We start from the raw sequence: 230,686 nt of genomic DNA on the forward strand, positions 1-230,686 counted from the left end.
CGCACGCTTTTCCTACGTTGAGCAGGCTCGGAAAATCGGTGCCGCCGGCGCCGGACCCCGCCGGTGTGCGCGAGCTTATCCAGCGGCTTCTGGCCGCCAGGAATCCGAAGCTGATTGTTGCCGGCTCCGGCCGAAATCCCGACACCGTGCCCGAGCTTGTCGAGCTGTGCCAGCTGCTGGGCTTGCCTGTCGTGCATGGTGCGACGCTCAGCTACCTGAGCTTTCCCATGGCGCATCCGTTAATGCAATTGGATCGCGATCTCTCTGACGCAGATGTTGTCGTTGCGCTCGAAACAGACGTGCCATGGATGCCTGGGCCTTCCGCGCCGCCTGACGACGCCTGGGTCGCCGTGCTGGGCCTTGATCCCATCAAGGGGAAGATCCCCACCTACGAGTTTCGGGCCGATCTGCGCCTGGCCTGCGACCCGCTGCGGGCGATACGCGCATTGCGCGAAGAGGCGGATCGCGCAATGCGGCCGTCAGATCACGGGAAAGCGGCCAAGCGGGCCGAAGCCGCCGGGCGGGCGTCGCAAGCTCAGCGCGCGGCGCTTCAGGCCCAGGTGCCCGCCATCGTATCCGGTGCAATGATCGACCCGTTGCAGGTTGGTCAGGCATTGGCCAAGGTGCTCGACGAACGGGCTATCGTTCTCGATGACACGCTCGCTCATAATCGCATCCCCCATTTTCTTCAAAACGAGGCGCCGGGCAGTTACTTCCATACCCCGGGCACCAGCGGCGGATGGGCCCCGGGCGCGGCGTTCGGCGCAAGTCTCGGCGCGCCGGACCGAGACATCGTTGCTGTTACCGGAGACGGTTTCTATATATTCGGCACTCCAGCGCCAGCCCTCTGGGCGGGCGTTCATTACAAGGCTCCGTTCTTGACCGTCGTCTATCAGAACCGAAGCTGGGCGACAGGCACCGTGCGTTTGGCGTCAATGTATCCAAATGGATATGCCCAGCGCGCCGACTTCGAGGGTGGGTACTTCGACCCTCCCATGGACTTCGCCCTGGAGGCCGAGTCGGCCGGGGCCTACGGCGAGAGCGTACGCGACCCGGTCGAACTTGAACCGGCGCTTCGGCGCGGCCTGCGGCAGGTTCGGGCGGGCCGTCCGGCTGTCGTCAGCATATGGTTGCCGCGCCATATGCACGATGACTAAGCAAGTATTGTGGGCAGCTTCGGTCCTTTCCTTGGTTCTTCCGTATAATGTATGCATGCATATATAATTGGCGAGCCTTGTGCAAGCCCATATGCGACTGGAAGAGCATGCATCGCCATGCAGCCGGGGTTCGATGCCGCAGTGGTACACTGCGCTGAACCTGCGTCGAGCCTAATCGCCCATGACCACGCCCCCAGATAACCAGCACGACTTATCGCACCGCCCCGGGTTTTTGCTACGCAAAGCGCACCAGGTCGCCGTGGCAATCTTCAGCGACGAAATAGGGGGGCTTGCTCTTACGCCGCCGCAGCACAACGTTTTGTCCGCGCTTACGGCCAACCCCGGTAGTCATCAAACAGAGATCGGTCGAATTGTCGGATACGACCGAGCCACGGTCGGCGCAGTGCTTGGCGGGCTCGAGGCGCGCGGGCTGATCGAAAGGTCAGATTCAAAAACCGACCGCAGACTGAAAACGCTGACCATCACCCGCAAGGGCAAGGCTTTGCTGGACGCCTCGAATAAGGCCATGGGCGAGATCAACCAGCGCATTCTAGAGCCGCTGGCGCCCCATGAGCGACCGATGTTCCTGGCGTTGCTCGCCCGCGTGGCGTTTCCCCACAGCCAGGCCGTCAAGGCAGCAGACCACCCTGATCGTGCGTTCGAGCCCGATAGCGCCGCCATCCGCGTCAAAAAAGCAAAAAACAAGCGAATCTAGGGCGCGAAATCCGTTGGGAAGGCATGGCGCAATGCCGGCTTTTCGCCGGGTGTGGCTGGCTGTGGGAATGGCTTCGCGTTTACCCGCATTGACACTAATTCGCTCATTATTCCAGAATCATTTGTATGAACACATACAAACATCGTTTTTTTGAAGAGTAATTTGTCTTCGGCTACGTTGCCGGAATCCGCAGTCTCGAGCCCATCATGACGAGAGAGCCCACAGTGAATTTATCCACAGTCGATGCTTTTCTTTCTACAGAGGGCGTCTGTAAAACGTACGTCTCTCGCGGCCAAGAAACTAAGGCCATCGGCAACGTCTCTCTTGCTATAGAAAGGGGCTCTTTTGTCTCTATCGTCGGCCCGTCCGGATGCGGAAAGTCCACTTTGCTTCAGATCATGGCGGGCCTGATCGAACCGAGCTCCGGCAAGGCGTACATTGAGTCGCAAGAAGTTCACGCGCCTCCGCGGCAGGTGGTGTATGTGTTTCAGCAATACACGCGTTCTCTGTTTCCGTGGAAAACGGTCAGGGGCAACGTCGAGTACGGTTTGAAAAGCCGCGAGTCGATGACGGCCCAACAGATTGCATCACGTGCCAATGAATATATAGAGCTCGTAAAGCTCCAGGGTTTCGAGGACCACTATCCGTGGCAGCTTTCGGGCGGTATGCAGCAGCGTGTGGCCATTGCACGCGCCCTGGCCTGCAAGCCGAATGTTTTGCTTATGGACGAACCGTTCAGTGCAGTCGATGCGCTGACCCGGGTCGGACTGCAGGATCTGGTGCTTCGGCTATGGCGGGAACTGGGTCTGACGATCGTTCTCGTGACCCACGACGTCGAAGAGGCGGTGTACTTGTCCACCCGTGTCGTTGCGTTGACCAAGCCGCCTTCGACTGTCGGAATCGATCTTGAAATAACCTTGCCGCATCCCAGGCAACAGATCGCCACGAAAGAATTGCCTCAGTATTTGGAATATCGTCATCGCCTGCTTGCCCAATTGTTTGCGGACGAAGGGCTTGCCACCGTGGCCGAGGCGAATAAATGAACAACACCATCCGTCGGCTCGCTTATGGCCCCTGGCTTGGCCTCGGGCTCATTCTATTGATACTGCTGCTATGGGAAGTCTCCGCAACGCTTAAATGGATTTCGCCGCTGTCGCTACCCAAGGTCAGCGATGTCGCCATCACGCTCTTCGAACTGGTCAAGTCGGGCGAGCTGCCTCGAGAATTGGCGGCCAGCCTCTGGCGTATGTTTGTCGGCTATTTCATCGGCGTGCTTTTGGGTATAGCGGTCGGCTTGCTGATGGGCGCATTCCGGCCTGCTTACAAGCTGCTGGAACCCGTCACCGAAATTCTGCGGCCTATTCCAAGCCCTGCATATGTGCCGGTGGCTATCCTTTTTCTGGGGATCGACAACGAAATGAAGATCTTCATGGTGGCGTTTTCTGCCTTCTTTCCGGTATTGCTGAACACGTACAGCGGGGTAAGAGGTGTCGACCCGGTGCAGTTGCAGACTGCGGGCACATTCGGGGTAAAGGGCGTTCGACGCTTATGGGAAGTGGTTTTACCCGCCGCGGCTCCGTCGATCTTTACCGGCATGCGTATCAGCCTGGCGGTGGCCCTGATCGTAATGGTGATCAGCGAGATGGTGGCCGCATCCGACGGAATCGGCTATTTCATTCTGGCGGCTCAGCGCGGCTTCAAAGTGCAAGCTATGTTTGCCGGTATTGTGACGCTGGCCGTAGTGGGGTACGCCTTGAACCGTGTTTTTCTCATGATCGAGAACCGTGTGTTGGCCTGGCATCACGGCGCAATGCAGCAAAGCAAGAACTAAGCCTTCATCCACTCACCCCAAGAGGCAATGCCATGAAGATCCATAAAATCGTGTGTTCAGCCCTGATGGCCGCAGCCTGCTGCTTAGGCAATGCGGCATCGGCGCAGGACACTATCCGCTTGGGCATTCTGCCCTTTTCAGAGTCGCTGGGGGCTGTCATGGCCGATCGGCTCGGCTATTTCAAAGACGAGGGAATCAAAGTAGAGATGACCAAGTACAGCAGCGGAGCGCAGGGCGTTCCACTGCTGCACGCCGAACGCCTGGATATCATTTTTTCAAATACCATCGCAACGCTTCAAGCAATGGAGCAGGGCCTGGACGCCACCATAGTGGCGCCTGGCGCGATAGTCCGGTCTCAGGCGCCGGACACGACGGCCGCGCTCATGGCCCTGAAGGGCACCATAAAAACACCTAAAGACCTCGAAGGAAAGCGCATTGCCGTCAATGTGATCAACAGTTCGCTATGGATGTACATCATGGCCTACTTTGACAAGCACGGGGTGGATCGATCAAAGGTTCGATTCGTCGAAATACCGTTTTCCCAGATGGCCGATCCACTGCTCGCCAAGCAGGTGGACGCAGTCGCCGCCAGCGAACCTTTTGCATCGGTGCTGATCGATTCGGGCAAGGTCGACCTGATCGCCTATCCCTATGTCGAGGCGCAACCGGGCGGCGACATCACTCAGTACCTGGCCTTGACTGACTGGGTCAAGAAGAACCCCGAACTTGCACAACGCTTTGCCCGAGCCGTGGTCAAGGGATCCAGGTACGTGAACGATAGCGCGAACGAAGCGGCGGTGCGCGAGGCGAATGTAGAGTTCACCGGTTTGTCCCCGGCGCTGAAAGACCGCGTTCTCTTGCCGCTGATGGGAGACGCGGTCAATCAGGAGGCCATCGAGAAGACCCAGTCGCTGATGATGCAGTACGGGTTGATGAAAACGCCTGTCGATCTATCCGGCAAGGTTTTGCGGTCCCAATGACATAGCCTATTCAAGACTTCAAGCGCATGGGTTTCACCCATGCGCTTTCTACGGTTTCGCTTTGCTGTTATTAAATGATATTAATGTCCAAAAAATTAATAATAATAAGCATGGAAATACGAGAATTATCCATAAAAACCCTTATTTAACTAATAAAATTGAGACTGAAGTTCATAAAGCGAGCAAAATTCAAGGGTGAGAATTTATCGTTGCTCGGATTTATCAAAGTATCGGGCTTTGCCGGTAAACCGTTCAGCAAAGATAGCTGGCTTCTCTTTATTCCCCCAACCGAACGAGAAAAACTGTTATGAAGATCAGAAAAATGACAACTGCTCTTGCCGCGCTGTTTGCGGTCGGCACGGCACCGGTGCTGGCGCAGATAAAGGTCGGCGTGGTGACGTCGGCTACCGGCGCTACCGCGCTGGTAGGAATATCGCAGCGTAATACGGTCCCGCTTCTTCCTACCAAAGTGGGGGATCTCACCGTCGAGTACATCTCGCTGGATGACGCTAGCGACACCTCCAAGACGGTTACCAACTTCAAGAAGCTCATCACCGAAGATCGGGTAGACGCCTTGATTGGGCCATCCGGAACGCCCAATGCCATGAGCGTTATCCAATTCGCGGCGGATGCGGGTACGCCTATGTTGGCGCCTGTGGGCTCGGCTTCGGTCGTGCTGCCGATGTCACCTGAGAAAAAATGGGTGTTTAAGACGACTCAGAACACTGAACTTATCGCCAACGCGTTGTTCAAGCACATGGTCGAAGCTGGAGTCAGTACCTTGGGCTTTATTGGGCTCAGCGATGCGTATGGTGAAGACTGGCTCAATGTGGTGAGCCATCTCGCGGCTAAACATGGCATCAAAATCATAGCGACTGAGCGCTATCAAAGACCCGACAGTTCAGTTACCGGCCAGGCGCTCAAGATGCTTGCGGCCAATCCTGAAGCAGTGTTAGTGGCCGGTGTAGGCGGAAGCGCGGTTCTACCCCAAGTCTCGCTGCATAAAATGGGCTACAAGGGTACGTTTTATCAGACGCACGCAGCGGCCTTGCCGGCCTTCCTGACGTTGGGCGGCGAAGACGTGAACGGCACTATCCTTGCTGCCAGCCTGATGCTGGTTCTTCCTGAGATTGCTGATAGCAATCCGTCGAAGGCAGTTGCCGAGGACTATATCGCGCGCTACGAAAATATGTACGGCGAAAGACCCGCGACTTTTGGAGCGAACCTGTACGACGCGGGTCTACTGCTTGAAGAGGCTGTCCCCAAGGCCGCAAAGGTGGCCAAGCCGGGCACAAAAGAGTTTCGCAGCGCTTTGCGTGATGCGTTGGAACAGACAAAGGAACTGGTGGCAACGCAAGGTGTGTACAACATGACGCCCGAGGACCACAGCGGCTTCGACGAACGGGGAGCCCAGTTGATTACCGTCAAGGACGGTCAGTGGCGGTTGCTGCAATAAACGGCTGTTCCAGGTCCAGTGGAGGGTACTGGGCCTGATCAACTGCTATTGGCGCGCAGGCTGCTACACGCCATGCAAGCTGTTGCCTACAATCCACCTATGGCCAGATACTTGAGCTCCAGGTAGTCGTCCAGGCCGTGGCGCGAACCTTCGCGGCCCAGCCCCGAGTTCTTGATGCCCCCGAACGGGGCGACTTCGGTGGAGATCAGGCCGGTGTTGATGCCCACCATGCCGTATTCCAGCGCTTCCGACACCCGCCAGATGCGCGCCATGTCGTTGCTGTACATATAGGCGGCCAGGCCGAATTCGGTATCGTTGGCCATGTCTATGGCCTGCTGCTCATCCTGGAACTTGAAGACCGGCGCCACGGGGCCGAAGATCTCTTGCCGGGCCACGTCCATGTCGGGGGTGACGCCGGTGAGCACGGTGGGTTCGAACCATAAGCCGCCCAGCGCGTGGCGCTTGCCTCCGATGGCGATGCGCCCGCCTTTCTTCTGGACGTCGGCGATCAGCCGCTCTACTTTCTGTACAGCGGCTTCATTGATAAGGGGGCCTTGCACCACGCCATCTTCCATGCCGTCTCCCACTTGCATCAGGGCGACGGCCTGGGCCAGCTTCTCTACGAATTCATCATGGATGCCGGCCTGCACCAGGAACCGGTTGCTGCAGACGCAGGTTTGCCCGGTATTGCGGTACTTGGATGCGATGGCGCCTTTGACGGCCGCATCGACGTCGGCATCGTCGAATACGATGAAGGGCGCGTTGCCGCCCAGCTCGAGCGACAGCTTCTTGATGGTGGGCGCGCATTGGGCCATCAACAGCCGGCCCACTTCTGTAGAGCCTGTAAACGAAAGCTTTTGAACGACGGGGCTGGAAGTGAGTTCGCCGCCGATGGCGACCGGGTCGCCGGTCACGACGTTGAATACGCCTGCGGGGATGCCCGCCCGTTCGGCCAGCACGGCCAGGGCCAGGGCGGAAAGCGGCGTGAGTTCGGCCGGCTTGACCACGATGGTGCAGCCCGCCGCCAGCGCGGGGGCGGCCTTGCGGGTGATCATGGCCGAGGGAAAGTTCCAGGGCGTGATGGCGGCGCATACGCCCACCGGCTGCTTGATGGCCAGCAGTCGCCGGTCTTGAAAGGGCGAGGGAATGACATCGCCGTAGGCGCGTTTTCCTTCTTCGGCGAACCATTCGATGAATGAGGCTGCATAGGCGATTTCGCCTCGGGACTCGGCCAGGGGCTTTCCTTGCTCCAAGGTCATGAGGCGAGCGAGGTCTTCTTGGTGCTGCAGCAATAGCTGGAACCAGTTTTGCAGCAGACGTGACCGCTCGGCCGCTGTTTTGCGCTTCCAGGCGGGTAAGGCGTGTTCGGCCGCCCGAATGGCGCGCTGGGTTTCGGCGGCGCCCAGCAATGGAACCTGGGCGATGAGCTTGCCGGTGGCAGGGTTGTGTACGTCGAGCGAGGCGCTGCCGTCGGCGGCTATCCATTGCCCATCCACGTAGCAGTGCTGTCGCAGCAGGCCCGCATCGCTCAGTTCAAGAGGGTTGTGGCTCATGGCGTTAATATCCCGCTCCGACGTTGGCGTTGCCTGACTGGGGCTGGACGCTGTCGAGCAGCTTTATGGCTGCGCTGCGCAGCAAGCCTGTGTCGGCGCCCAGTGCGACGAAGTGGGCGCCGCTGGCCTGATACGAAGCAGCCAGGCTTGCATCGGCGCAAAACACGCCGGCGGCCTTGCCGTGGCTGGCAATGCGCGTCAGGGCGTCTTCGATGGCGGCCTTGACGTCGGGATGCGAAACCCGCCCCAGGTAGCCTAACGAGGCCGCCAGGTCCGAGGGGCCGATGAATACGGCGTCGACGCCTTCGACGGCAGCAATTTCATCCAGGTTCTCGAGCGCAGTGCGAGATTCGATCTGCACGATCAGGCAGAGTTCCTCGGCTCCTTTGGCGAAGTAATCGGAAATTGCGTTCCAACGGGCGCCTCGTTCGAGCCCCGTGCCCACGCCTCGTATGCCCTTCGGAGGGTAGTGCATGGAAGATACGATCGCCCGAGCGTGCTCGGCGGTGTCCACCATGGGCACGAGCAAGGTCTGGACACCTGTTCCCAGTATTTGCTTGATCAGCGCCGGGTCATGGCTGGCGGGCCGGACCAGGCACTGCACAGGATAAGGGGCCATGGCTTGCAACTGGGTCTGGACGCAGCGCGTGTCGTTCAGGCCATGTTCGGCGTCGATCAGAAGGAAGTCATAGCCGCAGGTGGCCAGGATCTCCGCGCTGATCGGGTTGGCCAGGCCCATGAAAAGGCCGAACTGGGGGCGGCGCTGCGCGAGCGCCTGCTTGAACTTATTGGTGGGCATCTGCATGGAAATTCTCGCGGGTGGTAGGGCTGGCTAGACGAAACGAAAGGAGATCTGGCCCAGCTTGCCGTAATCGGCCTGGAAGACGTCGCCTCGCGAAGCCTTGGTAGGGCGCGTAAAAGAGCCGCCCAGCACGACGTCGCCAGCATTGAGGCGTTCGCCGTAGGGGGAGATTTTGTTGGCCAGCCAGGCGCATCCATTGGCCGGATGATTAAGCACCCCCGCCGCCAGGCCGGTTTCTTCGATGACGCCATTGCGATAAAGCATGGCGCCTATCCATCGCAGATCGATGCTGTCAGGTTTGATGGGGCGGCCGCCCACGACAATGCCCGCATTGGCGGCGAAATCGGAAATGGTGTCGAACACCTTGCGCGGCGCCTGCGTGTCGCGGTCGAACTGCTCGATGCGGGCATCGATGATCTCGAGCGCCGGCGTAACATATTCGGTGGCAGACAGGACGTCAAAAATGGTGATGCCGGGACCTTCCAGGGGTTTTCCCAGGACAAAGGCCAGTTCGACCTCGACGCGCGGCGCAATAAAGCGGTCGAAGGGAATGTCGCCGCCCTGCTCGAAGAACATGTCATCCAGCAGCGGCGCATAGTCGGGTTCGTCTATTTGCGACGACTGTTGCATGGCGCGCGACGTAAGGCCTATTTTGCGTCCCTTTACGACCCGCCCTTCAGCCAGTTTGAGTTTGACCCATTCGCGCTGGATGGCATAGCCGTCTTCGACCGTCATTTCAGGGTGCGCCTGCGAGAAGTGGCGCAGCTGGACACGCTCTTTTTCGGCTCGATGAAGTTGGGCGGCGAGATTCTTGATGGTGCTTTCTGGCAGCATAGTTGTCGTCTGGACTGGTTAGTGGGAAGAGCCGCTCGCGGCGTCGTTTTGAGCGCGGAAGCGGGCATGTAGATTATTGTGTTTCCAGGTTCCGGTCTCGCTGAACTCGACGATTTCCAAAGAGAGGGCGAGGCCGGTCTGTTCGTAGATTTGGGCGAAGTGCTCTTTCATGACAGCGAAAAGCGCTTCGCCGGTCGAGGTCTTGGTTTGCTCGCTGCGGCCCGCCCCTATTTTCAGGGTGCCGTGTACAAAGGCCGCCTCAAGGCCGCCGTCGCCTACGCAGTAGTCATCGGCACGCAGGACCCGGACGCGAATGCCCCCGATGGGATAAACAGCTTTGCCGTCCGCCTTTTGTGCGAGCAGGCAACGCGCCAGCTTATCGCATAGAGGCTTGAGCTCGCCCTGCGGATGCAGGTTGGCGGAATACTCCAAAGTGAGATGGGGCATGGCGTGGCCTCAGGCAGGGGTTTTCAGAGGGGTAACGGGGAAAATGGCATTGATCTGGCCTGTGCCCGAACTGCCGAAGTAAGGGGTAATAATCTCGACCCCTTTGTCGTAGTCGCGGCCGCCCAGCAGCCCCAGCAGCATGGCCGTGTCGTGCATGCCGCCTTCACCCCAGCATTTTTCGTTGTACATGGGCAGCATGTCCAGAAACGTGTTCCAGTCGCCTTGCTTCCACATGTCGACCACGCTATGGTCGACCGCTTCGAGAAAGGGGTCGAAGACTTTGTGCATGTATTCGGGCGCCGTACCGTTGTTGGCAAAGTGGTGTGACAGCGAACCGCTGGCAAATACGGCCACGGTGCCCTGGTAGCGCTCTTCGATGGCCTTGCGCACAGCCAGACCAAACCTCGCGCTTTCTTGAAGGTCGTGCCAGGCGCACCAACCCGACACGCCGATGACCTTGAAATGCTGGTCGCTGTTCATGTAGCGCATAGGCACCAGGGTCCCGTACTCCAGGCCCAGAGTGGTTTCACTGTGGGCTCGCGACGCGACGCCCATTTTGTTGGCGACGTCGGCAATAAGGTGCCCGAGCTCGGGGTTGCCGGGGTACTCGTAAGGCATGTTCTTGATGAAGTGCGGCAACTCGTTGCTGGTATAGACGCCCTTGAACGAGGGAGCACAGTTGATGTGGTATTCGGAATTGACGAGCCAGTGCACGTCGAAGACCACGATGGTGTCCACGCCCAGCTCGCGGCAGCGACGGCCAATTTCGTGATGGCCGTCGATGGCGGCTTGGCGGCAACCCTTGTGGGGGCCGTCCAGTTCCGACAGGTAGAGCGACGGGACGTGGGTGATTTTTGCTGCCAAAGCTAGTTTGCCCATGACGTGGGTGCCTCCGTTCTGAACTATGAGTTGTGACCCGCTTATACGCCCCAGCGCGGAATGGGGTGGCTGCCGTAGGAAACGCAGACGTTCTTGGCTTCGGCGAACACTTCAAAGCTGTAGTGGTTGCCCTCGCGCCCGGTGCCCGAAGCCTTTACCCCGCCGAAAGGCTGGCGCAGGTCGCGTACGTTCTGGCTGTTGATGAAGACCATGCCGGCTTCCACGCCCTTACCCATGCGCAGCGCGCGCCCCGTGCTTTCGGTCCATACATAGGAAGACAAGCCATATTGCGTGTCGTTGGCAATGCGCAGCGCATCTTCTTCGGTGGCAAAGGGTATAAGGCAGGGAACCGGCCCGAAGATTTCGTCCTGGGCGATCTTCATGCGGTTGTCCACGTCGGCGAACACCGTGGGCTGGACCCAGTTGCCGTTTTTGAGATGCGCGGGAAGGTCGGGCGTGCCGCCGCCAAAAGTGATGCGTGCGCCTTCTTTCCGGCCCAGTTCTATGTAGTGCATGACCTTCTTCTGGTGGTCGCGGCTGATCATGGGGCCGACGATGGTGTTCGGGTCGAGCGGGTCGCCCACGGACAGGCGCGAGGCGCGCGCGGTGAAGTCGGCGACGAACTTGTCGTAGATGCCTCGTTGAACCAGAATGCGCGAGCCGGCCGTGCAGCGCTCGCCGTTGTTCGAAAAAATCATGAACACGGCGGCGTCGAGCGCGCGTTCGTAGTCGGCGTCGTCAAAGACGATGAAAGGCGATTTTCCGCCCAGTTCCATCGAGAACTTCTTCAGGCCGGCCTGCTGCACGATGCGGTTGCCGGTTACGGTGCTGCCTGTGAAAGAAATAGAGCGCACGTCGGGGTGGCGCACCAGGGGCTCGCCGGTCTCGGCCCCATAGCCGTGAACAATATTGAAGACACCGGCCGGAATGCCGGCTTCGAGCGCCAGTTCGCCCAGGCGATCGGCCGTCATGGGAGACAGTTCCGACATCTTCAATACCGCGGTGTTGCCCAGCGCAAGGCAAGGCGCTGTTTTCCAGGTGGCGGTCATGAAGGGCACGTTCCAGGGGGAAATCAGTGCGCATACGCCCACGGGGTTCCACATGGTGTAGTTCAGGTGCCCGGTATCCGACTGATAGCTTTCGCCGTCCATGTGCTTTGCAAGTTCGGCGAAGAAATGAAAGTTGTCGGCGGCACGGGGAACCAGCGCCTTCTTGGTTTGCCCGATCACTTGACCGGTGTCGCGGGTTTCCATTTCGGCCAGTTCGGGTACGTTCTGCGTTATCAGCTCGCCCAGACGGTGCATGAGCTTTGCCCGCTCGGCGGCGGGTTTGCCGGCCCAGCCTGGAAAAGCCTCTTTGGCGGCCTGGACCGCCGCATTGATTTCAGCCTCGCCGCCGCGGGCGACTTCGGCCACGGTTTCGTTGTTGGCCGGGTTGAGGCTTTCGAAGGTCTCGCGGCTCTCGACCTTTTTTCCGTTGATGAGGTGTTTGATCATGATGGGCCTGCTGTTCAGACTGAAGAAAGTGAGGGACTGCGGTCGTCGGCCAGGAAATTGACCAGGCGGCCGACGCCTTCGATTTCGGTAACCACTTCGTCGCCGGCCACGACATTGGCCAGGCCTTCGGGCGTGCCGGTAAGAATGATGTCGCCGGGCGAGAGCGTCATGATGGCGGACAGATATTCAATTAGCCAGGGAATGCTGAAGACCATGTCCCGGGTTGTTCCGCGTTGGGTTTCCTTGCCGTTGACCGATGTGCTAAGGACTAGATCCATCGGGTCGGGGACGTCTGCCGCATCGACCAGCCATGGGCCGATGGGCGTGCAGCCGTCACGGTTCTTTACGCGCAGGTTGGGGCGGTAGTAGTTCTCGAGGTAGTCGCGGATGGCGTAGTCGTTGGCCACCGTATAGCCGGCGATGTAGTCGTAGGCGTCTTGTTGCGACACGTTGCGGGCTTGCTTACCGATGACCACGGCCAGTTCGCACTCGTAATGCATGTATTCGGCGTCATGGGGGCGCGCGGTGTGAGCCCGGTGGCCGATCAGCGCGTTGGGGCCTTTCAGAAAGACCAGGGGCTGTTCTGGGGCCTTGAAGGCGAGCTCGCGGGCATGGTCCGCGTAGTTCAGGCCCAGCGCGAAAATCGTGCCTGCCTGGACGGGAGGCAGCCAGTGCGCCTGCTCTTCGGCCAGCGCGGTGCCGTCGGGCAGTCGCACGCTTCCGTCTTGGGCAAGCGTGACCTGATGGATGGCTCCGTTGAAATAAACGCGGCCCTTTTTCATGCGGCCTCCTGGTGGCGCGTTTGATCGATGGAAAATTGAATCGTGCCAAGTACGTCGCTGATCACGGAAACATGATCGCCGGGCGCTGCCGTGGGGGCCTGCCATTTCACGCCCACAAGCAAGATGTCGCCGGCGGACAAGGTCATGAACTCGCTGACGTCGCGCAAGAGTTCGGGCACGCCGCGCACCAGGCTGGCCAAGTCGAATTGGTCAGCATCTATGCCGTTTATCGTCGTGCGGATGCTCAGGCCTGCGGGGTCGGAAACGCGACTGGCGGCTACGGGGGCGCCCAGGATGCAAGAACCGTCGAAGCATTTTTCGCGTATGGCGGGGCGATAGTAGCTGGTGTGGGGCAGGCTGAGGTCGGCCGCCACGATATAGCCCGCGATGAAGGCGGATGCGTCTTTGGAAGCGACGCGGGAGGCAGGCCTGCCCATGACCACGCCCACGGTGGCGCCGATTTCCACTTTTTCCGCGCCGCCTGGAAGAATTACCTGCGCTCCATCGGTGGCGAACGTGTTGGCGGGCTTGATGTACAGAATGGGCGCCTTGGGCTGGGCCTTGTAGGGCGCTTCAAGCAGCGCTGCACCCATGCGCTCGACCGAGCCGCGGTCGTTCAATACGACGCCGTAGACGGTTCCCGCTTGGGGCGCCGGGTTTGTGGGGGCATGCATGGGGCTTGTCTTCCTCGCAGTTGCTGTGTTAATTAACTAATATGTTCCCTAATTTAATTGCTAATATATTAGATTGTCAATGGTGCAGGTCACACTACGCATGAATACTCCTGAACTCAACCCCGCCTTGAAGCACCGCAACCTGGCCTTGCTGCTGCTTCAGGCGCGCGAGCGTTTAATGGGAAATTTCCGCCGCATCTTGAACCACCATGGTTTGACCGAGCAGCAATGGCGGGTGATCCGGGCTATCTACGACAACGGGGCGCCCATGGAGCAGTGGCAAATCTGCGCCACCTGCCACATCTTGAGTCCAAGCCTGGCGGGCGTGCTGGCGCGCATGGAAGCCATGCAACTGGTCGACCGCAATCGGGTCGATACCGATCAGCGGCGCATCCTGGTTGCGCTGACCGACAGCAGCCAGGCACTGATCGCCGCGATTGCCCCCTTGGTCGAGCAGCAGTACGCCAATCTCGAGAAGAGCGTGGGCGCCGATACCGTTCGCAATCTGTACGAAGCGCTGGACCTTTTTCTTGCCCATGACAATGGCCAGGTGGCGCAGATAGATCTGCCGGAATCCGCCGTGCGTCCGCCCGCCAAGGCGGCCGCCAAGCGTGGCGCCGCCGGCGCTCGCCGCGGCAAGAGCAGGGCCAGCCCGATGTCGTGATGGCCAACTCCATTCCCAATATCGATTTCGGCCGCGTCTTCGACCTTCGCGATGAAGACGCCGACGTGCATTGTGAGGGTCTGGGCCGGCTGGCCGACTTCTTCGGCCACAATATGGCGGCGCATCGGCATGCCGGGGTCTTCCAGGTTCATCTGATGCTCAGGGGCGAGGTGCGCTTGCGCCTGGACGATCTGCACTACCACGCCCGCGCGCCCGCGTTCTTCCATACCCCGCCCGCAATGACGCATGCCTTTGTGCTTAGCGACGATGCCGAGGGGCACGTGCTTTCGGTGCGGCAGCACGTGCTGCAATCCCTTTTCAGCGAAGACCCGGGCGGCATGGTCGAGCGGCGCCTGAACCAGGCGTTCTGCATGGAACTCGATGAATCCGATCCCCAGGTGCATCGACTGTTCGGCTACTTCGAGTTGGTCCGTGCCGAGTTCTCGGGGGCCGAGGCCGTGCGCGAACTGAATCTGCTGGCCCTGGCGCGGCTGGCCTTCGTGACCATGGCGCGCCTGTCGTGCGCGGCGGTACAGGCCATGCCCAGCCGCGACTTGCGGCAGGTGGACGTGCGGATCTTTCGCGAGTTCAATCAGCTGATCGAAGAAAGCTACCGGGAGCACTGGCAACTAAGCCGCTATGCCCAAGCATTGAGCGTGACGGAAACCCGCCTGAACGACATATGCCGACGGGTGGGCGACCTGCCCTCAAAACGCTTTGTCCATGATCGCCTGATGCAGGAGGCGAAGCGCCTGCTGCTGTTTTCCTCGGCCCCGGTGACCCAGATCGCCTACGACCTGGGCTTCAGGGATGTGTCCTATTTCAGCCGCTTCTTTCGCCAGCATGCACAACTGCCGCCGGGAAGCTGGCGCGCCCGCATGCGAGGCCGAAACCCATGAAAAGTACCAAAGGTTCCGGCTTGCGTGCATTGGGCCTGGGTCCGTTCGATAGCATCATGTAGCCATATTCCATTCATAAAAACAGGAGACATGCATGAAACCAGCCGATTTTCCCAAGGCGCTGCCCGAGGACGTCCGGGCCGACAAGACGCGCCCGTTCACGGGCGCTGAATACCTTCAATCATTGCGCGATGGCCGCGAAATATACATTTATGGGGATCGCGTAGACGACGTCACGACGCATCCCGCCTTCCGAAATTCGGCGGCCTCGATGGCGCGCATCTATGACGCCTTGCACGACCCCGCGCACAAAGACGCTTTATGCTGCCCGACCGATACCGGCAACAACGGCTACACCCACAAATTCTTCCGCTTTGCACGCTCGGTGCAAGAGCTGCGCGAGCAGCGCGACGCCATTGCCGACTGGTCGCGCTTGAGCTACGGCTGGATGGGGCGCACGCCCGACTACAAGGCGGCCTTTGGCATTGCCTTGGGCATCGTGCCCGAATACTACGGGCCCTTCGAGCAGAACGCCCGCACCTGGTACAAGCGCATACAAGAGTCATGCCTGTTCCTGAACCATGCCATCGTGAATCCCCCCATCGACCGGGACAAGCCGGTTGAAGAAGTCAAGGACGTCTTCGTCTCCGTCGACCGTGAAACCGATGCCGGCATCTACGTAAGCGGGGCCAAGGTGGTGGCCACCGGGTCGGCCCTGACACACTACAACTTCATCGGCCAGGGCTCGGCCGGCCTGCTGGGCGACAACACCGACATGGCCTTGATGTTCATCGCCGGCATGGACGTGCCGGGCGTGAAGCTTATTTGCCGGCCTTCGTACGAACTGGCGGCCGGCGCCATGGGCTCGCCCTTCGACTATCCGCTTTCAAGCCGTTTCGACGAGAACGACGCCATTCTTGTCTTCGACAATGCTTTCATCCCTTGGGAAAACGTGCTCATCTACCGCGACCTGGAGCGCTGCCGCAGCTGGTTTCCGCAAGGAGGGTTCGGCCGATTGTTTCCCATGCAGGCGTGCACCCGGTTCGCCGTCAAGCTCGATTTCATCTGCGGCTTGCTGGTGAAGGCGCTCAAGTGCACGGGCACGCTGGAATTCCGAGGAGTGCAGACTTCGGTGGGCGAGATCTTCGCCTGGCGTAATATGTTCTGGTCGCTGACCGAGGCCATGGTGGGCAATGCCGACTCGTGGCACAACGGCAGCTGGACGCCTTGCCAGGCCGCGCAGCACAGCTACCGCGTGTTGTCGTCGCAGGCTTATCCCGCCATCAAGAAAAGCATCGAAGAAATCGTGGCCAGCGGCCTGATCTACCTGCCTTCGGGGTCGCGCGACATTCGGAACCCAACCATCGATGCTTATTTGGCGAAGTATGTGCGCGGGTCCGGCGGCATAGACCACGTCGAGCGGATCAAGATCCTCAAGTTGTTGTGGGACGCCATCGGCAGCGAGTTTGGCGGGCGCCATGAGCTTTACGAGATCAATTACGCGGGCAGCCATGACGAGGTTCGCATGCAGTGCCTGAGGCACGCCCAGGGTTCGGGAACCCTGGGAAAAATGACCGAACTCGTGGACCAGTGTTTGTCCGATTACGATCAGGACGGCTGGTGCGTGCCGCACCTGCACAACAATGACGACCTGAACGTGCTGGACCGTTTGCGCGACCAATACGCAAGCGGCCAATCGCGGAGCGGCTGATGGACGCCCCCGACACACGGCCCGCGTTGTTTCGCAACGCCATGGCCCGCATGGGCGCCGCCGTCTCGGTGGTAAGCAGCGATGGCGTGGGCGGGCGTTGCGGCGTTACCGCAACGGCGGTGTGCTCGGTCACCGACGCGCCGCCCACGCTGCTGGTGTGCCTGAACCGGTCCAGCGCCATGAACGCCGTTTTCAAGGCCAACGGCCGCCTGTGCGTCAATGTGCTAAGCGCCGATCACGAGGGGCTTGCGCGCGATTTCGCGGGCCAGACAGGCGTACCCATGGACGATCGTTTCGTGTCCGAAGACTGGGTCAGCTCTCCCTTGGGACTGCCCATGCTGCAAAGCGCACTGGCTACTTTCCAAGGTGACATCGTGCGCGCCGACGAAGTGGGCAGCCACACCGTCATGCTGGTCGAGGCCCTGGATATCGGCGTGCATCCTGGCGGCAGGGATGGGCTGGTGTATTTCGACCGGCTTTTCCATCGAGTTTCTTCGGTATAGCCGCGAAGGAAGATGGCGCTGCGGGTGCAGCGTGGGTTCTCGTTCAAAAGCGGGACACCCGCAGGCTTGTCTTCGGCGGGTCGATGCTTGATCAGCCCTGCACGTAAATTTCATTCATGTGCTGCCCGCTGTAGTGGGCGATGTCGCCGGTGCGAACGGCGTCAGCCAGTTCTTGCTTGACCTGTTCCCGGCTCTTCGAGGCCACATTCTGCTCGGAGGAATAGGCGGCCGAGTAGACCTCGTTCATGCGTTGACCGCTGTGGTGCAGGATGTTGCCCGTGCGTACGGCTTCGGCCAGTTCAGCCTTGACCTGGGCGCGGGTTGTGGGGCCATTGTCGGCGGCCATAGCCTGGCCGGCAAGCAAAGTACCGAGAGCGATAGCAATGGCGGAGACTTGAGTGCGTGTCATGGTGTATTTCCTTTAAAATCGTTGATTATCAAAACAGTTAGGGGTGTGTTCCAGTGGCTTTCGGCGAGATTGCTGTCTGCCTGGTCCATGTGGGAAACTTTAACTGTTTCAAATAAAGGAATAAAAATACACCAAACTGGCATTTACTATTCCATTTTTATTATTAATTATGTCGAGACGCGGCTCCCCGACCTGCGTTCGCGATAGATCAGGTCCACGATTTCTCCGCTGGCCTGGTACCCGTCCACCAACTGGTAGAACAGCTCGCGCGAGCGCGGATAGTCATCATTGCGAATGGCGCCGTCCAGCTCTGCCAGGGCGGCCTTCAGCGCTTCCCAAGGCATGTCTTTTTCGTTGGCGCGCATGATCATGGGATGGTCGGTAGGCGACACATTGTCGCCGATCAACAGTTCTTCATAGAGCTTCTCGCCGGGGCGCAGGCCGGTGTAGCGGATCTCGATGTCGCCGTCCGCATTGCCGGGGTGGCGCACGCTCAGGCCAGAAAGCTGGATCATCTTTTCGGCCAGCTTGGCGATCTTCACCGGCTCGCCCATGTCCAGTACGAAGACGTCGCCGCCCTGGCCCATGGAGCCAGCCTGGATCACCAGCTGGGCGGCCTCGGGTATGGTCATGAAGTAGCGCGTGATCTCGGGGTCGGTAACGGTTACGGGGCCTCCCTGGCGGATCTGCTGCTTGAACAGGGGAATGACCGAACCCGACGAGCCCAGCACATTGCCGAAGCGCACCATGGTGAAGCGGGTGCGGTTGTCGATGGCGTCGTCGCGCTTGCCGTATGGAACGGGCCGCTCTTCCTTTGCAAGGGCCTGCAGCACAAGTTCTGCCATGCGTTTGGTGCCGCCCATGACATTGGTGGGGCGCACGGCCTTGTCGGTGGAGACCAGCACGAAGTTGCTTACGCCCGCGCGCAGGGCGGCCTGCGCGGCATAAAGGGTGCCGAAGGTGTTGTTGACGATGCCTTCGGCGATGTTGTTCTCGACCATGGGCACGTGCTTGTAGGCGGCGGCATGGTAAATGGTGTCGACTTGCCAGGCCTCCATGGCGTCGAGCAGACGGGTCGGGTTGCGTACCGAGCCCAGCACCGGAACGATGCGTATGGCCAGGTCGGCATGCCGCAGGTGTTCTTCGAGCTCGCGCTGAATGGCGTACAGGCCGAACTCGGAGTGCTCGAACAGGATCAGGGCGCGAGGCGAGCGCCGCACGATCTGCCGGCATAGCTCCGAGCCTATGGAGCCTCCCGCTCCTGTCACCATGACCACCTGCTGGTCGATGCAGCGCGCGAAGAGGGCCTGGTCGGGCGCGACGGGTTCGCGGCCCAGCAGGTCGTCGATCTGCACTTCGCGCAGCGTCTCGACCCGGACCCTCCCCGAGGCCAGGTCCATCAGCCCGGGCAGGGTGCGCACGGGTACGGAATGCTTCGCCAGCACGTCGACGATTTCGTTACGGCGCGCACGCGAGGCCGAGGGAATGGCCAGCAGGATTTCCTGTGCGTCGGTGTCGCGCAGCATGAAGTCCAGGTCATCGGGCGAATACACCTGCAGGCCGGCCATAAGGCGTCCGGCCAGCTCTTTGTTGTCATCCAGGAAGCCCACGGCCAGCAGTTCGCCGCCAAGGCGCAAGGCCTGCAGTAGCTGGTTGCCCGCGGCTCCGGCCCCGTAGATCACCACCCTGGGGCGTTCTTCCCTGCGCCGGCCGCCATTGGGTATGAGGGGCAGGGTATGTTCGCCGAACTGCACGTCGTTGAAGTAGTGGCGCACCAGCACGCGCAGTCCGCCGATGAAGAGCAGGCTCAGCAGCCAGTAGATGACGATGGTGGATCGCGGTACGACGGCGGGCGAGTCGCCATACAGGTATACGACGGCGGCAAGCAGGGCCGCAGCCGCGGTCACGACCCGGCCTATGGCGACCAGGGCCTGGGGGCCGAGATAGCGCATGACGGTGCGGTACAGGCCGCAGCGCAGGAAGAGGGGTATGGCCGTGAGCGGGGCGGCGGTGAACAGCCATGCATGAACGCCGAGGGGCTGCACGATGCTGGCGTCGCCCAGCCGTATGACAAACGCCAGCCACAGCGCCAGCCAGATGAGCAGCACGTCCACGGCGATCTGCAGCATGCGCTTGCTGCGCGGCGAAAGCCTCAGCAGCCGTTCCCTCAGCGCATGGCTATGGACGTGCAGGATTCGTTCACTGTCCATGATGGATTTCCGTACTTGTTGCCTGGCGCATGACTTCGGCCAGCGCCATGCAGGTTTGCGTTATTTCGTGTTCGTCCAGGGTGGGATGAACCAGGAACATCAGGGCGGTTTCGCCCAGTTCGCGGCTTACCGGCAGGGGCCGGGCGGGGCGCCAGCCCGTGCCGTCGAAGGCTTTCTCCAGGTAGACCTCGGAGCACGACCCCTGGTAGCAGGGCACGCCGCGCGCATTGATTTCCTGGATGATGCGGTCGCGGCTCCAGCCTTCGTCCAGGCGTTCTGGCTCGACGAAGACATAGCATTTGTAGGCGGCGTGCTGGCAATAGCCGGGCACCCTGGGTGCGCGCAGGCCGGGAATGCGGCGCGCCGCATTCCATATGCGGCGCGCATTGGTCAGCCTGCGTTCATGCCACTCGGGCATGCGCTGAAGCTGGATGCGGCCGATGGCGGCCTGGGTTTCCTGCATGCGCCAGTTGGTGCCGAAGCTTTCGTGCAGCCAGCGAAAGCCGGGCGGATGCTTGCGCTCGTGCACCGCCTCCCAGCTTTTGCCATGGTCCTTGTAGGCCCAGATCTTGCGCCACAGACCCTGGTCGTTGGTGGTGACCATGCCGCCTTCGCCGCCCGTGGTCATGATCTTGTCCTGGCAGAATGACCATGCGCCTATGTGGCCGATGGAGCCGACGGGCCGGTTCTTGTAGCGGGCGCCATGGGCCTGGGCGCAGTCTTCGATGACGGCCAGGTCATGCTGGCGGGCCAGCTCCATGATGGGATCCATGTCGCAGGGCCAGCCTGCCAGATGAACGCATATCACGGCTCGGGTGCGCGGCGTAAGCACGGCGGAAATGGTTTGCGCCGTGAGGTTCTGCGAGTCGCAGTCGACGTCGGCGAACACGGGTGTGGCGCCCGCCCGCACGACGCACGATGCCGAGGCCAGGAAGGTGCGCGGCGTGACGATGACTTCGTCGCCCGGCCCCACGTCCAGAGCCATCAGTGCAGCTTCGAGCGCCTGAGTACCGTTGCCCAGCGCCACGGCGTGGGCGCAGCCGGCCCAGCCGGCAAATTCCGTTTCGAACAAGCGGCCTTCCTGACCGGTCCAATAATTGACCTTGTTGGAACGCAGTACGTTGCCGACGGCCTGGATTTCCTCGTCGGTATAGCTGGGCCAGGGCGAAAAAGAAGTATTGAGCATGGTCTGTACGCTTGTGTTCAAGGGTGTCGGGAAGGATGTGCAGAGGCGGGGTCGAGCTCGCCGGCGGCGGGAGGGCAATGGCGCGGGCGGGAGCGCGCCGGGGTGCCGACTGCGACCATGGCGTCCGCCACGTCTCGTACGACGGTGGCGCCGCTGCCTATGGTGCTGTCGCTGCCTATGTGGATCAGGTGGTTGACGTTGGCGCCCAGGCCTATCCAGCTGAGCCGGCCGACATGCACGCCGCCGCCCAGGCCGGCGTTGGGGCCGACGTGGACGAAGTCCTCCAGCACGCAGTCGTGCTCCACCGTGCATCCGGAGTTCAGTATTACGCCCGCCCCTATCTGCGCGCCCGCATTGACGATGGCTCGTGCGAAGACGGCGCATCCCGCGCCCAGGTCGGCATAGCGGCTGACGACGGCGGTGGGATGCACGACGCAGGCCAGGGGGGCGCCGGCTTCGAGCAGGCGTCGCTGCAGGCGGGCGCGAACATGGTTGTCGCCGATGCCGATGATGACGCCGTCGTATTCGTCCAGTCGTTCCAGTAAAAGCGCCATGTCGCCGCGTATCGCCCAGGCTCCGTTGTGCGCGCCCGAAGCGGGCCATGCCTCGTCGTAGAACTCCACGCTCGACCAGCAGCCGCTTTGCGCGGCGTCTGCGATCACGCGGCCGTGGCCGCCCGCGCCTACGATGGCCAGGCTGTTCATCGCTTGTCTCCCATGAACTTGCGCATCGTTGCCTCGCCCTGGGCGCTGACCCCCCGGCGGCTGAAGACGAGGCCTATGGTCATGGCCAGTATCTTCATGTCGAGCCGGAAGCTGCGGTGGTCCACATACCACACGTCCAGCTCGAACCGTTCGCTCCAGTCCACCGCATTGCGGCCGTGTATCTGGGCCCAGCCGGTCAGGCCGGGCCGCACTTCATGCCGTCGGCGCTGGGTGGAGTTGTAGCGGGGCAGGTACTCCATCAGCAGCGGCCGCGGGCCGACCAGGCTGAGGTCGCCTTTCAGCACGTTCCAGAGTTCGGGCAGCTCGTCCAGGCTGGTGCTGCGCAGCCACTGGCCGAAGGGCGTCAGGCGCTGGGCGTCGGAAAGCGGCTGGCCTTTGGCGTCGTGTGCATCCAGCATGGTGCGGAACTTGAGCATGGTGAAGGGCTTTTCATCCAGGCCCGGGCGCTGCTGCCGAAAAAAGATCGGCCGCCCCATCTTCAGTGCCACCAGTAGTGCGACGCAGGCCAGGACCGGCGACAGCAGCAACAGGGCCAGGGCCGAGGCAACGATGTCGAACGCTCTTTTCATCGTGCCTGCTCCGTGTCGATGCCCATTCCGCGAAGCATGGCCTGATTGATCTTGTGCACGTCGTATTTCTCTTGTGCGATGGCGCGTGAACGCGCACCCATGGCCGCGACCCGCTCAGGCGCCTGCAGCAGGCTCTTCATCGCTTCCGCCAGGGCATCGGCCGAGCGCGGCGGCACCAGGCGGCCGTTGCCGCCCTCTTCGACAGTCTGCCGGCAGCCCGGTGCGTCGGTGGTGACGATCGCGCGCCCCATGGCCATGGCCTCGAGCACCGTGCGGGGCGTGCCCTCGCGATAAGAGGGCAGCACATAGATGCTGCACGCCGCGATGGCGGGCCGCACGTCCTGCAGCCGGCCCAGGAAGTGAATGTCGCCGGAAGCGATCCATTCATCGAGTTCCGCCTGGGCGATGGCGTCGGGGCTCTCGTCTATCCAGCCCGCCAGGCCGAATGTGCAGCCGGGATGCGACTTGCGCAGGCTTGCGGCGGCGGCCGCATATTCGCGCACGCCCTTGTCGCCCAGAAGCCGGGCGATCAGCAGGAAGCGGGGCTCCGGCGGCAAGGGAGTTGTCCGGTATCTGTCCAGGTCCACGCCCGAGCCGTTCACCACATGCGAAACCTGGGCGCCTGAAAGAATGTTCAGGGTCCGGAACAGGGCCTCGTCGTCGGGGTTCTGGAAGAAGGTCGCATGGACCTTGCCGAGGCCCGCCCGGTACAGGCCCTGGGCAATCGAGCGCAGGAAGTTGCGGCCGGAGCCTTCGCTGCCCTGGAATGCGTAGCCCAGGCCGGTGATGAGCGCGTAGCGTCGCGGCACGCCCGCCAGCCAGGCGGCCAGGCTGCCGTAGATGACGGGCTTGATGGTGTAGGCCAGGGTGTAGTCGGGGCGTATCCGGCGCATCAGGCGCCAGAGGCTGGCCATGCTGCGCAGGTCGGCCAGCGGGTTCATGCCGGTGCGCCGCAGCGGTATGTCGTGCGCCCTCATGCCGCGTTGGTCCAGCGCCTGCCGCATGGGCGAACCGGGCGCCAGGCCGGGGGCGGCCACGTGCACTTCCAGGCCGCTGGCCTGGAGGGCTTCGAGCAGGGCTCCCCTGAACTGCAGGATGGAATCGGGAAAGCCGGCGACCAGCAGGAACTTCATGGCTCGATCACTCCGGAGTAGGGTTGCGTGGCCGCCAGCGCGTTGCGGGATTGCATCTTCATGCGTGTCGAGGGCTGGCGAGCGCGTGAGCGGCCCATCAGCGAGATGAACAGGTAGATCAGTATTGGCGCGAACATCCATTTCTGGCGCACGGCAATGCCCAGGTTGGCGGTGGTAATGGCCAGGATCAGCCAGGTCAGCAAGCAGTAGAACCACATGAAGGCGCGATTGCCCGCAAGCTTGCGCCGCCTGAACATCTGGCCGCAGGCGGCGATGGCCAGGAAGATCAGCACGACGTTGTCCATCGAGGCCGCCAGGGCGAAGATGCTGCCCGCCTCGAAGGGCAGGGGCCGGAACAGGTAGCTGAACAGCTGCAGGGGGAGGCTCATCGAGGCGATGTCGACGCTGCTGCCGCCCTCGGTGTTGAGGGACTGCCTGTGCTCGACGTAATTCATGATGTCGTCGGCCCCGCTTGCGTCGCCCAGGCCCGCATAGGTCAAGGCGAAGGGAACCATGGCGGCGGTGGCCGCCAGCGCCGCCGTGCCCAGGAAGAGCCTCTGTCCCAGCGGCAGGCGGCGTTGCAGCACCAGGGAGCCGGCCAGGGCGATCACCATGATGCCGGCGATATGCGGCCTGACGAGCGCCATGACGAAGATCGCCAATGCCAGCAGCACCACGCGCCGCCCCATGTCCAGGGAGGCGAAAAGCGCCAGGGCGGCCGCCATGAAGGCCAGCGAGTCCTTGCCTAGCGCCGAGGACCAGAAGCTGATGGACGGAAGCAGCACGATGAGGGTGGCGAACCTGCGCAGCATCCTGGATTTGTCCGCCGTGGCGGCCTGCAGGCTGGCGTCGAAGGCGACCAGGCCGATGGCGCCGAATATATTGAACAGCAGGCATGCACCCAGGAAGGACAGGTTCAGGCCGGTGACGAACAGGGTGGCGATATTGACCACCGCGCCCGTGCCGAAAGGCGCCATGAATTCGCCCTGCTGCGCCTTCATGTAGTACACCAGCGCATCGGCGCCATTTTCCGTTGCGTAGATCGCGTAGGCCAGGCAGAACAGGGAATGCCAGGCATACAGCATCATGGCGCGGGCTGGCCGCACGGCCAGCATCCGGCCTGCCCGGAGAGTCAGCAGCAGGCCGATCAGGTTGACCAGGACGGCGCTGGCAAGCTGCAGGGGGGATCCGATCAGCTCCATGCCGTCAGCCTTCCTGCGGGAGCGGGCGCATCGCGTCCTGCGCGAGCCGGTTCTTGACGATGCGGAATTTTCCGCTGGGCTCGCGCGGAATCGATTCGACCTGGTCGAGCCGGATGCGCACTCCCTGGCCAAGCCGCTGTGTCATGGCGTGCAGGAAGCGTCCGCGCTGTTCAGGCGTGAAGCGTTCATTGGCGACAACGGATACATCCACCGCGTCGGGCTCCTCCTGCACGATCTGGAAGCAGATGATGCCCTCGGCGTCCTTGGTGCAGTTGCTGATGTTGCCCAGGTTGACCTTGCCGTTCTCGGGCGACCACACGAAGTCGGCGCTGCGTCCGTCTATGTGCCGCACCACGGGAAAGCACGAGCCGCAAGGGCAGCGGTAGTCGTCGGGCGCCAGGCTGATGCGGTCGCCGATGCGGTAGCGGATCAGCGGCGTGCCGCGCGTGGTGAAGGGGGTGACCAGAATCTCTCCCTCGCGGGCGGGGCGCATGTTCTCGTCGACGACTTCAAAGATGCCTGTCAGGGGATGAATGTGCAGCGAGCCTTCGGGGCATTGCAATATGAAGGGGGCGCCTTCCGAGGCCGCGTATTGGTCGACCACCCGGCAGCCCAGCATCGCGGGTATCTGCTCCCGATGCATGGGCAGCACCGTCTCGGCGGTGGGAAAGAAGGTATCCACCCGGCCCTGGTAGTTCAGTCCGCGCTCCTGCGCCAGTGCGCACAGGTCCAGCACGCTGGAGGGAAAGCCCACGATGTAGTCCGGCTGGAAGTCCTGCAGCGCCCGCCAGTAGGCGTCGAAATGCCGGGGGCCGATATGGAAGGTGGAGAAGAAGCGGATCTTGTTGATGTGGTCGTCGCGCCAGACGCGTCCCGACTCCAGGTCGGCCGGCCGCACCAGGCTCTTGCCGCTGAACCAGGCCACCTTGCGCCCCAGCCGGTATCCATAGCGTGCGCGGAAGTGATCCTTGAGGGCGAATCGCTCCTGCATGTCCTCCGGATGGTAGATGACCTTCATCGAGGCGCCCGTGGTGCCTCCGGTCAGGCTGACGATGCCCTGGCTTTCGTCCAGCGTGCGTATGCGGTCCATATTGGCCAGCAGCTGCTCTTTCTCCAGAATGGGAAACTCGTGCAGCGCCTTGTTGCGATGGGCCGCGTACCACGGCGATTTCTCCGTCGCCCAGCGCAGGAACAGCGCCTGCCGCCGCGCGGCCTCGCGCGAGATCTCTTCGGCGTCCGCCTGTTCGAACTTCTGGTAATAGCGTTGCCAGGCCTTGTATTGGCCTCGATGGCGTTGCCGGTAGAGATGGGTGTTGTACAGGCTGATGCCGGCATCCTGCACGGCAACCGGCGCGTATTTCAGTATCAGTTCTTTCAATGCCATCGTTCACCTTCTGGATCAAGAGGGCCGGGACACGGCGGTCCGGTAAAGCGATTCGAAGCGGTCGACCGAGTGGCCGAGCGTGAAATGGCCGGTTATGCGCTGCCGGGCCCGCCGGCCCATGGCCCGGCGTTCGGACTCGTCCAGCTCGGCCATGGCGACCATGCCTTGTGCAAGCGCGCGGCCGTCGCCCGCGGGAATGACGCGGCCCGCGTCGTTCAGCAGAAGGGCCGCATCGCCCACGTCGGTGGCAAGGCAGGGCAGTCCCACGCACATGGCTTCGCCCAGCACATTGGGAAAACCTTCGGTGCGCGAGTGCAGGCAGAACACGTCCATGGCGCTGAGGCAGCCTGCGACGTCGCTGCGTTCGCCCAGCAGGAAAAAGCGTTCAGGCTGCCCGGTTGCAGCAATCTGCCGGACAAGAGCCTCGTTGCCGGTGGTCAGTTCGCGTCCCACCATCAGGAAGCGCAGTTCGGGCCGCTGCCGCATTGCCGCCTGGGCGGCCTGGATGAATCCATGCTGGTCCTTGGCGGCGCTGTACCGGCCCAGCGACCCCACGACAAGGTGTTCCGGAGCGATGCCCAGCTCGCCGCGCAGCGCGTTGCGCGCGGCTTCCGAGTAGGTGAAGGCCCCGGGGTCGTAGCCGTTGTGGATGACCTCCATGCGTGCGCGGTCGTAGCCGGCGCGCGCATGGACCTCCAGGGCCGAGTCCGCCACGCATACGATGCGCCAGGGCAGATGGCGCGAGGCGAGGGCGCAGATGCGGCGCACCGCCCGCTTCAGCGGGGTGCCGCCGGCCTCGAAGTGCGAGTTGCGTATGCCCCAGAGAACGTGCCTGATGCCCAGCCGCCGTCCCGCCAGGCCGCCAAGCAGGTCGGCGTAATACATCCAGCACTGCAGCACGTCCGGGCGATGTGCGCGAAGCTGCCGTTCCAGCCGGGCATAGGTGCGCGGCGCATCGCGCAGCGAGCGCATGCCCAGGGCGCTTACCTCGATGCCGCCCGCCTCGAGGCGGGGGCCCAGCACACCCTTGCCCGTCAGCGAGATGACGCGGTGCTGGTACGCCGGATTGCCGCGATGGGCCTCGATCAGGCGATGCAGGAAGCGCTCGGCTCCACCCACGTCCAGGCCGACGATCACATGCGTGATGTGTATGGGCGTCGCCGTCATGTCCGCTGCTCCTGAAGCCACGACTGGAAGGCCAGTACGCACCATAGGCGCGAGGAATGGTCCTGCTCGCCATTCTGGTGCTTCCGCCAGGCGTGGCCGACGAGCTCTGCCCGCAGATAGCCTTCGCGGGCCATGCGCCCCGGTTCGATGAGGGCTTCGGCCCAATCGCGCAGGGGACCGCGCAGCCAGTCGGCCAGTGGTATGGAAAAGCCTTTCTTGGGGCGTTCCATCAGCGCCTTGGGCACGTGCCGGTAGAGCAGCTGGCGCAGGGGCCATTTGCCTTCGCCGTCGCGTATCTTCCATCCCAGCGGCATGCGCCAGGCCAGTTCCACCACGCGGTGGTCCAGCATCGGCACACGCACTTCCAGGCTGTGTGCCATGGCGGCGCGGTCGACCTTGACCAGAATGTCGTCGGGCATGTACATGCCGGCGCTGGCCGCCATCATGTAGTGCTCGAAGCTGTCCGTCTCCGCCAGGGCCGAAGCGTCTGTCAGCAGCGTGGGTGCTTCGCTCGAGCCGCGCACCAGCTGTTCGGGCCGCACCCAGTGGCTGCTGAGGCGGCGATAGAACTCGCGCTGGTCGGGTGAGGAAAGCAGGCTCGAGAGCTTGTGCAGCTTGTCGCCGTCCAGGCGCCGGCCGGGCCGGCTCAGGCCCGAACTGCGCAGGCGGCCCAGCATGGCGTCCCAGCCCGACGGCGCCACGCGGCTCAGCAAAGAAGTGGTGATCCCGCGCAGCGGCGCGGGTATCCGCTGGATGCGGCGCCACAGCCCGGGCGCGAAACGAAAGGTGTTGTAGCCTCCGAACAGCTCGTCGCCACCGTCGCCGCTGAGCGCCACCGTGACGTGCTGGCGCGTCAGCTTGCTGACCAGCAGCGTAGGTATCTGCGAGCTGTCCGCGAAGGGTTCGTCATAAATGCCCGCCAGCGTCGGGATCACGGCCAGCGCGTCTTCCGGACGCACGTAGAGTTCGGTGTGCTCGGTGCCTAGGTGCCGGGCAATGGCGGCGGCATGCGGCGCCTCGTCATAGCGCTGGTCGTCGAAGCCTATGGTGAATGTGCGCACCGGGCGGCTGCTGTGCGCCTGCATCAGCGCCACGATGGCGCTGCTGTCTATGCCTCCGCTCAGAAACGCGCCCAGCGGCACATCGGACAGCATCTGGCCGCGCACGCTTTGGGAAAGCTGCCGCTCCAGTGCATCGACCGCCTCTTCGGGACTGCCTTGCAGCGGCGCGTCCAGCCCGGCCGAAACGGCGCCGGCTATCGTCCAGAAAGGCAGGGGACGGGCCGCGCGCGCCTTGTCGGGCTGGCCCAGCGGCAGGGTCAGCCAGTGGCCCGGGGGCAGCTTGCTGACACCCTGATAAATGCTGTGCGGCGAGGCGATATAGCCATGCCGCATGAAGGACGCCAGGGCCGAGCGATCGACGTCGGCGCCGAAGGCCGGATGCTTGCTCAGCGCCTTGAGTTCCGAGCCGAAGATCAGGGTGCCGTTTTGCCAGGTCCAGTACAAGGGCTTTTCGCCCAGCCGGTCGCGCGCCAGCACGAGCTCCTGTTTCTGGCGGTCCCACAAGGCGAAGGCGAACATGCCGGCTGTCGCCCGCAGCATTTTCTCCACGCCCCAGGCGGTAGCGCAGGCCAGCAGGGTTTCCGTGTCGGAGTGGCCGCGCCAGTCCGGCGCCCGGCCTTCCGCCCGCAAGCGCTCGCGCAGTTCCAGATGGTTATAGATTTCGCCGTTGAAGGCAATGACGTAGCGCTGGTCATGCGAGGCCATGGGCTGGTGGCCGGCCCGCGACAGTTCCAGTACCGACAGCCTGCGATGGGCCAGGGCCAGGCCGCAGCGCTCGTCCACCCACACGCCGGCGTCGTCGGGGCCCCTGTGCACCAGGGTGTCCGCCATGCGGGTGGCGATGTCGCTTGGCGAGTCATTCGTTGCGAAGGAGTGAAAGCCGGTCAGGCCGCACATGGTGTTCCTTGAATAGGTTTCATTGCTGCGCTGTGGCGCAGGGAAGCAAGAGGGGCAGATAGGCGTCGACCACGCGGTCGACGCTGAAATCCTGGGCGCGCCGCCGCACGTCGGGGCGTTGCTCGTCCCGCAACGTCCGGTCCATGGCCTCGGCCAGCCCGTCGGCATCGCCGACGGCCGCCAATCGGCCCCAGCGGCCGCCCTCCAGGATTTCTTCGGGGCCGCTGGGGCAGGCGGTGCTGACCACCGGCGTGCCGCAGGCCATCGCTTCGACCAGCACGTTGCCAAAGCCTTCCCAGCGCGAGCTCAGCACGAATACGGCGGCGCGGCCCATCCAGGCGTAGGGGTTGGTCTGGAAGCCCGCCAGCAAGACGTCCCGCCCATGCTCCAGGGCGTCGATCTGCGCCTGCAGCTCGGCGCGCTGGCCGCCTTCGCCCAGAATGGCCAGCCGTGCGGGGCGTCGACGGCGCAGGAGCGAGAATGCGCGGATCAAGGTGCGAAAATCTTTTTCCGGGCTCAGGCGGCCGGCGGCGATTATCACGGGGGGTTCTTCCGGTGCGAACCAGGGATGGTCCAGAGGCTCCCTGGCCTTGGCCGCGAGGGCGGCGGTTTCGATAGGGTTGTGGCGCGTATGGATCAATGGTCGATCGATGCGCAGCGTATGCGCCAGATCGTCGGCGACGCCATCCGATACCGCGATGATGCTGTGCGCCCTGGCGTAGGCCGGGCGCATCAGCTTGGGCAGGCTCCAGGCCAGAAGGGGCTGCGATGCGGCCAGCAGCTGGCTCAGATTGGCATGCTCGGTGAACACCACGCGGGTGGGCGCGCCCGACAGCCGCCTGGCCCAATGGGCAATGACATTGACATAGTTCATGGCCGAAACCAGGGTGGCCGGCCGTTCGCTGCGCAGGTAGCGCGCAAGAGGCCACATTGCCCCCAGCGCGCGGCTCGCATCGAGCCCCACGATGCGCACCTGGCGCGAAACGTCGTTCAGATACACGCCGGCCTCGCGTGCCAGCACCAGGTCCACGTCCAGGTTGCGGGAAGCCAGGCCGTTTGCCAGCGACACCATGACGCGCTCGGCGCCGCCGCCGTTCAACGAAGGTATGAAAAGGGCGATGCGGCCGGCGGGCGCGGCGCTCGCCGTGCCATCCAGGGGCATGGCCATGGCGGCCGAATCAGACATGGGTTGCATGGCGAAAATCCCTGTCCAGCACCCGGCGTATCGGCTCCAGCCGCGCCGGGGTTTCGTCCAGCATCGAGGCGATGAGCTCGCGCGCGGGGCGCTTCGGAAACTCATCGAGCGCGACGCAGGCGTTGCGCTTGCCGCAGTAGGTGAACATCTGCAGAACCTTGGGGTCCCATTCGAAGCCGACCACCGGCACGTCCAGCGCCATGGCGGTCACGGCGGCGTGCATGCGATAAGCGGCCAGGGCCTTGTAGCCGCCCACGCGCTGGATCAGGTCGGCCGGCGAGCGAATGGAAGTGCAGACCAAAAGGCCCGGATACCTGGGCGACAGTTCAAGCCACAAGGCGCGGGCGAAGTCGTTGTCGGCCTCGGAGCCGTTGGAGAAGATCTCGATATGGTCGGCGCCGATCTTCTGTGCCAGTTCGCCCACCAGGGCGTCCCACCAGCGCATGGCATAAGCAGGGTCGGCCATGGGATGCTCGGGGGTGACCATCTTCAACACAGAAGGGGCGATGACGCCCAGGCCGACGATGTCGCTCCGCCCGGCCGGCGCATCGCCGCGCTCCAGGTACAGGCCGCTGTCGAAGCTGCAGATGATCTTGTGGTCGGAATCTTCCTCGCCGATCTCCTTGATCAGCGAGTAGGTGTTGCCGTCGCGGCATACGATGCATTCGACGGTGTCCGATTGAAGGATGCGCGCCATGATCAGCCGCCCCAGGCCGCTGTAGCGCCTGCCCGCGCCCACCGAGAAAAGCTTTACCGGCACGCGATGCCGTTCGCATTGCTGCACGATGCGCAGGATGAGCAGCGGAAAGTTCAGGAAGTTGTCCATCAATAGATTGCCGCCGCCTATCACCACCTGCTGGTAGCGCTGCACCTGGTATCCCGCCGCGATGGAGCGGTAGCGCGTGAAATAGAACAGCAGGGCGATGGCGTAGTTGACAAGCTCGATCCGCAGCAGGGCAGCCTGGACTTTGCGCAGCAGCGAACGCGGCTTGGGCCCGGCCTGCACGGCGTCGGCGCCCGCCGGCTGCGGGCGCCCGGGCCCGGTATCGGGCGTGCCGCCATAGAAATCGCGGAAGGCGGCAGGAAGGCCGTGCTGCGAGCACAGCTTCTCGATCGCCATCCTGATGATGCCGTCGCCCACGTTGCGTGATGAGTATTCACCGATGAACAGGGTCTGTTTCATTGAGTCGTCTCGTTCGGTCCGATAGGATGCGGGCGGTTCACGGCCGGCTCTCCGCCATTTTCTGGGCCGAGCCCTTGCGCCAGGCGCGCAGCTTGTCCCGCAGGAAGAGATAGCCGGCCACATGGGTGACATGGCTGAGCAGCAGGTAGAGCAGGGCGTAGCAGGCGGCGCCGGCCAGGGCGTGCCATGGGGCGGAGAGCGAGGCTGCTGCCATCAGCCAGGCCGTGGCGGCCGCGGCCAAGGCCGCCGCGGCGACGGGTTCCAGAATGTCGCGAAACTGGGCCCGCCAGGTGTAGCCGATGAGCTTGGCGCTGCAATGCATGTAGTAGATGCTGGACAACACGGACGCCACGATCTGGCCGGCCACGATGCCGGTAAGGCCGAACGGAATGGATGCCGCCAGCAGCAGCAGGTGGATGGCCTTCTTGGTCACCCCTGTATAAAGCGCCAGGTCCGTCCTGCCCTTGACCTTCAGCATATTGAAGTTGACGGTGTGGATGGGCAGCAGCAGGCCTGCCAGGCAAAGCAGCTGCAGATAGGGCACGGCCGGCGCCCAGCGCGCATCGAACGCGATCTGGAACAGGGGCGCGGCCAGCACCGTGATCAACAGCAGGGCGGGTGCGGTGATATAGAACAGCAACTGCAGAATAATGCGGTACATGCGGCGCAGGCCTTCCAGCTCGTCCTGCAGCTGGGCCATGGCCGGATAGGTGGCCTGCTGCACGGCGCTGTTCAGCTGGTCAACGATAAGGTCGCGTATGCGCTTGGCAAAGTAATACAGGCCCGTCGCCTCGGCGCTGAAGACGCGGCCTATGACAAGCACGTACGAGTTCTCGTACAGCACGTTCAGGGTGCTTTCCAGCGTCAGCTTCGAGCCGAATCCGAACATGCGCCGGAACGATTGCGTGCTGAAGCGCAGGCTGGCCCGCCAGCTTCCGGCCAGCCACAGCAACAAGGTCGAGACCAAGGCCGAGATCATGAACTGGGCCACCAGGCTCCAGACCCCCAGGCCCGCATAGGCCATCAGCACCGCCAGCGTTCCCGCGACCAGGGTGGCGGTGGAATTGATGCGCATCAGCGATCTGAAGTCCATGGCCCGGTTCAGCAATGCCAGTTGCACCACCTTGAAGGCATTGACGAAAAGCACCAGGCCCATGACCCGAATCAGCGGCACCAGCTCGGGCTGTTCATAGAAGCGGGCCACCCAGGGGGCGCAGGCATAGAGCGCCAGGTAGATCGCCAGGCTGAAGGCGAGGTTGGTCAGGAAGGCCGTCGAAAGATCGATGTCTTCCAGCTCTTTTTGCCGGATGATGGCCTGGCCAAATCCCGAGGTCATCAGCGCGTCCGCCAGGGCGTAGCAAATGGCTATCATGGCCATCAGCCCGAAGGCGTCGGGCGTAAGGAAGCGGGCCAGGAACAGCGTGAACACTACCGAGGCGCCCCGGCTTACCACCATATTGGCCAGGTTCCATGCGATGCCCTGGCCGACCCGGCTGCCCAGCGGGCTCATGCGGCGACCCTTTGCGTGTCGGCAGGCTCAGTCATTCGTCGAGCCATATTCATACTGCGTGTACTTGTAGCTGCCGTACTTGCCTCCGTAGCGGCGACTGGTAGCGGACAGATCGTTGAATATCACGCCGTTGATCCGAGCGCCCGACTGGCGCAGCCGCTTGGCGGACTCTTCCAGCTCGCCCAGGGTGCTGACTTCGGCGCGTGCCAGAAGGAAGACCGAACCGGCGTGTGAAGCAAGGGCCGTGGCGTCGGACACCGCCAGTATCGGCGTGGTGTCCAGCAACACGATGTCGTAGCGGCTCGCCAGGTCTTCGAGCGTCTTGGGCGTGGCGGGCGACAGCAGCAGTTCGGCGGGGTTCGGGGGCAGCACGCCGGTGGCGATCAGGTCCACATTGGGTAGGACCTCGCGGCGTATGGCCTGTTCGGCCGAGATGGTGCCGCTGATGAGTTCGCTCAGACCGCGGGCGCGTTCCTGCCCGAAGTACTGGTGAACATAGCCCTTGCGCAGGTCGGCGTCCACCAGCAGGACCCGCTTGCCGGCGGCGCCCAGCACGGCCGCGAAATTCACGCTGGTGAACGACTTGCCTATGCCGGGCGTGGGGCCGCTGAACAGCACGATATTGTTCGACGCGTCCAGCATGGCGAACTGCAGCGCGGTACGCAGGCTGCGCAGGCTTTCGACGGCCGGGTCCGAGGGAGCGGTGCTGGCCAGTACGTGATTGCCCGGTTTGCGGCCCATGATCTGCTGGTGCAGGTCGGTTTGGCGGCCGGTGTGCGGAACGGTGGCGAATACGTTCAGGCCCAGCGTGGATTCGATGTCGGCGGGGTCCTTGATGCCCGGGCGCATCATATTGCGTAGGAAGGCTGCGCCCACGCCCAGGATCAGGCCCAGCAGCAGGGCCACCGACAGCACCAGCGGTTTGTTGGGCTTGATGGGCCGGCCGGGCTCGACCGCCTTGTCCACCACCCGCACGTTGCCGATCTTGCCCTCCTTGATCAGCCGCAGCTGCTGGGCGCTGTTCAGCAGATTGACATACAACTCGCCGTTGACCTTCACGTCCTGCATCAGGGTCAGCAGGCGCTGCTCCAGGTCGGGCAGTGCGCTGATCTTGCGCGAGAGCTCCTCGATCTCCTTCTTGACCGCGGCGATCTGCCTGTCCACCACCTGCAGCGTGGGATGCTCGGCCGTATAGAGCGACGACAGTTCGCGCCGCTTCTGCTGCAGGGCGAAAAGCTGGGACTCGAGTTCCACCGAAGTGTGCAGCGAGAGCGACCCTTCGGTGCCCAGGTCGAAGGTGCCGTGTTCGTCGCGGAATGCGGTGTACCGGTCAGCGGCCTTGTCCATCTTGGCCTTGAGCTCGGGCAGAAAGTCGTCCAGGAAGGCCAGCGACTTCTCGGCCTCGGCGGCCTTGCGCTGTATGTTCTGTTCTACGTAGGCCTGGCCGATCGCATTCAGGATGCGGGTGATGCGCTGCGGGTCGGGCCCCGCCAGAACGGCGGAAAGCACGCCCGACTGCTTGCCTTTCTCGGAGATCTCCAGCGCGCCTTGCAGGCCCTTGATCATGGAGATGCGCGATTGGCGGCTTACGATGAATCGCGCGCCGGGCTTGGCGTGCAGTGCCGTGAGGCGGATGGCGGCGGGGGCTCCCCGCAGTTCGAAGGGAACGAGCTCGCCGATCTTGCCTTCGGCCAAAGTGTCTCCCTCGGGCCCCTGCACCATGTAGCCTTCCTGGGTGGCTATGACGTGAAGGCTCGTGCCTTCGAGTTCGGCCGGCATGTCCAGCCGGTCGAGTTCAATGGATTCCGCACCCCATACATACCCCTTCAAGCCGGGAAAGCCGGGGTTGGAAAGCGAATCTGACCGCGATGCCAGCCAACTGCCGATCAACGGCAGATAGTCGGGTCGGGCGCTAAGGTGCAGCCGCAGATCGTCGACGGCCTGGCCGATGACCAGCCGCGAGCGCAATATCTCGATCTCGGCCGAGGCGGGCGACTGCACATTGAACAGGGCCGCCATTTCGCTCAGCGCATTGGACGTGGTGGGGTCGCTTTGTTCCACCTGGATCAGACTGTCCGCCTGGTAGACGGGCTTGCTCAGGAAAGCGTACAGGACGCCGAAGAAAAGCACGGCCGCGGTAATGCCCGCGATCAGCCAGCGTGCCTCGATGAGGACGTCGAGCAGGCCCAGCAGGTCCATTTCTTCACCATCTTGCTGGTCTGCGAGGCTGGGCGGCATGTCTTTGGAGGTTGGATTCATCTTGGTCTTTGTGTGTTAACAGGCCCTAACCGATCTGGCGCAGGCGCCGGGCCCAGTTCTCGACGCCGCGCTGGATTGCGGCATGGGCTTGTTCGAATGCTTCGCGAGGCCGCTGGTAGGGGTCGGCTACCTCGAAGGGATCGTCGCCGGGGGTTTCACCCAGGCAGCGGATTTTTCCCCGTGCCAGGGGGTAGCGCGAGGCCAGTTCACGCTGCTGGCCGCTTTCCATGACCAGGATCAGGTCGGCCTCGGTACACATGGCGTCCGTGATCTGCCGCGCGCGATGGGCCGAAAGGTCGACTCCGTCACGCTGCGCGATTTCCTGTGCGGTGGCGTGCGCGGGCCGGCCGACCAGGGCGGCGATGCCGGCCGAGTGCACGGATTTTTCCGGAAAGTGGCGCCTCAGCAGGGCCTCGGCCACCGGGCTGCGGCAAATGTTGCCTATGCAGACGAGCAATATGGTGTTCATGGTCAGCGGGTGGTGTTGCGGGTATTGATGAACAGCGAGTTGTAGCTGGGCAGCAGGTTGCTGATGAAGCGGTTCCAGCGGACGACGGCGGCCGGATCCACGTAGACCACGTCCCGGGGCTGAAGCTGGAAGTCGTTGGCCAGCACGAATGCCGCGGGCGAACTGGCATCCAGGTGATAGATCTCGGGCAGTGCGTTCTCGCCACCCAGTTCATGCGGCATCTTGCGCACGACGTAGATCTGTCCCGGGTTCGAGGTCCAGGGATCGGGGCCGCCCGATTCCCCCAGGGCCTCGGTCAGCGACAGGCGGCCGTCATGCAGTGGCATGGAGCGGGGCGTCCAGACTTCTCCCATGACGAACACCTTGGTTTCATCCTGATTGAGCACGCGCAGCAGGTCGCCGTTGGCAAGCAGGATGCGGTTGGGGTTGACGCCCTGGCGAGTGAGCTTGGGCAGGTCTATGTGTATGGTGTGTTCCGCGCGGGTCAGTTCGATCGACGAGCGGTCGGCCTCGGGGCCGAAGCCCCCCGCCCGGTTGATGGCCTCGGGCAGCGTCATGGGCACGTCGTCCAGTGTCTGCAGCCCCGGCACCCGCACTTCGCCATCCACGTAGATGCGGCCGTTGCGGTAGGCCTGGACGCGCACGGTCACCTGCGGGTCGTGCACGAATTTCGCCAGCCGCCGCGTCAGCAGCTCGCGGGCTTCGTTCTCTGTCAGTCCCACGATCTTGATCGGGCCGATGAAGGGAAACTGTATCGTTCCGTCCGGATTCACGTTGTAGCCGTTGCCGACGTCGGCCTGGGTCGTCGAGCCCATGCTGCGGTTCGACGTGGCCGGAGTCAGGCCCAGCTCTGGATGGCCCCAGACCACGATGTTGACGATGTCGTTACGGCCGATGCGATAGGCCTTGCGGGTGCCGAACAGCTTCTTGACCTCTTTGCCGACGCCTTGCGATGAAGCCTGGCGCTGCTGCGCTATCAGGTCCGCGGTAATGGGAATCAGGGCGCCCTCGGGTGCGGCATCCGCCACGGCCGAGTCCTGCCCCGCGTCCATGCGCATGCCGGGCGCCATGGCGCAGGCCGAGAGCAGGGCGGAGGCGGCCAGCACGGCAAGGACAGTGCGCCAGCCGGTTGGCGGGACGTGTTCGGGAGTCGAAGTCGTCATCAATGATCTTTGTGTTGGAAAAGAAAGTGCGCAATCCGGCGGACAATAGCTACCGCAATGTTTGCGACGCATTGGCGTCGAACATCAGGGACATGCCGCTGCCCGGCGGCGGATCTGTTTGTGGGCGCCGCGTCGCGGCGCGGGGTTCAGGCGAGCTCCAACTGCTGCGGCTCGACCTTTACGGAGTGCTGCCTGCCCAGCAGGGCCAGCAGCACGACGATGCGTTTGGCCGAAACGGCCTGGACCAGGCCTTCGAGGCCCTCGAGGCCCGTATCTTTCAGGCGTACACGCCTGCCTGGCTGGATGTCGCCGATGGCGTGGGGTTCGGCCTGGCTGCGCCACGCCTCATAGCGTCGAATGGCGTCCAGGCTTTCGTCCGGCATGGTGGCCAGCTCGTCTCCAAACGCCACCAGTGAATGTATGCCGCGCGTCGAGCGCAGCGGGGCGATCGACTGGTCTGCTCGCGCGGGCCTGACGAAAAGATAACGGGGGAACATGGGTTCATGGTGTTCGGCCGGCTGCTCGGCCGAGCAGGCCGCGCGCTTCACGGTTCGGTACATGGGCAGATAGGTCTGAAAGCCTTGTCGCTCCGCGTTGTCCTGAGCCACGCCTTCCTGGCGGGGCTTGGTGTACGCCACAACCCAGGGTCGCGGATCGTCGCGCAACCGTTGCCTGGGCCCGAGGTCTGGACTTTCAATCGGCACTCCTGTTCTCCTTGCGTGTTGCCGCCCCGGCAGGAAGCCACGGGGCAGCAGCCAATTTATCATCGGGGATCAGTGCGCCTGTAACAAACAGCATGTGTTTACAACGGAAAGGCGGGACGGGCCCGCTGCAGAAGGCAAGGACTCTTATGCAGTTATTTCCCGCCCTTATGACAAAAAGACGAGGTGGGCGGACCGAGGTTGTTACCCGTGCCCGGCTGGCTGGGATGGCGTGCCGAACCACGCGCGGCTCCGCTCCGCGCCCGGCCCTGTGGCGATCTTGCGACGCCTTGTCCAGCCAGTCTCCATCGATGTGCGCGGGCATTCCATGTGACAGGGGGTGTATGGTATTCTGTTGAAAAGAAACGATATGTCACGCGCCGAAAAGAACGCGTCACAAGGTTGTCAAGAGCCGGGGGTTGCGGGCCGGCTTGTAGTGGTTGCGTATTGTTGCGCAAGCTATGCTTTGGTAGCCGGCAGCGCCGCCCTTTCTTTTTGCGGGTTCAACGCCATGCTTACATCTCAAAAGACCTACCCCGGTTCCGTCCATCCCGAGCTCAAATACGCCATGCGCGAGAACCTCATACGTTTGTCGCTACATTTCCTGGCCGGCATCATCCTGGGTGCATTTCTGCTGCCCGAAGGGGCAGGCATTGCGCTGGCCGCCGCTGCCGCCGCGGCAGGCGTCAAGGCCTTTTACGACTATCTCAAGCAGGGCGTCGACATCGCCGCCTGTATCAGCCTCGTGGCCGGTACGCTGGTCGTCATGCTGGCCGCCAGCTAAGGGCCAAGAGCCGGGGCGCCAAACAGGCTGTTCTTCAGCAGCAGGCCCTGGGGTCCCGTTTGAGTAGTTCGAATACTTATCTTCGGCGCCTGAACACGCCATACTGCGTTGCAAATCCTCGCGATAGCTACGGCTATCGCTGTGGTTTGCGCCTTGTCTGGCGCGCTCATGCATCCGAATATAAGTATTCGAACTAATCAAACGGGACACTAGGCAGTATCGGGCGCGGCCTCGGGGCCGGGGTCTGCCGCCGTCTGGCCGGCATCTTCCATGAACGTGGCAAGCAACTGCCTTGCCGTTTCCACCTGATCCGCCCGTACCAGCAATACCTGGGCGTTGAGGCTGTTCGAGACCGGCCCGGGATACATGGAGCTGAATGCGCCTCCTTGCATCACGAAGTCGATGCCGTACGCCTGCATCATTGATGTAATGACCACCGCTTCGGATTCAGAGCGCGGGGTGTAGACGGGTGTCATATCCATGTCTTCTCCTGGCACAGGCAAGCGATGCCCCATATTATCCCGGCCTGTCGCCGGATGCCCATGATCGGCATGCAGGAAAACCCTCGTGTGAAGGTTCGTGTATTGAATCAGAAAGGGTAAACGGCTTTAATCGATGAAGTCGTTTTCACGGCCCGCCTTTGCGGCGGCGCTTTCAGCTTTCAATACCCCCAGGAGGCAGGCATGGCATATTCATTTCCCGATCAGAATGGCTTGAGATTCATAGGCGACGAGCTTGGCATGGAGCTGACCCAGGCGGAAGCCGACAGCTATCACGAGTATCTCAGTGCCCTGACACCGGCTTTTCGCATGATAGAAAAGCTGCCCGACCTGGCCCCTGAAGTGAAGTACCCACGCACGCCGGGCTATCAGCCCGAAGGCGCGGATAATCCGCACAACGCCTGGTATTACAAGACCAGCATCAAGGGTGCTCCGCGGGGCAAGCTGCGCGGCAAGCGCATCGCCGTCAAGGACAACGTGCTGGTGGCGGGCGTGCCCCTGACCAATGGCGCCTCGGTGCTCGAGGGCTATGTGCCCGACACCGATGCCACCATCGTGACCCGCATGCTCGATGCCGGTGCCGAAATCGCGGGCAAGTCGGTGTGCGAATACCTGTGCTTTGCCACCAACAGCGCCACGGCCTCCACGGGGCCGGTGGACAACCCCCGCGCGCCCGGCCACACCACGGGCGGGTCCAGCAACGGCAGCGCGGCGCTCGTGGCCGCGCGCGAAGTCGACATGGCCATCGGCGCCGACCAGGCGGGCTCCATACGCATGCCCGCCTCGTTCTGCGGCATTGTCGGGCACAAGCCCACTTACGGGCTGGTGCCTTATACGGGCGTTCTGGGCATCGAATACTCCTTCGACCACGTCGGCCCCATGGCCGATACCGTGCAAGAGTGCGCGCTGCTGCTCGAGGTCATTGCGGGCGACGACGGCATCGACGGCCGCCAGAAGGGCGTGCGCACCCAGCCCTATACCAAGGCCCTGGGCAAGGGCGTAAAGGGAATGCGCATAGGCGTCGTACAGGAAGGGTTCGGGCGCCCCGAGTCCGAAGACGGCGTCGACAAATCGGTGCGTGCCGCGGTCAAGCGCCTGCAGAAGCAGGGCGCAACAGTCGACCTCATATCCATCCCGTGGCACAACATAGGCTCGGCGCTGTGGCTGCCCATCGGTATCGAAGGCTCGTACTACAACATGGTGCACGGGCACGGCATTACCTATGGCGCCAATTCCGCTTATTCGCTTTCATTCATGAGGGCCATGGCGGCCTGGACGCAGCACGCCAACGAGCTGGCGCCCACCATCAAGGGCTCTTTGCTTACCGGCGCGGTGCTGCATCAGCACGGCGGCCGCCTGTACGCCAAGGCGCGCAATCTCGTGCGGCGCCTGCGCGCCGAGTACGACGCCTGGCTTGAACAATACGATGTGCTGGTCATGCCCACCACTCCCATGACGGCAACCGAGCTGGTGTCCGAATACGCGTCGCCCAAAGAAGTGCTTGAAGCCAGTTGGGGGCCGCTCAACAATACCTGCCCGTTCGACCTGACCGGGCATCCCGCCATCTCGGTATGCTGCGGCCTGTCCGACGGCAAGCCGGTGGGGCTGATGGTGATAGGACGCCATTTCGAAGACGCCACGGTATTCCAGGTTGCCGATGCCGCGCATCAGCAGCAATAGGCTGTCTTGCGGCCGGCTGGTGTAGCCGGCCGCTTCGCGCTGTTCTTGCAGGGGTTGATTTTGCGTGCCATGCGGCATGGCGGGCCGGCGCTTGCCGGCGGCGTCAGCCGGTAAAGAGTTCGGCCGGCAGGTGCTTCATGGCTTCGTAGGTCATGCCTATGTGTTCCGAAAGCACCCGGCAGGCGGTTTCGGAATCATGCGCCAGGGCGGCGTCGAGTATGGCCTGGTGCTCGCTGTGCACGTCGCGCGGAATGGGCTTGCGCATGATGGCCAGGCGCCGATAGCGCTCGGCCTGCTGATACAGAATGCCCAGAAAGTGTCGGATCCAGGGCGATGTACAGGCGCTGATCAGCGCCTGATGGAATTCACGGTTGCGTTCTTCCCATTCGTCGAAGTGGTCGGCGGGCGTGCCGTCGAGCCGTTTTTCGGCGCGATCGAGCCGGTGGAAGGCGGCAACCAGCTGGCTTTCCCAGACGTCGTCGCCATGGCGCATCGATTGCCGCAAGGCCTCGCACTCGAGCAGGATGCGGGTTTGGGTGATGTCGCGGAAGTCGGCCATCGACATGGGCTTTACGTGGAAACCGCGCTGGTCTTGCGCCACCACCAGAGCGTCGGATACCAGCAAGGCCAGCGCCTCGCGCAGCGTGCCGGCGCCCACCCCGTATGAATCCTTGAGGTGCTCGACCCTGAGCCTTGCGCCCGGCGCGAGCCTGCCTTCGATGATGTCGCGGCGCAGGCTGCGATAGGCCGTGCCGACCAAAGTCTTGGATGTGCCGCCAGAAACCGGCTCGGGGTCGGCCACCAGGGGCAACGCGGATTCAACAGGACGATCCATAGCGATATAAGGGCAGAAGGCCGGATTGGCCGTATGTTCAGGCTATTCTACATGAATCGCGCTGTTTATTTATATTTTATTTAAATCTCGATAAAATGAGTTGACGCCGATATTTTGAAGAATTATCCTAAGCAACAGGAAACGATGGGCCGTCCACGGCGGCACAAGGAGACAACAGTGATTCATCTGCATGACATCCGTTATGTCAGGTTGGGTACGCCCGATCTGGACACCGCAGTGAAGTACGCGACCGATCTGCTGGGCTTGGGGGTGGCGCGCCGCGACGGCAAGGCGGTCTACCTGCGCTCCGACAGCCGTGACCACACCCTGTGTTATTTCGAGGGCGATCCGCAAGACCATACCGCGGCGTTCGAGGTGGACACCGCCGAAGAGCTCGACAATGCGGCGGCCGTGCTCGAGGCCAAGGGGTACAAGGTCGTCCGCGGCACGGCCGAGCAGGCCGAGCAGCGCTACGTGCGCGAATTCATCAATTTCAAGGACCCGTCCGGCAACAGCATCGATCTCGTCCATGCGCCGCATCACAGCGGGCGCCGCTACTTCCCTTCGCGCGATGCGGGCATTACAGGCTTCAGCCACATCGGGCTGCGCACCCTCGATGGCCGGCGCGACGAAGCCTTCTGGACGAGCCTGCTGGGCGCCAAGGTCAGCGACCGCATCGGCGAGGCCCCGTTGCTGCGCATCGATGAAGTGCACCACAAGATCGCGCTGTTCCCTTCCACCTATCCGGGCGTGCAGCACATCAATCACCAGGTCGAAAGCGTCGACGATGTCATGCGGGCCTACTACATCATGCTCGAGCGCAACATACCCATCAAGTTCGGTCCGGGGCGCCATCCTACTTCGGGGGCGATCTTCCTGTATTTCGAAGGCCCCGACGGCATGATCTACGAATACTCCACGGGTGTGCGCCTTATTACCGAAGAAGACGAAAAAACCTATCGTCCGCGGGCCTTCCCGGCGATACCCTCGTCTTTTTGCATGTGGGGCGCCAAGCCCGACATCCCGGAGTTCAAGACATGACGCAGTCCGCTTCCAAGCCGGTCGCCCGCGCCGCGCAGCAGCAGCTCGTCCGCCTGGCCGCCCGCGCGCTTGCCCGCGCCAATCTGGTTCATGCCTATGGCCATTGCAGCATGCGGCTCGACGAAGGGCATTTTCTGGTTTGCGCGGCCAAGCCCATGGGCCTGATCCGAGATGATGACGAAGGCACGGTGGTCGGCGTCGAAGGCGAACTGCCCGAGGGCGTGCTGGGCGAAGTGCGCATTCATCAACAAATATACCAGCGCCGTCCCGAGGTGGGGGCGGTCGTGCGCAGCATGCCCCGCGACGTCATGACCTTGTCGGCGGCGGGCATCACACCGGCCCCAAGGCACGGAATGGGCGCTTATTTTTCGCCTGGCGTGCCCTTGTGGGACGACGTCCAGCTGATCCGAAGCGAACAGCAGGCCTGCGGCGTGGCCGAGGCCATGGGTGCGGGGGCCGCGGTGGTCATGCGGGGCAACGGCGCGGTGGTTGCCGCTGAGTCGCTCGAAAAGACCGTGGCGCTTACCTGGTATCTGGAAGACGCGGCTCGCATCGAGCTGCAGCTGCGCAGCGCCGGGCTGGCCTCCAACGACGGCATCCTGTCGCACCAGGCCGCCCAGCAGCGCGCCACCAGCGCCGGGCGCATCTTCGAACGCATGTGGGAATACCTGATTGCCGGCGATATCCAGTCGACCGGCGCCTTTATGAACGAGAAAGCACAATGAACGATTTCAAGAATTTCATCAATGGCCAGTGGGTCGGCTCGGACAAGACCTTCGAGAACCGCAACCCGGTCGACAACAGCCTTATCGGCCTGGTGCATGAAGCCAGCGCCAGCCAGGTGGACGAGGCCGTGCGCGCCGCGCGCGCCGCGCTTACGGGGCCCTGGGCCCAGCTGAAAACGCAGCAGCGCGTCGACCTGCTGCATGCGCTGGTCGATGGCATCGAGCGGCGTTTCGACGATTTCCTCGATGCCGAGATCAAGGACACCGGCAAGCCGCACGTGCTGGCCAGCCATGTCGACATTCCGCGCGGCGCGGCCAACTTCAAGGTTTTCGCCGACCTCATCCGCAACATTCCCACCGAAACCTTTCCCATGGACACGCCCGACGGCGGAAGGGCGCTGAACTACGGCGTGCGCACGCCGCGCGGCGTCATCGGTGTCGTCTGCCCCTGGAACCTGCCCTTGCTGCTGATGACCTGGAAGGTGGGCCCCGCCCTGGCCTGCGGCAACACCGTGGTGGTGAAGCCATCCGAAGAAACCCCCGCCACGGCCACGCTGCTGGGCGAGGTCATGAACGAAGTGGGCATCCCCGCCGGCGTCTACAACGTCGTGCACGGCTTTGGTCCCGACTCGGCCGGCCAGTTCCTTACCGAGCATCCCGACGTCGACGGCATCACCTTCACGGGCGAGACCGGCACGGGCGAGGTCATCATGAAGGCCGCCGCCAAGGGCGTGCGCCCCGTGTCGTTCGAGCTGGGTGGCAAGAACCCGGGCATTGTGTTCGCCGACGCCGACTTCGACAAGGCGGTTGCGGGCATCACTCGCTCGGCTTTCGAAAACTCCGGCCAGGTGTGCCTGGGCACTGAACGGGTTTATGTGCAGCGGCCCATCTTCGAGCGCTTCGTCCAGGCCCTGAAAGAAAAGGCCGAGTCCTTCAAGCTGGCCGATCCGTACGAAAAAGGCATGAACTTCGGGCCTCTCGTTTCGCTGGTCCATCGCAAGAAGGTGCTGGGCTACTACGAGAAGGCGCGCGCCGAAGGCGCCACCATCGTCACCGGCGGCGGCGTGCCCGATATGCCCGCGCCCATGGATCAGGGCGCCTGGGTCCAACCCACCATCTGGACGGGCCTGCCCGAGACCTCGCCGGTAATACGCGAAGAAATCTTCGGCCCTTGCTGCCATATCACGCCCTTCGACACCGAAGAAGAAGTCATCGCCATGGCCAACGCCACCTCCTACGGCCTGGCCGCTACGGTGTGGACGCAAGACCTGGGTACGGCGCATCGGCTGGGCGCGGCCCTGAACGTGGGCCTGTGCTGGATCAATTCCTGGTTCCTGCGCGATCTGCGCACTTCGTTCGGCGGCGCCAAGCAGTCGGGTATCGGGCGCGAAGGGGGCGTGCACTCCATGGAGTTCTATACTGAACTGCGCAATGTGTGCATAAAACTGTAAACAGTCCGGGAAGGCCATGAACGAACAGAAAATACAGCAATACGGCGACGCGCTCTATCAGGCCCTGGTCGAGCGGAAAGCGATCGATCCGCTCACCACCTCAGAGCCCGACATTACCATACAAGATGCCTACCGCATCCAGCTGCGCATGATCGAGCGGCGGCTGCAAGACGGCACCGAGCAGGTAATCGGCAAGAAAATAGGCGTGACCAGCCGGGCGGTAATGGACATGCTCAAGGTCGACCAGCCCGACTTCGGCCACCTTACGTCCTCGATGGTGTACGGCGACGGCGCGGCCATTCCCGCCGACACGCTCATCGCGCCCAAGGCCGAGGGCGAGATCGCCTTCGTGCTCAAGCACGACCTGTGCGGACCCGGCATTACCAATGCCGACGTGCTGCGCGCCACCGAATACGTGCTGCCCTGCTTCGAGATCGTCGACTCCCGCATCCGCGACTGGAAGATACGCATCCAGGACACCGTGGCCGACAACGCATCGTCGGGGGTATTCGTACTGGGAGACGCGGCGGCCGACCCGCGCAAGATCGATCTGTCCCTGGTGGGCATGACGCTTGAAAAGAACGGCGACGTGGTCGCTACCGGCGCGGGCGCGGCGGCCCTGGGCCATCCGCTCAATGCGGTTGCGTGGCTGGCCAATACGCTGGGCGAGCTGGGCATGTCGCTGCGCGCGGGCGAAGTGATTCTGTCGGGCTCGCTGGCAGCCATGGTTCCGGCCCAGGCCGGAGACAATCTGCGGGTCAGCCTGGGCGGCATCGGCTCGGTGGGCGTACGATTCATCTAAGGACACACATCATGGCGCTAGACAAGGCAACCATACAGAAACTCGCCGTCCACTTGGACGAGGCCGAAATGCAGTGCAAGGAAGTCATCAAGATCACCGATGACCATCCCGACATGGACTGGGACGACGCCTACGCGGTGCAAGATGCGCTGCGGGCGATCAAGACCTCGCGCGGCGTGCGCATCACCGGGCTCAAGATGGGCCTGACCTCGCATGCCAAGATGAAGCAGATGGGCGTGGTGGACCCGGTGCGCGGCTTTCTTACCGACTACGGCGTGCTGGCCGATGGCGGCGAATGCGATACCTCCTCCCTCATTCACCCCAAGGTCGAAGCCGAGATCGCCTTCGTCACCAAGAAGCCGCTGAAGGGGCCGGGCTGCCACATCGGCGCGGTGCTCGCGGCGACCGATTTCGTGCTGCCGGGGCTCGAGATCATCGACTCGCGCTACAAGGATTTCAAGTTCGACCTAAAGAGCGTGGTTGCCGACAACACTTCGGCCGCACGCTATGTGGTGGGCGGAAGCGCGCGCAGCGCCTTGGGCATCGATCTCAAGAACCTGGGCGTGGTCATGGAGAAAAACGGCGAAGTCGTGGCCACGGCCGCCGGCTCTGCGGTACTGGGGCATCCGGCGCAAAGCGTGGCCATGCTGGCCAATATGCTGGGCGCGCGCGGCGAAGAGATTCCCGCCGGCACGCTGATCCTTACCGGTGGCGTCACCGAAGCGGTGGCGGTCGGCAAGGGCGACAACATTACGGTGCGCTATCAGCACCTGGGCTCGCTCTCACTGCGTTTCGTGTAGCGTTCCCGCATCTAGACTAAGGAAACTGACATGACACAAGCAGGCAAGATCAAAGTGGGCATCATCGGCTCGGGCAACATCGGCACCGATCTCATGATCAAGGTGCTGCGCCAGAGCCGCAACCTGGAAATGGCCGCCATGGTGGGCATCGACCCCAAGTCGGACGGCCTGGCGCGCGCCCAGCGCATGAATGTACCCATTACCTCGGACGGCATCGACGGCCTGGTCGCCATGCCCGGGTTTGCGGATATTCGCATCGTGTTCGACGCCACGTCGGCGGGCGCGCACAAGCGGCACAACGAGATATTGCAGCAGCATGGCGTGCAGGTCATCGACCTTACTCCGGCGGCCATCGGGCCCTACGTCATACCGTCCATCAACCTGGACGAAAAGCTCGACGCGACCAACATCAACATGGTCACCTGCGGCGGCCAGGCCACCATACCCATGGTCAAGGCCGTGTCCAACGTGGCCAAGGTGCACTATGCCGAGATCGTGGCCTCGATATCCAGCCGTTCGGCCGGACCGGGCACGCGGGCCAACATCGACGAGTTCACCGAAACCACCTCCAAGGCCATCCAGGTGCTGGGCGGCGCTTCGCGCGGCAAGGCCATCATCATCCTGAACCCGGCCGAGCCGCCGCTGATCATGCGCGACACCATCTTCACGCTGTCCGAGCCGGCCGATCAGGACGCCATCCGCGAAAGCGTGCAGGCCATGGTGAACGATGTACAGCAATATGTGCCCGGCTACCGCCTCAAGCAGGAAGTGCAGTTCGACCTGTACGACGAGAACCGGCCGCTCAACGTGCCGGGCCTGGGCAAGCTGGCAGGCCTCAAAACCTCCGTCTTCCTCGAGGTCGAGGGCGCGGCGCACTATCTTCCCGCCTACGCGGGCAATCTGGACATCATGACTTCGGCGGCGCTGGCTTGCGCCGAACGCCTGGCTGAAACCCGCATGAGCGGCATGGCCGTTTGACGCGGCAAGGAGCGACACCATGAGCGACAAAAAACTTTATATCTCCGACGTAACGCTGCGCGACGGCAGCCACGCCATCCGCCACCAGTACAGCGTTGCGAACGTGCGCCAGATTGCCAAGGCGCTTGACGAGGCGCGCGTCGACTCGATCGAGGTCGCGCACGGCGACGGCCTGTCGGGCTCGAGCTTCAACTATGGCTTTGGCGCCCACACCGACCTGGAGTGGATCGAGGCCGTGGCCGACAGCGTCAGCCACGCCAAGGTGGCGACCTTGCTGCTGCCGGGCGTGGGCACGGTGCACGACCTGCGCGCGGCGTACGACGCGGGCGCCCGCATCGTGCGCGTGGCCACGCATTGCACCGAGGCCGACATCTCGAAGCAGCACATCGAGTATGCCCGCGAACTGGGCATGGATACCGTGGGCTTCCTGATGATGAGCCACATGAACGAGCCCGCCAAGCTGGCCCAGCAGGCCAAGCTGATGGAAAGCTACGGCGCGACCTGCGTCTATGTGGTCGATTCGGGCGGCGCGCTCAACATGAACGACGTGCGCGACCGGTTCCGCGCCTTCAAGGACGCGCTCAAGCCCGAAACTGAAACAGGCATGCACGCCCACCACAACCTGTCGCTGGGCGTGGCCAACTCCATCATTGCGGTGGAAGAGGGCTGCGACCGCATCGATGCCAGCCTGGCCGGCATGGGCGCGGGCGCGGGCAATGCGCCGCTCGAGGTCTTCATCGCGGCGGCCGAGCGCATGGGCTGGAACCACGGCTGCGACCTGTACAAGCTGATGGATGCGGCCGACGACATCGTGCGTCCCCTGCAAGACCGTCCCGTTCGGGTCGACCGCGAAACCCTTGCACTGGGCTATGCGGGCGTCTATTCCAGCTTTCTGCGGCACGCCGAGGCGGCGGCCGAGAAATACGGTCTCAAGACCGTGGACATTCTCGTCGAACTGGGCCGGCGCCGCATGGTGGGCGGGCAGGAAGACATGATCGTGGACGTGGCGCTCGACCTGCTGCAGAAAGAAACCCAGAAAGAAACCGCCTGACCGGGCGTGCGGCACTATGCCGCAAACAGGGCCTGGGACAGGCCCTGACAAATACTATAAACAGGAGACAAGCAATGAAAAAAACCACCGTAGCAGCCTTGGTGGCCGGCCTGTTCATGGCCGTTCCCGCAGCACACGCCGATATCACCATCGGGTTCTCCGGCGTGCTGTCGGGGCCGCAGGGGGTGCTGGGCCAGGACCAGCGCGACGGCTTCATGCTGGCCATGGAGCAATTGGGCAACAAGTTCGGTGACCAGAAGGTCAATGTCGTGATCGAAGATGACCAGCTCAAGCCCGATGTCGGCGGCCAGATCGTGCAGAAGTTCCTCGAGCGCGACAAGGTCGACGCCATCGTCGGCCTGGGCTTTTCCAACGTGCTCATGGCCGAGCTGCGGCGCATCAAGGATTCGGGCGTCGTGGCCATTGCCACCAACGCCGGTCCGGCTCCGGTGGCGGGCAAGCTGTGCACGCCCAACCTGTTCGGGCTTGCTTGGCAGAACGACACCATGTCCGAGGCCATGGGCCAGTACGTGCAGGATGTGGGCCACAAGAACGCCTACCTCATGACCACCAGCTATCAGGCGGGCAAAGACAAGCTCAACGGCTTCAAGCGCTACTTCAAGGGCGACGTCGTCAAAGAGGTCTACACGCCGTTGGGCCAGCTGGATTTCTCGGCCGAGATTTCGGCCCTGCAGGCGGCCAGCCCCGAAGCGCTGTTCGTGTTCTACACCGGCGGCACCGGCGTCAATTTCGTGCGCCAGCTGCGGCAGGCGGGCGTCATGGGCAAGATACCCGTGTACTCCGAGGGCATGATCGACTCCAACACGCTGGTTTCGCTCAAGACCCAGGCCGATGGCAATATATACGGCGCCACCTGGGCGCCCGTGCTCGACAACCCGCAAAGCAAGAAGTTCGTCAAGAGCTTTGAAGAAAAATACGGCCATACGCCTTCTGAATACGCGGCCAATGCCTACGATGCCGCCTATCTGCTGGACACGGCGGTGCGCAAGCTGAACGGCGACGTCTCCGATCGCAAGGCCTTTGTCGCGGCGGTAAAGGCGGCAGGGTCCGAGTTTCCCTCGGTGCGGGGCAAGTTCGCCTTCAACACCAACAACATGCCCATCCAGAACCTGTATGCCTTCAAGGCGGTGGCCGAAGGCGATGAAGTCATCGTCAAGCAGATCGCCACGGTGTTCACCGACCACCAGGACGCCTACGTGTCCGAGTGCAACATGAAGTAGCGCCTGCCGGCGCGCCCTTTGCGGCGCGCCGTCGGGTCGCCGCCAGCGGCGGACGAGTCCGCCGCTGATCCCCCTACGGAAAATCCGTCATGAATAGTTCGCTGTTCCTGTCGCAGCTGCTCAATGGGCTGCAGCTGGGTGTCCTGCTGTTCCTGCTGTCGTCGGGCCTGACCCTGATCTTCGGCATCATGAACTTCATCAATCTCGCCCATGGCTCGCTATACATGGTGGGCGCCTTCGTGGGCGCCGCCACCTACAACGCCAGCGGCTCGTTCCTGTTCTCGCTGGTCGCGGCGGTGGCTTCGGCCGCCATCGTGGGCCTGGTGGTCGAGCATCTCGTGGCGCGGCCGCTGTATCGCCACGACCACCTTTACCAGGTGCTTGCGACCTTCGGCCTGATGATGTTCTTCAACGAGCTTGCCATCGTGATCTGGGGCAACCGCCCTTACTTTGTGACCATTCCCGAAGTCATCCGGGGTTCGGTCCAGATACTCGGCGCCTCGTACCCGATCTACAGGCTGCTGATCATTGCAGTGGGCGTGGTGGTGGCCTTTGGTGCCTGGTACCTCATCCAGAAGACCCGGTTCGGCATGCTCGTCCGGGCGGGCACTACGCATGCGTCCATGGTCAGCGTGCTGGGGGCCAACGTCGACCTTCTGAAGAAATCGCTGTTCATGCTGGGCGCCGCGCTGGCCGGGCTGGCGGGTACCCTGGCGGGGCCCATACTTTCGGTGCAGTCGGGCATGGGCGACCCCGTGCTGATCCTGGCCCTGGTGGTTATCGTGGTGGGTGGCATCGGCTCGATACGGGGCGCGCTCTTCGCGGCCATACTGATTGCCGTCATCGACACGTTGGGGCGCGCCTATCTGCCGGGTCTGCTTGCCCTGGTCCTGGCGCCCACCGCCGCCAACACGGTGGGATCGGCGCTGGCCTCCATGCTGATCTACCTGCTGATGGCTTTCGTGCTTGCCTTCAGGCCGCACGGCCTCATGGTCTCGGCCAAGCGCTGACGCAACCGGAGTACGACATGACACTCAATAAATGGACGCGCTTCAGCCTGCCGGTGCTCTTCATCCTGCTGGCCGCCATACCCTTCGTCGCACAAGCCACCGACGAGCCGTTCTACGTTACTTTTTTCGCCCGCGTGCTGGTCTACGCACTGGCCGCCTGCGCCCTGAACATCGTGCTGGGTTTCGCGGGGCTGGTCAGCTTCGGCCATGCCATGTTCATCGGCCTGGGCGCCTATGCCGTGGGCATACTCGGCGACTATGGCATCAGTAACGGCTGGATCCAGCTGGCGGCGTGCATTGGCGTGTGCGTCGTGGTGGCGGTGATGGTCGGCTCGGTCTGCCTGCGTACGTCGGGCATCGGCTTCATTATGATCACCCTGGCGTTTTCGCAGATGCTGTATTTTCTGATGGTCAGCCTTACGCCCTTCGGCGGCGACGACGGCCTGAACATCTATGAATCGAGCGACTTCGGGCTGTTCACGCTTAGCGGCAGCACCGAAGTATATTGGGCGACTTGGGCGCTGTTGCTGGCGCTTGCCCTGTTCCTGAACCGGCTGCGCACTTCGCCCTTCGGCATGGTACTGCGGGCCACGCATATCAATCCGCGACGCGTGAACGCATTCGGCTATTCGGTATTCCGGGTTCAGCTGTCTGCCTATGTGCTTTCTGGCGTCATTACCGGGCTTGCGGGCTTTCTGCTGGCCAACCTGACCGCTTTCGCCGTGCCCAGCTACATTGCATGGCATGTTTCGGGCGAGCTCATCGTCATGATCGTCATCGGCGGCATAGGGCTGGTAACGGGGCCCATCTTTGGCGCCATTATCTTTCTGCTGCTCGAAGAAGTGCTCAAGGGCTGGACCGAACACTGGATGCTGATCATGGGCCCCATCATCGTTCTTATCGCCCTGGCCGGCCGCAATCAGTTTGCCTGGCTCAAGGTTTTCTTCAACCGGCCGTCGTCTGCCCCGGCGGCCATCGAGGCGCAACCCGCAGGAGAAACCCGATGACCGCCCCGTCACTCACGGTAGATGGCCTGGTGCGCTATTTCGGCGGTCTCAAGGCCACCGACGAGGTTACGCTGCAGGTACGGCCCGGCGAGCTGCACGCCATCATCGGGCCCAATGGCGCCGGCAAGACCACGCTCATCAACCTGCTTACCGGCGAACTTGCCTCCGATGGCGGACGCATCCTGATCGGAGACGTCGACGTAACGGGGCAGCCCATCCAGCAGCGGGTGCAGCTGGGCCTGCTGCGTTCGTACCAGATCACGTCGGTGTTTGATTCATTCACGGTGCGCGAGAACATCTGCCTTGCGGCGCGCCGCAAGCGGGGCGTTCGCATGGCCGTCTGGAAGCCCTTGGTCCGCGACAGCGAGACCATGGAGGTGGTCCGGCGCATCATGGCCGAATGCCAGCTGCAGCACGTGGCCGACGAAGCTGCCGCCAACCTCGCCTATGGGCAGCGGCGCCAGCTCGAGATCGCCATGGCGCTGGCCGCCGACCCGCGCCTTTTGCTGCTGGACGAACCCATGGCCGGCATGAGCGCCGCCGAGGGGGCCGCGGCCATAGAGCTGCTGCGCTCCCTGAAGGGCCAATACACGATCGTCCTGGTCGAGCACGACATGAATGCGGTCTTCTCCCTGGCCGACCGCATCAGCGTGCTCGTGTACGGCAAGGTCATCGCCACCGGCACCGCCGACGAGATCCGCAACCATCCCGACGTGCGCAAGGCGTACCTGGGCGACGATGAAGACGCCTGAACACACAGGAGCCCCCATGCTTTCCATCCAGAATCTTGCGGCCAAGTACGGCCCTTCGCAAGCTTTGTTCGACGTGCAGCTCGATGTGGCGCAGGGCGAGGTGGTGGGCCTGATCGGCCGCAACGGCATGGGCCGCACCACGGTCATCAAATGCCTTTTCGGCCTGCTGAAGCCCTGCGCGGGCAGCATCCGCTTCGAGGGCGCCGACCTGGGCGGCCTGCCGTCGTATCGAATCGGCCGCATGGGAATATCGCTGGTGCCAGAGGGCAGGCAGATATTTCCCACGCTCAGCGTAGAAGAGAACCTGGTCGCCACGGCATCCCGGTCGGGCGGACAAGGCCAATGGACCCTGGAGAAAATCTACGAATTGTTCCCGCGGCTGCAAGAGCGGCGCTCCAACATGGGCAACCAGCTTTCGGGCGGCGAACAGCAGATGCTGGCCATAGGCCGCGCCCTGATGACCAATCCGCGCCTGCTGGTACTGGACGAGGCCACCGAGGGGCTTGCGCCGGTGGTGCGGGCAGAGATATGGAAGGTGCTGAAGCAACTGAAGGAGCAGGGGCTTTCCATGATCGTGGTCGACAAGAACACCAAGGCGCTGCTGCGGCTGTCCGACCGGAACGTCATTCTGGACAAGGGCGTTACCGTGTGGCGCGGCAGCTCGCCCGAACTGGCCGCCCAGCCCGAGCTCATTGCGCGTTATGTCGGCGTTTGAAGCAAAAACCCTTTCCTCATCCGTCGAGCTATCCCTTGGCTCGCAGCGACGCTTTTGCCTTTTTCTCGGCAGGCCATAAAAAAGATACAAAATTTAACCTCATTGCCTTATAGTTACATTCCTTGGCGGTCCGCCTCCTGCTTCCATCTGGCAATGTAATGACATACAAGCACAACCATGTTGTCCGGAGCCTGATCGGCGCCGGCCTTTTTTTTGCACTGGCCGGGGCCGAAGCCGCCACGGCGTCCAGTTTCGAAACCCCGGAGTATCTGGCGCAGGAAGGCCTGGCCCTGGTCAATGCGGCGCAAGCGTATGCGCTGGGCTACACCGGAGCGGGCGTTACGGTGGGAATCCTGGATTCAGGCATAGACGGGTCGCATCCCGAATTCAGGGGCGGCAAAATCGCCGGAGGCTATGACTTTTATTCCAAGGTTCCGTATGGGCCGGGCGATGGCAAAGACTATGTAGGCCACGGTTCCCATGTCGGAGGCATTATCGGCGCGCTGCGCGACGGCGTCGGCATGCATGGCGTCGCGTTCGAAAGCTCGTTGTTCATTGCCAGTGCGGGCCGGGCTGCGAGCTACGATGCGGCGCTGGCGCCGGGCTGGGAATACCTGGCCACGCAAAACCTGCCCATCGTCAACAGCAGCCTGGGGTTCGATGCCTGCGGCCCCGACAGCGCTCCGCCCTGCAATGCCAAGGATTACGGCTCCGCCGCGGCGGCCGAGGCGGCTTATCCGCTAAGCGTGGCGGCCTATCGCAAGCTTGCCGCGGCAGGTTCCTTGATGGTGTTCGCCACCGGCAATCATGAGCAGCCGCATCCCGACTTCATGGCGGGCTCTCCCTACTGGTTTCCCGAGCTGAAGGACAATTGGCTGGCGGTGACCGCCATCAGTGAAACTGGCGAGGCGGTGGACTATGCGAACCATTGCGGGATAGCCAAAGCATGGTGCCTGACCGCGCCGGGCGGGGGAGAGGGCTATCCCGACGCCGGGGTCAACTCCGTCCGTCGAGGCGGCGGCTACTACAGAGAGACGGGAACCTCGATGGCCTCGCCGCATGTGGCGGGCGCCGCGGCGCTGGTCAAGCAGGCCTATCCTTACTTCGGCGCCTACCACCTGCAGCAGACGCTGCTGACCACGGCCACGGACATCGGCGCGCCGGGGGTTGACGACGTCTACGGCTGGGGCTTGCTGAATGTGGGCAAGGCGGTGCGCGGACCGGCCCGGTTCACGGGCCTGTTCGATGTGGACACGCTGGGCTACGACTCGACCTTCTTCAACGATATCGACGGGGCCGGCGGGCTGACCAAGCGCGGCCAGGGCGTGTTGCGCCTGGCCGGGACCAACAGCTATGCGGGTCCGACCACGGTTGCCGGCGGCAAGCTGGTGGTCAATGGCTCGCTGGCGTCCGCCGTTACCGTGCAGGCGGCCGGTACGCTGGGCGGCTCGGGCACGGTGGGGCGCGTGGACAACCATGGGGTGCTGGCGCCGGGTAATTCAGTGGGCACCTTGACCGTGGCAGGCGACTATATAGCCTACCCGGGCTCGGTGCACGAGCTGGAGGTCGGCCCCGAAGGTGCGACCGACAAGCTGGTGGTGGGCGGCAGGGCCGTTGTGGCCGGTACGCTGCGCCTGGCCGGCGGCCCGTATCGGCAGAACATTCCCTACCATTTCATCACAGCGGGCGGCGGGGTCGCGGGCGAGTTCGACACGGTGACCTACAGCATGGCGTTTCTATCACCCACCTTCGACCGCGGCGAAGGGCTGTCACTGGTGATCCGGCGCAACGAGGTACCTTTTGCGCGCTATGCGGACACGGCCAACCAGCGCGCCGTGGCGCAGGCCCTGGATACCGGCTCGTATTACCCGCCGGCCGGCATGGCCGGGTTGTACGACGAAGTGCTGAATGCCGAGCCGGGCGAGATTGCGGCGATGATGGAGCCATTGAGCGGGCAGGTGCATGCGGGAACCGAGTCGGCATTGCTGCAAGCAGGGGGCCAGGTGGTGCGCACCGTCGCGGCGCGGATGCGCGCCACGACCCCGGCGCACAGTCAGGCTACACCGCTGTGGGTGCAGGCGATTGGCGGACGCAGCACCCTGGACGGCGACGGCAATGCGGCGCAGCTGCGCCTTCGTGCCGCCGGCCTGTTCCTGGGCGGCGATGCGGCGGTTGGGCGGGGTGGCTGGCGTCTGGGCGGCGCATTCGGCTATACCGAGCATCGCGTCGAACTGGACGGCGATGACTCGTCTTCGCGGGCCGACAGCTATACCGGCGTGCTGTATGGCGCCAACAGTTGGGCAAAGGGAGGGGGCAGCCTGAATTTCCTGGCGGGCGCCGCCTATACCCGCCACAACATCGATACGCGCCGCAGCATCGACGTGGGCGGCAGCCAGACGTTGAGCGCCGACTACCACGCCGATGCGCTGCAGTTGTTCTCTGAACTGGCTTATGCGCTGCCGGTGGGAACGGCCGCCGTACTCGAACCTTATGCCGGCGCGAGCTGGCAGCGGCTCCGGGCCGGGCGCTTTGCGGAAACGGGCGGCCAGGCGGCATTGCGCGGCGAGCGCCACGACAGCGACCTGGGCAGCTTCACAGTGGGGCTGCGCGGCAGGGCGATGTTCGAGTCGGGCCGCGCGCAGTTGTCGCTTTCGGCCGGCCTGGGATGGCGCCATGCGGTGGGCGATATCTCGCCCGGCCGCGACCTGGCTTTCACGCAGGGCAATGGCGCGGTCTTCCGCACGAGCGGCGCTCCGATTGCCAGGAATGCCGCGGTGGCCGAGCTGGGCGCCGAACTGCAAGCCGGGGCGAACACCGCCGTGGGCCTGAGTTACAGCGGACAATTCGGCAACGGCACGACCGACAACCTCGGCACACTGTATTTACGCGTTCGTTTCTAGTCGCGGTTCCACAGGCCGGGCGCTAGGCGCGCGCAACGCGCGGCGCGCCGGCGGCTGGCCGGGATGCGGCAGCGCACTCGTCGCGTATCCGCTGCTCGAGCTTGCGGCGAGCCCGCACGGCGCCTGCGTCGCCGGGCAGCAGCACGGGCCCGAGGCCGAACAGGTCGTCGGTGCCCATGGCGCGCTGCTGCTCGCTGAGCATGGGCTTGTCCTGGTTGCTGAAGGCGTTGTACATAATGGCTTGCCGGCGCGAGTTGATTTCTTCGTCGTCTACCTGAAAGCGCCGTGTCAGCCAGAAGAAATAGTGCGTGGTCGACTCTGTTTCGGGTGTGACGATGTGGGCATTGTCGGTGCGCAGGCCTTCGCTGCCGGGATCTTCTTGCGGCGTAATGGCGATGTCCAGGTGCATGATGCCGGGGGCGCGCCAGCGCACTTCGGTGTGGAAATTCACCGGCTGGCCCGGCCGGGGCATGAGGCGGTCGTAGGCGGGCGGGGCGCTGTCATGCCGGCATTCCCAGGTAATGTGCACGTCGTCGCCATGCTCTTCGACCCTGGTCTTCGCACTGGTGAAGGCGCCGCCGCCGACCGAATCGGCATGCAGGAAATCGGCGTGGCTCAGGTCCATGACATTGTCGGCCACCAGCTTGTAATTGCAGTCGGTCCACAAATAGCCGCGGGAAGCGGCATTGAGCGGCGCCGCGTGCAGGCGCGAGAAGTCGGGCAGCAGGTCGTGCCGGGCTTCGTCCGCCTCGCCCATCCAGATCCATGCAATACCGTCTTTCTCGGCCACTGCGAAGGGTTTGACACGCGCTGCCGCGGGGATGGTGCTGCTGTGTGGGTTGACCACACAGCGGCCCGTACAGTCGAATTGCAGGCCGTGGTAGCCGCATTCGATGGCATCGCCCTTGAGCGTGCCCAGGTGCAGGGGGACGAAGCGATGCGGGCAACGATCATGCAAGGCGGCCAACTGGCCGTCGGTGCGGCGGAAGAATACGATGGGCTGGTCGAGCAGCTTGCGGTGGATCATCTGGCCGGGCTCGATTTCGTCGGCCCAGCCCGCCATGTACCAGGCGTTCTGAAGAAAAGGCATGTCCGTCTCCTGTATTTGTGTATTTACTTTAGCGGCCGCTTCAGAATATATATAGTGGATTATGTTTATTCGCAGTATTTGATATGTTTATAGTGTGCGAACCACTCCACCGCTTGGCAAACTTCACCCGGACCAATGAAAACAGACCTCAACCTGCTGCGGGTACTGCTCGCCGTTCATGAAACAGGCAGCGTCACCGGCGCGGCGGGCCGCCTGGGCATCAGCCAGCCCGCGGCCAGTGCGGCGCTGGGCCGGCTGCGAAAGGCGCTGGACGACCCCCTGTTCGTGCGGCGCGGCCCGCGCATGCATGCGACGCCGCTGGCGCAAGGCATACTGGGCAAGACCCGCGAAGTCATCGACGTGATCGACCGCGACATTCTTACGCCTCCCACGTTCGATCCGGCCACCTGCAAGGGCGAGCTTTCCATCTGCCTGAGCGAGATCGGCGAGGTGGTGCTGCTTCCGGCCCTGTATCGCCTGTTGCGCGAGCGGGCACCCGGGCTGGCCCTGAAGACGCTGAGCCTGGGGCCCGACGATCTGGACCAGGCCATGTACGAGGGCCGCATCGACATGGCCATGGGCTATTTTCCCGACCTGACGGGCGCCGACATCTATCAGCAGCGTCTCTTTTCGCACGTGCTGGCATGCATGGTGCGCGATACCCATCCGATCCGCGGGCCCCGCATGTCCCTGGAGCAGTTCAGGCGAGCCGAGCACCTGCTGGTGCGGGACGGCAGCCGCACAATGGAGATGTACGAGCAGTACATCCTGTCGCAGGGCATCAAGCGCCGCATAGGCGTGCAGATGTCTCATTACATGAGCGTTCCCGGCCTGATCGAGGACTCGGACCTGGTGGTCGTATTGCCGCGCACCATCGCCGAGCGCTTTGCCCGCGGCGGCCGGCTGAGGGTTCTGGCGCCTCCCGCCGGAATTCCGCGGTACGACCTGAAGCAGTACTGGCATCGCCGTTTTCACAACGACCCGCGCCTGCGTTGGCTGCGCGGGGTGGTGTTCGAACTGTTCGACGGCTACCTGGCAGAGCCGGAGCACGACGCTCTACTGACGGGTCGCGGCCCCGCATCTGGCGGGCCGGGCAAAAGGCGCGGCGGTCGCAAGGCTCCGTCCAGGGGGTAGAATCGTGCAGTTGAGGGGCTTGGCGCCGATGCGCAGGCCCCACCAGTTCATCCACCTACGGAGGAGTCCAGTCCATGACGGGCCAAGAAAACGCAAAGGCCGCCCGGGTGCAGTGCCCGGCCGAAGACAGCGAGGCGCAATACAACCTGCGCGTGGCGTTCCCCAGCTATCCGCAAACGCGTGAAACCTGGATCGCCGCAAGCCGCGAACTCGAAAGCAAGGCCAAGCCCGCTCTAGACCTTGCCTATGGCAGCGAGCCCCTTCAAAAGCTCGACTATTACGCCGCCGCGCAAAACGGCCCCTTGCTCGTATTCGTGCATGGCGGCTATTGGCAGGGCGGAGACAAGGCCGACGTCGGCTTTATTGCAAGGCCATATATCGAAGCGGGCATCAATGTGGCGGTCGTCAATTATTCGCTGGCGCCCCAGGCCAAGATCGAAGACATGGTTGCCGAAGTGAGAAATTCGCTGGTGTGGCTGGCTTCGCAAGCGGCGCAGCTGGGCTTCGACGCCGGGCGCGTGTCGCTGATGGGGCACTCGGCCGGCGGCCATCTGGTCTCCATGATGGTGGCGCGCACCGATACGCCCGTGCCGGCGGGCATGCCGTCCATTGCAAGCGTATTCCCCATCAGCGGCGTATTCGATCTTCCGCCCTTGCTGCCTTCTTCCATCAATACGGCGCTGGGGCTCGATCAGCCCCGCGCCGAGGCCTTGAGCCCGCTGGCCTGGCCCGGCCCGCAGGGCACGTACGTGCATACTTTTGTGGGCGCCGGCGAAACCGACCAATTCCATCGCCAGGCCGAAGCCCTGGGCAAGGTGTGGACGGTTGCACGGCACGACTCCGTCCCCGGCACCGATCACTTCACCATCCTGAACGTCCTGGGCGACCCGTCGTCAGAGTACGCCAGGTCCATCGTCGCCGCCATCAAGGGCTGAGCCATGCCGGAAGTAATGGGCGCCGGGCCGGAAAGCTGGGTGGCGCGCAGCCTGCGCAATGTCTGGCACCCCTGCACGCAGATGCGGCATCACGAGACGATGCCATTGGTCGCGGTCAGCCGCGGCGAGGGCGCCTGGCTGTTCGATCATGAAGGCCGGCGCTACCTGGATGCCGTCAGTTCGTGGTGGGTGAATCTTTTCGGGCATGCCAACCCGCGCATCAATGGCGCCCTCAAAGACCAGCTCGACCGCCTCGAGCATGCAATGCTGGCGGGCTTTACCCACGAGCCGGTCGTCATGTTGTCCGAACGGCTGGCCGCCCGCGCCGATCATCGGCTGGGCCATTGCTTCTACGCCTCCGATGGCGCTTCGGCCGTCGAGATCGCACTGAAGATGAGCTTTCATTTCTGGCGCAATACGGGGCACGGCGACAAACAGGAATTCGTCTGCCTGAAGGGCAGCTACCACGGCGAAACGCTGGGCGCCCTGAGCGTAACCGACGTCTCGCTGTTTCGCGACGCCTATGGCCCCTTGCTGGGCAAGACCCATGTCGTAGAGTCGCCGGACGCCCGCGCCGCCGCGCCGGGCGAGACGGCGGCCGATTGCGCCCGGCGCGCGGCGGGCCGGCTCGAGGCCCTGCTGCAGCAACGGGCCGGGGCGATTGCTGCCGTCATCGTCGAGCCTCTGGTGCAGTGCGCCACCGGCATGGCCATGTACGACCCCTTATATCTTGCGCTGCTTCGCGAACTGTGCGACCGCTACCAGGTGCACCTTATCGCCGACGAGATCGCCGTGGGCTGCGGCCGCACCGGCACCTTCTTCGCCTGCGAACAAGCGTCGATATGGCCTGACTTCCTTTGCCTTTCAAAAGGCATCAGCGGCGGCTACCTGCCCTTGTCGCTGGTCATGACCCAAGACCACATCTACCAGGCTTTCTACAGCGATGAGATGTCGCGCGGTTTCCTGCACTCTCATTCTTATACGGGCAATCCGCTTGCCTGCCGGGCGGCCCTGGCCACCTTGCAGATATTCGACGACGATGGCGTGCTCGAGGCCAACCGCGCCCTGGCCGGCCGAATCACCCAGGCGCTGCAGCCGCTGGCCGCTCATCCGCGTGTCAGGCATTTTCGCCAGCGTGGCATGATCTGGGCTTTCGATGCCGAACTGGCGGAAGGCGACGGAGGCTTCGCCCGCCGCTTCTTCACCCTGGGGCTCAAGCATGAACTGCTGCTTCGGCCCATCGGCAATACCGTCTATATCATGCCGCCCTACATACTGAACGACGACGAGGTCGCCCACCTTGCAAGCAGCACTCTGGCGGTGTTCGAGCAGGCGCTGGACGCCGCACCATGAAGGCGCTGGAATCATTGCGCCGGCGCCTGGCGCAACTGGACGAACAGGGCTTGCGCCGCGTGCGGAGAACCTCCGACAGCCCCTGCATCGTGCAGCCGACGGTCGATGGCCGGCCCCTGCACGCCTTTTGCAGCAACGACTACCTGGGCCTGGCGAACGACCCGCGCATCGCACGCGCTTTGCATGAGGGCGTCGAGCTTTTCGGCACGGGCAGCGGCGCATCGCACCTGATCAGTGGGCACTATCGGGTGCACCAGCGGCTCGAAGAGCGCTTGGCCTCGTTCGTGGCCGACCACGTGCCGCAGGCGCAGGCCCTGTATTTTTCGACCGGCTATATGGCCAATGTGGGCGTGCTGGCGGGCCTGGCGGCCCTCGATGACAGCGTTGAAATCTTTTCAGAGCAGCTCAATCACGCCTCGCTGATCGACGGAATGCGCCTGGCGCGCGTGCCTGCCCGGGTGTACGCGCATTGCGACGTCCAGGCCTTGGATGCGCTGCTGACCGCCAGCAAGGCCAACATCAAGATCGTCGTCACCGACAGCGTGTTCAGCATGGACGGCAACCTGGCCCCCTTGCCGCGGATACTGGCGCTTTGCGAGCGGCATGGCGCATGGCTGCTGGTCGACGACGCCCATGGTTTCGGCCTGCTGGGCAGGCAAGGGCATGGCGCACTCGAACATTTCGGCCTGCGGTCCGAGCATCTGATCTACATGGGTACGCTGGGCAAGGCGGCGGGCGTGGCCGGCGCCTTTGTCGCGGCCGATGCAAGCCTGATCGATTGGCTCGTGCAGCGGGCGCGCTCTTATGTGTTCAGCACCGCGTCGCCTCCGGCGCTGGCCCATGCCTTGCTGACCAGCCTCGACATCATCGAGGGCCCAGACGGCATGGCGCGGCGCGAGCGGCTGCAATCGCTCATTTCCACATTGTCGCAAGGCTTGCGCCTGCGGCGCTGGCAGCGGCTCGAGTCGTCCACTGCCATCCAGCCCATAGTGGTGGGCGGCAACGAGCCGGCCATGGCGGCGGCAAGGGCGCTGCATGAACTGGGTTATTGGGTGCCGGCCATTCGTCCGCCCACGGTTCCGGCCGGGACGGCACGGCTGCGCATCACTTTGTCCGCCAATCATGATCCGGCCCAGGTCGCCCATTTGGCCGAAGCCGTCAATCGCATAGAACACAGCCAGGAGGCCGAGGCATGAACACGGCTGCTGCCAATCGTTTCTCTTGTTTCGTGACAGGCACCGACACAGAAATAGGCAAGACGCTGATCAGCAGCGCCATGCTGCATGCGCTCACCCGCCAAGGCCTCAGGGCGGCGGGCATGAAGCCCGTTGCCGCGGGCGTGGAAGAGCGGGACGGCGCCTGGCACAACGACGACGTCGACCGGCTCAATGCGGCAAGCAACGTCGGTTTCGAGCCGGACGTCATTACGCCCTACCTGTGGCGCGAGCCCATTGCACCTCATATTGCCGCCGGGCTGGCGGGCGTGCAGATGTTCTCAAGCCGGATACTTCAGGCTTATGCCCAGATGGAAAAGGCTTGCGATGCGGTGGTGGTAGAAGGAGTAGGGGGCTTTTGCGTGCCGCTGTCCGATTATTTCGACACGGCCGACCTGGCCCGCGAACTCGGCCTGCCCGTAGTCATGGTGGTGGGCATGCGCCTGGGCTGCATCAATCACGCCCTGCTGACCGTGCAGGCGATCGCCGCCCAGGGCCTGGAGCTGGCTGGCTGGGTGGCCAATACGGTCGACCCCCACATGCCTCATGTGCAGGCCAATATCGACGCCCTCCGCCGCCGCCTCAGCGCCCCCATGCTGGGGCATGTGCCGCGCCTTGATTCCGCGACCAGCGAGGCGGCCGCGTCGCACATTGATTTCACCTTGCTGCCGGGTTGGCCCGGAACACATCGATAAAAACATAAGGGAGCATCAACACCCATGGCCAATGCCAATTTGTATGCCTTGCTGCAGGCGGGGTTTGCCGCCGACCGAGACAGCACCGCCATCGAGACTCCGACGCGCGACTACAGCTGGAACGATATCGAACGCATATCGGCGCGCTATGCCAAGCTGTTGGCCGGGCTGGGTTTGCCCGCGGGGGCGCGCGTGGCGGTCCAGGTCGAAAAGTCGCCCGAAGCCCTGATGCTTTACCTGGCCACATTGCGGGCGGGGTTTGTTTATTTGCCGCTGAACACAGCCTACCGCGAGGCCGAGGTCGAGTATTTTCTTCGCGATGCCGAGCCTTCGGTCGTGGTGTGTTCCCCGGCCAATCTGTCCTGGGTGTCGGAACTGGCACAGCGCTGTGGCATCCCCCATACGTACACCCTGGATGAGCGCGGCGCCGGCACGCTGGAGCAGGCGTCGGCCGGCCAGGACGGCAAGTTCGAAACCGTGGCCAGCCAGCCCGGCGATCTTGCAGCCATCCTGTACACCTCGGGCACGACGGGCCGCAGCAAGGGCGCCATGCTGACCCACCGGAACCTGTCCTCCAATGCGCAGGTGCTGAACACTTACTGGGGCTGGAGAAGCGATGACGTCCTGCTGCACATGCTGCCCATATTCCACGTGCACGGGCTTTTCGTAGGGGCGCACGGGGCACTGCTGGCCGGCGCGCGGATGATCTGGCTTCCCAAGCTCGACATAGAACAGGCCCTGCATTATTTGCCCCGCAGCACCGTCATGATGGGTGTGCCCACCTATTATGTGCGACTGCTGGCCGAGCAGCGCTTCACTCGCGAGTTATGCGCCGGCATGCGGCTGTTCATTTCCGGCTCGGCCCCCTTGCTGGCCGATACCTTCAACAGCTTTCGCGAACGCACCGGCCACACCATTCTCGAGCGTTACGGCATGAGCGAAACCGTCATGCTCACCTCTAACCCCTACGACGAGAACCAGGGGCCGCGCATGGCGGGCACCGTGGGCCGTCCGCTGCCCGGCGTTCAGGCGCGCGTGGTCAACAGCGATGACGTTCCCCTGGCGCCTGGCCTGATCGGCAGTGTCCAGGTGCGCGGCCCCAACGTGTTTTCGGGCTATTGGCGCATGCCCGAGAAGACGCGCGAGGAGTTTACCGCCGATGGCTGGTTCCGCACCGGAGACGTGGGGCGATGGGGTTCCATCCTGGACGACGAAGGACAGGTGCTGCAGGCCATTCCCGACGACTATCTCTCCATAGTTGGCCGAAGTAAAGACCTGATCATCACGGGCGGGTTCAATGTCTATCCCAAGGAAATCGAGTCCTTCATCGACGATATCCCCGGAGTGGTTGAGTCGGCCGTCATCGGCGTGCCGCATACCGACTTCGGCGAGGCGGTGGTGGCGGTGGTAGTGCCCGAACCGGGCCGGACCATCGATCCCCAGGGCGTCCAGGAAAGCCTCAAGCGGCAGATCGCCAATTTCAAGGTGCCCAAGCACGTGGTCGTCGTGGAGCAACTGCCGCGAAACACCATGGGCAAGGTGCAGAAGAACGTGCTGCGCGAGGCATACGCCGACCTGGCCTAGGGCCTGTCAATCCACGGGGTGGCGAGATTCAAAGATAAGGGCTGGCCAGCCAGATGATCTTGTTGCGCAGCCGCTTCACGAAGGGCATGGCGGCCAGCGCCTCGAGCGTGACCGCTTCGGCGTTCTCGATTTCCGCGTCGATTCTTTGTTCCAGATCCCGGGCCATCGCGCGGCTGTAGATCTCGATGTCCAGTTCGAAGTTCAGCCGCAGGCTGCGCGGATCGAGATTGGAAGAACCCACGTACGACCAGGCCCCGTCTATGGTGATGAGCTTGGAGTGGTTGAAGGGACCGCGCGCTCGCCATACGCGGCAGCCATTGCGGATGACCTGGTCCAGCTGGGCCGTCATGGCGTAGTTGACCAGGCGCAGGTTGTTGCGTCCCGGTATCACGATGTCGACCCGGATGCCGCGGCGGGCCGCGGTGTTGATCGCCCCCAGCAGGGCCACGTCGGGCAGGAAGTACGGAGACTGGATGCGTATGCTGTGCTGGGCCACGGCGAATGCGCCCAGCAACATGTGGTGGGTGCTCAGGATGGTGCGGTCGGGCCCGGAACGTACACAGCGCGCCGGCACGCGCGGCATGGGAGGCGACCAGCTTTCGCAGCACCAGATGTCGTAGGGCAGCGCTTCGCGTGTGGTGAACTCCCAGTCTTGCGAGAACACGGCGGTAAGCTGCAGCACTATGGGCCCTTCGACCCTGAAATGGGTGTCGCATGCGGCGGGTTCATGCGAAGGGCCGGTGGTGAAGCCGGCCCGGATGTTCATGCCGCCCGTGAACCCGATGCAGCCATCCACAATAAGTATTTTGCGGTGGCTGCGCAGATTGGCGTAGGGCATGCGCATGCCCAGCGGGTTGGTCATGAACAGCGCGGTGCGTACCCCCTGGCGTCGCAGCAGGTGGACGATGGGCGGACGAGAATATTTGGAGCCGATGGCGTCGATCAGCACCCGTACCTCGACTCCGCGCTTTACCGCCCTGGCCAGCGCATCGACGATTTTCCGGCCTTCGCGGTCATTGTCGAAGATATAGGTTTGCAAGGCGATGGACAGCTTGGCGCCGTCTATGGCCTGGATCATGGCCGGGTAGGTTTCATCGCCGCTGCACAGCAGCTGGATATGGTTGCCGTCGCATAGGGGGAAGCTGCTGACGCCGTCGCCCAGGGTTTGCAGCGAGGCGAACTGGGGCGCAGAGTAGGGCGTGACGTCGGCAATGGGCGTGTCGTCGAGCGTGCTGTAGTGGCGCAGCGATTTGTCGCGCTGCTGCGAGATCTGGTCGTGGCGCACGCGGTTGATGCCGGCGATCAGGTAGAAAAAGGCGCCGAACAGCGGCGACAGCAGGATAATGCCCACCCAGCCGATGGCCGCCCGTACGTCCGTCTTGTTCATGGCCGCATGAACAGCCGCCGTGGCGGCCGCCGCGAGGGTGAACAAGAACACGAAATGGGGCCAGTACTCTTGCAAGAAAGCCTGCAGGTAAAGCAGCATATTTGGTGGCGTGGGTCTTTGGCGATATGGACGAAATCAGCCAGCCAAGTATATAGAAGAGTCGCGGCGTGGTCTCGGGTCCACATGGCGGTCGGGCACGGTGCGAATGGCGACCCAGCGCCTATGACGCAGGGGGTGAATTCATGCTAGAATCCAATTCTTTAACGGCGCAATGGCCGCTAAAACAGTGGTGACCGTAGCTCAGTTGGTAGAGTCCCGGATTGTGATTCCGGTTGTCGTGGGTTCGAGCCCCATCGGTCACCCCAATATTCATGTGGCTTTCCGGCATTTCAGGAAACCATCAAATGGTGACATGTCCCAAACTTGGTGACATGCACTACCTCAAAGGCGATATTTTTCCTTACTCGCCGCCGGTCGTAAACTCTCCGGGTCGTTGCCGGATTCGAGTGCGTTTCCGGGTCTTTTTTCCCTTCCATTATGTGCGTCATGTCATTGGCCCTTAGGTCAGGAAACGTGAAGCGTTCGCGAGTTTCGCCTTCGCTCAGCCAGTCAGTCATGACCTTCGCCCACATGCACTGGAAGCCAGGCGCGGTGTAAGGCTGTCCACGACGATTGGCAAATACGAACACTGAAATTGGCGTTGGCTTTTTGCCGGCATGCTTGAGGGCCGCGATATCGTGCAGCAAACCCCGCTACCCGCTCCCCCGATCACTGCCGAACATTGTCACTTTCTTTAACCGTAGCTAAACTACCCCCCAATCTCGAGGCCCGCGGCTACTCTCGTAGCGGATGTGCGGTACCTTGATCGCTGTAGCTTATAAAACCAAGACGGAAGGGGCGCAAATGGGTAGGGGGCTCTCGCGGCGCGAGTTCATCAAGTTGGGAACGGTCGGAGGCATCACCCTGATGTTTGCCCGCCTTCCCGCCGCCCAGGCGGTCCAGGTGCATTCAGGGGCACATTCCAAAAACTGGCTGAACACCGACGGATCGCCCCGCTACCGATGGGATGCGCTGCGCAAGGTGACAGGCGAGAAGGTCTTTGCCTACGACTATCGCGCCCGCGACCTGCCGGGCTGGCCCGAACAACAGGCGCACGTCTTCTTCATCAAGGCCACGCAGGCAGATCGACGTTTCGAAGGGGTGGACCTTTCTCTATTGGGAAGCCATCTGCAACCTGATCGCTTGGTGCTGCACGAAGACCTGGAGCGCGATGGCATACACGCGCCTGATCCGCCCGATTTGGGTCCCGACTTCTACGGTCGCCACCTGCTTACGCCAAAAGGAGAAACGCCTTCCATGCTTGGCCACCCCGTGGCCATGCTGGTGTACGAGGATTTCGAACGTTTCCAGGTCGCCCGGAGACGATTGCAGTTCGCACCCGAAGCCGTCCTCTACGGCGAGCAAACAGGCCCCGTGCCGCCGCCACCTTACGGGGCGGCGCGCTATGTGCGCATCGGCGGCGCAACGCCCACCGACCCGCCACTGTACTCGCCCATGCAAGACGCCGTCATCTGGGGGGCCTTCGAAGGCGATAAACCTGCGTGGCCCAAGCCGGACGACGACAACCCATTTATTCCTCACGTGGTGGCGCTCAAGCACAGGGGCGGTGGCGTAACACTTGATTCCGAACAAGTGGCCCGCGAGAGCGGCGATGCCATGCGTCGTGGGATGGATGCCGCACAAGCCATAGAACAACGCCTCGAAGAGGCTCGCGCAGACCCTCGCAAATTCGTGCTGCGGCGGCAAGGCTATTCACAGTCCATCGACCCTTGCGCCATGGAGCCGGACAATGGCAACGCATGGTACGACCCGCATACGCGCACGCTTTGTCTGATCACCGCCACGCAGTCGCCCTACGAGGTGGCCCGGGTGGCGGCCCTGATGGTCAAGGACAACCCGCGTTTCCCGGTAGAGAAAATCGAGTTGCTTACGGGCTCGACGGTGGGCTATGGCTCGAAAGACCACTCCATTTTTCCTTATTACGCCATCGCCGCCTGTTTCTATGGCGCCGGCCGGCCCGTGCGCCTCGCGAATACACGCTACGATCAATTCCAGATGGGCATGAAGCGCCACGCCATCGACATGGACGTGACCATCGCCGTGGACCGCAGCAGCGGTCTTTTCGATGTTTTGAAAGGCGAGTACACCTGCAATGGCGGGGGTCGCGCGAACTTCTCGTTTTCGGTGGCCCAGGTGGCGGCCACCGCGGCCCAGTCCATTTACTACTTCCCGCAATCCGACCTGGCCGGCGTAGCGCTGTCTTCGCCGGCCGTGGAAGCGGGCTCAATGCGCGGCTACGGTGCTTTACAGGCAATGACCATGACAGAAGTCATGGTGGATGAAATCGCCGCCGAACTGGGTTTGGACGCCATCGAGCTGCGCCGACGCAATGCACAACGGCCCGGCTATCCCAACACCCAGGGTGCTGTGCCCGAGGGCGATCCGCGCAACCTCGAAATGCTCGATCGGGCCGCCGCGCATCCGCTTTGGCGCAACCGCGAAACGGACAAAGCCGCCTACGAAGCCGCACACCCGGGGCATCGCTATGGCCTGGGGTTTGCGCAAGCACAGAAAGATTACGGCTCGGGTGCCGATACGGGCGCGCTGGTGCTTGAGTTTGACGCGCAGGGCGTGCTTGCCATGCGCCATTGCACGCAGGAAATCGGCACCGGCGCCACCACGGCACAGCAGATCATGGTCCAGCGCATACTGGGCAAGGTCCCCGACGTTGCCGTTTTTGGCATCACCGCGTTCGAACAGCTTCCTTTGGTAAGCAACGAAATTCCCTTTACCCTGACACAACAGCAGCAAGACGAACTGGCGCGCGATCCCTATTGGGTGCCCAGCCTGTTACCGCCCATGAGCGCATCCAATAGCGCGTACTTCATTGGTTTCAGCACGCGCCAGGCGGCCCGTTTTCTACTCGAAAACACGATATGGCCGGCCGCCCAAGCCATCTGGGGCGGCGGCCCGGCCGGCGGCCAGTTGGCAAGCGGCGATATGCGCATGCAAGACCTGCGCTTAGTGAATGGCGGCATCGGTGGCGGCGGCATGTCGCCCATTCCATTTGAGGATATCGCCCGCAAGGCGCATGAACTTGGATTGATCACCGGCGTGGCGGTGCATTGTTTCAGCCGATGGCAGTGGGCCAGCGCAGAGTTCGACATACCCGGCGCGGGCCTGCGGACACTGCCTGTCGATGCGTTGGCGGTACGCTACGGCGATGGCGCGCCCGACGAATACAAGCGTCTCATGACCACAGGCGGCTACCATTTCATAAAGCGCACCACAGTGCGGTTTCCCTCCACGGACCGCAACAGGGCCGGGGTCACGCAGTATACGGCGGCGGCGTGCCTGGTGGCGGTCGACGTCAACACTCACACCGGCGAAGTGCGCGTATTGAAGCACCATAGCGTGCTGGATACCGGCATGGTCATCGTGCCCGAACTGGTTTCGGGCCAGCAGCAAGGTGGCCTGGCCATGGGCATTGGCCATGCCCTGATGGAAGACCTGCCGCTATACGGCGATGGCCCTGGCAACGGAACCTGGAACTTCAACCGCTACACAGTGCCGCGCGCCTCCGACGTGGCAGTGTGGCGGCAGACCGCCGAGTATCTGCCTCCGCAGTCCGACTCTTCACCCCCCAAGGGCCTGGCCGAAGTGGTGATGATCCCGGTCATCCCGGCTATTTCCAACGCCGTGGCGCACGCCATCGGCGCACGATTTCATCACTTTCCCATTACACCGGGCAAGATCAGAAAGGCGCTGTCATGACTCTTGAAAAGCGGCCGCTAGCCCTGACTATCAACGGCCAGGACATCGGTCCGATCGATGTGCCCGCCGGCATGCCGATGATCCACTTCCTGCACGAATACCTTAACCTCACGGGCACCCACTTCGGTTGCGGGCAAGGGATATGCCATGCCTGTGCCGTCATGGAAAAGCGCCCGGACGGCACGCTGGCTGAAACCCGCACCTGCATCTTCGATGCGCACTACTTCAACGGCAAGTCCATTGTCACCATTGAGGGGCATGCCACGCACGATGCCCAAGGTCGCCTCGAATCGTTGACACCGGTGCAGCAGGCATTCGTCGAGCACTTTGCTTTCCAGTGCGGCTATTGCACCGCCGGTTTCGTGGCGGGCGCCACCGTTTTCATCGATGAGCTCAAACGCGCGCCTATTCGACGCGAGCACTTGGAGGCGGCCATAGAAACGGCGCTGGACGCGCATATCTGCCGCTGCACGGGCTATGTGCGTTACCACGAAGCCGTCCGGCAAGTTGCCCTGGCCACTCCGGGCTGTGTTACCGACTAAGGAGGACGAGTGCCATGACATCGCACCGAATGCGCCGCGCGCTCTGGGCCGTGCTCTTGCTGCTTGCCCTGCTGATGCTGGCTGTGTACCTGGGGTTCTTCCGCAGCTCCAGCGTGGGCGCGGATGTCGAGCAGCCGCTCAGCGTCGACGACATGCGGCAGTTGCTGCCGCGCGGGCGCGAGATGGCCGCCGCGGCCGATTGCTTCGGCTGCCACTCCACCCCGCAAGGGCCGCTGGCGGCCGGCGGCGTCGCCATCGGGACGCCATTCGGCACGCTGCATTCCACCAACATTACGCCGGACCCTGTGCATGGCATCGGCCGCTACACTCGGGCCGATTTCCACCGCGCCCTGCGCGACGGCGTGGCGCGGGGCGGGCGTAACCTGTACCCGGCCATGCCTTATGTATTCCTGCACCGCATCACGCCCGGGGACGCCGACGCGCTGTACGCCTACCTCCAGACCATTCCGCCCCTGGCAGTGCCCAACCAGCCCAACACCGGCGTCTATGTGCTGCCGGTGCGCGGCGCCATGAACTTCTGGAATCTCCTGAACTTTCCCAAGCGAGAAGGCATCGAGGGCCTGGCCGCGCCGCCTGCCGGCGGCCCTGGCGATGATGTCGGCGAACAATCGGCCCTATGGACCCGCGGCGCCTACCTAGTGGAAGGAGCGGGCCACTGCGCGGCCTGCCATACGCCCATGAACTTCATGATGGGCACGAACTTCTCGCGCCATTTCGAGGGCGCCGTCATCGACGGCCTGCAGGCCCCGGACATACGCGCCGCCACCCTGGCCCGGCAAGGCTATACAGTCGACACGCTCACGCGCTTCCTGCGTACCGGCGTGTCGCCGCAAGGTACTTCATTTGGCGGCATGTACACCGTTACCCATGCCTCCACCAGCGAACTGAAAGCGCAGGATGTGCAGGCGATGGCGACCTACCTGCTTACCGGGGCCGACGGCCGGGCGGCAACCGCGGCCGCAGCGCCGATATCGGCCGCAGTCGACGCCCACGCACGCGCGAAGGAGGGCGGCGCCCATACCGACACGCCAACCACGCCTGGCCTGGCCACGGGCCGGCTGCAATATATATCCGCATGCGCAGGCTGCCACGGCATGGCCGGCGAGGGCATCCCCCACCTTGCCCCCGCCATGCAGGGCAACGCCGCCCTGAGCAACAGCGATGCGTTCAACTTCATCAAGGTCGTGCTGGAAGGCATACCCACGCAAGCTTTTGCGGGCAATGAACGCATGTACGCCATGCCCGGATTCGCCGAGCAGCTCAGCGACGAGCAGATCGCGCAATTGTCCAACTGGGCTCGCGGACAATGGGGCGGACAGCCGGCCGACATATCCGCCAAGACGGTAGGCAGGCTGCGGAAAAAATAAGGGCGGATACCTCTCCTATCCATAACGCTTCTGTCCCATTGCTATTGGAAAGCCGTGGTAAATCGGTAACCATCGGTCTTCTTTTGAGAAATCAAGCAATAAGAATCTGCCGGAGCCATGGCCTTCGACAGTTTCCTCAGGGACATCGACATGCAAGCTCCATCTATTTCACGCAGGAATTTCATCAAGCTGGCCGGCGCTTCGGGCATGCTGGCCGGGCTTCCAGCCACCGCGTTCGCCGAGCAGAAAACCTTCTCCGACGGCTTTTTATGGGGCGTGGCCTCGTCGGCTTCGCAGGTGGAAAGCCGCCAGGGCCGGGGCCGCAGCAACTGGGATGACTTCGCCGACCAAAAAGGGCGCATTCTCGATGGCTCGACAAACGCCGTCAATACGGCCTTCGAAACCCACTACGCCGAGGATTTCGCCATGCTGGCCGCCGCCGGTGTGAATGCATTCCGATTCTCCTTCGCATGGCCGCGCATCCAGCCGGACGGGCCCGGCAAACCCAACGAAGCGGGGATGGCGCTGTACGACCGCATCATCGACGAGATGCTGAGTCGAGGCATGAAGCCGGCAGCCACCATGTGCCATTGGGACATGCCCACCTGGGCGGGCGACCTGCGCGACCGCGACATCACCCAGCGTCTGGCCGACTATGCCGACATATTGACACGCCGCTTCGGCGACCGCATTGGACTGTGGCTGGCGCTGAATGAACCGAACACCGTGGCGGCCGCCGGCTATGCCCTGGGCATTCATGCGCCGGGCCTGGCGTCGATGCAAGCAACGGGCGCGGCGGTGCATCACCAGAATCTGGCCCAGGGCCTGATGATAGCGGCGGCCCGCGCCAACCTGCCCAAGGACGCTCGGGTTTCCACCACCATCAACTGTCAATCGGCACGTCCTGCGACCGACTCGCCCGAGGACGCGCAAGCCGCCGAAATGGCCGAAGCTTTCTGGAACGGCGCATGGCTGGACCCCTTGTTCGGCCGCGATTATCCCGAAAAAGTGCGCGCGCTGGTCGAACCATTTGTCAAAGCCGGCGACATGGAGAACATCGCGGCGCGGCCCGACTGCCTCGGAGTCAATTACTACGCGCGCGTCTATGCTCAGGCGGCGGCCGGGTCGCCCCTCGGCTTCATGCCGCTGGTCGATCATTTCCCCAATAAACTCATCCCCACGCAGATGCTGCCGGTCGAGCCCGACGGCCTTACAGAGATACTGCTTCGCATTCACACCGAATACGGCGCCCCTGACATCTACGTCACTGAGACGGGCTTCCCACTGGAAGATCCCCAGCCCGTGGACTGGGTTGTGCAGGACCCCAAGCGCAGCACTTATCTGCGGTCTTATTTACAGGCGGCGCATCAGGCCGTCGATCAGGGCGTCAAGCTGCGCGGCGTTTTCTACTGGGCCGCCACGGACAATTGGGAGTGGGCCATGGGCTTCACCAAAACCTTCGGGCTGATCCAGGTGGATCGCGCCACACAGAAGCGCACACCCAAGGCCAGCCTGGCCTATTACGCGAAATGCATCAAGATGAACGGCGTGGCATGAAGCAGCGCGTCAAGCAAAAATCGTGGTTAGCCGCGCTGGCCTTCAGCGCGGCACTGTCGCTGACGGGCACGCAAGCCCTCGCCTCGGAAAACGGCAGCAGCTTCTATCTGCTGGGGTCCAAGGGCCCGATGGCCGGCGTCGTGCCCGCGCCCGGCTTGTATCTGCAGAACGACGTCTACTACTACACGGCGCGGGCGGACGCATCGCAATCCCTGCCCACCGGCGGCCAGGTGGCCGTCGGCCTCAAAGCACAGGCTCTGATCAATCTGCCGACCCTGGTCTGGTCTACACCGTACAAGTTGCTGGACGGCCGGCTGGCACTGGGGCTGACCCTGCCTTACGGCCATCAGTACATCGATGCCGATCTGGTGCTCGGCCCTTACGCCGGCGACACCACCAGCCGCGTGACGACCCTGGGCGATCCGGTCGTCACCGGCACATTGGGGTGGCAAAACGGATCCTATCACTGGAGCCTTGTCGGCATGGTCAACGTGCCCGCCGGACATTATCGAGGGAACTCCATGTCGAACATCGCCTTTCATCGCTGGGGCGCCGACGTGTCCATGGCCGGGACCTGGTACGACCCCGCCGTAGGCTGGGACATATCCGGCGTGGTCGGCGTGACTTTCAACGGCAACAACCCGAAGACGAATTACCGAACCGGCACAGAGTGGCACCTGGAGGCCGCGGTCTCCCGCGACATCGCCGGCCCTGGCACCACCCTGGGCGCCATCGGCTATTATCATCAGCAGATCAGCGATGACAGCGGAGACGGCGCGGTGCTTGGCGGATTTCGCGGACGCACGGCCGCCCTTGGGCTCACGGCCAGCCATGCATTCAAGTGGGAAAACACACCCATCCAGGCGCGCTTGAAGGTTTTGCGTGAGTTCAATACCCGGAACCGTGTCGAAGGCACCGCCGTCTACCTGACGCTATCGCTGCCCTTTCATGATTGAATCATGCAGCTTAACGCGTCGTTCAACCGTTTGATTCGCTGCCGGAGAAAACATGATGGAAGGTGGTTTCTACATCTCGACCGACATGGTCGAGGAATCGATACGTGACGATTTCTGGCGCGAGACGTCATCCCTGCTGTATGAAATCACGCCCGCGGGCGACGAAGGCATATCGGGATCGGTGCGCTCGCGCCTGTTCGGCAACATGGTGCTGGGCAATACGACGTTCAACCGACAATACTGCAAACGCACGTCCAGCCTAATCACTCAGACGGATCTGGATTTCTACTTGCTGCAACTGATTCTCGCCGGAGAATACCGGGGTGATTTCGCCGGCAAAGATCTGCTCGCCCGGCCCGGCGACATGTTCATCCTGGACCTTGCGCGTCCATTGATCAGCCTGAAGGAAGCCGGCGCCAGGATTACTCTCGTCATCCCTCGCAAAGACATCGGCCAAAACTGGACAACACGTAACCTGCACGGCGTGGTGCTGCGGGGCAATGTACCCACCAACCGGCTGCTGTTCGATTTCATCGTGTCGCTCGATGGGCTGCTCGACGACATGGAGGCCCACGCCATGCCGGGCGTGGGTGAATCGCTGATGATGCTCGTAAAAGCGGCGCTTAGCGGAGCCACCTTGACACACGAGCAATGCATGGCGATCAACCTCTCGATGCGGCAGCGCATCCTCGAATACATCGACCGCCATCTTTCGGACCCCTCACTCGGGCCCGAGTCCATCATGCATCACTTCAGGCTGTCGCACTCGCATCTATACCGCACGTTCCAGTCTGACAAGGGCGTGGCGCGGCTGATCAGGGACAAACGTCTGGATCTGGCGTATCGCATGATCCTGCACAAGGACGGCCAGAGGCTGTCTCTGAAGGAGCTTGCCTATAAATGTGGCTTCTCGAGCCGATCGCAGTTTTCGCGTTTCTTTCACGATAGGTTCGGCGTTGCCCCAAAAGAATTGCGCGGCCTGCAAAAGGCCATGCCGCGCGACACGGGCTCTTCCTCCATCCTGTTTCATCGCTACATCGCTACGCGCATCCCGCCTGCCGACGACTAGCGCATTGTTTAGCCGGTTCGCGCATCCGGATGTATGGACGTCCCAAACAGGATGCAAGCCGGATGATGCTGCCGTCAAAAAGGCTCTTGGGAGAAAAGCGCTCCAGATTAGAGATGAATCCGACCCATGACGCCCTCCACGGGGTCCTGGCAGCCGCTATAACTAGAACAGCAATGCATTTCGTATGCATCTCATGGAGCTCCGGCTTCCTCACCTTCCTACGACGAGCGAATGATGTCTGTACTTCCGATCTCCCGCCGCGCCTTCCTCAAAGGAATGGGCGCTACGACCGCGGCCACGATACTGCCGCGTTTTGCCTGGGCCAAAGAGCCGACCTTTGGCCAAGACTTCTTGTGGGGCGTGGCAACCTCGGCGCCCGAATCGGAAAGCCGCGCCAATCGCGGACGTAGCAATTGGGACGTCTTCATCGACAACATCGGCGGCTCTGCGGACGGCACGAACAACGTGCGCAATACCGAATTCGACTCCCGCTATCTGGACGAATTCAAACTGCTGCAGGCTTCCGGCGTAAAGGCGTTTCGGTTTTCTTTTGCCTGGTCGCGAGTGCAGCCCGAATCCCCGGGCGCTCCCAATATGCGGGGCCTGGATCACTACGATCGCATGATCGACGCCATGCTGGAGCATGGCCTGGAGCCTGTTCCGACCTTGTTCCATTGGGACATCCCGTTATGGGCCGGCGATTTTCTGGATCGCGACATCAGCCGCAGAATGGGGGACTACGCCGAAATCATGGCGCGCCTGGTGGGCGACCGGGCCAAGACCTGGCTGCTGTTCAACGAGCCCGGCATCATTCCCATCTTTGGCTATGGTCAAGGCATTTTCGCTCCGGGCTACCGATCCCGGCGCTACTTGGGGGCGGCCCTCCATCATGTCAACCTTGCACACGGCAGGGCGCTGACGGCCGTCCGGGCAAACACGTCCTCTGGCACACGGGTTTCATCCGCCTTCAACATCATGCCGTTCGAAGCCCCCTCTGGCAGCGCCGAAGACGTGGCAGCCGCACGCTTCATGGATGTTCTATGGAACGAGGCGGTTCCCGCGCCGGCTTATGGTCGCGGGTATCCTTCTTTGGTCCTGCCGCTGGTGGAACCCTACATTCAGAACGGCGATATGGAGGCCATTGCGGTCAAGCCCGATTTCTTCGGCTTGAACTTCTACTCCCGGTCGTTCGTCAAGGCCGACCCTGATTCTCCGGTGGGTATCGCGCTGGTTGAGCCGCCCGCCGAGCTCGAACGAACCGATGAACTGCCCTATGACCCCGACACGTATACCAAGGTGCTGCTAAAAGCTCACAAAGACTACGATGCACCCGACATCATCGCCACGGAGTTCGGCTTTCCCGTGGCCGAAGAAGCTCCCAAGGATGGATGGGTGAACGACCCCTTGCGCATCAAGTACATGCAAGGATATATCCGGGCCGCCCACGACGCCTACCAGCAAGGCGTCAAGCTGAAGGGGATGTTCTATTGGTCTTCGACGGACAATTGGGAATGGGTGCTGGGCCTGCGCAAGCACTTCGGCCTGATACACATCGACCAGCCCTCACTGAAACGCATCCCCAAGCGCAGCCTCGAGTACTATGCCAAGTGCATCCGGCTCAACGGACCGGCTTAAGGGTGGTAATCCATTGACCAAATCTTGACCGAAGTAGGCCAAAATAGGCACTAAAACGCAGCTATATAAAGGGTGGCTACCGCTGCAAGTCATTGATTTAGCTGCGTTTCAGTTTCTGTCTATTTATGGGAAGCAAGATTGTGATTCCGGTTGTCGTGGGTTCGAGCCCCATCGGTCACCCCAAAATTTCCTTCTAGATCAATCTGTTGGATTGATGTCCTCATTTCATAATATAAAAATAGAACGAAATGAGCCGCGTTAGAATTTCCTCACTCTGTGGCTGATGCACGTCGGACAATTCGGCGGTCATAATGCCGATGTGTTGTTTGCGGATTTGCGTGTGCTGCAAAGTCGTAGGCGTCTGCTGCTCGAGCCTCTAATTTTTTGGTGATCGCCGCTGGACGCACGTCATGCAGCGTGAAGCTGCACCGTGACGGCGGCGTAGTTCCTGCCGTCTAGAACGGCCCGCCACCGCATCCGCTTCGATTGATAGCCAGCACGCCGACTTTGCGCGCCTTTCCCTGACTTGCTTACCAGCTTTGCAGCGTGTCCTTCCACGCCGCCGCCTATGTGATAGTCCTGGCCTTTCTCTTCGCCAGGGCGGAAGTGATGAATTACAGTTTCGGCTTCTCTGTCGCCCCTGGGGCCCGTCAGCCAGGCGGGGACGATTCCACGTTTCAGTGCCTCATGGGCTGCTTCCATCAAGAATCCACCCGCTTGCAGCTTCGCCTTACGGTTACTCTCGTCCATGTTCGGAACCAGGGGCACATCCCTGGCTAGGCGGATACTTGATGGCCCTACCAGCGCTCAAGCGGGCATATCCTCTGCCTGCTTCCTGCTGCCAACAATAAACCGAGCGAATGTGTAACAATGGCAAGCTTTACCAAACTAGAGAGATTTCCATGGGCAACAAAATCGTTACTGAAGCCGACCGCAAGCGCACTCCGCGTCCCGTCGCCCCCAAGGGCGTGACCCTTACCACACAAGGCCGCGGCCAACGTGTGAGCAAGGAGCGTGGCGCGCATACCAACCACAAGAAAAATCCCGGAAAGCGCCACCGCTAGAGTTAATCTCTGGGGTCAGTTCGCCACCAGCATCCTTCTGCCGCCTTGCTTGCTGATAGCCAGCGCATGCCGAGGCAGGGGCGCTGGTGGCCGTGGGGTTATGGCTGGCCGGGCCGGGTTCGAGTGCGTTTCCTCAATCCAGTTAGCAGGGCCAATTAGCACTTATACCAGTATATTTTGCCATCTTGTACGGGTATTCGGAGCCCTGTATCGTGGGTTCTTTCAGCCACTGGATAAGGAAAAGGCCATGCAAACCGACCATAGCGAAACTGTTCAAGCACAGTTCGATTCTCAGGCGCAGGCCTATTTGCAGAGTGCCGTGCACGCTGGGGGCCCCGATCTGTTGCGCGCCGGCGAGTTGATCAGCCAGTCGATTCCCGCGGCGTCGGGCCGATTCCTGGATGTGGGCTGCGGGGCAGGGCACTTGAGTTTTGCCGTGGCGGGAGCGCTGGCCAGTGTGGTCGCGGTAGATCCGTCACCCAATATGCTGGCCACGGTCCAGCGTGCTGCGAACGAAAAAGGGCTGGCTAATATCCAGACCGTTCAGGCTGGCGCGGAATCCATGCCGTTCGACGGTGGCTGCTTCTGCGTGGTCGCATCGCGCTATAGCGCCCACCACTGGTTCGACCTGCCGGAGGCACTCAAGGAAATGCGCCGCGTGGTCAAGCCCGGCGGCTATTTGCTCATGATAGACATCGAGGGTGATGAAAACCCCTTGGTGGATACGCATCTGCAGGCAATAGAGGTATTGCGCGACCGCTCCCACGTTCGGGATCGTTCGCCGTCGGAATGGGGGCGGCTTATCATGGACGCCGGGTTTTCGGCGATCCAGCACCAGAATTGGATAACGCGTCTTGCATTCCAACCATGGGTAACGAGGATGCGCACCAGTCCTGAGCGCATAGCGATGATCCGCACGGTCCAACAGGAAGCGCCGGCAGAGGTGAGGCAGGCGTTGGCTATCGAGGGGGACGGCTCTTTTTCGATGAAGACGGGGCTGTGGTGGGCGAGGGCGCCTCGGTAGCCAGCGGTTGGCGTGATTTCTTTATTTCCTCCATCAGGAAATCCAGATGTAGCCGACCCCTAAGCTCTACAACGAGTATGTGTTTGGAAATCAGCCGGTGCTGGGAAAGATCGACGTCGACCGCCTGAAAGAGGTACAGCGGTTCTACGTTGAAAACGGCGTTGTTCCCAAGGCTTCGCCACTTGATGAACTGTATACCAATCAGTTCATCGAGAATTAGGATTCCCGCTCCATTAATACAAGCCAGTCATTTCGCGCACCATGGCCGTTATGGCTGCAAACGGATTCAGAATTTACGCTGAAAATTCTAATGACGTATCCGTATGCCCATGAGCACATTGGAAAAAATAACATTTCAAGGCCGGATTGTGATTCCGGTTGTCGTGGGTTCGAGCCCCATCGGTCACCCCAAGAATTCGTTGCAGCACAAAGACTTACGCCACTCTAGCGAGTGGCGTTTCTTTTTTCTGGATCTGGATTACGCTCGCGGCCCGGTCGTGGGCGAGCTGCTTGCCTGGGTCTCTTGTGCGGGCGCTACCTGTTCAAGCCGAAACCGACTCGAGTCCTCGTGGCAGTCGATCGCAAAGCTCAAGTTCGAAATGATGGTATTCCACGTTAAAGTGCCAAGGAACGGGTGCCATTCATTTGGAGCAACGAAGCGCAGTTTGCTGCCAACCCGCCAGACCGCCGCTACCGGGGCAACCAAGCCAGCCTTGACGGTGGATTTCCGTAAATCATCCAAAGCCTTCTTGCGCTGCCACGCAGGTCGTTCTTCGAAACTGCAGTCGAGGGGCACGACAATGATTTCCTGGCATTGGTGATTGAATATCGCCAATCTGGTTTTATACATACCGGCCTCCTTCTGCGAGGCGCCATAGCGGGTTATTTAAAGCTACTCCGGTATTTCTGCATAATCAATCAACGCTATCCCCTAGGCCATGTGCCCAATATGCCCTTGCGCTCGGCATCAAGTGATGGCTGGGCTGATACCTGCATGGCGTCATGTCGCATAGGCGGAAAGACTTTATTTGGTAACAGTGCTGGCTTTATTATGTTTTAGCACCCATAGTGGCCATGGGGATATTTTTCCCTTCTAAAATCTAGGACTTACATTGAAAACAGAAATCGGTATCGTGAAGTGGTTCAATAATGAAAAGGGCTTCGGCTTTATCATGCCCGAGTCGGGTGGCAAGGACCTCTTCGCTCACTACAGCGAAATTCAAGGCTCCGGCCATAAAAGCCTCGAAGAAAATCAGCGAGTTTCGTTTGTAGCAACGCAAGGCCAAAAAGGCCCTCAAGCGTCAAATATTCAAATTATTTAGTTGCTCCGCCCGCCTGAGCCGGCGGGCCGATAGCGGCAACGTAAGGCCGAACCCTTTGAAGCATTGGGTTCGGCCTTTTGCTTTTGCGCAGCTTTGCCAGCGCGCTCTTGCCAGAATTGCGATGCATGTGCTTAGATAGCGCGGAACAACGGCAACCAGGATAGTGACATGCCATTTGAGGGAAGCTGCCACTGCGGCGCAGTGAAGTTCGAAGTCGATGCCGAGCCTCCGACGCAGGCGATCAGTTGCAATTGCTCGCATTGCAGGCGCAAGGGGTTCTTGCTGTCGTTCTTTCCCGAACAGCAGTTCAGGCTGCTGCAGGGGCAGGAATCACTGCAGTCATACAAGTTCAACACCCACAAGATTGAACACCGCTTCTGCAAAAACTGCGGCACGCAGGCTTTCGCCGAGGGCACGAACCCCGACGGTTCCGCGGTGCGCGCCGTGAATCTGCGTTGCGTACCCTCCATCGATCCGGACTCATTGACGCTTCAGCATTTCAACGGCGCGGCGGCATAACAAGGACAATCCATGCCGGGCCGGGTCTCCTGACGCCTCGTGGGCGGCAGGGCTCCCGGTGTGGGCGGATGCGCTGCGCCGGCGGTGCTTCTTTTTTCGGCCGGCGCCGGGGTGCGAAAAGTGAATCCGGGGCTCGGTGCTGCCGGTGCGCATAAGGTAAACTTTCCTCGATTCAATTACTGGATGCCCGCCCCATGCGCCTTCTCATAGCCCTGATCCTGCCCTGGCTTACCTTTTTCACGATCGGACGGCCTTTTGCCGGCATCATCTGCCTGATCCTTCAGATCACCATCATCGGCTGGGTGCCCGCCGCCATCTGGGCGGTGTATGCGCTGAGCCAGTACAAGACGGACCAGAAGATCGCCAAGGCGCTCGGTTCGCGCGGTTGACGAACCGGGCGGCCCGAAGGCCCGCGACATCAGAAAGATAACGGAGGGACAGCATGAACGACACCGTGGAGATTGCCGGCGCGCAAGTCGCCTATCGCGTCGATGGCAGCGGGCCGGCGCTGGTCCTGGTGTCGGGTACGGGCGGGAACCTGCATAGCAACTGGGACCACCTGATAGAACCCCTGGCCGCGCATCGCAAAGTGATACGAGCCGACTATTCGGGCTCGGGCCAGACGCGCGATGACGGCGGGCCACTGACTGTCGAAATGCTGGCGGAGCAGATCCTGGCTGCCGTCAGGGCCTGTAATGTGTCTTCGTTCGATCTGCTGGGATATTCGCTGGGGGCGGCGGTGGCGGCGCATATTGCCGCTGAATATCCCCAGCTTGTCCGCTCGCTCGTGCTGGTGGCGCCGTTCGCCAGGGGCGGCGAACCTCGCATCAAGCTCCAGTTCGAACTATGGCAGCAACTCATCCGGCTCGACCCGGCGGCGTTTGCCCGCCTGGTTCTGCTCAATGGCTTCAGTCCGGCCTTCCTGCGTGGATTCGACGACGCGCAGATTGACGAATGGGTGCAGCTCATCCAGCAGTCAAACCGCTGGGACGGCATGTTGCGCCAGATAGAGCTGGATGCGCGGCTCGACATCAGCGGGCAGCCGGAAAAGATCAACAGGCCGTCTTTGGTCATCGGCTGCGCCCAGGACTATATCCTGGGTCCGGAGCCGGCGCGCGCCATGGCCGCCGCCATCCGCGGTGCCCGCTATGCCGAGCTCGACGCAGGGCATATGGTGCCTTTCGAGCGTCCCCAGGAGCTACTTCATCTGGTGGGCGAGTTTCTTGCCGTGCCGGCGCGTCAATAGCGGAGCAAGCCATGGGGCGGCTAATCAAGGGTTTTGTCCTGGCGCTCTTGCTGGGCGTGCTTGCCGCTTGCGCGCAGCTGCCCTCGCTGGAGGGCCGCAGCGTTTCCAGCGCCTATACCGATACCGCCGACTCCAGGCTGGGCCGCGCCATACAGCCCCTGGCCGCCAAGCATCCCGGCCAGTCCGGCATCTCGCCTCTGACGCGCGGCGGCGATGCGTTTGCCGCCAGGGCCCTGATGGCGCAGGCTGCGGAAAGATCCATAGATATCCAGAATTACATATGGCATGAGGATATGGCCGGCACGCTGCTGTTCGACGCGCTGGTGGACGCGGCGGATCGCGGTGTGAGGGTGCGCCTGCTGCTGGACGACAACAACACGGCAGGCATGGACGAGGTATTGGCCGCTCTCGACAGCCACGCCAACATCGAGGTACGGCTCTTCAATCCCTTTGTGTACCGAGGCTGGCGCTGGCTGGGCTATCTTTCCGATTTCGACCGCCTGAACCGGCGCATGCACAACAAGTCCTTCACGGTCGACAGCCAGGCCACCGTCATCGGGGGGCGCAATGTCGGAGACGAATACTTCGGCGCGTCGGAAGATTTCCTGTTCGTCGACCTGGACGTGCTGGCCGTGGGGCCGGTCGTCGACGACGTCTCGCGCGATTTCGACCGTTACTGGAAAAGCGCCTCGGCCTATCCGGCCGGCCTCATCCTGGCTCCCGCGGAAAAAGACGGCATCGAGCGGCTGAAAGCCCGGGCAGCCGCGATAGAACGCGATCCCAAGGCCGAAGACTACGTGAAGGCGATGAACGAGCTTCCGTTGGTGCGGAAGCTTCTGGATGGCAGCATCGAGCTGGAATGGGCCGTGACGCACATGGTCAGCGACGATCCGTCGAAGGGGCTGGGGCAGGCTCAAGAGCACGAGATGCTTCCGCAAAGGCTGGGGCGGATCTTTGGCGTTCCGCAACACGATTTGTTCATGGTGTCGTCTTATTTCGTGCCCACCCGCGATGGCGTGGATTATCTCTCGGCCCTGGCACGCAACGGAGTAGAGGTAACGATACTGACCAATTCGCTGGAGGCGACCGACGTCGCCGCCGTGCATGCCGGTTACGCCAAGCGGCGCAAGCCCCTGCTCGAGGCGGGAGTCGTGCTGTACGAATTCAAGAAAACCTCGTCCTCTGCGCCTTTGCGCGACCGGGGGCTGACGGGAAGCTCGGCGTCCAGCCTGCACGCCAAGACGCTTTCGGTCGATGGCCAGCGCATCTTCATCGGCTCGTTCAATTTCGATCCGCGCTCCGCTCGGCTCAATACAGAGATCGGCTTTGTCATCGACAGCCCCAAGCTGTCCCGGCAGCTTCCCGAGGCCATCGAGAGGCGCGCCCCCGACATCGCCTATCAGGTGCGCCTGGATGATTCCGGCGAACTCATCTGGATCGAGCAACGTGACGGCCGGACCATCGTGCACGTCACGGAGCCGGGCGCGGGTCTTTGGCGCCGCGTGAGCGTCTGGATTCTTTCCCATCTTCCCATCGAGTGGCTCCTGTAGCGGCTTCGTGACAAGCCGGGCGGCAATAGGATCGGCGAGTTTGGGCTTGCGGTCTTGAGCCGCTGAAGGCGCGCTGGGCCCGAGGCATGCCGATTGCTGCCCCGACGCGGTGTCCAACACTTCGTCCGGAGTCTCTTATGCCTGAAAGAGAAGGATCGTGGTTTGCCGACGTGGCCGCAGCCCGGAAAGCGGTAGACATGGTTCTGCCCATGATGGAAGCGGCAATGAAGGATTCGACGGTGGGCGAGAGCGGCTTCCTGCACATCGTCATCATGGATCCCGCCCTTGCCTGGGGGGCTGCGCCATTCGAGCAGTCCATATTGCTCGAGCATTCGGTCGGTGATAGAGAGCGCTGGGATGCCGACTATGCGCGCTTTGCCCGCGACAAGGCACAAGTCTGCTGGCGGACCGGCCGGGACGGCCATTCCGTCAGGGCCGTGTCCCCCCATCTGCTGAAAGGGCGGGATTGCGGCGTGTGGGGCGGTGTATGCGTGGACGGCATCGTCGTGGGAGTAAGCGGCGCCAACTCCTGGTATGACGAGGCATTTGCGGGCTGCATAGCGCATTGCCTCAAGGCCGTCTCGAAAGCAAAGGCGCTTGCGCAGCCGGAAACGCCCGAACTCGGCCCCGTCGGGCAAGAGGCCGGTTCAGGCGCCGCCCAGGCCGATGGATGCTGAGCGGCTAGGGCGAAGCCGCCCCCGCATTTCAGGCCGGGGCGCCCGCCGTGGCGCGCAGCGCGTGGTGTGGCAGGCCCTGGGCCAGGCCTTGTGGCGCCATCGGCGGCGTACCCTGGCGGCGCTTGCGCTGCTGATACTTGCCAAGCTGCTGATGGTGGCGGTGCCCGGCGTACTGAAGGCCATCGTCGATGCCCTTGGCGGGCCGCCGCAGGCCCTGACACTGCCCGCGCTGCTGTTGGTGGGCTACGCCCTGCTGAGGTTTTCCGGAGGCCTGTTCACGGAACTGCGCGACATGGTCTTTGTGCAGGTGACGCAGGGCATGGTGGCCGACTTCAAGTTGCGCGTCTTTTCACACTTGCATGCCCTGAGTGCCCGCTTTCATGCCAGCAGGCAGACGGGCACCGTCGCGCGCGACGTCGAACGAGGCGCCACGGGCGCGGGCTTTCTGATGAACGCCATGCTGTTCACCGTGCTGCCCACTGTGGTCGAGATCGTTGCGGTAGTGGCCATCCTGATCATAGGCTATGACGCCGCCTATGCCTGGATCGTGGCCGCCACTTTTTCGGCCTATGCCATCTTTACCGTCTACTTTACCGAGAAGCGCATTTATTACCAGCGCCGCCTCAATGAGCTGGATTCACGCGCGAACGGACAACTGGTCGACAGCCTGATCAACTACGAGGCGGTCAAGTACTTCGGTGGAGCCGCCCAGGAAGCGGGCCGGTTGAGGGGGGTGTTGAGACGATGGGTGCAGGTGGGCATAGGCAATCAGAAGGCATTGTCCATATTGCACGTGGGCCAGAGCGGGATCATTGCGGTGGGCGTCGCCGGCGTGATGCTGCTTGCCGGCCGTGACGTGGTGGCGGGAAACGTGACGGTGGGCGACCTGGTCCTGATCAATGCGTACATGATCCAGATCTGCCTGCCCCTGAACACGCTTGGGGTGGTGTTCCGCCAGTCGCGCGAGGCCCTGGTCAATGCCGAGCGCATGGCCGGCCTGCTGAGCCATGCGCCGGAGGCGCAGTCCGGCGACGCCGAGCCGCTGCGGCTGCGCGCCGGAGAAGTGGTGTTCGAAGGGGTAAGCTTCGGCTATGAGCCGGGGCGCACCATATTGCACGAACTGGAGTTTCGCATCGGGTCGGGCCAGACGGTGGCGGTGGTGGGGGGCAGCGGATCAGGAAAATCGACCCTCGCCCGCCTGTTGCTGCGTTTTTACGACGTCGATTCAGGGCGCATCTGCATCGACGACCAGGATATCCGCTCGGTAAGCCACGAAAGCCTGCGCAACGCCATCGGCATCGTTCCGCAGGACACCCAGCTGTTCGACAACACCATCGCCTACAACATTGCCTACGGGCGCCGGGGCGCCACACGCGAAGAGGTCGAAAAGGCCGCCAAAGAGGCCAGCGTGCATGAATTCATCCAGAGCCTGCCCGGCCAGTACGAGACGCGGGTGGGAGAGCGCGGGGTAAAACTGTCCGGCGGCGAGCGGCAGCGCATTGCGATTGCCCGCACGCTGCTCAAGAATCCTCCCCTGTTGATACTCGACGAGGCGACTTCGGCGCTGGACACCCGTACCGAGCGGGCCATACAGGGGCAACTGGACGACATCGCCCGCAACCGCAGCACACTCATCATCGCGCACCGGCTGTCGACCATCGTCGACGCGGACCAGATCCTGGTCATGGAAAGAGGAAGAATCGTAGAGCGGGGCACGCATCGCGAGCTTCTGCAAAAGCAGGGCTTGTACGCGCAGATGTGGCGCCTGCAGCGCCAGCAGGACCAGATTCAACAGGAAGAGGGGCGGCTGGCAAGGCAGCCCGTGAATCTGGTGGCGCTGGCTGCCAGCGTGCTGGATGCGGTGCGTCCGCAGGCTGCCGGGAAGGGCGTGCAGCTATATACCCTGGTCGGCGACGATGCGACCCGCATCACCGGCGATCCCGGTGTGCTGCAGCAAGTCGTCTGGGAGCTCTGCGTGAACGCCATCGTGGTCACTCCGCCGGGGGGGCGCATTGCCCTGAAACTGGAGCGGGCGGGAGACATGGCGAGACTGGCGATCGAGGATGGGCGGCCCGCCCCCGACGAGGTGCAAAAATCGCAGCCGCCTGATCAGGCCGAGTGGGCAGCGGCCCATACGCCGCCGGATCCGGCGCGCCTGGGCGGGATGATAGAGCAGATGGATGGCGTCTGGCGCCTGGAGCACGCTCAGCAAGGGCATGGCATGGTCTTTACGATCGATCTTCCTTTGCGCGCCGTGGCGCCCTCGGGGCCCGAGACCGAGGAAGACAGCAGCGTCACGCTAGCCGACGCCTTGCAAGGCATGGAAGTGCTGCTTGTGGAAGACCAGGAGGCGGCGCGGGAATTGATCGCGGCGGTCTTGCAGGATTATCGCGCCCGGGTTGCCGTCTTCAGCGACGGGGAATCGGCCCTGCAGGAATTGCGAAAGCGCCCCACCGACGAATGGCCCACCGTGCTGCTGTGCGATCTGGCCATGCCCGAGCTGGATGGCTATGCGGTCATTCGCCAGATACGCAGCCTGGAGGCGGAGCGGGGAATACAGCTTCACCGACGGCTGCCCGCCGTGGCGCTGTCGGGCCATGCGGGGCGCGAAGACAGGCTCAGGGCGTTGCTGGCGGGTTTTCAGGTTTACCTGGGAAAACCGGTGGAAGCGCGTGAACTCGTGGCCACGGTGCGGGCAGTGACGCGCGCCTGATCATCGTCAAGGCGCGCCCCTGCCCAACTTTCAGTGGCTATTTGTTGAAGCGGGTCTTCAGCTCCGCCATGCAGCGGTCCTGGGCGTCGCCCGACAGGGCTTCACACTTCTTTTTCTCTACTTCGTATTGGGCGTCTTTCTTTTCCTTGTTGGCGTCGTGGTTGGCCTCGGCCGTTTTCGCGCTTCGCTTGCTTTCGGCCTTGGCCGAGTCGCGATTGGCTTCGGCTTGTTTTTCGCAAATGTCCTTTTCGTCGCCTTTCAGGTTGTCGCAGCGTTTCTTTTCAGCGTCATACCGGCGCTGGACCTGATCGTCGGACATGGCGCCGGCCTGCGGGCTTTGGCTGGCTCCCTGGGTGGCTGCCGTTCCGGCGGCAGGCGGGCTGCCGCTGGAGGTCTGGGCGAGTGCGGTGAATGCGGTCAGGCTCAAGCCCAGCAACAGAGTGCCGAGGGCGGGTTTCAGAGTTTTCATGGACGGCTCCTTTGCCAGAGAGTTTGAATACGGCCGGGCTCGGGCCACGAGCCCGGCTCCCGTACGTATCGTCCTCGAGCAAATGCTGTGCCGATAGACACCGCTCAGGGTGCGCGCCGCAACTCGGCCGATGGATACTTGATTTGCGCCCGGTACTTGGACACTGTCCGGCGTGCCACCACCACACCCTGGCCGGCCAGCTTGCGCGCCAGCATGACGTCCGACAGCGGGTCTTTCGGATCTTCGGCGTCGATCATTTCCTGGATGAGCGCACGCACCGAACCGGCCGAGCATGTTCCCCCGGAGCGGGTGGCCAGCTCGCGCGAGAAGAAGTGCTTGAACTCGAAGATTCCCCGTGGCGACGAAAGATATTTGTTGCTGGTGGCGCGGGACACGGTCGATTCGTGCATGCCCAGTTCTTCGGCGATTTCACTCAACATCAGCGGCCGCAGCGCGACGTCCCCATAGTCGAAGAATGTCTGCTGCCGGGCCACGATGGCTTGCGCCACGCGCAATATCGTCGTATTGCGCTGCTCCAGGCTGCGTATCAGCCAGCGCGCTTCTTGCAGGGCCTTGGCCATCAGCGAGCGATCGTTGTAGCGACTTTCCTTGAACAGGCGCGCATAGGTGGTGTGCAGCTGGGCTCGCGGCACGGCCTCCTGGTTGGACAGCGCCACCCACTGCTTCCCGAGTTTGCGCACCATGACGTCCGGAACGATATAGCACGAGGGATCGATCGATGCGAAGCGGGTACCGGGACGAGGGTCCAGTCCCCGTATCAGCAGGCAGGCCGTACGGGCGTCTTCTTCGCTGCAGTCGAATGAACGGATGAGGCCGCTGTAGTCGCACCGCCCCACCTTTTCAAGGGCGCTGTTCGCGATGCGCACTGCAAGGTCGCGGCAGCGAGTGTCGTCGGGCAGCGATTCGAGCTGCAGCGTAAGGCATTCCGAGAGATTGCGGGCGGCGATGCCCGGTGCGGCCAGCTGCTGGATGAGCTTGAGTGCGGTGTTCCATTCGCACTCCGACGGCGGAGGCGACAACAGATCGTCGGAAGCCAGCTCTTCGAACGGCACGCGCAAGTAGCCGTCCTCGTCGAGGGCTTCGATGATGAATTCGGTCAGCAGGCTGTCCCGTTCGCTAAGAGGCTGTCCGCGCACATTTTCGCGCAAGGCGTCGTGCAGCCCGATGGACGCGCGCGCCCATTGGCCGACGTCTGTGTCGGCGCCGTCCGTATGACGGGTGGTGGGATAGTCGCCCGAGTACGAGGGGGAGGATTCGGTCTGTTCCGGCAGAACCTCGACCGCGTCCGTTGCTTCGGCGACGGGGCGTTCAACCGTTTCGACCGCCGGCCCGCCGTCTTCGCCGGAACCGCCGCCGTCCGTCGCGGACATGCCGGCCTCAGCGGGGGAAGCGTCGCCCGCTGCCTCTTCGGCCTCGCCGGGGGCGTTCTCGGGTTCTTCCAGAAAGGGATTGGTTGCGATGGCCTGTGCAACTTCCTGGCTGAAATCGAGGGTGGACATCTGCAGGAGCTTGAGCGATTGCTGCAGTCGGGGGGTCAGGCTTGTTTGTTGCCTGGCACGCAGTTCATAGGCGATCTGTACCAATTGATGTCTCCTTCAGGCGGCATGGTGGAATGCAGGGATACTGTTCAGCATTACGCAATATGCATGCCAATTTGTGCAAGCATACGTAAAGAGCGAACGAAGCTTGCCCTGCTTGAAGGAACGGGAAAGCAGGCCAAGCTTTCGAGGGGCAAGAAGTAAGCCCTGGTTACGGCGTCCCGTAGATAAATTACCGAGCCATGTAAGAAGTGCGTCGGAGCGCACGCTGTTTCATCCGTCCGTCCAAGGCCTCCGGCCTTTTTCCAAGGCACAGCGTTTGCTGTAAGCGGTACCCGGAGTCGTCGCATTGACGACTGCGATATTGAACGGCTTGGGGAGACCCCGATGCGAAATGAAGATGGAAAGCGGCAGGGCACGGTGCAACCGCGCCACGCGCCTCAGCGCGGAGACGTGCCGCCGGATTCATGGCTGCGAGGCCGGCAGCGTCCTGAGCATTCAGACCCGGAGTATGCGGTCCCTGTTCAGGGCGATGGCATGCAGGGCCAGCCCGCCGGCCCGGATGCCGGCGAAGGTTCGAAGAAGCGCCGGGACGGGCTTCGCGAGACTCCGCCGAAAGCCGGCCGCCCGGGCAAGGACACTTGAACGCCGCAAACATTTCAGGAGAAAGATATGGAACCGAACACACCGATCATTCGTGACCCGCAGGACGCCGGCCCAGGACCCGGACCGGAAATCATGGCGGCCGCCACCCTGGATGGGAACGACGTATACAACCTGGCCAACCAGAAGCTGGGCTCGATCGACGACATCATGCTGGACGTGCCGCGTGGCCGCATCGCCTATGCGGTATTGTCCCGCGGCGGCATCCTGGGCATGGGAGACAAGCTGTTTGCCATTCCCTGGAACGCCCTGACGCTGGATACGCAGCGCAAATGTTTTGTGCTGGATATCGATGAGCAAAGGATGAAGGACGCCGAGGGCTTCGACAAGGACAACTGGCCACGCATGGCCGACGTCGCGTGGGCCACGCGCACGCACGAATACTACAACCAGGCTCCGTACTGGTAAATCCGGGGCGCGGCGTGCCTGCGGGGCGCGCGCCGCAATCCGAGTCACAACACATTCTGCCGGACCGGCCTCCGTGGGAGCGCCGGATGGGACTACTTGCGCGGAGAAACATCATGCGAAGGATCGCAATCGTCAGTGAGCATGCCTCGCCGCTGGCTCAGATAGGCAGCGTGGACAGCGGAGGCCAGAACGTCTATGTCGCCCAGATCGCCCGCCATCTGGGAGCGATGGGACATCAGGTGGATGTCTTTACTCGGCTGGACAATCCGTATATGCCGATGGAGCTTGAGTGGGAAAGCAATGTGCGCATAGTCCATGTTCCGGCGGGACCGGCGCGTGTCCTGCCCAAAGAGCAGTTGCTGCCCCACATGGCCGAGTTCAGCCGCTACCTGGGGGCCTATTTTTCCTGCCGCGAAGAGGCTTACGACCTTGTCCATGCCAATTTCTTCATGTCCGCGATGGCGGCGCTACCGGTGGCGCGGGCAGCGGGAATACCCCTAATAGTCACCTTTCATGCGCTTGGGCGCGTGCGGCGCAAGCACCAGGCGCAGGCCGATCTGTTTCCGGACTGCCGTTTCGAGATCGAGGACCGCATCGTGAGGGATGCCGATTGCATCGTCGCCGAGTGCCCGGAAGACCGGCGTGATCTGGTCGAACTGTACGGCGCCGATCCCTCGCGCATCTGCATGGTGCCCTGCGGCTACGACCCAGACGAAATGGCCCCCATGGACGGCGCCGGGGCCAGGCGCGACCTGGGCTGGGATCCCGACGCCTTTTACGTATTGCAGCTTGGGCGCATGGTTCCGCGCAAGGGTGTGGACAACGTGATACGCGGCCTTGGCCGACTCCGTTCGCTGCACAAGATCGACGCACGCCTGTGCGTGGTAGGCGGAGACACCCCGGATCCGGCCGGCGGACAGTGCGCCGAGATGACCCGCCTGATGGCGGTGGCCGCGGAAGAGGGCGTGGCCGAGGCGGTGGAATTTGCGGGCCGCCGTGGCAGGGGCCAGTTGCGGCGCTTCTATGCGGCCGCCAATGTTTTCGCCACCACTCCCTGGTACGAGCCTTTCGGCATCACGCCGGTGGAAGCCATGGCCTGCGCGCGTCCCGTGGTGGGTTCCGACACGGGCGGCATCCGCTACACGGTGCGGGACGGCCAGACCGGCTTTCTGGTGGCGCCCCGCGACCCCGACGGCCTGGCGAGCAGGCTGGCGATGCTGGCCCGATCCCCCGGCCTCGCGCAACGCATGGGCCGCGCAGGTGAACGCAGGGCAAGAAACCTGTTTACCTGGCAACGGGTGGCGGGCCAGCTGGACGACCTTTTCGGGCAACTGACGCTGGGCAGGGAGGCGACTTTCCCAGGGATTCGGCATGCGGGCGCACGGCTCATGGCCTAGGGCGTTTTAGCGTCAACGGGCCCCGGGCCCTTCTCACACCTTCAAGGAGAACCATGGATACCTATGCACATGAAACGCTGCGCGACCGGGTGGTACTGGTAACTGGGGCGGGAAGAGGCTTGGGGGCGGCGATCTGCGACATGCTCGGCGCGAACGAGGCAAGAGTGGTCGCATTGGACATCGATGCCGATTCGGCGCACGCACAGGCGCAGAAAATAAGGGATGGCGGCGGCTGGGCCTGCGCCTTCGGCCTGGACGTGGGGGACGAAGGTGCGGTGATCGGGGTTCTGGACGAGGCGCTGGAGCAGTGTGGCCGGCTGGACGCCATCATCAATAATGCGGGCGTGGACGTTACCACCAGCATCGATGAACTGAAGAGCTCGGACTGGGAGCGCGTGTTGCGCACCAACCTGACCGGACCCTTCCTGATGGCCAAGCACGGCCTGGCGCATCTGGCGCCGGGGGGCCACATCGTCAACATTGCCTCGACGGCGGCCCGCCGCGCCTGGCCGAACGCCAGCGCCTATCACGCCAGCAAATGGGGCCTTCTGGGCCTGACCCATTCTCTTCATGCAGAACTGCGTTCACAAGGCATCAAGGTCTCGGCCGTGATTGCCGGCGGCATGCGCACCCCCTTCCTGCTGGATCGTTTTCCCGACATCGACGTGGACCTGCTGCAGGATCCGGGGAACGTCGCCGCGGCGATCAAGTTCGTGCTGACCCAGCCGCCCCAGACGGTGATACCCGAGGTGATGGTGCTGCCGATGAAGGAGACCTCATGGCCCTGACCCCGGCAATATTCCTGGACAAGGACGGCACGCTGCTGGCCGACGTGCCTTACAACGTGGATCGGAGCCGCATGCGCTTTGCCGCCGGCGCGGCCTCGGGTCTTGCGCGGCTCGCGAGCCTGGGCCTGCCCCTGATCGTGATCAGCAATCAGCCGGGCGTGGCTCTGGGCAGGTTCGAGAGGCATCGGCTTCAAGACGTCAGGCAAGAGCTGGAATGCATGTTCGAGCGTGCGGGCGCGCGGCTGGCGGGTTTCTACTATTGTCCCCATCATCCCCAGGGCATACGCCCAGGCTACGGCATGCGCTGCGGTTGCCGCAAACCCGAGCCCGGCCTGCTGCACATCGCCGCTCAACGCCATGACCTGGACCTTGTTTCTTCCTGGTTCGTGGGCGACATTCTGGACGATGTCGAGGCAGGGCGACGCGCAGGCTGCCATACGCTTTTGCTGGACAACGGCAACGAAACCGAATGGCTGCGCAATGAATGGCGTGTGCCCGACCATATCGAGAGCGATCTGGACGGCGCCAGCCGCTGGATCGTCTCGCATTTCTCGGATCCGGTTCAGGCCGGCGCGGCACCGGAGACGGCATCATGACGGACAACGGCTGGTTCGGCGTGGAGCGTGTTCTATGCGTGCGCCTGGACAATATGGGCGACGTCCTCATGACCACGCCGGCTTTTCGGGCACTGAAACATCAGGCTCCGGCGCGACGGCTGACCTTGTTGACCTCGCCGTCGGCAGCGGCCCTGGCTCCTCATCTGCGGGACATCGACGACGTTATCGCCTATCGCGCCCCATGGGTCAAGCATGCCGAAAGCGAAGGCGACCGTTGCGAAGCTCTGATCACTCAGCTGCAGCATGAACGTTTCGATGCGGCGGTGATATTCACTGTATATAGCCAAAGTGCCTTGCCCGCCGCGCTGGCTTGTCATCTGGCGGGCATTCCGCGGGTGCTGGCCCATGTGCGCGAGAACCCCTACGACCTCGTAAGCCATTGGGTCAAGGAAAGCGAACCGGAGCACGGAATACGGCACGAGGTCCAGCGGCAGCTGGACCTCGTTGCGACGGTGGGAGCGCATTGCGCCGACGGCCGGCTGGCTTTCGAAACGCGGGACGATGACCGAGTTCGCATGCGATCCGCCTTGCGCGCCGCCGGCGTTCCGGCCGGGAGGCCCTGGATCGTGGTTCACACCGGAGCGACGGCTCCCTCGCGCCGCTATGGTCCGCGCGAGTTTTCGAGCGTGCTGCGCGGCCTGCGGGGATCGGGCCGTGCCCTGGTGCTTACGGGCAGTACGCTGGAGCGCGAGGCGGTGCGCCGAATCATGGGCGACAGCGGCCCGGCCGACGGCGTGTTCAACCTGGCGGGAAGCCTGGATCTGGGCTCGCTGGGCAGCCTCATCGAAGAGGCGGATCTGCTGGTTTCGAACAACACGGGCCCGGTGCACATCGCGGCTGCGGTGCAGACGCCCGTCGTCGACCTGTATGCCCTGACCAACCCTCAGCACACGCCCTGGAAGGTGGCCCACAGGCTGCTTTACCGGGATGTTTCCTGCAAATACTGCTATCGCAGCGTATGTCCGGAAAACAGCAACGCCTGCCTGGCAGGCGTGCGGCCGCAAGAGGTGGTGGACGCGGCGCGCGAACTTCTGGACATGCGCCGGACGCGCTCGGACCGGCGGGCGGCATGACGGCCGAATACGAGGAGGCTTATGTACACACTGGGAATCAATGCGGCGTTTCATGATTGTTCAGCGGCTCTGGTCCGTGACGGCACGGTGTTGGCCGCAGCCGAGGAAGAGCGTTTTACCCGCATCAAGCACGGCAAGCGCCCGGTGCCGTTCTCGGCCTGGCAACTGCCTTATCACGCCATCGATTACTGCCTGGCCGAGGCGGGATGCCGCCTTGCCGAGGTGGACCACATCGCCTATGCCTTCGACCCCCGGCTGCTCACGTCCGAAATGGCTGCCGAAGGCGAGTTCACCTTGCCGCTCGAGCCGTCGGCACGGCCGACGAACAAGGGCTCGCCCTGGGAACCGCTGTTCCTTTCATACATCGTCAACGCGCCCCGCCAGTTGAAGGATGGCGTCCCTCATCATTTGCAGGACCGTTTCCGGGGCGTCACGCTCGAGCGCATTCTGGAACGCTGGCATTTCGTGGAACACCATCTGGCCCACGAGGCCAGCGCCTTCCTGGCCTCGCCCTTCGAGGACGCGGCCGTGCTGACCATGGACGGCCGCGGCGAGAGGGCGTCGACCAGCTACGGGCATTTTCGCGCCGGCCACTACGACAGGCTGAAGCAGATCAATCTGCCGCATTCCCTGGGCCTGCTGTACGAAGACGTTACGCGCTACCTGGGCTTTCTGCACTCTTCCGACGAGTACAAGGTGATGGCCCTGGCATCGTACGGACGCCCGGTGCACGTCGAAGAGTTTCGCCACATTGTCCAGACCGACGGCCATGGCGGCTATCGCCTGGAACCCAGCCATCTCGAGCGGCGCTTCGGCCCGGGCCGGGAGCGGGGCGAAAGCTTCGACGAAAGCCATATGGACATCGCGCACTCCTTGCAGCAGGTACTTGAGGAAACCGTGCTGGAGATGGCCGGCTGGCTGCATGAGGCGACCAATGCCGACAATCTTTGCATGGCGGGGGGAGTGGCCCTTAATTGCGTGATGAATGCCAGGCTGGCCGACGAAGGGCCGTTTCGCAACGTCTGGGTGCAGCCGGCGGCGGGCGACGCGGGCACTTCGCTCGGCGCGGCGCTATGGGTGGATTTCCATGCCCGCGAGAGCGGCTTGCGCAAATGGGTCATGGACCATGCCTACCTGGGACCAGGCTATGGGAATGAAGAGATCGAAGCCTTCCTGGAACGTTCGGGCATCCGCTATCGCCGTCTCGACGACGTGGCGGGCGCGGCGGCCGGGCTATTGGCCCAGGAGAAAGTGCTGGGCTGGTTCCAGGGCCGCATGGAGTTCGGCCCCAGAGCCCTGGGTGCCCGCTCCATCCTGGCGTCTCCCCGCGATGCGCGCATGCAGGGCCGGCTCAATGAGCTCAAGGACCGCGAGGATTTCCGCCCCGTGGCGCCCGTTGTCCTGCAAGAGAAGGCGCACGAGTGGTTTGATTCCCGGGGGCGCGACCGCATCACGGCGCCCTTCATGCTGTTCGTCTATGACGTGCTTCCCGAAAGGGCGGCCCAGATTCCGGCCGTGCGGCATACCGATGGCACGGCGCGGGTCCAGACCGTCGAGTCTCGCCAGCACCCCTTGCTTCATCGGCTATTGTGCGAGTTCGACGCGCTGACCGGCGTGCCGGTGCTTGTGAACACCTCGTTCAACACGCGCGGCGAGCCGGTGGTATGCAGTGTGCGCGATGCGCTGGAGTGTTTCTGGACTTCGCCGCTGGATGCGTTGGTGATCGGCGATTACCTGGTGGAGAAACCGTCATGACGGTGTTTTCCCGACCGCTTGTCTCAGTGGTGATTCCCACCTACGGCCGACCCGACCTGCTCGAGCGTTGCCTGGATGCCGTGATGGATCAGAACTTGCCCGCCACGGCCTACGAAGTGATTGTGTGCGACGATGGCCCCAGCCCGGCCGTTGACGCCTTGGTAAGAAGCAAGAGCGCCGCGGCCCCGGCCGGCCCCGGCCTGCGGTATTGCGCCGTCCATGGCTCGCAAGGTCCCGCCGGCGCGCGCAATGCGGGTTGGCGCATGGCGGCCGCATCACTCATCGCCTTCACCGACGATGACACGGTGCCCGCGGGCGACTGGCTGGCCAAGGGGCTGAAAGCCATGGAAGGCGGCGCCGGGGCGGCGGCGGGGCGCATCCACATGCCCCTGCCCGAGCGCGCTACCGACCATCAACGCGACGCGGCCCGATTGCAGGAGGCAGAGTTCGCCACGGCCAATTGCTTTGTGCGCGTCGAGGCCTTGCGGGCGGTAGGGGGCTTCGACGAACGCTACACGATCGCCTGGAGAGAGGACTCGGACCTGCATTTCGCCTTGCTCGAGCATGGCTTCCAGATCATTCGCGCTGACGAGGCGGTGGTGGAGCATCCTTTGCGTGACGCGCCGTTTGCCGCCGGGGTCGCCGCGCAGCGCAAGATCATGTTCGACGTGCTGCTGTATCGCAAGTATCCCAAGCTTTATCGGCAGCGCATCCGCTCTCATTGGCCATGGCTGTACCTGGCGATTTCGGCTTGCCTCATTGCGGCGCTTGTCTTTTTCGTGGCGGGCAGGCAGGGCGCGGCGCTTGCGGCGGCGTCGGCATGGCTGGCGCTGAGCGTGTTCTTTTTCTTTCGCCGCTTGGCCGGTTCGGCGCCGACAGCCGAAAACCTGGCCGAACTGATGCTGACCTCGGTGCTCATTCCGCCCCTGTCGATCTACTGGCGATTGCGGGGCGCGCGGCGTTTTGGCGCCGCGTTTCCTTGAGCGGCAAGGTTTGCATGGCAGGGAGGCACAAATGCACGCTTCGATTCCGATCTGGAAAGACATAGAACGCATTGCCGTGTTCCGGGCCCTGAACCTGGGCGACATGCTTTGTTCGATGCCGGCCCTGCGCGGTTTGCGCAAGGCCTTTCCCAATGCCCGGGTCTCCTTGATAGGCCTTGAGAACATCCGTCCCCTGATTGAACGTTTCGGCCGCTATGTCGACGAACTGCTGATTTTCCCGGGCCTGGAATCCTTCCCCGAGCAGCGGGCCCGCGAAGAGCAATTGCCCGAGTTCTATCAGCGCATGCAATCGCGCCATTTCGACCTGGCCTTGCAGATGCATGGCGACGGGACTCGCTCGAACGCCGTGCTGCGGCGCCTGGGCGCCCGCATTGAGGCGGGTTTTGTGCCCCGCGACCAAAGCGAACAGCCGGGCCGCTGGATGCGCTGGCCCGACGAGCGCCACGAAATCCACCGCTATCTGGCCCTGCTCGAATATCTGGGCATCCCCAGGGACGGTGACAGCCTAGAGTTTCCCCTGGGTTCCGAAGAGCAACGCATGGCCGGCCAGTTGCTGGCCAGCGCGGGGCTGCAGCCGTCGCGGACGGTGATTCTGCACCCCGGCGCCAGGCTGGCTTCACGGCGCTGGCCACTGGAACGCTTTGTGCAGGTCGGCAGGGGCCTGGCTTCAAAAGGCTGGCAGATTGCGATAACGGGCAGCCGCTCGGAAGCCGAATTGGCCGCAGCCCTGGCGTCGGGAGTCGGGCCCGGATGCGTCAACCTGTGCGGCCGGACGCAGCTTGGCGAACTGGGGGCTGTGGTCAGTCGTTGCCGTCTGCTCATTTGCAACGACACGGGCATCTCGCATGTGGCGGCGGCAGTGGGCGCGGCAAGCGTGGTCATCGCCTCGGGCAGCGATGTAAACCGCTGGGCGCCCCTGGACAGGCGCCGCCATCCGATCCTGCACGCGCCGGCTGATTGCCGGCCTTGCGCCTTCGACGAGTGTCCCGTCGGCCATCTTTGCGCGTGGGGGGTAGGGGCGGCCGAGGTGCTGGAACAGGCAGCCGGACAGTTGGAACAGGCTGCGGCTACATCTTTTACGTAACCAAATTTATTAACCGGATATCCGGTATCGGGCAGGCCGGATTCCTGGAACAGACATGGATGACAAGATGATGAAGGAAAATATATTGGTGGCGGGCGGCGCCGGATTCCTGGGTTCGAATCTTTGCCGCAGGCTTGTCGATGAGGGCCATAGCGTTCTGTGCGTCGACAACTTCCAGACAGGCCGGCGGGTGAACATCGAGCCGCTGCTGGGCAATCCGCTGTTTTCGTTGCTGCGCCATGACGTCATCAACCCATTGCACTACGACCTTCGGCCCACCCAGATATACAACCTGGCGTGTGCTGCCTCGCCGCGCCTGTACCAGGCCGATCCGGTCCATACCCTGAGAACTTGCGTCTATGGCGCCTTCAACCTGCTGGAACTGGCGCGCCGTTCGGGCGCGCGGGTACTGCAGGCTTCGACCAGCGAAGTGTACGGCGACCCGCACATGCACCCTCAGTCCGAATCCTATCGAGGCAACGTCAATATGGTGGGGCTGCGCTCGTGCTATGACGAGGGCAAGCGCTGCGCGGAGACCTTGTTCTCCGATTACGGCCGCCGCAAGCGGGCGGTCGTGAAGATCGCCCGCATATTCAATACATATGGTCCCGGAATGGCGCAGGACGACGGGCGGGTCGTCTCCAATTTCGTGACCCAGGCCTTGAAGGGCCTGGACCTGACCATATACGGCGACGGCAGCCAGACACGTTCGCTTTGCTATGTGGACGACATGATCGACGGCCTGATCAGCCTGATGAACAGCGCTGAATCCTTTCAGGGGCCGGTGAATCTGGGCAACCCCGTGGAAGCCACGGTGCTGGACATCGCCAGCGAGGTCAGGCGGCTGGCCGGGGCAGAAGTTGACTTTGTATTCGAGCCGCGCCCCGCCGACGATCCCGAGCAGCGCTGCCCCGATATTTTGCTGGCCCAGAGACATCTGGGCTGGGCGCCCTCTACCCGCATGGAGACCGGGTTGAGCAAGACCGTCGATTATTTTTCCGGCGTGCTTGCCTCTGCTTCCGACCGGGCGATGAGCCGCCGCGTGTCCGGGCCCGCCCGGGCCTGAGACCCGCCCCCGGGCCACTGAGCACTAGACCCCGGGCCATTTAATACCCGCCCCTGGCCTCGCTACGCAAGCCCCCGGAAATTCCGGAGCGGCTGGTCTGCAAACCGCTTTTCAACAGGCCGGCCGGCCTCTGTATGGCGATGAATATTTCTTTTGAAATCAGCCTATTGCGATGTTGATACGCAAGAATAAGAAAAGCTGTATATCATTAGGTTTCAATTGTCATACCGCTTTACTCCTGTATTATTTTAGAACGCGTACCATAGCTTTAACTAGAAAAAATCCCAGCCGACCCTTTGGTCTCGCGGGCGTTGACGGCGCGGGCTGCGCCAATGGTTTCCACACGACTATGTCTTACCTACTTGTTGTCGAAGACGAAGCCGAAACCCGGCAACTGATTGCAGAGATAGCCGCCGAAGAGGGCTATGACGTCGAGCAGGCCGCAGATGTCAGGCAAACGCGTATCCTCATCGAACGTCGCCGGCCCGATGTCATTCTGCTTGACATGCAGTTGCCCGACGGCAATGGCATGGAACTGTGGCTGGATCTGCAGCTTTCCGACACAAAGGTGGTGTTCATCACCGGCCACTCTACCGTAGACAGCGCCATACAGGCTCTGCGCTGCGGGGCAATCGACTATCTGCAAAAACCCATAAGCCTTCGCCGGCTCAAGGGCGTGCTGGGCGAGCTCAAGACCCTGATGCATGCCGATCCCGTCGCCGGCTCGGAAGACTGCTTTGCAAAGATCATAGGCCAGTCTCCGGCGATCGACCTGCTGTGCGCGCATATTGAAAAAGTAGCGCCCACCCAGGCTACGGTGCTGCTGGTGGGCGAAAGCGGCACGGGCAAAGAACTGGCCGCCGAAGCCATACATCTGGCCAGTTCACGCCACGCCAAGCCCTTCATGCCGGTCAATTGCGGGGCCATATCGCCCAACCTGATCGAAAGCGAGCTTTTCGGCCACGAAAAAGGCAGCTTCACAGGGGCCGACCGCCAGCACAAGGGCTATTTCGAACGTGCGTCCGGCGGAACCTTGTTCCTGGATGAAATCACCGAGATGTCCATGGAGCTTCAGGTGCGCCTGCTGCGGGTGCTTGAAACCGGACGCTTCATGCGAGTGGGTACGCACGAAGAAATCGAGGCCAATGTGCGTGTGGTGGCCGCCACCAATCGCAACCCCGAGCAAGCCGTGCAAGACGGTACATTGCGCGAAGACCTTTACCACCGTCTTAGCGTGTTTCCGCTGCAGCTGCCGCCCCTGCGCGAGCGCGGCGACGACGTAATACTGCTTGCCCAGCATTTTCTCGACGACCTCAATCGTGAGGGCAAGACCGCCAAGCGCTTCGGTCCCGAGGCCCTTGCCGCGATGCGCGGATATTCGTGGCCCGGCAATGTGCGCGAACTGCGCAACTTCGTGTATCGCAGCTATATTCTGGCCGACGATCTCATCAAGGGCGATTTCAATGCTTTCGATCTTGACGAGCAGGCGCCGACGCAGGGCGCCGAAATCCTGGTTCCCGTGGGGGTGCCGCTTGCCGACGCAAATCGGCAATTGATTCTGGCTACGCTGAGGCAATGCGGCGGTGTCAAGAAACTGGCTGCCGAAACCCTGGGCATCAGCATCAAAACGCTCTACAACCGCCTGGAAGAATACGGCGAGCTTTCCGAAACGGCCGATCAATAAGGCCTGCGCAGGCACCCTCGTCAGCGGCGGCGTCCGCCCAGTTTCAATGCAAACGCAATGCCGTACAGGCCGGCCAGGCCTATAAGCAGTTGGGCAAGGCGCGAGGCGGCCGTTCCATTGCCCAGTGCCGCACCGATCAGATCCAGGTTGAGCAGGCCTACCAGGCCCCAGTTCAAGCCGCCCACGATCAGGATGATCAGGGCTATCCAGTCCAGCAGCGACAGCGTCATCAAGGGTACGGTTGACGCTAGGTCGTTGACGGGCGGCTCGGCATCGTTCATGAAGTCCTCCTTTTCTCAGCATACTTTCATTACATGGCTTGCGGCCATTGCCCCGGCCTGGACGAAAGCGGGCGCCCCATGTTCAAGCAAGCCTTGTTCCCGCTGGCGGACCCGCCTTTGTAGCCGGGCCCGGGGCGGCGCAAATTCGAGGCCTGGGGCGTGGCTAGCGGGCCCGGAACTTGCAGCGCAAAGCGTCCATCGACCATTTTCGATCCATACAGACAAGGAGTGACGTCATGGCCACGAACGACCAGAGCGGCTTGGATGCCGCCGACCTGCGGCGCCTGCAGGAAGACCCCCGTACCAATCCTCGCATAGGGCCCAGCGATTCGTCGGACACGGCCAGCGAATTGCCCGACAGTTTCCCGGATACCGACAGCGATCGTCGCAGCACGGGCGAGCGGGCCTCTGTCGAGAACCGGCGCGATCCGGCGGGGGACGACGTGGAGCCGGACAAAGTGGTGCCCGAGGACGAGGCCGGCCTTGCGCATACACCGCCCGATCCAGAGCGCAACGGCGGATGACGCGATCGGCCACGGTGGGCACGTAGTTTGCTCAGAAGGGATCGGCATCGATCACTTGGAGAACACTGTGGCGCTGAAAATACTGGCGGTAACTTCCGAAGCATTTCCCTTGGCCAAGACCGGCGGGCTGGGCGACGCCGTGAGCGGCATGGCCGGCGCCATCGATGCCATGGGCACCGACCTTACCATCATGCTGCCCGCCTATCGCGGCGTGCGCAAACGCCTGGCCCATGCCCAACGGCTGGGACGCCTGAACGGGCTGCCGGGGGGCGATGCGCATTTGGTAGGCGGATATTGCCCCGAATCGGGGTTGAGGATACTGCTGCTGGAAAACGACGCGCTCTATGATCGCGAGGGGCTTTACGTGGATGCCGCCGGTGTCGAGTATCCCGACAGCGCCCAGCGCTTTGCGGCGCTCTCGCTTGCCGCGGCGCGTGTGGCGGCGGGAGTACCCGGAGTGGCGGTGCCCGATGTGCTGCATGCGCACGACTGGCATGCGGCTTTGGCACCCTTGGCGCTGCGCCAGTTCGGCGTCACGGGTGTCCGCAGCGTGCTGACCTTGCACAATGTCGCGTTCCAGGGATGCTACCCGGCCGGCTTGGCCGATCAAACCGGCATAGAACCATCGCTGTGGGCTTCGGGCGGCTTGCTGCGTGGAGACTGCATCAACTTCCTGCATGCGGGTATTGCATGCGCCGACAAAATCACCGTCGTCAGCACGAATTACGCGCGGGAAATATTGACGCCCGAGTTCGGCTGCGGGCTGGACGGGCTGTTGAAGGCGCGCCGCGCCGACCTGCTTGCCATACCCAACGGTATCGATGCTTCGTTGTGGAATCCTGCATGCGATACCTATTTGCGCGGCTGCCATTTCGATGCCGATGACTTGCGGAACAAGGCGCTGTGCAAACGCCGGCTGCAGGCGAAATTCGGACTGAACGAATCGCCCCGGACGACATTGCTTGCCATGGGAAGCCGGCTGACCGGACAGAAGATGGCCGACGTGGCGGTCCACGCCTTGTCGCGCGCCCTGCAGGCTCATCCGGACCTCCAGGTATGCGTGATCGGATGCGGGGAAAAGGACATCGAGGCGCGAATGCGCGAGCTGGCGGAACGGCATCCGGGCCGCTGCGCCGTACACATAGGCTATTCCGAGGACATCGCCCACCTGTTGCATGCGGGGGCGGACGTGTTGCTGCACGGCAGCCGCTTCGAGCCTTTTGGCCTGACTCCTTTATATGCGATGCGTTATGGAACCATACCCATCGGCTCGCGGGTAGGAGGCATGGTGGACACCATCGACGACCCGGGATGGACGGCGGGAGACGAGGCGATGTGCGCGGCCACCGGTTTGCTCTTCCCGGGCGACGGCGAGGACGATATGTGCGCCGCCATCGACCGCGCCATGCGTTTGCGGGGCAGCCAGACCATCTGGCGCCGAATGCAGCGCAATGCCATGCGAAAGGACTTCAGCTGGGAGCGCGCAGCCCCCGCCTACGTGCAGTGCTACCAGGCGCTTTGCCACGAGGTGGAGCGCATGGAACAGCGCCAGGGTTCCGCGCGGCCGTCGGTGCATGCGATGCCCGCTCATGCGGCCGCGCGCCATAGGGGTATTGCGGCCGGTTCGCGTCTTCAAGGGCTGAGCCTGGCGGGCGCGCCGGCCCGGGCCGAGCTGCTTCCACGCGTGAGCGGCGCGTCTGTCGCCTGAGCGGAATCCGGCAGGGCGCGCCGCCTTGCGCGGCGCAGGGACGAGGCCTATGAACGAATCTCCAATCACCCCACGCGAATCCGATCGCATTCTATTGGTGGATGCGCCGGAGCAGGCCTGGGACGATTCCGCCTGGAGACGGACATGCCGCCAAGCGAGAGCGCTGGGCTTCAACGGCATCATGGCTGCATGCGGTCAGGCGCGGCACCCGCGCGCGGCGGGGACGGCCGAAGACATGGCCGACCCGGACGTGCACGAGACCATGGATCACACGCTGGCGAGGCTGGCGGCTGTGTGCGCCGAAGAAGCCTTGCACTTTTATCTCGATGTGGCGCCGGCGGACATTGCTTTGCCGAGCGATCGGACGAAGTGCCTCGCCCAATGGCTGGCGGTGGGGGTAAGGGGATTTTGCTGCAGGCACGTGGAGAGGTCGGCGCCTGCCGACTGGAGGAACCTTATTGGCGAAGTGCGCGGCAGGGCCGCAGGCGGCAGGTTCCTGGCCTGGACGCCGGGCATGAGCGCCGAACAGGTGAAGGCTCTGCGCGGGGCGGGATTCGACGCCACCTTTCTTTCGCTTCCGTGGTGGGACTTCCGTTCCAGCTGGCTGGTGGAAGAACACGCCCGCCTGAGTGCCGTGGCGCCCGTCATTGTCCCTGTAACCGCCGACGGGCCGGCCTGCCTTCAGGCCGACGCCGGCGATCCCGACACGGCGTGGCGCCGATGCATCTGGACGGCAGCGGTCAGCGGCAGCGGGGTGCTCGTGTCCGACCGCGTATTGCGGGCGGGCGCGGTCGATGAGTTGCGCGCCATGAACGAGTGGCTGGGAACCCGGCGCGACGACGGCGAAGCCCTGGCCTTGCTGACGGGCCCCCTGAGCGCCTGCACGGCCCTGATCAAGGGCGGGGCGGGCGTGGTCCTGAATCCGTCTTCCGAGCGGAAGGCAGCCGTGGACTGGCCGTTGCTGCGGTCCCGGCTGCCGGACGGATACTCGGACATACAGCTGCCCTGCGCCGAAGCCCATGCAAGCCTGGCGCCGGCCGCCTGCCTGCGCTTTATGGCGCGCCGCACCTTGCCCGTGCGCCCTGCCTCTTCCAGCATGGCCGAAAAGCGCAAGCTGGGCCTGGGTGTAATGAGCGCATCCCGCATCGCGATTGAAAGCGTCGAGCCCCTGGTGGACGGAGGCCGTTTTGCGATCAAGGCCACTCCGGGCCAGGCCGTAGGCATAGAGGCGGATATTTTCATGGACGGCCACGACCGGCTTGCCGCATGTGTCGCATGGCGAGCCGCGGACGAGTCGGGCTGGCAGGAAGTCCGCATGGAGCCCCTCGGCAACGATCGATGGCGGGCGGTCTTTACTCCCGCGCGCCTGGGCCGGCATGTGTTCGTCATCAGGGCATGGCTTGACAGCTGGGAGTCGTACCGCATCGCGACGCTCAAGAAGTGCGATGCCGGCGCCGACATCGCGCTGGACCTGCTGGAGGGACAGGCGCTGCTGCGTGATGCCGCGCATCGCGCCCGCCGCCAGTCGTCCGAAGGCGCCCGCACGCTTCAAGAGGTGCTGGATGCCGGCGAGTTGGACGCCGGCGCGCTGCTGTCCGATGCAACGGCGCAAGCCATGTCGCAGATGGACGCCAGGCCCTTTGAAACCATGTCCGACGAAGTCCATGTGATGGTCGAGCGGCGCAAAGCAGGCTTTTCAAGCTGGTATGAACTGTTCCCCCGCTCGCAAGCCGCGGTGCCGGGCCGGCACGGCACCTTCCAGGATGTGCGCGGGCGTCTTGCGGCGATCCGGGGCATGGGTTTCGACGTGCTGTATTTTCCGCCGATACATCCCATAGGCAGGACGAATCGCAAGGGCCGCAACAACGCCCTGACGGCTGCGGCCGGCGACCCGGGCAGCCCCTATGCCATTGGTTCGGAAGAGGGCGGGCACGATGCCCTTCATCCGCAACTGGGGTCGCTGGACGACTTCAAGGAACTGCTGGACGACGCGCGCGGGCACGGCCTGGAAGTGGCCCTGGACTTCGCCATTCAGTGCTCGCCCGATCATCCGTGGCTGGCGGAGCATCGCAACTGGTTCAACTGGCGGCCCGATGGCTCGCTGCGCTATGCAGAGAACCCGCCCAAGCGCTACGAGGACATCGTGAACCCCGATTTCTACCAGGGTTCGCAGCCCAAGCCCCGGGCATCGCTGTGGCGCGCGCTGCGCGACATCGTGCTTTACTGGATAGAGCAGGGCGTGCGCATCTTCCGGGTCGACAACCCGCATACCAAGCCGCTGCCGTTCTGGGAGTGGATGCTGGGAGAAATCCATGCGCGGCACCCCGATGTGATCTTCCTGTCCGAGGCTTTCACGCGGCCGCGCATGATGCATCGCCTGGCCAAGCTGGGCTTTTCGCAGTCCTACACTTACTTCACCTGGCGCAACGACAAGCGCGAGCTCACCAGCTATATGGAAGAGCTTGCCTCGTCGCCCCTGGCTGAATCCTTTCGCCCGAATTTCTTCGTCAATACGCCCGACATCAATCCTTATTTCCTGCAGGCTTCGGGGCGGGCCGGCTTCCTGATACGCGCGGCATTGGCCGCCACGCTGTCGGGCTCGTGGGGGGTATACAGCGGCTTCGAACTCTGCGAAGCGCGAGCCCTGCCCGGCCGCGAGGAGTACATGGACTCCGAGAAGTACGAGCTGCGCTCATGGGATTGGGACAGGCCGGGCAACATCATTGCCGAGATCTCTCGCTTGAACCGCATCCGCCAGGCCAATCCGGCCCTCTGGACGCATCTGGGCGTGCGCTTCCATACCGTCCACGACGACGAAGTCCTGTTCTTTTCCAAGACGACGCAAGAGGGCGACAACATCGTGCTGGTGGCGGTCAGCCTTGACCCTCACTCGAGCCGGAGGGCCTGGCTGGAACTGCCCCTGTGGTCGTGGGGACTGGCGGACGACGCCCATCTGCAGCTCGACGACCTTTGCACCGAAGCGCAGTTCGAACTGCATGGCAAGCATCAGGAGATCGAGCTGACGCCCGAGCGGCCCTATCTCGTCTGGCGAATAAGGAGTTTGGGATGACGAAGCGGAGCGACGCCGGGTCCACGTCCGCCAAGCGCGGTTCCGTACCTGTATCGCGCAATGAGCCGGGCTGGTACAAGGACGCCGTTATATACCAGCTGCATGTGAAGTCGTTCCACGATGCCGATGGCGACGGCGTGGGTGACTTCCAGGGCCTGATCTCGAGGCTGGACTACATTGCCGAACTGGGCGTGGACACGGTCTGGCTGCTGCCTTTCTATCCTTCCCCCAGGCTTGACGACGGCTACGACATTGCCGACTATCGCAACGTGCATCCCGACTACGGCAGCCTGGCCGATGTGCGGCGCTTCATCAGGGCGGCCCATGCGCGAGGCCTGCACGTGATCACCGAGCTGGTGGTCAATCATACGTCGGACCAGCATCCCTGGTTCCAGCGGGCCAGGCATGCGCGGCCCGGCTCGGCGGCGCGCGACTACTACGTATGGTCCGACAATGACCAGGCCTACGCCGGCACGCGCATCATCTTCTGCGACACTGAAAAGTCGAACTGGTCCTGGGACCCTGTGGCGGGCGCCTATTTCTGGCATCGCTTCTACTCGCACCAGCCCGATCTCAACTACGACAACCCCCGGGTGCTGAAGGAGATCATCGGGGTCATGCGTTTCTGGCTTGACATGGGCGTAGACGGCCTGCGGCTGGACGCCGTGCCCTATCTCGTCGAGCGCGAGGGCACCAACAACGAGAACCTGCCCGAAACCCACGACGTGCTGCGCCGGATTCGGGCGGTGATGGACGAGCATTATCCCGATCGCCTGCTGCTGGCCGAGGCCAACCAATGGCCCGAGGACGCGCAGGAATACTTCGGCAAAGGGGACGAATGCCACATGTCCTTCCATTTTCCGCTGATGCCGCGCATGTACATGGCCATAGCCCGGGCCGACCGCTTTCCCATCACCGACATCATGCGCCAGACGCCGCCCATACCGGAGAGCTGCCAATGGGCGATTTTCCTGCGCAATCACGATGAGCTCACTTTGGAAATGGTCACCAGCAGCGAGCGCGATTACCTTTGGGACTTCTATGCGGCCGACCGGCGCGCCCGCATCAATCTGGGTATCCGCCGCCGCCTGGCGCCGCTTCTGCAGCGCGACAGGCGGCGCATAGAACTGATGAACAGCTTGTTGCTGTCCATGCCCGGCACGCCGGTGCTGTATTACGGCGATGAGCTGGGCATGGGCGACAACATCCACCTGGGCGACCGCGACGGCGTACGCACGCCGATGCAATGGACGCCCGATCGCAATGGGGGCTTCTCACGCGCCGACCCCGAACACCTCATCCTGCCCCTGCTGATGGGGCCTTTGTATGGCTACGAGGCGGTCAATGTAGAGGCGCAGCAGCGTGACGCCCATTCGCTGCTGAACTGGACGCGGCGCATGCTGGCCAAGCGGCAGCAGACCCGCGCGTTCGGAAGGGGCGGCCTGCGTTTCATCTTTCCGGGCAATCGCAAGGTGCTGGCCTATCTGCGCGAATACCAGGATGAAGTCCTGCTTTGCGTCGCCAACCTGTCGGATGCCTCGCAGCCCGTGGAGCTCGACCTGGGTCAGATGGCCGGGAGGGTGCCGGTGGAGCTTCTGGGCGGAACGCCGTTTCCGTCGATCGGCGAGGCGCCCTATATGCTGACCTTGCCGCCCTATGGCTTTTATTGGTTCGAGTTGAGTACCTCGGCTTCGTCCCCCTCGTGGCATACGGCAGTGCCGGACCAGGCGCCCGACTATGTCACGCTGGTCCTGCGCCGTGCGGCGTCGGGGCCGCGGCTGCTGGACGAGTCGCGCAAGGCCCTGTGCCAGGAAGTCCTGCCGCCGTATCTCGCCAGGCAGAGGTGGTTCCCTCAAGACGGGCCTGTCGGGCGCGTGGCACTGGGCTACGCCGTGCCGCTGGCCGGCGACCCCGACCTGGTGCTGTGCGAACTGGACGTCGGCCAAGGGCAGGGCGGCCAGGCCTATTTCCTGCCCATGGCCATGCTGTGGGGCGAGGCGGCTACTCCGCTGCAACAGCAGCATGGACTGGCGCGCGTGCGGCGTACCGCCGAAACCGGCCTGCTGGTCGACGCTGTAAGCCTGCCGCGCTTTGCGCTGGCCATGCTCGACTGCTTCAGGGCGGGTGTCAGCTTGCCGCTGCCGGGCGAAGAGGCCGGCCGTCTCGAGTTCCATGCGGAAGAGGGGCTGACCGGGCTTGCCGACATCGAGCCTGACGACATCGGCTGGTTTCGAGGAGAACAGTCCAACAGCTCGCTGCTGCTGGGCGAAACGGCGGTGCTGAAGCTGTTGCGCCACGTCGTGGCGGGCGAGCACCCCGAAGCCGAAATGACGCGCTATCTTACCCGGGCGGGCTATGCCAACAATGCCGCCCTGCTGGGCGAACTGAGGCGGGTGGGCGACGACGGCACGCCGCGCACCCTGGCCCTCTTGCACGCGCGCATTCCCAACCAGGGCGACGCCTGGAGCTGGACCAACGATTACCTGCGCCGTTCGCTCGAGAGCGCGGCGCTTACCGGAGAAAGCCGCAGCGATTACCGGGAGGACCTGGCGGGATATACCGCCGTGGCCGAGACCATAGGCGTCAGGCTGGCCCAGATGCATGCCATGCTGGCGGATGCCGGCGAAGATCCGGCCTTCGCGCCGGAACGCGCCACGGCGGCCGATGCGCGCCGCTGGGCCAAGGACATCCGGGCGATGGTGCAGGCGGCGATTGCGTCGGCCTGGCGCCATCGAGAGCGGCTGCCTGCCGCAGGCCTGGCTCAGGCCGAGGCCTTGCGCAAGCAGCAGGCAAGCCTGCTTAAGCGGGTGGACGCTGCGGCGGCACGGTTGAGCGGGCATTGGCGCCTGCGCATACACGGAGACCTGCACCTGGGCCAGGTGCTTATCGCCCAGAACGATGTGTACTTCATCGATTTCGAGGGCGAGCCCGATCGGCCGCTGGAGGCCAGGCGCAGCAAGGCAAGCCCCTGGCGCGATGTGGCGGGTTTGTTGCGTTCCATAGATTACGCGGCGCACGGGTTCACCGAGCCCGAACCCGCGGCCGAGCCGGCCGCCGGCCCGCAGGCTGCATCCGAAAAGACCGGCGACAACGTGGACGGTAGTTCTTTGGCGCTGCCGGCTGCCCAGACCACGCGCGAACGGCACGCCCGGCTGCTGGAGCAGTTCCGTGAAAGCGCACGCGACGCGTTTCTGGACGGCTACCGCAAGGCGGCGCTCGACTCGCGGCCCGAACTGCTGGATGAGTCCACGGACGGCATATTGCTGGACCTTGCCCTGTTGGAGAAAGCCGCATACGAGGTGTGCTACGAGGCTGCGCACCGGCCCGACTGGCTGCCGATTCCGCTGCAGGGCCTGACGCGCATTGCGGAAGGCCTGCTGAGCCCGGCCTCTTCCGACGCTACGGAGGGCGATCATGGCTGATGCACGGCGGGAGCACGATTTCGGCCCTTTGCTGGGCGAACTGGACATTCATCTGCTGGCCGAGGGCCGCCACGAGCAGCTGGCCGATTGCCTGGGCGCACATCCTTGTTCGATCGAGGGGGTGGCCGGTACGAGGTTCGCGGTCTGGGCTCCCAATGCCCGCGGCGTATCCGTGGTGGGCGACTTCAATGCCTGGAATGGCGGCAGGCATCGCATGCGCCTGAGGCGCGAGTGCGGCGTATGGGAAGCGTTCGTGCCGGGCGTGGCCGCCGGTGCGCTGTACAAGTTTGAAATCACCGGCCGGGACGGCCGCTTGCTGCCCCAGAAGGCGGATCCGCTCGCGCGCAAGACCGAGCCTCCTCCTGCGACGGCCTCGGTCGTGGCCCCGGCCGAAGCATTCGAATGGAGCGATACGGAATGGCTCTCGCAGCGAGGCCGGCTTCAGGCGCCCGATGCGCCGATTTCCATTTATGAAGTTCATATGAGCTCGTGGAGGCCCGCCGCCGGAAGCGGCGCGCCATGGCGTGAACGCGGTCCGGCCCTTATCGATTATGCGTGCTCCATGGGATTTACCCATATCGAGCTGCTGCCCGTCATGGAGCATCCGTTCGGCGGTTCGTGGGGCTATCAGCCGCTGGGCCTGTTCGCGCCCTCGGCGCGCTGGGGGGAACCCGCCGATTTCGCCTGGTTCGTGAACGTCTGCCATTGCGCCGGCCTGGGCGTGCTGCTTGATTGGGTGCCGGCCCACTTTCCTTCGGACCCGCACGGCCTGGCGTGCTTTGACGGAACTGCCCTGTACGAGCACGCCGATCCGCGCCAGGGCCGCCACCCCGACTGGGACACGCTGATCTACAACTTCGGCCGCAATGAGGTGCGCAACTTCCTGATCGCCAGCGCGCTGGAGTGGCTGCGGCGCTATCACGTGGACGGGCTGCGGGTCGACGCAGTGGCTTCGATGCTGTACCTGGACTACAGCCGCGAGCCGGGGCAGTGGACGCCCAACTACCGCGGCGGGCGCGAGAACCTCGAGGCGGTCGACTTCCTGCAGACATTGAACGACAGCGTTCGGCGCCTGTGTCCCGGCGCCATCATGGTGGCCGAGGAATCCACGGCATGGCCCGGCGTGACGGCCGCAACGAAGGACGGCGGCCTGGGCTTCGACTACAAGTGGAACATGGGATGGATGCACGATACCTTGCGCTACATGAGCCGCGAGCCCGTGCATCGCAAGCATCACCATGACGACATGACCTTCGGAACGGTGTATGCCTGGACGGAACGTTTCATCCTGCCGCTTTCCCACGATGAAGTCGTGCACGGCAAGGGGTCCCTGCTTGGCAAGATGCCCGGCGATCGCTGGCAGCGCTTCGCCAACCTGCGCGCCTACTACGCCTACATGTGGACCCAGCCGGGGCGCAAGCTGCTGTTCATGGGCGGAGAATTGGGGCAAGAGGCCGAATGGAACCACGATGCCTTCTTGCGCTGGGAGGCCACGGGCGACCCCATGCACGCCGGCATCCAGGCACTGGTGAAGGATCTGAACACCTTGTATCGCGAGTGGCCGGCGCTGCACGAATCGGATGGCGATCCGGCCGGATTCGCCTGGCTGATAGGCGACGACCGCGACAACAGCGTGTTCGCCTACGAGCGGCGCGGCGGCGGCCAGACGGTTCTGGCGGTGTGCAACATGACGCCGGTGCCCCGGCATGCCTACCGCATCGGCGTTTCCAGGCCAGGGGGCTGGCGTGAAGCGCTGAATACGGACGCCGACGCATACGGCGGCGGCAACGTCGGGAACGCCGGCGGGGTCCGCACACGGCCCGAACCCGCCCATGGCCATCCGCAATCCCTTTCCCTGGTGCTGCCGCCTCTGGCAGCCCTGATTCTTGTTTCCGAGGAGTAGGGCCATGAGTGATGCAAGCGCCGACAAGCTGCTTCCGGGCCGGCCATATCCGCTGGGGGCCTCGAGCGACGGTCTGGGGGTGAACTTTGCCGTCTTCTCGGCCAATGCCACGAGGATGGACCTATGCCTGTTCGATGCGCGCGGCCGCAAGGAGATCAGGCGCCTGCCCCTGCCCGAATGCACGGACGAAGTCTGGCACGGCTACCTGCCCGACGCCCAGCCCGGGCTGGTCTACGGCTATCGGGCTCATGGTCCCTATGACCCTGCCAACGGCCATCGATTCAATCCGCAGAAACTGCTGCTCGATCCGTATGCAAAGCAATTGACCGGCGCCCTGCGCTGGTCGGACGCCCTGTTCGGCTATCGCGTCCAGCACCCGCGCATGGATCTGAGCCTGGACAGGCGCGACAGCGCGGCCTGGGTGCCCAAGGCTGTCGTCTCCGACGACGGATTCACATGGGGCGGCGCGGAATCGCCTTTCGTGCCCTGGGACGACACCTTCATCTACGAGGCGCATGTCAAGGGTGTTTCCATGAGACGCAGCGACGTCCGCGCCGACTGGCGCGGCACGGTCGAGGCGCTGGCCCATCCGGCCTTCATCGAGCATCTGCTCAAGCTGGGCGTGACGACGCTGGAGCTGCTGCCTGTGCATGCCGCGCTCGACGATCATTTTCTGGTGGAGCGCAGCCTGCGCAATTATTGGGGCTACAACACGCTTGCCTATTTCGCGCCCGAGCCGCGCTACCTGGCGTCGGCGGGAACGAACTCGCTGCGCATGGCGATCAGGCGGCTTCATTCGGCGGGCATCGAGGTGATACTGGACGTCGTCTACAACCACACCGCCGAAGGCAACGAGCTTGGGCCCACGCTGTCGTGGCGTGGCCTGGACAACGCCAGCTATTATCGGCTGGTGCCCGGTGAAGAACGCTACTACATCAACGACACGGGTTGCGGCAACACCGTCAATCTCTCGCATCCGAGGGTGCTGCAGATGGTAATGGACTCTTTGCGGCATTGGGCGCAAAGCTATCGGGTGGACGGTTTTCGTTTCGACCTGGGGGTTACCCTGGGCCGCGAGGGCACGGGCTTCGACCCAGGGTCCGGGTTCTTCGACGCCATACTTCAGGACCCGGTCCTGTCGCGGCTGAAGCTGATTTCAGAACCCTGGGACACCGGCCCGGACGGCTACCAACTGGGCCAGCATCCGCCGGGCTTTGCCGAGTGGAACGATCGCTATCGCGACAGCTTGAGGCGTTTCTGGCGCGGCGACGGCGAACAGCGCGGAGAGCTTGCCGCCTCTCTCAGCGCTACGCCGTCCCTGTTCGATCACCGCCATCGCCGGCCCTGGGCGTCGATCAATTTCCTGGCGTCGCACGATGGCTTTACCGCGGCCGACGTCGTCAGCTATTGCGAGAAGCACAATGAAGACAATGGCGACGACAACGGCGACGGTCATGCAGAGAACTACAGCTTCAACTGGGGCGTGGAAGGGCCGTCGACCGATGAAAGCGTGAACCGGACACGAAGCAGGGCGCTGAAGTCCATGCTGGCCACCCTGCTGGTCTCCGACGGCACGCCAATGCTTCTTGCCGGCGACGAATTCGGCAACAGCCAGCAGGGAAACAACAACGCCTACTGCCAGGACAATGAATTGTCCTGGCTGGACTGGAGCCAGGCGGACAGCGAGGAAGGGCGCGTGCTGACGAATCTCGTATCGGCCGCGCGGGCCCTGCGCCGCGCTCATCCTTCCCTGCGCCGCGACCGCTTCGATGACGACGGAGCCGAGCTTGCGCCCGGCATCAGGCGCGCTGCGTGGTACGACATGGACGGCTGCGAAATGAGTGAAGAGGCCTGGGCCTATCCCGAAGGAAGGGTGCTGGGGTTTCAGCGCGCGGCCAGGAGCGCGGACGGCGAACTCGATGTGACCCTGCTTCTGGTCAATGGGGGAAGCGACGAAATCGAGTTCGTTCTGCCCGCCTTGCCCTGCCGGTGGTATCTTCGGCTCGACACTGCCGCCGACCGCCCGGGCGGCGCCGAGATTCGCACACCAGAGGTGCCGGTTCACCCCCATGGGCTTGTCGTGCTGGCAAACAACCAGGGCGGCGGGCGATGAACACGGGCCCTTCGGCGGCGCTGTCCAGAAAAGAGGACGCCGGCGGCCAGCTCTATGGCTTTGGCGCCGTGCCGCTCGGGGGCGGCGACACGCGTTTTCGCCTGTGGGCGCCGGGCGCGAGGGAAGTTGCATTGCTCATCCGGGGCCAGGAACCCAGGCCCATGACCGCCACGCACGATGGATTTCACGAGCTGGTGTGCCAGGCCCCGGCGGGCACCCTGTACCGCTTCGGCTTGCCCGACGGCTCCAGCGTTCCCGATCCCGCTTCGCGCATGCAGGACGGCGACGTGCACGACGCCAGCATAGTCTGTGATTCGGCGTCGTACTCTTGGCAATGTGGGCACTGGCGAGGCCGTCCGTGGACCGAAGCCGTACTGTATGAAGCGCATTGCGGCCTGGCCGGGGGCTTCGACGGGCTGCGCGCCCGGCTTCCCGAGCTGGCCCGGCTGGGTATCACGGCGGTGGAACTGATGCCGGTGGCCGATTTCCCGGGCCCGCGCAATTGGGGCTATGACGGTGTGCTGCCCTATGCGCCCGACCGCGCCTATGGCACGCCGGACGACCTGCGCAGGCTGATCGATGCCGCCCATGGCCTGCACATGATGGTCTTCCTCGATGTCGTCTACAACCACTTCGGCCCCGACGGCAATTATCTTTCCAGCTATGCGCCGGAATTCTTCAGGACCGACCTCGATACGCCCTGGGGGCCGGCAATAGATTTTCGGCGTCCGGAAGTGCGGCGCTTCTTTGCCGAAAACGCACTGTACTGGCTGCGCGAATATCGTTTTGACGGCTTGAGGCTGGACGCGGTGCACGCCATCAGTGACCGCAGCTGGCTGCCCGAAATGGCCGCTTTCGTGCGCAGGTCGATAGGCCCGAACCGGCAAGTGCATCTGGTGCTCGAGAACGACGACAATGCGGCCAGCCTGCTGGAACAGGGCTTCGATGCACAATGGAACGACGACGCCCACCACGTGCTGCATCATGTCCTGACCGGCGAACGTTCAGGCTACTACGCGTCTTATGCCGATGATGCGGGCGGCATGCTTGCCCGCGCGCTGGCCGAGGGTTTTGTCTTCCAGGGCCAGGCCGACCCGCACAGGCAGGGCCGGCTGCGCGGCGAGCCCAGCGCCGGCCTGTCGCCCGAGCATTTCGTGTTCTTCCTGCAGAATCATGACCAAGTGGGAAACCGCGCGCTGGGCGAGCGCCTGATCAGTCTGGGCGTAAGGCAAAAGGCCTTGCGGGCGGCGGTTGCCCTGCAACTGCTGGTGCCGCAGATACCCCTGGTTTTCATGGGCGAAGAGCAGGGCGCCAGTACACCGTTTCTTTACTTCACCAGTCACACCCGCCCCGAGCTGGCGCGTGCCGTTCGCGACGGGCGGCGCAGGGAGTTCGCCGGCTTTCCGGGTTTTGCCGATGCGCATGCATTGCAGGGCATACCCGATCCAAATGATCCGGATACCTGGAGGCGCTCTCGTCCGCAGGCCGACGACGAGGCCGCCGCGGAAGCATGGCGGCGCTGGTATGAACAGCTGCTTGCGTTGCGCCGCGAATATGTCGTGCCGCGTTTGCGGGGCGCGCGCAGCATGGGAGCGCGGGCATTGGGGCCGAGCGCGGTATGCGCAACCTGGAAGATGGACGACGGCGCGCGCCTGACCATCCTCTGCAATCTGGGCGACGAAGCCTGCGAGTGCACGGAACTGGCGGGTCTGCCGCCGGATGCAGTGTTCTTCAGCGGCCCTGAAGACAGTGGCGAAGCGCGTGCCTTCCTGCAGCCGGGTCGGCTTCCGGCGCACTGCACGATCGCGGCGCTGGAATCCGAAGGAGGTTGAAGCGATGCCTGACTCGCATTCCAGCTTGTCTTCCTTGCATGCCCTGGCCGATGCGGTCGGCCTGGCCGCCACCTGGCAAGATGTGCACGGGCGCATGCGCACGGTGCCGGACGAGACGCTGAAGGCCTTGCTGGATGCGATGGGCCTGGAATGCGGCAATGGAGCGAGGCTTGAATGCAGCCTGAGGCGGTTGCGCGAGGAAGAGTCGCGGCTCGACGGAAGAATGATCGTGGCCGAAGCCGGCAAGCCCATCGTATTCCCGTACAAGGGGGCGATGCAGTACCGGCTGGAGTATGAGTCGGGCTCGGACGGTTGCGAGGGCGAGGCCGAACCGCAAGCCGACGGGAACGTCCGGCTTGCGGCCGTGGGTGTCGAGGGCTATCACTCTTTGCAGATAGGCAGGCACCGCATGCTGCTGGCGGTGACGCCGCGCCGTTGTGCGGGCCCGGCAGAGAGCAGCGGGCAGGGCCGCCCCTGGGGCATTGCGGCGCAGGTCTACAGTCTGCGCCGCCATCTTTTGGCCGGCGATGGGCAGGTGATGCGGGCGGCCGGAGGGGCGGGAGACTACGGCGCCCTGGCCGAACTCGCGCACCAGGCGGGCCGGCTTGGCGCCAGCGCCCTGGCCATCAGCCCGGTCCATGCCCTGTTCAGCGCCGATCCGCTGCGCTACAGCCCCTATGCCCCGTCCAGCCGTCTGTTCCTGAACACCGCCTACATCGACGTGCTGGGGCTGGGTGAAGACACTTTGCGTGCCGCCCTGGCCTCCTTGCCCGAGGCGGTGGCCGACATGGCGGCGGGGATGCAGTCAGCGGGGCCCGAGGGCTTGATAGATTGGCCTATTGTGCAGGCTGCGCGGCTGGCCGTGGCGCGCCAGCTCTTCCTGCTGGTTGAAAAGCAAGAGGACGGCGCCAGGCCGGCCTTCGAGGCATTTCGTCATGCGGGCGGCGAGGCCTTGCAGAGCCACTGCCTGTACGAAACCCTGCATGCGCATTACGCGCAGACGCTGGGTCCTGCCCACGGCTGGCAGGACTGGCCGGTGCCGATGCGCGATCCGAACGGCGCCGCCGCCCAGGCTTTCGCTCGCCAGTCCGCATCCGAGCTGCGCTTCCATGCCTTTTTGCAATGGCTTGCGCACGAAGGCCTGCGCAAGGCCCAGCGGGCGGCCCGGCATGCCGGCATGTCCATGGGGCTGATCGCCGACCTGGCCATAGGCACCGACGCGCGGGGCAGCCAGGCGTGGTGCGCGCCCCAGGACATTCTGCAGGGGGCGACGGTGGGCGCCGCCCCCGACCTGCATCACGCAATGGGCCAGGACTGGGGTCTGACCGCGTTTTCTCCGCGAGCCCTGCGCAAGAAAGGGTTCGGGCCCTTCCTGGCCATCTTGCGCCATGCATTGGCTCATGCGGGCGGCGTGCGCATCGACCATGTGCTCGGCCTGGCCAGAATGTGGCTGGTGCCGCAAGGCGCCTCGGCGGCGGAAGGGGCCTTTCTGCGCTATCCGCTGCACGATATGCTGGGGCTGGTGGCCCTCGAGTCTCGGCGCCACCAGGCCGTGGTCGTGGGTGAGAACCTGGGTACCGTTCCTTCAGGCTTCAATGAAGTGCTGCGCGACAAGGGCCTGCTGGGCACCCGCGTCCTCTGGTTCGAGCGCGAGACGGATCCGCCGCAGCGCTTCGTGCCGGTGCAAGACTGGCCGCCCGACTCCATGGCCACCACCACGACCCACGACCTGCCCACCGTGGCCGGATGGTGGCAGGGCCGCGATATCGATTGGTGGCATCGCCTGGGCCAGCTCGGCCCCGACGAGCTGAAGGCCGCCCATCGCGAACGGGAACACGACAGGAGCCTGCTGGCCTGCGCCCTGCCTTCGCGTCCCGATCCGCGAGGCGAAGCGCCGGTTTCCCAGGTGCTTGAATGGGTGGCGTCAAGCAGCGCGCCATTGTGCGTCTTTCCCATGGAAGACATGCTTGCCCTGGCGGAGCAGCCCAATATGCCGGGGTCGTCGGGCACGAGGGACGCCGGCCATCCCAACTGGCTGCGCCGCCTGCCCGAGGCCGCCGACAGGCTGTTTGCAAGCCCGGCCGCGTCAGAGGCGGTTCAGGCGGTGTGCCGCGGAAGGGGCCGGCCGTGAGCATTCCCCGGGCGACAGTACGTCTGCAGCTGCATGCCGGCTTCACCCTGGAAGATGCGCGGCGGCAAATACCTTATTACGCCAACATGGGCGCAAGCCACCTTTATCTTTCGCCCATATCCTGCGCCGTGCCCGGCTCGCTTCATGGCTACGATGTCACCGATCCCGGCCGTGTCAATCCGCAGCTGGGCGGCGAGCCGGCGCTGCGTGCGCTGTCCCAGGCGCTGCGGGCGCGCAGTATGGGCATACTGCTGGACATCGTGCCCAATCACATGGCCACCCATCCATGCAACGCCTGGTGGTGGGACGTGCTGGCAAGGGGCGAGCAAAGTCGCTACGCCCATTTTTTCGACATCGACTGGCGTCCGGCTGACAGAACGCTGCACGGCAAGGTGCTGGCTCCGTTCCTGGCGGCCGACTATGCCGCCTGCCTGCAGGCGGGCGAGCTGAGGCTGGTGCATGGCGGGCAGGGGGGCTATCTCATCCAGGCGGGCGGCGCGAGGTTTCCTGTGGCCGAAGGGACGCTCGATTGCGAAGCCGCCGACGTTCTGGCCGAGCATGACCCCGCATCCTTGACGGGCCGGCGGCGGCTGCATGATCTGCTCGAGCGGCAGCATTACAGGCTTTGCAACTGGCGCCGCGCGGCGGACAGCATCAATTGGCGCCGTTTCTTCGAAATCAGCGGGCTGATAGGGCTGCGTGTCGAAGAGCCTGAAGTATTCGATGCGGTGCACGAGCTGCCCCTGCGCCTGTACGGCGAAGGAATGGTGGACGGGCTGCGCATCGACCACGTCGACGGCCTGGCGCGGCCTTTGGCCTATTGCGAACGCCTGCGCGAGGCGATGCATGAAAGGCGGCCAGGCGGCGTGGGCGTGCAGGGGCGGCCCTGGCTGGTGGTGGAGAAAATCCTGGCCGTACAAGAGGTGCTGGACGAGCGCTGGCAGGTCGACGGCACGACCGGGTATGACTTCATGGACCAGGTCGCCGCCGTGCTGCATGATCCGCAAGGCGGCGTGCAGTTGGTCGAGGCATGGCGGCGGGTGACAGGCTGCGACGACGCGGCGGCCGATTACCTGCGCGAGGCGCGCAAATTGATGCTGCGCCGCCACTTTGTCGCCGAGCGCAACGCCCTGGTGCGCAGCGTGTACGGACTGCTGCGCCTGAGGGCGCAGCCGGGCGAGTGGACGCTGAAGGCGGTCGACCGTGTGCTCGAGGCCTATTTGGCCTGCTTTCCGGTCTATCGCAGCTATATAGAAGGCGCCACGGCCCGCGGCCCGGACAGGGCGATTATCGAAGGCGCCGCGGCCGAAGCGCGCATATACCTGGACCCCGCTTCGGGCATGCACCGCCTGCTGGATCTCATCACCGCCAGGCTGCTTGACGTTTCGCCCGGCGCGAACGAGGCGGACGGGCAATGCACGCATCGCCTCGACGAGGCGGCGTGCCGGCGGGAGGCGGTCCGGCGCTTCGAGCAGCTTACTCCGCCCCTGGCGGCCAAGTCCCTGGAAGACACCGTGTTCTACCGCTATGGGCCGCTGTTGTCGCGCAACGAGGTGGGTTCGGATCCGTCCGTTCTGGCCGAAAGCATCGGCGAATTCCATGCGCGCAACGCCAGGCGCGCCGCCCGCCATCCCTGCTCGCTGCTGGCAACGGCCAGCCATGACCACAAGCGCGGCGAAGACGCACGCGCCAGGCTGGCGGTGTTGAGCGAGCGGGTGGGCGACTGGCGGCGCGCCTGCGCGGAATGGGGCGCATGGCGCAACATGCCGGGTGATACGCCTTCGCGAAGCGCCGAGCGCTACATGCTGTGGCAGGCCCTGGTCGGCGCCTGGCCGCTCGATCTGCGGCTGGATGACGCCGAGGCGCTTGCGGGCTTTGCCGGCCGCATCGTGCAATGGCAGCGCAAGGCGCTGCGCGAGGCCAAAATTAACTCCAGCTGGTTCGAGCCCAATCTGGAATACGAGCGGGATTGCGCGCGGTATGTCCACGAGCTGCTGGGCTGGAGCCCGGCCCAGGCGCGGCTGCTCGCCGAGGCACTGGAATCGGGCCGGCTGGCCGAAGCACCGGGCGCGCATGATCCGGCCGGCGGCCTGCTTCGATCTTTTCATGATTTCGTGCAAGGCATTGCGCCGGCCGGTGCGGTGAACAGCCTGGCGCAGGCCGTGCTGCACCTGACTTCACCGGGGGTGCCCGACCTTTACCAGGGAACGGACTGGTGGGATTTCAGCCTGGTCGATCCTGACAACCGGCGCCCGGTCGATTACGAAGGGCGCCGCCAGGCCCTGGCCGCGACGGAGGCCGACGCCGACATGGCCGCGCTGCTGCAAACCTGGCGCGACGGCCGCATCAAGCAGGCCGTCATTCGCCGGGTGCTGGCTCTGCGCACCCACGACCCCGGAGTGTTCGCGCAGGGCGCCTACCTGCCGCTGGCAACGACAGGAAGGCGCCACGACCGCGTCATCGCCTATATGCGCCGGCTGGAGGGAAGGGAGGTGGTCGTGGCCGTACCGCGCCTGTGCGCGCATGCCGTAAAGGGTGGCGCGGATGCCTTGCCCCGCATCGATATGACTTACTGGGATGACACCGGTATCATGGTATCGGCCCCTGGCGGCCGTGACATGAAGGACATCTTTACGGGCAAGGTCCATTACGCCTCGCGCGACGCCGATCTGCCGGTCGGGAGCCTGTTCGCCGATCTGCCCTGCGCCGTGCTGGTGGCGGCCTGAGCCCGACTGCAATCACCCAGAATGTTAGGATACGTTTCATGGCTCAATATTTCGTCGTACATCCGCAAAACCCTCAGCCCCGCCTCTTGAAGCAGGCCAGCCAGTTTCTGGCCGATGGCGGGCTGGTGGCCGTTCCCACCGATTCCAGCTACGCGGTCGTGGCCCGCCTCGACGACAAAAGCGCCGCCGATGCGCTGCGCCGCCTGCGCGGTCTAGACGAGCGCCACCACCTTACGCTGTTGTGCCGCGACCTGGCTGAAATAGGCCATTTCGCCCGCGTCGACAACAGGCAGTACCGCTTCCTCAAGCTGGCCACCCCGGGGCCGTGGACCTTCATTCTCGAAGCCACGCGCGAAGTTCCGCGCCGCGTCTCCCACCCGTCGCGCAAGACCATCGGCATACGCGTGCCCGACCATAAGGTAACCCTCGACCTGCTCGAGGCCGCCGCTTCGCCCCTCATGTCCACCACCCTCATACCCGAAGGCGAAGACGACCCGCTCAACGACGCCCAGCAGATACTCGAGCGCTACGGCCACCAGCTCGCCGCCGTCATTGACGGCGGCGCCTGCCCCCTTACGCCCACCACGGTCATCGATCTCAGCGGCGCCGAGCCCGTCGTCACGCGCCGCGGGGGCGGAGACCCGTCCGTGCTCGGGCTCGATTGAAACTTTCTGCCCCGCGCGCCATCCAATGTTTTGTCCCTCCCTCATTCCCGCCGGGCCTTCCTGCCCGGCGATCATCCCCCTGCATATATGGATTCATTGATTCAAACCATTGCGGTTTACGCCCTGCCCGTGCTGTTCGGCATTACGCTGCACGAAGCCGCCCACGGCTACGTCGCCCGCATGTTCGGCGACCCCACCGCCTATCAGGCGGGGCGCATCAGCCTGAATCCGATCAGGCACGTCGATCCCATCGGGACAATAGCGGTACCCCTTTTCCTGCTGTTCAGCACCAAGCTGCTGGGTGGCGCAGGCATACTTTTTGGCTGGGCCAAGCCCGTCCCGGTCGACTGGGGGCGGCTGCGCAATCCCAAGCGCGACATGCTCTGGGTGGCGCTGGCGGGGCCGGCTTCCAACCTCGTCATGGCGGTGCTCTGGGCGATTTCGCTGCGCCTGCTCATCGCCAACGGGGCGTCGCCCGACGACTTCTGGGTGCTGATGGCCTTTGCGGGCATACAGATCAACCTGGTGCTGATGGCGCTGAACCTCTTTCCCCTGCCTCCGCTCGACGGCGGCCGCATCGTGTTCAGCCTGCTGCCTTCTCATCTGGCCTGGAAGTACGCCAAGCTCGAACCTTACGGGCTGCTCATCCTCATCGTGCTGATGCTGACAGGGGTTCTGTGGATGCTCTTGCGGCCCTTGATGGCCTTCGGCCAGACGGTCATTACCTGGTTCTTGTAAAAAACTGGGCGTCCGCGCGATATGCCGGCGCAGTTTATCCGGTAAACTTGCACGTTATAGTCGATTCAGGCGCCGTGCGCCTGGGGGTCTCCCGTCGGAGCTTTTTTCATCATGGCCAGCACAGAAAGCGCAGCACCCATATTCCAGGGCAGCTTGGTTGCCCTTGTCACTCCTATGCATCCGGACGGCAGCCTGGATTTCGACGCCTATCGAAAGCTGATCGACTGGCATGTCAAAGAAGGAACCGACGGGCTGGTGGTGGTCGGCACCTCGGGCGAGTCGCCCACGGTCAGCATGGAAGAGCATGCCGAACTCATCCGGGTGGCGGTCGAGCATTCGGCGGGGCGCCTGCCGGTCATCGCGGGCGTCGGCGGAAACTCCACCGACGAAGCCATAGAGCTCTCCCAATACGCCAAGAACGTGGGTGCGCAGGCGGGGCTGTCGGTCGTGCCCTACTACAACAAGCCCACCCAAGAAGGCATGTACCGGCATTTCAAGGCCTGCGCCGAAGCGGTCGACCTGCCCGTCGTCCTCTACAACGTACCGGGCCGCACCGTTGCCGACCTGTCCAACGAAACCATACTGCGCTTGGCCCAGGTGCCGGGCATCGTGGGGCTCAAGGACGCCACCGGTGACATCGCCCGGGCGGGCGGGTTGCTGCATCACAAGCCCGAAAGCTTCCAGGTGTTCAGCGGCGACGACCCCACCGCGGCTGCGCTCATCCTGCTGGGCGGCAAGGGCAATATCTCGGTTACCGCCAACGTCGCTCCCCGCCTCATGCACGAGCTGTGCATGGCCGCGCTGCAGGCCGATGTTCCGCGGGTACGCGAACTCAACGGCCGCCTCGCCGGTCTGAACAAAATGCTGTTTGTTGAATCCAACCCGATTCCCGTCAAGTGGGCCGTCGCCGAGATGGGGCTGTCTGCCTTGGGCTATCGTTTACCCTTAACCCCCCTGGACGAACGCTATCACGACGCCGTACGCGGCTCGCTGAAAGACGTGGGCTTGATTTGAAAATGACGAATATGCGTAGAAACAAACGCTGTGCCGCCCTGGCCGCCGGCCTGGGCCTTGTAGTGCTGTCGGGCTGCTCGACATGGAACCAACTGACGGGCAAAGAAGAATCCGTCGACTACCGCAGCACGGTGCCCAGTGCCGGAAACCCGCTCAGCATTCCTCCCGACCTTACCCAGGCCGGAAGCAATGCGCACTACCGGGCCCCCGAAGGCACCGCCACATTCAGCCAGTACTCGCAGAACGCCCAGCAGCAACAGGCCGCGGGCGCATCCAGCAACGTGCTGCCCACCAGCGACAGCGTCCGCGTCATGCGCGACGGCAACCTGCGCTGGCTGGTGGTCGATCAGCCCCCCGAAGAAATCTATTCCAAGGTCATCGACTTCTGGGGCGAGCAGGGCTTCACCATCTATTCGCAAAACCCCCGCGCGGGCCTGATCGAGACCGACTGGGCCGAGAACCGCGCCAAAGTGCCCGAAGGCTGGATCAAAAGCGCGCTGGGCGGCATTCTCGACTCGGTCTTCGACAGCGGCGAGCGCGAGCGCTTCCGCACGCGTCTCGAGCGCGTGAACGGCCGCACCGAGGTCTACATCAGCCATGACCAGATGGTCGAAACCGGCACCGCCGACGAAACCGGCTTCAAGTGGATCGAAGGCAAGGAAGACCCGGGCCTGAACGCAGCCATGCTGGCGCGCCTGATGGTGTTCCTGGGCACCGACATCGATCGCGCCCAGGCTCTGGTTACCCAGGCCGAAGCCGACCCCAACCGGGTCCAGGTCGAGCGTCCGGCCGAAGACCAGGCCTCGCTGCAGCTGAACGAATCGTTCGACCGTGCATGGCGCCGGGTGGGCGTGGCCATCGACAGCGCCGGTTTCTCGGTCGACGACCGCGACCGCTCCGCCGGCGACTACTTCGTGCGCTACCTCGACACCGATACCGGACGCAAGATCGAGCAGCCCAACTTCTTTGGCCGCCTGTTCGGCAGCAAGGGCACGTCCGAAGCCCAGGTGTACCGCATACACGTGGCCGAGCAGGGCGGTGTCTCGGTGGTCAGCGTGCTCGACCAGGCCGGCCAGGTCGATCAGTCCGACACAGCCAAGCGCATCATCAGCGTGCTGGCCAACAATATGTAGCGCCTATGCGGTAGGCTCAAATCAAAAGGGGCTTCCGGTTATCCGGAGGCCCCTTTTCCATCTGGATCCACAGTGTTCGCATCAGGCCTTGCCGTCGTCAGGCAGCGCCGAGGCGTGATAGCTTTTGATCAGCCACTGCCCCGTCAGCTTCTGTGCCGTAATTGAAAGGCACACGGGACGCAGCCGCCGGTCGGCCTCTACAAAGGTTACCTTGGCATGGCCCGAGACAATGTCGGGGGTCAATGAGATGGCTTCGATATCTTCAATAAGCGCACTGGTGCCGGCCGGCACCCGCCGGTAATAGTTCAGCACGGCATCGCGTCCTGAAAGCAGCGTGGGGGCCAGCCCCTGGAACAAGACATCGGGGGCAAAGAGGCCGGCGATGGCCTCGGCGTCATGATTGTCGAAGGCCGCCTGCCATAGCCCCAGCAGGGCATGCAGCGTGGTGCCGCCCTGGTCAGGAGTGGAGGGGCTGGAGCTCTTGGCCTGCTGGTCGGGGTTGTTGTTCATGGCTGCCCTCGAGATGGTCTATATGCGTACCATACCAGCTCAAGCGTGGCCCAAGCGTCGCGACTTCTCCGACCACCAGCAAAGAGGGCGCCTGGAAACCGTGGTAGGTGGCCAGGGCGGCAAGTTCCGACAAACGGCCCGTAAGGGTGCGTTGCCGGGCCCGGGTGCCGTTTTCTATTAACGAGAATGGTGTGTCGCCCGAGCGTCCATGTTTCAACAACTGCCGTTCCAGCCATTTTATCTGGCTGACCCCCATGTAGAACACCAGGGTCTGCTTTTCGCTTGCCAGCGAAGGCCAGTCCAGGGCGTCATCCTGCTTGCTGCTGTGCGCAGTGATGAAGCGCACCGACTGGGCGTGCGCGCGATGCGTCAACGGTATGCCCGCATAGGCGGTGCAGGCCAGCCCCGCCGTCAGGCCGGGAACCACGCGATATGGAATGCCGTGCCCGGCCAAATACTCGAGCTCTTCGCCGCCGCGGCCAAAGACGAAGGCGTCGCCGCCCTTGAGCCTCAATACCCGTCTTCCGGCCAGGGCATGTTCGCGCATCAGTTCGTGGATGCGCGTCTGGGTGGCGTTGTGGTCTTCACCGGGCGTCTTGCCCACGAACACGCGTTCGGCATCGCGGCGTGCCAGTTCCAGCACTTCGTCGCTGACGAGCCGGTCATACAGTATGACGTCGGCCTCGTTGAGCGCGCGCAAGGCGTTCAGCGTAAGCAGCCCCGGGTCGCCGGGGCCGGCGCCGACCAGCACCACTTCGCCCACGGGGGCCGTTTCGGGCTTCGACAGTTCGTTCAGCAGGGCCTGCTCGGCGGCATCGAAGCGCTGGGCGCGCAAGGCCGACGACACCGGGCCGTCGAGCAGCCAGTCGTAGAATTCGCGGCGGCGCTGCAGGCCGGGCCGCAGTCGGCGTATCGCGGTCCGGTGCCGGGCGGCCAGAGTCGCCAGTGCGCCCAACGAATGATCGAACAATGATTCGATGCGTTCGCGCAGGCGCCGAGCCAGCACGGGCGCCGCACCGGATGACGAGATGGCTATGGTCAGCGGCGAGCGGTCGACGATGGAAGGCACCTGGAAAGACGACAGCTCGGGGTCGTCCACGACGTTGATGAACAAGCGAGCCTGCCCGGCCAGTTGGGCAATGTCGCGGTTCAGTTCAAGGTCGTCGGTGGCGGCGACCACGAGCCATGCCTCGCCCAGCCATTCAGGCTGGAAGGCTTCTTGCCGCAGCGCAAGCTGCTGCCCCTCGCGCGCCAGCTCCAGCAATCCGGGCGTGAACTCGGGCGCGCCGGCCAGCACATCGGCCCCCGCCGCCAGCAGGCTGCGTATCTTGCGTTCGGCCACTGCGCCGCCGCCCACCACCAGCACTTGGCGTCCCTTCAGATCTGTGAATATCGGAAACAGCTTCATGATGGCTCGTGGTCTCAGGCGGTCTCGAGCACGATGGGAATCAGGCGCTGCTCGGGCGCCGGCACGACGCCGGTGCGCACGAGGAAGTCGCCGAAGTACTCGCCGTCCAGGCGTTTTCCCGCGTAGGCTGCGAACAGTTCATCCAGCGTGGCCAGTATTTCGGGCTCGGTAATGTTCTCGCGGTGCAGGGTGTTGATCCGCTGGCCGGTAAAGTCGGCCGCCAGGCGCAGGTCATAGCGGCCAGGAGCGCGCCCGACCAGGGCGATTTCACCCAGATAGGGGCGTGAACAGCCGTTGGGACAGCCCGAGATGCGCAGCAGGATGGGATCGTTGGTCAGGCCGTGGCGGGCCAGCAGTTCTTCCAGCTTGGGCAGCAGGACAGGCGCGTAGCGCTCACTCTCGGCCATGGCGAGCCCGCAGGTGGGTAGCGCCACACAGGCGATGCTGTGGCGGCGGATGCCGCTTTGGCTGACGTAGCCGTCCAGGCCATGTCGAGCCACCAGTTCATCGATGCGGGCCTTGTCTTCTTCGTTGACGTTGGCAATGACGAGGTTCTGGTTGCAGGTCAGGCGGAACTCGCCGGTATGGACGCGGGCGATTTCACGCATGCCCGTCAGCAGGCTCAGGCCGTTCTCGTCCCACAGCCTGCCGGCTTCGACATAGAGTCCCAGGTGCCATTTGCCGTCTTCGCCCGGCAGCCAGCCGTAGTGGTCGCCGTTGTTGTCGAAGTGATAGTCGCGCACGGGCCCCAGCTCGAAGCCGATGCGTTTTTCGAGTTCGGCCTTGAACCATTCCAGGCCCAGGTGGTCCAGCGTGTACTTCAGGCGGGCATGCTGGCGCTCGGAGCGGTTGCCGTGGTCGCGCTGCAGGGTCACGATGCCCTCGGCGGCGGGAATCAATTGCTCGGGCGTGACGAAGCCGATAACGCTGCCCAGCCGCGGATAGGTGGTGGGGTCGCCGTGCGTCGCGCCCATGCCGCCGCCGATCGCCACATTGAAGCCCTGCAACTGGCCGTTATCGATAATGGCGATCAGGCCCAGGTCTTGCGCGAAGACGTCGATGTCGTTCAAGGGTGGAATGGTGACACCCATCTTGAACTTGCGCGGCAGGTAGGTGGGCCCGTAAATGGGCTCTTCCTGGATGTCGCCGGTAATCTTCTCGCCGTCCAGCCAGATCTCGTGATAGGCGCCGGTACGGGGCAGGAAATGATCGGACAGCTTCTGCGCCCATTCGTGCACCAGGCGATGCTGGCCGGAAAGATTCGGGTTCACGGCGCCGACGACCTGGCGGTTGACGTCCCCGCAGGCGGCCAGCGTGGTGGCCATTGCGCCGTTGATGGCCTGCATGGTGGCCTTCAGGTTGCGCTTGACCACGCCATGCCACTGAAAGGTCTGGCGCGTGGTGATGCGCAGGCCGCGCGTGGCCCAGGTGGTGGCGATGTGGTCAAGCTCCAGCCACTGCTGCGGGGTGACGATGCCGCCCGGCAGGCGCGCCCGGATCATGAAGGCGTGGGCAGGCTCGAGCTTGCGCTTGCGCCTTTCGTCGCGCACGTCGCGGTCGTCCTGCTGGTAGCTGCCGTGGAACTTCAGCAGCTTGTTGTCGTCGTCGCTGATGGCGCCCGTTATGGGGTCGTTCAGGCCTTCTTCTATCGTGCCGCGCAGGTAGCGGCTGTCTATCTTGATCTGTTCCAGATGGGAAATCGGGGAGGTCATGCTGATCCTGTTGCTTAATACACGTCGCGGGCATAGCGGCCCTGGGCGGCCAGTTCTTCGAGCCAATGCTTGGCCTGGGCGGGGTCGAGGCCGCCTTCCTGGCGCGCGATCCGCTGCAGCGCCTGGTGCACGTCCTTGGCCATGCGATTGGCATCGCCGCATACATAGATGTGGGCGCCGCCTTGTATCCATGCATACAGGTCCGCTGCGCGTTCGAGCAGGCGGTCTTGCACGTAGATCTTCTGTTCCTGGTCGCGCGAAAAGGCCAGGTCAAGGCGATGCAAATGCCCGTCGCGCAATGCCGCCTGCCATTCGGTCTGGTAAAGGAAGTCGGAATCGAAATGCGGGTTGCCGAAGAACAGCCAATTGCGGCCGTTTGCGCCGTTGGCGGCACGTTCCTGCACAAAGGCGCGGAAGGGCGCCACGCCGGTGCCGGGACCGATCATGATCACATCGCGTGAAGAATCGGGCGGCAGGCGGAAGCGCGTGTTCTCTTCGATGAAGATGCGCACGCGCTCTCCTTCGGCCAGGCGGCTCAGATAGCCCGAGGCAGCGCCGCTGCGCGCTAGTCCATTGAAGTCGTAGTCGACGTTGGCGACGGTGAGATGCACTTCTTCATCGACGCTGCTTTGGCTGGAGGCAATGGAGTAGAGCCGGGGCGCGAGCGGCCTCAGCGCCTTCACCAGCGCCTCGGCCGTCCAGGCGGCGGGATGCTTGCGCAGCACATCGGCCAATTGATGCGTTGAGACGAGTTCGCGAAAGGCTTCCGCCTGTTCGGGCTGCAACAGGGCGGTCAGTTCTTCGCTTTGCGACAGTTCGGCGTGGGCCTGCAGGAAGGGCCGCGTCAGTTGAGTAAGCTCGCGGTGCTCGCCCAGCCATTCCTTCAGGGGGCGCTGCACATCGGCCGCTTGCACGATCTCTTCGCCGTCCAGGCCAAGCAACTGCAGTACTTCGGACACGAGGGCGTGGGACTGCACCGGCCAGACACCCAGCGCATCGCCCGGCTGGTAGGCCAGCTGGCTGCCCTCAAGGGAAATTTCAAGGTGCCGTATGTCTTTATCGCTTTCGGGCGCGGTAATGGGCTGGTTCAGCAGCAGTTCGGCCTGGAAGGGCGCTTCGCGCGAGTAGCGGCTGGCCTTGGGATGCAGGGGCGTGACGCTGGCGCTGGGTGGATTGTCGGCCTGCTTGAGCACGGCTTGTGCCTGCTCGAGGGCTTTCTGCGTCCAGGGCTTGGCGACGGTCTCGATGTCCAGGTCGGCCTGGCCCACTTCGTGCACCCGCGTCGCGCCCAGCTCGGCGAGCCGCTCGTCCAGGTGGCGCGCGATGCCGCAGAACGAGGGATAGCTGGAGTCGCCCAATCCCAGTACGGCGTAGCTGAGCGAGGGCAGCTTGGGCGCCCGGCGGCTGCCCAGGAACTCGACGAAGCCGATGGAGTCGTCGGGCGGTTCGCCGTCGCCCTGTGTGCTGATGACGATGTACAACAGTTGCTCGTCTTTCAGTTCGCGGGTGGTGTAGCGGTCGGCGCGCACCAGCCTGGCATTCAGGCCCGCGGCGCGGACCTGCTCGAACAGCGCTTCGGCAACGCGCTTGGCGTTGCCCGTCTGGCTGCCGTACAGGATGGTCAGCGGCCGGGGGACCACGGCGGGTGTGGCGGCCAGCGCGGCGATTTTCTGGGCGGGTGCGCCGGCGGGGCCCTGGCTGGCCAGGCCGGCAAAATAACCCGACAACCAGTTGAGGGACTGAGTGTCGAGGTCTTCGGCAAGTTGCCGCAGCAGAACGTGTTTGGATTCGGGAAGGTGTGACAGGGCCAACATAGCAAGCTTCATGAACAAATGAGTATTCATTCTAAGAAGCCCCGCCCTTCAGGCGAACGACAACATTCTTATTACTTTATGCGCTTTTCGTCGGTAGTTGTCCTTGACCCGGGTAATTTGGGCCTGCGGGGCTCGCCGATCGCAGCCGGCGGCCTGCTTTCCAGGACACGGTCCCGGAGGTCTTGCCTGGGTGGTCTGGCGATGCTCAGCGGCCGCGTTCGTGGTGCAGCCAACCCTGGGCCAGCCAGTCGCCCAGCATGTCCAGTTCGCCGGGCTTCAGGCGCCGGCCCTGGCGGCTGTCGCACTCGAGCCGCCTGTCGTCCGCCAGCGCCCGCAGCGCCGGGCTGGCGGGAAGCTCGGCAAGTTCGCCGTTGATATAGAAATCGTTGCCCCGATACATCAGCCGGGTGCATCGGTCGGGCACCAGGACTCCATCGAGCGGCCAGGCCTCGGCCAGATCAAGGCCGGCCCCCGAGGGCTCGAACCAGGCGGCGCTGGAGGGCTCTGTAAGCCACTGGCCCAGAAAGCGGGAGGCCAGCGCCTCATTGAATTTTATTTGCAGCGCCGCGTCGAGTGTGGCCTGCACCAGATCGTCTGGCAGGCGAGCAGGGTGGCGGGTGGCGGTCGATCCGCCATCCCCGTAGCGCTTGTCCAGTTTCGGCCCTGCCGCGGGGCGTGCTCCGTAAAGGCCCGCGTCTTCGCCGATGCGGGCCATCAGCTGATCGCCGGCCGCCTCCAGCACCCCGCGCGCCAGCGTAGCCAGGGTGGGCGCCCGGAAGCCGATGGAGATGGTCATGCAGTCGCCCTCGGCGACGCCGTCGTGCGCGATATGGGGCGGGAGATAGAGCATGTCGCCGGGTTCAAGCACATATTCGTGCTCGGGGCGGAAGTGCCGGAGTATCTTCAGCGGCAGGCCTTCTTCCAGAGAGAGATCTTGCTGGGCGCTGATGCGCCAGCGGCGGCGCCCATGTGCTTGCAGCAGGAAAACGTCGTAGCTGTCGAAATGCGGCCCCACGCCGCCGCCGTCCGAGGCGACACTGATCATGGCGTCGTCCAGGCGGGCGTCCGGTATAAAGCGGAAGCGGTGCAGCAGACCGGCCATGCCATCGTCATGCGCATCGGTATTCTGGGCAAGCACCGTCCAGCCGGCCCGGCGCATGGAGGGCAGGCGGGCAAAGGGGCCGGATCTCATCTTCCATTGGCCGTCGTCCTGCCAGATAAGGCGGGATTCCACCTCTTCGCGGCGCACCAGTTCACGCACCTCGGCAATCGACAGCGCGGGCCTGAAACCCGGAATAGCCCGGCGCACCAGCAGAGGTTTGCGCTGCCAGTGCTTCTTCATGAAGGCGTTTGGGCTGAGCCCGCCCAGCAGGTCAAGAGCGATATCAGGGTTCATAGGTGTTCGGCCCGCAGCCGGTACAGCGCTTCCAGGGCCTCGCGTGGGCTCATTTGATCAGGGTCGAGTTCGTCGAGCGAGTGCACCAGCGCCTGGAGGCGCTCGTCTTGCACTGTGCCGCCGGCGTCGTCGTCGGCATAGTCGATGTCTGCCGGGGCGGGGCCGCTGGCCGCCGCTTCGGCAAACAGGTCCAGTTGGGGCGTGGGGGCGCCCAGTGCCTCCAGGCGCGAGAGTTCGCGGCTTGCATGGCGGATGACGGCGGGGGGTATGCCCGCCCGCTGCGCCACCTGTATGCCATAGCTGCGGCTGGCCGGTCCGGGACGCACCTCGTGCAGGAAGACAATGCCCGAGGCCGAGTCGGCGGCAGCCAGGTGCACATTGGCCGCGCCATCCGCCTCGGCGGCAAGGCGGGTCATCTCGAAATAGTGCGTGGCAAACAGGGTCAGCGACTGGTTGTGCGTAAGCAGCCGGTGGGCGATGGCCCAGGCCAGGGCCAGGCCGTCGTAGGTCGAGGTGCCGCGCCCGATCTCGTCCATCAGCACCAGGCTGTGCGGGGTGCTTGCTGCAAGGATGGCGGCGGCCTCGGTCATTTCCATCATGAAGGTCGAGCGCCCGCCCGCCAGGTCGTCGGCCGCGCCGATGCGGGTGAAGATGCGGTCGATCCGCCCCACGCGGGCGCTGCGCGCGGGCACGAAGCTGCCCACGCGGGCCAGCAGTGCGATCAGGGCGATCTGGCGCATGTAAGTGGATTTGCCGCCCATGTTCGGGCCGGTGATGAGCAGCATGCGCTGCGCGGTTTCCAGTTCGCAGTCATTGGGCGTGAAGCGCTCGATGCTGCGCTCGACCACCGGGTGGCGCCCCGCCTCGATGATGATCTCGGGCGCATCGGTAAGCTGCGGGGCCACCCAGTCGTTTGAGCGCGCATGTTCCGCCAGCGCCGCCAGCGCATCGATCTCGGCCAGGGCCGAGGCGCAGGAAGAAAGCTGCGCCGCGAACGGAGCCAACTGGTCCAGCACCTGCTCGAACAGCCATTTCTCGCGCGACAGGCTACGGTCCTTGGCCGACAGTACCTTGTCTTCCCAGGTCTTGAGTTCGGGCGTAATGTAGCGTTCGGCGTTCTTCAGCGTCTGGCGCCGCCGATAGTCGGCCGGCACCTTGTCGGCCTGGCCCCGTGTGACCTCGATGAAGAAGCCGTGCACGCGGTTGTATTCCACGCGCAAATTGGCGATGCCCGTGCGTTCCCGCTCGCGTGCCTCGAGCTCCAGCAGGAACTCGCCGCTGTCGCTGGCCAGGCGGCGCAGCTCGTCCAGTTCGGCATCGTATCCGGCCGCGATGACGCCTCCGTCCCGCACCATCAGAGCGGGCTCGGCGTCGATGGCATTCTGTAGCAGGCCGGCCAGTTCGCCGGGAAGATCCAGGCGCTGCAGGAAACCGTTCAGCTCAGGCGTGTTGTCGAACGCCGTGCCGATATGCTGTCGAAGTGCCGGCAGCAGCGCCAGTGCATCGCGCAAGCTTGCCAGTTCGCGCGGCCGCACCGATCGCAGGGCGATGCGCGTGGCGATGCGTTCGATGTCGGGATAGCGCTCGAGCGTGTCTTGCAGCGTATCCAGCCCGGCCGTAGCGTCAAGGCCATTGTTGCCTTGCCCCGCCAGAAGCGCTTCGATCACGTTCAGGCGCGCCTGGGCCGGCTGGTTGTCGCGCAGGGGGTGGTGCAGCCATCGGCGCAGCAGGCGGCTGCCCATGGGCGTACGGCAGTGGTCAAGGATAGAGAACAGCGAGGGGCCGTCGTCACTTCCCAGCGGCTGGCTGAGCTCGAGATTCTTGCGCGTGACCGGGTCCAGCACCACATAGGTCCCCGGCCTTTCGACACGTATGGACTGGATATGGCTGAGGGACTGCGCCTGGGTCTGGCTGACATAGTGCAGCAGGGCCCCTGCCGCGCACACCGCGGCCGGCACATCGTCCAGGTCGAAACTGGACAGCGAATCGACCGCGAAATGCGCCTGCAGCACCCGCCGAGCATTGTCCGCCTCGAAGTGCCAGTCGGGCATCGTGCTGATCGCAACCTGGCCGTCCAGGCGCGTGCGCTTGCTTTCGGCGCAAAGCAGTTCGGCCGGCGCGATGCGGTGCAGTTCGGAATCCAGCATTTCGGGCGCGCATTCCGTGACGCAGAAATCGCCGTTGGCCAGGTTCATCCACGCAATGCCGCCGCGCTCGGCGCGATTGATGCGCGCTGTCCATAGCGCGGCGATCTGCCGGTCGGCCTTGGCTGGCAGCAAGGCATCGTCGGTAAGCGTGCCCGGAGTGACGATGCGCACGATCTTGCGCTCTACAGGCCCCTTGCTGGCGGCGGGATCGCCGATCTGCTCGCAGATCGCCACCGATTCCCCCAGCGCCACCAGCCGCGCCAGATAGCCTTCCATGGCATGGAAGGGCACGCCCGCCATGGGAATGGGCGCCCCGTTGGATACGCCGCGCTTGGTCAGCGTAAGGTTCAGCAGCCGCGCCGCCCGCTCGGCGTCTGAATAGAACATCTCATAGAAATCGCCCATGCGGTAGAACAGCAGATGCGGGCCGGCCTCTTTTTTTAGGGCTAAATATTGGCGCATCATCGGCGTATGGTTGCTGGTGTCCGGTGTGGTCATTAAGTTCAATGGATTATTGCTTCGTAGCGCTGGAGCAGGGCAAATAGGGGGCGGCTTTGCTCACGGCAGGCAAAAGATGTTCGTGCGCCAAAAAATGACATTGTAGTAAGAGATAGCTTGATTGTGCCTTAGGCCCGCTGGCCTGCAAATTGGATGGTTTAGTGGTGGCATTGCGTGCGCATCAGCCAATAGTCGTTTCTGTAAATGAGAATTATTGTTAACATGTCGGTTCGATTGATTTGCCTGCATTGTTGCCATGTCCCATTCATCCGTGCCCAAGAAAGGCTGGCTCGCTCATTACAGCGAGCTGGTTGCGGCGTGGCGCAGGAACAAGCAGGCTGATGGCGAAGATGCCATCCAGGACGCCGTGCTGGGCATGCTCGAAAACGGCTTCGGAGCTATCCGGGACACGCGCGGGTATCTGGCGCGCAGCGCCTCCAATGCTTTCGTGGACATGTACCGCAAGCGTCGCGTGCTCGACATGCGTTGCCTGGAGGATCTGGGTGACGATGAGCACCCAAGGGTGGACGATGCCCAATCGTCCGCCTATACGGGCGAACTGATCGACGCCTTGATGGCTGCCCTGGAAGAGCTGCCCCTGGCCTGCCAAAAAACCTACATCAGGCACCGCCTTGAAGGTTGGACGCATGCCGAAATTGCAGCTGATCTGGGTGTGTCGCGCAGCATGGTCGAAAAATACATGCACCGGGCACTGCTGCATATTCAAGACAGGTTACAAAAATACTCGCCCTACTGACTGTGGCAAGCATCGTCGACAAACGTCTGTATAAGTAAGAAGGTATAAACGCTATATGCGAAATAAGCGTCTCGTAGAGCAATTGGCGAATGAATCCTGACAATCCGAACTCCTCCGAATTGCGCGAGCAGGCGGTGCATTGGTTTACCCGGATGCACGCCGGCGACGCAACGCCCGAGGAGATCGCCGCCTGCAAGGCTTGGCGCCAGGAAAATCCAGAGCACGAGCGCCTGTACCGGGGCGTGGAATTTTTCTGGGATGCGTCGGACCAGCTCCCGCGAGACCGGCTGCGCGCCATTCTTGCCAAGCCCGATCAGCAGCCTTCAAAGCGCCGTGCGCTCACGCGCCGACAGTTCGCTCTGGGGCTGGCCGGCGCGGGCGCATTGGGCGTTGCGGCGGCGGTGGCAGTGCCTACTTTGCTGCGCGAAGAGGCGCAGTATCGCTCAACCCTTGCCACGCTTCAGGGAGAGCGGCGCGAGATCACGCTGCCGGATGGATCCACACTGACACTGAACGTCAACACGCAGATCGACGTGGTGTTCTACGAACGGCGGCGCATCATCGAGCTGGTGGCAGGGGAAGTGTTCTCTGTGGTCGAGCCCGATTCGCAAAGGCCGTTCATCGTGCTCGCGGGCAATACTGAAGTAAAAGTCACGGGCACGCGGTTCGATGTCTGGCGCGAGCATGATGAGGTGAACGTCAGCGTCGAATCCGGGTCGGTGGCCGTTACATCGGGCGCTTGGTGGTCGCGCGACAAGACACTTCTACAGGGCGGCCAGAGCGTTGCCATCGGCAGGGACGGAGTCGCCGCCGATGTCGAAGCTGTCCAAGTAGAAAACGTGGCGACCTGGCGCGAAGGCAAGATCGTCTTTGACAACGCCCCCCTAGGTCGCGTCGTGGCCGAGATGGGCCGCTACCTGCCCCAGCCGGTCAGGCTGGATGCGCCCGGCTTGCGCGACTACCGCGTGGCCGGCGTCTTCAATGTGGACGACCCCGATGCCATGATCGCGGCCTTGCCCGCCATCGCCCCGGTGCAAGTGTACCGGCTGACCGATGGCCGCATCCGTATCGTGGCCCGCTAAAAACCTGCCGAGTTTCTTCCGCCGCGCCCAAGCGACTTGCGCTTTTTTGGCAGGCTGGCGCGCCTGTGTCCGATAAAGGCGCTGTTACAAAATAGTTCTCATTTTCATTGTGGTGATTTCGCCTGGCGTCCGTCATGCCTTATGAGGGGCCAGATTCCTGCGCCTGTAAGAGCCGGATACCGGCCAGTATCTTTTGAATGGGAATATAAAAACATGAAGGCACGACGCAGGCCAGCACGACACACCCGTGTCCGTTCACTGGAAATACTGTCTATCTCGATTGCTTTGGCATTTGGTGTCGCCCCGCTCGATGCAAGGGCTCAGGATGCTGCGGTGCAGATCAGCATTCCAGCACAGCCCCTTGGACAGGCGCTGCTGCAACTGGGGAAGCAGACGTCCTTGCAGATTTTCTATGCGCAGGAACTGGTGAATGGGCTGTCGGCGCCAGCGGTTTCAGGCAATGTGACGCCGGAGCAGGCGTTGAGACAATTGCTTCGGGGGACCAGAATCGAGTATTCGCGCCACGGCAACAGCGTGACGCTTTCGCGGCCGGCGTCGGGCGATACCGCGCAATTGGCGCCCATCAGGGTTCAGGGTCGGCTGGACGGAACGACCGAAGGGACAGGCTCGTGGCGTCCCACCGTCACCAATACCGCCACCAGGCTTAGTCTTTCTCCCCGCGAAACGCCGCAGACGATTAGCGTAGTGACGAATCAGCAGATGCAGGATTTTGGGATGACTTCGGTCGATGATGCCCTGAGGTCGGTTAGTGGCGCCGTCGTGAGCGATCGGGGCAACAACGGTTCCTTCTACTACAGTCGCGGGTTCGAAATGCAGTCCCAGTATGACGGAGTCCCCAATCCCATAGGCATCAGCAACAACAACCAAAATCCGCAAATCGAGAACGCATTTCTTGATCGGGTAGAAGTATTGCAAGGGGCAGCAGGCTTGTTGACTGGAGCAGGCCAACCCGGCGGCACCATCAACCTAGTACGCAAGCGGCCCACAGATTTTTTCTTGGCATCGGCCGAGGTGCTGGTCGCATCCTGGGATGGGAGGCGTGTCGTTGGCGATATTTCGGGTCCGCTCCTTGAGTCGGGCCGTATCCGTGGCCGGCTGGTGGCAGTAGCCGACAACACTGATTCTTCTGTGGATTATGCATATCGCCACCGCAGGGCGGCCTACGGTGTGGTGGAGGCAGATCTTACAGATACCACCACGCTCGAGGCTAGCGTGCAATACCAAAAGGACACGGGCCGCAATGATTACGGCGCGCCGTTCGCTGCCGACGGCAGCGACCCAGGCCTAAGCCGTTCCATTTTTTGGGGTGATGCCGGTCAACGCACAGTCAAGGACTATACGCTGGCCACTTTGGGCCTGACGCAGCGTTTGCCCGGCGACTGGCACGTCAAGGGCACCTTCACTCATGGCAAGACAAACTCCAACACTTTTCGCGACAGCTATATCTCTGGCGAGTTGGATATGACGACGGGGGACGGCTTGAGGCTAAACCGGCTGCGTAGCTTAGCCCAGGATCTGAGTTCCAACGCGGTTGACGTGCATGCCACTGGTCCGTTTCAACTGTTCGGCCGCAAGCATGAGGCGGCATTTGGTCTGAATGGATCTTCTGTGCGGCGTGAATATACCGGCTCCGGCTATGTTGCGCCAGTTCCAATCAATGTTTTTACCTTCAACCCAAGGGGTTTTGACGATATACCTGATGGCACACCTTATTTTGGCGACCCCAAGACAACTCAATATGGCGCCTACGGTGTTGGGCGGTTCAGCCTCACGGACTCTTTGAAATTCATTGCCGGCATGCGTGTCAGCAATTACAAAAGCGAAAATCTCCTCACTGGACGTACCACCAGCAAGGAAAACGGCGTCATCAGTCCGTATGCGGGGCTCATCTACGATCTAAACTCCCAGTATTCAGTCTACGTCAGCTACTCCGACATTTTCAATCCGCAAACTCAGCAGGCCGTAGGCGGAGACACGATCAAGCCGGTGGTGGGCGCCAACTATGAGGCGGGCATCAAAGGTGAACTGCTGGACAGGCGCTTGAATGTAGCCGCTGCGGTCTTCCGCCTGGAGCAGACCAATCTTGCTCGGCGGGATGAGTCTGTACCTTATGATCCTTCCAATGCCTGCGGCGGCACCTGCTATATCGCCGCCGACAAGGTGGTCAGCCAGGGCCTCGATCTGAGCATCAGCGGCGAAATTGCGCCAGGTTGGAATGTGGCGGTTGGCTATACCCTGGTTGACAGCAAATATGCCAGCGGCGCCGATGACGGTGAGCGCTATGCACCCTATTTGCCTCGACATAATCTGCGCCTGTCGACCACTTACAAGGTGCCGAATACCAACTGGACACTGGGCGGAAGCCTGTCGGTACGCAGCAAAATCTATCGCACGGATACGAGTTGGACCACGGGCGAGCCCTACACCATCCGCGACGGCGGCCTGGCGCTGGTGGGATTGATGGCAAGGTATCAGTTCACCCCGAAGGCAGAGCTGACGATGACGGTGAGCAATCTGTTCGACCGTACCTATCGCGCCAATCTGGAAAACAAGTACTACTCGCCTTGGGGCGAACCACGCAGGTTCATGGCGAATCTGAGATATCAGTTTTGAGCGGCTTGATGTAATTTCGACATGAAATTGTTGGCTCAAGATTCTCAAATGGTTTGGATGAGCTCAGCCAGCACGCATATCCTGGTCAGAAAATGGAAAAGCCGCGTATAGCGGCTTTTCCATTTTGGTGCGATCTTTCAGCTTGTAAGCATCCAGTATTCGCCAGTGAAGCGGTCATAATCTGCCCAGTCTACAGGTACCGATGGTCTTGCGTCCGCAAATAGTCTCAGTTTGAAGCGCCCGCAGACTCCCCCGAACCCGAACCCGAGCCCTCCAGCGTATTCTTATAAATCACCCCATCCTTCATGATGACGACAAAGCTTCGTTCGGGTGTTGCGACCAGCTGGATGTCTGTGAGGGGGTCGCCGTCGACCAGCAGCAGGTCGGCAAACGCGCCTTCGCTGACCACGCCCAGGTCGCCGGGATAGGGGTTGCGTTTACCGGAAAGCTTGAGCAGCTCGGCATTGGTGCTTGTTGCCATCACAAGCAATTCGGGAGGGGTATACCATTCGGTCATGCTTGCCAGAATGGCACCTTGGCGTTGAGCGAGGGCGCTGGAAAACAGCACATCGGTGCCGAAGACGGTTTTGAGCTTGTATTTCTTGGCCAGCTTGAAGGTACGGTCTGCTCCCTCGAACACTTCCATGAATTTCTCGCGTTCGTGCGAGCCAGGGGGGAACGCGTTGCCCATCTCTTTCGGAAAAGCCTGGGGGCTTAGCCAGATATCTTTCTGGGCCATAAGTTGAGCGGTTGCTTCGTCCATCAGGCTGCCGTGTTCAATGACCTTCACACCCGCCTCAATGGCCTGCTCAACAGCCTGGGAGGTATAAGCGTGAACGGCCACATAGGTGCCCCAGTTTGTGGCGGCCTCGACCGCAGCGCGAATTTCCGCAGGGGTAAACGTGATGGCGTCCAGGGGGCTGTGGGGAGAAGAAACCCCGCCGCCGGCCGTAAGCTTGATCAGCGCGGCACCCCGGAACAGTTGTTCGCGTGTGCGAAGACGCACCTCGTCGGGTGAGTCGGCTATGGCCGAATGGCCTTCCTCATCGCCGTGCGAGCCCGGGGCGCCAAGCTGGCGGGGCAGGTCGTGCATGTTGCGGAAATCGCCGTGGCCACTGGTAACGGTAATCATGGCGCCGGCGGGGTAGATACGAGGACCCTTCACAATGTGTTCGTCGATGGCCTGCTTGAGCCCGAAGGCCGAGCCGCCCATGTCGCGTACGGTGGTGAAGCCCCGCATAAGGGCGCGTTCGGCTTCGCGTCCGGCGATAAGGCTGATGTAGTTGGAGTCGCCGTGCAACAGGGCTGCCACGGGCGGCCCCACGAACATGGTATGCCAATGCGCGTCGATCAGGCCGGGCATCAGCACGCGCCCTTGTCCGTCGATGACAGCCGCGCCGGGCTCGTCGATGGGGTCCGCGCTGATCTTTTCTATGTGGTTCTTGCGCACCAGCACATTGCGCTGACCGGACAAAGAGGGTGTTTTCCCGTCGAAAATGCGTACGTTGGTGAAAAGCACGGCGGAAGGCTGCTGGGGCGCGGCGGGCTCGGAGGCGGGCATATGCTCGGCCAATTGCTCGTCGGTCAGGGCCGGCGCGTCGTGGGCCAAGGCGCTGCTGCCCAAGTGGCCAAGGGCTAGTACGAATACTGATCGGGCGAAAAGCTTAAGGGATCGGGTAAGCATGAAAGACCTCTATCTAGTATGTCGTTGTAAAAAGACGCTAGTCCGCGTGTTTTGACTGCAGTCGCCTGGCGTCGAGCAGTTGCTTGAGCTCTTGCAGGGTCTGGGGCGAGTGGTCTGCAATGCCCGTGACGAGCAGCCAGGCATCAACATAATGAGAGGGGGCAAAGACGTGGCCATAACCCATCGGGGTCGTGTCCGCCAGCATCATGTCCAAAGCGAATTGAAACATGCTGATCACCGGATACCAGCGCAGGGTCGGCAGCACATCCGGCCCGCGGGGCGAAGCCATCCACTCCGGCTCGCGCCAGGCATCGCTGGGGTTGAAGAATGTGATCGCGTCACTCGCGTATTGCAGGTACACGATGCGGAACGGCCCCCAGGGCGCGCCGGCGGGAACCGGCGAACCAAATTGATTCATGAAGCGCACCACGCTGCCGTCGCCGAATTCGGGCAGCCAGGCGGGCGAGCCCGCGTTGCGCGCCGCCGTCAGGGCCCGCCAATGCGTGGTAAGAAAGGGCGGGCCGCTCCATAAGGCCCCTTGTATGGGGTCGCCCAGCAGCTCCCAGACATTGACCGACCGTTCGGAGTTCTTGGCTCCCAGGCTCAGGCCATGGAGATAGAGCTTGGGTCGGCTTTCCGGGGGAAGGGTCTTCCAGTAGCTGTAGATGGCATTAAAAAGCGCTTTGGCCGCCTCTTCGCCATAGTCGGGTTCTATCATCAGCGAAAGCGGGCTGGACAGATATGAATATTGCATGGCCACGCTTGCGATATCGCCGCCGTAGAGATATTCGACGCTCTCGATGGCCCCGGGGTCGACCCAGCCTGTGCCTGTGGGGGTGATGACAACCAGCGCCGAGCGGGAAAAACCGCCGACGCGCTGCAGTTCTTTCAGCGCCAGTTGAGCGCGTTCGGCGGCCGACTGCGCTGCGGGCAAGCCGACATAGACGCGTATGGGGGCCTGGGCCGATCTGGAAGTGGCGGCTTCGATATCGGCCGCGCTTGGGGTGGCCGCAATGTAGTCGCGGCCCGTCCGGCCCAGGTTTTCCCAGGGAATCAACGAGGCCTGGCTGCCCGTCATGGAATCGAGCGCCGGGGCGGGCTCGTCGGGTGGTATGAACGCATCGGCCTGTCGGAAGACGTCGTCGGTGACATGCAGGGCGAAGCGCAGCAGCACTCCATTGATGACCGTGGCAAAAAGCAGCAGGGCGCAAGCCACACCCACGATGATGGCGACACGCCGTGGAAGCAGGGCCCGGGCGCGCCGCATGAACCAGTGTGCCAGACGTTGAAACAGCCGGCCGGCCAGCAGAAGCACCACGAATGTGACCAGCGCGCCGACCAGCAAGGTCGGTAGATACAGAGGCTCTGTGGGGCGCATCGCCATGATCTGCCGCAATGCATCTTGCCACGGCCTGGCGGACCATAGCGCGTAGGCTGCAACCACGGCGCAGCCCAGGGCAACCGCCACATGCAGGGGGCGCCGCAGCCTGGCGGTGGGAGACCGCAGTTCCAGATAGCGCCAGAGCCAGCTCAGGAACACGCCCAGAGCATAGCCGATGGCCAGGCAGATGCCCGACAGAACCCCCTGCATCAGGGCGCTGCGGGGAATAAGGCTAGGGGTAAGCGATGCGGCAAAGAACAGCGTACCTGTCAGTTCGCCGACCACCGACAATCTGCGTGGACGCCACCAGGAACGTGAGCGGGGCCGGGGATGGTGTTCGCTACCTGCACTCGCAACGGGGTTCGTAATGGCCATGTGGGCGTCCTGTTTCAGCCGTGGCCGCCGCGCAGGCGATCGATCAATCGCCGGTCACGCTTGGTGGGGCGGCCCTGTTCGAGCTGGTGCGAGGGTTCGGGCGCGAGCCGGCGCATCTCGGCGGCTTTCTCGCGCGCCGCGATGCTATCGGGAGTTTCAGCATAGAGTTGCTGCGCAACAGAAGCCGGTCCGCGCACGCTGCTTAGCGCTGTTACGGTGACGGTAACGCCTGCATCGCCCCGCTTTATCCAGAGCATGTCGCCCGGCTTGATGTCGCGCGCGGGCTTGGCCAATTGCTGATTGACATGCACCCGGCCTTTGGTGATTTCTTGTGCCGCCAGGCTGCGTGTCTTGAAGAAACGCGCAGCCCACAGCCATTTATCCAGGCGCATATTGTCCAGCATGTCGATGAATCCGCTGATGGAGCAAAGCTCGATTGTATGCCTTTCACGCCGGAATGGAGGTGGGGGCGGCGGCATCATGGAATGACGCCGCCGGACGCCGGGCGCAAGCCTGCGCCCGGGGGGATCTGTGTGTTATTCGGTGGGCATGCTGGCCACGTGCTGGTTGGCATGCAGCACGCTGCCTTCGAACAGGGGCAGCACGGTCTTGGCATATTGGTCTCGTACTGCTTGCCGGTGCGGGTTGGCCAGGGCGGCTTCCAGAGCTTCTTTGCTGTCGAAGGCGAACTGAACGGTGGCGTAGATGGCCGGAGCGCCCTCGTCGATCTGGTCGGCGATGAGCATATTGGCCCAGCGGATGCCCGGGAACCCTTTGTAAAGCGGCATCATGGCCCGCAACTGAGCATCGAGTTCGTCTTTCTTGCCTTCGACCGGCCGGCCTATGAAATAGCCGCATCTTACATACATGGTGGTGGGTTCCTTCGGTGTGTCGTGGCCTGGCGGCCTGGAGGGGTTTAATGAGAATGGGCCCGGGCGTATTACCCGGGAGGCGAGCGGCGAGTTGGACGGTTGCCGTCGCCCCAATTTACCTGATGCACCTGAATAGGAAACATGGGGTTTCTACTGATCGAGCAAAATTCGTTACCCGGGTAAACCCGAGCTGTCCGAAATCGGCAAGTGGCAGACGGTTTTTGCCATTTCTTTTATCGTCTTCCGTTGGTTAAATGAGGCCGGAGCAGTCTTCATCGTCCACCACACACGGAGGAGAAGTTATGCGAAGCGGGAGGAGAAAATTCCTGGGCCAGGGCCTGGGTGGAATGGCTGGCGTCGCTCTGGGCGGCCTGGCATTTCCGGGTGTCGGCCTTGCAGCCGACGCCATAAAGGTTGGCGTGTTGCTCGATCTGTCGGGCCCCTTGCAGCTGTTCGGTACGGTCAAGGCGCAATGCCTGCGCCTTGCGGCTGAAGAGATCAACGCCAACGGTGGCCTGCTTGGCCGCCAGATCGAGCTGGTTACCTACGATACCCAGTCCAACAACCAGTTGTATGGCCAATATGCCCAGCAGCTTGCGCTGCGCGACAGGGTGGCCGTGGTGCACGGCGCGGTTACCAGCGCCGCCCGCGAGGTTGCCCGGCCGGTGCTGGGCCGGGCCAAGACGCTGTACATGATGAACATGATCAACGAGGGCACCGAAGGCGCCTGCGATCGCAATATGTTCATCACCGGCCCTACGCCGCGGCAGTTGCTCGACAATCTCATCCCCTACATGATGGAAAAGCACGGCAAGAAAATGTACATTCTGGCCGCCGACTACATCTTCGGCCAGTTGTCGGGCCAGGCCGCCGAGCGCATCTGCAAAGAGCACGGGGGCCAGGTGGTGGGCTTCGACCTGTTCCCGCTCGACGTCGACAAGTTCGGCCCGACCATCAGCAAGATCCAGTCGGCCAAGCCCGATTTCGTCTTCAATGTGTTCGTGGGCCCCGCCCATGGGGCGTTCTACGGCCAGTGGGCTTCGGCGGGCATGAACAAGTCCATTCCCATGGCCTCGCACACCATAGGCGACGCCGGCGAGCAGATGCGCATGCCACCCGAGGTCAGCGAAGGCATCGTCACCGTCAAGAACTACTACGACGAGCTCGACACGCCGGCCAGCAAGCAGTTCATCGAGCGCTTCAAGAAGCGTTTTACCGATTACGGCTACGTGGGTTCGCTGGGCATGGCCGACTACCAGGGCATGTATCTATGGGCCGAGGCGGTGCGCAAGGCCGATTCGGTCGACCGCGAGAAAGTCATCAAGGCCTTCGAGGCGGGCATCGAAATCGACGGGCCCAGCGGCAAGATCGCCTCGCATCCTCAAACGCACTACTGCACCATGGACATGTATCTGGCCGAGGTCCGCAACAGCCGCTTCGAGGTGCTGGAAAGCTGGCAGCAGGTGCCGCCGGTAAGCCCGGACGACGACAGCTGCAATGTGTTGAACATGTCGCTTTGAAGGGCCTGGCGCAAGATCGGGACGTCTGGCTGCCAGCCGTCCCCATCTTGCCCCGGGGGCTGGGCGGTGGCCAGACCGGCGCCCGCAAAGGCGCCTGCGGCCGACGTTTCTCTCGATAAAGCGTCAACAAGGAATCACCATGGATCTAGCGATGCTTACCGGCGTGCAGGTGGTGTATGCCATTGCCAGCCTGTTCCTGATCAGCGTGGGACTGGCCATCGTGTTCGGCATGATGGGCGTCATCAATTTCGCCCATGGCGAGTTCCTGATGCTGGGGGGCTTTGCCTTCATTCTGGCGGTGCGCGCGGGCGTCAACTTCTGGGTGGCCATGTTCGTGGTGGCCCCCCTGTGCGTGGCCGTCATCGGCATCGTCATCGAGCGCCTGATCATCCGCCACCTTTACGGGCGCATCGTTGAAACCATATTGGCCACCTGGGGGCTCAGCCTGCTGCTCATAGGCTTGGCCTCGGCCCTGCTGGGCTACTACCAGATGGGCGTTCGCCCGCCCTTCGGCGTCGTCCAGATCGGCGCCTATCAAACGGGCGCCTACACCTTCTTCGTCATCGGGGTAGCGGTGGCGGTGGGGCTGGCGCTATATGTCCTGCTGCGGCATACGCCCTTTGGCCTCATCGCACGCGGAACCATGCAAAGCGCCGCCATGGCGTCGGCACTGGGGGTCAACGTCAAGCGAGTCTATTCGGTCACCTTCGGCATAGGCGCCGCGGTTTCCGGTCTGGCGGGCGCAGTGTTCGCGCCGCTGACCGGCGTGCTGCCCATCAGCGGCCTTACCTATATCGCCAAGGCCTTCATCACGGTCATTCTCGGCGGGGCGCTGCCGCTGACCGGCTCGGCCCTGTCGTCCGCCTTGCTCGGAACGGTCAGCCAGGTCACCACCTTTCTCAGCACCTCGGTGTTCGGCGAGGTGATGCTGCTGGTCACGGCCATCGTGCTGCTGCGCGTGCTGCCCTCGGGCATCACCGGCAGGTTCTTCAAGCGGGGCATCTGATGCGAGAACTGCTCCGGCCCGCGTTCTGGGCCTCCGCCATTGCGGCCCTGGTGCTCATCGCGGGCATACCCCTGGTTTCTGAAGTCTATACCCTGTACAACCTTACCGTGTTCGCCGTGCTGGCCATGCTGGCCCTGAGCCTGGGGCTGGTATGGGGCATAGGCGGCATACTGGCGCTGGGCCAATCGGCTTTCTTCGGCATTGGCGCCTACGTATATGCCTTGTTGTCGGTCAATCTGGGCGACAGCACGCTGGCGGTGCCCGCCGCCATGGCCGCCCCGCTGGTGGTGGCGGTTCTGGTGGGCTACTTCACCTTCTTCGGGCGCATCAGCGACGTCTATTTCGCCGTCATTTCGCTGACCATACCGCTGATACTGCTCAGCCTGATCAACAGCGCTTCGGGTCCGGCCTATCAGTTCGGCAAGGCCCATCTGGGCGGCTACAACGGCATACCGGCCGTGCCCCCGCTGAACATGCCGTTCGATCCTTCCGCTGTATTGTCCTTCGAGGGCATGTATTACGTCGCAGCCGCGGCCTTGCTGGCGGTCTACCTGATTCTGCGGGTGCTGGTCGCCAGCCGTTTCGGCAGGGTGGTGCAGGCCGTGCGCGAAAACGAGCTGCGCGCCGAACTGCTTGGCTACGATGCGCGGTACTACAAGCTGGGCGTATTTTGCATCGGCGCGGCCATTGCAGGCCTGGCCGGGGCCTTCTACGCCGCCTGGGGCGCATCGGTCGGCCCCACCGTGTTCTCGCTCGCGTTCACCGCCCAGGCCGTGGTGTGGGTGCTGTTCGGCGGCTTGGGCACTTTGCTGGGCCCCATTGTCGGCTGCTTCCTGGTGCAGGGCCTGTCCACCTGGCTGGGCAGCGTTTCGCGCGTCAGTCCAGAGATCGCCCTGGGCTTGCTGTTCATCGTCGCCGTGCTGCTGGTGCCCAACGGCATCGTGCCATCGATCCGCGATCGCATCCGGTCCCGCCTGGCCCGCGTCCACGGGGGCCGCCCATGAGCGTCATTCTTCAGACCAGCGATTTGTGGCGCACCTTTGGCGGGGTGGCCGCCGTGGCGGGGGTCGACTTCGAATTGCGCGAGGGTGAACTGCGCTGCCTGATCGGCGCCAACGGCGCCGGAAAAAGCACTTTCTTCAAGATGCTGACGGGGCAGCTCAAGCCCACGTCCGGACGCATCACCCTCTATGGCAAAGACATCACTCGGCTTCCCTCGTTTGCCATCGCCCGCATGGGCGTCGGCATCAAGACCCAGGTTCCGAATCTTTTCAATGGCCTGAGCGTGCATGAGAACCTGATGGTTGCCGCGCGTTTCGGGATGCCGGCCCGCGAGGCAGCCGATGCGGTCGATGCCATGCTCGAGCGCATCCAGATGACTTCGCAGGCGCGCCTTCCCGTCGGCAGCCTGGCGCATGGCCATCGCCAGTGGGTCGAGCTGGGCATGATTCTTATCAATGATCCCAGGCTGGTGCTGCTCGACGAGCCCGCGGCGGGCATGACGGCGGGCGAGGTCGAGCGCACCATCGCCTTGCTCGAGGGCATGCGCGGAAAGCGCAGCTTCATCATCGTCGAGCACGACATGCATTTCATTCGCCGCATCGCCGAACGCGTCACGGTATTTCATCGGGGCAGGGTGCTGGTCGAGGACACCATGGACGAAGTCGTGCGCAACACCGAGGTGCGCGACGCTTATCTGGGGTCGGCGGGCACCAAAAGGGCCTCCACATGAATAACGTGAATGGCCGGCGCGCCGGCCGGCGCAAAGGGGCGGAACGATGAATCCCGAGGCCTTGCTCGATGTGCGTAGCCTGTCGGCCGGATACGGCGCCATACCTGTGCTGCGCGACGTAAGCTTCCAGGTGGGCGAAGGCGAAATAGTAGGAGTGCTGGGCCACAATGGCATGGGCAAGACCACGCTCATGAAGGCGCTTGTCGGCCACATTCCCATCACCGGCGGAGGCCTGCTGCTGGGAGGCGTCGAGGTTACCCATGTACCCACGCACAAACGCGCGCGCCTGGGCATGGGTTATGTCTCGCAGGGCCGCGACATCTTCCCTTCATTGACGGTGCGCGAAAACCTGGCCATCGGCGCGGCGGCATTGGGCCATGATCGCACGGCGGCGGTAGACCAGGCCGTAGGCGAATTTCCCATTCTGGGCCGCTTGCTCGACCGCAAGGGCGGTGCGCTAAGCGGCGGCGAACAACAGATACTGGCGCTGGCGCGCGCCCTGTGCGGCCAGCCGCGCCTATTGCTTCTGGACGAACCCACCGAGGGCATACAGCCTTCCATCGTCGATGAGATCGAAGACTATCTGGTGCGCCGGGCCAAAGAATCCTCCCTGGCTGTGGTGGTCGTAGAGCAGGATGTCGGCTTCATCGCCGCCATGGCGAACCGGGTGCTCTGGCTGCAAAAGGGCACCATCGTCAAAGAGATCGATCCCGCCCTGCTGTCCGATCCCGACACGGTCGCCGAGTTCTCGGGGCTTGAGGGAAAAGCCGATTGAGTTTAGCCTTTGGGCGGAAGTATCCATCAGCGCTTTGCGCGCGTGGGCACAAAAAAGAAAGGGAGAGAGGCAATGAACGACGATCTGTGGCGCCTGACCGCCACGCGCATGCGTGAGCTTGTCGTCCGCCGCGAAGTCAGCCGCGAAGAGCTGGTCCGCGCGCACCTGGCACGTATCGAGCAGGTCAATCCCAAGCTGAACGCACTGGTCGAACAGCGCGCCGAGCAGGCCCTGGCCGAAGCGCGAGAGGCCGACGCCGGCCACGCCGGCCGGACCGACCTGCCGCTCGACGGCATTCCCATCAGCATCAAAGACCACTACGACGTCGCCGGTATGAAGCACACCGAGGGCCTGCCCGCGATGGCCGACAGACGCTCCACGGTGGACGAGGTCGTGGTGCGGCGCCTGCGCCGGGCCGGCGCCATCGTGGTGGGCAAGGCCAACCAGCCCGACCTGCAGATACGCTGGAACACCATCAGCCATCTGTATGGCGCCACGCTCAATCCGCGCGATACCTCGCTTAGCGCCGGCGGCTCTTCCGGCGGCGATGCGGCTGCCGTGGCCTCTGGCATGGCGCCCCTGGGCCTGGGGCTGGACTACGGCGGTTCCATCCGGGTGCCCGCGACATTCTGCGGCATCTACGGCTTGCGGCCCTCTGCGGGCCGCACACCCGCTTCGTCGACCCTGCCGCCTTTCGACGGCCCGCCCTCGGTCGACCTCATGTCCTGCGTCGGCCCCCTTGCGCGCTGCGTCGAAGACCTGTGGCTTGCCTACACGGTCATTGCGGGTTCGCATTGGTCCGATCCGGCGACCGTGCCGGTGCCGGTCTCCCGCTCCGGCGCCAACGGCCGGCGCCCCCGCATTGCCCGCATGCTCGACCAGACCGGCGCGCTGGTTTCCCCCGAGGTTGCCGCCCGGCTCGATGACACCGCCCATATGCTTGCCGAGGCGGGCTACGAGGTGGTGGACGCGGCCATTCCCCACGCACGCCGCGCCCCCGAATTGTGGGCTGAAATCATCGGCACCGAGCTCATGCAGACCGGCATGCCCGAGTTCGGGTTCCTGCTGGGCGAAAGCAATCGCCAGCACATCGAAGCCATGTTCTCCATCTACAACCTGGGGTCCGAGGTGCGCAACTACATCCAGGCCTTCATCGAGCGCCGGCAGGTGCAGCGCGAGGTGGCGCAATGGATGGAGGAACACCCGCTGGTGTTGTGTCCGGTGGCGGGCATGGCCGCACCCGCACTCGATTTCGACCATATGCTCGATCGCGAACAGACCCAGAGGCTGTTCGACCGCATGCGCAACATACCGTGGGTCAACTTGCTGGGGCTGCCCAGCGTGGCGCTGCCCAACGGCATGCAGATAGTCGGCCGCCGGTTCCACGAAGCGCAGGCGCTGGAGGCGGCCGCGGCGGTGCAGCAGGCCATCGGAGCGGCGTCTGTTGCCGAACCATGAACGGCATCCGCACGCGCTTGCAGTGGCAGGAAAGCCGCTTGACGAGCGTGTGCGGCGGGCCGCGCCGCGGCGGCTGAGGCGATGGAAGGGCCGCCGTTCATTCATTACGAAGGGCGCATGCCGGGCGGCGAATTCCGCTTCGTGCACGTCGAGAAGGTATCGACCCGCATCCGCAAGTACAACTGGGAGCTTTTTCCGCACCGGCATCGCGATCTGTTCCAGGCTGTACTGGTCGAGTCCGGCCAAGGCCACGTAAGTTTCGATCTCTGGGAAGAAGCCTTTCATTTCCCCGCCCTGGTGCTGGTGCCTTCGCTGGTCGTCCACAGCTTTCGCTATGCGCCACGCTCTTCGGGCCGCGTGCTGACCCTGTCCGACGCATACGTGCGCGAATTGGTGAAGTTCACCGACGAGCCCGTCCTTGAGTCGATGCTGGGCCGTCCCCAGGTGGTGTCCCTTGAAGCAGGTTCTGCCGCGCTGAGGGAAATAGGCGCGGCGCTGGACGCCATCGCCGAACGCCTTGCCGCCGCGCCGCAGGGGCGGGGCGCCATGCTGTCGGCCAGTGTATTGAGCATATTCGGCCATATCACTCAACATTGCCGCGATCTTCCGGTACAGGGGCCCGAGATGCTGCGACGACGCTATCTGTACGACCAATTTCGCGCCTTGCTCGAGCAGCACTTTCGCGAGCAGCTTTCCGTGGCGCGCTATGCGGCGATGCTGGCGGTTACCGAGCGTACCCTGCACCGCGCCTGCCGCGAGGTTGCCGGCGAGCCGCCGCTCAAGATCGCCCATCGGCGGCTGGTGCTGGAAGCGCAGCGCCTTCTGCTGTATTCGGCCATGACGGTGGGCGAGGTCTCGTACCACCTGGGCTTCAAGGATCCATCGAATTTCAGCCGCTTCTTCGTCGAGCACGTGGGAGAGTCGCCCATCATGTTCCGCCGCGCCCGCCTGGGTTGATGCCGGCCGTCAATCCGCCAAACTACGGTATACAACAGCCTTTGAAAAAGCCGTTATTTAGCTTTTTAACAGCCAAAACATCAGTGTTTTCCCCAGGTTCGTATACTTTTGTATCTGGTCGGTATACATTACGGCCATCGACCAATCGGCTGGCAGGCCAGCCCTGCACAAGAACCAAAGCAATGACAAAAAATCAACGCCTCGACACCCAGACGGCCCGGGTAGTGGTTGGCCTGCGTGACATGATTATGAAAGGCGAGCTGCGGGCGGGCGAACGCCTGGTCGAGGCGGCGCTGTCCGATCGCCTGCAGGCCTCGCGCACGCCGGTCAGGTCGGCCCTGCTCACGCTCGAGCAACAGGGGCTGGTCGAGCGGCTTCGGGGCGGCGGGTACGCCGTGCGTGCGTATACCGCCCGTGAAATCGCCGAGGCGATTTCGGTCCATGCCTGCCTTGAAGGCATGGCGGCGCGGCTGGTGGCCGAAAAAGGCGTGTCGCGGGGGCTGTCGAACCGCTTGCAGGCCTGTCTCGAAGAAGGCGACCGCATCGTGGCCGTCGGAAAGCTCAGCATGGAAGACATCGCGGCCTACCTGGCCAACAATGTCCGCTTTCATGGCCTGATCGTCGACGCGGCCGACAACCAGGTGCTTGGGCAGTCGCTGAAATTCCTCGATCGCATACCGTTCGCGGCCGCCGGCGGCATGCTGCCCTTTCATTCGACGCGCGACGATTGCGACGAGGCCATGCGCTTCGCGCAACGGCAGCATCACTCGCTGGTCGAGGCGCTGCGCAACGGGCAGGGTGCCCGGGCACAGGCGCTGGCCGAAGAGCACCGGCAGATCGCCCTGTTCAATCTGCAGCATGCCACCCAGCACGCCGAAATCGCCGTCGGCATATCCGATGCGCTGCCGGTGCTGCGCATGGCCTCGCTTTAAGGTTTTATCCAGTCGGCAAAGTCGTCATGTTTCAAGAGGGTCCGGTCGGGCAAGGCCGGTTTCAATGCAGTTTGTCTCTACAAGTCGAAAACTCAGAGGAGATTCAAAATGACTAAATTCCAGCTTGGACGGCGCACCGTGATCGCGGCCATGGCGGCCGCCATGGCTTTCCCGGCGATCAGCGCGGCGCAGGCCCAGGGCGATCCCATCCGCATCGGCTACACCATGTCGCGCACCGGCCCCTTCGCCGGCGGGGCACAGGTCTCGCAAGAGCCCAACTACCTGCTGTGGGCCGAGCAGGTCAATGCCGCGGGCGGGCTTACCGTCGACGGCAAGAAGCGCAAGATCGAGCTCATCGGCTACGACGATCGCAGCGACATCGAAACCGCGGTGCGCACCTACCAGAAGATGATGGGCTCCGACAAGCTCGACCTGGTGCTTCCGCCCTGGGGCTCGGGCATGAACTTCGCCATCGCCCCCATCGCCAATCGCTACGGCTATCCTTTTCTTGCTCCCACGGCCTTGTCGCGCAAGCTTATCGACATGAAGCTGCCGTACTTCTTCTCGCTGCTGCAGCAGCCCGACAAGATGATGGACTCTCTGGCCGACATGCTGGCCGACCAGGGCGTCAAGACGGCCGCAACCATCTACATGGACGACCTTTTCGGCCTTGAGAACGTGGCGGCGCTGCGCACCGCGTTCAAGTCGCACAACATCGAGCTTCTCGAAGACAAAAGCTATCCGCTGGGCGTCAAGGATCTTTCCTCGGTGCTGAAGTCGATCAAGGCCAAAGAGCCCGACGCCTTCATCGCCATCACGTATCCGCCCGACACCCTGCTGGCCACCTCGCAATCGCGCGAGATCGAATTCAACCCCAAGTACTACTACGCTTCGGTGGGCACCGCGTTCCCGCTCTTCAAGCAGCGCATGGGCGACAACACCGAAGGCGTGCTGGGCATGGGCTCATGGAACGCCAAGGTTTCCGACGGCGCCAAGGCCTACTTCGAGGCCCACGTCGCGCATGCCAACAAAGAGCCCGATCGCTGGGCCAGCGGCCACGCCTGGGCCGGCCTCGAGATCCTGCAGCAGTCCATCGAAAAGGTCGGCCTCGACCGCAAGGCGCTGCGCGACTATATCGCCTCGAACGAGTTCGACACCATACTGGGCAAGATCAGCTTCAAAGATGGCGAGAACGCCACTATTCCCGGAACCGTCAGCCAATGGCAGGGTGACGAGTTCGAAGTGGTATGGCCTGCCGACAGGGCCACGGCCAAGCTGGTTGCGCCCAAGCCGGCCTGGAAGTAAGCCCGAATGAGCCGATCCGGCTCTTCACGCCCGGCCACGCCGCAGCAGGCCAAAGCTTGCCCGCAGCGTGGCCGGCGCGAACAAAAGCGGACGATTGAACGATGAACCTTTCCCTGATTGCCGACCTGGCCGTAAACGGCCTGGTCATCGGCGGCATCTATGCGGTGGTGGCCATAGGCCTGAACCTGCAGTACGGCCTGATGCGCATCCTCAACATCGCGCATGGCGAGTTCCTGATGATAGGTGCCTTCGTGATGTTCGCACTGCATACTTCGACCCAGGTCAACCCCCTGTGGTTCGTGCCGGTGGTCACATTGGCCTGCTTCATTCTGGGCGTGGCGCTGCATGGCCTCGTATTCAAGCGCCTTACCGCCCAGGCCAAGTCTCTCGACCAAGTCGAAGAGCGCAGCCTCATCATAGGCTTCGGGCTGATGTTCATCCTGCAGAATGCCGCGACCCTCATCTGGGGTTCCGACCTGCACGGCTACGACTTTCTTAATCACTCGGTCAAGTTCGGCGGCGTGATCGTTACGCAGAACCGCTTGCTGGTCTTGCTGCTGGCGGTGGTGGTCAGCGTTGGCCTGATCATGCTGTTGCAGCGCACCCTGATAGGCAAGGCGGTGCGCGGCATGCTGCAGTCGCCCCTGGGCGCTCAGCTCGTCGGGGTCGACTCCGCGCGCATGAATCCGCTGGTGTTCGGCCTGGGCATTGCCATGGCGGGCTTTGCCGGCTCGCTGCTCAGCATGATCTACGAGATTTCCCCTTCCGTGGGCGAGTCCTACACCATCATGGCGCTCATCGTCATCACGCTTGGCGGGCTGGGCAGCATCGGCGGCAGCTTCATGGCGGCCATGCTGCTGGGGCTGGTCGAAAGCTTCGGCACGCATTTCACCAACCCGTCGCTCAAGATGATCCTCAGCTACAGCATCTTCGTGCTGGTGCTGATCTTCAAACCCAAGGGATTGTTCGCCAAATGAAATCGTTTCTGCCCGCCGTCCTCATCAGCGGAGCGGTGCTGGCCCTTGGGCCCTGGCTGCTGCCGGAGTTCTGGGTCTCGCTGCTGATGACCTGCCTGATGTACGTGGTGCTGGCCGTCAGCTGGTCCATGTTCAGCGGCGCCACCCGCTATCTTTCGCTGGCCTCCACGGCCCTGTTCGGGCTGGGCGCCTATACCACCGCCTGGGGCTATGAAATCCTGCCCTGGCCGTTGCTCATCCTAGTCGGCGCCATGGTGTCGGCGGCGTTTGCCGCGGTGCTGGGCGCCGCGGTGCTGCACCTGCGCGGCACCTACTTCGCCATTCTTACCTTCGGAATGGGCGAGCTGGTCAAGCACACCATCACCTATATTGAAAAAAGCGCTTTCGGCACGGTGGGGCGGGTGATCATCGACGTGCCTTCGAACGAGGCCGTCTACTGGACTGTGCTGGTACTGGCCCTGATCACCGTCGTCGCCTTCAAGCTTGTGGCCGACTCGCGCCTGGGGCTGGCCATGCGCGGCATCGGCCAGGACGAACAGCGCGCCGCCACCTTCGGCGTAAACACGCGCCGCATCAAGGTCATCGGCTTTGCGCTCAGCGCCGCCTTTGCCGGCGCGGTGGGGGCCGCAATGGCCGTGCGCTGGACATACATCGATCCGCACACCGCCTTCAACCCGCTCATCGGCTTCCAGACCGTTCTCATTGCGATGGTCGGGGGCGCATCGACCCTACGTGGACCGGTGATCGCGGCGGTGGCGCTTAGCGTGCTGTCCGACGTGCTGCGGCTGAACTTCCCTTATTTCTATCTGATACTGCTGGGCACACTGCTTATCCTCAGCGTGCTCTTCATGCCGCGCGGCATCGCGGCGGTCAATTGGGGCAAGTTTCTGGGACGGAGGCAAGCGCGATGAGCGAGCTCATACTGGAACTGAAAGGCGTCGACATGCAGTTCGGCGGCCTCAAGGCATTGTCGAACATCAGCATGAGTGTGCGACGCGGCGAGTTCATCGGCATCATCGGCCCCAACGGGGCCGGCAAGACTACCCTGTTCAACGCCATCAGCGGCGTCATTCCTCCGACCGCGGGCGAGGTCCGCGTGGCGGGCCGGCCGATGCAGGGCAGGGCGCCCAATGATTATTGCAAGCTTGGCGTGGCGAGAACGTTTCAGACCCCGCGCATTTTCCCCGACATGACGGTACGCGACAACGTGCGCTTTGCCCACACCTTTGGCAACGCAAGCGGGCAGGGCATCGAGCTTATAGAGCAAGTGATGCACGCCGTTGGCATGGCCGGCGCTTCGAACGAAACGGCGGGCGCCATGCCTCCGGCCAGGCAGCGCCAGCTTGAGATCGCCATGGCACTGGCCACTTCGCCGCGCCTGCTCTTGCTGGACGAGGTGGCGGCCGGCCTGACAGAGGGCGAGGTCGAAGAGGTGGCCCGGCTGATCCAGCAACTGCGGGGCGACTACGACCTTACCGTCGTCTGGATCGAGCACGCGGTCAAGACCCTGATGAAGACCGTCGAGCGGGTGGCGGTGCTCAATTTCGGCGAACTCATCGCAGACGGCACCCCCGAGCAGGTCGCCGCCGATCAGAAAGTCATCGATGCCTATCTGGGCGAAGAGGAAGCCGCATGAGCATTTTGCTTGAGACCCGGGGGCTGGCGGCCGGATACGGCGCGCTGCAGATCATCAAGAACATCGACATACGAGTCGAGCATGGAAGCTTCACCGTGGTCGTGGGGCCCAACGGGGCCGGCAAGACCACCCTGATGAGCGCGCTGGCCGGCGTGTTGCCGGTGGCCGCCGGCGAAATCCGCCTGGACGGCCAGGTGCTCAACACGCTCAGTGTGTCGCAGCGTGTAAAAAGCGGCCTGGTGCTGGTGCCCGAGGGGCGTCACCTGTTCGGCCAGATGACGGTGCAAGAGAATCTCGAGCTGGGCGGCTATCTTATGACAGCTGCCCAGCGGCGCCAGACCATGGACGAAGTCTGCGCCTTGTTTCCCCGCCTGGCAGAACGCCGCGACCAGGCCGCCGGCAGCATGAGCGGCGGCGAACAGCAAATGGTCGCGGTGGGGCGTGCGCTGATGGGGCGGCCGCGCTGCATCTTGCTCGATGAGCCGGCCCTGGGGCTTGCGCCTCGCATGGTGGCCACCCTGTTTCGCATTTTGCGGCAGGTGGCGCAAAACGGAACGGGCGTGCTGCTGGTAGAGCAGAACGTGCGCCAGGCGCTCAGCATCTGCGATCACGCCTATATCCTGGAGCAGGGGCTCGTGGTGGCCGAGGGCTCGGGGCCGGAGCTTTTGCAGGGCGAACGCATACGCAAGTCATATCTGGGGCTTTGATTTGCATCTGGGGCTTTGATTTGCACAGACAGGCCGGGTGCAAGGGGCTTGTCCGTGCCTTCTCGTCTCGTTCCGCAGAACGTTGCTAGAATAAATACGATTTCTGGCATGGACGAGACATAGCAATGAACAAAGAGGCTGCCGATCAGGCTCCGACCGAACTCTACGAGCAACCCGGGCACTTGCTGCGCCGGGCGCATCAGATTTCCGCCTCGATATTCCATGACGAACTCGGTACCCGGGTAACGCCTATCCAGTACGCCATTTTGCGCATTCTCGTCGAGCATCCGGGCATCGACCAGGTTTCGCTGGCCGGGCTCGTGGCCATCGATACTTCCACGGCGGCCAGCGTGGCCATACGGCTCGAAGAAAAGAAGCTGCTCATCCGCTACCTCGACCCCAACAACCGGCGCCAGAGGGCCTTGTACGTCACCGACGCGGGAAGGGCGCTGATGCAAAGCACGGTACCGGCCATTTCGCGGCTGCATCATCGTATTTTCGAAGGTTTCACGCCCGAGGAAGAAAACCAGTTCATGTCCTTGCTGCACAAGCTGGTGCATATCAACAACTCCAAGAGCCGGGCGCCGCTTTCGCGCCGCAAGCCCGCGCCGCCGGCCGAGCACTCGGCTCCCGAGCAAACCGAAACCTGACCCCTTAATACTAGGGTAAACCCCTGGTTGCATCGACATGCGTGTGAAGTAAAATTTTGGTATAGATTCAGTGTACTGAATGTGAATTTTCCAACGAGGCCATCATGTTCCCGAAAAACACCTGGTATGTAGCCTGTACCCCGGACGAAATCGAATCCAAGCCGCTGGGACGGCAGATCTGCGGCGAGCGCATCGCGTTCTATCGCGGCCACGAAGGCAAGGTGTGCGCGGTCGAAGATTTCTGCCCCCATCGCGGCGCAGCGCTGTCGCTGGGCTATGTAGACGGCGGCAACCTGGTGTGCGGCTATCACGGTCTGGTCATGGGCTGCGACGGCAAGGTGGTTTCCATGCCCATGCAGCGTGTCGCGGGCTTTCCCTGTGTCAAAAGCTATCCCGTCATCGAGCGCTATGGCTTTATCTGGGTCTGGCCGGGCGATGCGGCCCAGGCCGACGAGTCGCTTCTGCCTCATCTCGAGTGGGCCGAAAGCCCCGAGTGGGCATACGGGGGCGGCCTGTACCATATCAATTGCGATTACCGCCTGATGATCGACAACCTCATGGATCTCACTCACGAGACCTATGTGCACACCACCAGCATCGGCCAGGACGAAATCGACGAATCGCCCGTGCATACCAAGGTCGAGGGCGACACCGTCATTACCAGCCGCTACATGGAAAACATCATGGCGCCCCCGTTCTGGCGCGCGGCTCTGCGCTACAACGACCTGGCCGATGACGTTCCGGTCGATCGCTGGCAGATCTCCCGCTTTACGCCGCCCAGCCATATTCTGATCGACGTCGGGGTGGCGCATGCGGGCAAGGGTGGCTTCGAGGCCGACCCGGCCCACAAGGCCGCGGCCATCGTGGTTGATTTCATCACGCCCGAAACCGAGACCTCTCATTGGTACTTCTGGGGCATGGCGCGCAACTTCAAACCCAACGATCCGGAGCTTACCAAGGCAATCCGCGACGGACAGGGTAAAATATTCGGCGAGGATCTCGAAGTCCTGGAAGCGCAGCAGCGCAACCTCCGGGCAAATCCCGACCGCCGACTGCTCATGCTAAACATCGATACGGGTGGCGTACAATCGCGCCGCATCCTGGATCGCCTGGTGCAGGCCGAGCAGCAGCAAGCCACCGCCGAGCCCGCCTGATCTAAGTATTGTCACATGCGGGGCCGGCATTCCGGCCCGCAGCAATGCGGGTAGAACCGCAAATATAGAATATCTAATGAGTCAACTCACCGTTAAAGTAGTCAATAAGGTGCAGGAAGCCGAGGAGATAGTCAGTCTGGAGCTGGCTAGTGTTGATGGCAAACCTCTTCCTTCCTTCAGCGCCGGCGCCCATATCGACGTGCATATTCGCGACGGGCTCATCCGCCAGTACTCCCTGCTCAATGATTCGGCCGAACAGCATCGCTATGTAATCGGCGTGCTGCGCGACCCCGAGTCGCGCGGCGGCTCCATTGCCGTGCACGACGACATCAATCAGGGCGATACCATCCAGATCAGTTCGCCCAAGAACCACTTCGAACTCGTCCAGGCCAAGCGCACCCTGTTGTTCGCCGGCGGCATCGGGGTCACCCCCATCCTGTGCATGGCGCGCCGTCTCAGCCATATCGGCGCCGATTTCGAAATGCACTACAACTCCCGCTCTCCCGAGCGCATGGCCTTCCGCGAGGCCATCAGCAACGCGGCGTTTGCCGACAAGGTGCATTTCCACTTCGACAATGGCGAAGACAGCCAGAAGCTCGACCTGGCCCCCTTGCTGGCCAACCCGCAGGCCGACACCCACTTGTACGTGTGCGGCCCCACGGGCTACATCGACTTCGTCGTCAATACCGCCAAGCAGGCGGGCTGGCCTTCCGACCACGTGCACCTCGAGTACTTCGGCGCCGCCGAAGTCGACACCAGCGGCGACACCTCGTTCGAGGTCAAGATCGCCAGCACCGGCCAGGTCTTTGCCATTCCGGCAGACAAGCCCATCACGCAGGTGCTCGATGAAGCCGGCGTCTTTATCCCCGTGTCATGTGAAGAAGGCGTTTGCGGCACCTGCCTGACCCGTGTGCTCGAAGGCACGCCCGACCACCGCGATCTTTATCTCACCGACGCCGAGCACGAGGCCAACGATCAATTCACGCCGTGCTGCTCGCGCTCCAAGAGCCCCCTGCTGGTGCTTGATATTTAAGGTTTTTTCAACGGCCCCGTCACGCGCGGGGCCACCCCTCAGAGAGTCTCAGATGTCCCGTAGAAACGTGAACGCCCAGCGCCGGCAAGTGGTACTGGGCGGAGCGGCTATGGCCGCCAGCGGCATGCTGCCAGCGGTCAGCCACGCCGCCGAGCCGGTCAAGGTCGGCCTTATCGTTCCCATGTCCGGCCCGTTCGCTTCGACCGGTCGCCAGATCGACGCAGCGGTCAAGCTGTACCAGAAGAAGCACGGCGACACCGTCGCCGGCCGCAAGGTCGAGGTCATTCTCAAGGACGACGGGGGCGTGGCGCCCGACGTTACCAAGCGCATAGCCCAAGAGCTCGTCACCCGCGAAGGGGTCCAGGTGCTGGCCGGATTCGGCCTGACGCCGCTGGCGTTTGCGGCTTCGCCCATCGCCACTCAGGCCAAGACCCCGATGATCGTCATGGCGGCGGCCACTTCCGTCATCGTCAAGCGTTCACCCTACGTCGTCCGTACGGGCTTCACGCTGCCGCAGGTTACCTCTCCGATGGCCGACTGGGCCTTGAAGAACGGCATCGAATCGGCCATTACCTTTGTCAGCGACTACGGTCCGGGCATCGACGCCGAGAAGGTGTTCATCAAGACCTTCACCGCGGGCGGCGGCAAGATCGACTCCAGCATTCGCACGCCCCTGCTCAATCCCGACTACGCTCCTTTCCTGAAGCGGGTCAAGGACAGCAAGCCCCAGGCCCTTTTCGTGTTCGTGCCATCGGGCGAGGGCGCCAACGTGCTCAAGCAGTTCAACGAGCGCGGCCTGGCCCAAGACGGCATCCGCCTGATCTGCACCGGCGACGTGCTCGACGACGACCTCATGGTCAGCATCGGGCCGGTCTCCCAGGGCGTGGTCAGCAGCCATCACTACTCGGCTGCCCATCCTTCGCCCGAAAACAAAGAGTATGTCGAGGGCTTCCAGCGCGACAATGGCGGCCATCGGCCCAATTTTCACTCGGTCGGCGGCTACGACGGCATGCATTTGCTGTACGAGGCCTTAAAAAAGACCAACGGCGACGCAAATGGCGATAAACTATTGGCGGCCATGAAAGGCTTGTCCTGGAATAGTGTCCGCGGCCCCGTCACCATCGATCCGGACACGCGCGACATCGTCCAAGACGTCTACATCCGCAGGGCCGAGCAGGTCGAAGGCCAGATGTGGAACGTCGAGTTCGATAAAATCGCACAATTCAAAGATCCGGGCGTTTAAGCCGGCCGGCCTGGCTACATCAGCGCATCACAAATAGAATTCGCCCCGGGCCTCGGCTTGGCCGTCACCGCTCGGGGCATAGCTGTTCTTCGTTACAGTGATTCCGGTTTCGATACTTTTAGTCAATCTCAACAATGGGGAGTGCATTCATCATGCCGCATACGTTTGCCGATAGCGGACAGGTGTTCCGCTGGAGCACAGGGTGGCCGCCATGCTAGGAAACCTGCTTGGCGTACTGTTTGACGGTGTTGCCTACGGCAGCCTGCTCTTTCTGATCAGCGTAGGCCTGTCGGTAACCATGGGCCTCATGAACTTCATCAACCTGGCTCACGGCGCATTCGCCATGGTCGGCGGCTTCGTAACCGTCGAGCTCATGCGGCAGCTTGGCGTGCCTTTCCTGGCCACCTTGCCGCTGGCCTTCATCGCCGCCGCCATCGTGGGCTTCGTGCTCGAACGCACCTTGTACCGCAGGCTCTACCGGGCCGATCCCCTCGACCAGGTGCTGTTTTCCATCGGTCTTACCTTCATGGTGATCGCAGCGGGCATCTACTTCTGGGGTCCGTCGCAACAGCCGGTCCACCTGCCTGATTGGCTGCGTGGGCAGGTCTCGGTGTTTGGCGTCGGGCTGGGCATCTATCGCCTCTTCCTGATCGCGGTCGTCGTCGTGGTTACGGCTGCCCTGTTCCTGCTCATCGAGCGTACCCGCCTGGGTGCGCAGATTCGCGCCTCGGTCGACAACCAAGAGGCCTCGGCGGGCCTGGGCATCAACGTCAGCCGCGTGTTCAGCGTAACGTTCGCCCTGGGTTCCGGCCTGGGCGGGCTGGGCGGCGCGTTGGGCATCGACGTGCTTGGCCTCGATCCCACCTTCCCGCTCAAGTACATGGTGTACTTCCTCATCGTCGTGGCCGTGGGCGGCGCCGGCACCATCAGTGGCCCCTTGCTGGCGGCCATCGTGCTGGGCGTCTTCGACGTGGCGGGTAAATACTATGTTCCCTCTCTGGGGGCATTCGTGATTTACGCGTTGATGGTCGTGTTGCTCATTCTCTTCCCCTCCGGACTCATCTCGAGGCGCTCATGACGAAATCAACTCTTTTATCTTCGCTGTCCATTTCGGACAAGCTGCCGGCGCCCCGTGTGCCCAATGCCAAGTGGACGAAGTACGAAATCATCTTCTGGCTGCTGCCTTTCGTCGCATTCTTCCTGTTCCAGGGCTACCTGGTGCTGGCCAGCCAGATCATGATTCTCGGCCTGTTCGCGCTTTCCCTGGATCTTATCCTTGGGTATGCGGGCATTGTTTCGTTGGGCCATGCGGCGTTCTTCGGCCTCGGAGCCTATACCGCCGGCCTGCTGTCGGTGCACGGCTGGGGCGAACCCATCAGCGGCATGCTGGCGGGCGCGATCGTGGCGGCCATATTCGGCTTTCTGACCAGCTTCCTGGTGGTGCGCGGGCATGACCTCACCCGTCTGATGGTCACCCTGGGCATCTGCCTCATGCTCTACGAAATCGCCAACAAGGCTGCCTTCATCACGGGCGGGGTCGATGGCCTGTGGGGCATCCAGATGTGGAAGCTGCTGGGCATCTTCGAGTTCGATCTGCAAGGCAAGACCGGCTTCTTCTACAGTTTCGCAGTCTTGTTCATTGTGTTCGTGCTGGTTCGGCGCATTGCGCGATCAACCTTCGGGCTCAGCCTCATCGGCATCCGCGAAGGGGGCAAGCGCATGCCGGCAATCGGCGCCAACATCAACCGCCGTCTCATCGCCGTCTATACGCTGGGCGCGGGCCTTGCCGGCATTGCCGGGGCGCTTCTGGCCCAGACCACCCAGTTCGTGGGTCTCGATTCGCTCGGTTTCGTGCGTTCGGCCGACCTGCTCATCATCCTGGTGCTGGGCGGCACCGGCCGCCTTTACGGCGCGCTGATCGGCGCACTGGTGTTCATGATCGCGCAGGATCAAATCGCAAACGTGAACCCCGTGTACTGGCAATTCTGGATCGGCCTGTTCCTTATCATCATCGTCATGGTGGGGCGTGGCGGCATACTGGGCGCTTTCGACGCCTGGCGTGAACGGCGCCGCGCCCGTGCAGCAAACGCAGGAGGCCGGGCATGAACACCACTCTCCGTACTGAGGGCATCTCCAAGCAGTGGGGCGCCTTCAAGGCAAACAGCGACATCTCGCTTACCTTCGAACCGGGCGGCCGGCACGCGCTGATCGGCCCCAACGGCGCGGGCAAGACCACCTTCATCAACCTGCTTACGGGCGCGTTGCAGCCTACCTCGGGCAAGGTCTTCTTCGGCGATCAGGACATCACGTCGCGCTCGCAGCACGAGCGCGTCAAGATGGGCATGACACGCACCTTCCAGATCAATACCTTGTTCCTGGGGCTTACGGTGCTTGAATCGGTCGTGTTGGCCATCAGCGAACGCGACGGCCTGTACCGCAACTGGTTCCGCACCGTGGCCCAGCAAACAGAGGCCATCGACGAAGCGCTGGCCTTGCTTGCCACCTTGCGTCTCGACCGCGATATCAACACCGTTACGCGCAACCTGCCCTATGGCAAGCAGCGCCTGGTCGAGATCGCCCTGGCGCTGGCCACCAAGCCCAAGGTGTTGTTGCTGGATGAACCCGCCGCCGGCATTCCGTCCACCGACAGCGCCGAACTCTTCGAGGTCATATCCCAGTTGCCGCGCGACGTCACGGTCGTGTTCATCGAGCACGACATGGGCCTGGTGTTCCGCTTTGCCGAGCGCATTACCGTGCTGGTGGGCGGCAAGGTCCTGACCGAGGGCACGCCGGCCGAAATCTCGGCTGACCAACGTGTGAAAGAAGTCTATTTGGGCGAGGCAGCGCATGACGAATAAAGGAAGCGATTTGCTCGTAATGGAGCACGTAACGGCGGGCTATGGCGAAGCCGTGGTACTCGAAGACGTCTCGCTCACGATCAAGGAAGGCGAGAGCCTGGCCTTGCTCGGACGAAACGGCATGGGCAAGACCACCTTGCTGCTTACCATGATGGGCCTGACCCAGCTGCACAAGGGCAAGCTCTTCTGGAAGGGCAGCGACATCACCGACGTCACCACCTACAAGCGGGCCCAGGCCGGCCTGGGGTGGGTTCCCCAAGAGCGGCACATGTATCCGTCGCTTTCGGTCGAAGAACACCTGACAGTGGTGGCGCGCCCGGGCGAATGGACGGTCCCCAAGATATACCAGCTGTTTCCCCGCTTGCAAGAGCGGCGCAACAACATGGGCAACCAGCTGTCCGGCGGCGAACAGCAGATGCTGGCCATCGCACGCGCGCTCATGGTCAATCCGCGCCTGCTGCTGCTTGACGAACCCATGGAAGGGCTTGCCCCCATCATCGTCCAGGAACTGCTGGGCGTCGTAGGGCGCCTCGTCAAGGAAAGCGGCTTGTCGGTGATTATCGTCGAGCAGCATGCGCGCATGGCGCTCGAGCTTACCGAGCGGGTGATCGTCCTTGATCGCGGCCGCATCGTGCACGATTCCGACAGCCAGGAACTTCTCGACGACGACGCCAAGCTCCAGCGTCTTGTGGCGGTGGCGTAAAGCAGCCTGCCCACATGCAAAGGCCCTGCCTGGTTTCGGCAGGGCCTTTTTTTGCGGCCTGGCGCCTGTCGACACTAAAAAGACAGTCGCATAAGCAGGCAAATCGCTGACCGTAAAGACTCTGGGGCAATACCGGCTTTTGCCCGCCTCAACAGCGGTTTTCTTCCAGCCAGGCGTCCGCATCGGCAGCCGCGATGGGCCGGGAAATGAGGTAGCCCTGGGCGAAGTCGCAGCCCAGCTGCAAAAGCCGCATGAGGCTGCGTTGGTCTTCGACCCCTTCGGCGGTAACGCTGACCTTGAGGTTGTGCGCCAGGCCGATGATCGAATCGACGATGGTCTGGCTTTCTTTGTCGTTGTCCATTTCGCGGATGAAGGACTGGTCGATCTTCAGGTTGTCGACCGGCAGCTTGTGCAGGTACGAGAGCGACGAGTGGCCGGTGCCGAAATCGTCGATGGCGATGCGCACGCCTATGGCGCGGATGCGGTGAAGCACGCTGAGGGAACGCGTGGCGTCGACCATGATGGCGCTTTCGGTGATCTCGACCTCAAGATAGTGGGCGGGCACGTTGTGGCGGGCCAGCAGCTTCTGGATCTGAGTAGGGAACTCGGGGTTGAGGAGATTGCGCGCCGATACATTCACGCTGATGCTTGCATGATGACCCTTGCTGTGCCACTGGCTGCATTGTTCCAGGGCCCTGTCGAGCACCCACAAGGTAAGCGGATGGATCAGGTCGCTGTATTCGGCAACCGGCATGAAGTGCCCCGGCGGAACCAGGCCCTTGCTGGGGTGTTTCCAGCGCAGCAATGCTTCGAATCCAACCGTGCGCCGGCGGCGCAGGCTGATCTGCGGCTGGAAGTGCAGGAACAGCTCGTCGGAATCGAGGGCATGGCGCAGATCGGACAAAAGCAGCAGGCGATTGGGTGTGCGTTCATGCTGCGACGCGTCGAAGAAAGCGAAGCCGGTGCCTTCGCGCTCGGCGCGATGCATGGCGCTGTCGGCATTGCGCATGAGGACGTCGGGTTCAAGGCCGGAAACCGGATACTCGGCAATGCCGATGCTGGCGCTGATCTGCATCTCGGTGCCGTCGAGTTCGGCCGGACGGCGGATTTCGTTGAGTATTTCCTGGACCAGGTCGCGTATGGGCATGGTCAGGTCTGGTTGCCGGAACAGCAGGGCGAACTCGTCGCCGCTGGAGCGGCCGACGTCGCCCTTGTCGCCGATGAGATTGCGCAGGCGCTGGGCCACGGTGCGCAATAAATTGTCGCCGATGTGATGGCCGAAGGTGCTGTTTATTTCCTTGAACCCGTGCAGGGTCAGGTTCATGACATAGAAGCGCTGGTTGCTTGCCGCCGCCGCGCTGAGCGCGTTGTCGATGCGCGCGGTGAACACCTCGCGCTTGTACAGGCCGGTGAGTACGTCATGCCTGGATTGGTAGCGAAGCGCTTCGTGGTGGCGATTGTGCTCGATGGCCATTGAAGCGACCTCGGTAGCCATCTTGCTGAACTGCAGGTCTTCCATGCCCGGGGGGCCGGGTTTGTGAAAATACACGGCCAGCGAGCCGACCACCTTGCCGTCGGCCGCAAGGATGGGATGCGACCAGCAGGCGCGCAGTTCATTGACAAGAGCCAGGTCGCGCAGCGATTCCCAGGCGGGGTCGGTGGCGATGTCGGGGGTGACGACCACACGGTTCTGCGCCATGGCGCTGCCGCAGGTGCCGGTTTCGTCATCGCAGCACAGCTGTGCGAGCGCCTGTGCGTAGCTGTCCGGCAAAGAGGGGGCTATGCACGACTGGATGTGCTCGCCATCGGGCGCCAGCAACAGGATGGAGACGATGCCGCCCTCGATCTGCGCCTGGGTGACCTGGGTAAGGGCGCGCAAAGTGTCGTCGAGCGGCTGGTTCTGCGCGATCATCTGCAGGATCTTGTTCTGGCCCAGCTGGCGCTGCAGCGACTGCGCCCATTGGGCTTCCTGGCGGCCCAGCGCCTTGGCCATGTGGTCGAGCTGGCTGGCGATCTCGATGAACTCTTGTCCGGACACCATGCTGGTTACCCGGGTGTCGTACTTGCCCTGGCTCAAGCGCTTTGCCGCCGCGGCCAGATAGCGCACATTGCGGCCCACGATGGCCTGTATGCCCACCCAGCCCAGGATCAGGGTCAGCAGCCCCAGCAGCAACGCCAGTGCACCGCTTATCCAGAAAGTGCGGTACATCTTCGCCATGGCCGTTGCAGTGGGGTGCTGATAAATGACCGTAAAGGCGCCGGGGTCTTCTTCGGTTCCGGTGCGGGCGTGGCTGACGAGCCACTCGCTTCCGTCGCTGCGCTTCAGAATGCCGGAGCCCTGATAGTTGCGGGACAGCAGTTCTTGCAGCGGGACGTCGGCCAGGGTCTGGCCGATTTCAATGTCTGCCCGGGGCGGCATGCTGTTAAGGACCACGCCGTTTCGATCAAGAATGGTGATGATGGATTCGTCGGAGTGCTGGGCGGCATGGCGGGCGCGGACCATCGAAGTAATGTCCAGCGAGGCATACAGCACCACCCATGGCAGACCGTCGGGTGTGCGCAGGGCGGTCGCGACCAGAATCACGGGCTGGCCCGAGATTCTGCCCACGTGATAGTCGCTGACGATCAGTCCTGTTTCGTAGAGCGCGCGCTGAAAGTACTCGCGGTCGGAAAAATTGACGGTACGTAAAGCCTCGGGGTCTTGCAGGCCCGAACACAGGCTTTCTCCGGTTACCGACATCAGGCCGATGTCATGGTAGTCGGTCTGCTCTTTGAGCAGATTGCGCATGTATTTATGGCACAGGGGCCAGTTTTTCTCGGCGATCAGGGGCATGTTGGCAATTGCCGAGAACATATTGCGGGTACTGCTGAACAGCCAGCTTTCATCATGCGCCGCCAATTGCACGAAACGTTCTGTGTTTTCGGTGCTGTATTCAGTAAGATAGCCGCGCTGTTCGTAGACGTAGAACACCAACCCCGCAAGCGAAGGTAGGACAGCAACGCATATTACGAGGAACATGCGTACGTAAATGCTTTTTAACGCGTCCTTGCGCCACAACATCGCCCGGATTCTCCTGTAGGCCGAGTCTGCGCTCGGTAGCCGTAGCATAATTGTAAATATTATTACGTTTTGTTTGCTCGGTTCAGGCTGCTAGTTTACGGGTTTTTTGGCGTTTGTCTTGAGCATTTCGAATACCTGCATGCAAGCTTTGGATAAAAAAGGAAAATACTACTTCATCAACGGCTTTTCCATGGGTTTATCCACAATATCTGTGGACAAGCTGTTGTAGCGGCGCCGAGAAAGCGAAGATATCATCTTTGCCTTGGCGCCGTTTCGGCCCAACTGCAGTCAAAGGCGGAACCATGAATGAATCAATGAGCGTGTGGGCCCTGTGGCTGCCACACATTGAAGCAGTCGTCATACGGCTGACCGTTGCAATAATCATCCTGCTCATAGGCTGGGGGGTATCGGTGCTGGCCGGCCGGGCGGTGCGCAAGCTGGCCGCGCGCTCCAGCCGGGTCGATCCCACCATCGTGCCCATGGCGCATACCGTTACCGTATGGGCCATACGCATCATCGTGCTCATTGCGGTGCTTGCCAAACTGGGCGTACAGACAGCCAGCATCATTGCAATGCTGGGTGCGGCCGGCCTGGCCGTGGGCTTGGCGCTGCAAGGAACCCTGCAAAATATTGCGGCGGGCATCATGCTGCTTGCCCTGCGCCCTTTGCGAGCCGGCGAATCGGTATCGGTGGTCGGCAAGGCCGACGGCACGGTTGAAGAGGTGGGCCTGTTCCTTAGCCGCTTCCGCCAGGCCGACGGCACGCAAATCACCCTGCCCAACAGCCTGGTCTGGGGCAACCCCATCGTCAACCTCAGCCGCAACGGGTCGCGGCGCATCGACGTCCAGGTAGGCATTCTTTATGGCCAGGACATCGTCCAGGCCCTGCAGGCCGCCCGTTCTTTGATAGAAAGCCATCCCCTGGTGCTCGATTCGCCGGCTCCCGCCGTCTTCACGGGCGAGAGCCGGGTAAGTACCGTCGTGATCGTCGTCCAGGCCTGGGCGCGGGCCGGCGACTACGGCGCTTTGCTCAATGACATCCGGCGCGATCTGCCCAGCCGGCTGCAGGAAGCCGGCTTCAAGATGCCGGACCATGCCTATGGGCCGGCGGCCGGGGCCCAGGGCGCATAGCGGCAACGCCGCCGCGAGGTTGGGGTGGGTGGTCAGCCTCGGCGGTTCGCGGCGCGTATCATCGCCGTGCATACGCCCCGCATCATGTCGACTTCGTCTTGTGACAGCTGATTGCGCGTAAACAGGTGCCGCATGCGGGGCATGAGCTTCTTGGGATGCGCAGGGTCGAGAAATTCGATCGAAACCAGGGCTTCCTGCCAGTGGGCCATGAGCGCCTGGACTTTTTCGTTGGGGGCGGGCAGGCTGCCGGCCGTGGCGGCCTGCTTGTCGGTGCGCGGGACAAGCGGTTCGCCCAGGCCGCTGACAAGGGCATAGCGCAGTTCCCAGGCCGCCAGCTGCAGGGCCTGAGCGACATTCAGCGAGCTGTACTGGGGGTTGGCGGGAATATGGCAGATGCGCTGGCACAGGGCAATGTCGTGGTTGGTCAGGCCCGAGCGCTCGGTGCCCAGCACGACGGCGATGCGGCCATCGACATGTTCGGCCAGATGTGCCCTGCCGGCGTCGGCCGCCTGGCGTATGTCGCATACTAGCGGGCCCAGGTCGCGCGGCCGTGCCGTCAGGGCAAAGGCAAGCGTGGTGCCGGCCAGGGCCTCGCTTAGCGTAGGATGAACCCGGGCGCCGGCCAGCACGTCGGTGGCGCCGCTGGCCAGCGCCTGCGCCTCGGGCTGGTTGATTATGTCTTCATGGCGGGGCGCCACCAGGCTCAGTTTCTGGAAGCCCATGGTCTTGATGGCTCGAGCCGCCGCGCCGACATTGCCGGGGTGGCTGGGCTGTACCATGATGAATTCAATGCGCTCGAAGGGCGGGGCGCCGTCGCCGACTGGGAATAGGCTCATTTAGAACAATCTGCCTGTGTCATTTAAAATAGGCGGTTTAAAGGTAATACGGACACATATGCACCCGATGCTCAACACCGCCATCAAGGCGGCACGCCGCGCCGGCACAATCATCAACCGGGCCAGCCTCGATCTCGAGCGCTTGCAGGTGGCGCGCAAGGGACCCAAGGATTATGTCACGGAAGTCGACCGCGCCGTAGAAGACGCCATCATCGAAGTCCTGCGCACGGCCTATCCCGACCATGCATTCCTGGGCGAAGAGTCGGGTGCCCATCCTGCCGCGGGCGCCAAGCCCGATGCAACGCCCGAATTCCAATGGATCATCGACCCGCTGGACGGCACCACAAACTTCATTCATGGTTTTCCGGTGTATGCGGTATCAATCGCCCTGGCCCATAGGGGCCAGGTCACGCAGGCCGTCATCTTCGACCCCAATCGCAACGAACTGTTTACGGCCAGCCGGGGCGGCGGGGCCTTCCTGAACGATCGCCGCATACGCGTTTCGGGCCAGAGCCGCTATCACGATGCCCTGATCGGCGCCCACGTGCCCAGGTCCGCCAGCGACCTCACCGTCGCAGGGCGCTTTTCCCAGCTGCTGGCCGAGTGTGCCAGCGCGCGGCGCATGGGCGCAACGGTGCTTGACCTTGCCTATGTGGCCAGCGGGCGCCTCGATGGTTTCTGCGGCGCCAATCTCAAGCGCTGGGACATGGCCGCCGGCAGCCTGCTGGTGCTCGAGGCGGGCGGCCTCATCGCCGACTTCGAAGGCGAACAGGGCTGGATGCAGTCGGGCAGCGTGCTGGCTGCAAGCCCCAAGGTCTTTACGCAGATGCTCGCCCACCTGCAAGGCTGACGCACTCGCCAACGCACTGTTACGTGCGCGCAATCAAATGCCTCTATGATGCTCATACCGCATAAAGGAGTCTGTTGATGGAGTGGATGCTCGACCCGTCGGCCTGGGTTGGCTTGCTGACGCTGGTCGTCCTCGAGATCGTCCTGGGCATCGACAATCTCATCTTCATCGCCATTCTGGTCGACAAGCTGCCGCCGAAGCTGCGCGACCGCGCACGCGTCATGGGCCTGTCGCTTGCGCTCGTCATGCGCCTGGGCCTGCTCACGGTGATGTCCTGGCTCATCAAGCTCACCGCGCCGCTGGTCTTTTTGGGCCCGCTGGAGTTTTCAGGCCGCGACCTCATCCTCATCATCGGCGGCTTCTTCCTGCTGTTCAAGGGCACGATCGAGCTGCACGATCGCATCGAGGGGCACAACGAGCACGGCACGGGCGAGCGGCTGCACGCCAGTTTCGGGCTCATCGTGACGCAGATCGTCGTTCTCGACGCGGTGTTTTCGCTTGATGCCGTCATTACCGCAGTGGGCATGGTCGACCATCTGCCGGTCATGATGATCGCCGTGGTGATAGCCATGGGGATCATGCTGTTCGCCTCCAAGCCGCTCACGGTTTTCGTCAATGCCCATCCTACGGTGGTGGTGCTCTGCCTGGGCTTTTTGCTGACGATCGGTTTTTCGCTCGTCGCCGAGGGCTTCGGCTTTGCGATCCCGAAAGGCTATCTGTATGCCGCCATCGGCTTTTCGGTGCTGATCGAATCGTTCAACCAGCTGGCCCGCCGCAACGTGCGGCGCCTGGAGTCGCGCCGGCCGATGCGTGAACGCACCGCCGAAGGCATTATGTACATGCTGGGCAAACGCCCGCTGGCCAGCGCCGAGCAGCCGGCCTACCAGGAAAACGTGCCCGGGCAGCAGGTGTTCGGCGACACGGAACGCAATATGGTCAGTGGCGTGCTGACACTGGCCGATCGCAGCATCCATTCCATCATGACGCCGCGCAACGACATTTCGTGGCTGAATCTCGACGACGACACCGAGACGCTGCGCCGGCAGCTCGATGGCTCGCCGCACAGCTTTTTTCCCGTGTGCCGGGGCGCGCTGGACGAGGTCGTGGGCATAGGACGGGCCAAAGAACTCATCGCCGATCTGATCACCCACGGCGCAATCCGCCTTTCCAGGCTGCGTGATCCCATCATCGTGCACGAGTCCATCGGCATCCTCAAGGTCATGGAGACGCTCAAGCGCGCCAGGGGGCAACTGGTGCTCGTTACCAACGAATTCGGCGCCATCGAAGGGGTGGTGACGCCCATCGATGTTTTCGAGGCGATTGCGGGCGAGTTCCCCGACGAAGACGAACAGCCCGACATCGTCCAGATAGACGATGACCACTGGCGGGTGGACGGCGCGGCCGATCTGCATCACCTTGAACAGGTCCTCAATGCCGATGGGCTGGTGGGCGACGACGAAGTCTATTCCACACTGGCCGGCTATCTGCTCGAGCGTTTCGGCCATCTTCCCGCCGCCGGCGACAGCTGCGTACTTCAGCAGCCGCATGCGTCGTTCCGCTTTACCGTAGAGCGTATCGACGGACGGCGCATCGCGGCCGTGGCCATCGAGCGTGTGCTTTATAGCCAGCCCGAAGATGGCGCCGATGACGCAAGCTAGGCCCGAGTGCCCGGCACAATTGTTTTGTCAGGCCGCCCGCCGGGGCGGCCGGGATGGCTCCGTACTTGTTTTTCGGAGCCTGTTTTCTAGCGAGAGGTTATGACGGAAAGTGCGTGGTTTTATCTGAAGGCCCTGGTTCTGGGTCTTGTCGAGGGTTTTACAGAGTTCATCCCGGTATCGAGCACGGCCCACCTGCTGATCCTGGGCGACTGGATCAATTTCTCTTCGGGCGACAACAAGGTCTTCGAGGTCGTCATCCAGTTCGGCTCCATATTGGCCGTGATGTGGATATTCAGGGGCCGGTTGTGGCAGCTGGCGCGCGGCGTACTGTCGGGCGAGCGTGAAGAATTGATGTTCGCCCGCAACCTGGCCATTGCCTTCCTGCCGGCCGCCGTGATTGGCGCCCTGGCCATCGGCTTCATCAAGTCGCTGTTCCACCATCCGGGCATCTTCGTGGCCACCCTGGTGGTGGGTGGCCTGATCATGCTGTGGGTGGAGCGCAAGCCGCACTTCGCCAAGCACGCGGATGATACGGTGGCCTCGCAGCATGCCACGGCATACAGCCTGGAGCAGATCACCTGGAAACAGGCGCTGGTGGTGGGTTTCGCCCAATGCGTGGCCATGGTGCCGGGTACGTCGCGCTCGGGGGCGACCATCATCGGGGGCATGTTGGCGGGCATACAACGCAAGACCGCCACCGAGTTCTCGTTCTTTCTCGCCATGCCCACCATGCTGGCCGCCACGGTGTACGACTTCTACAAGCACGGCGCCGTTTTGTCCGACCAGCAGTTGCTGGGCATTGTCATCGGCTTCGTGGCGGCCTTCGTCAGCGCCATGATCGTCGTGCGCGCGGTGCTCAATTTCGTTGCGCGGCATACCTATCGGCCGTTTGCCTGGTATCGCATAGGGCTGGGCGCGGTGGTTCTTGCGTGGTTGTACTTCCGATAGCCTGGTCGCGAGCGTCGCTTTCTTCGGCGGTATGGCGGAAAGGCGTCCTGCCGCGGGGCGCCGCCGCCAAACAGGCGGACGTCTAGGTGAAATGGCGCAGGTGTATGCCCTTGTCGTCGATGACCGCCCAGCCGCCGCGGCAGGCGCCGTGGTCGTAGTCCCAGTCGGGCAGCACCACCCGAAAGCGCGTCGCGCCCTCGACCTGTAAGGTATGCGTAGCGGGCCGGTGGGTGTGCCCATGAACCATGGCCACGGCGCCAGTGCGTTGAAACGCCTCATGTACCGCCTGGGGCGTTACATCCATGATCTCCGGAGCTTTTCCGGCATGCGAGGCCATGCTGCGGCGTCGCGCCCATTCGGCGATGCCCTGGCGCCGCGCCAGGCTCAGGCTCAGGAAAGCCCGCTGGATAACAGGGTTGTGGACAATGCGCTTGAAGCGCTGGTAGCCTACGTCGGCCGTGCAGTATTCATCCCCATGGCTGACCAGAACCAGGCCCTGCGCGGTTTGAAGGCAAACGGGCTCGTCAAGCAGCCTTGCCCCCAAATGGTCGCTCAGCGCGCGCCCGATCAGAAAGTCGCGATTGCCGCGGCCCAGCCATAACGGCAGTGCGGCGGCGGCCCGGGCCAGGGCGTCCAGGACTTCCCGCAGCCAGGCCGGGGGCGCGCGAAGCGCCAGGTCGTCGCCGATCCACGCATCGAAGATGTCGCCGCATAAAAACAAGGCATCCGCCTGGGCGCATGCCTGATCGAGAAACCGCAGGAAAGCGTCGCGGGTGCCGGGAGTGGCGGGGCCCAGATGCATGTCGGAGGCCAGCCACACCGTACCCGGCAGGGCTATGCTATTCAACGACGGTCGCTTTCTCGATGACGACGTCTTGCACCGGCACGTCTTGGTGGAAGCCCTTGGTTCCGGTTTTGACGCCCTTGATCTGCTCGACGACCTCGGTGCCCTCGACCACCTTGCCGAACACGGCATAGCCCCAGCCATTGGGCGTGGGCGAGGTGAAGTTGAGGAAGTCGTTGTCGGCCACGTTGATGAAGAACTGCGCGGTGGCCGAGTGCGGGTCGCTGGTGCGCGCCATGGCCAGGGTGTAGCGGTCGTTCTTGAGGCCGTTGTTGGCTTCGTTCTCGACGGGTTCGTGAGTGGACTTCTGCTTCATGCCCGCTTCGAAGCCGCCGCCCTGGATCATGAAGTTGTTGATGACGCGATGAAAGACCGTGCCGTCGTAGAAGCCTTCCTTCACATAGGTCAGGAAGTTGTCGACGGTTTTGGGCGCTTTTTCGGCATCGAGCTGGATGACCATGTCGCCCATGCTGGTCTGGAGTTTTACGCGTGGAGTGGTGCTCATGGATTGACCTTCTGTGGAAGTGGATGAGGCGGCCTGCGATGCCCCGACCGGACCGAAGGCCAGGGCGGCGGCAACAAAGAGGCTGGAAAGGCGCGCCGATGGGATCAGGACGCGGTGGATCATGGATTTGACTGGCATGGCATGAAAGGCAGTTGAGAGGCGCCGGCTTAGCGGCGCAGAATTTCGGCCGTTTGCTCTGCGGCTTGGCGGGCCCCGGGCGCGCCCGGGGCGTTTTCGAAAGAGCGGCGGGCCTGCATGAGCCGCACCCAGCCCATATTGGCCTGGGCTGCCGGGTAGGCGGGATTGGCGGCCAGCGCCATCTGCAGGGCGTCGTGGGCCATGTCGAGCTTGCCCAGCGATACGTATTCCACCGCCAGGTTGTTCCAGGGTTCGGGAAGTTCCGGAAACTGGGTGGTCATGTTAAGGTAGTGCCGGATGGCGTCGTTATGCCGCCCCAGACCCGACAGGGCGCGTCCGCGCAAAAACAGCAACTGCACGTCGTTGGCCATGGCCATCTCGGCTTCGCGCTGGGCAATGCGCCGGTCGATGACATCCAGCGCTTCGGCGTACTGGCCGCTGTCCATCATGGCCGAAATGCGGTCGGTAATTTGCGACGGCGTCATGGGTATCGATGTATCGACCCCCGGGCTCATGGCCTGAAGCAAACGGGCAAGGCCTTTCCAGCCGCCTTCGCGCGGCGGCGGGTCGTCGAATAGTTTTTCGCCCGGTGCCGCCGGAACGGCAACCACTACGGTGGGGCCCAGTTGCTGCGCAATATCTGCATTGCCGGTTTGCCCGGTGGCCGACAGCGAAGCGTCCAGGTTCACATGGGGCTCGACGCCGCTTGCAGCCCTTTGCGCATGGGCCGTGGCGGCTGCCGTCGTGCCGGCCAGCAGCAGTGCCATCGCCAGGAGTCTACAAATGTGTTGATGCACGGGCCGGTACCTATGGGTCAGTGGTGGGTCGGAAGCACAGCGTACGGGCAAGCGCGCACTTGCTATACTTATCGACCGCCATTTTAGCCTTGGTTGGGATTCGAACAAAACCCGGCCCCGCACCCATGGCCACGTCTGCGATACGATGGCTGGGCAAGGGCGCGCGCTTAACGGATTATTTCTTTTGACTGGGCATGCTGCACATTTATAACACTCTTTCCCGCGACAAACAGCCGTTCACGCCGGTGGAACCCGGCCGCGTCCGCATGTATGTCTGCGGCATGACCGTCTATGATTTCTGCCACTTGGGCCATGCGCGCATGCTGGTCAGCTTCGACGTGGTGCAGCGCTGGCTGCGGGCCACCGGCTACCAGGTGGATTACGTGCGCAACATCACCGACATCGACGACAAGATCATCCGCAAGGCGGTGCAGACGAGGCGTCGCATGCACGAAGTCACCCGCTTCTACATCGACGCCATGCACGCCGACGAGCTTGCTCTGGGCGTGGCAACCCCCGATTCCGAACCCCGCGCCACCCAGCACGTGGGCCAGATGCTCGACATCATCTCCAAGCTCGAAGACAAGGGCCTGGCCTATCGGTCCGACGATGGCGACGTCAATTACGCCGTGCGCCGTTTCCCGGGCTACGGCAAGCTGTCGGGCAAGTCTCTGGACGACCTGCGCGCCGGTGAACGAGTGGCCGTCGCCTCGGCCAAGCGCGACCCGCTCGATTTCGTGTTGTGGAAATCGGCCAAGCAAGACGAGCCGCCCGAGTCGAAATGGGAGTCCCCCTACGGGCTGGGCCGTCCGGGCTGGCATATCGAATGCTCCGCCATGAGCAAGGCCCTGCTGGGCTTGCCGCTCGACATCCATGGCGGCGGCCCCGACCTGAAGTTTCCCCACCACGAGAACGAGATCGCCCAGACCGAAGGCGCCTTTGGCGGCGTGCTGGCCAATGTATGGATGCACTGCGGTCCGCTCATGGTCGACGCAGACAAAATGTCCAAATCGCTGGGCAATTTCCGCACCATACGCGAAACCGTGGCCTTGCCCGGTTCGTTGTCGGACGACGCGGCTTCATACCAGGCCAATCCGCGCGAAGCCGAGATGCTGCGCTTCTTCATCGTGCGCAATCACTATCGCAGCGTGCAGAACTACACGCCGGACAACCTGCGCGATGCCCAGCACGCGCTCGACCGCCTATACCAGGCGCTGCACAATGTGCCGGCCGATCGCAGCGCGCTCCTTGACTGGAACCATCCTTCCGCCCAGGCGTTCCGCAGCGCCATGGACGATGACTTCAACACTTCGGGCGCGGTGGCGGTGTTGTTCGAGCTGGCCTCCGAGGCCAATCGTACGCGCTCCGGCCAGGCATCCGCGCTGTTGCGCCTGCTGGGCGGCGTGCTGGGCCTGTTGCAGGCCGAGCCCGAACACTATCTGCAGTCGCCCAGCCGTTACCTGGGTGCTGTCGCCGAAGGCCACGAACTCACGTCCGATGCCATCCAGGCCCTGATCGACGAGCGGGCCGCCGCCAAGCATGCACGCGACTTCGCCCGGGCCGACCGCATACGCGAGCAATTGCGCGAATCGGGCATCGAGCTCGAAGACAAGGCCGGCGGCGCGACCCAATGGCGCCGGACATAGGGGCAGGCATGGCGGACGTTTCTACAATCGAAGACAAACCGCATTTCTGGGACGAGGCATCGGCCCAGCTCATGCGGCGCGATCGCATCCTGAAAAAGGTCATTCCCCAGCATCGCTCCGAGTGGCTGGTCGCCTCGTCGACTCCCTTCATGACGCTGGCCCGTGCCATTGTGGGCCAGCAGGTGTCCACCAAGGCGGCCGACGCCACCTGGGTGCGCTTCACCGAGCGTTGCGGACGCCGCCCGGCGCCGGCCAAGGTGGCCGCCATTTCATTAGACGAACTGCGCGAACTTGGGTTGTCGAGGCGCAAGTGCGAGTACATAGTCGACCTTGCCACGCACTTCGCCGAGAAAAAGCTGCGCCCAGCCGCCTGGGCGAGCATGGACGACGAGGCCGTGATCGCCGATCTTTGCGCCATACGGGGCATAGGGCGATGGACAGCCGAGATGTTCCTCATCTTCAGCCTGCAGCGTCCCGACGTGCTGCCTCTTGACGACGTCGGCCTGCTCAAGGCAATTTCGCTACACTATTTCAGTGGCGAGCCCGTTTCCCGCTTCGAGGCGCGCGAGGTTGCGCAGGCCTGGGCGCCGTGGCGCACCGTTGCCACCTGGTACCTGTGGCGCAGCCTAAGCGTAGCTCCAAAATAACCGCAACCTGAACCGACCTTGCGTCTTTTCCCACCGGACAACAAGCTCTTATGCGTAATACCTTCCTAGAATTCGAACAGCCGCTGGCCGAACTCGAAAACAAGATCGAGCAGCTGCGCTTCGTGCAGGCAGACTCGGCCGTGGACATCTCGGACGAGGTCGCGCGCCTGCAGCAAAAAAGCCAGACGCTCGCGAAGAATATTTACGCCAAGCTCACGCCGTGGCAAACGGCCCTGGTGGCGCGCCATCCGCAACGGCCCTACACCCTCGACTACGTGCGCGAGATCTTCACCGATTTCCACGAGCTGCACGGCGACCGCATGTATGCCGACGACCTGTCCATCGTCGGCGGGCTGGCCCGCTTCCAGGGCACCCCCTGCATGGTGATAGGCCACCAGAAGGGGCGCGACACCAAAGAGCGCGCCATGCGCAATTTCGGCATGCCGCGGCCCGAGGGCTATCGCAAGGCCTTGCGCCTTATGCGTCTGGCCGAGAAGTTCAGCCTGCCGGTGTTCACCTTTGTCGACACGCCCGGCGCCTACCCCGGCATCGGCGCTGAAGAGCGCGGCCAGTCCGAGGCCATCGGCCACAACCTGTACGCCATGGCCGAGCTCAAGGTGCCCATCATCTCCACCATCATCGGCGAGGGCGGCTCGGGCGGCGCGCTGGCCATCGCGGTGGGCGACGTGGTGATGATGCTGCAGTATTCCACCTATGCGGTCATTTCCCCCGAAGGCTGCGCCTCCATCCTGTGGCGCAGCGCCGACAAGGCCTCGGTGGCGGCCGAAGCCCTGGCCATCACCGCACCCAGGCTCAAAGAGTTGGGCCTGGTCGACCGTGTCGTCAGCGAGCCCGTGGGCGGCGCGCATCGTGATCCGGTCGTCATGGCCAGGCAGCTCGGCCGCGCCTTGTCCGATGCCTTGCGCCAGGTATCGGGCTTGACCCCTCAGCAGCTCATCGACCAGCGCCTTGAGCGGCTCATGACCTATGGCCGCTACCAAGAGGCCCGTGCCTGACTCCACTTCGTCCGGGAAAAAATCCGGCAAGCCCGCCGGCTTGCCATTCGGCTCGCCGGCCCTGCTGTCGGCCATAGACCGGGCCCTTGCATCGCTGGACCCGACGCCGCGGGCGGTGGGCGTCGCGGTCAGCGGCGGGGCCGACTCGGCCATGCTTGCCGTGCACGCGGCGGAGGTCGCCAGGCAGCGCGGCATCGCCCTGCATTTTCTTCATGTCCATCACGGCCTGCAGCTGATTGCCGACGACTGGCGCGGGCAGGTGCACGACCTGGCCCAACTGCTGGCCGTGCCGTGCCATAGCATGCGCGTTCAGGTTGATCCCGCCGGCGACGGCATCGAATCGGCCGCGCGCACGGCTCGCTACCGTGCCTTGGCGGCCCTGGCCGAGCGGGCGGGCGTCGGCCATGTATTGCTGGCCCACCATCAGGACGACCAGGCCGAGACCGTGCTGCTGCGCCTGTTGCGCGGTGCGGGACCCCAGGGGCTTGGCGCCATGGCGCCGCAAATGCATAGGGACGGCCTCGTCTACCTGCGGCCCTGGCTGGACGTAAGCCGGGCCAGCATCTTGCGGCTGGCCGACGAATTTCGCCGCGTGGCGGGCTGGAAGCCTGTGCACGACCCTACCAATGCCGAAGACCGCTACACCCGTTCGGCGGTGCGCGAGCGCCTGACCCCCCAGCTGGACGACCGCTGGCCCGGCTGGCAGGCCACGCTTGCGCGCCATGCGCGCCAAAGCCGTGAAGCTTCGCAGGTACTGCAAGAAGTGGCGACGCAAGACCTGGCCGGACTGGAGCCCTCGCAGGACGGCCGCAGTTTCTCGCTGGCCCGCTGGCGCGAGCTTTCTCAGGCGCGCCAGGCGCTTGTCCTGAGGCACTGGCTGGCCGCCCAGGGGCTGCGCATGCCTACCGACGCCCGCCTTGCCGAACTGATGCGCCAGATGCGCGGCCTGCATGCGCTGGGGCACGACCGCCAGATGCAGGTCAAGCATGGCGATGCGCTGATTCGCTGCGTCCGGGGCCGCGTGCTGGTAGAATAACTGGTTTGCTTTGCGGCAACTTGCAAAGTATTTCCATTGATTCAATCAGGGCAAAAAGGCAGGACAGAAGATCATGTCCCTTATCGTTCATAAATACGGCGGCACCTCGATGGGCTCCATCGAACGCATCCAGAATGTCGCCCGGCGGGTGGCCAAATGGCATGCCGCCGGTCATCAGGTGGTGGTCGTTCCGTCGGCGATGTCGGGCGAAACCAATCGTCTTCTGGGCTTGGCCAAAGAGCTTAGCCCCAACCCCGACGGACGCGAGCTCGACATGCTTGCCGCCACCGGCGAACAGGCAAGCAGCGCCTTGCTGGCCATGGCGCTTCAGGCGCAGGGCGTGTCGGCGCGCAGCTATACCGGCTGGCAGGTGCCCGTGCGCACCGATTCAGCCTACACCAAGGCCCGCATCCGTTCCATCGAAGACGCCCGTATCCGCGCCGATCTCGACGCCGGGCGCGTCGTCATCGTCACGGGCTTCCAGGGCATAGACGAGCAGGGCCACATCACCACGCTGGGCCGCGGCGGTTCAGACACCTCGGCGGTGGCCGTGGCGGCGGCCCTCAAGGCCCAAGAGTGCCTGATCTTCACCGATGTCGACGGCGTCTACACCACCGACCCGCGCGTCGTACCCGAGGCCCGCCGCATGCGCGTCATGTCCTTCGAAGAAATGCTCGAGATGGCTTCCCTGGGCTCCAAGGTGCTGCAAATACGCGCCGTCGAGTTCGCGGGCAAGTACCGGGTGCCGGTGCGCGTGCTGTCGTCGCTTACCGACCCATTGATTCCGCTCGACGAAGAAATGACGTCGGGCACTTTAATTACTTTCGAGGAAGACCAAAAAATGGAATCCGCTGTTGTTTCGGGCATTGCTTTCAGCCGTGACGAGGCCAAGATGACATTGCTGGCTGTTCCGGACACGCCGGGCGTGGCCTATTCCATCCTCGGCCCGGTTGCCGCTGCCAACATCGACATCGACATGATCGTGCAGAACCAGTCTGTGCGCGGCACCACCGACTTCTCGTTCACCGTCAACCGCAACGATCACCATCGCACCCTCGAGCTGCTCAAGAACCAGGTCGCGCCGTCGGTGGGCGCACAAGAGGTCGTGGCCGACGGCGAGGTCTGCAAGGTGTCCATCGTCGGCATCGGCATGCGCAGCCACGTGGGTGTCGCCAGCCTGATGTTCCGTACCCTCAGCGAAGAGGGCATCAACATCCAGATGATCAGCACCAGCGAGATCAAGACCTCCGTCGTCATCAACGACAAGTACATGGAACTTGCCGTGCGTGCCCTGCACAAGGCCTTCGGCCTTGACCAGGAAGCCTCGGCCATAGACGAAGCTTCGGCCTGATCTCCATGGGCGGGCCCGGCGCAGAAGACCTCGTTCGTGCGGTTTTTGGTTCTGGGCTTCGCACGTTTTTCGGGCCCAGCTTCGCGCGGTTTTCGGGCGCTGCCCGATGCGCAGGCGATCAGCGCCAAGCCCCGCGCCTGAAGGCTTTTTGCCCCATATCTTGTGCTAGAATAGCGGACTTGTATCCGGAGACGTGGCCGAGAGGTTGAAGGTACTCCCCTGCTAAGGGAGCATGCGGCTTATACCCGCATCGAGGGTTCGAATCCCTCCGTCTCCGCCAGTTAACCCCTTGGTTTCCAAGGGGTTTCTTTTTTTAAGGCACCGTACCGAGGCCGAGGTGCTGGTCTAGCGCTTGAGAAACATACGTTGGTCGTACATGAAGTCGAATTGCGCGTCGATGGTTACCTTCGCGATGGCCGGATGGGCGGGATTGATGACAATGTTGCGCTCGAGCGGCAATACGGCCGACGGCACAATAAGCCCCAGGTGCTGCGCGCTACGCAGCCACTTCGTTCCATAGGCCATGCTGGCGCGATCGGGCGGAATCACTGCCCAATCTTCGGGCAGCGTGCGCGGATTCGGCTCGAGATACAAGTTCGCGTCGTCGGGCAATATGAAGCGTGTGATCTTCAGGGGAAGAGCAGGGTAGCGGTTCGTATGCACGAATGTTTCCAGGCTGCAGATGCCTGGTGAAAGCCCCATATAGACGGCGGGCACGTCCACGTCATTCCAGCGGCCGCCATCGAGCGCCGCCCCTTTGCCTGTCAAATCTCGCGCTCTTTTGGCCTTGGTGATTCTCCAGGCGATCATTAAACGACGCCGCCCCATTCCAAGGCATTCAGGATTCGGCGCACCTGGCGGGCGCCGATCGACGTCTCGCAGTGCATGACGGGCGCGTTTCCATTCAGAGCCGGGTTAGGCGTTGCCATCCATTCCGAGGCTGCAGCGGCATCTTCGAAGACCTCTTCGGCCATTAAGGCGATGGCGGCGATCCGGTCCAGCCGCTCCGAGGCGACCGCGTCCAGCGGCTTGGCATCTTTGCGCCGCCGCTCGAATGTGGCCACAGACAGGTTCAACAGCGTCCCGATGTTTTGCGAGGTCAGCCGGAACGTCTGCTTGGCCGCATTGGCCATCTCGAAGTTAAAGCCTGCCTTGATGCTTTGGATGCGGTCTGACTCGCTCATCGTCCCCAGCTTGTGCGCCATCTTCCAAAAGGCGTGGGCAGGCGGTCGGCCGGGCTGCTTGGGTGATGACCTGCTTTGGTCGGAGAGGGTGGACATAATGGCCTCGTTGAATCGTCAATTGATGGTTTTTATTTTATCAAAAGACGAATATAGTGGCAATGTATCGAAGAAGGGGTGTCCGCCTCATACTGACCCTTTCACTGAAGGAGCCTTCATGAAAAACAGACGGCTGGAGCGGTTTCGCCGCATGGCGCAGCAATATCATCGGAACAAGCGTGGCGACCAATTCGACGATGGGGTCCTTGTGCGTCATGTCTACGATGGAATCGATCCGGACGCCTTGTCATGGTGGGACGATCTGGCCTTCATCCAGGGCGATCGGCGCGTGAATGTGGCTTGGCAACATCCACGTCATGTCTTTCAAGAGTCTATCGTTGCCGCCGCGCTCGAGGCGACCGAACCTTTTCGTAAAGAAGAAGAGGGAGGCCTTTTTGGGAGCTCAAGCAAGATATACAAAAAAGTGGGGCGCAGCCGCAAGAAGGTTCGCTACTACACCCATGAGCCTTCACCCGATAGGCAAGTCTGGCTTGAAGCGGTCAGGCGCGAAGAGGCACGCTTGAGCCAGGAAGCCGAGTTTGCGGTGCAGCCTTCGATCAAGGTCGAATGGTTGAATTGGTGCCGGTTTGTGAGCATCGTGGCACCCGTCGAAGTGCGTAATGTGCCAGAACTGAAGAAGCTGGCCGCTCTGGTTCGCCTTCTTCTCAAGGGGGAAACCACATTGAAGCATGAGTTCCCAGGTTACTGTTACGGGCGAAAGCAATGGAAGGATGAAGGCCTGGCGGATCAGGCCGTAAGAACTGTCTCGCATCGCGTCTTGATGAATTGATCCGGTATCCGGCGGTGTTGCTGGTGAACGCCATGTCGCCGCATGCTCTGTGTCATCGTCATTGCCTGAGCATGCCGTAGCCGGCCTGTAGCGTCGCCCGGGTACCGATGCGTTGGAGCAATCAATAATCAGGAACAGCGATAGTGGCTCAGATCCTTGTCATTTGATATCAATAAATATAAAACGATATCAATGAGATCTGATTGATAAGGAGGCTGTCATGGCGAACGTCACCGTCAGAAATCTACCGGATGAGGTGCATCGCGCGCTGCGTGTGCGGGCAGCCCATCATGGCCGCAGCACCGAGGCCGAAATCCGAGACATTCTGGAAAACGCAGTCCGCCCACCCCAGCGCGTCAGACTCGGTTCGCTGCTTGCGTCCATAGCCCGCGAGGCAGGCGGGTTGAGCGAGGCCGAGGCTGAGCGCCTTAACCAACTGCGTGACAAGACGCCCGCCGAGCCGCTGAGGTTCGAATGATCGTTCTCGATACCAACGTCATTTCCGAGTTGTGGAAGGTCGAGCCGAATCCCAACGTGCTGACGTGGATCGACGCTCAGGCCATTGAAACACTCTATCTGTCCGCTGCCACCGTGGCCGAGCTGCGCTACGGTCTTGCGACGATGCCCAAGGGCAAGCGCCGCACGATCTACCAAGAGCGCATGGAGAAAGAGGTTTTGCCGGCCTTTGCGGGCCGTGTGCTGGCCTTCGATCTGGACACGTCCAGGACCTATGCTGACTTGATGGCGCTGGCGAGGACCAAGGCAAAGCTATCGGCCAGGCGGATGGCTACATTGCGGCCACGGCCGCTGCACACGGCCTGATCGTTGCGACCCGTGACACAAGTCCCTTTGAAGCCGGAGGACTTGAGGCCATCAATCCGTGGCTGGAATCGCCATAATCGCCAAAGATGCCGACGCGGCTGCCTTGATTCCGATACAAGGTGGGGGGATATTGATCGTATTGTCCAGGACCGTTCCTTAGCTTCGTATTCAGTTTTCTTGCCTTGCTGTTCTGGCGGGCTTTCTGATCTTGCCTGCGACGGTCGGCAGCACGGACAGGAATATGATGCCCAGCAACACGGCATTGAGATTGTCGCCAATGAAGGGAACGTTGCCGAGCAGATAGCCGGCGCCGATCAGGCCGACCACCCATAGCAGGCCGCCAATAATGTTGTATTTCAGGAAAGTGCGGTATTGCATGCGTCCCAGCGCAGCGCAGAACGGGGCCAGCGTACGCACGATCGGCACAAAGCGGGCCAATACGACCGCCTTGCCCCCATGACGCTCGAAAAAAGCGTGTGTCCGGGCAATGTGCTCGGGCTTCAAGAAACGCAGTCGGTGCGCATCGACGGTACGTCTGCGTACTGCAGTTCCCAATGCATAGTTCAAGGCGTCTCCGGCGATCGCCGCAATGACTAGTACAGGAATCAGAATGGGCAGATGCATCACGTGTTGAGCCGCAAGCGTCCCTGCAATGAACAACAGCGAGTCGCCCGGAAGGAAGGGAGCAACGACGATTCCGGTTTCTATGAAAATAACGGCGAAAAGCACGGCATAGGCCAGAACAGCATGGTTGTCGGCCAATATTTTCAGGTATGTGTCGAGATGAAGAACCCAGTCGATAAGAACGTTGAGCATAAGATTGTTTATCAGGAATGATACGAACGGCGTCGCACGAGTCCTCCGGAGCTGTACTCACGCCGAACGGTGAAAGTTCCCGAACGCTACTTTATCCGGGAGGAGCCGAGCATTTCTCTGGAGTATGTCATAGTCGGCCGCAACATGGCCGTTGCGACAGTCATAGCCTTCCAATCCGCATGTTGATAGGCCAGACGATGGCGCGCTGAATGTTTTCATCACCCCACGCCGATGAAATGTCGTTGGCAAAGCCAAGAAGCAATTCTTCACGCCCGGCTTCCTTGGCGCTGCGAACCGCTGACCAGGTAAGCAGGTAGCCCAAGAACTGGCTCAGGCGCCAATGGACCCTGATTTCAAAAGGGGGCGCTGCCAGTTCCTCAAATGGAAAGTCGATGGTTGCATAGCCGGTGTCGACGAGCTTTCGCTCCGCAGGCCAATAGGGACCAATCTCATTCCAGTAGAACCTCTGGAATCGTTCGTTCAGGGCGGATTCCAGATTGAGGACGCCGTAGCTGACCAGCGCCAGAACACCGTCTGGCGCGGCGGCTCGTCTTGCCTCTTGGTAAAAGCTGGGCAGATTGAACCAATGCGCTGCCTGCGCGGCGGTGATCAGGCTTGCGGAACCGTCGGACAGCGGCAATTGTTCGGCCGGTGCGCATTGATAGGTGATGCGCTTGCCGGGAATGGCATTCGCAATCTGGTCGGCGCTGGGGTCCAGTCCGACCACTGCATCGAAATGGGAAGCCAGAAGCTGCGTCAGTTGTCCGTTGCCGCATCCGACATCGACCGCCATGCGATTGTCCGGGGCGACCGAAGCGAGAAAAGCGGCGAGTTCTGGCGGATATTCGGGGCGGAAGCGTGCATACGCTCGGCCGCCTTGCTCGAACCAGTTCCGGATCGGATCAGCGTTGCTTGGCATTGGTGTGGCCTTTTGTTACACAAAACTATTAGCACTAATGTAAATTGCCCTAATCCACGCTTAACGGCGTTTCCCGTCGACAAAGGACCCATCATGCCGGATAACACCCTTGAACGTATCGATCGACGCGACTTCATGATCGCCTCCATCGCAACGGTAGGCGCATCGGCGGCTTTTGTTGCCGGCGCCGCCAATGCGAAGGAGACCTCGGCGGCATCCATCGGCCCAAGCCCGGGAACAGTCTATACCGGTGAAATTCAGGGAAAGAAAATCGTCAGTGCGCTCGACGTGAACGACCTTGAACCAGGCAAGAAGCATCTTTTGTATTTTCAGGGTGTGCAGACGCCCACTGGACATCATTGGCATGTATCGGTGACTGTCGCCAAGGGCGCGAAGCCGGGCAAGCGCCTTGTGCTGACAAGCGGGGTCCATGGCGACGAGATGAGTTCGATACATACGGTCCAGACCGTAATGAACCAGCTCGATCCGGCGCAGATGTCGGGCACGGTAATGGCGGTCACCGACGTGTCCCGCCCGGCCCTCGAAACCATGCAACGGCGGTGGCCGGTTCAGGGCCAAGGCCTCGATCTGATCAACATGAATCGGGAATGGCCCGGAAACGAGAATGGCCCGACCGCGCCGAGCCGCCATGCCGGCTTGTTGTTCAACCGGCTGCTGCGGCCGAATGCCGACGCCGCGATCGATTTCCACACCGGCACAACCGGATTCGAACTCAGCGCATTCAACATCGGCGAGATCGACAGGCCCGACGTCAAGGCGATGCTGGATCTCTACCCCGTCGGCCAGATATTCAACATGCCGAAAGCCGCGTATCCCACGGTCTTGCACAATGCGTTCATCGACGTGGGAGTCCCTGCCTTCACACCAGAGATCGGCGCGGCGCGCATCCTGAACCCCGAGATGATCGAACGGTTCGTTGAAGGAACGATGAACGTCATCAAGCATCTCGGCATCGTCGCCGGACCGCTGGGCCGCACCGGCAAAGACATGACGGTTTTTATCGGCAACAGCGGATTCCCCGTTCTGGCCAGAGCGGGCGGGATCGTCGAAAATCTGGTCAAGCTCGGCGACAAGGTCGAAGCCGGACAGAAGGTGGCCATTCAGCGCAACAACTTCGGCGAGGTGGTTGCAGAATATACAAGCGAGGTAGCTGGCGAGGTGCTGGGCCTGCGCACCGATGCTCTAGCCGAACCCGGCAACCCCTTGCTGTTGGTCCTGTTCAACAGAGCCACGCCAGGCAGCGTCGAGTTCGATCCCTATTAAACCGGCGAGGTTGGGCGATGCCTTGGTTCGCTATCATTGCGCAGGGCTGCCGTATGGCAGGCCCTGCGCTGGTCTTTAGAAAAGGGTGCGCAGCACAGCCCTGGCGGTGTGCGACGAACCCTGGTTCGCCAAAGAACCCGAATAGCCTATGCCAAACTGGGTGGCGGGCGAAAGCCGCCAGTCGAGGTTGAGGTCAAGCAGGGCGGCGTCTTTGGCCAACGGCGCACCCTGTATGGCATAAGCGGCTCCTCCTTGGGCAAACGCCAGCGTCGATTCGACGTCGCGCTTGCTGAGGGCATGCTGCCATCCCAGCTTGGCGCTGACGACGACAGGCTTGGCCTGGCCCAGCACAAAGCTGCCTTTCACGCCCAGAGTCGACCAGGCATAGTTGCGCGAGCGGCGTTCGCCACGCAAGGCCAGGCTGCCCCCGCTCTCGTCGAAGGCATCGTTCTTGAGCCACAGCGCGTTCACACCGACAAAAGGCTCGACGACCTGGCCGGCCGCCAAGTGCAAGGGGTAGCCCACTTCGCCAAACAGTGTCGTGGCCTTGCCACCGTACTTGGCCGAGAGGTGATCCGACAGGCTGCTCACAGCCACATTGCGCGAGGTCTTGAAATCCAGGTCGCTGTAGCCGGCGCCGGCGCGCAAAGCCAAGGCCCCTACGCGGGCACCGGCATAGATCGACGCTGAAAGCGCCTTGATGTCGGCATTGGAGTTGCGTTCCCGCACGCTGACGTCCGATGTGGCGTAGCTGGCCGCCACCCCGACGCGCAGGGGGCCCAGGTCGGTATCCACGCCCAAGCTCAAGCCGCCTGCATCGCGCACGCTGACCTTGGCGCTGTTATCGTTGCCGCGCAGGTCGGCCAGTGCGCCATTGGCCTGCACCCAAAGCTGGGTGCCTTCGGCATGGACGTCCAGGCGATCCAGGGCGGTGCGCCGCAGTGTTTCGCTTTGCTGCGCCGCGGCGCTGAGCGTCGACGCGTGCACTTCGCCGGACAAGGCGTCAAAGGCCTGGCGGGCCCCCTCTGCAGTGCTTGTTACCAGGGCCTGGTACACCGGGCTGCCCACGGCAAAGGCGCTGTTGATCGCTTCGGCCGTCGCGCGCTGATTGGGTGTCTCGGCCATCTGCGAGAAGGCCACGTCATTGCGGGTCAAGGCCAGGGTAACTGTATTGGGGGCATATGCCAGGCTGGGGCTCAGGAAGGCAAAGTTGCTGGTGGCGTTCTCGAAGCGCCCCGACACCCCGCCGCCCGCATCCAGTATCAGGTAGCTGGTATAGGGTTTGTAGTCGCCCGCTTCGGCCAGTACCTGAACCGTGCCGCCGTTCAACAGGGCCCGGCCCGTAGCCAGGATCTTGTCGCTGTTGCCGGCGGCATCCACCTCGATGGCGTAAACCGATCCGGCATCGAATTGCACGTCGTGGTTCACGCGCAAGGTACCGATGGAGTTGCCCGGAGCCACAGTGCCGCCCTGGCGCGCAATGATGGAGCCAGCCATGCCGCTGCCGCCCAGGGTAGCCGAATTCTGCACGAAGACGGCGCCCGGCAGCCGGCCGTTGAGCGTCAGCCGGCCGCCATGGACGTTGACCTGGCCGCTGAAGGTGCTGACGCCCGTCAGATTGAGCGTCGCGGGGCCATTCTTGTTGAAAGTGCCTGCGCCCGAGAGGCTGCCGCCGAAGCTGCTGTCATTGTTCTGGTTGACCGTCAGGTTTCCCGTTTCCCCCAAAGCCAGTTCGCCGCCGCCGCCGCTCAGGCCGGCGACCGTCTGGGTCTTGCCGCTGAGATCGAAGACTCCGCCTTCGATCAATAGGTCCGTGCGCGGATCCAATTGCGCCGCCAGGCTGATGGCGCCTCCCTGCACGACGGTGGACCCTTGATAATGGTAATCGCCGGATAGCTTCAGCACGCCGTTGCCTCGCTTGACGATGCCTCCGCTACCGGACAGGGCGCCGGTATAGTCGTAATCGCCGACCTGATCGAAAACCAGCGTGCCATTGTTGACGGCATTGCCCGTCAGGCTGCCGTTGCTTGCATCATTGCCCACCTGCAGCAGGCCGTCGGCCTCGATCTGTACGGTGCCGCCCAGCGCGCCTGTCAGCAGCACCGTGCCCGCCTGAATGGCGGTGTTGCCGCTGAAGCCGCTGCTGTCGCCCTGCAAGGTGGTGTTGCCGGCCAGGAACTCGATGCTGCCCGTGCCGGAAATGCCCGGCGCAAAGACATAGTCGCTATTGCTATGGTTGAACACCAGCCTGGCGTCGCCCGCCCCCATGGCCACGCCATTGCCTGCTTGAACGCTGCCCGCCGCGGCGGCGGCCTCGCCGGCCTGAGCGCCGATGACGAGTGTGCCTTGGCTGCCCGCGTCGGCGGCGATCTTCAGCTGATTGGCCACTGACAGGGCTGAGCCTTCTCGCACGATGACTGCGCCTTGGCCTTGATGGCCGATGCGCATGCCGTTCGTCTCCAGTTGCCCTCCGGCCGTGACTGATAGCAAAGCGTTATCCACATTGAGGTCGGCGGCGCCGAGTTTGCCGGTCAGCCCCAATGCTCCGCCATGCAGATTGACGGTACCTGTGAAACCGCTGCTGTCGCCTGCCAGTACCGTTGTCCCTGCAAGGACATCCACTGTGCCATGGCCCGAAATGCCGGGGGCCAGCGTGTAATCGGTAGCCGTGTGGTTGAGTACCAGCTTGCCGGTGCCGTCTCCGAAGACAATGCCTCTGGTCGTGATGATATTGCCCGCGCCTGTGGCGGCCTGGTCGGCCGCGGCGCCGATGTTGAGGGTGCCTGTCGAGCCCGCGGCGTAGGCGATGCGAACGCCGCCGGCCGCTTCGTCGCGCAAAGTGGCGCCGTTGGACACGGTGGCCGTTCCCGTGCCGTAATAACCCACCATCGTGTAGTTGTTGGAACGCGCCACGGTGCCGGCGCCATCCAGGGTCAGCGTGCCTATTCCCGTGTTGTTAACGCCAAGAATCGTAGTGCTGGCATCGGCCGATCCGCCCTCGCTGAGGGCCAGCGTACCCTCGCCGGAGTAGCCTATCGCCATGTAGTCGGTGTTCGTCGTTCCCAGGCTGGAAACCTGGCTGCCGGCGCCCTTGATTTCGACATGGCCGACCCCTGTGGCGTTCCATCCTATCCTGAGCGCCCCTTGCTCAATCGTCACGACGGCGCCGTCGGCCACCTCCAGCGTACCCATGCCGGACTGGCCCACTGTTACATGGTTGCTTGTCACCTGCCAGGATGTCCCTTCGCCTTCCACCGTGGCTTGGCCGATGGCCCTTCCACTGAGGCCGATGGAAGTCGAGCCAGTCGTTGCAGCGGCGCCGTCGGACAGCAGGAAAGTGCCTTCGCCCGAACTGCCTATGTTTAGCCCATGGCTGCTGAAGGAACTGCTGTGGCCAGTGACATTGAGTGTGCCATGGCTGTTGTCGCTGATGTCGTCGCCGAATGTGCCTAGCGTCACGTTCGCATTGGCAATCGCAGAACCGCCGTTGACGATATTGAGCGTCCCGGCACCGTAATGTCCTACCGTCAGATGCGACGCGATTAGCTCTGCAGTGTTTCCGTCTACCGTCACCACCCCGGTTTCTTGCGTGATATTGGGTACGCTGCTGTTATTCGTGCCGTTACCAATGGTGAGGCTGTCTGTTGTCAATTTCCCGCCATCCTGGACTCTCAGGGACGAGCCGCCCACACTGCCGACGAATATGCCGTTGGCCTCTGCGCCTGGCATAGAGATGATGGGTTGAGTTGAGGGGGAGGGGGTGTTGATCAATACATATGTAGGTGAGCCCAAGGTAGGCAGAATACCGTCGGACCAGTTGGACGTGTCGTCCCAGGCACTGCTGGTGGTCCCCTCCCATATAGCCGTCGTAATGGGCACAGCCCAAGAGGTCGAGTGCAGGGCCATGGCCAGTAATGAGTATTGCAACCCTTTTTTTGAGTATTGGATGCTTCGCGTTTTGCTTCGGATGATTCGTTTGCCTTTTTTCATGCGTGCCCCTTAGTGTCAGCATAATCTTCGTGTTGGCGTAATTTTTGGTGCCGATTGCATAGCGGACCCGTGGAATCGGCGAAAAATTTTACAGTTCGAAGTTACATAAAGATATAAAAATGTTAGAAAATGATGGAAATTCCTTATCCAGTTTTGGCCAGTGGGTGCACCTTTTGGTGCGCGCTTAGCATGGCTTGGCCAGGCGGCCATTGGGAAACGATGACGGCCAAGGCTTAAGCGATAATTGAGCAATGGCGGCAGGTCGCCGCGGCAAGGAAAGGACGCCATCATGCGATTAGGTAATTCACGCCAAAGCAGCAATGTGGAAGATCGCCGTGGCCAGCGCATGCGCTTGGGCGGGCGCGGCGGCAAGATCGGCCTGGGCACCATCGTGCTTGCGCTGGTGGCCATGTACTTCGGCATAGACCCCAGCGTGGTCCTGCAAAACGCCACAGAGCCGGTTGAAACGCAAACCACCGTGTCCGTGCCGGCTGACACCCCCGAGATCCAGTTCGTTTCCAGAGTGCTGGCCGATACCGAAGACGTCTGGGGCGCGGTGTTCAGGCAGCAGGGGGCGGGAGCCTATCAGGAACCCAAGCTGGTCCTGTTCACCGGCGCTACTCCGACAGCCTGCGGTACGGGGCAGTCGGCCATGGGCCCTTTTTATTGTCCGGGCGACAGCAAGGTGTACCTGGACCTGAGCTTCTTCCAGGAAATGGCGCAACAGCTGGATTCACCCGGCGACTTTGCCCAGGCTTATGTCATTGCGCATGAGGTCGCCCATCATGTGCAGCATTTGCTGGGTGTTACCGACCAGGTCGACGAGGCCCGGCGCGGTGCCGGCGCCGCGGCCGCCAACCAGTTGTCGGTTCGGGTGGAGCTGCAGGCCGACTGCCTGGCCGGCGTCTGGGCGAATCACTCCAACACCCAGCGCGGCACGCTCGAGCCGGGCGACATCGAAGAGGGCCTGAACGCGGCCAGCGCCATCGGCGACGACACGCTGCAAAAGCGTGCGCAAGGCTATGTCGTGCCCGATTCGTTCACGCACGGAACCTCGGCCCAGCGGGTGCGCTGGTTCAAGCGCGGTTTCGAAAGCGGCGATCCGGGGCAGTGCAATACGTTCAACGCTCAAGCGCTCTAAGGCTGAAGTCTTGTCTCGAGGGTGCCTGGAAGCGTGCAAGTTCATCAAGCTTGCTTGAATCGGCCAAGTTCCGCGTTGCAAAGCTCGCTCGGCTCGATTCCAGCGGGGCGCGAATGCACTATGTGGTGGGTAAATTCAGTGCGGACGCCTTGGCGCGTCGCACCCATAGTTGCCACGGGCGGTCCAGGTGATCGTTCATCGCCTCAGTCGTGCCATCGCACTCGCCATCAGACAGGAATATGGGTTCCCCCAATGCGAGGGATTGAGCCTGAAGTCGGGCGTTTACTTCGGTGTATATAGCTCGATACACAGCTTGCTTGATGGATTCGCCCACCGCCACGCTTCCATGCCCCCGCATAAGGGCGACATTCTTGCTTCCTAGCGTATTGGCCAGGGCTTTGCCCAGCTTCTGGCTGGTGACAAGAAGACTTGAGCTTTCACCGATGAAATCCCGGATTTCATAGATCGGAGTTTTATTGCCCAAGAAACCGCTCATGTGGCACACAGGCCGCAGGCGGGTACCCGTCACTCCAAAGGGAATGACGGTGGGGGAATGGCTATGTACCACGCAATGTACATCGGGCCTTGCTTTATAGATCTCGCTGTGTATGAAGCGTTCAACATAAGTTCGCCGGTTCCGCTCGTCGTGCACAAGGCCGTCGAGGTCGACCTCAAGAATATCGTCTTCGGAGACCGTAGCCGGGGCGATCGAGCGAGCGATATAGAAGCGCCCAGGGTTTGATGGATTTCTTACACTGACGTGTCCGAAACCATCGAGGACGCCTTCGTTGAACAAAATGTGATTGGCCAGGACGAGGTCCGTTAGTACTTCAGTCTGCATGCTTTACCCCTTGGGTCAGGATGTTAAGGCGGAGGTCATTTCAATGGACGCTCGGCGACACCCGCTCGTCGCTGAGCCTCGGCCAAATATGAAGCCTCGACATATTTCTCTGGTTGGGAGTCTTTGGAAACCTGGACATTTCGATCTCTTCGCATCATTTCCAGAGCGGTTTCGATAGATTGGCGCTCAAGCCTCAAGTCGGAAGGCAGTGCTTCGCCGGAAACATGGTCCTGCCATGCACGCTCGAGATATCGACGATCGATCTTCATGTGTTTTTCGGCAATGGCAATTGACGCGTCGCGATTCTCAAACAGCCATTGGGATGCCTGGATGGAGCCTTGCAGAAATCGTATGAGCGTTTCGCTATTGGCTTGCGCCCATGACGAACGCACGTTTACGGAATTGAACTGAAAGTAGGGAATCCACTGGGACACCGGTCCGAGGTTGTTGAAACCAGCGTCTTCCGCCATATAGTTGTGCGGATCGGTTTGCATTGCGGCGTCGATTTTCCGTTCGAGAAGACGTTCGTGTCGGGGCGGAACCACACCGGCTTCGACGATCTTGTAGTCTTCAGGGTAGCGAAGACCTTCTCGTTCGAGAATGTCGATGAATAAAGAAGAGGTTCCTCCGCTCAGAGCAGACACACCCATTGTTTTGCCGCGTAAATCCTTCAGCGTTTTTATTTCGGGCTGAGTAATCAGAGAATGAGTGAGGCGGTTGACGTTTCCCCCCACCATCCGTAATTCTCCGCCTGCTTCGACGTCATGAATGACGTGCTCAGGTGAGCCAATTCCGATGTCGACCTGTGCCGCCTTGAGCGCCTTGGTAAGGGGGTCTATTCCGCCAGAAATGGTGAACTGGACGTCGAGTCCCAATTCCCGATACCACCCGTTTTCGTGTGCCGCCCAATAAGGCACATAAAAGAAAGCGGGAACAACAATGCCTACATGCAAAGCTGTATTCATGCTTTTGATCCTCTGGAAAGAAAATTAGAGTACGAGTAAACGGCCGAAACCGAATATAGGGTCGGAGATTCCGATAGTCCGTAAGCAGTGCCACATGGCAGCGGTATTGCTGGTAATGACGGGGCGCCCCAGCGCGCCTTCCAGCGTGTGAATGGCTTCTGCGGTTCGGACTGCCGTGCAACTCATCAAATACGCATCGGCATCGGCGGATTGATTGTCGAGTGCAAGTGAGATCCACTGATCGGGTGTAATTGCCATCATTTCTGTTACCGTCGCGCACGGTATGCAGGCACTTCGAACGATTTCGAAGCCCGTTGAGCTGAGAAAGCTTTCTTCCTTGGCATTGATATGCTCTGGATACGGCGACAGCATGACGATTTTTCGCGCGGTCAGCGCCCGCAAAGCCGCGACAATTGCCTGTGAAGTGGCTAATGCAAGTACGTCGCTTGTATCCGAAATGCGCTGGATAATCGAGGCCTCCAGGTCCTTGCTGTAGGTTGAGACGGCCGTGCAGTGAAACAAGACCATCGTCGGATCCACATCTGCAAGCAAGGTCGTCGCCGATTCGACGTCACGTGCCATTTCCAGCAATTCTTTTTCCGAAGTGCCGGTCAGTCCGAGACGCGTTACATGGATAGAGACGCCAGATGGCAGCATTGCGGCAAACTGGGCCTCGGCTGCGCGATTTCCAGAAGGAAGTATCACGCCGATCCGGGCACGGGTTCCGTAATTAATGGCGGCGTTATATGTGCTCATCAAAGGTTGTTCCTACCGGGGTTGATGACAGCGGGGCCACGCGGCGGCGAGAAGTACCCGCCGGCCGCGGTTTGCGCGCCAGGCGCAAAGGCTTCAGTCTTGTATCTTGGAATAAATTTCGCGGTTGAGCAGGGCGGCGAAGGCGTCGGGGTTGCCTTCAGCCTCGGCAGCCAGTTTGTTCCATTTCTCCAATGTCGCTATGTGATCCCTAACGATGCGCTCGGCATCGGCCGAGCCTCCTTGAGAAATGATGTCTTGGGCAACTGCCTTCGGCTCTTTTTGACGAAAGGCGGACATGATTTCTTCAAACCTGGCATCTGGCTTCCAGAAGTTGATACCTTTCTGAACGGCGGCTTCACGCGCTTTATCTTCGTCCGCCGCATAAGCACTGTTCAGCTTGGCGAGATGCTTCGGAATCAGCTGCATCAATGTTTTTCGGTCTTCGGGACTGAGTTTTGCAAGGGAGGCTTTGTTGAATACGAACTGCCCGATGGCGTGATAGCTGCCAAACGGTTCGTCAATGACACCTTTAACCATATTGATCAGACCCAGGGTGTTCAGCCATGACAGCGTGCCCACCGCGCAATCGATTACCCCTTGCTGCATGGCGGCGGGAATCTCGCTTGCTGGCAATGAAACTGCGGTGGCCCCTAGCTCGCTGATCATGCGCATCGCGAAGCCTCCGGTCACCCGAACTTTTTTGCCCTGTAGATCGTCCACGCTCGAGATGGGTTGGCGGCACATCATATGCCAGGGCGAGGCGCCAATACCACCTAGCCAGACGGCTTTGTAATTGGCCAGGTCTTCTTTGCATTCGGCGCAGTTGAACATGATTGTTTCATTCGTCGCGCCGGTTGCTGCCCAAAAATTCGATGCAAAGGGCAAGAGCTCGGGCAGCATGGCCACATGCGGTATTTCGCTGGCATTGAGAGTCGGAATAATGAAGCCCGCGTCTACCACACCATCGCGAATGCCGGAAAGGGTGGCTTGTCCGCCCAGCATTTGCCCTCCAACAAATACCTGGCCTTTGACGCGACCGTCGGTCGCGGTTTTCAGTTCGGCGAAAAACTCTTGAATGCCCTTTGATTCAAGTGCCAGAGGAGGCATGAAGGTGTTGTAGCGAAGTGTTTGCGCCGTGCCTACCATGGGCAGGCATATGGCGGCCGCAGTTGCGGCGATCTTTACTATTTTCTTGAGTTTCATTGAGATGTCTCCTGTGCGTATTTTTAGTGAATTCCTAGCAGTCGGGGCAGGAATAGGGTTATATCGGGGAAAACGGCCATGATGGCGATAATGCCTAGATCCGCGACCATGAACCAGGCGACTCCGCGGAAAATGGTACCCAGAGGTACGTCAGGAACCAGCGACTTCACGGCGAAGACGTTTAGTCCTACAGGCGGTGTCATCAATCCAATTTCAATAAGCTTCACAATCAGGATTCCCATGAGAACCATGTCCAGCTGCGCGTTATTGAAGATGGGTATGAATATGGGAAGGGTCAGAAACAATACACCCAGGGGGTCCAGAAACATGCCCAGGACAAGATAGATGATGGCTACGAAAAGAATGACGGCATAAGGGGATACTCCGGCGTCCTTCATGACTTCGGTCAGAAACTCGGGCAACCCGCTGAAGCTCATGAATCGGGTCAGCAGCACGGCGCCAATTACTATGAAGAAGATGGAAGCGGTACTCGTCAACGTATCCCACAGAGCGTTTTTCAGTTTTCTCCATGTCATCTGCTTGCGTACGAGGGCCAAAAGAAACGTCAGTGCCGCGCCGAACGCCCCTGCTTGCGTCGGCGTTACGATGCCGATGTACAGGGCTCCCACAACCCCGAGCACCAAGACCGGAAGAGGCCAAATGCTGGCCAGAGCCTTCATCCGTTCGGACCACGATGCGTCTGCTTCGACTCGCGGGGCCAAATCAGGCCTGAGCCAGACCCGGATGATGACAATTCCGGCAAAGACTAAAGCGGTGATTATTCCCGGGACGATGGCCGCAATGAAGAGGCTCAGAATCGGCACCTCGGCGAAGATACCGATGAGGATCATGATTACGCTGGGCGGAATCAGAGACCCGAGTGTGCCGGCCGAAGCGACTACACCACAGGCCAGGCCATTGTCATAGCCATAGCGGCGCATCTCGGGCAGTGCGATTTTTCCAATTGTGACCGTGGTTGCCAAGCTGGACCCCGAGGCGGCGGCAAAACCTGCACAAGCGAAGTTGGTGGATACCGCCAAGCCACCCGGCAGCCATGAAAGCCATAGACGTGCAGCGTCGAAGAGTGTTGTAGTAAGGCCCGAATGAAAGGCGAGCGTTCCCATCAACAAGAACATCGGAATGGCGGATAGCTCCCAACTGGCGATCGTGTCGTATGTTGAATAGCTGAGCATGCTGAAAGCAACGTCCCAGCTCACCAAGGACGCTATGCCACCGATCGCCACCACGGCGAGAGACAGTCCGATTGGGACTCTGATTGATATCAATAGCAGTGCCGCTGCTATGCCACAAAAGCCTATGCCGATTGGACTCATATCGATGTATCCGTAGTTGCGGGTAAGCTCCGGGATACGGAGTCGTCGGGATGGCCGTGACTATTGCCCTGAGATGCGTCCTGGTGTTCTTGGTTCCAGTTTTTTACACGCAGAATGTCCTTCGCCAAAGACACTAATGCTTGGGCGACGATCAGCACACCTGAAAAAACGGGAATCCATCTGGACGGCCAAGTTGGAATGAAATAAGTGGACGTCTGGAACTGCTCGTTGATGGCGGTCATGCGCATGGCCTCCAAACTACTTTGCCAGGCTAATGCCGCGCCAAAAGCGCCCATCAAAACCCAAGTCAGGCACTGGCACAATAGTTGCATGCGTTCAGAGAAACGTTCCGAGAGCAGTTCCGCGACAATGTGTTTATCCGCCGCCTGTATGAACGCCAGGGGCAGAAAGACCACGGCCACCATGTAATAGCGTGACACGATCTCCACAGTTCCTTCGACAGGCTGCCTGGCCGCGTACGACATGATGACGTCAAGGGTTGTATGCACGACCATCAGGCCCAATAAAAGGCTTCCGATGAGCATGATGCAATAGTTGATGTGTTCGAGTAGGGATGAGGGGGTGGGGGTTCTACAGTTCATGGCTCTGTCCCCCTGAACGGCGCCTTTTCATGCGTGGCATGTTGTCTCCTGGTAGTTTCTATTTATTGCTTTGCACCCTTGTGGGCGACTTCTTTCTTTTTGTGGCTACACTTCGCTCTAAAACTGATAGAGCTCAGTGGGGTTGTCAACGAATATGCGATTGCGCGTGGATTCGTCCGGCACCCAGGTTGTCATCAGGTCAAGCAAGTCTGTCGTATTGGGCATCCGGCCTTTGAAAGACACGTGAGGCCAGTCGCTTGCCCACACCAACCTGTCGGGACGACTCGCCACCAGGGCTTGTACATACGGAAGCATGTCGAGGTAGGGCGGCGGCTCATGAGACATGCGATATCCGCACGAAAGCTTGACCCAGCACCGTCCTGTGCCGACAAGGCGTAATAGGGTCTGGAAACCTGGCTGGGCCACGCCCCGTTCCGGCCGTATTGACCCGATGTGGTCGATTACGATATCGGTAGGCAGGCTCATCAGCACTTCTTCCATCTGTGCAAGAGGCGCCTGCCCGCCGTCGTCCATGACATGCAGTTGTACATGCCAACCCAATGGTGCGATCTTGCGAGCCAAAAGCGGCATTTCTTCTATTGGCACGGCGCCTGCGTGGCCTATGTTGTAACGAACACCTCGCACGCCGCGATGGTGGAGTTGGCGTAGGTCGGATTCCGGAATATCCGCTCTTAATGCCACGATTACGCGCGTGGGTATGCCGAGTTCGTCAGCGGCGTCCAGGTGCCTGGAGTTATCTGTGCCATAGCCGCTGGGCTGGACCAGTACGGCGCGCTCCACACCCAGCGTATCCGCAAGCCGGCGCAAGGTAGCGGGCAGTGCTTCCGGAACATCGAACGAGCGGGTATTGGCAACCTGGTACTTTGATTCAGGCCCATATACATGAACATGGCAGTCTGTCGTGCCCGGAGGGCAGTGCAGCAGAGGCATGCGCGGATCCGGATCGGGCGGCTGGCATAACGGCAACGCATCCGCCCGGAAATCTTGGCCCGAAGCCTGATTGCTCATTCGAACCACCTGTCGTCATGCAGTTCGTACGGCGTTTCCTTGTTTTTTTCAGAGTATCCGTCGAAGGGCTGGTTGTCGATATCGATACGCGCCAGTATGTCCGCGTTGGGGTCCAGTGCTGCGCCGACGCGCAGCATGACCAAGGGCTCGTCTTCTTTGGCGGTGAAACGATAGAACGCGCCGCTGGGAACGAGCACACAGTCGTTTTTACCTACCTCGCGTCGCTCGTCTCTGGGTCCGTAGAAGACGGCGCCTCCCTGCAGCACCACAAACACGTGATCTTCGTTCGTATGGGCGTGGATTTCATTTTCGCCGCCGCTGGCATATGTCTTCAGCACGACATTCATGTATTTCGACGCACCCAGAACTTGGTTCGTGCGGCCTACTTTGGGCAATTTCGCACGTATGTGGAAGAAGCTGGGGGTGGTCTTCTGGGCCATGCGCCGCATGGCTTCGTCCCACTCTGCTGCGCTGTTCGCGATGGGCGCCAAAGTTGTTTCTGTGCTGTCCATAGTGTCTCCGGGTAGGAAGTAAAAGGCCCCTTGTTGAACCGGGCCTAAAAGGCATATTCATGTCGTTATGTCGTTCATTCTAGATATTTGCTAATATCAAACAAGACTATTTTGTCTATTCGATGCATCGAAAAAATGAATACAGAAAAGATGGATTTGAATCTGCTATTGGAGTTCGAGGCGCTCTTCGAAACCCGAAGCGTTACGAAGGCCAGCGAGCTTCTTGGCATCAGCCAGCCGTCAATGAGTCACGCCCTTGGGAAAATGAGAGAGGCGTTCAACGACCCTTTATTCGTCAGAGTCAAGAACGAGATGCAGCCAACGCCTCGTGCGCTGGCTATCAGTGGCCCCATCCATAGAACACTCGAACTGGCGCGAAACCAGATATTTCGAAGCCACGAGTTCGTGCCAGGACGAGCCAACAAGACATTTATTCTGTGTATGACCGATTTGGGGGCAGCTTCCTACTTGCCTCAGATTGTCAATGTCGTGAACAAGCATGCACCCGGCGTGCAGATTCGAACCATATCCCCCACAATTGAAAAGCAAACAGAGTGGCTGGAGTCCGGATCGGTTGATCTGGCGATCGGCTATTTTCCGGACATTACGACCGCGGGCGTTTTTCAGCAGCACTTGCTGAGCAATACGGGCTTCACTTGTATAGCCAATATTGATAACCCTTACATAGAAAATCGTATCTGCACCATGGACAGTTTCTTGAGCGCGCCGCACGTTTCGGTTCGAACCGAAGGGCGTAGCCAAGAGGTGATCGAACAGGCGATGAGCCGCCTACATATATATCGGCGCATAACCTTGACGGTGCCGCATTACTTGAGCCTATTGACGTTGGTTGCCAACACAGAGCTCATGGCCGTGATTCCGAACGATCTTGTGCCAGCCTTCGAGGCGCAAAAAAACATTGCGGTGTATCCACTTCCGTTTCCGAGCCCCCGCGTCGAGATCAAGCAGATATGGCATCAGAAATTCCATTTTGACGCCGCCAGCCAGTGGATCAGGGAAATGGTCAGGCAAGCGTTGCAGAAGTGAAATAGCATGCCCAGGGTTCGTGAGGGTTGGCATTAACCGATACACGCCATCTTGTAATGCATTAAAGGCTTATTTCTAGAAGCGTGTATCGGTCAAGCGGCTTTGGCTTCAGATTTTTACGGTCTCATAGGTTGAGGGATGAAAAATTTCATCTACGCTCATAAGACGGTGCGACAGTCCTTGTCCGTGGTGATGCCGCACGAAGGCTTCCAGAGTCTTGCGGTTGGGTGAGACCCCATACGACCAGTAGTCTTCGCCCATCAGCGATTTGGCTGCCTTCAGCTGTTCTTCGACGAAGGGTAGCGTGACTTTCGTCGCGGACGTGTCCGCCAGTTGCTTGAGCGCCCTGGACTTGGCTTGTTCGAACGCTTTGTATGCCGCATTGGCCAGCCATGGATGCTGCTCCAACAGCGGCTTGCGAATGCCCACCACATGCATGATGGGAAAAATCCCGGTGCGCTTGAAGTAGTCTTTGGCGGTCGCCGTCGGGTCAGGAAATAGCCAGCCCACATTGGGATTTCTGGAGGCGGCTCCGGCAGGAGGGCGGGGCGCGATGAACCCGTCCAGTTCACCATCGCTCAGCATCTGGGATATTGTCTTCCCTTCGGGCGCATTCTCCAGCCGGATGCCTTCCGGCAATTGGAGCTTGATTTTTTCGGGCCTGCCCGGTTCTTCGATACCTCCACGTACCCAAGTGACACTCGACGGGGCGATGCCATAGTCGTCTTCCAGAAGCGCCCGCGCCCAGACGATCGCGGTCAACTGATATTCTGGGATTCCTATGCGTTTCCCTTTTAGATCTTCCGGCCGTTTTATAAGGTCGGTGCGGACGTAAATGGAAGTGTGGCGAAACGCACGCGATAAGAAAACGGGAATCGCGACATAGTCGTTTTGCCCCTGTGACGCCTTGACCAGATAGCTGGAAAACGACATTTCGCTGATGTCGAACTCCTTGTTTCTGAACGCGCGAAAGAATATTTCTTCGGGTGATAGTGTCATGTACACAGGATCGACCCCGTCGATCTGCACGTTTCCATCCAGCAACGCACGCGTACGATCATAGTCGCCCAAGGCGACGGACAATTGCAGCTTGGACAATTTATGCTCCTTGTATCTGGGCTGAGTGATTGGCTTGCTTGTTATCCTGCGCGGAGGTGTCCCAGACGGGGTTCACCTCGAACGATCTCCAGTCGGACCCTTTAGGCACCATTGTCTGGAAGGAGCAGATTTCTTTGGGAATGGCCCTGGCCCCCGTGCCGATGGCTTCGCCGCTTTCCTGGAAAGTACGTACGGCCTTCAGCATCTGCTTGCGGAACTCAACGACGGCAATGTCACTCGCGCCAAGGTGGTCTGCGCTTCGATTCGTGATGGCGCCCATGGTGCACCACATGGCCACGTCCTGGTTTGGAAAGCCTGTTATTCCGGTGAAATTTCCTGCTTTCATGGCTTCGCGATCTTGCCAGAAATTATTCTCGCGATTGCGCAAGGGGCGATAGGCATGGTCGAGATCCTCGCCCACGGTCTGCCCAAGGAACTTGCGCCATGCCGCGGTGTCAGGCGTTTGTTTCGGATGCCCCCAGGCGATGAAGTAAAACACGGTCGTCGTATCGTCCGCGGGAACATTGATATTGGCGACGTTATACAAGTTATTGGGCGGTATGAGTGCGGTTGCAGGGGCCACAAACACGGTTGACCGTACATAATCGTTGAGATCGGCATTGTGTATGGGCTTGCGGATGGCCGCATAGCGAAAGCCGTAGGACCCACGATCGATTTGCATCCGGGGCGCCTTGTCGTTCGATGGCCGGAGCCAAGTGCTTTCAGTGGCTTCGGCGCCCGCCGCATCGGCCGTGGGAACCATATCCGACGAATGCAGACTCGAGCTATGAGCCGAATCGATTGCGCCCTCTAGCACCTGGGCCCAATTACAAGGCAGCACGACTTTGGCGATGGTGACTTTGGTATCGGCTGTCGGCGCCCAGGCTGGCGGCTGAAACTCGGTCATGGTCTCGGGCGGTCCCATGTACGCCCATACTATGCCGCCCCATTCCTTGGCGGGGTAGGCGGGGTGCTTGATTCCTGTGGCCATGCGGTTGCCGGCGGGCTCCGAAACCATTTCAAGAATGTTGCCCTGGATGTCGAATTTCCAGCCGTGGTAAAGGCAACGTAGACCGTCTTCTTCATTGCGTCCGAGCACCAGCGAGGCTCCCCGATGCGGACAATGCTCGCCGATTACGCCCACGCGGCCCGACGTGTTGCGAAATACCACCAGTTCTTCGCCGAATGCCTGCGCCCGAACCGGTGTGCCATCGGGCTCCATGACTTCTTCGATCAAACAGATCGGCGTCCAATGTCGCCGCATCAATTGCCCCATGGGTGCATTGCCTGTGACACGGCATAAAAGGTCGTTTTCCTCGGGGGTCATCTTTGTTTCTCCTGGTTGGCGTATGGCAGTATTGACTGCTCATAATGTTAGATATCTAATCTTCTTTAATGTAATATTATTAGATATCTAATATAAATTCAATATTCAGGATCCAGGCCATGTCAAAAATTCCTATAGGAATAGGGGTCGTGGGGCTAGGGCGGGCTTTCGTACTTATGCTGCCCACCTTTGTGAAGGACGATCGGGTAAGGCTGGTGGCGGCCGCCGACCCTCGGCCCCAAGCACGCGCGCGGTTCACTCAGGATTTTGGCGGCGCTTCGTACGAGACTATTGAGCAGCTATGCGCTGACCCCAATGTGGAACTCGTGTATATTGCTTCGCCGCATCAATTTCATGCCGAGCATGTCGAGATTGCCGCCGCCGCGGGCAAAGCGATGCTGGTCGAAAAGCCCATGGCTATCACGCTGGACGAATGCACGCGCATTGTGGACGTCGTCAGGCAAAGCAAGACGATCCTGGTCGTAGGACATTCGCACAGTTTCGACGGTCCGGTGCAGCATGCGGCAAGAGTGCTGGAGGCGGGCTCGTATGGACAAGTGCGGATGCTCAACGCGCTCAATTACACTGATTTCATGTATCGCCCACGCCGACCGGAGGAACTGGATACCGCGCAGGGAGGAGGGGTGGTGTTCAGCCAAGCCGCGCATCAGGTCGACGTGGCCCGGGCGCTGCTGGGCGGCATGGTCGATTCGGTCATCGCCCGGACGGGACGATGGGACGAAAGCCGTCCTACTGAAGGTGCCTACGGCGCGATGCTCAACTTCGAAGGCGGTGCGTTCGCCATGTTGACATACAGCGGCTACGCTCACTATGACAGCGACGAACTCATGGAGGGCGTTGGCGAAATGGGTTTTCTCAAGGAGCGCTGCGGGCACGAGCAGGCGCGCCGGCGGCTGGCCAGGCTTGATTCCGTGGATGAAGGCCATCTCAAGCAGGAAAGCGGCTACGGTGGAGAGCATTATCGCGCCGACGACAGGCCTCCGGCGCCTTTCCATCAACATTTTGGCCACGCAGTGATATCGACCGATAAGGCGGACATCAGACTGACCCCCAGCGGCCTTATGATATATAGCGATCACGAGCGTCATTTCGAGCCGACGCCTCATCGGCCCGTGCCACGCTGCGAAGTGATTGACGAGATCTGGAACGCATTGCGGCATGGGCGTGCTCCCATGCACGATGCTCAATGGGCGCGGGCGACTACCGAGGTTTGCCTGGCCATGCTGGAATCAGGCCGAAGTGGGGCCGCCGTACCCATGAGGTTTCAGGTTCCGGCGTTATTCAGCGCAATTTGACGAGCCGTTAGATTCGGCCAAGGTACGCATGGACACTCAAAAATATCCTACGGCAGAGCGGAAAGACTGGCGCGACGCCATTCCTCAGGATCGTCTTGCTCATTTATTGAAAGATGCCCGAAGAGCGATGGAAAGAGCGCTGCAGATCCGCCTGATCGACCATTCGGTATCGTTCGGGCATTGGACGTTCTTGCGCATCTTGTGGGAGCACGATGGGCTCACGCAACGCGAGCTTTCCGAACTGGCGGGCATGGCGGCGCCAACCACGTTTGCGGCGATCAATGCCATGGAGTCGCTGGGATACGTGAGCCGCAAGCAGAAGGCGGGCAACCGCAAGAACGTTTATGTGCACCTGACCGGCAAAGGCAAGGAGCTGAAGGCCAAACTGCTTCCGCTTGCGGAAGAAATCAACGCTATAGCGATTAATGAACTGGAGCTCGACGAGGTTCTGATCGCACGAAAAGTCCTGCTCAAGATCACCGCGAATCTCAACGCGTACGAGAATGAATTACTAGAGTCGGAGAATCGGCGTGTGCCTTCCACCCGCCAGTTGGGAAGGTTGTATACGGCCTAGGCCCTGCGCCGTCTTGGAGCGATTTGTGGTCAGGAGACATCCAAGGCCTGTTCGCTCTGCGTGGGCTCTTGTTCGTTCATCACGAGTTCATCGATTAGTTTACGCGCTTGGATGGGGCCGGCGTCAGTGCGAAGCGCAACCGGAAACGGCGAATCGGCCAGATTGCGTTGTTGTGCTTCGAGCACGACCTTGTCCTGATCGAACGTATAGTAGATCTGCTCTTGGATGTAAGCCGTCAACGCCTCGTCGTCATGCTGGTAGGCTCGCGCGATACCCCAGAAATAATGCGAACTGGTGTCGGTTTCGGGCGTGATCAGATTAAGAATACGCCGCTCCAGCGCCTGATCGCGCGATCCATCGTGGGGATAAGAACCGTTTTCGATGACGTTGAAAGAAGGCGGCTGAAAAATCGTGGTGTGCCACCGATTTATATTGCTGGTGAATCCGGTTGCCTTGACATAGAACGGTGGTGGTTCGCAATTCAGGATTTCGCGGCTGACCAGAACCTTGCCATTTTTGACAGTGGCTGTGACGGGAGCTTCGGCGACGGCATCGTTGCCGATGGTGTCATCATGGACGTACGATTCATGCGACAGGTCCAGCAGATTGTCGTTTAGCAACTGGTAGTTGGCATTGACATGATGGTAGCCGGTGCAAACGGTCCAGTCAGGGTCTACCAGCCAGTGGAAATCAGGAACCGCGTCGGGGTCTGCACGGCGCGGGTCGCCCATCCAGATCCAGATCAGGTTATAGCGCTCAACAACCGGAAAGGTCGCCGCGCGTGCTTTGGCTGGTATCCGGTCCTGGCATGGAATGCGCGCACAGGAGCCGTCAGGATTGATTTGCATGCCGTGGTAGGTGCAGCGGATGGTGTCGTCAATCAGCATGCCCAGAGATAGTGGGACAGCGCGATGCGGGCAGCGATCTTCCAGGGCCACCGCTTTGCCTTCATTCGTTCTGAACAAGACCAGAGGCTGGTTCAACAGCGTGCGGGCGAGTAGCTGCCGGCCGACGTCTTGCGCAAATGCGGCAACATACCAAAAATTCTTGGGTGCAGTTAGGTTCATGCGAATTTCTCCTGCCATCTGGTTTTTAATAATGTAGAATCATTTTAGCAGTTTTGATTTTTATCAGGCAATGTCAAATGACGAGCAAGACTAAATTTTCGGTTCAGCCGCGAACCAGTTCCTCAGCCGCCCGCGTCGCTTTGGTCAACGCAGAAGCAGCGGCTGTCGAGTCGGGCACCCGGAAGGGAATCCAATCTGTGGATGTGGGCTACAAGCTGCTGCATGCTTTGCAAGTCAGCGATCGGCCCCTCAGCCTGACGGCGCTATCCGAGGCGACGGGCATGACTCCAAGCAAATGCCATGGTTATCTATCGAGTTTTATGCGTGTCGGCCTGATCGCGCAGAAAGAAAGCGGGGGCTTGTATGACCTGGGCCCGTCGGCACTGCAGTTGGGGCTCACTGCCCTGGAGCGTATCGACGCGCTGCAAGAAGCCCGTGAAGCGATGGTGCTGCTACGTGAACGTTTGCAAGAGACCATCGTGCTTTCCATATGGGGTAATCATGGCCCCACTATTGTCTACAAGCAGGAAGGACCGCGATGGTCGCCCTTGAGCGTGCGCGTGGGTACAGTGTTGCCGGTGCTTTCTGCGACGGGAATGGTGCTGCTATCTGGCCGGCAACGCGAGGCGGTCGACGCCCTGATCACGAAGGAATGGGAAGGCACGCCTTCGGACAGTCCCTGGAAAGTCGATTCCGTCGAAGAAATTCACACGCTGCTTGAACGAATCCGTATCAAGCGAGTCGCCAAGGGACGCGGCAACATTTTCCCAGGTTATTCGGGTATTTGTTCTCCTATCTATGATCACGAGGGTAGTGTTTGTGCCGCTTTGATGGTAATGGGCGAAGTGCCCCAGTTTGACCGCAGTGAAAACGGATCAAATGCCGACATCTTGCGCCGTGCGGCCGAGGATGTCTCCCGCCGTATAGGATGGCGGGGCGGAAATAACAAGAAATAAGCAGCCATATATTGCATGCGCTGGCGTGGCCTTCACGTCGATGCTATACGAAATAGGAGAGTTCGATGAGTGGTGGAGCAAGGCTAAAGGGTCGGGTTGCTGTAATAACCGGTGCGGCTCAAGGCATCGGAGCCGAATATGCGCGAGCCCTGGCAGCCGAAGGCGCGGCAGTTGTGGTCGCTGACATTCAGGACGCGGAGCCAGTGGCCAGGGCGATCAACGAAGCAGGAGGCAAAGCCCTTGCAGTCGCCTGCGATGTAACCGATTCAGAATCGGTCGGGAGAATGGTCGCAGATACGCTTCAGCATTTCGGGAAGCTGGATATCCTGGTGAACAACGCTGCGCTGTTCGGCAAACTATCGCGTAAGCCGTTCGATCAAATCGAGTCCGATGAATGGGACCGGATGATGGCGGTCAATGTGCGTGGCGCATTCGAGTGCGTCAAGGCGGCAGTGCCGGCAATGCGGCGCCAGCAGTACGGAAAGATCGTCAACATTGCGTCGGGCACGGTGTTCAAAGGCCAGACGATGCTTTTGCATTATGTGACTTCCAAGGGCGCCATTGTTGCCATGTCGCGCAGCTTGGCCCGCGAGTTGGGAAATGACGGTATCCGTGTCAATACATTGGCTCCTGGTCTCGTGATGAGCGAAAACGTGTTGAACAATCCGGAATGGGCCGGCGCGGCGTCGCAGAATACAGTCAACACACGAGCAATCAAGCGCGACTCTGTGCCGGAAGACATGTGTGGAACATTGATTTACCTTTGCGCGCCCGACAGCGACTTTGTCACTGGCCAGGTGCTGGTGGTAGATGGCGGCGCAGTAATGCACTAGAGCAACCTATAAAGAGTGTGCAAATCATGAGCAATGTCATCAAGCTGGATATGCTGATCAATAACTCCAGCGTCAGATCGTCGGATTATCTCAAGGTGTACGATCCAGGCCGGCTGTCCGAGCTGGTTGGCGAGGTGGCCGTGGGAACGGCTCGACATGCGGACGAAGCAGTTGTCGCGGCCCATGCGGCATTCCAGTCATGGCGGAACGCGCCGGTATCCGAGCGTATCGAGCGACTGATGGCTGCCGCCGATGCGGTGGAACATATCTCGGACCAGCTTTCAACTACATTGGTGCGCGAACAGGGCATGTTGCTGCGCGAAACACAGCGCGACGTCAACAATGGCATCAAGAGCCTGCGCGAAGTAGCTGAACTGGCCAAGGGCTTTCTGACTCCGGAGCAATTCGAAGACGACGACAGCCTGGTGCGTGTGGAAAAGGTGCCCCGTGGGGTCGTCGCTGCAATTGTGCCGTGGAACGCTCCCATGGGGCTTACCATGGGCAAAGTAGGCCCCGCGCTTGTCACGGGCAACACTGTGGTCGTCAAGCCGTCGTCTTTTGCGCCGCTCGCGGTGTCCCAGGCTCTTAAAGTAATGTCCACTTTCTTTCCCCCCGGTGCCATCAATGTGGTGTACGGAGAGACTGATGTCGCAACCACCCTGACGCATCATCCCCAAGTGCGTCAGATATCGTTTACGGGTGGAACGACGACCGGAAGGGCGGTGATGGCGGCCGCCGCCCAGTCGATAAAAAACCTCAACCTGGAGCTGGGCGGCAACGACCCGGCCATTATTCTGGACGATGCGGACCCTGCGCTGGTAGCGCCTGAATTGATCAAGGGCATTTTTCCCCGTTCGGGGCAGGTCTGTTATGCGATCAAGCGTGTATATGTGCCGACAGCCATGATGCCAGCGTTCTTCGAAAGCTTGTGCGCTGTAGCCGACCGCTATCAAGTAGGTTATGGCCTGGATCCGCGATCTACCTTTGCGCCAATGAATAATCGCGGCCAGTACGACTTTGTGCGCGGGCTGATCGAACGAAGCAGAAAGGCCGGCGCCACCGTGAGCGAACTGGGAGCCAAGCTGGAACCCGGCGAGTGGGACAATGGCCTTTATGTGTTGCCTACCATCATAAAAGATCTATCCCCTACCGATGAGCTGGTGATTTCCGAGCAGTTCGGCCCCGTTGTTCCTTTAGTGGCCTACGATTCCGAAGAGCAAGCGCTGAATATGGCGAATAACACCGAGTACGGTTTGGCGTCGTCCATCTGGACTAGCGATCCGGATCGCGGCTTGCGCATGTCGGGCCGGATAGAGGCGGGTGTGACCTTTATAAACAGCCACGCCCGTACGGCGCTGGGGGAACGTCATATGCCGTTCGGGGGCGTCAAGCAAAGCGGTATTGGCCGTGTGCGCACCAGCGTCGGCCTCGCTGAATATATTGAATATCACGCCGTCAGCTTGAACAAGACAAGCTGCAGGGCGGCAGTCTGAACCATGGCCCTGCCGCCGCGCAGGCAGCTCAGGGCCGTGGGGCCACCGTCAGTTGGCCTGAGCCGACTCGGCGGTGAACTGGCTAAGCGATTGTTCACATGCCGCCAAGACGCGTGTTTCGACCTCATGGAGCGCTTCGCTGCCGTAGATTCGGGGGCGAGGTAAATCGATGCTGATGACGGAAGCAATGCGGGTCGGCTTGGGAGTATAGACAAGTATCCGGTCGGCCAAATAACAGGCTTCAATAATGTCATGAGTCACGAAAACGACGGTGCGCCTATCACGCATCCAAGTGGAAACCAGTTCAGACCGCAATTTTCGGGCCGTCATTTCGTCCAGTGCGCCAAAAGGCTCGTCCATCAACAGCAGGTCGGGATTTCTAATGTACGAACGCGCAATACTGACCCGGTTCTGCATCCCCCCGGAAATCTGGTGCATGTAGAATTTTTCATATCCGGTCAGGTTCATCAGCTCAAGCACGTCGGCGATACGTTTTTTTTCGTTGGGTACCGGCCGCCCGGTTTCGGCGCGCAGGGCGAACTGCAGGTTTTCCTCAACGGTTCGCCATGGCATCAGGCGGGGTTGCTGAAATATATAGCCATAGTTGGGTTGTTTCTGGTGGACGCAAACGCCGTCTACCGCGATTTCACCTTCGGTTGCGTCCAGCAGGCCGGCGATGCAGTTCAGTGTGACGGATTTTCCAGACCCTGATGGACCGAGCAGGCAGACGAACTCGCCATCGTCGACGTTAAGCGTAATGTCATCAATGACTGTCAGCGGGCCCTCGTTCGTGTCGAACTTCTTCGTTAAATTGCGGATTTCAATATTGCTCATGCCTGCCCTTTAGTTTTTCTTCCAGCGTGTAGCGAATAGCTCTAGCGGAGTAATGAATATGCGGTCCGAGAGCATCATCAAGAAGACCAGCCAGATCGTCCAGGCGAAGAGCTCGGTCGGGCGGCTGAATTCCCAAGCCGAATACAGGTTGTAGCCTACCCCACCGCTGGCTCCGCCCGCGAAAAGTTCGGCGAGCACAGAAATCTTCCAGCACATACCCAGCATTGCGCGGCTGGCGCCGATAACGTAAGGCGTAAGGGAAGGGAACACGATATGCCGTAAACGCATATAGCGGTTGGCACGAACCGATTGCGCCATTCCCAGCAACTGCGGATCGATGTTCTTCAAACCCGCGGCGACGTTGAAGGCCACTAGCGGAAATGCGGCGATGGCTATGGTGAAGACGACAGAGGTCTTGGTAAGTCCGAACCAGATAAGCGACATCAAGGCCCACACTACATATGGAATTGTCTGGGCGAAATTGAGCAGCGGAGCCGTAAAGGTTTCATACTTTGCCAAGGCAAAGCCGACCAGCGCTCCTGATATCAAAGAGATGATCGCAGCGATGAAGACCGACTGGACGGTCGATAGTGTGCCGGTCCACAAGACGCCGTCTTGAGCAAGTTCTACTATCGTTCGCAGGATGGCCCCAAGCGACGGAAAAATATAAGGAGGCTGGGTATAGGCAAGGATTTCCCAAAGTACTACGAGCACTAGAAAAGGAAAAAGCTTGCGGGCTGATCCTGCACAGAATCTTGCAAAGACGGAAGTCTCGGGGGCTGCTGGCGACGACGGCCGCAACGAAACACGCCGGACGTCTGCTTTCATATGTGTTTCCTTTTTCCGCTGCTTAAAGTTTTATCCAGAAATCCGAGGCCTTGACAGGCGATTTCAATTGATTGGCTTCCAGCAGCCGGTCATACAGATTTTGCACAGACTGGATGAATTCAGGCGTATTTTGCGATTTGATGGCGTCGGGCAAATACCGGACCAGAAGCTCTTTGGTCTCGGCGACGCTCATCTTCATTTCAGGCATGTGCTTCACCAACGCGGCAGCCGCTTCGTCGGCATGCTCTGGAAGAGAGGTTCTCGTCTCTTCTATGACAGCCATGAATTTTTCGGCGTCGCTGCGGTTGCTTTCGAGGAAATCCTTATGTGCCGCGATGACAAGCGCAATGAATGGCTCGTTGAATTTCTGCTGATATATGTCGCCGGGACGGAACAGTACCTTGACGGCTCCTGTTTTGAGCGCTGTTGTCAGAAAGGGCTCGTAAGTCGTGGCTCCGTCGATATCCCCTTTTTCAAGCGCGGTGACCAGTGCGGATGGAGGCAATGTGGACACCCTCACATCCTTTCTGAAGTCGATTCCTTCGGTCTTGAACGCCAGGTAGGTAGTGCCATAGTTTGTGCCTGACAGTGAAACAACGCCGAACTTCTTACCTTTGAAATCCTGGGGTTTGGTTAGTGTTGAGTCCTTCTTGGCGATAACGGCCCATACGTCGGCCGGCGTACCGGCGCGCAACACGACAATGGGCACTCCGGCGCTATGAAGTTGCGCGGCGTTGATGGCGCCCATATTGATGTCCATGTCCAGCCCTCCGGCCTTCATGGTGTCGTACTTCTGGTTGGATTGGACAAACACCTTCAGGTCGACTTCCAGCCCTGCCTTTTCGAAGGCGCCGTTTTCCATGGCAAGGCAAAGTGCGGCCGCGCTGGCATCAACGGAGACGGTGGAGCCCACTCGTACTTTGGTGGGGGCGGCCTGAGAGGATGCGGCGATTGCCAGGCTCGCCACCACGGCCGAAGCCACTGCAGTGGCGTACTTCCAGATGGGATGTGATTTGGTATTCATCATTGCCTCCATAGTTTTATTTATGTGTTTCCGTACCGATCAGAAGGGCTGATTCTTTGTGCCAAAACACTTGCCATTTACCGTCGATGCAGGAATATTTTTGGGTTATGTTCCTATATAAAGAACGCCATCCCAATATATATGGAAATTCAGTTTACTGAGGCGATATACCTCTGTCAATTAAATGCGAGCGCTGCTATGCGTGGTTCAAGCAGGACTTCTTCCGACTCGTCGTTCTGCCTTGTTGTGCATGAGATAGCGCCCGGGAAGGATTCCCGTGGCCTTCTTGAACATGATGATGAACGCGCCGGCCGACTGATAACCCAGATCGGCCGCGACATTCTGCACCGGTCTTCCCGCCGCCAGGGCTTTCATGGCGATGACGACATGCAGCCGCTGCCGCCAAGGGCTGAAGCTCATGCCCAGTTCGGCCTGAAGCAGGCGGCTCAAAGAGCGCTGGCTCATGGCCAGGCGCGAGGCCCACTGGGCTGCCGTGCTTCGGTCTGCGGGGTTCTTCATCATCCACTCGGTCAGGCGGCGCAGCCGCGGGTCTTCGGATACGGGCAGATAAATCGATTGGGTAGCGGCGGATTTCAGTTGATCCAGCAGCACGGCCCGCAGCCTGGCGGTTTCGGCGTTGTGGTTTCGAGCCTTGGGTATCTGGGCCAGGTGAATGATGAGTTCGCGCAGCAAGGGGCCTATGGCCAAGCTGCGGCAGGTGTCGGGCAAGGGAGCCGCGCTTTTGACATCGACGAACAGGAAGCAGACGTTTCCGTTGGCGGTAAGGCTTACGCTATGGGGCATGCCGCCTGGAACCCATAGTCCGCTGTTGGCGGGTGTGATCCACAGCGCGCCGGGCACGGTACAGCTCATGGCGCCGCGCAGCACCATCGCCAATTGTCCTTGGCGATGCCGGTGCACGGACAGTTCCTGGGCCAATTCCCTGGTTTGGATCTGTATGCCGGCGACGTCGACGTCCATCTTGTCGAACTCGAAGGTCCATGGGCTTGGCTGCCGTTTGTGCATGTTCATGATTGGCCAGTTTTGCATATTTTTTGGCGAACTGTACAGATTATGCATGCCCTTCCGTCGATAGAATCGATTCGTTTCGGATCAATGATTCTTCTCATGCATACATCCTCCACGGTTTCCCGCACGGCGTCCTCCCGCGCGCTGCTCATCATGGGTATTGTGTTCATTGCAAGCTGTCTGCGCGCCCCGATTACGGTTCTTGGTCCGCTTCTGGATCCCATCCGCACTGCGGCGGGCCTGGGTGTCGCGCAGGCGGGAATGCTCACCACGTTGCCGCTTCTCGCCTTCGCCGTGGTTTCGCCCTGGGCGGCGACCATGTCGAACAAGTATGGGCTGGAAAGAATGTTGTTCTGGGCGCTGGCGGTGCTGCTGGCGGGCATACTGGTGCGATCGGCAGGTCCCACTTGGGCGCTGTTCGGCGGAACCTGCCTGATGGGCGGGTCGATCGCTGTCGCGAACGTACTCCTGCCCAGCCTCTTGAAGCGCGATTTTCCCCACGATACGGCGAGGCTCACCGCATACTACGCGCTGGCCATGATACTGGCCGCGGGCGTCATGTCGACGGTGGTGGTTCCGTTTCACGAGCTAATGGTCGGCAACTGGCGCCTTTCCCTGGCGTCCGTCGCCGTGCTTCCGCTTATAGCCATGGTGTCGTGGTGGCCGCAGTTGTATGCCGGTGCAGTGCTCCCGCCTCAACCGGCGGTGCCCATTGCCCGGGGCACAGTGTGGCGCAGCATGCTGGCGTGGCAAGTGGCTGCGTATCTGGGCTTGACCTGCTTCATTCATTTTGCCGCGATCGCATGGCTGCCCGCCATCCTGCTGGGGGCGGGCTTCAGTCCGGCGCAGGCGGGGGTGCAGCACGGCTGGATGCAATTGGCGGGCATCGTACCGGCCCTGGCCCTGGGGCCGTTGTTGCGGCGACTGCCCGACCAGCGGTGGCTTGCCTTCGTGTCGCCCGCGCTCAGCGCGGTTGCGCTGCTGGGGTTCATGGTCTTGCCCCGCTGGGCGACAGGCTGGTCGTTTGCCTTTGGCGTGGGCATGGGCTCCGCCTTGATTCTTAGCCTGGCATTCGTTGGCTTGAGGGCGCCCTCGCAACAAGTTGCAGCCTCGCTTTCCGGCATGGCTCAGTGCGTCGGATACCTGCTGGCCGCGGTGGGGCCGACTTTGTTCGGTGCTTTGCAAGAGGCGACGGGCAGTTGGTCGACGCCGCTTGGAACGTGCGTGGCGCTGTGCGCGGTCATGTGCGCTCTGGGGTTGCGGATCGGCCGCAAGGGACATGTTCAACAGTAACCGCAGCGTCCGGCGCATCCGACCATGAAAAGCTTAGCCTGTGTGCTTCCTCGGCAACATAATCGACAAAGACGCGTATCCTGGCGGGAAGATGCTTTCGGCTCAAATAGCAGAGATAGTGGCTTGTCTCTTCAGGCGCATAGTGCGAGAGGCAGGCCGCGAGCTTGCCTGAGCGAAGCGCATCGCGGGCGAGGTAGGCGGGCAGTTGTGCAATGCCCTGGCCGCGCAGGGCGGCCTGCAGAGCCAGATCCAGGTCGTTGAATATCTGAAATGCGGGAACCCGGTATGTTCGAGGTTTCCCGTCGACCAGGAACTCCCAGTCCCTGACGCGTCCCGAGGCTGCGCGAAGGGCGATGCAGCGATGGCGGAGCAGATCGTCCATGGTGCGGGGCACGCCGTGGCATGCCATGTACGAGGGTGAAGCGCAGGTAAAGGTCTGCATCGGCATAAGCTGCCTTGCCACGATTTCGCTGTCTTCCAGCCTGCCGTCCATAAAGGCTGCATCGATGCGGTCTTGGGCGAAATCGGCGGCTTGTTCGCTTAGCAGCAGCTCTGTGGTGATGTCCGGGAAGCGGGCATGGAAACGCGGCAGAAGCGGGGCGACGACATTGCGTCCGAAGGCCGGTGTGGACTGAATCCGCAGATGGCCCCTTGGCGGGCCCTTGCGCAGTTCGCGCATGTCGTCCAGCGCCCGGGCGATGCGTTCCACGCCGGGCCGGCAGTTCTCATAGAACAGTTCGCCTTCGCGGGTCAGCGATGTGCTGCGGGTGGTGCGGTGGAAAAGGCGCGCGTCCAGCTGTTCTTCGAGCTTGCGCACATTGCGGCTGACCGCGGAACGGCCTATGCCCAGGCGATCCGCCGCGCGAGAGAAGCTGCCGGCGGCCGCGACCGCCAGAAATGCGATGACACCGGCGTAGCTGGTTGCAAAGCTGTCGGCAAAGGGGTCCGCCGCACGTAAGGCGGCGGGGATGCTGTCGTCGAATTCGGAGGGTATGTGTGTGTCCATACCCCATAGACGTATGGGCGCTGCGTTTTGTGACAGCGCCCGCAAGCATGGCGCTTTTTCAGGAAAGGCCCGCCTTGTCCAGGCCGAACGCCTTGTCGGCCGAGCCCGGTGGAGTTCTGAATGCGACGTTGACGCGGTTCCAGCCATTGATGGCCATGATGGAGAATGTCAGTTCGGACAGCTCTTTTTCATTGAACTGGGCGCGTACCGTGTCGAAGATCTCGTCTGAAACACCGTCTTCGGGAATCTTGGTAAGCACTTCAGTCCAGGCAAGGGCAGCGCGTTCGCGCTCGGAAAACAGCTGGGATTCGCGCCAGATGGCGATATGATGCATGCGCAAGTCGCGCTCACCCTGGATGCGGGCCTCTTTTACATGCATGTCGAGGCAGAAGGCACAGCCATTCATCTGGGAAGCCCGCGTGGTGACCAGAATGTGTATGGCCGGCTCGAGGCTGCCCGCCTTGATGGCATTGTTGAAATCGGAATACTTTTTGAACAGATCGGGGCACTGCTGAATGTAATTGATGCGCTGAGACATGATTTCTCCAAGGTGGCGAATGAAATCCATGCGCATAGCCGCGCGGCACAAAGCGGCCGGCCACCGCACAAAGCCATCGTAATAGAGTAGGGCGGCACACGGAAGACGCTTTTATGTGACCGCGCTGTTGCCCGCGGCGCACCAATGTTGCGCCGCGCTGCGGCCAGGCTTCAGGCGTGGCTGTATACCTGCGCAATGTGCCGCAGCTTGTCCGGGTTGCGCTGCACGTACAGGTGCGCAATGCGCTTGCCGTCCGACTCGAGTTCCATTGCCGATTCAAGCTGGCCGTGGGTGAAGCGCAGCAGCGCCCACCGGCCATTGAGATGGGCGATTTCCATGTGAAGGTCGCCACCGAAGCGCCGATGCGTGGCGTAGAAAAGTTGCGCGATGCGCTGCGCGCCCAGCAGCGGCTTGGGGAAACTGGCGACGAGGCCTCCGCCATCGCTTATCAGCGTGGCTTCTTCGGCCAGCAGGGCGCTGATGGCCCTCAGGTCGCCGCTGGAAAGCGTCTGCACGAATTTGTGCAACAGGCGGTGGTGGGTTTCCGGGTCTACCGAGAAGCGTGGCTGTTCTTCGCGCAACTGAGATCGGGCGCGGCTTACGAGCTGCCGGCAGGCACTTTGAGATTTGCCCAGAATCTGCGAAATCTGGGCGTAGTCTGTGTCGAATACCTCGCGCAGCAGAAATGCGGCACGCGCCTCGGGGCCCAGCTTCTCAAGCAGCGTCAGGTATGCCAGCGACACATCGTCCGCCCGCGCCAGGGCCTCTTCGGGCGTGGCCGGCGGTACTGAAAGCACGGGTTCGGGCAGCCACATGCCCTGGTAGTGCTCTCGCTGGGTTTTGGCGGCCCGTAGGCGGTCGATGGAAAGCCGGGTCGTGACGGAGACGAGCCAGGCCTCGATGTTGACGATGTCGCTGCGTACGGCCTCGTGCCAGCGCAGCCACGCGTCTTGCACCACGTCTTCGGCTTCGGCGACCGAGCCCAGCATCCGATAGGCAATGCCCTGAAGGCGAGTGCGAAACTGTTCGAATGTCCGGGCGTGGTCTTCCATCTTCCAGCGTTTTTCAAGGGGCGGCGTTCATGCCTTCCATAGCGTGGACAGGCGCTCTATGGCCGCGCGAGGCGTAAGTATGTCGGGATGATGCACGTATACGTCCTTGCCGTCCACGTTTTCCTTTGTTACCGGGTCGGCGGGATCTCTGGGCGTGCCGTCATTCTTCTTGCCCACGCCGATGCTGTTGATGCCGTACCACTCTTCGTCGGGGCAGCCCCCCGGGAATTGCGTAACGTCGCAAGAGCTGTGTCCTTCTTGGGTGGTGATGTTGCCGATTTTCCACCATTCGTCGGCCCAGCTGAAGACATAGCCGCCCGAGCACAGATTGAGGCCATGGTGTTTCTCGATGTCTTTCCAGTGGGCCTCGATGTAGTCGGCCTGGGCCTTGGCATGATCGGGCAATTCCACAGGCGTGCTGCCCTGGCGTGTTGACGCGGGGCAGCCGAACTCGGTAACCAGAAAGGGCCGGTCTGGCAGGCCGGCGTTCTTGAACTTGGCGTCGTAGTCGGTGAACATGGTGTCGAAGCCCGTGCTTTGGGTGCCCCGATAAGAGTTCAGGCTGATGACGTCCAGGTTGGGTACCCCCTTGCCCACCGCGGGGTCGACCATCAGCTCGATGACCCTGGGTATGTCGTGCAGCGATGTGCTGACGAGCTTGTCGGGCGCCCAGCCCTTTACCTTGCCGGCCAGGGTGTTTATCCAGTTCCAGAAATCAGCCTGGGTTGCGTTGCCGAACTCGACGCCTTTGTCAATACCGAATGTGTCCAGTTCATTGCCGATGGTGAAGCCGATGATGGATTCGTGCTTGCCCATTTCTTCGCACAGCAGCTGGAAGCCGGTTTCGATGCGCTTGCGGTCGTTCGTATTCATGGCCTGCTCGGGGGTCATGGGGTAAGCCACCCACACATAGATGCCGTGTACTGCGCATGCGTCCATGAACTTGGTATGGTATTGGCGGTTGCTGTTTGGATCCCATGGCGTTTCCCATGGCGAGGTCATATACAGGCGTATGCTGTTGCAGCCCATGCCGGCCAGTGTGCCCATGTCGCGGTTGAACAGCGGTTCCCAGAAGTCGCTGAAGTGGTCGCCGCCGGGTGCGGCGCCGGCCCAGGCGCCGATGGGTACGGGCGAATAGCATACGCCCTTGGCGAAGAACTCTTCGCCGTTGCGCATGATCTTGCGGTCTTGCACGGTGAATGCGCTGCTGCCGTCCCCTCCGGAAGAGCCCAGGCCGGGCGATTCTGAATTGGGCGGGCTGCTGTCGCTTCCGCTGCTTCCGCAGGCCGACAACAGCAGGGGAGTGGTGGAGGCTATCAGTGCGGAACCCAGCAGGCGGCGCCGAAGCGGAGAATAGGCGTCCAGTGCGGCCTGACGATCGAAGGAGTATTTCTTGTTCATGTGTGGTTCCTTATTGGTGTTTATTGTGTTTGTCGACGAACATAAGCCGCCCGGGTTGCTGGTCTATTGAGTTGGGTAACATATTTTTACCGATTATGTACTTGCGCTGTAACCCTCTGATCAGGTGGTATGCACCGCCGGGAACGCTGTATGCTGGACCTTGAAGAGTTCTCGAGGCCTATCCGGCGAACTCAGGAGGAAGGGAAATGAGCAAGAAGTTCAAGGTCGGCGACCATGTAAGATGGAACTCGGAAGCAGGCCGCGTCTCTGGCAAGATCGTCAAGGTCCACACGCGTGACTTCGACTACAAGGGCCACACCCGCCGGGCTTCTAAAGAAGAGCCCCAGTACGAGATCAAAAGCGACAAGACCGAGCACATTGCCGCGCACAAGGGAAGCGCGCTCGAGCTTGTATAGATGGCAAGCGCAAACCTTCCCTTCTTTACCATCGGCCACTCCAACCGCGGCATCGAAGAGTTCATCGAGCTGCTGCGTGGCCCGCATGTCGAGCGCGTCATTGATGTGCGCAAGATCCCGATGTCCAGGGCCAACCCCCAGTTCAACAAGAACGCCTTGCCCCAGACGCTGGCGTCCGGCCAGATTGCCTACGAACATGTCGAGGCCCTGGGCGGCCGCCGTTCCACGGCTCACAGCGTGCCCGGCGACACCAATGGCTTCTGGCAGAACAAAAGCTTTCACAACTATGCCGACTACGCGCTTTCGGCCGAGTTCCAGGCGGGCCTCGAGCATCTGATAGAGCGGGGCCGGCGGCAGCGTTGCGCCATCATGTGTTCAGAGGCTGTGTGGTGGCGCTGCCACCGCCGCCTTATTTCCGACTACCTGATCGCACGCGGCGAAACCGTGGTTCACATCATGGGCATGCACCGGCTTGAGCCGGCCCGGTTGACGCAGGGTGCGCTAATCCGCCCTGATGGAAATGTCGTTTATCCTGTTTCCAAGGCCGGTCCCGACAGCCTGGATAAGTAGCGGCCATGCGGGCTTCGCGGCCGGGATTGACAAGCCCCTGCTCTACCCATGTAATAACCCACTTGCCTTATCCCAAGCAGAACAAGCATAGAGGAAGAACGGATGCACACAACGACTTCGATGGCTCGGCTCGATCCGGCAAGCCTGGACGCCGCCGATCCATTGGCGCCATACCGCGAACGCTTTCTGTTGCCCGAAGGGGTGATCTACCTGGACGGAAATTCCTTGGGCCCGGCCAGCCATGCGGCTCTGGACGCTGTTGACCAGGCAGCCCAAAGCGAGTGGGCGCAGGGGCTGATCCGCAGCTGGAACACCGCCGGCTGGTTCGACATGCCCATGGCGGCCGGAAGGCTGATAGCGCGGCTGGTGGGCGCGGCGGACGGACAGGTCGCCGTATGCGACTCGGTGACCATCAACCTGTACAAGGTGCTGCAGGCAGCCATGGCACTGCGTCCGGGTCGTAGGACAATCGTGGCCGAAGCCAGCAGTTTTCCCACCGACCTGTACATCGCCCAAGGCGTTGTCGCCAATATACAGGGGGCACGGCTGCGGCTTGCGGGACGCGACGCGGAAACACTTGAAGAACTCATCGACGAAGATACGGCCGTGGTGCTGGTCAACCATGTCGACTACCGCAGCGGCGCGCTGCGCGATATGGTCGGGCTTACTGCAAAGGCGCACGCGGCGGGCGCCCTGGCAATCTGGGATTTATGCCACTCCGCCGGGGCGCTTGCCGTCGAACTCGACGCCTGCGAAGCTGATTTCGCGGTGGGCTGCACTTATAAGTATCTGAATTGCGGCCCGGGCGCGCCCGCCTTTGTCTATGCCGCCGCGCGCCACCACGCGCAGCTTCGCCAGCCGCTGTCGGGCTGGTGGGGCCACGCCAGGCCGTTCGAGTTCGAGACAGACTATGCGCCCGCAACCGGCATCAAGGCCTTTCTTACCGGCACGCCACCCGTGCTTTCGCTTCGCGCATTGATGGGAGCGCTGGCCGACTGGAACGATGTCGACATGGACCAGCTTCGTGAAAAAAGCGTGCGCCTTACCCAGTACTTCATGGATCTGGTCGAAGACCGTTGCGCCGCCCACGGACTGGTGTCCATCACACCCCGCGATCCCGGCGCGCGCGGCAGCCAGGTTTCGCTGCGCTTTGAACACGCTTATCCGGCCATGCAGGCGCTTATCGCGAAAGGGCTCATTGGCGACTTCCGCGCACCCGATGTCATGCGCTTCGGCTTCACGCCCCTGTATATCAGTTTCAGCGACGTGGCGCGTGCGGTGGAAATACTGAAGGAAGTGCTGGACACAGAACTTTGGCGGGATGAGGCCTATGCCGCAAAAGCCGCGGTGACATGAAGCTGTTTTCTGAGGCCGCGCGCGGCTTCGGGCAGGCTGGGGGTGGCGGCGGTTTGCGCCCAAGGCCCCTGCATGGCGTAAGCCGCAGCGGCCTTGGCTTGCGCTTGCCGGCCTAGATTTTTGTCAGGTCATCGAATATCTGCGGGTTCAGCAGAATCGAACGGCCTACCCCACCGATGTCGGTTCGGCCGCAGAAGGCCATGCTTACGTCCAGTTCTTTGGCGATGATCTGCAGCGCCCGCTCGACGCCCGCCTGACCGGCGGCGCCCAAGCCGTATAAAAAGGCCCGGCCGATAAGCGTGCCTTGCGCGCCCAACGCCACGGCACGCAACACGTCTTGCCCAGACCGTATGCCGCCATCGAGCCAGATTTCAATGTCGCCGCGTACGGCCTGCACGATGTGGGGAAGGGCGGCAATGGACGAGGGCGCGCCGTCGAGCTGTCGGCCCCCATGATTTGAAACGATGAGCGCATCGGCGCCGCAGTCCGCGGCATGCCTTGCGTCTTCAGCGTCCATAATGCCCTTGACCACCAGCTTGCCGCCCCAGGCCTGCTTGATCCATTCGATATCCTGCCAGCACAGGGCGGGGTCGAATTGCTCGGTTGTCCACGAGGCCAGCGAAGAAACGTCGCTGACCCCCTTGGCGTGGCCGACGATGTTGCCGAACGAGCGCCGCGGCGTGCGCGACATCGACAGGCACCACTGGGGCTTGGTGGCCAGGTTGAGCAAATTGCGCAGCGTGGGCTTGGGCGGCGCGGCCAGCCCGTTCTTGATGTCTTTGTGGCGCTGGCCCATTACCTGCAAGTCAAGTGTCAGCATGAGGGCCGAGCAGCCGGCCGCCTTGGCGCGGTCGATCAGGCGGCGCATGAAATCGCGGTCGCGCATGACATACAGTTGGAACCAGAAGGGGCGCGAAGTGTGCGTCGCGATGTCCTCGATCGAGCAGATGCTCATCGTGGAAAGCGTGAACGGCACGCCGAAGCGCTCGGCCGCCCGGGCGGCCAGGATTTCCCCGTCGCCGCAAAGCATGCCGGTAAGGCCGGTGGGGGCCAGCGCCACGGGCATGGCCACTTCTGTTCCGATCATGCTGCTGCGCAGGCTGCGCGACTGGATGTCCACCGCGACCCGTTGCTTGAACTTCAGGCGTTGGAAGTCGTCGACGTTGCTGCGGAAGGTGCTTTCGGTCCAGGAACCCGATTCAACATAATCGTAGAACATGCGCGGTACGCGCCGCTGGGCCATCCGGCGCAGGTCTTCGATGCAGGTGACGGTCGTCAGGCTGGACAAGGGGTTCTCCGTTGGTTGCGCGGTTGTAACCAATTATAAGATAGGGCTGGCGTGAAAATGCTGCGGCCGATGCGGCGGACCGGACCGTGGCCGCGCTTCAGGAACGATCATTCGCTAGCGCCGTGCCGGCCGCCGACATTTCAGGGGTTTCGTGCGCGTACACCGCCATGGCGCGGATTCCGTTCCACCACAGCACCCGGGCCACTTTGACTTGATTGGCGATTTCCAGGGCCTGTATGGCGTCGCTTTCAATAAAGTGCGTGTAGCGCTGCTCGACAATGGCCTGCGCCTTGTGCAGGGCGGTTTGCGCCGCCGTATGGCGGGCCTCGTCGCGCATGATGAGCCGGCCGCTGAAGCCATGGCGATCGAGCCAGGCCTGGGTGCGTGCGCGATCTTGCTCGGGCCGGCCCGTGACGATGGGCAGGGCGCGCAGGTCGCGATTGGGCAGCACGGCGTGGGGCTCCAGCACGTCGCGGCGCAGCAGCGCCGCCTCCAGGTCGCGCAGGTAGTGGTCTTCGGGAATGTCGGGCAACAGGATGCCGTCCAGGTCCATGGCCCACGAGGCGTACTCGTGTTCGGGACGGCCGGGCAAATTGCCCGTGGCGCCAAAGGCGTCGGTAATCGATTCGCGCTCCCAGGGAAACCAGGCGCGGCAACCGGCCGGCATCTGGAAGCCGTAGTCGGGCACCATGCGCGACTGCGAATCCCAGGCAAGGGTGAAGACCTTTAGTTCGAACCCGCCCTGGCGAAGGAATTCCACGCTGTCCGACAGCGTGGTGCCCCGGCCTGCGATGTCTTCGACCAGCAGTATCCGGGCGCCCGGGGGTGGGGTTTGCTGGGTGAACCACGAAACCCGGCGCGCCGCGCGGTCGTAACCCAGGGCATGCAGGGGAAGGCTTAGCGCCGTCGACGCCATGACCCCTGGCGCCAAGCCCCCGCGTGCAATAGCAACGACCGCATCGAAGCTCATCTGCCGCCATTGGGCGACATAGCCGCTGATCAGGGATTCGACCCAGTAATAGTCGCAGGAATAGGCTTTGCTCATGGGGCGATTGTAGTCAAACCGAAACGCATTGCCCATTTTCAAGACACGGAAAAAAAATTATGTTATAGTTTCGCTTCTTTGGCGGCTGTAGCTCAGTTGGATAGAGTACTTGGCTACGAACCAAGGGGTCGTGGGTTCGAATCCTGCCAGCCGCGCCAGAATTTACTAGTGTTATCAGCTAGTTAAAAAACCGCCTAGGGCTCATGCCTCTAGGCGGTTTTTCTTTGCGCGTGGGTTTTGTAGGAACTGCGTCGGAACTGCGTCGGAACTGCAAAAGGACTTAAAGGACGGTTCGCCTAAAAAGACGCGTCAAGCTTACCGTTTGTCCTGCTGATGCTTTTGCCCGGGCTGGCCTTGTTGGCCGGGCTTTGCGCCTTGCTGCTGTCCCGACTTGCTTTGGTCCTGCTGCCCCGGAGCTTGCTGTTTTTGGGGCTGGTTGGGTTGGTTTTGCGGCATGGTATGACTCCTGGCTTCCCATTCCCGGGTGGCTCGATGAGCTGCCGGCGGGGTATGGGAAGACATTCGGGCATATAGCATGCCCGGCGCACAAAAAATCGCAGAAACGAGGTCAAAGGCCTGGCGTGTTGCCGGGGTCCATCGGCGACGCGCCCGAGGGCGCCAGCGATGTGCGCGGATCAGGCACGGCTTGCGCGGGGCCTTGGCCCAGCCATAGCGCCATCAGCGCCGACCGGTTGCGAACGGCATATTTACGGAATATGCGGGTTACATATTCGTGGGTGGTGTTGGGGCTTTGCCCAACGTTGGCGGCAATCTGTTTTTCGGGCAGACCCTGCAAAAGCCCCTGCAGCACGGCGTGTTCGGTGCGGGTAAGGGGGGAAGTGGTCAGCAGCAGGCCATGACTGAGCATTTGCTGGCGGAAGAACCAGCGCAGGCCGCGCAGGGCACAGGCGACGATGTCGCGATCCAGGGTGGAAAAGCCCTGTTCCGGTGTGTGGCGGTATATGCCGAAGTAGATTTCAGTATCGGCATTGATGGGCACGCCGGCCCAGATGGCATCATGATGATTGTGCGCCAGATAGTAAGTTTTGTAGTACTCGCCCTGAAACCATTCCGGTGGCACGAGGTCTGCCAGCCGATTCGTGCGAAAGTGGCCGGCGCCCGCCACGTTGCGGGCGGTGCTTATGTCGACCTGGCCTGTTTCCAGCATGCGCCGTTGCTTCTCGGCCGCATCGTCCAGGGTTACGGTAGGGTGCAGATGATGGATCAGCCGTGGCCGCCAGCCCAGCACCGGGTCCGCCGGCAGCGGCTCGCCCATGCGCACGGCGCCCACCCACGATGCATTGTGGGCGCCCGCCAGTTCGCACAGGCCTTGAAGCAAATGGTTGCGGCCCTCGTCGATGTGCGCGGCATCCATGTCGGCCAGTTCATCCCACAGCCGATGCACCTTTGCAAGCCGGGCCGGATCTGGCGCGATGACGGCTTTTTCTTCGCTCACGGCGTCTCCTTTTATTTTTATGGCGTGATGGGCGGCGGGGTGGTAGGCCGCATGTCGTATGCGCTGCCGGCTACTTGGTTTCCTTCAGGTCGTCGCGTGCCTGCCGCATTGCCTTCAATTGTTCTTCGCTTACCGTCGGAAAGGCCAGCTCCAGCTTCTTCAGCGTCTGCAGCACAATGCGTGAAACGATCAGGCGCATGTTCTGCTTGTCGTCCGCGGGTATGACATACCAGGGCGCTTCTTTGGTGCTGGTGGCGTTCAGGCAGGCTTCGTAGGCCTCTGTGTATTGGGGCCAGAACTGGCGCTCGTACAGATCGTTGGGGTCGAACTTCCAGTTCTTGCGCGGTGTGTCGATCCTATCCAGCAGGCGCTGCCCCTGTTCGCTTTTCGAGACATTCAGGAAGAACTTCACGATACGCGTGCCGTTTCGGGAAAGATGCGCCTCGAATTCAGTGATCGACCGGTAGCGCTGCTGCCAGACCTTGCCGCCGTTCGGGGCGCCGGGAATGCGCTGGGCCGCCAGGACTTCGGGGTGCACGCGCGCGATCAGAACTTCTTCATAGTACGAGCGGTTGAAGACGCCTATCATCCCCCGCCGGGGCAAATGCAGGCTGGAGCGCCACAGGAAGTCGTGCGCCAATTCGAGTTCGGTGGGCTGCTTGAAGGACGAGACGTTGCAGCCCTGGGGATTCACGCCTGAAAAAACGGCCCGGATGGTGCTGTCCTTGCCGGCGGCGTCCATGGCCTGGAAAATGAAGAGAACGGCATGGCTGGCCGACGAATAGAGTTTTTCCTGGAGCTCGTCCATCTCTTCGACGCAGCCGTCCAGCATGGTGCGGTAGTCGTCCTTGGAATCGTAATACGGCGGGACGAGGGTGGCTGCGTCCCCGAGGCGAAATGGCTTGTCCGGGTCGATGCGGTATTCGTCGGTGTCTATGGCCATGGAGGGTCTGGATCTGATTCTTGCTCGGGCGGAACTGTTGCGTTTCGTGATTGAGACGACATTTTCGGCAACATCGCCCCCAGGCGCAAGGACGTTTTCCGCTCTTTTTCTGTCAAGCGCCCTACGTCTGGGCCGGTATCTCGACAGCACCTTATTCCGGTGCTAGGATGGCCCGGTGTCGTTCAGGAGCGGTTCAGCTCCGCCCCGGTGCCATTCGGCCTGGTGTTTTTGCCCGATCGAACCCATCTCTGGAGTGATTCCATGAATACATTCTCTGCCGTGCGCAGGAAGTATCTGCTTTCTCTGTCCGCCCTGGCTCTTTCCGCCACCTTCTCCCTTACCCCCGGCGCCTCCGCCGCCGCCCAGCAAGCTCCTTCGAAACTCATTATTACCGCAATCCCCGACGACGGCGACGCCGACCGCATGCGCGAGAACTTCGGCGCGCTGGCCAGCTACCTGGGCCAGGCCGTCGGCATTCCGGTGGAATACATGCACGTGGAAAACTATGCCGCCAGCGTTACGGCCCTGGCCACGGGCCGCGCCCATCTTGCGTGGCTGGGGGGCGTTACCATCGCCCAGGCACGCATGCAGATGGGCGACGGCATTACCGTCCTGGGTTCCCGCGACATCGACAAGGGCTTTGTCAGCTATTTCATCGCCAACCCCGACACGGGGCTTGGCCAGCTCGCCGATCTGGGCGAATTGGCCAAGGCGGCCCAGGGCAAAGACTGGACCTTCACCTTCGGCAGCAAAAGCAGCACCTCGGGCCATGTCATGCCGCGCAAGTTCTTCATCGACCAAACCGGCACCACGCCCGAGAAAGTGTTCCGCACCGTCGCCTATTCAGGCAGCCACGATGTCGTCATGCAGATGGTGGCCGACGGCACCCATGATGTCGGGGCGCTCAACTATGCAAGCTGGGACAAGGCCCCCGGCGAACTGCAGGCCAAGGCTCCCATCATTTACAAGACGCCGCCTTATATCGACTACGCGCTGACGGCTCGCAGCGACCTGGGGCCCGAGTTGCTGGGCAAGTTGCGCGTCGCATTGCTGGCCCTGGATGCCAGCAATGAAGACGGCGCTAAGGTGCTCAAGTACCTGAAGGCGGGCAAGTTCGTCGAAGCCGACATTTCCGAGTGGCAGAGCGTGGTCGACCTGCTCGAATCGGGCATAGACATCGGCAATTGAGGCCTGTTGCCGGCGCGGGTCAGGCCTCTGGCCTGCTTCCAGGCCGGCGCGTGCGAAAGTGCTGACATGAGCAAACCGGGTATCAAGGCTGCATCTGTGCCGCCCGTCGTCATCGAGCGGGCGGCGGTCTCCTATGGCCGCGCCCGTGTGCTCGACGGAATCGAGGTGTCTGTCGCCCTGGGCGAGCGGGTGGCGGTCATCGGCCCTTCGGGCGCCGGCAAGACAACGCTGTTCCGCCTGATCGCGGGGCTGGCCAAGCCGATCGAGGGGCGCGTCACCACGCTGGGCCAGGATGTGTCGCAATTGCGGGGCAGGAGCCTGGCGCGCCTGCGGCGCGAAGTGGGTTTTCTTCACCAGCAAGACAACCTCATCCCGCAACTGCGGGTGGTGCACAACGTGCTGATGGGCAGGCTGGGCCATTGGTGGCTGCCGCGTGCCTTGTGGTCGCTGTTGTGGCCGCAGGAGCTGGGCCGGGCCATGGCGGCATTGTCGCGGGTAGAGCTGGCCGAGCGGCTGTGGTCCTTGCCCGACGAGCTTTCGGGCGGGCAGCAGCAGCGCGTCGCCGTGGCTCGGCTCATTGTGCAGCAACCCCGCCTGGTGCTGGCCGACGAGCCCGTCAGCGCCCTCGATCTGCGCCTGGGCCAGGAAATTATCGGCTTGTTGTGCGAGCTGGCCGGCCGCGAAGGGGCGACCTTGCTCGTCAACCTGCATACGCTCGACCTGCTGCAGGGCAACTTCGACCGCGTCATCGCCTTGCGGGCGGGCGAGGTGTTCTGGCAAGGCCCGCCGGCCGACATCAGCCAGCACCTGCTGCGCGAGCTGTACGGGGCCGAATATCGAGCCCTGCATCTGGACGAGATGGCGTTGCCGGCATGACGACGTTCGACTCGCCGGCACTGGGGCGCCATGGGCGGCGCCCGTTGGGCAGTTTCATCGCGCTGCTGATGCTGGCTTTGGCCTTGCTGGCGGCCTGCTTTGCGGTCGAGTGGGACTGGGCCGCATTGACCGATGCGCGGCGCCGGGCCGAGGCGGCCGGCCGAATGGGCGCCTGGCTGGCCGCCTTTCTTTCGCCCGATCTGTCGGCCGAATTTCTTTGGCATTCATGGGACCTGACCCTGCAAACCTTGTCGGCGGCCGTATTGGGAACCACCCTCGCCGTCCTGTTTGCCTGGCCGCTGGCCATGGGGGCAAGCCGCGCGGTGTGCGTGGGGGAAGAGCGGGGCGGTTTCATTGCTTCCCGGCTGCCCCAAGGCAAGTTTCTGCGCATATGGCGCCGTTTTTCCTTGCGTTCGCCGGCGGCCCTGCTGTGCGCGGCGTGCCGGCTGCTTCAGGACATATTGCGGGCCGTGCCCGATTTCGTCTGGGCGATCATCCTGGTGGCGATGATAGGCCTGGGGCCGCTGACCGGCGCGCTGGCCCTGGCGCTGAACATCACCGGCATACTGGCCAAGGTCTACAGCGAACTGTGGGACGGCGTGGACGAAGCGCGCTATGCCCAGGTCAGAAGCCAGGGTGGAGGGCGCCTGGCGACTTTCCTGTACGGCATCCGTCCCCTGGCCTCGCGCAACGTACTGTCGTTTACTTTGATGAGGGCCGAATGCGCCATCCGCAATGCGGCCGTCATCGGCGCGGTGGGCGGCGGCGGCCTGGGCTCCGAGATCTGGTATCAGATCCGTTTCGGCGCCTGGGACAAGGTCGGCACGCTTATCTTCTTTACCTTGCTGCTGACACTGACGGCCGATCTGGCAAGCAACCACGTGCGCAGCCTGCTAAGGGGCGATGCCGCCCGCGCGGCAAGCCGGGCGCCGCAAGTCGATGCCGCGAAGGCCGTGGCGGCGTCGCGGCCGCCGTTGCGGCCATGGTACGCGATGGGCTTCGTCATTGCGGTGGTGGTCTGGTCGCTGTGGTTCATGGGATGGGGCAACCGGGCTGGCGAAGGGGGCGTGCCTCGCAACCACCTGGCGCCCGCGGCCGAACTCTTTACAGGCAAGGCCTGGGGCAACCTGGGCTTTTTCCACCGCCTGTTGTCGCCTGAACTCGATCTGCCGGCGATCGGGGCCGGTCCAGCCGAGGCGGTTGCGAAGCGGCGGGCTCAGGGCAAGACGGTCGACCTGTTCGCGCAATACGGCCCGGCCGATTTCTGGCGGCCCGCGGCCTGGTCGGCGTGGCTGGACGAGCTGCGCAAGTGGTTCGTCTGGAGGGCCGTGGAGTCGGCCGCGGTGCCGCTGGCGATTGCGGTGGTGGGAACCCTGCTGGGCGTGCTTGGCGCCATCTTGCTGACTTATCCGCATTCGGCCGCGTTCCAGCTGTATTCCGAACGATTCAGCGGCGAAACTGCGCCGCGCTGGCTGCGGGCGTGGCGGGGGCTGCAGTTGGCGGCCGCGCGGGCCACGGCCATGATCGCGCGCGGCGTGCCCGAGGTGATGTGGGCCTTTCTTTTCATTGCCTTCTTCGGTCCCGGGTTGGTGGCCGGTACGCTCGCCATTGCGGCCCATACCCTGGGCGTGCTGACGCGCGTGTTTGGCGAAGCGGTCGACAACCAGCCGGTGCGGCGCTTTGAGCCCACCTGCGGCGCCTCGCGCCGCATGACCTACGCCCTGGTGGCCGTGCCCCTGGCCTGGCGCGACTGGATGACTTATGCTTTTTTCCAGTTTGAAAGCAATGTCCGGGCGGCGGTGGTTCTGGGCCTGATCGGCGTTGGCGGGTTGGGTTTTCAATTCAATTTCAATTTTGAATGGTTCCGCTTCGAGCGCGCCAGCACCTATCTTATTGTGATGGTTCTGCTTACGGTGCTGATCGATCGCAGTGTGCGCATGATGAACCTCTCACGCGTGGGGCGCTAACAGGCCCTAGGGGCTGCATGCACACTCAGGCGCCGGGACACCCGCCGCGATCCTTTGCGCGGAAAGGAGCTGTCACCGCGGCCGGGGCCGTTATTTCTGCTTGCCCGGCGCCGGTGCTTCGGTGTCCTGGGTGGCGGCCTTCATCAGCGGGACGCAGTCATTCGAGTCGTCGGTGCCCAGGTTCAACAGCGGAAGGATGGCCGCCAGGGGCGTTGCAATGACGCCCAGCGCCACGGCGGCGCCGGCGCGCGCCGCTATGGGGCCCTCGTGCACGCCGATGTCGGGGTCCTTGAACGTGCCGCGCACATATAGCGGCGTCCGCAGCGTGAAAATGCGCAGCGATTTGTTCTCGGGATCGATATCCAGGTCCAGCTTTTCGGTGGCCAGGTTGACGTTGCCGGTGATGTCGATGGTGGCGTCTTCGGTGTCCAGCTTGAACGCCCGGGTGTGCATGAGGCCGTTCTTGACATCGAAGTCGGCGGCCAGGCAATTGAGCACGATCTGCTCATCGCCGAACAGCTTGACGAGGATCATGTCGGCGATGTTCAGGCCGGCCGCTTCCAGCAGAAAATGGCTGACCGTCCCCTTGGTGACGACGGCCTTCAGCTCTCCGTTGGAGCGGCCCAGCAGTTGTGACAACGATTTGCCCTGGCTGGACAGCGAGGCGTCGGCGTGCACGGTGCCCAGGCTGGCGCGCATCGATTCGGCGCCACGCAGCAGCTTGCGCAATTGCAGGCCTCGGGCCGCGGCCTCCAGCCGCGCCTTTATCTGCTCCTGGCGCCCGTTCAACTCGATGTTCGTGCGCAGCTTGCCGCCGGCCACGCCGAAATTCAGCGGGGTCAGGGTCAGCAGTCTGTTGTCCAGCTTGATGTGGGCCTCGATGTCATCCAGGGGCAGGTTCTCGTTGCGCACGATCTTCTTGCCCTTGAAACGTACGTCGGCGTCCATCACGCCCCAGCTTTTGGTGTCGATGGTGTCGACCGGCAGCGCCTTGCCGTCGGGTTGTTTCTTGGCCTCGCCCTTGGCTTCTTCCCGCTTGTCCACGCCGATCAAGGGGCCCAGGTCCTTGAAGCGCAACAGCTCGGACTGCACTGATCCGGTAAGAAAGGAGCGCGGCTTGCGCACATGGAATTCCAGAGTGCCGTTCAGGTCGCTGGAACCGACCGTTCCCCGGAAGTCGCGGTAGCGCCAGACGTCGTTTTCGCTGGCCAGGTCCGCCGTCAACCGGCCTTGCGTGTGGTAGGGAGGGGTGTTGGGCAGGGCGATGCCGATCAGCGGGTTCAGGTCGGCCATCGTCGCGCCTTTCAGGTCCAGGGTCAGGTCCAGGGCGGCAAGCTGGGTCGGGCGAGTGATGGAGCCTTCGAATTGTATGGTGGTGTCGCCCACCTTGAGATCGGCCTGAAGCGGAAAGGGCTGGTCGGCGTCGGGGCTGCTTTGCTGAAGCGAGAGCAGGCCGCCGGCCTTGCCGCTGCCGGATATCGTGCCTTCCTTGTAGTGCCCCTGGGCCTTCCAGCCTACGCTATAGCCTTGCGCCCCGGCCTGTTCCAGTGAGTCCAGCGTAGCCCGCAGATCCAGTGCCAATTTTGGGTCGCGCAAGCGTATGTTCACGTTCTCCATGCCCAGCCGCAGCAAGGCGAATTGCCATTTGGCGGCTTGCTTGCGTGGTTCCGGCTTTTCGCTCAGTGTCCAGTTGCTGGCGCCACTTTCGGCGCGCACAAGGTCCAGGTCGGCGTCCTTGAGCTCCAGGCTGGCGACGCGCAGCGTGTTGGCGAACAGGGGCACCGGATCGATCAGCAATTTGAGCTGGCCCGCATGGCCCATGTCCTGTTCGCCGGCCGTCCACTTTGGATGGCCCACGCGGATGTCATTGGCGGTGATTTCTGGCCAGGGCAGCCAGCCCTTCCACCCGGTGCGTTCCACGGGCCGCTTCCAATGCAGTTGCAGGTCTCCACGGATTTCCACCTCGCGGTGTGTCAGGGCGCTAAGCTGCCGTCCCACCCAGGGCCTGGCATAGTTCCAGTTGAAGGTTGCCGCCACGGTCAGCGCGACGGCTATGAGCAGCGCCAGGGCCAGTACAATGCCGATCAGGATCTTGGCGTAGCGGGGCATGGGCATCCTTCCTTCAGGCCGGCGTTCGCGCCCGGACGGAATCCTGCGCACGCGGCTTGCAGTGGTTATTCGATCTCAGTCGTTCTTCTTTCCATACGGCCATGTCGACATCCCGTATTCCTGCTTCCACACTTACGGCCTATCGGCAGACCGAATACAGGGTCGAGGCGCCGCAGCCCTTCGTCCTGAGAATCGGCCTGGCCAGTCCGGCCCTGCTTCTGCTGCACCGGCAATCGGGTGTGGCCTCAAGTGCCTTCATCACCGCGTGCAACCCCCGCAGCCGCTTGCTGACGGACAGCGAAAACGCCGAACGCCAGCGGCGCCTTGGCGAGGCGATCGCCCGCGAGGGCTGGCGCAGCCTTCCGGGAAGTGGCAAGCATATATCGGGCCCATGGCCGGCGGAGGCCAGTTTTCTGGTGTTGGGCATAAGGCGCTATGATGCCTGCCGCCTGGCTCGGACCTTTGAACAGAATGCCATCGTGTTTTGCGGCCAACATTGCATTCCGGAACTGGTGGTGCTGCGTTGAAGGTGGCACGCCGGGGCCGGCCAGGACATGGGGCCGATGCGTGGCGGCCGCCCGCCATGGTGCCGGGCAGGGGGCCTCGGGCAACTCCCTTTATTTGCGTGAAATATGCGGGTTTCCGGCAATGTAGAAGCGCAAGGGCTTGTCCGCCCATTCTTTGGCGTAGCCCACCCCTACCCGGGGCGTGGCCACGATCCGAGGCGCCTGGGCATCTTCGGGTTCAAGCAGATGCAGTTCGTCGCTGCAGAGGTCATGGCCATAGTGGCTCAGGTCGATTCCCATGGCGCGGGTGAGTAGGCCGGGGCCGCGCGTGCTGCCTTCGACATTGGCCAGCGGTTCGACGGCGCGCAGCAGTACGCCCGTGCCGCTGCCCTCGGGTTCGGTCACCACATTCATGCAATGGTGCATGCCGTAGATCAGGTAGACGTAGGCGTGCCCGGGCGGACCGAACATGGCCCGCGTGCGCCGGGTCAGACCCTTGGAGGAGTGTGCTGCCAGGTCGGTGGGCCCCAGGTAGGCCTCGACCTCGACGATGCGGGCCATGCGCGGCACGCCCTGTACATGATGCACCAGGATCTTGCCAAGCAGGGCGCGGGCCACGGTCTCGGTGTCGCGGTTGTAGAAGTCACGGTTCAGTTTCTGCATGAGGGGGCCGACGGCAAGCTGCATGCCGCCGATACGGGGCAAAACGTCTTGTCGCAAAATAATTGAGAATTTCCCTAATTATCGCTTGACTTCGCCATAGGTGGCCGCTACGATGGGCCGCTAGATTTTCAAGTTCGTTGTAGTTTGTCCAATCAGTACCAAAAACAGTACTTTTTTGCTCCATCTCCACCCTTGATAGTCTGTTCCCGGGCAAACTCGCCCATCTTTTTTTAAGGGTTGCAAAAATGCAAACTGAAACTGGTATTGTTAAATGGTTCAACAACGAAAAAGGCTACGGCTTCATCAAGCCCGAGTCGGGCGGTAAAGACCTTTTCGCCCACCACACCGACATCATGGGCACGGGCTTCAAAACCCTGGAAGAAAACCAGCGCGTGTCGTACGTGGCTGCCGAAGGCCAGAAAGGTCCTCAAGCCAAGTCGATCCAGGTTATCTAAGCCTTATCTTCCGTAAGCCGCCACGGCGGCTCCGGAACGCAAAACCCACCTCAAGCGAGGTGGGTTTTTGCTTTTG

At 62.3% G+C, this 230,686-nt stretch carries 203 protein-coding genes, 3 tRNA genes and 2 pseudogenes (1 of these 208 cut by a window edge); 128 read left to right on the top strand and 80 right to left on the bottom strand.

All coding sequences use genetic code 11. The annotated features are described in order from the left end of the window. From C7440_RS12180 to C7440_RS12205, 6 genes are all read left to right on the top strand, one after another. Positions 1-1,157, top strand: partial view of a thiamine pyrophosphate-requiring protein gene (locus tag C7440_RS12180; RefSeq protein ID WP_243410900.1) — the 3' portion only. 601 nt of this gene lie to the left of the window's left edge; the window shows 1,157 of its 1,758 coding nt (coding positions 602-1,758); its start codon lies beyond the left edge, outside the window; it ends in the stop codon at positions 1,155-1,157. Positions 1,158-1,338: 181 nt separating this feature from the next. Then, positions 1,339-1,872, top strand: a complete 534-nt coding sequence (locus C7440_RS12185; RefSeq protein ID WP_116518732.1) for a MarR family winged helix-turn-helix transcriptional regulator — start codon at positions 1,339-1,341, stop codon at positions 1,870-1,872. A 206-nt stretch (positions 1,873-2,078) separates the two neighbouring features. Further along, on the top strand, positions 2,079-2,915 hold the full coding sequence (locus C7440_RS12190) for an ABC transporter ATP-binding protein (protein ID WP_116518733.1): 837 nt from the start codon (positions 2,079-2,081) through the stop codon (positions 2,913-2,915). Further along, positions 2,912-3,703, top strand: a complete 792-nt coding sequence (locus tag C7440_RS12195) for an ABC transporter permease (protein WP_116518734.1) — start codon at positions 2,912-2,914, stop codon at positions 3,701-3,703. The genes C7440_RS12190 and C7440_RS12195 overlap by 4 nt, the downstream gene beginning before the upstream one ends. A 32-nt stretch (positions 3,704-3,735) precedes the next feature. Continuing rightward, the gene (locus C7440_RS12200; protein WP_116518735.1) at positions 3,736-4,683 is read left to right on the top strand and encodes an ABC transporter substrate-binding protein; all 948 of its coding nucleotides are present in this window, start codon (positions 3,736-3,738) and stop codon (positions 4,681-4,683) included. A gap of 307 nt (positions 4,684-4,990) precedes the next feature. Beyond that, the gene (locus C7440_RS12205) at positions 4,991-6,139 is read left to right on the top strand and encodes an ABC transporter substrate-binding protein (RefSeq protein ID WP_116518736.1); all 1,149 of its coding nucleotides are present in this window, start codon (positions 4,991-4,993) and stop codon (positions 6,137-6,139) included. A gap of 86 nt (positions 6,140-6,225) precedes the next feature. Here the strand turns inward: C7440_RS12205 and C7440_RS12210 are convergent, their stop codons facing one another. Genes C7440_RS12210 through C7440_RS12245 form a run of 8 tightly spaced genes read right to left on the bottom strand, consistent with a single transcriptional unit; the run spans position 6,226 to position 13,606 of the window. Continuing rightward, positions 6,226-7,692: an NAD-dependent succinate-semialdehyde dehydrogenase gene (locus C7440_RS12210; protein ID WP_116518737.1), complete on the bottom strand. Its 1,467-nt coding sequence runs from the start codon at positions 7,690-7,692 to the stop codon at positions 6,226-6,228. Between the two features lie 4 nt (positions 7,693-7,696). Then, positions 7,697-8,497: an HpcH/HpaI aldolase family protein gene (locus C7440_RS12215; RefSeq protein ID WP_116518738.1), complete on the bottom strand. Its 801-nt coding sequence runs from the start codon at positions 8,495-8,497 to the stop codon at positions 7,697-7,699. A gap of 27 nt (positions 8,498-8,524) precedes the next feature. Then, complete coding sequence (gene hpaH, locus C7440_RS12220) at positions 8,525-9,328, bottom strand: 2-oxo-hept-4-ene-1,7-dioate hydratase (protein ID WP_116518739.1); 804 nt, start codon at positions 9,326-9,328, stop codon at positions 8,525-8,527. A gap of 18 nt (positions 9,329-9,346) precedes the next feature. Continuing rightward, positions 9,347-9,775, bottom strand: coding sequence for a 5-carboxymethyl-2-hydroxymuconate Delta-isomerase (locus tag C7440_RS12225; protein WP_116518740.1), 429 nt, complete (start codon positions 9,773-9,775; stop codon positions 9,347-9,349). Between the two features lie 9 nt (positions 9,776-9,784). Next, a complete protein-coding gene (gene hpaD, locus C7440_RS12230) occupies positions 9,785-10,654 on the bottom strand; it encodes a 3,4-dihydroxyphenylacetate 2,3-dioxygenase (protein WP_116518741.1) in 870 nt (289 codons plus the stop codon). A gap of 41 nt (positions 10,655-10,695) precedes the next feature. After that, positions 10,696-12,153 carry a 5-carboxymethyl-2-hydroxymuconate semialdehyde dehydrogenase gene (gene hpaE / locus C7440_RS12235; RefSeq protein WP_116518742.1) on the bottom strand — a complete coding sequence of 486 codons (1,458 nt, stop codon included), beginning with the start codon at positions 12,151-12,153 and terminating at the stop codon, positions 10,696-10,698. 11 nt (positions 12,154-12,164) lie between these two features. Further along, positions 12,165-12,932: a fumarylacetoacetate hydrolase family protein gene (locus tag C7440_RS12240; RefSeq protein ID WP_116518743.1), complete on the bottom strand. Its 768-nt coding sequence runs from the start codon at positions 12,930-12,932 to the stop codon at positions 12,165-12,167. Further along, positions 12,929-13,606, bottom strand: coding sequence for a fumarylacetoacetate hydrolase family protein (locus C7440_RS12245; RefSeq protein ID WP_116518744.1), 678 nt, complete (start codon positions 13,604-13,606; stop codon positions 12,929-12,931). The genes C7440_RS12240 and C7440_RS12245 overlap by 4 nt, the downstream gene beginning before the upstream one ends. A gap of 100 nt (positions 13,607-13,706) precedes the next feature. Here C7440_RS12245 and hpaR point away from each other — a divergent pair, with 100 nt between their 5' ends. The 4 genes from hpaR to C7440_RS12265 all read left to right on the top strand — a co-directional run bounded on the left by hpaR (position 13,707) and on the right by C7440_RS12265 (position 17,383). Next, positions 13,707-14,270 carry a homoprotocatechuate degradation operon regulator HpaR gene (gene hpaR / locus C7440_RS12250; RefSeq protein WP_165832575.1) on the top strand — a complete coding sequence of 188 codons (564 nt, stop codon included), beginning with the start codon at positions 13,707-13,709 and terminating at the stop codon, positions 14,268-14,270. Further along, complete coding sequence (gene hpaA, locus C7440_RS12255; RefSeq protein ID WP_116518746.1) at positions 14,270-15,169, top strand: 4-hydroxyphenylacetate catabolism regulatory protein HpaA; 900 nt, start codon at positions 14,270-14,272, stop codon at positions 15,167-15,169. The genes hpaR and hpaA overlap by 1 nt, the downstream gene beginning before the upstream one ends. A gap of 94 nt (positions 15,170-15,263) precedes the next feature. Next, positions 15,264-16,880 carry a 4-hydroxyphenylacetate 3-monooxygenase, oxygenase component gene (hpaB, locus tag C7440_RS12260; protein WP_116518747.1) on the top strand — a complete coding sequence of 539 codons (1,617 nt, stop codon included), beginning with the start codon at positions 15,264-15,266 and terminating at the stop codon, positions 16,878-16,880. Then, positions 16,880-17,383, top strand: a complete 504-nt coding sequence (locus tag C7440_RS12265) for a flavin reductase (RefSeq protein ID WP_116518748.1) — start codon at positions 16,880-16,882, stop codon at positions 17,381-17,383. Before hpaB ends, C7440_RS12265 begins: the two co-directional genes overlap by 1 nt. 91 nt (positions 17,384-17,474) lie before the next feature. On the opposite strand, the gene C7440_RS12270 is transcribed toward C7440_RS12265, so the two are convergent. The 17 genes from C7440_RS12270 to C7440_RS12350 all read right to left on the bottom strand — a co-directional run bounded on the left by C7440_RS12270 (position 17,475) and on the right by C7440_RS12350 (position 37,809). Beyond that, positions 17,475-17,792: a DUF4148 domain-containing protein gene (locus C7440_RS12270; RefSeq protein WP_116518749.1), complete on the bottom strand. Its 318-nt coding sequence runs from the start codon at positions 17,790-17,792 to the stop codon at positions 17,475-17,477. A gap of 167 nt (positions 17,793-17,959) precedes the next feature. Beyond that, positions 17,960-20,002, bottom strand: a complete 2,043-nt coding sequence (locus C7440_RS12275; RefSeq protein ID WP_116518750.1) for a polysaccharide biosynthesis protein — start codon at positions 20,000-20,002, stop codon at positions 17,960-17,962. Next, on the bottom strand, positions 19,992-21,188 hold the full coding sequence (locus tag C7440_RS12280; RefSeq protein WP_116518751.1) for a DegT/DnrJ/EryC1/StrS family aminotransferase: 1,197 nt from the start codon (positions 21,186-21,188) through the stop codon (positions 19,992-19,994). The genes C7440_RS12275 and C7440_RS12280 overlap by 11 nt, the downstream gene beginning before the upstream one ends. A gap of 17 nt (positions 21,189-21,205) precedes the next feature. Continuing rightward, entirely contained in the window at positions 21,206-21,892 is a 687-nt protein-coding gene (locus tag C7440_RS12285) for an acetyltransferase (protein WP_116518752.1), read from the bottom strand. Then, a complete protein-coding gene (locus C7440_RS12290; protein ID WP_116518753.1) occupies positions 21,889-22,482 on the bottom strand; it encodes a sugar transferase in 594 nt (197 codons plus the stop codon). The genes C7440_RS12285 and C7440_RS12290 overlap by 4 nt, the downstream gene beginning before the upstream one ends. Further along, complete coding sequence (locus C7440_RS12295; RefSeq protein ID WP_116518754.1) at positions 22,479-23,615, bottom strand: glycosyltransferase family 4 protein; 1,137 nt, start codon at positions 23,613-23,615, stop codon at positions 22,479-22,481. The genes C7440_RS12290 and C7440_RS12295 overlap by 4 nt, the downstream gene beginning before the upstream one ends. Further along, the gene (locus C7440_RS12300; protein WP_180064390.1) at positions 23,612-24,817 is read right to left on the bottom strand and encodes a hypothetical protein; all 1,206 of its coding nucleotides are present in this window, start codon (positions 24,815-24,817) and stop codon (positions 23,612-23,614) included. The genes C7440_RS12295 and C7440_RS12300 overlap by 4 nt, the downstream gene beginning before the upstream one ends. A gap of 4 nt (positions 24,818-24,821) precedes the next feature. Further along, positions 24,822-26,201, bottom strand: coding sequence for a phenylacetate--CoA ligase family protein (locus C7440_RS12305; RefSeq protein ID WP_116518755.1), 1,380 nt, complete (start codon positions 26,199-26,201; stop codon positions 24,822-24,824). Between the two features lie 15 nt (positions 26,202-26,216). Beyond that, on the bottom strand, positions 26,217-27,368 hold the full coding sequence (locus C7440_RS12310) for a glycosyltransferase family 4 protein (protein WP_116518756.1): 1,152 nt from the start codon (positions 27,366-27,368) through the stop codon (positions 26,217-26,219). Next, positions 27,365-29,326, bottom strand: a complete 1,962-nt coding sequence (gene asnB, locus C7440_RS12315; RefSeq protein ID WP_116518757.1) for an asparagine synthase (glutamine-hydrolyzing) — start codon at positions 29,324-29,326, stop codon at positions 27,365-27,367. Before asnB ends, C7440_RS12310 begins: the two co-directional genes overlap by 4 nt. 19 nt (positions 29,327-29,345) lie before the next feature. Beyond that, positions 29,346-30,521, bottom strand: coding sequence for a glycosyltransferase (locus C7440_RS12320; protein ID WP_116518758.1), 1,176 nt, complete (start codon positions 30,519-30,521; stop codon positions 29,346-29,348). Next, a complete protein-coding gene (locus C7440_RS12325) occupies positions 30,505-31,704 on the bottom strand; it encodes a polysaccharide pyruvyl transferase family protein (protein ID WP_116518759.1) in 1,200 nt (399 codons plus the stop codon). The genes C7440_RS12320 and C7440_RS12325 overlap by 17 nt, the downstream gene beginning before the upstream one ends. Positions 31,705-31,741: 37 nt before the next feature. After that, positions 31,742-33,214, bottom strand: coding sequence for a lipopolysaccharide biosynthesis protein (locus C7440_RS12330; protein WP_017522669.1), 1,473 nt, complete (start codon positions 33,212-33,214; stop codon positions 31,742-31,744). A gap of 27 nt (positions 33,215-33,241) precedes the next feature. Further along, positions 33,242-35,473 carry a polysaccharide biosynthesis tyrosine autokinase gene (locus C7440_RS12335; RefSeq protein WP_017522670.1) on the bottom strand — a complete coding sequence of 744 codons (2,232 nt, stop codon included), beginning with the start codon at positions 35,471-35,473 and terminating at the stop codon, positions 33,242-33,244. Between the two features lie 25 nt (positions 35,474-35,498). Continuing rightward, positions 35,499-35,942 carry a low molecular weight protein-tyrosine-phosphatase gene (locus tag C7440_RS12340; RefSeq protein ID WP_116518760.1) on the bottom strand — a complete coding sequence of 148 codons (444 nt, stop codon included), beginning with the start codon at positions 35,940-35,942 and terminating at the stop codon, positions 35,499-35,501. 2 nt (positions 35,943-35,944) lie between these two features. Beyond that, positions 35,945-37,105, bottom strand: a complete 1,161-nt coding sequence (locus tag C7440_RS12345; RefSeq protein ID WP_116518761.1) for a polysaccharide biosynthesis/export family protein — start codon at positions 37,103-37,105, stop codon at positions 35,945-35,947. A gap of 146 nt (positions 37,106-37,251) precedes the next feature. Continuing rightward, a complete protein-coding gene (locus C7440_RS12350; protein ID WP_165832576.1) occupies positions 37,252-37,809 on the bottom strand; it encodes a transcriptional activator RfaH in 558 nt (185 codons plus the stop codon). A 508-nt stretch (positions 37,810-38,317) separates the two neighbouring features. Here C7440_RS12350 and C7440_RS12355 point away from each other — a divergent pair. Continuing rightward, entirely contained in the window at positions 38,318-38,590 is a 273-nt protein-coding gene (locus C7440_RS12355) for a hypothetical protein (RefSeq protein ID WP_051019197.1), read from the top strand. Between the two features lie 209 nt (positions 38,591-38,799). On the opposite strand, the gene C7440_RS12360 is transcribed toward C7440_RS12355, so the two are convergent. Continuing rightward, a complete protein-coding gene (locus C7440_RS12360; RefSeq protein WP_116518763.1) occupies positions 38,800-39,072 on the bottom strand; it encodes a hypothetical protein in 273 nt (90 codons plus the stop codon). A gap of 201 nt (positions 39,073-39,273) precedes the next feature. Between C7440_RS12360 and C7440_RS12365 the strand changes: the two genes are divergently transcribed. After that, a complete protein-coding gene (locus C7440_RS12365; protein ID WP_026067579.1) occupies positions 39,274-40,770 on the top strand; it encodes an amidase in 1,497 nt (498 codons plus the stop codon). Between the two features lie 103 nt (positions 40,771-40,873). On the opposite strand, the gene C7440_RS12370 is transcribed toward C7440_RS12365, so the two are convergent. Further along, complete coding sequence (locus C7440_RS12370) at positions 40,874-41,605, bottom strand: GntR family transcriptional regulator (protein WP_243410901.1); 732 nt, start codon at positions 41,603-41,605, stop codon at positions 40,874-40,876. Positions 41,606-41,782: 177 nt separating this feature from the next. Here C7440_RS12370 and C7440_RS12375 point away from each other — a divergent pair, with 177 nt between their 5' ends. From C7440_RS12375 to C7440_RS12435, 13 genes are all read left to right on the top strand, one after another. Beyond that, entirely contained in the window at positions 41,783-42,646 is an 864-nt protein-coding gene (locus C7440_RS12375) for a VOC family protein (protein ID WP_116518765.1), read from the top strand. Beyond that, the gene (locus C7440_RS12380) at positions 42,643-43,371 is read left to right on the top strand and encodes a class II aldolase/adducin family protein (RefSeq protein WP_116518766.1); all 729 of its coding nucleotides are present in this window, start codon (positions 42,643-42,645) and stop codon (positions 43,369-43,371) included. Before C7440_RS12375 ends, C7440_RS12380 begins: the two co-directional genes overlap by 4 nt. Beyond that, positions 43,368-44,822, top strand: a complete 1,455-nt coding sequence (locus C7440_RS12385) for a 2-hydroxymuconic semialdehyde dehydrogenase (protein WP_116518767.1) — start codon at positions 43,368-43,370, stop codon at positions 44,820-44,822. The genes C7440_RS12380 and C7440_RS12385 overlap by 4 nt, the downstream gene beginning before the upstream one ends. A gap of 16 nt (positions 44,823-44,838) precedes the next feature. Beyond that, complete coding sequence (dmpE, locus tag C7440_RS12390) at positions 44,839-45,624, top strand: 2-oxopent-4-enoate hydratase (protein ID WP_116518768.1); 786 nt, start codon at positions 44,839-44,841, stop codon at positions 45,622-45,624. Between the two features lie 11 nt (positions 45,625-45,635). Then, positions 45,636-46,424 (top strand): 2-oxo-3-hexenedioate decarboxylase, encoded by a 789-nt coding sequence (dmpH, locus tag C7440_RS12395; RefSeq protein ID WP_116518769.1) that lies wholly within the window; start codon positions 45,636-45,638, stop codon positions 46,422-46,424. A gap of 30 nt (positions 46,425-46,454) precedes the next feature. Further along, on the top strand, positions 46,455-47,402 hold the full coding sequence (locus tag C7440_RS12400; protein ID WP_116518770.1) for an acetaldehyde dehydrogenase (acetylating): 948 nt from the start codon (positions 46,455-46,457) through the stop codon (positions 47,400-47,402). A gap of 19 nt (positions 47,403-47,421) precedes the next feature. After that, positions 47,422-48,453, top strand: coding sequence for a 4-hydroxy-2-oxovalerate aldolase (gene dmpG / locus C7440_RS12405; RefSeq protein WP_017522684.1), 1,032 nt, complete (start codon positions 47,422-47,424; stop codon positions 48,451-48,453). A 74-nt stretch (positions 48,454-48,527) separates the two neighbouring features. Then, a complete protein-coding gene (locus tag C7440_RS12410; RefSeq protein ID WP_116518771.1) occupies positions 48,528-49,694 on the top strand; it encodes an ABC transporter substrate-binding protein in 1,167 nt (388 codons plus the stop codon). 89 nt (positions 49,695-49,783) lie between these two features. Next, positions 49,784-50,704 (top strand): branched-chain amino acid ABC transporter permease, encoded by a 921-nt coding sequence (locus tag C7440_RS12415; protein ID WP_116518772.1) that lies wholly within the window; start codon positions 49,784-49,786, stop codon positions 50,702-50,704. A gap of 17 nt (positions 50,705-50,721) precedes the next feature. Beyond that, a complete protein-coding gene (locus tag C7440_RS12420) occupies positions 50,722-51,711 on the top strand; it encodes a branched-chain amino acid ABC transporter permease (RefSeq protein ID WP_116518773.1) in 990 nt (329 codons plus the stop codon). After that, positions 51,708-52,463, top strand: coding sequence for an ABC transporter ATP-binding protein (locus tag C7440_RS12425; RefSeq protein WP_116518774.1), 756 nt, complete (start codon positions 51,708-51,710; stop codon positions 52,461-52,463). The genes C7440_RS12420 and C7440_RS12425 overlap by 4 nt, the downstream gene beginning before the upstream one ends. Before the next feature lie 16 nt (positions 52,464-52,479). Continuing rightward, positions 52,480-53,178, top strand: coding sequence for an ABC transporter ATP-binding protein (locus C7440_RS12430; RefSeq protein WP_116518775.1), 699 nt, complete (start codon positions 52,480-52,482; stop codon positions 53,176-53,178). A 158-nt stretch (positions 53,179-53,336) separates the two neighbouring features. Continuing rightward, on the top strand, positions 53,337-56,078 hold the full coding sequence (locus C7440_RS12435; RefSeq protein ID WP_116518776.1) for an autotransporter serine protease: 2,742 nt from the start codon (positions 53,337-53,339) through the stop codon (positions 56,076-56,078). A 22-nt stretch (positions 56,079-56,100) separates the two neighbouring features. On the opposite strand, the gene C7440_RS12440 is transcribed toward C7440_RS12435, so the two are convergent. Beyond that, entirely contained in the window at positions 56,101-57,168 is a 1,068-nt protein-coding gene (locus C7440_RS12440; RefSeq protein ID WP_116518777.1) for an aromatic ring-hydroxylating oxygenase subunit alpha, read from the bottom strand. 135 nt (positions 57,169-57,303) lie between these two features. Here C7440_RS12440 and C7440_RS12445 point away from each other — a divergent pair, with 135 nt between their 5' ends. The 6 genes from C7440_RS12445 (at position 57,304) to C7440_RS12470 (ending at position 64,083) form a co-directional block, all read left to right on the top strand. Next, positions 57,304-58,302 carry a LysR family transcriptional regulator gene (locus C7440_RS12445; RefSeq protein ID WP_017522692.1) on the top strand — a complete coding sequence of 333 codons (999 nt, stop codon included), beginning with the start codon at positions 57,304-57,306 and terminating at the stop codon, positions 58,300-58,302. A gap of 74 nt (positions 58,303-58,376) precedes the next feature. Next, a complete protein-coding gene (locus tag C7440_RS12450; protein WP_116518778.1) occupies positions 58,377-59,237 on the top strand; it encodes an alpha/beta hydrolase in 861 nt (286 codons plus the stop codon). A gap of 3 nt (positions 59,238-59,240) precedes the next feature. Then, the gene (gene bioA, locus C7440_RS12455) at positions 59,241-60,590 is read left to right on the top strand and encodes an adenosylmethionine--8-amino-7-oxononanoate transaminase (protein ID WP_371743491.1); all 1,350 of its coding nucleotides are present in this window, start codon (positions 59,241-59,243) and stop codon (positions 60,588-60,590) included. Continuing rightward, entirely contained in the window at positions 60,587-61,786 is a 1,200-nt protein-coding gene (gene bioF, locus C7440_RS12460) for an 8-amino-7-oxononanoate synthase (protein ID WP_116518780.1), read from the top strand. Before bioA ends, bioF begins: the two co-directional genes overlap by 4 nt. Then, on the top strand, positions 61,783-62,499 hold the full coding sequence (bioD, locus tag C7440_RS12465; protein ID WP_017522696.1) for a dethiobiotin synthase: 717 nt from the start codon (positions 61,783-61,785) through the stop codon (positions 62,497-62,499). The genes bioF and bioD overlap by 4 nt, the downstream gene beginning before the upstream one ends. Before the next feature lie 24 nt (positions 62,500-62,523). Beyond that, positions 62,524-64,083: a malonate--CoA ligase gene (locus tag C7440_RS12470; protein ID WP_116518781.1), complete on the top strand. Its 1,560-nt coding sequence runs from the start codon at positions 62,524-62,526 to the stop codon at positions 64,081-64,083. A gap of 28 nt (positions 64,084-64,111) precedes the next feature. On the opposite strand, the gene cls is transcribed toward C7440_RS12470, so the two are convergent. Beyond that, positions 64,112-65,569 carry a cardiolipin synthase gene (gene cls, locus C7440_RS12475; RefSeq protein WP_116518782.1) on the bottom strand — a complete coding sequence of 486 codons (1,458 nt, stop codon included), beginning with the start codon at positions 65,567-65,569 and terminating at the stop codon, positions 64,112-64,114. 190 nt (positions 65,570-65,759) lie between these two features. On the opposite strand from cls, the gene C7440_RS12480 reads away from it, so the two are divergent. Further along, positions 65,760-65,835: transfer RNA gene (locus C7440_RS12480), tRNA-His, on the top strand. A gap of 24 nt (positions 65,836-65,859) precedes the next feature. Here the strand turns inward: C7440_RS12480 and C7440_RS19750 are convergent. Continuing rightward, positions 65,860-66,216: a site-specific integrase gene (locus tag C7440_RS19750; protein ID WP_133244291.1), complete on the bottom strand. Its 357-nt coding sequence runs from the start codon at positions 66,214-66,216 to the stop codon at positions 65,860-65,862. A gap of 157 nt (positions 66,217-66,373) precedes the next feature. Between C7440_RS19750 and C7440_RS12485 the strand changes: the two genes are divergently transcribed. The 7 genes from C7440_RS12485 (at position 66,374) to C7440_RS12515 (ending at position 76,451) form a co-directional block, all read left to right on the top strand. Then, positions 66,374-69,304 (top strand): xanthine dehydrogenase family protein molybdopterin-binding subunit, encoded by a 2,931-nt coding sequence (locus tag C7440_RS12485; RefSeq protein ID WP_116518783.1) that lies wholly within the window; start codon positions 66,374-66,376, stop codon positions 69,302-69,304. After that, entirely contained in the window at positions 69,301-69,846 is a 546-nt protein-coding gene (locus C7440_RS12490; protein ID WP_116518784.1) for a (2Fe-2S)-binding protein, read from the top strand. The genes C7440_RS12485 and C7440_RS12490 overlap by 4 nt, the downstream gene beginning before the upstream one ends. A 14-nt stretch (positions 69,847-69,860) precedes the next feature. Beyond that, a complete protein-coding gene (locus C7440_RS12495; RefSeq protein WP_116518785.1) occupies positions 69,861-71,234 on the top strand; it encodes a cytochrome c in 1,374 nt (457 codons plus the stop codon). Between the two features lie 150 nt (positions 71,235-71,384). Continuing rightward, positions 71,385-72,791 carry a glycoside hydrolase family 1 protein gene (locus tag C7440_RS12500; protein WP_116518885.1) on the top strand — a complete coding sequence of 469 codons (1,407 nt, stop codon included), beginning with the start codon at positions 71,385-71,387 and terminating at the stop codon, positions 72,789-72,791. Further along, the gene (locus tag C7440_RS12505; protein WP_116518786.1) at positions 72,764-73,747 is read left to right on the top strand and encodes a SphA family protein; all 984 of its coding nucleotides are present in this window, start codon (positions 72,764-72,766) and stop codon (positions 73,745-73,747) included. Before C7440_RS12500 ends, C7440_RS12505 begins: the two co-directional genes overlap by 28 nt. A 52-nt stretch (positions 73,748-73,799) precedes the next feature. Then, positions 73,800-74,816, top strand: a complete 1,017-nt coding sequence (locus C7440_RS12510) for a helix-turn-helix domain-containing protein (protein WP_116518787.1) — start codon at positions 73,800-73,802, stop codon at positions 74,814-74,816. A 231-nt stretch (positions 74,817-75,047) separates the two neighbouring features. Continuing rightward, positions 75,048-76,451, top strand: coding sequence for a family 1 glycosylhydrolase (locus tag C7440_RS12515; RefSeq protein WP_243410902.1), 1,404 nt, complete (start codon positions 75,048-75,050; stop codon positions 76,449-76,451). Between the two features lie 408 nt (positions 76,452-76,859). On the opposite strand, the gene C7440_RS12520 is transcribed toward C7440_RS12515, so the two are convergent. Beyond that, on the bottom strand, positions 76,860-77,201 hold the full coding sequence (locus tag C7440_RS12520; RefSeq protein WP_116518788.1) for a hypothetical protein: 342 nt from the start codon (positions 77,199-77,201) through the stop codon (positions 76,860-76,862). A gap of 152 nt (positions 77,202-77,353) precedes the next feature. Here C7440_RS12520 and C7440_RS19890 point away from each other — a divergent pair, with 152 nt between their 5' ends. The 3 genes from C7440_RS19890 to C7440_RS20195 all read left to right on the top strand — a co-directional run bounded on the left by C7440_RS19890 (position 77,354) and on the right by C7440_RS20195 (position 78,759). Beyond that, on the top strand, positions 77,354-77,515 hold the full coding sequence (locus C7440_RS19890) for a hypothetical protein (RefSeq protein WP_165832577.1): 162 nt from the start codon (positions 77,354-77,356) through the stop codon (positions 77,513-77,515). A 247-nt stretch (positions 77,516-77,762) separates the two neighbouring features. Then, positions 77,763-78,539 (top strand): class I SAM-dependent methyltransferase, encoded by a 777-nt coding sequence (locus C7440_RS12525; protein WP_017522701.1) that lies wholly within the window; start codon positions 77,763-77,765, stop codon positions 78,537-78,539. Positions 78,540-78,636: 97 nt separating this feature from the next. Then, entirely contained in the window at positions 78,637-78,759 is a 123-nt protein-coding gene (locus C7440_RS20195; RefSeq protein WP_017522702.1) for a hypothetical protein, read from the top strand. Between the two features lie 258 nt (positions 78,760-79,017). Here the strand turns inward: C7440_RS20195 and C7440_RS12530 are convergent, their stop codons facing one another. Beyond that, positions 79,018-79,389, bottom strand: a complete 372-nt coding sequence (locus C7440_RS12530; RefSeq protein ID WP_116518789.1) for a hypothetical protein — start codon at positions 79,387-79,389, stop codon at positions 79,018-79,020. A gap of 262 nt (positions 79,390-79,651) precedes the next feature. Here C7440_RS12530 and C7440_RS12535 point away from each other — a divergent pair, with 262 nt between their 5' ends. The 7 genes from C7440_RS12535 to C7440_RS12565 all read left to right on the top strand — a co-directional run bounded on the left by C7440_RS12535 (position 79,652) and on the right by C7440_RS12565 (position 86,566). Then, complete coding sequence (locus C7440_RS12535; protein ID WP_017522704.1) at positions 79,652-79,861, top strand: cold-shock protein; 210 nt, start codon at positions 79,652-79,654, stop codon at positions 79,859-79,861. A 168-nt stretch (positions 79,862-80,029) separates the two neighbouring features. Beyond that, positions 80,030-80,380 (top strand): GFA family protein, encoded by a 351-nt coding sequence (locus tag C7440_RS12540; RefSeq protein ID WP_017522705.1) that lies wholly within the window; start codon positions 80,030-80,032, stop codon positions 80,378-80,380. A gap of 194 nt (positions 80,381-80,574) precedes the next feature. Next, a complete protein-coding gene (locus C7440_RS12545; RefSeq protein WP_017522706.1) occupies positions 80,575-80,769 on the top strand; it encodes a YqaE/Pmp3 family membrane protein in 195 nt (64 codons plus the stop codon). 53 nt (positions 80,770-80,822) lie between these two features. Continuing rightward, positions 80,823-81,626, top strand: a complete 804-nt coding sequence (locus C7440_RS12550) for an alpha/beta fold hydrolase (RefSeq protein ID WP_017522707.1) — start codon at positions 80,823-80,825, stop codon at positions 81,624-81,626. 11 nt (positions 81,627-81,637) lie between these two features. Continuing rightward, positions 81,638-83,176, top strand: coding sequence for a phospholipase D family protein (locus tag C7440_RS12555; RefSeq protein ID WP_017522708.1), 1,539 nt, complete (start codon positions 81,638-81,640; stop codon positions 83,174-83,176). 137 nt (positions 83,177-83,313) lie between these two features. Further along, a complete protein-coding gene (locus C7440_RS12560; protein ID WP_017522709.1) occupies positions 83,314-83,853 on the top strand; it encodes a hypothetical protein in 540 nt (179 codons plus the stop codon). Next, positions 83,843-86,566 carry an ATP-binding cassette domain-containing protein gene (locus C7440_RS12565; protein WP_116518790.1) on the top strand — a complete coding sequence of 908 codons (2,724 nt, stop codon included), beginning with the start codon at positions 83,843-83,845 and terminating at the stop codon, positions 86,564-86,566. Before C7440_RS12560 ends, C7440_RS12565 begins: the two co-directional genes overlap by 11 nt. A gap of 37 nt (positions 86,567-86,603) precedes the next feature. On the opposite strand, the gene C7440_RS12570 is transcribed toward C7440_RS12565, so the two are convergent. Further along, the gene (locus tag C7440_RS12570; RefSeq protein WP_017522711.1) at positions 86,604-87,035 is read right to left on the bottom strand and encodes a hypothetical protein; all 432 of its coding nucleotides are present in this window, start codon (positions 87,033-87,035) and stop codon (positions 86,604-86,606) included. A gap of 104 nt (positions 87,036-87,139) precedes the next feature. Then, on the bottom strand, positions 87,140-88,639 hold the full coding sequence (locus tag C7440_RS12575) for an RNA polymerase factor sigma-54 (protein WP_017522712.1): 1,500 nt from the start codon (positions 88,637-88,639) through the stop codon (positions 87,140-87,142). A 627-nt stretch (positions 88,640-89,266) separates the two neighbouring features. Between C7440_RS12575 and C7440_RS12585 the strand changes: the two genes are divergently transcribed. The 10 genes from C7440_RS12585 to C7440_RS12630 all read left to right on the top strand — a co-directional run bounded on the left by C7440_RS12585 (position 89,267) and on the right by C7440_RS12630 (position 100,133). Further along, the gene (locus C7440_RS12585; protein WP_026067583.1) at positions 89,267-89,665 is read left to right on the top strand and encodes a PRC-barrel domain-containing protein; all 399 of its coding nucleotides are present in this window, start codon (positions 89,267-89,269) and stop codon (positions 89,663-89,665) included. A 113-nt stretch (positions 89,666-89,778) separates the two neighbouring features. Next, entirely contained in the window at positions 89,779-91,062 is a 1,284-nt protein-coding gene (locus tag C7440_RS12590) for a glycosyltransferase (RefSeq protein ID WP_017522714.1), read from the top strand. Between the two features lie 53 nt (positions 91,063-91,115). Beyond that, positions 91,116-91,850: an SDR family oxidoreductase gene (locus tag C7440_RS12595; RefSeq protein ID WP_116518791.1), complete on the top strand. Its 735-nt coding sequence runs from the start codon at positions 91,116-91,118 to the stop codon at positions 91,848-91,850. Continuing rightward, positions 91,841-92,446 (top strand): D-glycero-alpha-D-manno-heptose-1,7-bisphosphate 7-phosphatase, encoded by a 606-nt coding sequence (locus tag C7440_RS12600; protein WP_017522716.1) that lies wholly within the window; start codon positions 91,841-91,843, stop codon positions 92,444-92,446. Before C7440_RS12595 ends, C7440_RS12600 begins: the two co-directional genes overlap by 10 nt. Next, a complete protein-coding gene (locus C7440_RS12605) occupies positions 92,443-93,540 on the top strand; it encodes a glycosyltransferase family 9 protein (RefSeq protein WP_017522717.1) in 1,098 nt (365 codons plus the stop codon). The genes C7440_RS12600 and C7440_RS12605 overlap by 4 nt, the downstream gene beginning before the upstream one ends. A 21-nt stretch (positions 93,541-93,561) precedes the next feature. Beyond that, positions 93,562-95,295 (top strand): carbamoyltransferase family protein, encoded by a 1,734-nt coding sequence (locus C7440_RS12610; RefSeq protein WP_116518792.1) that lies wholly within the window; start codon positions 93,562-93,564, stop codon positions 95,293-95,295. Then, positions 95,292-96,278, top strand: a complete 987-nt coding sequence (locus tag C7440_RS12615; protein ID WP_116518793.1) for a glycosyltransferase family 2 protein — start codon at positions 95,292-95,294, stop codon at positions 96,276-96,278. The genes C7440_RS12610 and C7440_RS12615 overlap by 4 nt, the downstream gene beginning before the upstream one ends. A gap of 31 nt (positions 96,279-96,309) precedes the next feature. Continuing rightward, positions 96,310-97,383, top strand: coding sequence for a glycosyltransferase family 9 protein (locus C7440_RS12620; protein ID WP_165832578.1), 1,074 nt, complete (start codon positions 96,310-96,312; stop codon positions 97,381-97,383). 55 nt (positions 97,384-97,438) lie between these two features. After that, the gene (locus C7440_RS12625; RefSeq protein ID WP_116518794.1) at positions 97,439-98,449 is read left to right on the top strand and encodes a UDP-glucuronic acid decarboxylase family protein; all 1,011 of its coding nucleotides are present in this window, start codon (positions 97,439-97,441) and stop codon (positions 98,447-98,449) included. A 349-nt stretch (positions 98,450-98,798) separates the two neighbouring features. Then, positions 98,799-100,133, top strand: coding sequence for a sigma-54-dependent transcriptional regulator (locus tag C7440_RS12630; protein ID WP_017522722.1), 1,335 nt, complete (start codon positions 98,799-98,801; stop codon positions 100,131-100,133). Positions 100,134-100,153: 20 nt separating this feature from the next. Here C7440_RS12630 and C7440_RS12635 read toward each other — a convergent pair whose 3' ends face one another. Then, positions 100,154-100,414: a DUF378 domain-containing protein gene (locus C7440_RS12635; protein ID WP_180064392.1), complete on the bottom strand. Its 261-nt coding sequence runs from the start codon at positions 100,412-100,414 to the stop codon at positions 100,154-100,156. Positions 100,415-100,650: 236 nt separating this feature from the next. Here C7440_RS12635 and C7440_RS12640 point away from each other — a divergent pair, with 236 nt between their 5' ends. From C7440_RS12640 to bamC, 13 genes are all read left to right on the top strand, one after another. After that, complete coding sequence (locus C7440_RS12640) at positions 100,651-100,938, top strand: hypothetical protein (RefSeq protein WP_017522725.1); 288 nt, start codon at positions 100,651-100,653, stop codon at positions 100,936-100,938. Between the two features lie 67 nt (positions 100,939-101,005). Further along, positions 101,006-102,646 (top strand): glycogen synthase GlgA, encoded by a 1,641-nt coding sequence (glgA, locus tag C7440_RS12645; protein ID WP_116518795.1) that lies wholly within the window; start codon positions 101,006-101,008, stop codon positions 102,644-102,646. 49 nt (positions 102,647-102,695) lie between these two features. Beyond that, complete coding sequence (locus tag C7440_RS12650) at positions 102,696-105,716, top strand: alpha-1,4-glucan--maltose-1-phosphate maltosyltransferase (RefSeq protein WP_116518796.1); 3,021 nt, start codon at positions 102,696-102,698, stop codon at positions 105,714-105,716. Beyond that, the gene (treS, locus tag C7440_RS12655; RefSeq protein WP_116518797.1) at positions 105,713-109,138 is read left to right on the top strand and encodes a maltose alpha-D-glucosyltransferase; all 3,426 of its coding nucleotides are present in this window, start codon (positions 105,713-105,715) and stop codon (positions 109,136-109,138) included. The genes C7440_RS12650 and treS overlap by 4 nt, the downstream gene beginning before the upstream one ends. Further along, a complete protein-coding gene (glgB, locus tag C7440_RS12660) occupies positions 109,131-111,041 on the top strand; it encodes a 1,4-alpha-glucan branching protein GlgB (protein WP_116518798.1) in 1,911 nt (636 codons plus the stop codon). Before treS ends, glgB begins: the two co-directional genes overlap by 8 nt. Positions 111,042-111,045: 4 nt before the next feature. Next, positions 111,046-113,154 carry a glycogen debranching protein GlgX gene (gene glgX, locus C7440_RS12665; RefSeq protein WP_017522730.1) on the top strand — a complete coding sequence of 703 codons (2,109 nt, stop codon included), beginning with the start codon at positions 111,046-111,048 and terminating at the stop codon, positions 113,152-113,154. Then, entirely contained in the window at positions 113,151-114,986 is a 1,836-nt protein-coding gene (gene treZ, locus C7440_RS12670) for a malto-oligosyltrehalose trehalohydrolase (protein ID WP_116518889.1), read from the top strand. The genes glgX and treZ overlap by 4 nt, the downstream gene beginning before the upstream one ends. A 4-nt stretch (positions 114,987-114,990) precedes the next feature. Beyond that, positions 114,991-117,117 (top strand): 4-alpha-glucanotransferase, encoded by a 2,127-nt coding sequence (malQ, locus tag C7440_RS12675; protein ID WP_017522732.1) that lies wholly within the window; start codon positions 114,991-114,993, stop codon positions 117,115-117,117. Beyond that, the gene (treY, locus tag C7440_RS12680) at positions 117,114-119,843 is read left to right on the top strand and encodes a malto-oligosyltrehalose synthase (RefSeq protein WP_116518890.1); all 2,730 of its coding nucleotides are present in this window, start codon (positions 117,114-117,116) and stop codon (positions 119,841-119,843) included. Before malQ ends, treY begins: the two co-directional genes overlap by 4 nt. Before the next feature lie 38 nt (positions 119,844-119,881). Continuing rightward, positions 119,882-120,508, top strand: a complete 627-nt coding sequence (locus C7440_RS12685; RefSeq protein WP_017522734.1) for an L-threonylcarbamoyladenylate synthase — start codon at positions 119,882-119,884, stop codon at positions 120,506-120,508. Between the two features lie 87 nt (positions 120,509-120,595). Then, positions 120,596-121,246 (top strand): site-2 protease family protein, encoded by a 651-nt coding sequence (locus C7440_RS12690; RefSeq protein WP_017522735.1) that lies wholly within the window; start codon positions 120,596-120,598, stop codon positions 121,244-121,246. Between the two features lie 111 nt (positions 121,247-121,357). Next, positions 121,358-122,260, top strand: a complete 903-nt coding sequence (dapA, locus tag C7440_RS12695) for a 4-hydroxy-tetrahydrodipicolinate synthase (protein ID WP_017522736.1) — start codon at positions 121,358-121,360, stop codon at positions 122,258-122,260. Between the two features lie 11 nt (positions 122,261-122,271). After that, positions 122,272-123,393 (top strand): outer membrane protein assembly factor BamC, encoded by a 1,122-nt coding sequence (gene bamC, locus C7440_RS12700; protein WP_026067589.1) that lies wholly within the window; start codon positions 122,272-122,274, stop codon positions 123,391-123,393. A gap of 81 nt (positions 123,394-123,474) precedes the next feature. On the opposite strand, the gene C7440_RS12705 is transcribed toward bamC, so the two are convergent. From C7440_RS12705 to mutS, 6 genes are all read right to left on the bottom strand, one after another. Next, positions 123,475-123,903: an SgcJ/EcaC family oxidoreductase gene (locus C7440_RS12705; protein WP_017522738.1), complete on the bottom strand. Its 429-nt coding sequence runs from the start codon at positions 123,901-123,903 to the stop codon at positions 123,475-123,477. Then, a complete protein-coding gene (gene cysG, locus C7440_RS12710) occupies positions 123,851-125,311 on the bottom strand; it encodes a siroheme synthase CysG (protein ID WP_116518799.1) in 1,461 nt (486 codons plus the stop codon). The genes C7440_RS12705 and cysG overlap by 53 nt, the downstream gene beginning before the upstream one ends. Positions 125,312-125,325: 14 nt before the next feature. Beyond that, positions 125,326-127,023: an assimilatory sulfite reductase (NADPH) hemoprotein subunit gene (cysI, locus tag C7440_RS12715; RefSeq protein ID WP_116518800.1), complete on the bottom strand. Its 1,698-nt coding sequence runs from the start codon at positions 127,021-127,023 to the stop codon at positions 125,326-125,328. Between the two features lie 14 nt (positions 127,024-127,037). Further along, on the bottom strand, positions 127,038-128,837 hold the full coding sequence (locus C7440_RS12720) for an assimilatory sulfite reductase (NADPH) flavoprotein subunit (protein ID WP_116518891.1): 1,800 nt from the start codon (positions 128,835-128,837) through the stop codon (positions 127,038-127,040). Positions 128,838-129,042: 205 nt separating this feature from the next. Next, positions 129,043-130,233 (bottom strand): cupin domain-containing protein, encoded by a 1,191-nt coding sequence (locus tag C7440_RS12725; protein WP_116518801.1) that lies wholly within the window; start codon positions 130,231-130,233, stop codon positions 129,043-129,045. Then, on the bottom strand, positions 130,230-132,878 hold the full coding sequence (gene mutS, locus C7440_RS12730) for a DNA mismatch repair protein MutS (RefSeq protein ID WP_423814298.1): 2,649 nt from the start codon (positions 132,876-132,878) through the stop codon (positions 130,230-130,232). Before mutS ends, C7440_RS12725 begins: the two co-directional genes overlap by 4 nt. A gap of 256 nt (positions 132,879-133,134) precedes the next feature. Here mutS and C7440_RS12735 point away from each other — a divergent pair, with 256 nt between their 5' ends. The 3 genes from C7440_RS12735 (at position 133,135) to C7440_RS12745 (ending at position 137,351) form a co-directional block, all read left to right on the top strand. Next, positions 133,135-133,635 (top strand): RNA polymerase sigma factor, encoded by a 501-nt coding sequence (locus tag C7440_RS12735; protein WP_116518802.1) that lies wholly within the window; start codon positions 133,135-133,137, stop codon positions 133,633-133,635. Between the two features lie 89 nt (positions 133,636-133,724). Further along, positions 133,725-134,717: a FecR family protein gene (locus tag C7440_RS12740; protein ID WP_116518803.1), complete on the top strand. Its 993-nt coding sequence runs from the start codon at positions 133,725-133,727 to the stop codon at positions 134,715-134,717. Positions 134,718-134,930: 213 nt separating this feature from the next. After that, on the top strand, positions 134,931-137,351 hold the full coding sequence (locus tag C7440_RS12745) for a TonB-dependent siderophore receptor (RefSeq protein ID WP_165832579.1): 2,421 nt from the start codon (positions 134,931-134,933) through the stop codon (positions 137,349-137,351). Positions 137,352-137,577: 226 nt separating this feature from the next. Here the strand turns inward: C7440_RS12745 and C7440_RS12750 are convergent, their stop codons facing one another. The 4 genes from C7440_RS12750 to C7440_RS12765 form a co-directional block, all read right to left on the bottom strand. Then, on the bottom strand, positions 137,578-139,035 hold the full coding sequence (locus tag C7440_RS12750; protein ID WP_116518805.1) for a metal-dependent hydrolase family protein: 1,458 nt from the start codon (positions 139,033-139,035) through the stop codon (positions 137,578-137,580). Between the two features lie 37 nt (positions 139,036-139,072). Beyond that, a complete protein-coding gene (locus C7440_RS12755) occupies positions 139,073-140,791 on the bottom strand; it encodes an alpha/beta hydrolase (RefSeq protein ID WP_243410903.1) in 1,719 nt (572 codons plus the stop codon). A 14-nt stretch (positions 140,792-140,805) separates the two neighbouring features. Next, the gene (locus C7440_RS12760) at positions 140,806-141,192 is read right to left on the bottom strand and encodes an RNA-binding S4 domain-containing protein (RefSeq protein ID WP_165832591.1); all 387 of its coding nucleotides are present in this window, start codon (positions 141,190-141,192) and stop codon (positions 140,806-140,808) included. A gap of 135 nt (positions 141,193-141,327) precedes the next feature. Beyond that, positions 141,328-141,660: an EthD domain-containing protein gene (locus C7440_RS12765; RefSeq protein ID WP_116518807.1), complete on the bottom strand. Its 333-nt coding sequence runs from the start codon at positions 141,658-141,660 to the stop codon at positions 141,328-141,330. Between the two features lie 305 nt (positions 141,661-141,965). Here C7440_RS12765 and C7440_RS12770 point away from each other — a divergent pair, with 305 nt between their 5' ends. From C7440_RS12770 to C7440_RS12870, 22 genes and pseudogenes are all read left to right on the top strand, one after another. Continuing rightward, positions 141,966-143,183 carry an ABC transporter substrate-binding protein gene (locus tag C7440_RS12770; protein ID WP_243410904.1) on the top strand — a complete coding sequence of 406 codons (1,218 nt, stop codon included), beginning with the start codon at positions 141,966-141,968 and terminating at the stop codon, positions 143,181-143,183. Between the two features lie 139 nt (positions 143,184-143,322). Continuing rightward, a complete protein-coding gene (locus tag C7440_RS12775) occupies positions 143,323-144,189 on the top strand; it encodes a branched-chain amino acid ABC transporter permease (RefSeq protein WP_026067594.1) in 867 nt (288 codons plus the stop codon). Continuing rightward, complete coding sequence (locus C7440_RS12780) at positions 144,189-145,193, top strand: branched-chain amino acid ABC transporter permease (protein ID WP_116518809.1); 1,005 nt, start codon at positions 144,189-144,191, stop codon at positions 145,191-145,193. The genes C7440_RS12775 and C7440_RS12780 overlap by 1 nt, the downstream gene beginning before the upstream one ends. After that, entirely contained in the window at positions 145,190-145,921 is a 732-nt protein-coding gene (locus tag C7440_RS12785; protein WP_116518810.1) for an ABC transporter ATP-binding protein, read from the top strand. The genes C7440_RS12780 and C7440_RS12785 overlap by 4 nt, the downstream gene beginning before the upstream one ends. A gap of 46 nt (positions 145,922-145,967) precedes the next feature. Next, positions 145,968-146,696, top strand: coding sequence for an ABC transporter ATP-binding protein (locus C7440_RS12790; RefSeq protein ID WP_116518811.1), 729 nt, complete (start codon positions 145,968-145,970; stop codon positions 146,694-146,696). 72 nt (positions 146,697-146,768) lie between these two features. Beyond that, on the top strand, positions 146,769-148,154 hold the full coding sequence (locus tag C7440_RS12795) for an amidase (RefSeq protein ID WP_116518812.1): 1,386 nt from the start codon (positions 146,769-146,771) through the stop codon (positions 148,152-148,154). A 117-nt stretch (positions 148,155-148,271) separates the two neighbouring features. Further along, positions 148,272-149,111 carry a helix-turn-helix domain-containing protein gene (locus tag C7440_RS12800; RefSeq protein ID WP_165832580.1) on the top strand — a complete coding sequence of 280 codons (840 nt, stop codon included), beginning with the start codon at positions 148,272-148,274 and terminating at the stop codon, positions 149,109-149,111. 182 nt (positions 149,112-149,293) lie between these two features. Then, positions 149,294-150,043 carry a GntR family transcriptional regulator gene (locus tag C7440_RS12805; protein WP_116518814.1) on the top strand — a complete coding sequence of 250 codons (750 nt, stop codon included), beginning with the start codon at positions 149,294-149,296 and terminating at the stop codon, positions 150,041-150,043. 108 nt (positions 150,044-150,151) lie between these two features. Continuing rightward, a complete protein-coding gene (locus C7440_RS12810) occupies positions 150,152-151,348 on the top strand; it encodes an amino acid ABC transporter substrate-binding protein (protein ID WP_116518815.1) in 1,197 nt (398 codons plus the stop codon). Positions 151,349-151,449: 101 nt separating this feature from the next. After that, positions 151,450-152,325 (top strand): branched-chain amino acid ABC transporter permease, encoded by an 876-nt coding sequence (locus C7440_RS12815; protein ID WP_116518816.1) that lies wholly within the window; start codon positions 151,450-151,452, stop codon positions 152,323-152,325. Next, a complete protein-coding gene (locus C7440_RS12820) occupies positions 152,322-153,236 on the top strand; it encodes a branched-chain amino acid ABC transporter permease (RefSeq protein WP_116518817.1) in 915 nt (304 codons plus the stop codon). The genes C7440_RS12815 and C7440_RS12820 overlap by 4 nt, the downstream gene beginning before the upstream one ends. Continuing rightward, complete coding sequence (locus C7440_RS12825; RefSeq protein WP_116518818.1) at positions 153,233-153,961, top strand: ABC transporter ATP-binding protein; 729 nt, start codon at positions 153,233-153,235, stop codon at positions 153,959-153,961. The genes C7440_RS12820 and C7440_RS12825 overlap by 4 nt, the downstream gene beginning before the upstream one ends. Further along, positions 153,958-154,668 (top strand): ABC transporter ATP-binding protein, encoded by a 711-nt coding sequence (locus C7440_RS12830; RefSeq protein ID WP_116518819.1) that lies wholly within the window; start codon positions 153,958-153,960, stop codon positions 154,666-154,668. Before C7440_RS12825 ends, C7440_RS12830 begins: the two co-directional genes overlap by 4 nt. 125 nt (positions 154,669-154,793) lie before the next feature. Further along, positions 154,794-155,318: a MarR family winged helix-turn-helix transcriptional regulator gene (locus C7440_RS12835; RefSeq protein ID WP_116518820.1), complete on the top strand. Its 525-nt coding sequence runs from the start codon at positions 154,794-154,796 to the stop codon at positions 155,316-155,318. A 104-nt stretch (positions 155,319-155,422) separates the two neighbouring features. Next, positions 155,423-156,472 (top strand): aromatic ring-hydroxylating dioxygenase subunit alpha, encoded by a 1,050-nt coding sequence (locus C7440_RS12840; RefSeq protein WP_116518821.1) that lies wholly within the window; start codon positions 155,423-155,425, stop codon positions 156,470-156,472. 76 nt (positions 156,473-156,548) lie between these two features. Continuing rightward, positions 156,549-157,505 (top strand): PDR/VanB family oxidoreductase, encoded by a 957-nt coding sequence (locus C7440_RS12845; protein ID WP_026067596.1) that lies wholly within the window; start codon positions 156,549-156,551, stop codon positions 157,503-157,505. 52 nt (positions 157,506-157,557) lie between these two features. Further along, a complete protein-coding gene (locus tag C7440_RS12850; RefSeq protein ID WP_026067597.1) occupies positions 157,558-158,748 on the top strand; it encodes an ABC transporter substrate-binding protein in 1,191 nt (396 codons plus the stop codon). Between the two features lie 211 nt (positions 158,749-158,959). After that, positions 158,960-159,826 (top strand): branched-chain amino acid ABC transporter permease, encoded by an 867-nt coding sequence (locus C7440_RS12855; protein WP_026067598.1) that lies wholly within the window; start codon positions 158,960-158,962, stop codon positions 159,824-159,826. Then, positions 159,823-160,854 (top strand): branched-chain amino acid ABC transporter permease, encoded by a 1,032-nt coding sequence (locus C7440_RS12860; RefSeq protein ID WP_017522768.1) that lies wholly within the window; start codon positions 159,823-159,825, stop codon positions 160,852-160,854. Before C7440_RS12855 ends, C7440_RS12860 begins: the two co-directional genes overlap by 4 nt. Then, positions 160,851-161,363: pseudogene (locus tag C7440_RS12865) on the top strand (ATP-binding cassette domain-containing protein); the annotation flags it as partial. The gene C7440_RS12860 and the pseudogene C7440_RS12865, both read left to right, overlap by 4 nt. Before the next feature lie 183 nt (positions 161,364-161,546). Beyond that, positions 161,547-161,606, top strand: coding sequence for a hypothetical protein (locus C7440_RS20310; RefSeq protein WP_371743493.1), 60 nt, complete (start codon positions 161,547-161,549; stop codon positions 161,604-161,606). After that, positions 161,596-162,309 carry an ABC transporter ATP-binding protein gene (locus tag C7440_RS12870; RefSeq protein ID WP_040548037.1) on the top strand — a complete coding sequence of 238 codons (714 nt, stop codon included), beginning with the start codon at positions 161,596-161,598 and terminating at the stop codon, positions 162,307-162,309. Before C7440_RS20310 ends, C7440_RS12870 begins: the two co-directional genes overlap by 11 nt. Positions 162,310-162,457: 148 nt before the next feature. Here the strand turns inward: C7440_RS12870 and C7440_RS12875 are convergent, their stop codons facing one another. Then, a complete protein-coding gene (locus tag C7440_RS12875; RefSeq protein WP_165832581.1) occupies positions 162,458-165,328 on the bottom strand; it encodes an EAL domain-containing protein in 2,871 nt (956 codons plus the stop codon). Between the two features lie 344 nt (positions 165,329-165,672). Here C7440_RS12875 and C7440_RS12880 point away from each other — a divergent pair, with 344 nt between their 5' ends. Then, positions 165,673-166,500 (top strand): mechanosensitive ion channel family protein, encoded by an 828-nt coding sequence (locus C7440_RS12880; protein WP_116518823.1) that lies wholly within the window; start codon positions 165,673-165,675, stop codon positions 166,498-166,500. A 32-nt stretch (positions 166,501-166,532) separates the two neighbouring features. On the opposite strand, the gene C7440_RS12885 is transcribed toward C7440_RS12880, so the two are convergent. After that, the gene (locus tag C7440_RS12885; protein WP_116518824.1) at positions 166,533-167,336 is read right to left on the bottom strand and encodes an RNA methyltransferase; all 804 of its coding nucleotides are present in this window, start codon (positions 167,334-167,336) and stop codon (positions 166,533-166,535) included. Positions 167,337-167,394: 58 nt separating this feature from the next. Here C7440_RS12885 and C7440_RS12890 point away from each other — a divergent pair, with 58 nt between their 5' ends. From C7440_RS12890 to C7440_RS12900, 3 genes are all read left to right on the top strand, one after another. Next, entirely contained in the window at positions 167,395-168,186 is a 792-nt protein-coding gene (locus C7440_RS12890; protein ID WP_116518825.1) for an inositol monophosphatase family protein, read from the top strand. A 77-nt stretch (positions 168,187-168,263) separates the two neighbouring features. Continuing rightward, positions 168,264-169,844 carry a TerC family protein gene (locus C7440_RS12895; RefSeq protein WP_116518826.1) on the top strand — a complete coding sequence of 527 codons (1,581 nt, stop codon included), beginning with the start codon at positions 168,264-168,266 and terminating at the stop codon, positions 169,842-169,844. A gap of 99 nt (positions 169,845-169,943) precedes the next feature. After that, positions 169,944-170,792 (top strand): undecaprenyl-diphosphate phosphatase, encoded by an 849-nt coding sequence (locus C7440_RS12900; RefSeq protein WP_116518827.1) that lies wholly within the window; start codon positions 169,944-169,946, stop codon positions 170,790-170,792. An 82-nt stretch (positions 170,793-170,874) separates the two neighbouring features. On the opposite strand, the gene C7440_RS12905 is transcribed toward C7440_RS12900, so the two are convergent. The 3 genes from C7440_RS12905 to C7440_RS12915 all read right to left on the bottom strand — a co-directional run bounded on the left by C7440_RS12905 (position 170,875) and on the right by C7440_RS12915 (position 173,046). Then, positions 170,875-171,639: a UDP-2,3-diacylglucosamine diphosphatase gene (locus tag C7440_RS12905; protein ID WP_116518828.1), complete on the bottom strand. Its 765-nt coding sequence runs from the start codon at positions 171,637-171,639 to the stop codon at positions 170,875-170,877. Further along, positions 171,632-172,141 carry a peptidylprolyl isomerase gene (locus C7440_RS12910; protein ID WP_116518894.1) on the bottom strand — a complete coding sequence of 170 codons (510 nt, stop codon included), beginning with the start codon at positions 172,139-172,141 and terminating at the stop codon, positions 171,632-171,634. The genes C7440_RS12905 and C7440_RS12910 overlap by 8 nt, the downstream gene beginning before the upstream one ends. A 167-nt stretch (positions 172,142-172,308) precedes the next feature. After that, positions 172,309-173,046, bottom strand: a complete 738-nt coding sequence (locus C7440_RS12915; protein ID WP_017522779.1) for a hypothetical protein — start codon at positions 173,044-173,046, stop codon at positions 172,309-172,311. Between the two features lie 224 nt (positions 173,047-173,270). Here C7440_RS12915 and cysS point away from each other — a divergent pair, with 224 nt between their 5' ends. The 6 genes from cysS to C7440_RS12945 all read left to right on the top strand — a co-directional run bounded on the left by cysS (position 173,271) and on the right by C7440_RS12945 (position 179,052). Further along, the gene (gene cysS / locus C7440_RS12920) at positions 173,271-174,722 is read left to right on the top strand and encodes a cysteine--tRNA ligase (protein WP_116518829.1); all 1,452 of its coding nucleotides are present in this window, start codon (positions 173,271-173,273) and stop codon (positions 174,720-174,722) included. Positions 174,723-174,730: 8 nt separating this feature from the next. After that, the gene (locus C7440_RS12925) at positions 174,731-175,369 is read left to right on the top strand and encodes a DNA-3-methyladenine glycosylase family protein (RefSeq protein ID WP_165832582.1); all 639 of its coding nucleotides are present in this window, start codon (positions 174,731-174,733) and stop codon (positions 175,367-175,369) included. Between the two features lie 50 nt (positions 175,370-175,419). Further along, positions 175,420-176,385, top strand: a complete 966-nt coding sequence (locus C7440_RS12930; protein WP_017522782.1) for an acetyl-CoA carboxylase carboxyltransferase subunit alpha — start codon at positions 175,420-175,422, stop codon at positions 176,383-176,385. A gap of 73 nt (positions 176,386-176,458) precedes the next feature. Then, on the top strand, positions 176,459-177,421 hold the full coding sequence (gene tilS, locus C7440_RS12935; protein WP_165832593.1) for a tRNA lysidine(34) synthetase TilS: 963 nt from the start codon (positions 176,459-176,461) through the stop codon (positions 177,419-177,421). A gap of 73 nt (positions 177,422-177,494) precedes the next feature. Then, the gene (locus C7440_RS12940; protein WP_116518832.1) at positions 177,495-178,772 is read left to right on the top strand and encodes an aspartate kinase; all 1,278 of its coding nucleotides are present in this window, start codon (positions 177,495-177,497) and stop codon (positions 178,770-178,772) included. 187 nt (positions 178,773-178,959) lie between these two features. Beyond that, positions 178,960-179,052: transfer RNA gene (locus tag C7440_RS12945), tRNA-Ser, on the top strand. A gap of 65 nt (positions 179,053-179,117) precedes the next feature. Here C7440_RS12945 and C7440_RS12950 read toward each other — a convergent pair. Both C7440_RS12950 and parS read right to left on the bottom strand, forming a co-directional pair. Further along, a complete protein-coding gene (locus tag C7440_RS12950) occupies positions 179,118-179,600 on the bottom strand; it encodes an RES family NAD+ phosphorylase (RefSeq protein WP_306669721.1) in 483 nt (160 codons plus the stop codon). Further along, on the bottom strand, positions 179,582-180,052 hold the full coding sequence (gene parS, locus C7440_RS12955; protein ID WP_243410906.1) for a type II RES/Xre toxin-antitoxin system antitoxin: 471 nt from the start codon (positions 180,050-180,052) through the stop codon (positions 179,582-179,584). Before parS ends, C7440_RS12950 begins: the two co-directional genes overlap by 19 nt. 118 nt (positions 180,053-180,170) lie before the next feature. Here parS and C7440_RS12960 point away from each other — a divergent pair, with 118 nt between their 5' ends. From C7440_RS12960 to C7440_RS12970, 3 genes and pseudogenes are all read left to right on the top strand, one after another. Further along, positions 180,171-180,842, top strand: a complete 672-nt coding sequence (locus tag C7440_RS12960) for a hypothetical protein (RefSeq protein ID WP_116518833.1) — start codon at positions 180,171-180,173, stop codon at positions 180,840-180,842. Between the two features lie 220 nt (positions 180,843-181,062). Further along, the gene (locus C7440_RS12965; RefSeq protein WP_116518834.1) at positions 181,063-181,320 is read left to right on the top strand and encodes a FitA-like ribbon-helix-helix domain-containing protein; all 258 of its coding nucleotides are present in this window, start codon (positions 181,063-181,065) and stop codon (positions 181,318-181,320) included. Beyond that, positions 181,317-181,741: pseudogene (locus C7440_RS12970) on the top strand (PIN domain-containing protein). Before C7440_RS12965 ends, C7440_RS12970 begins: the two are co-directional and overlap by 4 nt. 91 nt (positions 181,742-181,832) lie before the next feature. Here the strand turns inward: C7440_RS12970 and C7440_RS12975 are convergent. Next, positions 181,833-182,480, bottom strand: coding sequence for a VTT domain-containing protein (locus C7440_RS12975; RefSeq protein WP_116518835.1), 648 nt, complete (start codon positions 182,478-182,480; stop codon positions 181,833-181,835). 160 nt (positions 182,481-182,640) lie between these two features. After that, positions 182,641-183,399: a class I SAM-dependent methyltransferase gene (locus C7440_RS12980; protein WP_116518836.1), complete on the bottom strand. Its 759-nt coding sequence runs from the start codon at positions 183,397-183,399 to the stop codon at positions 182,641-182,643. A 93-nt stretch (positions 183,400-183,492) separates the two neighbouring features. Between C7440_RS12980 and C7440_RS12985 the strand changes: the two genes are divergently transcribed. Continuing rightward, the gene (locus C7440_RS12985; protein ID WP_116518837.1) at positions 183,493-184,683 is read left to right on the top strand and encodes a succinylglutamate desuccinylase/aspartoacylase family protein; all 1,191 of its coding nucleotides are present in this window, start codon (positions 183,493-183,495) and stop codon (positions 184,681-184,683) included. A 75-nt stretch (positions 184,684-184,758) separates the two neighbouring features. On the opposite strand, the gene C7440_RS12990 is transcribed toward C7440_RS12985, so the two are convergent. Then, positions 184,759-188,334, bottom strand: coding sequence for an autotransporter domain-containing protein (locus C7440_RS12990; protein ID WP_165832583.1), 3,576 nt, complete (start codon positions 188,332-188,334; stop codon positions 184,759-184,761). 628 nt (positions 188,335-188,962) lie between these two features. Between C7440_RS12990 and ypfJ the strand changes: the two genes are divergently transcribed. Further along, positions 188,963-189,814 carry a KPN_02809 family neutral zinc metallopeptidase gene (ypfJ, locus tag C7440_RS12995; protein WP_116518839.1) on the top strand — a complete coding sequence of 284 codons (852 nt, stop codon included), beginning with the start codon at positions 188,963-188,965 and terminating at the stop codon, positions 189,812-189,814. Positions 189,815-189,932: 118 nt separating this feature from the next. On the opposite strand, the gene C7440_RS13000 is transcribed toward ypfJ, so the two are convergent. The 8 genes from C7440_RS13000 to C7440_RS13035 form a co-directional block, all read right to left on the bottom strand. Beyond that, positions 189,933-190,655: a class II aldolase/adducin family protein gene (locus tag C7440_RS13000; protein ID WP_116518840.1), complete on the bottom strand. Its 723-nt coding sequence runs from the start codon at positions 190,653-190,655 to the stop codon at positions 189,933-189,935. Between the two features lie 35 nt (positions 190,656-190,690). Next, on the bottom strand, positions 190,691-191,620 hold the full coding sequence (locus C7440_RS13005) for an ABC transporter substrate-binding protein (RefSeq protein WP_243410907.1): 930 nt from the start codon (positions 191,618-191,620) through the stop codon (positions 190,691-190,693). A gap of 24 nt (positions 191,621-191,644) precedes the next feature. Further along, complete coding sequence (locus C7440_RS13010) at positions 191,645-192,376, bottom strand: maleate cis-trans isomerase family protein (protein ID WP_116518842.1); 732 nt, start codon at positions 192,374-192,376, stop codon at positions 191,645-191,647. A 93-nt stretch (positions 192,377-192,469) separates the two neighbouring features. Next, on the bottom strand, positions 192,470-193,579 hold the full coding sequence (locus C7440_RS13015) for a C4-dicarboxylate TRAP transporter substrate-binding protein (RefSeq protein WP_116518843.1): 1,110 nt from the start codon (positions 193,577-193,579) through the stop codon (positions 192,470-192,472). Positions 193,580-193,602: 23 nt separating this feature from the next. After that, positions 193,603-194,913: a TRAP transporter large permease gene (locus tag C7440_RS13020; protein ID WP_017522805.1), complete on the bottom strand. Its 1,311-nt coding sequence runs from the start codon at positions 194,911-194,913 to the stop codon at positions 193,603-193,605. Then, positions 194,910-195,515, bottom strand: coding sequence for a TRAP transporter small permease (locus tag C7440_RS13025; protein ID WP_017522806.1), 606 nt, complete (start codon positions 195,513-195,515; stop codon positions 194,910-194,912). Before C7440_RS13025 ends, C7440_RS13020 begins: the two co-directional genes overlap by 4 nt. 117 nt (positions 195,516-195,632) lie before the next feature. Then, a complete protein-coding gene (locus tag C7440_RS13030) occupies positions 195,633-196,544 on the bottom strand; it encodes an amidohydrolase family protein (RefSeq protein WP_243410908.1) in 912 nt (303 codons plus the stop codon). After that, positions 196,541-197,056: a cupin domain-containing protein gene (locus C7440_RS13035; protein ID WP_017522808.1), complete on the bottom strand. Its 516-nt coding sequence runs from the start codon at positions 197,054-197,056 to the stop codon at positions 196,541-196,543. The genes C7440_RS13030 and C7440_RS13035 overlap by 4 nt, the downstream gene beginning before the upstream one ends. A gap of 135 nt (positions 197,057-197,191) precedes the next feature. Here C7440_RS13035 and C7440_RS13040 point away from each other — a divergent pair, with 135 nt between their 5' ends. Beyond that, the gene (locus C7440_RS13040; RefSeq protein ID WP_100224105.1) at positions 197,192-198,103 is read left to right on the top strand and encodes a LysR family transcriptional regulator; all 912 of its coding nucleotides are present in this window, start codon (positions 197,192-197,194) and stop codon (positions 198,101-198,103) included. A gap of 108 nt (positions 198,104-198,211) precedes the next feature. Here the strand turns inward: C7440_RS13040 and C7440_RS13045 are convergent, their stop codons facing one another. Continuing rightward, entirely contained in the window at positions 198,212-199,201 is a 990-nt protein-coding gene (locus tag C7440_RS13045; protein ID WP_116518844.1) for a substrate-binding domain-containing protein, read from the bottom strand. Between the two features lies 1 nt (position 199,202). After that, positions 199,203-200,528: a Rieske 2Fe-2S domain-containing protein gene (locus C7440_RS13050; RefSeq protein ID WP_116518845.1), complete on the bottom strand. Its 1,326-nt coding sequence runs from the start codon at positions 200,526-200,528 to the stop codon at positions 199,203-199,205. 119 nt (positions 200,529-200,647) lie between these two features. Here C7440_RS13050 and C7440_RS13055 point away from each other — a divergent pair, with 119 nt between their 5' ends. Both C7440_RS13055 and C7440_RS13060 read left to right on the top strand, forming a co-directional pair. After that, on the top strand, positions 200,648-201,844 hold the full coding sequence (locus tag C7440_RS13055) for a Gfo/Idh/MocA family protein (protein ID WP_116518846.1): 1,197 nt from the start codon (positions 200,648-200,650) through the stop codon (positions 201,842-201,844). Positions 201,845-201,872: 28 nt separating this feature from the next. Then, a complete protein-coding gene (locus C7440_RS13060; protein WP_026067610.1) occupies positions 201,873-202,418 on the top strand; it encodes a MarR family winged helix-turn-helix transcriptional regulator in 546 nt (181 codons plus the stop codon). 29 nt (positions 202,419-202,447) lie between these two features. Here C7440_RS13060 and C7440_RS13065 read toward each other — a convergent pair whose 3' ends face one another. Continuing rightward, positions 202,448-203,485, bottom strand: a complete 1,038-nt coding sequence (locus C7440_RS13065) for an aromatic ring-hydroxylating dioxygenase subunit alpha (protein ID WP_017522814.1) — start codon at positions 203,483-203,485, stop codon at positions 202,448-202,450. Positions 203,486-203,562: 77 nt separating this feature from the next. On the opposite strand from C7440_RS13065, the gene C7440_RS13070 reads away from it, so the two are divergent. The 3 genes from C7440_RS13070 to C7440_RS13080 all read left to right on the top strand — a co-directional run bounded on the left by C7440_RS13070 (position 203,563) and on the right by C7440_RS13080 (position 206,767). Then, entirely contained in the window at positions 203,563-204,441 is an 879-nt protein-coding gene (locus C7440_RS13070; protein ID WP_116518847.1) for an IclR family transcriptional regulator, read from the top strand. Between the two features lie 65 nt (positions 204,442-204,506). Then, positions 204,507-205,274, top strand: coding sequence for an SDR family NAD(P)-dependent oxidoreductase (locus C7440_RS13075; RefSeq protein ID WP_116518848.1), 768 nt, complete (start codon positions 204,507-204,509; stop codon positions 205,272-205,274). 26 nt (positions 205,275-205,300) lie between these two features. Then, positions 205,301-206,767 (top strand): aldehyde dehydrogenase family protein, encoded by a 1,467-nt coding sequence (locus tag C7440_RS13080; protein WP_116518849.1) that lies wholly within the window; start codon positions 205,301-205,303, stop codon positions 206,765-206,767. Between the two features lie 48 nt (positions 206,768-206,815). Here C7440_RS13080 and C7440_RS13085 read toward each other — a convergent pair whose 3' ends face one another. From C7440_RS13085 to C7440_RS13100, 4 genes are all read right to left on the bottom strand, one after another. Next, positions 206,816-207,601 (bottom strand): ABC transporter ATP-binding protein, encoded by a 786-nt coding sequence (locus C7440_RS13085; RefSeq protein WP_116518850.1) that lies wholly within the window; start codon positions 207,599-207,601, stop codon positions 206,816-206,818. 9 nt (positions 207,602-207,610) lie between these two features. Beyond that, positions 207,611-208,429, bottom strand: coding sequence for an ABC transporter permease (locus C7440_RS13090; protein ID WP_083851140.1), 819 nt, complete (start codon positions 208,427-208,429; stop codon positions 207,611-207,613). A gap of 22 nt (positions 208,430-208,451) precedes the next feature. Beyond that, entirely contained in the window at positions 208,452-209,456 is a 1,005-nt protein-coding gene (locus C7440_RS13095; RefSeq protein ID WP_165832584.1) for an ABC transporter substrate-binding protein, read from the bottom strand. 204 nt (positions 209,457-209,660) lie between these two features. After that, positions 209,661-210,485, bottom strand: coding sequence for an AraC family transcriptional regulator (locus C7440_RS13100; RefSeq protein WP_243410909.1), 825 nt, complete (start codon positions 210,483-210,485; stop codon positions 209,661-209,663). A 96-nt stretch (positions 210,486-210,581) separates the two neighbouring features. On the opposite strand from C7440_RS13100, the gene C7440_RS13105 reads away from it, so the two are divergent. Further along, entirely contained in the window at positions 210,582-211,775 is a 1,194-nt protein-coding gene (locus C7440_RS13105) for an MFS transporter (RefSeq protein ID WP_116518853.1), read from the top strand. On the opposite strand, the gene C7440_RS13110 is transcribed toward C7440_RS13105, so the two are convergent. The 4 genes from C7440_RS13110 to C7440_RS13125 form a co-directional block, all read right to left on the bottom strand. Then, positions 211,723-212,781, bottom strand: a complete 1,059-nt coding sequence (locus C7440_RS13110) for a LysR family transcriptional regulator (protein WP_116518854.1) — start codon at positions 212,779-212,781, stop codon at positions 211,723-211,725. The two genes, C7440_RS13105 and C7440_RS13110, sit on opposite strands and share 53 nt — an antisense overlap. 58 nt (positions 212,782-212,839) lie before the next feature. Beyond that, entirely contained in the window at positions 212,840-213,319 is a 480-nt protein-coding gene (locus tag C7440_RS13115) for a carboxymuconolactone decarboxylase family protein (protein ID WP_116518895.1), read from the bottom strand. Between the two features lie 170 nt (positions 213,320-213,489). After that, the gene (locus C7440_RS13120; RefSeq protein ID WP_116518855.1) at positions 213,490-214,371 is read right to left on the bottom strand and encodes an RNA polymerase sigma-70 factor; all 882 of its coding nucleotides are present in this window, start codon (positions 214,369-214,371) and stop codon (positions 213,490-213,492) included. A gap of 27 nt (positions 214,372-214,398) precedes the next feature. Beyond that, positions 214,399-215,772 (bottom strand): hypothetical protein, encoded by a 1,374-nt coding sequence (locus C7440_RS13125; RefSeq protein ID WP_116518856.1) that lies wholly within the window; start codon positions 215,770-215,772, stop codon positions 214,399-214,401. A gap of 206 nt (positions 215,773-215,978) precedes the next feature. Between C7440_RS13125 and C7440_RS13130 the strand changes: the two genes are divergently transcribed. The 3 genes from C7440_RS13130 to kynU all read left to right on the top strand — a co-directional run bounded on the left by C7440_RS13130 (position 215,979) and on the right by kynU (position 218,114). Continuing rightward, positions 215,979-216,188, top strand: coding sequence for a hypervirulence associated TUDOR domain-containing protein (locus C7440_RS13130; protein ID WP_116518857.1), 210 nt, complete (start codon positions 215,979-215,981; stop codon positions 216,186-216,188). Further along, on the top strand, positions 216,189-216,758 hold the full coding sequence (locus tag C7440_RS13135; RefSeq protein WP_116518858.1) for a DUF488 domain-containing protein: 570 nt from the start codon (positions 216,189-216,191) through the stop codon (positions 216,756-216,758). A gap of 102 nt (positions 216,759-216,860) precedes the next feature. Beyond that, positions 216,861-218,114, top strand: coding sequence for a kynureninase (kynU, locus tag C7440_RS13140; protein ID WP_243410910.1), 1,254 nt, complete (start codon positions 216,861-216,863; stop codon positions 218,112-218,114). Between the two features lie 112 nt (positions 218,115-218,226). Here the strand turns inward: kynU and C7440_RS13145 are convergent, their stop codons facing one another. Both C7440_RS13145 and C7440_RS13150 read right to left on the bottom strand, forming a co-directional pair. Further along, on the bottom strand, positions 218,227-219,402 hold the full coding sequence (locus tag C7440_RS13145; protein ID WP_116518860.1) for an alpha-hydroxy acid oxidase: 1,176 nt from the start codon (positions 219,400-219,402) through the stop codon (positions 218,227-218,229). Positions 219,403-219,499: 97 nt separating this feature from the next. After that, on the bottom strand, positions 219,500-220,447 hold the full coding sequence (locus tag C7440_RS13150; protein WP_243410911.1) for a phosphoribosyltransferase family protein: 948 nt from the start codon (positions 220,445-220,447) through the stop codon (positions 219,500-219,502). A gap of 81 nt (positions 220,448-220,528) precedes the next feature. On the opposite strand from C7440_RS13150, the gene C7440_RS13155 reads away from it, so the two are divergent. Beyond that, positions 220,529-220,605, top strand: a tRNA-Arg gene (locus C7440_RS13155). 410 nt (positions 220,606-221,015) lie between these two features. Here C7440_RS13155 and C7440_RS13160 read toward each other — a convergent pair. Both C7440_RS13160 and C7440_RS13165 read right to left on the bottom strand, forming a co-directional pair. Continuing rightward, the gene (locus C7440_RS13160; RefSeq protein WP_243410912.1) at positions 221,016-221,903 is read right to left on the bottom strand and encodes a response regulator transcription factor; all 888 of its coding nucleotides are present in this window, start codon (positions 221,901-221,903) and stop codon (positions 221,016-221,018) included. 70 nt (positions 221,904-221,973) lie between these two features. Next, positions 221,974-222,846 (bottom strand): polyphosphate kinase 2 family protein, encoded by an 873-nt coding sequence (locus tag C7440_RS13165; RefSeq protein ID WP_017525160.1) that lies wholly within the window; start codon positions 222,844-222,846, stop codon positions 221,974-221,976. 261 nt (positions 222,847-223,107) lie between these two features. On the opposite strand from C7440_RS13165, the gene phnD reads away from it, so the two are divergent. From phnD to C7440_RS13180, 3 genes are all read left to right on the top strand, one after another. Next, positions 223,108-224,034, top strand: a complete 927-nt coding sequence (phnD, locus tag C7440_RS13170) for a phosphate/phosphite/phosphonate ABC transporter substrate-binding protein (protein ID WP_116518862.1) — start codon at positions 223,108-223,110, stop codon at positions 224,032-224,034. Positions 224,035-224,100: 66 nt separating this feature from the next. Beyond that, positions 224,101-224,910 carry a phosphonate ABC transporter ATP-binding protein gene (locus C7440_RS13175; protein WP_116518897.1) on the top strand — a complete coding sequence of 270 codons (810 nt, stop codon included), beginning with the start codon at positions 224,101-224,103 and terminating at the stop codon, positions 224,908-224,910. Further along, a complete protein-coding gene (locus C7440_RS13180) occupies positions 224,907-226,877 on the top strand; it encodes a PhnE/PtxC family ABC transporter permease (protein ID WP_116518863.1) in 1,971 nt (656 codons plus the stop codon). Before C7440_RS13175 ends, C7440_RS13180 begins: the two co-directional genes overlap by 4 nt. Before the next feature lie 90 nt (positions 226,878-226,967). On the opposite strand, the gene C7440_RS13185 is transcribed toward C7440_RS13180, so the two are convergent. Beyond that, positions 226,968-228,986: an AsmA family protein gene (locus C7440_RS13185; protein WP_243410913.1), complete on the bottom strand. Its 2,019-nt coding sequence runs from the start codon at positions 228,984-228,986 to the stop codon at positions 226,968-226,970. Between the two features lie 101 nt (positions 228,987-229,087). On the opposite strand from C7440_RS13185, the gene C7440_RS13190 reads away from it, so the two are divergent. Further along, positions 229,088-229,513 (top strand): DUF3293 domain-containing protein, encoded by a 426-nt coding sequence (locus tag C7440_RS13190; protein ID WP_133244292.1) that lies wholly within the window; start codon positions 229,088-229,090, stop codon positions 229,511-229,513. 90 nt (positions 229,514-229,603) lie between these two features. Here the strand turns inward: C7440_RS13190 and C7440_RS13195 are convergent, their stop codons facing one another. After that, positions 229,604-230,155 (bottom strand): DNA-3-methyladenine glycosylase, encoded by a 552-nt coding sequence (locus C7440_RS13195; protein ID WP_116518898.1) that lies wholly within the window; start codon positions 230,153-230,155, stop codon positions 229,604-229,606. Positions 230,156-230,400: 245 nt separating this feature from the next. Here C7440_RS13195 and C7440_RS13200 point away from each other — a divergent pair, with 245 nt between their 5' ends. Continuing rightward, positions 230,401-230,610, top strand: a complete 210-nt coding sequence (locus C7440_RS13200) for a cold-shock protein (RefSeq protein WP_017525167.1) — start codon at positions 230,401-230,403, stop codon at positions 230,608-230,610. Positions 230,611-230,686 lie beyond the last annotated feature (76 nt).

Source organism: Pusillimonas noertemannii, assembly GCF_003096595.1.
Classification (GTDB): Bacteria; Pseudomonadota; Gammaproteobacteria; order Burkholderiales; family Burkholderiaceae_B; genus Pusillimonas; species Pusillimonas noertemannii.

Coding starts and splice junctions, on each gene's coding strand:
- C7440_RS12185 (WP_116518732.1), top strand. CDS start 1,339: ATGACCACGCCCCCAGATAACCAGCACGACTTATCGCACCGCCCCGGG.
- C7440_RS12190 (WP_116518733.1), top strand. CDS start 2,079: ATGACGAGAGAGCCCACAGTGAATTTATCCACAGTCGATGCTTTTCTT.
- C7440_RS12195 (WP_116518734.1), top strand. CDS start 2,912: ATGAACAACACCATCCGTCGGCTCGCTTATGGCCCCTGGCTTGGCCTC.
- C7440_RS12200 (WP_116518735.1), top strand. CDS start 3,736: ATGAAGATCCATAAAATCGTGTGTTCAGCCCTGATGGCCGCAGCCTGC.
- C7440_RS12205 (WP_116518736.1), top strand. CDS start 4,991: ATGAAGATCAGAAAAATGACAACTGCTCTTGCCGCGCTGTTTGCGGTC.
- C7440_RS12210 (WP_116518737.1), bottom strand. CDS start 7,692: ATGAGCCACAACCCTCTTGAACTGAGCGATGCGGGCCTGCTGCGACAG.
- C7440_RS12215 (WP_116518738.1), bottom strand. CDS start 8,497: ATGCAGATGCCCACCAATAAGTTCAAGCAGGCGCTCGCGCAGCGCCGC.
- hpaH (WP_116518739.1), bottom strand. CDS start 9,328: ATGCTGCCAGAAAGCACCATCAAGAATCTCGCCGCCCAACTTCATCGA.
- C7440_RS12225 (WP_116518740.1), bottom strand. CDS start 9,775: ATGCCCCATCTCACTTTGGAGTATTCCGCCAACCTGCATCCGCAGGGC.
- hpaD (WP_116518741.1), bottom strand. CDS start 10,654: ATGGGCAAACTAGCTTTGGCAGCAAAAATCACCCACGTCCCGTCGCTC.
- C7440_RS12240 (WP_116518743.1), bottom strand. CDS start 12,932: ATGAAAAAGGGCCGCGTTTATTTCAACGGAGCCATCCATCAGGTCACG.
- C7440_RS12245 (WP_116518744.1), bottom strand. CDS start 13,606: ATGCATGCCCCCACAAACCCGGCGCCCCAAGCGGGAACCGTCTACGGC.
- hpaR (WP_165832575.1), top strand. CDS start 13,707: ATGAATACTCCTGAACTCAACCCCGCCTTGAAGCACCGCAACCTGGCC.
- hpaA (WP_116518746.1), top strand. CDS start 14,270: ATGGCCAACTCCATTCCCAATATCGATTTCGGCCGCGTCTTCGACCTT.
- hpaB (WP_116518747.1), top strand. CDS start 15,264: ATGAAACCAGCCGATTTTCCCAAGGCGCTGCCCGAGGACGTCCGGGCC.
- C7440_RS12265 (WP_116518748.1), top strand. CDS start 16,880: ATGGACGCCCCCGACACACGGCCCGCGTTGTTTCGCAACGCCATGGCC.
- C7440_RS12270 (WP_116518749.1), bottom strand. CDS start 17,792: ATGACACGCACTCAAGTCTCCGCCATTGCTATCGCTCTCGGTACTTTG.
- C7440_RS12275 (WP_116518750.1), bottom strand. CDS start 20,002: ATGGACAGTGAACGAATCCTGCACGTCCATAGCCATGCGCTGAGGGAA.
- C7440_RS12280 (WP_116518751.1), bottom strand. CDS start 21,188: ATGCTCAATACTTCTTTTTCGCCCTGGCCCAGCTATACCGACGAGGAA.
- C7440_RS12285 (WP_116518752.1), bottom strand. CDS start 21,892: ATGAACAGCCTGGCCATCGTAGGCGCGGGCGGCCACGGCCGCGTGATC.
- C7440_RS12290 (WP_116518753.1), bottom strand. CDS start 22,482: ATGAAAAGAGCGTTCGACATCGTTGCCTCGGCCCTGGCCCTGTTGCTG.
- C7440_RS12295 (WP_116518754.1), bottom strand. CDS start 23,615: ATGAAGTTCCTGCTGGTCGCCGGCTTTCCCGATTCCATCCTGCAGTTC.
- C7440_RS12300 (WP_180064390.1), bottom strand. CDS start 24,817: ATGGAGCTGATCGGATCCCCCCTGCAGCTTGCCAGCGCCGTCCTGGTC.
- C7440_RS12305 (WP_116518755.1), bottom strand. CDS start 26,201: ATGGCATTGAAAGAACTGATACTGAAATACGCGCCGGTTGCCGTGCAG.
- C7440_RS12310 (WP_116518756.1), bottom strand. CDS start 27,368: ATGACGGCGACGCCCATACACATCACGCATGTGATCGTCGGCCTGGAC.
- asnB (WP_116518757.1), bottom strand. CDS start 29,326: ATGTGCGGCCTGACCGGCTTTCACTCCTTCGCAACGAATGACTCGCCA.
- C7440_RS12320 (WP_116518758.1), bottom strand. CDS start 30,521: ATGCAACCCATGTCTGATTCGGCCGCCATGGCCATGCCCCTGGATGGC.
- C7440_RS12325 (WP_116518759.1), bottom strand. CDS start 31,704: ATGAAACAGACCCTGTTCATCGGTGAATACTCATCACGCAACGTGGGC.
- C7440_RS12330 (WP_017522669.1), bottom strand. CDS start 33,214: ATGAGCCCGCTGGGCAGCCGGGTCGGCCAGGGCATCGCATGGAACCTG.
- C7440_RS12335 (WP_017522670.1), bottom strand. CDS start 35,473: ATGAATCCAACCTCCAAAGACATGCCGCCCAGCCTCGCAGACCAGCAA.
- C7440_RS12340 (WP_116518760.1), bottom strand. CDS start 35,942: ATGAACACCATATTGCTCGTCTGCATAGGCAACATTTGCCGCAGCCCG.
- C7440_RS12345 (WP_116518761.1), bottom strand. CDS start 37,105: ATGACGACTTCGACTCCCGAACACGTCCCGCCAACCGGCTGGCGCACT.
- C7440_RS12355 (WP_051019197.1), top strand. CDS start 38,318: ATGCTTACATCTCAAAAGACCTACCCCGGTTCCGTCCATCCCGAGCTC.
- C7440_RS12360 (WP_116518763.1), bottom strand. CDS start 39,072: ATGGATATGACACCCGTCTACACCCCGCGCTCTGAATCCGAAGCGGTG.
- C7440_RS12365 (WP_026067579.1), top strand. CDS start 39,274: ATGGCATATTCATTTCCCGATCAGAATGGCTTGAGATTCATAGGCGAC.
- C7440_RS12370 (WP_243410901.1), bottom strand. CDS start 41,605: ATGGATCGTCCTGTTGAATCCGCGTTGCCCCTGGTGGCCGACCCCGAG.
- C7440_RS12380 (WP_116518766.1), top strand. CDS start 42,643: ATGACGCAGTCCGCTTCCAAGCCGGTCGCCCGCGCCGCGCAGCAGCAG.
- C7440_RS12385 (WP_116518767.1), top strand. CDS start 43,368: ATGAACGATTTCAAGAATTTCATCAATGGCCAGTGGGTCGGCTCGGAC.
- dmpE (WP_116518768.1), top strand. CDS start 44,839: ATGAACGAACAGAAAATACAGCAATACGGCGACGCGCTCTATCAGGCC.
- dmpH (WP_116518769.1), top strand. CDS start 45,636: ATGGCGCTAGACAAGGCAACCATACAGAAACTCGCCGTCCACTTGGAC.
- C7440_RS12400 (WP_116518770.1), top strand. CDS start 46,455: ATGACACAAGCAGGCAAGATCAAAGTGGGCATCATCGGCTCGGGCAAC.
- dmpG (WP_017522684.1), top strand. CDS start 47,422: ATGAGCGACAAAAAACTTTATATCTCCGACGTAACGCTGCGCGACGGC.
- C7440_RS12410 (WP_116518771.1), top strand. CDS start 48,528: ATGAAAAAAACCACCGTAGCAGCCTTGGTGGCCGGCCTGTTCATGGCC.
- C7440_RS12415 (WP_116518772.1), top strand. CDS start 49,784: ATGAATAGTTCGCTGTTCCTGTCGCAGCTGCTCAATGGGCTGCAGCTG.
- C7440_RS12420 (WP_116518773.1), top strand. CDS start 50,722: ATGACACTCAATAAATGGACGCGCTTCAGCCTGCCGGTGCTCTTCATC.
- C7440_RS12425 (WP_116518774.1), top strand. CDS start 51,708: ATGACCGCCCCGTCACTCACGGTAGATGGCCTGGTGCGCTATTTCGGC.
- C7440_RS12430 (WP_116518775.1), top strand. CDS start 52,480: ATGCTTTCCATCCAGAATCTTGCGGCCAAGTACGGCCCTTCGCAAGCT.
- C7440_RS12435 (WP_116518776.1), top strand. CDS start 53,337: ATGACATACAAGCACAACCATGTTGTCCGGAGCCTGATCGGCGCCGGC.
- C7440_RS12440 (WP_116518777.1), bottom strand. CDS start 57,168: ATGCCTTTTCTTCAGAACGCCTGGTACATGGCGGGCTGGGCCGACGAA.
- C7440_RS12445 (WP_017522692.1), top strand. CDS start 57,304: ATGAAAACAGACCTCAACCTGCTGCGGGTACTGCTCGCCGTTCATGAA.
- C7440_RS12450 (WP_116518778.1), top strand. CDS start 58,377: ATGACGGGCCAAGAAAACGCAAAGGCCGCCCGGGTGCAGTGCCCGGCC.
- bioA (WP_371743491.1), top strand. CDS start 59,241: ATGCCGGAAGTAATGGGCGCCGGGCCGGAAAGCTGGGTGGCGCGCAGC.
- bioF (WP_116518780.1), top strand. CDS start 60,587: ATGAAGGCGCTGGAATCATTGCGCCGGCGCCTGGCGCAACTGGACGAA.
- bioD (WP_017522696.1), top strand. CDS start 61,783: ATGAACACGGCTGCTGCCAATCGTTTCTCTTGTTTCGTGACAGGCACC.
- C7440_RS12470 (WP_116518781.1), top strand. CDS start 62,524: ATGGCCAATGCCAATTTGTATGCCTTGCTGCAGGCGGGGTTTGCCGCC.
- cls (WP_116518782.1), bottom strand. CDS start 65,569: ATGCTGCTTTACCTGCAGGCTTTCTTGCAAGAGTACTGGCCCCATTTC.
- C7440_RS12485 (WP_116518783.1), top strand. CDS start 66,374: ATGGGTAGGGGGCTCTCGCGGCGCGAGTTCATCAAGTTGGGAACGGTC.
- C7440_RS12490 (WP_116518784.1), top strand. CDS start 69,301: ATGACTCTTGAAAAGCGGCCGCTAGCCCTGACTATCAACGGCCAGGAC.
- C7440_RS12495 (WP_116518785.1), top strand. CDS start 69,861: ATGACATCGCACCGAATGCGCCGCGCGCTCTGGGCCGTGCTCTTGCTG.
- C7440_RS12500 (WP_116518885.1), top strand. CDS start 71,385: ATGCAAGCTCCATCTATTTCACGCAGGAATTTCATCAAGCTGGCCGGC.
- C7440_RS12505 (WP_116518786.1), top strand. CDS start 72,764: ATGCATCAAGATGAACGGCGTGGCATGAAGCAGCGCGTCAAGCAAAAA.
- C7440_RS12510 (WP_116518787.1), top strand. CDS start 73,800: ATGATGGAAGGTGGTTTCTACATCTCGACCGACATGGTCGAGGAATCG.
- C7440_RS12515 (WP_243410902.1), top strand. CDS start 75,048: ATGATGTCTGTACTTCCGATCTCCCGCCGCGCCTTCCTCAAAGGAATG.
- C7440_RS12520 (WP_116518788.1), bottom strand. CDS start 77,201: ATGGACGAGAGTAACCGTAAGGCGAAGCTGCAAGCGGGTGGATTCTTG.
- C7440_RS19890 (WP_165832577.1), top strand. CDS start 77,354: ATGGGCAACAAAATCGTTACTGAAGCCGACCGCAAGCGCACTCCGCGT.
- C7440_RS12525 (WP_017522701.1), top strand. CDS start 77,763: ATGCAAACCGACCATAGCGAAACTGTTCAAGCACAGTTCGATTCTCAG.
- C7440_RS12530 (WP_116518789.1), bottom strand. CDS start 79,389: ATGTATAAAACCAGATTGGCGATATTCAATCACCAATGCCAGGAAATC.
- C7440_RS12540 (WP_017522705.1), top strand. CDS start 80,030: ATGCCATTTGAGGGAAGCTGCCACTGCGGCGCAGTGAAGTTCGAAGTC.
- C7440_RS12545 (WP_017522706.1), top strand. CDS start 80,575: ATGCGCCTTCTCATAGCCCTGATCCTGCCCTGGCTTACCTTTTTCACG.
- C7440_RS12550 (WP_017522707.1), top strand. CDS start 80,823: ATGAACGACACCGTGGAGATTGCCGGCGCGCAAGTCGCCTATCGCGTC.
- C7440_RS12555 (WP_017522708.1), top strand. CDS start 81,638: ATGGGGCGGCTAATCAAGGGTTTTGTCCTGGCGCTCTTGCTGGGCGTG.
- C7440_RS12560 (WP_017522709.1), top strand. CDS start 83,314: ATGCCTGAAAGAGAAGGATCGTGGTTTGCCGACGTGGCCGCAGCCCGG.
- C7440_RS12565 (WP_116518790.1), top strand. CDS start 83,843: ATGGATGCTGAGCGGCTAGGGCGAAGCCGCCCCCGCATTTCAGGCCGG.
- C7440_RS12570 (WP_017522711.1), bottom strand. CDS start 87,035: ATGAAAACTCTGAAACCCGCCCTCGGCACTCTGTTGCTGGGCTTGAGC.
- C7440_RS12585 (WP_026067583.1), top strand. CDS start 89,267: ATGGAACCGAACACACCGATCATTCGTGACCCGCAGGACGCCGGCCCA.
- C7440_RS12590 (WP_017522714.1), top strand. CDS start 89,779: ATGCGAAGGATCGCAATCGTCAGTGAGCATGCCTCGCCGCTGGCTCAG.
- C7440_RS12595 (WP_116518791.1), top strand. CDS start 91,116: ATGGATACCTATGCACATGAAACGCTGCGCGACCGGGTGGTACTGGTA.
- C7440_RS12600 (WP_017522716.1), top strand. CDS start 91,841: ATGGCCCTGACCCCGGCAATATTCCTGGACAAGGACGGCACGCTGCTG.
- C7440_RS12605 (WP_017522717.1), top strand. CDS start 92,443: ATGACGGACAACGGCTGGTTCGGCGTGGAGCGTGTTCTATGCGTGCGC.
- C7440_RS12610 (WP_116518792.1), top strand. CDS start 93,562: ATGTACACACTGGGAATCAATGCGGCGTTTCATGATTGTTCAGCGGCT.
- C7440_RS12615 (WP_116518793.1), top strand. CDS start 95,292: ATGACGGTGTTTTCCCGACCGCTTGTCTCAGTGGTGATTCCCACCTAC.
- C7440_RS12620 (WP_165832578.1), top strand. CDS start 96,310: ATGCACGCTTCGATTCCGATCTGGAAAGACATAGAACGCATTGCCGTG.
- C7440_RS12625 (WP_116518794.1), top strand. CDS start 97,439: ATGGATGACAAGATGATGAAGGAAAATATATTGGTGGCGGGCGGCGCC.
- C7440_RS12630 (WP_017522722.1), top strand. CDS start 98,799: ATGTCTTACCTACTTGTTGTCGAAGACGAAGCCGAAACCCGGCAACTG.
- C7440_RS12635 (WP_180064392.1), bottom strand. CDS start 100,414: ATGAACGATGCCGAGCCGCCCGTCAACGACCTAGCGTCAACCGTACCC.
- C7440_RS12640 (WP_017522725.1), top strand. CDS start 100,651: ATGGCCACGAACGACCAGAGCGGCTTGGATGCCGCCGACCTGCGGCGC.
- C7440_RS12650 (WP_116518796.1), top strand. CDS start 102,696: ATGAACGAATCTCCAATCACCCCACGCGAATCCGATCGCATTCTATTG.
- treS (WP_116518797.1), top strand. CDS start 105,713: ATGACGAAGCGGAGCGACGCCGGGTCCACGTCCGCCAAGCGCGGTTCC.
- glgB (WP_116518798.1), top strand. CDS start 109,131: ATGGCTGATGCACGGCGGGAGCACGATTTCGGCCCTTTGCTGGGCGAA.
- glgX (WP_017522730.1), top strand. CDS start 111,046: ATGAGTGATGCAAGCGCCGACAAGCTGCTTCCGGGCCGGCCATATCCG.
- treZ (WP_116518889.1), top strand. CDS start 113,151: ATGAACACGGGCCCTTCGGCGGCGCTGTCCAGAAAAGAGGACGCCGGC.
- malQ (WP_017522732.1), top strand. CDS start 114,991: ATGCCTGACTCGCATTCCAGCTTGTCTTCCTTGCATGCCCTGGCCGAT.
- C7440_RS12685 (WP_017522734.1), top strand. CDS start 119,882: ATGGCTCAATATTTCGTCGTACATCCGCAAAACCCTCAGCCCCGCCTC.
- C7440_RS12690 (WP_017522735.1), top strand. CDS start 120,596: ATGGATTCATTGATTCAAACCATTGCGGTTTACGCCCTGCCCGTGCTG.
- dapA (WP_017522736.1), top strand. CDS start 121,358: ATGGCCAGCACAGAAAGCGCAGCACCCATATTCCAGGGCAGCTTGGTT.
- bamC (WP_026067589.1), top strand. CDS start 122,272: ATGCGTAGAAACAAACGCTGTGCCGCCCTGGCCGCCGGCCTGGGCCTT.
- C7440_RS12705 (WP_017522738.1), bottom strand. CDS start 123,903: ATGAACAACAACCCCGACCAGCAGGCCAAGAGCTCCAGCCCCTCCACT.
- cysG (WP_116518799.1), bottom strand. CDS start 125,311: ATGAAGCTGTTTCCGATATTCACAGATCTGAAGGGACGCCAAGTGCTG.
- cysI (WP_116518800.1), bottom strand. CDS start 127,023: ATGACCTCCCCGATTTCCCATCTGGAACAGATCAAGATAGACAGCCGC.
- C7440_RS12720 (WP_116518891.1), bottom strand. CDS start 128,837: ATGTTGGCCCTGTCACACCTTCCCGAATCCAAACACGTTCTGCTGCGG.
- C7440_RS12725 (WP_116518801.1), bottom strand. CDS start 130,233: ATGAACCCTGATATCGCTCTTGACCTGCTGGGCGGGCTCAGCCCAAAC.
- mutS (WP_423814298.1), bottom strand. CDS start 132,878: ATGACCACACCGGACACCAGCAACCATACGCCGATGATGCGCCAATAT.
- C7440_RS12735 (WP_116518802.1), top strand. CDS start 133,135: ATGTCCCATTCATCCGTGCCCAAGAAAGGCTGGCTCGCTCATTACAGC.
- C7440_RS12740 (WP_116518803.1), top strand. CDS start 133,725: ATGAATCCTGACAATCCGAACTCCTCCGAATTGCGCGAGCAGGCGGTG.
- C7440_RS12745 (WP_165832579.1), top strand. CDS start 134,931: ATGAAGGCACGACGCAGGCCAGCACGACACACCCGTGTCCGTTCACTG.
- C7440_RS12750 (WP_116518805.1), bottom strand. CDS start 139,035: ATGCTTACCCGATCCCTTAAGCTTTTCGCCCGATCAGTATTCGTACTA.
- C7440_RS12755 (WP_243410903.1), bottom strand. CDS start 140,791: ATGGCCATTACGAACCCCGTTGCGAGTGCAGGTAGCGAACACCATCCC.
- C7440_RS12765 (WP_116518807.1), bottom strand. CDS start 141,660: ATGTATGTAAGATGCGGCTATTTCATAGGCCGGCCGGTCGAAGGCAAG.
- C7440_RS12770 (WP_243410904.1), top strand. CDS start 141,966: ATGCGAAGCGGGAGGAGAAAATTCCTGGGCCAGGGCCTGGGTGGAATG.
- C7440_RS12775 (WP_026067594.1), top strand. CDS start 143,323: ATGGATCTAGCGATGCTTACCGGCGTGCAGGTGGTGTATGCCATTGCC.
- C7440_RS12780 (WP_116518809.1), top strand. CDS start 144,189: ATGCGAGAACTGCTCCGGCCCGCGTTCTGGGCCTCCGCCATTGCGGCC.
- C7440_RS12785 (WP_116518810.1), top strand. CDS start 145,190: ATGAGCGTCATTCTTCAGACCAGCGATTTGTGGCGCACCTTTGGCGGG.
- C7440_RS12790 (WP_116518811.1), top strand. CDS start 145,968: ATGAATCCCGAGGCCTTGCTCGATGTGCGTAGCCTGTCGGCCGGATAC.
- C7440_RS12795 (WP_116518812.1), top strand. CDS start 146,769: ATGAACGACGATCTGTGGCGCCTGACCGCCACGCGCATGCGTGAGCTT.
- C7440_RS12800 (WP_165832580.1), top strand. CDS start 148,272: ATGCCGGGCGGCGAATTCCGCTTCGTGCACGTCGAGAAGGTATCGACC.
- C7440_RS12805 (WP_116518814.1), top strand. CDS start 149,294: ATGACAAAAAATCAACGCCTCGACACCCAGACGGCCCGGGTAGTGGTT.
- C7440_RS12810 (WP_116518815.1), top strand. CDS start 150,152: ATGACTAAATTCCAGCTTGGACGGCGCACCGTGATCGCGGCCATGGCG.
- C7440_RS12815 (WP_116518816.1), top strand. CDS start 151,450: ATGAACCTTTCCCTGATTGCCGACCTGGCCGTAAACGGCCTGGTCATC.
- C7440_RS12820 (WP_116518817.1), top strand. CDS start 152,322: ATGAAATCGTTTCTGCCCGCCGTCCTCATCAGCGGAGCGGTGCTGGCC.
- C7440_RS12825 (WP_116518818.1), top strand. CDS start 153,233: ATGAGCGAGCTCATACTGGAACTGAAAGGCGTCGACATGCAGTTCGGC.
- C7440_RS12830 (WP_116518819.1), top strand. CDS start 153,958: ATGAGCATTTTGCTTGAGACCCGGGGGCTGGCGGCCGGATACGGCGCG.
- C7440_RS12835 (WP_116518820.1), top strand. CDS start 154,794: ATGAACAAAGAGGCTGCCGATCAGGCTCCGACCGAACTCTACGAGCAA.
- C7440_RS12840 (WP_116518821.1), top strand. CDS start 155,423: ATGTTCCCGAAAAACACCTGGTATGTAGCCTGTACCCCGGACGAAATC.
- C7440_RS12845 (WP_026067596.1), top strand. CDS start 156,549: ATGAGTCAACTCACCGTTAAAGTAGTCAATAAGGTGCAGGAAGCCGAG.
- C7440_RS12850 (WP_026067597.1), top strand. CDS start 157,558: ATGTCCCGTAGAAACGTGAACGCCCAGCGCCGGCAAGTGGTACTGGGC.
- C7440_RS12855 (WP_026067598.1), top strand. CDS start 158,960: ATGCTAGGAAACCTGCTTGGCGTACTGTTTGACGGTGTTGCCTACGGC.
- C7440_RS12860 (WP_017522768.1), top strand. CDS start 159,823: ATGACGAAATCAACTCTTTTATCTTCGCTGTCCATTTCGGACAAGCTG.
- C7440_RS12870 (WP_040548037.1), top strand. CDS start 161,596: ATGACGAATAAAGGAAGCGATTTGCTCGTAATGGAGCACGTAACGGCG.
- C7440_RS12875 (WP_165832581.1), bottom strand. CDS start 165,328: ATGTTCCTCGTAATATGCGTTGCTGTCCTACCTTCGCTTGCGGGGTTG.
- C7440_RS12880 (WP_116518823.1), top strand. CDS start 165,673: ATGAATGAATCAATGAGCGTGTGGGCCCTGTGGCTGCCACACATTGAA.
- C7440_RS12885 (WP_116518824.1), bottom strand. CDS start 167,336: ATGAGCCTATTCCCAGTCGGCGACGGCGCCCCGCCCTTCGAGCGCATT.
- C7440_RS12890 (WP_116518825.1), top strand. CDS start 167,395: ATGCACCCGATGCTCAACACCGCCATCAAGGCGGCACGCCGCGCCGGC.
- C7440_RS12895 (WP_116518826.1), top strand. CDS start 168,264: ATGGAGTGGATGCTCGACCCGTCGGCCTGGGTTGGCTTGCTGACGCTG.
- C7440_RS12900 (WP_116518827.1), top strand. CDS start 169,944: ATGACGGAAAGTGCGTGGTTTTATCTGAAGGCCCTGGTTCTGGGTCTT.
- C7440_RS12910 (WP_116518894.1), bottom strand. CDS start 172,141: ATGAGCACCACTCCACGCGTAAAACTCCAGACCAGCATGGGCGACATG.
- C7440_RS12915 (WP_017522779.1), bottom strand. CDS start 173,046: ATGGCACTGCTGCTGGCCGGCACGACGGCAGCCGCCACGGCCCATGCG.
- cysS (WP_116518829.1), top strand. CDS start 173,271: ATGCTGCACATTTATAACACTCTTTCCCGCGACAAACAGCCGTTCACG.
- C7440_RS12925 (WP_165832582.1), top strand. CDS start 174,731: ATGGCGGACGTTTCTACAATCGAAGACAAACCGCATTTCTGGGACGAG.
- C7440_RS12930 (WP_017522782.1), top strand. CDS start 175,420: ATGCGTAATACCTTCCTAGAATTCGAACAGCCGCTGGCCGAACTCGAA.
- C7440_RS12940 (WP_116518832.1), top strand. CDS start 177,495: ATGTCCCTTATCGTTCATAAATACGGCGGCACCTCGATGGGCTCCATC.
- C7440_RS12950 (WP_306669721.1), bottom strand. CDS start 179,600: ATGGGGCGGCGTCGTTTAATGATCGCCTGGAGAATCACCAAGGCCAAA.
- parS (WP_243410906.1), bottom strand. CDS start 180,052: ATGTCCACCCTCTCCGACCAAAGCAGGTCATCACCCAAGCAGCCCGGC.
- C7440_RS12960 (WP_116518833.1), top strand. CDS start 180,171: ATGAAAAACAGACGGCTGGAGCGGTTTCGCCGCATGGCGCAGCAATAT.
- C7440_RS12965 (WP_116518834.1), top strand. CDS start 181,063: ATGGCGAACGTCACCGTCAGAAATCTACCGGATGAGGTGCATCGCGCG.
- C7440_RS12975 (WP_116518835.1), bottom strand. CDS start 182,480: ATGCTCAACGTTCTTATCGACTGGGTTCTTCATCTCGACACATACCTG.
- C7440_RS12980 (WP_116518836.1), bottom strand. CDS start 183,399: ATGCCAAGCAACGCTGATCCGATCCGGAACTGGTTCGAGCAAGGCGGC.
- C7440_RS12985 (WP_116518837.1), top strand. CDS start 183,493: ATGCCGGATAACACCCTTGAACGTATCGATCGACGCGACTTCATGATC.
- ypfJ (WP_116518839.1), top strand. CDS start 188,963: ATGCGATTAGGTAATTCACGCCAAAGCAGCAATGTGGAAGATCGCCGT.
- C7440_RS13000 (WP_116518840.1), bottom strand. CDS start 190,655: ATGCAGACTGAAGTACTAACGGACCTCGTCCTGGCCAATCACATTTTG.
- C7440_RS13005 (WP_243410907.1), bottom strand. CDS start 191,620: ATGAATACAGCTTTGCATGTAGGCATTGTTGTTCCCGCTTTCTTTTAT.
- C7440_RS13010 (WP_116518842.1), bottom strand. CDS start 192,376: ATGAGCACATATAACGCCGCCATTAATTACGGAACCCGTGCCCGGATC.
- C7440_RS13015 (WP_116518843.1), bottom strand. CDS start 193,579: ATGAAACTCAAGAAAATAGTAAAGATCGCCGCAACTGCGGCCGCCATA.
- C7440_RS13020 (WP_017522805.1), bottom strand. CDS start 194,913: ATGAGTCCAATCGGCATAGGCTTTTGTGGCATAGCAGCGGCACTGCTA.
- C7440_RS13025 (WP_017522806.1), bottom strand. CDS start 195,515: ATGAACTGTAGAACCCCCACCCCCTCATCCCTACTCGAACACATCAAC.
- C7440_RS13030 (WP_243410908.1), bottom strand. CDS start 196,544: ATGAGCAATCAGGCTTCGGGCCAAGATTTCCGGGCGGATGCGTTGCCG.
- C7440_RS13035 (WP_017522808.1), bottom strand. CDS start 197,056: ATGGACAGCACAGAAACAACTTTGGCGCCCATCGCGAACAGCGCAGCA.
- C7440_RS13040 (WP_100224105.1), top strand. CDS start 197,192: ATGAATACAGAAAAGATGGATTTGAATCTGCTATTGGAGTTCGAGGCG.
- C7440_RS13050 (WP_116518845.1), bottom strand. CDS start 200,528: ATGACCCCCGAGGAAAACGACCTTTTATGCCGTGTCACAGGCAATGCA.
- C7440_RS13055 (WP_116518846.1), top strand. CDS start 200,648: ATGTCAAAAATTCCTATAGGAATAGGGGTCGTGGGGCTAGGGCGGGCT.
- C7440_RS13060 (WP_026067610.1), top strand. CDS start 201,873: ATGGACACTCAAAAATATCCTACGGCAGAGCGGAAAGACTGGCGCGAC.
- C7440_RS13065 (WP_017522814.1), bottom strand. CDS start 203,485: ATGAACCTAACTGCACCCAAGAATTTTTGGTATGTTGCCGCATTTGCG.
- C7440_RS13070 (WP_116518847.1), top strand. CDS start 203,563: ATGACGAGCAAGACTAAATTTTCGGTTCAGCCGCGAACCAGTTCCTCA.
- C7440_RS13075 (WP_116518848.1), top strand. CDS start 204,507: ATGAGTGGTGGAGCAAGGCTAAAGGGTCGGGTTGCTGTAATAACCGGT.
- C7440_RS13080 (WP_116518849.1), top strand. CDS start 205,301: ATGAGCAATGTCATCAAGCTGGATATGCTGATCAATAACTCCAGCGTC.
- C7440_RS13085 (WP_116518850.1), bottom strand. CDS start 207,601: ATGAGCAATATTGAAATCCGCAATTTAACGAAGAAGTTCGACACGAAC.
- C7440_RS13090 (WP_083851140.1), bottom strand. CDS start 208,429: ATGAAAGCAGACGTCCGGCGTGTTTCGTTGCGGCCGTCGTCGCCAGCA.
- C7440_RS13095 (WP_165832584.1), bottom strand. CDS start 209,456: ATGATGAATACCAAATCACATCCCATCTGGAAGTACGCCACTGCAGTG.
- C7440_RS13100 (WP_243410909.1), bottom strand. CDS start 210,485: ATGAACATGCACAAACGGCAGCCAAGCCCATGGACCTTCGAGTTCGAC.
- C7440_RS13105 (WP_116518853.1), top strand. CDS start 210,582: ATGCATACATCCTCCACGGTTTCCCGCACGGCGTCCTCCCGCGCGCTG.
- C7440_RS13110 (WP_116518854.1), bottom strand. CDS start 212,781: ATGGACACACACATACCCTCCGAATTCGACGACAGCATCCCCGCCGCC.
- C7440_RS13115 (WP_116518895.1), bottom strand. CDS start 213,319: ATGTCTCAGCGCATCAATTACATTCAGCAGTGCCCCGATCTGTTCAAA.
- C7440_RS13120 (WP_116518855.1), bottom strand. CDS start 214,371: ATGGAAGACCACGCCCGGACATTCGAACAGTTTCGCACTCGCCTTCAG.
- C7440_RS13125 (WP_116518856.1), bottom strand. CDS start 215,772: ATGAACAAGAAATACTCCTTCGATCGTCAGGCCGCACTGGACGCCTAT.
- C7440_RS13130 (WP_116518857.1), top strand. CDS start 215,979: ATGAGCAAGAAGTTCAAGGTCGGCGACCATGTAAGATGGAACTCGGAA.
- C7440_RS13135 (WP_116518858.1), top strand. CDS start 216,189: ATGGCAAGCGCAAACCTTCCCTTCTTTACCATCGGCCACTCCAACCGC.
- kynU (WP_243410910.1), top strand. CDS start 216,861: ATGCACACAACGACTTCGATGGCTCGGCTCGATCCGGCAAGCCTGGAC.
- C7440_RS13150 (WP_243410911.1), bottom strand. CDS start 220,447: ATGAGCAAAGCCTATTCCTGCGACTATTACTGGGTCGAATCCCTGATC.
- C7440_RS13165 (WP_017525160.1), bottom strand. CDS start 222,846: ATGGCCATAGACACCGACGAATACCGCATCGACCCGGACAAGCCATTT.
- phnD (WP_116518862.1), top strand. CDS start 223,108: ATGAATACATTCTCTGCCGTGCGCAGGAAGTATCTGCTTTCTCTGTCC.
- C7440_RS13175 (WP_116518897.1), top strand. CDS start 224,101: ATGAGCAAACCGGGTATCAAGGCTGCATCTGTGCCGCCCGTCGTCATC.
- C7440_RS13180 (WP_116518863.1), top strand. CDS start 224,907: ATGACGACGTTCGACTCGCCGGCACTGGGGCGCCATGGGCGGCGCCCG.
- C7440_RS13185 (WP_243410913.1), bottom strand. CDS start 228,986: ATGCCCCGCTACGCCAAGATCCTGATCGGCATTGTACTGGCCCTGGCG.
- C7440_RS13190 (WP_133244292.1), top strand. CDS start 229,088: ATGTCGACATCCCGTATTCCTGCTTCCACACTTACGGCCTATCGGCAG.
- C7440_RS13195 (WP_116518898.1), bottom strand. CDS start 230,155: ATGCAGAAACTGAACCGTGACTTCTACAACCGCGACACCGAGACCGTG.
- C7440_RS13200 (WP_017525167.1), top strand. CDS start 230,401: ATGCAAACTGAAACTGGTATTGTTAAATGGTTCAACAACGAAAAAGGC.